This window comes from Ruegeria sp. BHSA191 (genome assembly GCF_059613325.1).
The window spans coordinates 168,256-377,887 of the sequence record NZ_JBXWSH010000001.1; the positions used below are offsets into that span (position 1 = coordinate 168,256).

Annotated in this window: 212 protein-coding genes, 1 tRNA gene and 1 pseudogene (1 of these 214 cut by a window edge); 97 read left to right on the plus strand and 117 right to left on the minus strand. The window is 63.8% G+C overall.

Annotation, left to right across the window (positions count from 1 at the left end; genetic code table 11):
- Positions 1–111, minus strand: the 5' portion of a protein-coding gene (locus tag AC2FNS_RS00820; protein WP_496711416.1) for a component of SufBCD complex. 414 nt of this gene lie to the left of the window's left edge; only the first 111 of its 525 coding nucleotides appear in the window; it begins with the start codon at positions 109–111; the stop codon falls past the left edge of the window.
- A gap of 119 nt (positions 112–230) precedes the next feature.
- Between AC2FNS_RS00820 and hemB the strand changes: the two genes are divergently transcribed.
- The 4 genes from hemB (at position 231) to AC2FNS_RS00840 (ending at position 5,072) form a co-directional block, all read left to right on the plus strand.
- Positions 231–1,229, plus strand: coding sequence for a porphobilinogen synthase (gene hemB, locus AC2FNS_RS00825; RefSeq protein WP_496689134.1), 999 nt, complete (start codon positions 231–233; stop codon positions 1,227–1,229).
- Positions 1,230–1,373: 144 nt separating this feature from the next.
- On the plus strand, positions 1,374–1,946 hold the full coding sequence (locus AC2FNS_RS00830; RefSeq protein WP_496678111.1) for a lipid-binding SYLF domain-containing protein: 573 nt from the start codon (positions 1,374–1,376) through the stop codon (positions 1,944–1,946).
- Positions 1,947–2,105: 159 nt separating this feature from the next.
- Positions 2,106–4,568, plus strand: a complete 2,463-nt coding sequence (locus AC2FNS_RS00835; RefSeq protein WP_496711417.1) for a penicillin acylase family protein — start codon at positions 2,106–2,108, stop codon at positions 4,566–4,568.
- Positions 4,569–4,676: 108 nt separating this feature from the next.
- Entirely contained in the window at positions 4,677–5,072 is a 396-nt protein-coding gene (locus tag AC2FNS_RS00840) for an SgcJ/EcaC family oxidoreductase (RefSeq protein WP_496711418.1), read from the plus strand.
- Positions 5,073–5,075: 3 nt separating this feature from the next.
- Here AC2FNS_RS00840 and hflX read toward each other — a convergent pair whose 3' ends face one another.
- From hflX to trkA, 4 genes are all read right to left on the minus strand, one after another.
- The gene (hflX, locus tag AC2FNS_RS00845; protein WP_496711419.1) at positions 5,076–6,347 is read right to left on the minus strand and encodes a GTPase HflX; all 1,272 of its coding nucleotides are present in this window, start codon (positions 6,345–6,347) and stop codon (positions 5,076–5,078) included.
- Positions 6,347–6,586, minus strand: a complete 240-nt coding sequence (gene hfq, locus AC2FNS_RS00850) for an RNA chaperone Hfq (protein ID WP_005982826.1) — start codon at positions 6,584–6,586, stop codon at positions 6,347–6,349. The genes hflX and hfq overlap by 1 nt, the downstream gene beginning before the upstream one ends.
- A gap of 122 nt (positions 6,587–6,708) precedes the next feature.
- Positions 6,709–8,247: a TrkH family potassium uptake protein gene (locus tag AC2FNS_RS00855; protein ID WP_496711420.1), complete on the minus strand. Its 1,539-nt coding sequence runs from the start codon at positions 8,245–8,247 to the stop codon at positions 6,709–6,711.
- A complete protein-coding gene (gene trkA / locus AC2FNS_RS00860; RefSeq protein ID WP_496711421.1) occupies positions 8,247–9,623 on the minus strand; it encodes a Trk system potassium transporter TrkA in 1,377 nt (458 codons plus the stop codon). Before trkA ends, AC2FNS_RS00855 begins: the two co-directional genes overlap by 1 nt.
- 96 nt (positions 9,624–9,719) lie before the next feature.
- Between trkA and AC2FNS_RS00865 the strand changes: the two genes are divergently transcribed.
- Entirely contained in the window at positions 9,720–10,187 is a 468-nt protein-coding gene (locus AC2FNS_RS00865) for a hypothetical protein (RefSeq protein ID WP_496678100.1), read from the plus strand.
- A gap of 63 nt (positions 10,188–10,250) precedes the next feature.
- Here AC2FNS_RS00865 and ntrX read toward each other — a convergent pair whose 3' ends face one another.
- The 5 genes from ntrX to dusB all read right to left on the minus strand — a co-directional run bounded on the left by ntrX (position 10,251) and on the right by dusB (position 17,521).
- On the minus strand, positions 10,251–11,660 hold the full coding sequence (gene ntrX / locus AC2FNS_RS00870; RefSeq protein ID WP_496678099.1) for a nitrogen assimilation response regulator NtrX: 1,410 nt from the start codon (positions 11,658–11,660) through the stop codon (positions 10,251–10,253).
- Positions 11,657–13,948 (minus strand): sensor histidine kinase NtrY-like, encoded by a 2,292-nt coding sequence (locus AC2FNS_RS00875; protein ID WP_496740627.1) that lies wholly within the window; start codon positions 13,946–13,948, stop codon positions 11,657–11,659. The genes ntrX and AC2FNS_RS00875 overlap by 4 nt, the downstream gene beginning before the upstream one ends.
- Before the next feature lie 96 nt (positions 13,949–14,044).
- Positions 14,045–15,412: a response regulator gene (locus AC2FNS_RS00880; protein ID WP_496686227.1), complete on the minus strand. Its 1,368-nt coding sequence runs from the start codon at positions 15,410–15,412 to the stop codon at positions 14,045–14,047.
- A 16-nt stretch (positions 15,413–15,428) separates the two neighbouring features.
- Positions 15,429–16,508: a two-component system sensor histidine kinase NtrB gene (locus AC2FNS_RS00885; RefSeq protein ID WP_496711424.1), complete on the minus strand. Its 1,080-nt coding sequence runs from the start codon at positions 16,506–16,508 to the stop codon at positions 15,429–15,431.
- On the minus strand, positions 16,505–17,521 hold the full coding sequence (gene dusB / locus AC2FNS_RS00890; protein WP_496727589.1) for a tRNA dihydrouridine synthase DusB: 1,017 nt from the start codon (positions 17,519–17,521) through the stop codon (positions 16,505–16,507). Before dusB ends, AC2FNS_RS00885 begins: the two co-directional genes overlap by 4 nt.
- 152 nt (positions 17,522–17,673) lie before the next feature.
- Between dusB and AC2FNS_RS00895 the strand changes: the two genes are divergently transcribed.
- From AC2FNS_RS00895 to AC2FNS_RS00975, 17 genes are all read left to right on the plus strand, one after another.
- Complete coding sequence (locus AC2FNS_RS00895; RefSeq protein WP_496712866.1) at positions 17,674–18,804, plus strand: bifunctional 2-C-methyl-D-erythritol 4-phosphate cytidylyltransferase/2-C-methyl-D-erythritol 2,4-cyclodiphosphate synthase; 1,131 nt, start codon at positions 17,674–17,676, stop codon at positions 18,802–18,804.
- Complete coding sequence (locus tag AC2FNS_RS00900; RefSeq protein WP_496712864.1) at positions 18,801–19,298, plus strand: phosphatidylglycerophosphatase A family protein; 498 nt, start codon at positions 18,801–18,803, stop codon at positions 19,296–19,298. Before AC2FNS_RS00895 ends, AC2FNS_RS00900 begins: the two co-directional genes overlap by 4 nt.
- Positions 19,295–19,771: a CinA family protein gene (locus AC2FNS_RS00905; protein WP_496712862.1), complete on the plus strand. Its 477-nt coding sequence runs from the start codon at positions 19,295–19,297 to the stop codon at positions 19,769–19,771. The genes AC2FNS_RS00900 and AC2FNS_RS00905 overlap by 4 nt, the downstream gene beginning before the upstream one ends.
- 180 nt (positions 19,772–19,951) lie before the next feature.
- Positions 19,952–21,133, plus strand: a complete 1,182-nt coding sequence (locus AC2FNS_RS00910; RefSeq protein ID WP_496678084.1) for an ammonium transporter — start codon at positions 19,952–19,954, stop codon at positions 21,131–21,133.
- 146 nt (positions 21,134–21,279) lie between these two features.
- A complete protein-coding gene (locus AC2FNS_RS00915; protein WP_496678083.1) occupies positions 21,280–21,960 on the plus strand; it encodes an orotate phosphoribosyltransferase in 681 nt (226 codons plus the stop codon).
- Positions 21,961–22,185: 225 nt separating this feature from the next.
- Entirely contained in the window at positions 22,186–23,676 is a 1,491-nt protein-coding gene (locus tag AC2FNS_RS00920) for a replicative DNA helicase (RefSeq protein ID WP_496803750.1), read from the plus strand.
- Positions 23,677–23,874: 198 nt separating this feature from the next.
- Positions 23,875–24,909 carry an alanine racemase gene (gene alr, locus AC2FNS_RS00925; protein WP_496803751.1) on the plus strand — a complete coding sequence of 345 codons (1,035 nt, stop codon included), beginning with the start codon at positions 23,875–23,877 and terminating at the stop codon, positions 24,907–24,909.
- Positions 24,906–25,688: an MlaE family ABC transporter permease gene (locus AC2FNS_RS00930; protein WP_149774500.1), complete on the plus strand. Its 783-nt coding sequence runs from the start codon at positions 24,906–24,908 to the stop codon at positions 25,686–25,688. Before alr ends, AC2FNS_RS00930 begins: the two co-directional genes overlap by 4 nt.
- Complete coding sequence (locus tag AC2FNS_RS00935) at positions 25,685–26,431, plus strand: ABC transporter ATP-binding protein (protein ID WP_496678076.1); 747 nt, start codon at positions 25,685–25,687, stop codon at positions 26,429–26,431. The genes AC2FNS_RS00930 and AC2FNS_RS00935 overlap by 4 nt, the downstream gene beginning before the upstream one ends.
- A 28-nt stretch (positions 26,432–26,459) precedes the next feature.
- A complete protein-coding gene (locus AC2FNS_RS00940; RefSeq protein WP_496797846.1) occupies positions 26,460–27,101 on the plus strand; it encodes a hypothetical protein in 642 nt (213 codons plus the stop codon).
- A complete protein-coding gene (locus AC2FNS_RS00945; protein WP_496678072.1) occupies positions 27,098–27,550 on the plus strand; it encodes a paraquat-inducible protein A in 453 nt (150 codons plus the stop codon). The genes AC2FNS_RS00940 and AC2FNS_RS00945 overlap by 4 nt, the downstream gene beginning before the upstream one ends.
- Positions 27,551–27,702: 152 nt before the next feature.
- Positions 27,703–28,482, plus strand: coding sequence for a DNA repair protein (locus AC2FNS_RS00950; protein ID WP_496797845.1), 780 nt, complete (start codon positions 27,703–27,705; stop codon positions 28,480–28,482).
- Between the two features lie 129 nt (positions 28,483–28,611).
- Positions 28,612–29,976 carry a DNA repair protein RadA gene (gene radA, locus AC2FNS_RS00955; RefSeq protein WP_496678069.1) on the plus strand — a complete coding sequence of 455 codons (1,365 nt, stop codon included), beginning with the start codon at positions 28,612–28,614 and terminating at the stop codon, positions 29,974–29,976.
- Between the two features lie 41 nt (positions 29,977–30,017).
- Positions 30,018–30,587 carry a CvpA family protein gene (locus AC2FNS_RS00960; RefSeq protein WP_496678068.1) on the plus strand — a complete coding sequence of 190 codons (570 nt, stop codon included), beginning with the start codon at positions 30,018–30,020 and terminating at the stop codon, positions 30,585–30,587.
- A gap of 482 nt (positions 30,588–31,069) precedes the next feature.
- The gene (gene purF / locus AC2FNS_RS00965) at positions 31,070–32,530 is read left to right on the plus strand and encodes an amidophosphoribosyltransferase (protein ID WP_496678066.1); all 1,461 of its coding nucleotides are present in this window, start codon (positions 31,070–31,072) and stop codon (positions 32,528–32,530) included.
- Between the two features lie 184 nt (positions 32,531–32,714).
- A complete protein-coding gene (locus AC2FNS_RS00970; RefSeq protein WP_496712853.1) occupies positions 32,715–32,963 on the plus strand; it encodes a hypothetical protein in 249 nt (82 codons plus the stop codon).
- A gap of 42 nt (positions 32,964–33,005) precedes the next feature.
- On the plus strand, positions 33,006–33,653 hold the full coding sequence (locus tag AC2FNS_RS00975) for an SDR family NAD(P)-dependent oxidoreductase (RefSeq protein ID WP_496678062.1): 648 nt from the start codon (positions 33,006–33,008) through the stop codon (positions 33,651–33,653).
- 58 nt (positions 33,654–33,711) lie between these two features.
- Here AC2FNS_RS00975 and AC2FNS_RS00980 read toward each other — a convergent pair whose 3' ends face one another.
- The 4 genes from AC2FNS_RS00980 to AC2FNS_RS00995 all read right to left on the minus strand — a co-directional run bounded on the left by AC2FNS_RS00980 (position 33,712) and on the right by AC2FNS_RS00995 (position 36,228).
- A complete protein-coding gene (locus AC2FNS_RS00980; RefSeq protein ID WP_496712852.1) occupies positions 33,712–34,554 on the minus strand; it encodes an ATP-binding protein in 843 nt (280 codons plus the stop codon).
- 115 nt (positions 34,555–34,669) lie between these two features.
- A complete protein-coding gene (gene tatC, locus AC2FNS_RS00985) occupies positions 34,670–35,551 on the minus strand; it encodes a twin-arginine translocase subunit TatC (protein ID WP_496686259.1) in 882 nt (293 codons plus the stop codon).
- Entirely contained in the window at positions 35,548–36,006 is a 459-nt protein-coding gene (gene tatB / locus AC2FNS_RS00990; RefSeq protein WP_149774519.1) for a Sec-independent protein translocase protein TatB, read from the minus strand. The genes tatC and tatB overlap by 4 nt, the downstream gene beginning before the upstream one ends.
- A 6-nt stretch (positions 36,007–36,012) precedes the next feature.
- Positions 36,013–36,228, minus strand: coding sequence for a twin-arginine translocase TatA/TatE family subunit (locus AC2FNS_RS00995; RefSeq protein WP_496678054.1), 216 nt, complete (start codon positions 36,226–36,228; stop codon positions 36,013–36,015).
- 219 nt (positions 36,229–36,447) lie between these two features.
- Between AC2FNS_RS00995 and AC2FNS_RS01000 the strand changes: the two genes are divergently transcribed.
- Both AC2FNS_RS01000 and AC2FNS_RS01005 read left to right on the plus strand, forming a co-directional pair.
- Positions 36,448–36,753 (plus strand): hypothetical protein, encoded by a 306-nt coding sequence (locus tag AC2FNS_RS01000; RefSeq protein ID WP_496712851.1) that lies wholly within the window; start codon positions 36,448–36,450, stop codon positions 36,751–36,753.
- Between the two features lie 21 nt (positions 36,754–36,774).
- Complete coding sequence (locus AC2FNS_RS01005) at positions 36,775–37,446, plus strand: helix-turn-helix transcriptional regulator (protein WP_496686262.1); 672 nt, start codon at positions 36,775–36,777, stop codon at positions 37,444–37,446.
- Positions 37,447–37,479: 33 nt separating this feature from the next.
- Here the strand turns inward: AC2FNS_RS01005 and AC2FNS_RS01010 are convergent, their stop codons facing one another.
- The 7 genes from AC2FNS_RS01010 to AC2FNS_RS01040 all read right to left on the minus strand — a co-directional run bounded on the left by AC2FNS_RS01010 (position 37,480) and on the right by AC2FNS_RS01040 (position 43,750).
- Positions 37,480–38,631, minus strand: coding sequence for a peptidoglycan DD-metalloendopeptidase family protein (locus AC2FNS_RS01010; protein WP_496712850.1), 1,152 nt, complete (start codon positions 38,629–38,631; stop codon positions 37,480–37,482).
- A 62-nt stretch (positions 38,632–38,693) separates the two neighbouring features.
- Entirely contained in the window at positions 38,694–39,344 is a 651-nt protein-coding gene (locus AC2FNS_RS01015; RefSeq protein WP_496678044.1) for a protein-L-isoaspartate(D-aspartate) O-methyltransferase, read from the minus strand.
- Positions 39,341–40,123, minus strand: coding sequence for a 5'/3'-nucleotidase SurE (gene surE / locus AC2FNS_RS01020; RefSeq protein WP_496686266.1), 783 nt, complete (start codon positions 40,121–40,123; stop codon positions 39,341–39,343). The genes AC2FNS_RS01015 and surE overlap by 4 nt, the downstream gene beginning before the upstream one ends.
- Positions 40,124–40,246: 123 nt before the next feature.
- Positions 40,247–41,332, minus strand: coding sequence for an ABC transporter ATP-binding protein (locus AC2FNS_RS01025; protein WP_496678042.1), 1,086 nt, complete (start codon positions 41,330–41,332; stop codon positions 40,247–40,249).
- 85 nt (positions 41,333–41,417) lie between these two features.
- On the minus strand, positions 41,418–42,530 hold the full coding sequence (locus AC2FNS_RS01030) for a YhaZ family DNA alkylation repair protein (RefSeq protein WP_496712848.1): 1,113 nt from the start codon (positions 42,528–42,530) through the stop codon (positions 41,418–41,420).
- Between the two features lie 2 nt (positions 42,531–42,532).
- Positions 42,533–43,312, minus strand: a complete 780-nt coding sequence (locus tag AC2FNS_RS01035) for an SDR family oxidoreductase (protein WP_496712846.1) — start codon at positions 43,310–43,312, stop codon at positions 42,533–42,535.
- 75 nt (positions 43,313–43,387) lie between these two features.
- The gene (locus AC2FNS_RS01040; RefSeq protein WP_496712844.1) at positions 43,388–43,750 is read right to left on the minus strand and encodes a nuclear transport factor 2 family protein; all 363 of its coding nucleotides are present in this window, start codon (positions 43,748–43,750) and stop codon (positions 43,388–43,390) included.
- 109 nt (positions 43,751–43,859) lie between these two features.
- Here AC2FNS_RS01040 and AC2FNS_RS01045 point away from each other — a divergent pair, with 109 nt between their 5' ends.
- From AC2FNS_RS01045 to AC2FNS_RS01055, 3 genes are all read left to right on the plus strand, one after another.
- Entirely contained in the window at positions 43,860–45,467 is a 1,608-nt protein-coding gene (locus tag AC2FNS_RS01045; RefSeq protein WP_496712842.1) for a peptide chain release factor 3, read from the plus strand.
- Between the two features lie 76 nt (positions 45,468–45,543).
- Positions 45,544–46,320: a YiiX/YebB-like N1pC/P60 family cysteine hydrolase gene (locus AC2FNS_RS01050; protein ID WP_496712840.1), complete on the plus strand. Its 777-nt coding sequence runs from the start codon at positions 45,544–45,546 to the stop codon at positions 46,318–46,320.
- A gap of 451 nt (positions 46,321–46,771) precedes the next feature.
- Positions 46,772–48,160 carry a DEAD/DEAH box helicase gene (locus tag AC2FNS_RS01055; protein WP_496803758.1) on the plus strand — a complete coding sequence of 463 codons (1,389 nt, stop codon included), beginning with the start codon at positions 46,772–46,774 and terminating at the stop codon, positions 48,158–48,160.
- 59 nt (positions 48,161–48,219) lie between these two features.
- Here the strand turns inward: AC2FNS_RS01055 and AC2FNS_RS01060 are convergent, their stop codons facing one another.
- From AC2FNS_RS01060 to AC2FNS_RS01070, 3 genes are read right to left on the minus strand one after another with little or no spacing between them, the layout of a single operon-like run.
- Positions 48,220–49,122 carry an EamA family transporter gene (locus AC2FNS_RS01060; protein WP_496712838.1) on the minus strand — a complete coding sequence of 301 codons (903 nt, stop codon included), beginning with the start codon at positions 49,120–49,122 and terminating at the stop codon, positions 48,220–48,222.
- Positions 49,123–49,143: 21 nt separating this feature from the next.
- Positions 49,144–50,046 carry a fatty acid desaturase gene (locus AC2FNS_RS01065; RefSeq protein ID WP_496712836.1) on the minus strand — a complete coding sequence of 301 codons (903 nt, stop codon included), beginning with the start codon at positions 50,044–50,046 and terminating at the stop codon, positions 49,144–49,146.
- Positions 50,039–50,242, minus strand: coding sequence for a DUF2061 domain-containing protein (locus AC2FNS_RS01070; protein ID WP_170432309.1), 204 nt, complete (start codon positions 50,240–50,242; stop codon positions 50,039–50,041). Before AC2FNS_RS01070 ends, AC2FNS_RS01065 begins: the two co-directional genes overlap by 8 nt.
- Positions 50,243–50,352: 110 nt before the next feature.
- Between AC2FNS_RS01070 and AC2FNS_RS01075 the strand changes: the two genes are divergently transcribed.
- Together AC2FNS_RS01075 and AC2FNS_RS01080 are read left to right on the plus strand one after the other, a co-directional pair.
- Positions 50,353–51,219: a helix-turn-helix domain-containing protein gene (locus tag AC2FNS_RS01075; protein ID WP_496686278.1), complete on the plus strand. Its 867-nt coding sequence runs from the start codon at positions 50,353–50,355 to the stop codon at positions 51,217–51,219.
- A gap of 90 nt (positions 51,220–51,309) precedes the next feature.
- Positions 51,310–51,492, plus strand: coding sequence for a hypothetical protein (locus AC2FNS_RS01080; RefSeq protein ID WP_093962276.1), 183 nt, complete (start codon positions 51,310–51,312; stop codon positions 51,490–51,492).
- Here AC2FNS_RS01080 and AC2FNS_RS01085 read toward each other — a convergent pair.
- The 3 genes from AC2FNS_RS01085 to bcoG all read right to left on the minus strand — a co-directional run bounded on the left by AC2FNS_RS01085 (position 51,489) and on the right by bcoG (position 54,706).
- On the minus strand, positions 51,489–52,250 hold the full coding sequence (locus AC2FNS_RS01085; RefSeq protein WP_496712835.1) for an SDR family oxidoreductase: 762 nt from the start codon (positions 52,248–52,250) through the stop codon (positions 51,489–51,491). The genes AC2FNS_RS01080 and AC2FNS_RS01085 overlap by 4 nt on opposite strands.
- A complete protein-coding gene (locus AC2FNS_RS01090) occupies positions 52,247–53,710 on the minus strand; it encodes a carnitine 3-dehydrogenase (protein ID WP_496686285.1) in 1,464 nt (487 codons plus the stop codon). Before AC2FNS_RS01090 ends, AC2FNS_RS01085 begins: the two co-directional genes overlap by 4 nt.
- Positions 53,711–53,791: 81 nt before the next feature.
- Positions 53,792–54,706 (minus strand): 3-dehydrocarnitine:acetyl-CoA trimethylamine transferase BcoG, encoded by a 915-nt coding sequence (gene bcoG / locus AC2FNS_RS01095; RefSeq protein ID WP_496712831.1) that lies wholly within the window; start codon positions 54,704–54,706, stop codon positions 53,792–53,794.
- A 133-nt stretch (positions 54,707–54,839) separates the two neighbouring features.
- On the opposite strand from bcoG, the gene AC2FNS_RS01100 reads away from it, so the two are divergent.
- Positions 54,840–55,826, plus strand: coding sequence for a GlxA family transcriptional regulator (locus AC2FNS_RS01100; RefSeq protein ID WP_496798654.1), 987 nt, complete (start codon positions 54,840–54,842; stop codon positions 55,824–55,826).
- A 74-nt stretch (positions 55,827–55,900) separates the two neighbouring features.
- On the opposite strand, the gene AC2FNS_RS01105 is transcribed toward AC2FNS_RS01100, so the two are convergent.
- From AC2FNS_RS01105 to AC2FNS_RS01115, 3 genes are read right to left on the minus strand one after another with little or no spacing between them, the layout of a single operon-like run.
- Entirely contained in the window at positions 55,901–56,947 is a 1,047-nt protein-coding gene (locus AC2FNS_RS01105) for an aldo/keto reductase (protein ID WP_496727586.1), read from the minus strand.
- 47 nt (positions 56,948–56,994) lie between these two features.
- Positions 56,995–57,456, minus strand: a complete 462-nt coding sequence (locus AC2FNS_RS01110) for a DNA polymerase III subunit chi (RefSeq protein ID WP_496678018.1) — start codon at positions 57,454–57,456, stop codon at positions 56,995–56,997.
- A gap of 4 nt (positions 57,457–57,460) precedes the next feature.
- A complete protein-coding gene (locus tag AC2FNS_RS01115; RefSeq protein ID WP_496713307.1) occupies positions 57,461–58,933 on the minus strand; it encodes a leucyl aminopeptidase in 1,473 nt (490 codons plus the stop codon).
- Positions 58,934–59,148: 215 nt separating this feature from the next.
- On the opposite strand from AC2FNS_RS01115, the gene lptG reads away from it, so the two are divergent.
- The 5 genes from lptG to rsmA all read left to right on the plus strand — a co-directional run bounded on the left by lptG (position 59,149) and on the right by rsmA (position 65,538).
- Positions 59,149–60,249, plus strand: coding sequence for an LPS export ABC transporter permease LptG (lptG, locus tag AC2FNS_RS01120; protein WP_496713306.1), 1,101 nt, complete (start codon positions 59,149–59,151; stop codon positions 60,247–60,249).
- Positions 60,249–62,405 carry an LPS-assembly protein LptD gene (locus AC2FNS_RS01125; protein WP_496803752.1) on the plus strand — a complete coding sequence of 719 codons (2,157 nt, stop codon included), beginning with the start codon at positions 60,249–60,251 and terminating at the stop codon, positions 62,403–62,405. The genes lptG and AC2FNS_RS01125 overlap by 1 nt, the downstream gene beginning before the upstream one ends.
- Positions 62,396–63,649 (plus strand): peptidylprolyl isomerase, encoded by a 1,254-nt coding sequence (locus tag AC2FNS_RS01130; protein WP_496686302.1) that lies wholly within the window; start codon positions 62,396–62,398, stop codon positions 63,647–63,649. Before AC2FNS_RS01125 ends, AC2FNS_RS01130 begins: the two co-directional genes overlap by 10 nt.
- Positions 63,646–64,611, plus strand: coding sequence for a 4-hydroxythreonine-4-phosphate dehydrogenase PdxA (gene pdxA / locus AC2FNS_RS01135; protein ID WP_496713305.1), 966 nt, complete (start codon positions 63,646–63,648; stop codon positions 64,609–64,611). The genes AC2FNS_RS01130 and pdxA overlap by 4 nt, the downstream gene beginning before the upstream one ends.
- An 84-nt stretch (positions 64,612–64,695) precedes the next feature.
- Positions 64,696–65,538 carry a 16S rRNA (adenine(1518)-N(6)/adenine(1519)-N(6))-dimethyltransferase RsmA gene (rsmA, locus tag AC2FNS_RS01140; RefSeq protein ID WP_496713304.1) on the plus strand — a complete coding sequence of 281 codons (843 nt, stop codon included), beginning with the start codon at positions 64,696–64,698 and terminating at the stop codon, positions 65,536–65,538.
- A gap of 67 nt (positions 65,539–65,605) precedes the next feature.
- Here the strand turns inward: rsmA and AC2FNS_RS01145 are convergent, their stop codons facing one another.
- The 3 genes from AC2FNS_RS01145 to prfA form a co-directional block, all read right to left on the minus strand.
- Positions 65,606–66,184, minus strand: coding sequence for a DUF4167 domain-containing protein (locus AC2FNS_RS01145; protein WP_496686309.1), 579 nt, complete (start codon positions 66,182–66,184; stop codon positions 65,606–65,608).
- Positions 66,185–66,425: 241 nt separating this feature from the next.
- Positions 66,426–67,271: a peptide chain release factor N(5)-glutamine methyltransferase gene (gene prmC / locus AC2FNS_RS01150; RefSeq protein WP_496713302.1), complete on the minus strand. Its 846-nt coding sequence runs from the start codon at positions 67,269–67,271 to the stop codon at positions 66,426–66,428.
- A complete protein-coding gene (gene prfA, locus AC2FNS_RS01155) occupies positions 67,268–68,323 on the minus strand; it encodes a peptide chain release factor 1 (protein ID WP_496713300.1) in 1,056 nt (351 codons plus the stop codon). Before prfA ends, prmC begins: the two co-directional genes overlap by 4 nt.
- 62 nt (positions 68,324–68,385) lie before the next feature.
- On the opposite strand from prfA, the gene AC2FNS_RS01160 reads away from it, so the two are divergent.
- Positions 68,386–68,688, plus strand: a complete 303-nt coding sequence (locus tag AC2FNS_RS01160) for a hypothetical protein (protein WP_496713298.1) — start codon at positions 68,386–68,388, stop codon at positions 68,686–68,688.
- Here the strand turns inward: AC2FNS_RS01160 and AC2FNS_RS01165 are convergent.
- The 4 genes from AC2FNS_RS01165 to AC2FNS_RS01180 form a co-directional block, all read right to left on the minus strand.
- On the minus strand, positions 68,614–69,021 hold the full coding sequence (locus AC2FNS_RS01165) for a DUF1499 domain-containing protein (protein WP_496713296.1): 408 nt from the start codon (positions 69,019–69,021) through the stop codon (positions 68,614–68,616). The two genes, AC2FNS_RS01160 and AC2FNS_RS01165, sit on opposite strands and share 75 nt — an antisense overlap.
- A 66-nt stretch (positions 69,022–69,087) precedes the next feature.
- Positions 69,088–70,035, minus strand: coding sequence for an agmatinase (gene speB, locus AC2FNS_RS01170; RefSeq protein WP_496713294.1), 948 nt, complete (start codon positions 70,033–70,035; stop codon positions 69,088–69,090).
- Positions 70,036–70,104: 69 nt separating this feature from the next.
- A complete protein-coding gene (gene speB, locus AC2FNS_RS01175; RefSeq protein WP_496713293.1) occupies positions 70,105–71,082 on the minus strand; it encodes an agmatinase in 978 nt (325 codons plus the stop codon).
- Between the two features lie 35 nt (positions 71,083–71,117).
- Positions 71,118–72,281 (minus strand): M20 aminoacylase family protein, encoded by a 1,164-nt coding sequence (locus tag AC2FNS_RS01180; RefSeq protein ID WP_496686325.1) that lies wholly within the window; start codon positions 72,279–72,281, stop codon positions 71,118–71,120.
- Between the two features lie 66 nt (positions 72,282–72,347).
- On the opposite strand from AC2FNS_RS01180, the gene mazG reads away from it, so the two are divergent.
- The 3 genes from mazG (at position 72,348) to AC2FNS_RS01195 (ending at position 74,657) form a co-directional block, all read left to right on the plus strand.
- On the plus strand, positions 72,348–73,205 hold the full coding sequence (gene mazG / locus AC2FNS_RS01185; RefSeq protein ID WP_496803753.1) for a nucleoside triphosphate pyrophosphohydrolase: 858 nt from the start codon (positions 72,348–72,350) through the stop codon (positions 73,203–73,205).
- 64 nt (positions 73,206–73,269) lie between these two features.
- On the plus strand, positions 73,270–74,211 hold the full coding sequence (locus AC2FNS_RS01190; RefSeq protein ID WP_496713291.1) for a nucleoside hydrolase: 942 nt from the start codon (positions 73,270–73,272) through the stop codon (positions 74,209–74,211).
- Positions 74,208–74,657 (plus strand): GNAT family N-acetyltransferase, encoded by a 450-nt coding sequence (locus tag AC2FNS_RS01195; RefSeq protein ID WP_496713289.1) that lies wholly within the window; start codon positions 74,208–74,210, stop codon positions 74,655–74,657. The genes AC2FNS_RS01190 and AC2FNS_RS01195 overlap by 4 nt, the downstream gene beginning before the upstream one ends.
- Here AC2FNS_RS01195 and AC2FNS_RS01200 read toward each other — a convergent pair.
- The 7 genes from AC2FNS_RS01200 to AC2FNS_RS01230 form a co-directional block, all read right to left on the minus strand.
- Positions 74,654–74,824 (minus strand): hypothetical protein, encoded by a 171-nt coding sequence (locus AC2FNS_RS01200; protein WP_490361548.1) that lies wholly within the window; start codon positions 74,822–74,824, stop codon positions 74,654–74,656. The genes AC2FNS_RS01195 and AC2FNS_RS01200 overlap by 4 nt on opposite strands.
- Before the next feature lie 148 nt (positions 74,825–74,972).
- The gene (locus AC2FNS_RS01205; RefSeq protein WP_496713287.1) at positions 74,973–75,500 is read right to left on the minus strand and encodes a GNAT family N-acetyltransferase; all 528 of its coding nucleotides are present in this window, start codon (positions 75,498–75,500) and stop codon (positions 74,973–74,975) included.
- Positions 75,501–75,546: 46 nt separating this feature from the next.
- The gene (gene eno, locus AC2FNS_RS01210) at positions 75,547–76,824 is read right to left on the minus strand and encodes a phosphopyruvate hydratase (RefSeq protein ID WP_496727587.1); all 1,278 of its coding nucleotides are present in this window, start codon (positions 76,822–76,824) and stop codon (positions 75,547–75,549) included.
- 135 nt (positions 76,825–76,959) lie between these two features.
- Positions 76,960–77,844 carry a DMT family transporter gene (locus AC2FNS_RS01215; protein WP_496711812.1) on the minus strand — a complete coding sequence of 295 codons (885 nt, stop codon included), beginning with the start codon at positions 77,842–77,844 and terminating at the stop codon, positions 76,960–76,962.
- A gap of 144 nt (positions 77,845–77,988) precedes the next feature.
- Complete coding sequence (locus AC2FNS_RS01220) at positions 77,989–78,402, minus strand: Fur family transcriptional regulator (RefSeq protein ID WP_005982689.1); 414 nt, start codon at positions 78,400–78,402, stop codon at positions 77,989–77,991.
- 81 nt (positions 78,403–78,483) lie between these two features.
- Positions 78,484–79,188 (minus strand): endonuclease/exonuclease/phosphatase family protein, encoded by a 705-nt coding sequence (locus AC2FNS_RS01225; RefSeq protein WP_496682305.1) that lies wholly within the window; start codon positions 79,186–79,188, stop codon positions 78,484–78,486.
- A gap of 86 nt (positions 79,189–79,274) precedes the next feature.
- A complete protein-coding gene (locus AC2FNS_RS01230) occupies positions 79,275–80,693 on the minus strand; it encodes a protein adenylyltransferase SelO (protein ID WP_496797360.1) in 1,419 nt (472 codons plus the stop codon).
- 66 nt (positions 80,694–80,759) lie between these two features.
- Here AC2FNS_RS01230 and AC2FNS_RS01235 point away from each other — a divergent pair, with 66 nt between their 5' ends.
- Positions 80,760–81,179 carry a cupin domain-containing protein gene (locus tag AC2FNS_RS01235; RefSeq protein WP_496711810.1) on the plus strand — a complete coding sequence of 140 codons (420 nt, stop codon included), beginning with the start codon at positions 80,760–80,762 and terminating at the stop codon, positions 81,177–81,179.
- 90 nt (positions 81,180–81,269) lie between these two features.
- On the plus strand, positions 81,270–82,811 hold the full coding sequence (locus tag AC2FNS_RS01240) for a phospholipase D family protein (RefSeq protein ID WP_496711809.1): 1,542 nt from the start codon (positions 81,270–81,272) through the stop codon (positions 82,809–82,811).
- 12 nt (positions 82,812–82,823) lie between these two features.
- Here AC2FNS_RS01240 and AC2FNS_RS01245 read toward each other — a convergent pair whose 3' ends face one another.
- The 3 genes from AC2FNS_RS01245 to AC2FNS_RS01255 all read right to left on the minus strand — a co-directional run bounded on the left by AC2FNS_RS01245 (position 82,824) and on the right by AC2FNS_RS01255 (position 85,016).
- Positions 82,824–83,276: a TspO/MBR family protein gene (locus AC2FNS_RS01245; RefSeq protein WP_496711808.1), complete on the minus strand. Its 453-nt coding sequence runs from the start codon at positions 83,274–83,276 to the stop codon at positions 82,824–82,826.
- Between the two features lie 29 nt (positions 83,277–83,305).
- Entirely contained in the window at positions 83,306–83,770 is a 465-nt protein-coding gene (locus AC2FNS_RS01250) for an aggregation factor core (protein ID WP_496711807.1), read from the minus strand.
- Positions 83,771–83,894: 124 nt separating this feature from the next.
- Complete coding sequence (locus AC2FNS_RS01255) at positions 83,895–85,016, minus strand: anhydro-N-acetylmuramic acid kinase (protein ID WP_496711806.1); 1,122 nt, start codon at positions 85,014–85,016, stop codon at positions 83,895–83,897.
- Between the two features lie 63 nt (positions 85,017–85,079).
- Here AC2FNS_RS01255 and tyrS point away from each other — a divergent pair, with 63 nt between their 5' ends.
- Entirely contained in the window at positions 85,080–86,330 is a 1,251-nt protein-coding gene (gene tyrS, locus AC2FNS_RS01260) for a tyrosine--tRNA ligase (protein WP_496682290.1), read from the plus strand.
- Between the two features lie 46 nt (positions 86,331–86,376).
- Here tyrS and AC2FNS_RS01265 read toward each other — a convergent pair whose 3' ends face one another.
- Entirely contained in the window at positions 86,377–87,078 is a 702-nt protein-coding gene (locus AC2FNS_RS01265) for a GntR family transcriptional regulator (RefSeq protein WP_496711805.1), read from the minus strand.
- Between the two features lie 112 nt (positions 87,079–87,190).
- Here AC2FNS_RS01265 and AC2FNS_RS01270 point away from each other — a divergent pair, with 112 nt between their 5' ends.
- Positions 87,191–88,141, plus strand: coding sequence for a GlxA family transcriptional regulator (locus tag AC2FNS_RS01270; RefSeq protein ID WP_496711804.1), 951 nt, complete (start codon positions 87,191–87,193; stop codon positions 88,139–88,141).
- Between the two features lies 1 nt (position 88,142).
- Here AC2FNS_RS01270 and AC2FNS_RS01275 read toward each other — a convergent pair whose 3' ends face one another.
- On the minus strand, positions 88,143–88,271 hold the full coding sequence (locus tag AC2FNS_RS01275) for a hypothetical protein (RefSeq protein WP_496682284.1): 129 nt from the start codon (positions 88,269–88,271) through the stop codon (positions 88,143–88,145).
- Positions 88,272–88,316: 45 nt separating this feature from the next.
- Between AC2FNS_RS01275 and AC2FNS_RS01280 the strand changes: the two genes are divergently transcribed.
- Together AC2FNS_RS01280 and AC2FNS_RS01285 are read left to right on the plus strand one after the other, a co-directional pair.
- Positions 88,317–89,195, plus strand: coding sequence for a GNAT family N-acetyltransferase (locus AC2FNS_RS01280; RefSeq protein ID WP_496711803.1), 879 nt, complete (start codon positions 88,317–88,319; stop codon positions 89,193–89,195).
- Positions 89,196–89,235: 40 nt separating this feature from the next.
- Positions 89,236–89,991: a 3-hydroxyacyl-CoA dehydrogenase gene (locus AC2FNS_RS01285; protein ID WP_496711802.1), complete on the plus strand. Its 756-nt coding sequence runs from the start codon at positions 89,236–89,238 to the stop codon at positions 89,989–89,991.
- Between the two features lie 55 nt (positions 89,992–90,046).
- Here the strand turns inward: AC2FNS_RS01285 and AC2FNS_RS01290 are convergent, their stop codons facing one another.
- The 3 genes from AC2FNS_RS01290 to AC2FNS_RS01300 form a co-directional block, all read right to left on the minus strand.
- On the minus strand, positions 90,047–91,858 hold the full coding sequence (locus AC2FNS_RS01290) for an ABC-F family ATP-binding cassette domain-containing protein (RefSeq protein ID WP_496682277.1): 1,812 nt from the start codon (positions 91,856–91,858) through the stop codon (positions 90,047–90,049).
- 69 nt (positions 91,859–91,927) lie between these two features.
- A complete protein-coding gene (locus AC2FNS_RS01295; protein ID WP_496711801.1) occupies positions 91,928–92,668 on the minus strand; it encodes a GNAT family N-acetyltransferase in 741 nt (246 codons plus the stop codon).
- A 99-nt stretch (positions 92,669–92,767) separates the two neighbouring features.
- Entirely contained in the window at positions 92,768–93,238 is a 471-nt protein-coding gene (locus AC2FNS_RS01300) for an outer membrane protein assembly factor BamE (protein ID WP_496682273.1), read from the minus strand.
- A gap of 83 nt (positions 93,239–93,321) precedes the next feature.
- Here AC2FNS_RS01300 and AC2FNS_RS01305 point away from each other — a divergent pair, with 83 nt between their 5' ends.
- The 8 genes from AC2FNS_RS01305 (at position 93,322) to AC2FNS_RS01340 (ending at position 98,672) form a co-directional block, all read left to right on the plus strand.
- Positions 93,322–93,858: a YceD family protein gene (locus AC2FNS_RS01305; RefSeq protein WP_496711800.1), complete on the plus strand. Its 537-nt coding sequence runs from the start codon at positions 93,322–93,324 to the stop codon at positions 93,856–93,858.
- Positions 93,859–94,064: 206 nt separating this feature from the next.
- Positions 94,065–94,271 carry a 50S ribosomal protein L32 gene (gene rpmF, locus AC2FNS_RS01310; protein ID WP_068331762.1) on the plus strand — a complete coding sequence of 69 codons (207 nt, stop codon included), beginning with the start codon at positions 94,065–94,067 and terminating at the stop codon, positions 94,269–94,271.
- A 24-nt stretch (positions 94,272–94,295) separates the two neighbouring features.
- Entirely contained in the window at positions 94,296–95,384 is a 1,089-nt protein-coding gene (plsX, locus tag AC2FNS_RS01315; RefSeq protein ID WP_496711814.1) for a phosphate acyltransferase PlsX, read from the plus strand.
- A 19-nt stretch (positions 95,385–95,403) separates the two neighbouring features.
- Positions 95,404–96,375, plus strand: a complete 972-nt coding sequence (locus AC2FNS_RS01320; RefSeq protein ID WP_496711799.1) for a beta-ketoacyl-ACP synthase III — start codon at positions 95,404–95,406, stop codon at positions 96,373–96,375.
- A 97-nt stretch (positions 96,376–96,472) separates the two neighbouring features.
- Complete coding sequence (gene ihfA, locus AC2FNS_RS01325; RefSeq protein ID WP_496682267.1) at positions 96,473–96,775, plus strand: integration host factor subunit alpha; 303 nt, start codon at positions 96,473–96,475, stop codon at positions 96,773–96,775.
- A gap of 18 nt (positions 96,776–96,793) precedes the next feature.
- Positions 96,794–97,393 carry a MerR family transcriptional regulator gene (locus AC2FNS_RS01330; RefSeq protein ID WP_496711798.1) on the plus strand — a complete coding sequence of 200 codons (600 nt, stop codon included), beginning with the start codon at positions 96,794–96,796 and terminating at the stop codon, positions 97,391–97,393.
- 61 nt (positions 97,394–97,454) lie between these two features.
- Positions 97,455–97,531, plus strand: a tRNA-Pro gene (locus tag AC2FNS_RS01335).
- A 61-nt stretch (positions 97,532–97,592) separates the two neighbouring features.
- The gene (locus tag AC2FNS_RS01340) at positions 97,593–98,672 is read left to right on the plus strand and encodes a 2'-deoxycytidine 5'-triphosphate deaminase (protein ID WP_496711797.1); all 1,080 of its coding nucleotides are present in this window, start codon (positions 97,593–97,595) and stop codon (positions 98,670–98,672) included.
- 3 nt (positions 98,673–98,675) lie between these two features.
- On the opposite strand, the gene AC2FNS_RS01345 is transcribed toward AC2FNS_RS01340, so the two are convergent.
- The 7 genes from AC2FNS_RS01345 to AC2FNS_RS01375 all read right to left on the minus strand — a co-directional run bounded on the left by AC2FNS_RS01345 (position 98,676) and on the right by AC2FNS_RS01375 (position 105,556).
- Entirely contained in the window at positions 98,676–98,915 is a 240-nt protein-coding gene (locus tag AC2FNS_RS01345; RefSeq protein WP_496682261.1) for a hypothetical protein, read from the minus strand.
- A 62-nt stretch (positions 98,916–98,977) separates the two neighbouring features.
- Entirely contained in the window at positions 98,978–99,637 is a 660-nt protein-coding gene (scpB, locus tag AC2FNS_RS01350) for an SMC-Scp complex subunit ScpB (protein WP_496682259.1), read from the minus strand.
- Entirely contained in the window at positions 99,630–100,424 is a 795-nt protein-coding gene (locus AC2FNS_RS01355) for a segregation and condensation protein A (RefSeq protein WP_496682257.1), read from the minus strand. Before AC2FNS_RS01355 ends, scpB begins: the two co-directional genes overlap by 8 nt.
- Entirely contained in the window at positions 100,414–101,421 is a 1,008-nt protein-coding gene (nagZ, locus tag AC2FNS_RS01360; protein ID WP_496682254.1) for a beta-N-acetylhexosaminidase, read from the minus strand. Before nagZ ends, AC2FNS_RS01355 begins: the two co-directional genes overlap by 11 nt.
- Positions 101,418–102,482 (minus strand): SPOR domain-containing protein, encoded by a 1,065-nt coding sequence (locus AC2FNS_RS01365; RefSeq protein WP_496711796.1) that lies wholly within the window; start codon positions 102,480–102,482, stop codon positions 101,418–101,420. Before AC2FNS_RS01365 ends, nagZ begins: the two co-directional genes overlap by 4 nt.
- Positions 102,483–102,570: 88 nt before the next feature.
- Positions 102,571–104,316 (minus strand): arginine--tRNA ligase, encoded by a 1,746-nt coding sequence (gene argS / locus AC2FNS_RS01370; protein ID WP_496711795.1) that lies wholly within the window; start codon positions 104,314–104,316, stop codon positions 102,571–102,573.
- An 82-nt stretch (positions 104,317–104,398) separates the two neighbouring features.
- Positions 104,399–105,556, minus strand: coding sequence for a deoxyguanosinetriphosphate triphosphohydrolase (locus tag AC2FNS_RS01375; protein WP_496803754.1), 1,158 nt, complete (start codon positions 105,554–105,556; stop codon positions 104,399–104,401).
- A gap of 76 nt (positions 105,557–105,632) precedes the next feature.
- Here AC2FNS_RS01375 and AC2FNS_RS01380 point away from each other — a divergent pair, with 76 nt between their 5' ends.
- Positions 105,633–105,956: an iron-sulfur cluster assembly accessory protein gene (locus AC2FNS_RS01380; protein WP_490360192.1), complete on the plus strand. Its 324-nt coding sequence runs from the start codon at positions 105,633–105,635 to the stop codon at positions 105,954–105,956.
- Positions 105,957–106,239: 283 nt separating this feature from the next.
- Positions 106,240–107,019 carry an exodeoxyribonuclease III gene (gene xth / locus AC2FNS_RS01385; RefSeq protein WP_496711793.1) on the plus strand — a complete coding sequence of 260 codons (780 nt, stop codon included), beginning with the start codon at positions 106,240–106,242 and terminating at the stop codon, positions 107,017–107,019.
- A 4-nt stretch (positions 107,020–107,023) separates the two neighbouring features.
- Here xth and AC2FNS_RS01390 read toward each other — a convergent pair whose 3' ends face one another.
- Both AC2FNS_RS01390 and dksA read right to left on the minus strand, forming a co-directional pair.
- Entirely contained in the window at positions 107,024–108,175 is a 1,152-nt protein-coding gene (locus AC2FNS_RS01390; protein ID WP_496711792.1) for an FAD-dependent oxidoreductase, read from the minus strand.
- Between the two features lie 71 nt (positions 108,176–108,246).
- A complete protein-coding gene (gene dksA, locus AC2FNS_RS01395; protein WP_496683923.1) occupies positions 108,247–108,669 on the minus strand; it encodes an RNA polymerase-binding protein DksA in 423 nt (140 codons plus the stop codon).
- A 379-nt stretch (positions 108,670–109,048) separates the two neighbouring features.
- On the opposite strand from dksA, the gene AC2FNS_RS01400 reads away from it, so the two are divergent.
- The 5 genes from AC2FNS_RS01400 to AC2FNS_RS01420 all read left to right on the plus strand — a co-directional run bounded on the left by AC2FNS_RS01400 (position 109,049) and on the right by AC2FNS_RS01420 (position 113,191).
- Complete coding sequence (locus AC2FNS_RS01400) at positions 109,049–109,894, plus strand: AAA family ATPase (RefSeq protein WP_496711791.1); 846 nt, start codon at positions 109,049–109,051, stop codon at positions 109,892–109,894.
- A gap of 121 nt (positions 109,895–110,015) precedes the next feature.
- Positions 110,016–110,462, plus strand: coding sequence for a GNAT family N-acetyltransferase (locus AC2FNS_RS01405; RefSeq protein WP_496711790.1), 447 nt, complete (start codon positions 110,016–110,018; stop codon positions 110,460–110,462).
- Positions 110,459–111,808 (plus strand): DUF2927 domain-containing protein, encoded by a 1,350-nt coding sequence (locus AC2FNS_RS01410; RefSeq protein ID WP_496711789.1) that lies wholly within the window; start codon positions 110,459–110,461, stop codon positions 111,806–111,808. The genes AC2FNS_RS01405 and AC2FNS_RS01410 overlap by 4 nt, the downstream gene beginning before the upstream one ends.
- A 23-nt stretch (positions 111,809–111,831) precedes the next feature.
- A complete protein-coding gene (locus tag AC2FNS_RS01415; RefSeq protein WP_496683914.1) occupies positions 111,832–112,002 on the plus strand; it encodes a hypothetical protein in 171 nt (56 codons plus the stop codon).
- A 4-nt stretch (positions 112,003–112,006) separates the two neighbouring features.
- Positions 112,007–113,191 (plus strand): vWA domain-containing protein, encoded by a 1,185-nt coding sequence (locus AC2FNS_RS01420; protein WP_496711788.1) that lies wholly within the window; start codon positions 112,007–112,009, stop codon positions 113,189–113,191.
- A gap of 19 nt (positions 113,192–113,210) precedes the next feature.
- Here the strand turns inward: AC2FNS_RS01420 and AC2FNS_RS01425 are convergent, their stop codons facing one another.
- A complete protein-coding gene (locus AC2FNS_RS01425; protein ID WP_496711787.1) occupies positions 113,211–114,695 on the minus strand; it encodes an inorganic phosphate transporter in 1,485 nt (494 codons plus the stop codon).
- 203 nt (positions 114,696–114,898) lie between these two features.
- Between AC2FNS_RS01425 and AC2FNS_RS01430 the strand changes: the two genes are divergently transcribed.
- Positions 114,899–115,585, plus strand: coding sequence for a M48 family metallopeptidase (locus AC2FNS_RS01430; RefSeq protein WP_093962334.1), 687 nt, complete (start codon positions 114,899–114,901; stop codon positions 115,583–115,585).
- Between the two features lie 63 nt (positions 115,586–115,648).
- Here AC2FNS_RS01430 and AC2FNS_RS01435 read toward each other — a convergent pair whose 3' ends face one another.
- The 4 genes from AC2FNS_RS01435 to glnE are packed head-to-tail and all read right to left on the minus strand — an operon-like array spanning position 115,649 to position 120,495.
- Positions 115,649–116,191, minus strand: a complete 543-nt coding sequence (locus tag AC2FNS_RS01435; protein ID WP_496711786.1) for an RSP_2648 family PIN domain-containing protein — start codon at positions 116,189–116,191, stop codon at positions 115,649–115,651.
- Positions 116,188–117,396 carry an RSP_2647 family RNA methyltransferase gene (locus tag AC2FNS_RS01440; RefSeq protein ID WP_496711785.1) on the minus strand — a complete coding sequence of 403 codons (1,209 nt, stop codon included), beginning with the start codon at positions 117,394–117,396 and terminating at the stop codon, positions 116,188–116,190. Before AC2FNS_RS01440 ends, AC2FNS_RS01435 begins: the two co-directional genes overlap by 4 nt.
- Before the next feature lie 47 nt (positions 117,397–117,443).
- Entirely contained in the window at positions 117,444–117,716 is a 273-nt protein-coding gene (locus AC2FNS_RS01445; protein WP_496683899.1) for a hypothetical protein, read from the minus strand.
- The gene (gene glnE, locus AC2FNS_RS01450; protein WP_496711784.1) at positions 117,703–120,495 is read right to left on the minus strand and encodes a bifunctional [glutamate--ammonia ligase]-adenylyl-L-tyrosine phosphorylase/[glutamate--ammonia-ligase] adenylyltransferase; all 2,793 of its coding nucleotides are present in this window, start codon (positions 120,493–120,495) and stop codon (positions 117,703–117,705) included. Before glnE ends, AC2FNS_RS01445 begins: the two co-directional genes overlap by 14 nt.
- Before the next feature lie 178 nt (positions 120,496–120,673).
- Here glnE and AC2FNS_RS01455 point away from each other — a divergent pair, with 178 nt between their 5' ends.
- The 4 genes and pseudogenes from AC2FNS_RS01455 to AC2FNS_RS01470 all read left to right on the plus strand — a co-directional run bounded on the left by AC2FNS_RS01455 (position 120,674) and on the right by AC2FNS_RS01470 (position 122,877).
- Entirely contained in the window at positions 120,674–121,093 is a 420-nt protein-coding gene (locus AC2FNS_RS01455) for a DUF2852 domain-containing protein (RefSeq protein ID WP_496683893.1), read from the plus strand.
- A gap of 61 nt (positions 121,094–121,154) precedes the next feature.
- Positions 121,155–121,586: an RDD family protein gene (locus tag AC2FNS_RS01460; RefSeq protein WP_496683890.1), complete on the plus strand. Its 432-nt coding sequence runs from the start codon at positions 121,155–121,157 to the stop codon at positions 121,584–121,586.
- Positions 121,587–121,660: 74 nt separating this feature from the next.
- Positions 121,661–122,485: an arginyltransferase gene (locus AC2FNS_RS01465; protein ID WP_496686399.1), complete on the plus strand. Its 825-nt coding sequence runs from the start codon at positions 121,661–121,663 to the stop codon at positions 122,483–122,485.
- A 6-nt stretch (positions 122,486–122,491) separates the two neighbouring features.
- Positions 122,492–122,877, plus strand: a pseudogene (locus tag AC2FNS_RS01470) (VOC family protein).
- Between the two features lie 74 nt (positions 122,878–122,951).
- Here the strand turns inward: AC2FNS_RS01470 and AC2FNS_RS01475 are convergent.
- The 3 genes from AC2FNS_RS01475 to AC2FNS_RS01485 form a co-directional block, all read right to left on the minus strand.
- Positions 122,952–125,306 (minus strand): TRAP transporter large permease subunit, encoded by a 2,355-nt coding sequence (locus AC2FNS_RS01475; protein WP_496711783.1) that lies wholly within the window; start codon positions 125,304–125,306, stop codon positions 122,952–122,954.
- 18 nt (positions 125,307–125,324) lie between these two features.
- The gene (locus tag AC2FNS_RS01480) at positions 125,325–126,251 is read right to left on the minus strand and encodes a TRAP transporter small permease subunit (protein ID WP_496794802.1); all 927 of its coding nucleotides are present in this window, start codon (positions 126,249–126,251) and stop codon (positions 125,325–125,327) included.
- Between the two features lie 123 nt (positions 126,252–126,374).
- Positions 126,375–127,457 carry a TRAP transporter substrate-binding protein gene (locus AC2FNS_RS01485; RefSeq protein ID WP_496711782.1) on the minus strand — a complete coding sequence of 361 codons (1,083 nt, stop codon included), beginning with the start codon at positions 127,455–127,457 and terminating at the stop codon, positions 126,375–126,377.
- Between the two features lie 250 nt (positions 127,458–127,707).
- Between AC2FNS_RS01485 and AC2FNS_RS01490 the strand changes: the two genes are divergently transcribed.
- Both AC2FNS_RS01490 and AC2FNS_RS01495 read left to right on the plus strand, forming a co-directional pair.
- Positions 127,708–129,141 (plus strand): cache domain-containing protein, encoded by a 1,434-nt coding sequence (locus AC2FNS_RS01490; protein ID WP_496803755.1) that lies wholly within the window; start codon positions 127,708–127,710, stop codon positions 129,139–129,141.
- Positions 129,141–129,785, plus strand: coding sequence for a response regulator transcription factor (locus AC2FNS_RS01495; protein ID WP_496684491.1), 645 nt, complete (start codon positions 129,141–129,143; stop codon positions 129,783–129,785). The genes AC2FNS_RS01490 and AC2FNS_RS01495 overlap by 1 nt, the downstream gene beginning before the upstream one ends.
- A 6-nt stretch (positions 129,786–129,791) precedes the next feature.
- Here the strand turns inward: AC2FNS_RS01495 and AC2FNS_RS01500 are convergent, their stop codons facing one another.
- Complete coding sequence (locus AC2FNS_RS01500) at positions 129,792–130,637, minus strand: HalD/BesD family halogenase (protein WP_496711781.1); 846 nt, start codon at positions 130,635–130,637, stop codon at positions 129,792–129,794.
- A gap of 403 nt (positions 130,638–131,040) precedes the next feature.
- On the opposite strand from AC2FNS_RS01500, the gene AC2FNS_RS01505 reads away from it, so the two are divergent.
- The 5 genes from AC2FNS_RS01505 to AC2FNS_RS01525 all read left to right on the plus strand — a co-directional run bounded on the left by AC2FNS_RS01505 (position 131,041) and on the right by AC2FNS_RS01525 (position 135,879).
- Positions 131,041–132,792: an acetolactate synthase 3 large subunit gene (locus AC2FNS_RS01505; RefSeq protein WP_496711780.1), complete on the plus strand. Its 1,752-nt coding sequence runs from the start codon at positions 131,041–131,043 to the stop codon at positions 132,790–132,792.
- Between the two features lie 60 nt (positions 132,793–132,852).
- The gene (gene ilvN / locus AC2FNS_RS01510; RefSeq protein WP_496684483.1) at positions 132,853–133,413 is read left to right on the plus strand and encodes an acetolactate synthase small subunit; all 561 of its coding nucleotides are present in this window, start codon (positions 132,853–132,855) and stop codon (positions 133,411–133,413) included.
- Positions 133,414–133,724: 311 nt separating this feature from the next.
- Positions 133,725–134,393 (plus strand): helix-turn-helix domain-containing protein, encoded by a 669-nt coding sequence (locus AC2FNS_RS01515; protein ID WP_496797362.1) that lies wholly within the window; start codon positions 133,725–133,727, stop codon positions 134,391–134,393.
- Positions 134,394–134,503: 110 nt separating this feature from the next.
- Complete coding sequence (locus AC2FNS_RS01520; protein ID WP_496797363.1) at positions 134,504–135,661, plus strand: aromatic ring-hydroxylating oxygenase subunit alpha; 1,158 nt, start codon at positions 134,504–134,506, stop codon at positions 135,659–135,661.
- The gene (locus tag AC2FNS_RS01525) at positions 135,658–135,879 is read left to right on the plus strand and encodes a hypothetical protein (RefSeq protein ID WP_496711472.1); all 222 of its coding nucleotides are present in this window, start codon (positions 135,658–135,660) and stop codon (positions 135,877–135,879) included. The genes AC2FNS_RS01520 and AC2FNS_RS01525 overlap by 4 nt, the downstream gene beginning before the upstream one ends.
- A 9-nt stretch (positions 135,880–135,888) precedes the next feature.
- Here AC2FNS_RS01525 and AC2FNS_RS01530 read toward each other — a convergent pair whose 3' ends face one another.
- The 6 genes from AC2FNS_RS01530 to AC2FNS_RS01555 all read right to left on the minus strand — a co-directional run bounded on the left by AC2FNS_RS01530 (position 135,889) and on the right by AC2FNS_RS01555 (position 144,485).
- Positions 135,889–136,680, minus strand: a complete 792-nt coding sequence (locus AC2FNS_RS01530) for a DUF2189 domain-containing protein (protein WP_496681194.1) — start codon at positions 136,678–136,680, stop codon at positions 135,889–135,891.
- A gap of 24 nt (positions 136,681–136,704) precedes the next feature.
- On the minus strand, positions 136,705–138,105 hold the full coding sequence (locus AC2FNS_RS01535) for an amidase (protein ID WP_496711471.1): 1,401 nt from the start codon (positions 138,103–138,105) through the stop codon (positions 136,705–136,707).
- A gap of 110 nt (positions 138,106–138,215) precedes the next feature.
- The gene (gene prfB, locus AC2FNS_RS01540; RefSeq protein ID WP_496681191.1) at positions 138,216–139,343 is read right to left on the minus strand and encodes a peptide chain release factor 2; all 1,128 of its coding nucleotides are present in this window, start codon (positions 139,341–139,343) and stop codon (positions 138,216–138,218) included.
- A gap of 107 nt (positions 139,344–139,450) precedes the next feature.
- Positions 139,451–141,940: a penicillin-binding protein 1A gene (locus AC2FNS_RS01545; RefSeq protein WP_496711470.1), complete on the minus strand. Its 2,490-nt coding sequence runs from the start codon at positions 141,938–141,940 to the stop codon at positions 139,451–139,453.
- A 95-nt stretch (positions 141,941–142,035) separates the two neighbouring features.
- Positions 142,036–143,256, minus strand: coding sequence for an N-acetylmuramoyl-L-alanine amidase (locus AC2FNS_RS01550; RefSeq protein WP_496711469.1), 1,221 nt, complete (start codon positions 143,254–143,256; stop codon positions 142,036–142,038).
- 65 nt (positions 143,257–143,321) lie between these two features.
- A complete protein-coding gene (locus AC2FNS_RS01555) occupies positions 143,322–144,485 on the minus strand; it encodes a pyridoxal phosphate-dependent aminotransferase (RefSeq protein ID WP_496681183.1) in 1,164 nt (387 codons plus the stop codon).
- Here AC2FNS_RS01555 and AC2FNS_RS01560 point away from each other — a divergent pair.
- On the plus strand, positions 144,484–145,866 hold the full coding sequence (locus AC2FNS_RS01560; protein ID WP_496681180.1) for a M48 family metalloprotease: 1,383 nt from the start codon (positions 144,484–144,486) through the stop codon (positions 145,864–145,866). The two genes, AC2FNS_RS01555 and AC2FNS_RS01560, sit on opposite strands and share 2 nt — an antisense overlap.
- On the plus strand, positions 145,863–146,621 hold the full coding sequence (locus AC2FNS_RS01565) for a DsbA family protein (RefSeq protein WP_496686429.1): 759 nt from the start codon (positions 145,863–145,865) through the stop codon (positions 146,619–146,621). The genes AC2FNS_RS01560 and AC2FNS_RS01565 overlap by 4 nt, the downstream gene beginning before the upstream one ends.
- A 75-nt stretch (positions 146,622–146,696) precedes the next feature.
- On the opposite strand, the gene ispG is transcribed toward AC2FNS_RS01565, so the two are convergent.
- From ispG to hemA, 3 genes are all read right to left on the minus strand, one after another.
- Positions 146,697–147,818 (minus strand): flavodoxin-dependent (E)-4-hydroxy-3-methylbut-2-enyl-diphosphate synthase, encoded by a 1,122-nt coding sequence (ispG, locus tag AC2FNS_RS01570; RefSeq protein WP_149774887.1) that lies wholly within the window; start codon positions 147,816–147,818, stop codon positions 146,697–146,699.
- A 72-nt stretch (positions 147,819–147,890) separates the two neighbouring features.
- A complete protein-coding gene (locus AC2FNS_RS01575; RefSeq protein WP_496681175.1) occupies positions 147,891–149,102 on the minus strand; it encodes a helix-turn-helix domain-containing protein in 1,212 nt (403 codons plus the stop codon).
- Between the two features lie 130 nt (positions 149,103–149,232).
- Positions 149,233–150,456 carry a 5-aminolevulinate synthase gene (hemA, locus tag AC2FNS_RS01580; RefSeq protein ID WP_496711477.1) on the minus strand — a complete coding sequence of 408 codons (1,224 nt, stop codon included), beginning with the start codon at positions 150,454–150,456 and terminating at the stop codon, positions 149,233–149,235.
- Between the two features lie 325 nt (positions 150,457–150,781).
- On the opposite strand from hemA, the gene AC2FNS_RS01585 reads away from it, so the two are divergent.
- Positions 150,782–152,167 (plus strand): dipeptidase, encoded by a 1,386-nt coding sequence (locus AC2FNS_RS01585; protein ID WP_496797365.1) that lies wholly within the window; start codon positions 150,782–150,784, stop codon positions 152,165–152,167.
- A 161-nt stretch (positions 152,168–152,328) separates the two neighbouring features.
- Here AC2FNS_RS01585 and lpdA read toward each other — a convergent pair whose 3' ends face one another.
- The gene (gene lpdA, locus AC2FNS_RS01590; protein WP_496711467.1) at positions 152,329–153,723 is read right to left on the minus strand and encodes a dihydrolipoyl dehydrogenase; all 1,395 of its coding nucleotides are present in this window, start codon (positions 153,721–153,723) and stop codon (positions 152,329–152,331) included.
- 213 nt (positions 153,724–153,936) lie between these two features.
- Here lpdA and AC2FNS_RS01595 point away from each other — a divergent pair, with 213 nt between their 5' ends.
- A complete protein-coding gene (locus AC2FNS_RS01595) occupies positions 153,937–154,371 on the plus strand; it encodes a hypothetical protein (RefSeq protein ID WP_496711466.1) in 435 nt (144 codons plus the stop codon).
- Here AC2FNS_RS01595 and AC2FNS_RS01600 read toward each other — a convergent pair.
- The 4 genes from AC2FNS_RS01600 to AC2FNS_RS01615 all read right to left on the minus strand — a co-directional run bounded on the left by AC2FNS_RS01600 (position 154,368) and on the right by AC2FNS_RS01615 (position 160,922).
- On the minus strand, positions 154,368–154,946 hold the full coding sequence (locus AC2FNS_RS01600) for a DUF924 family protein (protein WP_496681166.1): 579 nt from the start codon (positions 154,944–154,946) through the stop codon (positions 154,368–154,370). The two genes, AC2FNS_RS01595 and AC2FNS_RS01600, sit on opposite strands and share 4 nt — an antisense overlap.
- 107 nt (positions 154,947–155,053) lie before the next feature.
- Complete coding sequence (locus tag AC2FNS_RS01605) at positions 155,054–156,325, minus strand: MFS transporter (RefSeq protein WP_496681165.1); 1,272 nt, start codon at positions 156,323–156,325, stop codon at positions 155,054–155,056.
- A 121-nt stretch (positions 156,326–156,446) separates the two neighbouring features.
- Complete coding sequence (queA, locus tag AC2FNS_RS01610; RefSeq protein ID WP_496711465.1) at positions 156,447–157,493, minus strand: tRNA preQ1(34) S-adenosylmethionine ribosyltransferase-isomerase QueA; 1,047 nt, start codon at positions 157,491–157,493, stop codon at positions 156,447–156,449.
- Positions 157,494–157,538: 45 nt separating this feature from the next.
- The gene (locus tag AC2FNS_RS01615) at positions 157,539–160,922 is read right to left on the minus strand and encodes a YhdP family protein (RefSeq protein WP_496797366.1); all 3,384 of its coding nucleotides are present in this window, start codon (positions 160,920–160,922) and stop codon (positions 157,539–157,541) included.
- Between the two features lie 59 nt (positions 160,923–160,981).
- Here AC2FNS_RS01615 and AC2FNS_RS01620 point away from each other — a divergent pair, with 59 nt between their 5' ends.
- From AC2FNS_RS01620 to aqpZ, 5 genes are all read left to right on the plus strand, one after another.
- Complete coding sequence (locus AC2FNS_RS01620) at positions 160,982–161,443, plus strand: peroxiredoxin (protein WP_496797367.1); 462 nt, start codon at positions 160,982–160,984, stop codon at positions 161,441–161,443.
- A 76-nt stretch (positions 161,444–161,519) separates the two neighbouring features.
- A complete protein-coding gene (locus AC2FNS_RS01625; RefSeq protein ID WP_496711476.1) occupies positions 161,520–162,338 on the plus strand; it encodes a ferritin-like domain-containing protein in 819 nt (272 codons plus the stop codon).
- A gap of 188 nt (positions 162,339–162,526) precedes the next feature.
- The gene (locus AC2FNS_RS01630) at positions 162,527–163,852 is read left to right on the plus strand and encodes a DUF5930 domain-containing protein (RefSeq protein WP_496681160.1); all 1,326 of its coding nucleotides are present in this window, start codon (positions 162,527–162,529) and stop codon (positions 163,850–163,852) included.
- The gene (locus AC2FNS_RS01635) at positions 163,842–164,345 is read left to right on the plus strand and encodes a bactofilin family protein (protein WP_496681152.1); all 504 of its coding nucleotides are present in this window, start codon (positions 163,842–163,844) and stop codon (positions 164,343–164,345) included. Before AC2FNS_RS01630 ends, AC2FNS_RS01635 begins: the two co-directional genes overlap by 11 nt.
- A 180-nt stretch (positions 164,346–164,525) precedes the next feature.
- Positions 164,526–165,215 (plus strand): aquaporin Z, encoded by a 690-nt coding sequence (gene aqpZ / locus AC2FNS_RS01640; protein ID WP_496686450.1) that lies wholly within the window; start codon positions 164,526–164,528, stop codon positions 165,213–165,215.
- Positions 165,216–165,223: 8 nt separating this feature from the next.
- On the opposite strand, the gene AC2FNS_RS01645 is transcribed toward aqpZ, so the two are convergent.
- From AC2FNS_RS01645 to AC2FNS_RS01655, 3 genes are all read right to left on the minus strand, one after another.
- The gene (locus tag AC2FNS_RS01645; RefSeq protein WP_496711462.1) at positions 165,224–166,186 is read right to left on the minus strand and encodes a DUF3179 domain-containing protein; all 963 of its coding nucleotides are present in this window, start codon (positions 166,184–166,186) and stop codon (positions 165,224–165,226) included.
- A 120-nt stretch (positions 166,187–166,306) separates the two neighbouring features.
- Positions 166,307–166,852 (minus strand): peptidylprolyl isomerase, encoded by a 546-nt coding sequence (locus tag AC2FNS_RS01650; protein WP_496711461.1) that lies wholly within the window; start codon positions 166,850–166,852, stop codon positions 166,307–166,309.
- The gene (locus AC2FNS_RS01655; RefSeq protein ID WP_496681145.1) at positions 166,845–167,351 is read right to left on the minus strand and encodes a peptidylprolyl isomerase; all 507 of its coding nucleotides are present in this window, start codon (positions 167,349–167,351) and stop codon (positions 166,845–166,847) included. Before AC2FNS_RS01655 ends, AC2FNS_RS01650 begins: the two co-directional genes overlap by 8 nt.
- 136 nt (positions 167,352–167,487) lie before the next feature.
- Between AC2FNS_RS01655 and AC2FNS_RS01660 the strand changes: the two genes are divergently transcribed.
- From AC2FNS_RS01660 to AC2FNS_RS01680, 5 genes are all read left to right on the plus strand, one after another.
- On the plus strand, positions 167,488–168,678 hold the full coding sequence (locus tag AC2FNS_RS01660; protein ID WP_496711460.1) for a phosphoglycerate kinase: 1,191 nt from the start codon (positions 167,488–167,490) through the stop codon (positions 168,676–168,678).
- Between the two features lie 169 nt (positions 168,679–168,847).
- Positions 168,848–169,147, plus strand: a complete 300-nt coding sequence (locus AC2FNS_RS01665; protein WP_496681140.1) for an FtsB family cell division protein — start codon at positions 168,848–168,850, stop codon at positions 169,145–169,147.
- A 130-nt stretch (positions 169,148–169,277) separates the two neighbouring features.
- Positions 169,278–170,267, plus strand: coding sequence for a pyruvate dehydrogenase (acetyl-transferring) E1 component subunit alpha (pdhA, locus tag AC2FNS_RS01670; protein ID WP_496681139.1), 990 nt, complete (start codon positions 169,278–169,280; stop codon positions 170,265–170,267).
- A 15-nt stretch (positions 170,268–170,282) separates the two neighbouring features.
- Entirely contained in the window at positions 170,283–171,662 is a 1,380-nt protein-coding gene (locus tag AC2FNS_RS01675; protein ID WP_496711459.1) for a pyruvate dehydrogenase complex E1 component subunit beta, read from the plus strand.
- 14 nt (positions 171,663–171,676) lie between these two features.
- Complete coding sequence (locus AC2FNS_RS01680; protein ID WP_496711458.1) at positions 171,677–172,993, plus strand: pyruvate dehydrogenase complex dihydrolipoamide acetyltransferase; 1,317 nt, start codon at positions 171,677–171,679, stop codon at positions 172,991–172,993.
- Between the two features lie 70 nt (positions 172,994–173,063).
- Here AC2FNS_RS01680 and cysE read toward each other — a convergent pair whose 3' ends face one another.
- Positions 173,064–173,873, minus strand: a complete 810-nt coding sequence (gene cysE / locus AC2FNS_RS01685) for a serine O-acetyltransferase (RefSeq protein WP_496681130.1) — start codon at positions 173,871–173,873, stop codon at positions 173,064–173,066.
- Positions 173,874–173,959: 86 nt separating this feature from the next.
- On the opposite strand from cysE, the gene AC2FNS_RS01690 reads away from it, so the two are divergent.
- A complete protein-coding gene (locus AC2FNS_RS01690; RefSeq protein WP_496711457.1) occupies positions 173,960–174,298 on the plus strand; it encodes a TraR/DksA family transcriptional regulator in 339 nt (112 codons plus the stop codon).
- On the opposite strand, the gene AC2FNS_RS01695 is transcribed toward AC2FNS_RS01690, so the two are convergent.
- The 16 genes from AC2FNS_RS01695 to AC2FNS_RS01770 form a co-directional block, all read right to left on the minus strand.
- Positions 174,279–174,575, minus strand: coding sequence for a DUF7742 family protein (locus AC2FNS_RS01695; RefSeq protein ID WP_496711456.1), 297 nt, complete (start codon positions 174,573–174,575; stop codon positions 174,279–174,281). The genes AC2FNS_RS01690 and AC2FNS_RS01695 overlap by 20 nt on opposite strands.
- Positions 174,576–174,582: 7 nt before the next feature.
- A complete protein-coding gene (locus tag AC2FNS_RS01700) occupies positions 174,583–178,551 on the minus strand; it encodes a baseplate multidomain protein megatron (protein WP_496797368.1) in 3,969 nt (1,322 codons plus the stop codon).
- Positions 178,551–178,994, minus strand: a complete 444-nt coding sequence (locus AC2FNS_RS01705) for a C40 family peptidase (RefSeq protein WP_496711454.1) — start codon at positions 178,992–178,994, stop codon at positions 178,551–178,553. The genes AC2FNS_RS01700 and AC2FNS_RS01705 overlap by 1 nt, the downstream gene beginning before the upstream one ends.
- The gene (locus AC2FNS_RS01710; RefSeq protein WP_496686471.1) at positions 178,994–179,881 is read right to left on the minus strand and encodes a phage/gene transfer agent baseplate hub protein; all 888 of its coding nucleotides are present in this window, start codon (positions 179,879–179,881) and stop codon (positions 178,994–178,996) included. Before AC2FNS_RS01710 ends, AC2FNS_RS01705 begins: the two co-directional genes overlap by 1 nt.
- Complete coding sequence (locus tag AC2FNS_RS01715; RefSeq protein WP_496711453.1) at positions 179,881–180,513, minus strand: phage distal tail protein, Rcc01695 family; 633 nt, start codon at positions 180,511–180,513, stop codon at positions 179,881–179,883. The genes AC2FNS_RS01710 and AC2FNS_RS01715 overlap by 1 nt, the downstream gene beginning before the upstream one ends.
- Positions 180,514–180,528: 15 nt before the next feature.
- On the minus strand, positions 180,529–181,191 hold the full coding sequence (locus AC2FNS_RS01720) for an RcGTA-type gene transfer agent tail tape measure protein (RefSeq protein WP_496711452.1): 663 nt from the start codon (positions 181,189–181,191) through the stop codon (positions 180,529–180,531).
- Complete coding sequence (locus tag AC2FNS_RS01725; protein ID WP_496686478.1) at positions 181,178–181,387, minus strand: rcc01693 family protein; 210 nt, start codon at positions 181,385–181,387, stop codon at positions 181,178–181,180. Before AC2FNS_RS01725 ends, AC2FNS_RS01720 begins: the two co-directional genes overlap by 14 nt.
- Complete coding sequence (locus tag AC2FNS_RS01730; RefSeq protein ID WP_496681106.1) at positions 181,384–181,704, minus strand: gene transfer agent family protein; 321 nt, start codon at positions 181,702–181,704, stop codon at positions 181,384–181,386. Before AC2FNS_RS01730 ends, AC2FNS_RS01725 begins: the two co-directional genes overlap by 4 nt.
- Positions 181,704–182,117: a phage major tail protein, TP901-1 family gene (locus tag AC2FNS_RS01735; RefSeq protein WP_496686484.1), complete on the minus strand. Its 414-nt coding sequence runs from the start codon at positions 182,115–182,117 to the stop codon at positions 181,704–181,706. Before AC2FNS_RS01735 ends, AC2FNS_RS01730 begins: the two co-directional genes overlap by 1 nt.
- Positions 182,118–182,137: 20 nt before the next feature.
- The gene (locus AC2FNS_RS01740; protein WP_496711451.1) at positions 182,138–182,551 is read right to left on the minus strand and encodes a DUF3168 domain-containing protein; all 414 of its coding nucleotides are present in this window, start codon (positions 182,549–182,551) and stop codon (positions 182,138–182,140) included.
- The gene (locus AC2FNS_RS01745; RefSeq protein ID WP_496686490.1) at positions 182,548–182,886 is read right to left on the minus strand and encodes a phage head closure protein; all 339 of its coding nucleotides are present in this window, start codon (positions 182,884–182,886) and stop codon (positions 182,548–182,550) included. Before AC2FNS_RS01745 ends, AC2FNS_RS01740 begins: the two co-directional genes overlap by 4 nt.
- Complete coding sequence (locus tag AC2FNS_RS01750) at positions 182,883–183,482, minus strand: head-tail connector protein (RefSeq protein ID WP_496711450.1); 600 nt, start codon at positions 183,480–183,482, stop codon at positions 182,883–182,885. The genes AC2FNS_RS01745 and AC2FNS_RS01750 overlap by 4 nt, the downstream gene beginning before the upstream one ends.
- A gap of 177 nt (positions 183,483–183,659) precedes the next feature.
- Positions 183,660–184,838 (minus strand): phage major capsid protein, encoded by a 1,179-nt coding sequence (locus tag AC2FNS_RS01755; protein WP_496711449.1) that lies wholly within the window; start codon positions 184,836–184,838, stop codon positions 183,660–183,662.
- Positions 184,839–184,872: 34 nt separating this feature from the next.
- Positions 184,873–185,418: an HK97 family phage prohead protease gene (locus AC2FNS_RS01760; protein WP_496711448.1), complete on the minus strand. Its 546-nt coding sequence runs from the start codon at positions 185,416–185,418 to the stop codon at positions 184,873–184,875.
- 26 nt (positions 185,419–185,444) lie between these two features.
- Positions 185,445–185,669 carry a GTA head formation protein, RCAP_rcc01685 family gene (locus AC2FNS_RS01765; RefSeq protein ID WP_093962401.1) on the minus strand — a complete coding sequence of 75 codons (225 nt, stop codon included), beginning with the start codon at positions 185,667–185,669 and terminating at the stop codon, positions 185,445–185,447.
- Entirely contained in the window at positions 185,662–186,834 is a 1,173-nt protein-coding gene (locus AC2FNS_RS01770; RefSeq protein WP_496711447.1) for a phage portal protein, read from the minus strand. Before AC2FNS_RS01770 ends, AC2FNS_RS01765 begins: the two co-directional genes overlap by 8 nt.
- A gap of 192 nt (positions 186,835–187,026) precedes the next feature.
- Between AC2FNS_RS01770 and AC2FNS_RS01775 the strand changes: the two genes are divergently transcribed.
- Positions 187,027–187,869: an SDR family NAD(P)-dependent oxidoreductase gene (locus AC2FNS_RS01775; RefSeq protein WP_496711446.1), complete on the plus strand. Its 843-nt coding sequence runs from the start codon at positions 187,027–187,029 to the stop codon at positions 187,867–187,869.
- Here the strand turns inward: AC2FNS_RS01775 and AC2FNS_RS01780 are convergent, their stop codons facing one another.
- Complete coding sequence (locus tag AC2FNS_RS01780) at positions 187,870–189,240, minus strand: DNA-packaging protein (protein ID WP_496711445.1); 1,371 nt, start codon at positions 189,238–189,240, stop codon at positions 187,870–187,872.
- 771 nt (positions 189,241–190,011) lie between these two features.
- On the opposite strand from AC2FNS_RS01780, the gene AC2FNS_RS01785 reads away from it, so the two are divergent.
- Positions 190,012–191,262, plus strand: coding sequence for a DEAD/DEAH box helicase (locus AC2FNS_RS01785; protein WP_496711444.1), 1,251 nt, complete (start codon positions 190,012–190,014; stop codon positions 191,260–191,262).
- A 121-nt stretch (positions 191,263–191,383) separates the two neighbouring features.
- Here AC2FNS_RS01785 and mltG read toward each other — a convergent pair whose 3' ends face one another.
- The 7 genes from mltG to fabD all read right to left on the minus strand — a co-directional run bounded on the left by mltG (position 191,384) and on the right by fabD (position 197,712).
- Positions 191,384–192,544, minus strand: a complete 1,161-nt coding sequence (mltG, locus tag AC2FNS_RS01790) for an endolytic transglycosylase MltG (protein ID WP_496711443.1) — start codon at positions 192,542–192,544, stop codon at positions 191,384–191,386.
- On the minus strand, positions 192,545–193,810 hold the full coding sequence (gene fabF / locus AC2FNS_RS01795) for a beta-ketoacyl-ACP synthase II (protein WP_496681077.1): 1,266 nt from the start codon (positions 193,808–193,810) through the stop codon (positions 192,545–192,547).
- Positions 193,811–194,004: 194 nt separating this feature from the next.
- Positions 194,005–194,748, minus strand: a complete 744-nt coding sequence (locus tag AC2FNS_RS01800; protein ID WP_496711442.1) for a 1-(5-phosphoribosyl)-5-[(5-phosphoribosylamino)methylideneamino]imidazole-4-carboxamide isomerase — start codon at positions 194,746–194,748, stop codon at positions 194,005–194,007.
- 123 nt (positions 194,749–194,871) lie between these two features.
- The gene (locus AC2FNS_RS01805) at positions 194,872–195,411 is read right to left on the minus strand and encodes a GNAT family N-acetyltransferase (RefSeq protein ID WP_496686512.1); all 540 of its coding nucleotides are present in this window, start codon (positions 195,409–195,411) and stop codon (positions 194,872–194,874) included.
- A gap of 139 nt (positions 195,412–195,550) precedes the next feature.
- A complete protein-coding gene (locus AC2FNS_RS01810; RefSeq protein ID WP_005982462.1) occupies positions 195,551–195,784 on the minus strand; it encodes an acyl carrier protein in 234 nt (77 codons plus the stop codon).
- A gap of 210 nt (positions 195,785–195,994) precedes the next feature.
- The gene (fabG, locus tag AC2FNS_RS01815; RefSeq protein ID WP_496681068.1) at positions 195,995–196,732 is read right to left on the minus strand and encodes a 3-oxoacyl-[acyl-carrier-protein] reductase; all 738 of its coding nucleotides are present in this window, start codon (positions 196,730–196,732) and stop codon (positions 195,995–195,997) included.
- A 41-nt stretch (positions 196,733–196,773) separates the two neighbouring features.
- Positions 196,774–197,712 (minus strand): ACP S-malonyltransferase, encoded by a 939-nt coding sequence (gene fabD, locus AC2FNS_RS01820; protein WP_496711441.1) that lies wholly within the window; start codon positions 197,710–197,712, stop codon positions 196,774–196,776.
- 171 nt (positions 197,713–197,883) lie between these two features.
- On the opposite strand from fabD, the gene AC2FNS_RS01825 reads away from it, so the two are divergent.
- Complete coding sequence (locus tag AC2FNS_RS01825; RefSeq protein ID WP_496711440.1) at positions 197,884–199,113, plus strand: cytochrome b/b6 domain-containing protein; 1,230 nt, start codon at positions 197,884–197,886, stop codon at positions 199,111–199,113.
- Positions 199,114–199,186: 73 nt separating this feature from the next.
- Here AC2FNS_RS01825 and AC2FNS_RS01830 read toward each other — a convergent pair whose 3' ends face one another.
- Entirely contained in the window at positions 199,187–199,759 is a 573-nt protein-coding gene (locus tag AC2FNS_RS01830; RefSeq protein WP_496681320.1) for a YceI family protein, read from the minus strand.
- A 128-nt stretch (positions 199,760–199,887) separates the two neighbouring features.
- Positions 199,888–200,406, minus strand: coding sequence for a hypothetical protein (locus tag AC2FNS_RS01835; RefSeq protein WP_496711439.1), 519 nt, complete (start codon positions 200,404–200,406; stop codon positions 199,888–199,890).
- 283 nt (positions 200,407–200,689) lie between these two features.
- Between AC2FNS_RS01835 and rpsF the strand changes: the two genes are divergently transcribed.
- The 6 genes from rpsF (at position 200,690) to AC2FNS_RS01865 (ending at position 204,450) form a co-directional block, all read left to right on the plus strand.
- Positions 200,690–201,043, plus strand: coding sequence for a 30S ribosomal protein S6 (gene rpsF / locus AC2FNS_RS01840; RefSeq protein WP_149774836.1), 354 nt, complete (start codon positions 200,690–200,692; stop codon positions 201,041–201,043).
- Between the two features lie 28 nt (positions 201,044–201,071).
- The gene (rpsR, locus tag AC2FNS_RS01845) at positions 201,072–201,299 is read left to right on the plus strand and encodes a 30S ribosomal protein S18 (RefSeq protein WP_005982441.1); all 228 of its coding nucleotides are present in this window, start codon (positions 201,072–201,074) and stop codon (positions 201,297–201,299) included.
- Positions 201,300–201,311: 12 nt separating this feature from the next.
- Positions 201,312–201,929 (plus strand): 50S ribosomal protein L9, encoded by a 618-nt coding sequence (rplI, locus tag AC2FNS_RS01850; protein ID WP_496681315.1) that lies wholly within the window; start codon positions 201,312–201,314, stop codon positions 201,927–201,929.
- 152 nt (positions 201,930–202,081) lie between these two features.
- Positions 202,082–202,603 (plus strand): transglycosylase SLT domain-containing protein, encoded by a 522-nt coding sequence (locus tag AC2FNS_RS01855; protein ID WP_496711438.1) that lies wholly within the window; start codon positions 202,082–202,084, stop codon positions 202,601–202,603.
- A gap of 193 nt (positions 202,604–202,796) precedes the next feature.
- Positions 202,797–203,498: a helix-turn-helix transcriptional regulator gene (locus AC2FNS_RS01860; RefSeq protein WP_496681312.1), complete on the plus strand. Its 702-nt coding sequence runs from the start codon at positions 202,797–202,799 to the stop codon at positions 203,496–203,498.
- A 97-nt stretch (positions 203,499–203,595) separates the two neighbouring features.
- A complete protein-coding gene (locus AC2FNS_RS01865; RefSeq protein ID WP_496681309.1) occupies positions 203,596–204,450 on the plus strand; it encodes an acyl-homoserine-lactone synthase in 855 nt (284 codons plus the stop codon).
- A 169-nt stretch (positions 204,451–204,619) separates the two neighbouring features.
- On the opposite strand, the gene tig is transcribed toward AC2FNS_RS01865, so the two are convergent.
- The 3 genes from tig to AC2FNS_RS01880 form a co-directional block, all read right to left on the minus strand.
- Positions 204,620–205,951, minus strand: a complete 1,332-nt coding sequence (gene tig / locus AC2FNS_RS01870; protein WP_496803759.1) for a trigger factor — start codon at positions 205,949–205,951, stop codon at positions 204,620–204,622.
- A 184-nt stretch (positions 205,952–206,135) separates the two neighbouring features.
- Complete coding sequence (locus AC2FNS_RS01875) at positions 206,136–207,257, minus strand: porin (protein ID WP_496711437.1); 1,122 nt, start codon at positions 207,255–207,257, stop codon at positions 206,136–206,138.
- Positions 207,258–207,565: 308 nt separating this feature from the next.
- Positions 207,566–209,143, minus strand: coding sequence for an NAD(P)H-hydrate dehydratase (locus tag AC2FNS_RS01880; RefSeq protein WP_496803756.1), 1,578 nt, complete (start codon positions 209,141–209,143; stop codon positions 207,566–207,568).
- A gap of 169 nt (positions 209,144–209,312) precedes the next feature.
- On the opposite strand from AC2FNS_RS01880, the gene AC2FNS_RS01885 reads away from it, so the two are divergent.
- Positions 209,313–209,632, plus strand: a 320-nt coding sequence (locus tag AC2FNS_RS01885; RefSeq protein ID WP_496803757.1) for a P-II family nitrogen regulator, incomplete at its 3' end; no start/stop codon positions are given.

Genomic DNA, 209,632 nt, shown 5'->3' on the forward strand with positions numbered 1-209,632 from the left:
CAGCACCCAATGGCTGGCCGTCGACCACAGGACCGCAAGCGCAATCCAGTACCACAGATTCGAAAAGCTGCGCATGTCGATGAGCTCGAAGATCGTGGAGTACCAGTCCAAACTCGGTCCTTTTTTCAAAATTCTCAGGCGGTTCTATCGCAACGGCGCGGCCATTGGTACCCTTGAGACCTGCGCGAATTCATGCCACCCAATGCGCGACTGTTCAAGGAGAACGCGCCATGAAACCGACAATCGCTCCCTACCCCCACGGCCGCTTTCGCCGCGCCCGCCAGTCCGAGGCGATCAGGGGCCTGGTGCGCGAAAACACCCTGACCGTTGATGACCTGATCTGGCCGGTCTTCGTGCGCGACGGCGAGGGCATTGAAGAGCCTGTGCCCTCGATGCCCGGCGTGGTACGCCGATCGGTCGACTTGATCGCCGGGGCCGCTGCCGAGGCACAAGCGATGGGCATCCCGGCGATCTGCCTGTTTCCCTACACCGATCCCAGCCTCAAGACGCAGGATTGCGCCGAGGCGTGGAACCCCGACAACCTGTCGAACCGCGCCATCCGCGCGATCAAGCAGGCCGCGCCCGAAATCGCCGTGATGACCGACGTGGCGCTGGACCCTTACAACATCAACGGCCACGACGGATACGTAGTGGACGGCAAGATCGTGAATGACGAGACCGTCGAGGCGCTGGTCAAGATGACGCTGGCCCAGGCCGAGGCCGGAGCCGACATCATCGGCCCGTCTGACATGATGGACGGCCGGGTTGGCGCGATGCGGCAGGCGCTCGAGGCCGCCGGCCATCATGACGTCATGATCCTCAGCTATGCCGCGAAATATGCCAGCGCCTTCTACGGGCCTTTCCGTGATGCGGTGGGGGCTTCGGGCGCGCTCACCGGCGACAAGAAGACGTATCAGATGGACCCGGCCAACTCGAACGAGGCGCTGCGCCTGATCCAGCGCGACCTGACTGAGGGCGCCGACATGGTGATGATCAAGCCAGGGATGCCCTATCTGGACATCTGCCGGAGGGTCAAGGACACGTTCGGCGCACCCACCTATGCCTATCAGGTGTCGGGTGAATACGCGATGATCCAGGCCGCAGCGCAGAACGGTTGGATCGACGGCGACAAGGTGATGCTGGAAAGCCTGCTGGCCTTCAAACGCGCGGGTTGCGACGGCATCCTGACCTATTTCGCGCCGCAGGTCGCCAAGCTGCTGCAAGGCTAATCCCAAGGGAATCCGCGATTTTTCGCCGATCAGCCGGCCTCGGTCTGCCGGTTTTCCCGTGACACCCCACGCCGTTCGGCGTATTCTTGCACACAAGACCGGGACCACCCGGCTTTTCAGGCACATCGACAGAGAAAAAGAAACATGAGCAGTTCCAACACACCACGACTGAGCCGTCGCGGCTTTGCCTTCGGCATGGCCGGACTGACCCTGACCGCCGCTTGCGGCAACGGCGTCGGCAATTCGAACGCGGCCACGATCGACGCCCGCGTCGATGCCACGCTGAACGAGATGTTCGCCCGGTATCCCAACACGGTCGAAATCGCCAACAAAGCCAACGGTATGCTGGTCATGCCGCTGATCACCGAGGCCGGATTCGTCTTTGGCGGCGGCTATGGTCGCGGCGCGCTGCGCATCAACGGTGCCACGGTCGATTACTACTCGTCCGTCAAGGGAACGGCGGGGCTGCAGATCGGCGCCCAGCAATATGCGCATGTTCTGTTCTTCATGACCCAGGACGCACTGAACGAGTTCCGCCGCTCGAGCGGTTGGACCGCGGGCGCCGATATCGGCTATGTGATCAGCGACGAGGGCGACCAGCTGTCGGCCGATCTGACCACCCTGCGCAAACCGGTTCTCGCTGCCGTCTTCGGTCAGGCCGGGCTGCAGATCGGCGCCACCGTAGAAGGCGTCAAATACACGCGCATCATCCCGTGATCATCCGAACAGGACCGGGCCCCAACCCTGCCCTCCGCGCGGCGTGACGGCAGGGTTTTTCATTTCCAGCCGGTATTTTCCGGGGGCGGGCTCTTTTGGTCGGCGGCGGCATGATTTAACCTCCGCCGCGATTGGATGGGTTGATTTGGGGCGCTGCTGATGGGTCTAGTCTTTCGCTGGTTGTTGCGGATCGCCTCGGGGCTGGTTGTTCTGGCGGTGGCCGCGATCGGGCTTGTCTATTACCTAGCCAGCCAATCCCTGCCCGACTATGACCAGACGCTGGAGGTCAAGGGCCTGTCGGCACCGGTCGAGATCGTGCGCGACAACGCCAACGTGCCGCACATCCTTGGCCAGTCCGACCCCGACGTCTTTTTCGGCCTTGGCTACGCCCACGCGCAGGACCGGCTGTGGCAGATGACCGTTATGCGCCGCACCGTCCAGGGACGCCTGTCCGAACTGTTCGGCCCGCGCACCGTCCAGATCGACAAGCTGATGCGGCGGCTGGACCTTTACACGCTGGCGCATCGGTCCTTGGAGGTTCAGGACGACTATACCAAGGCTGCCCTGCGCGCCTATGCGGCCGGGGTGAACGCGCGCCTCAACGAGATCAACGACCGCGCCTTGGGTCGTGGCGCGCCCGAAATGTTCCTGTTCGACGCTCCCGTGGCCCCCTGGCAACCCGGCGACAGCATTGCCCTGATCAAGCTCATGGCGGTGCAGTTGTCCGGCCACCTGGCCGACGAGGTGCTTCGCGCGCGCGTATCGCTGATGTTGAACGATCCCGCGCGTCTGGCCGATATCCTGCCCGACGTGCCCGGTGACGGTATCGCCGCGCTGCCGGAATATTCCGCGCTTTTTCCCGGCATGCCACGCTATGCCCAAGGGACAGACATGCCGGATTCACCACTGTCACCCTTTCCCGAACGCGGTTTGGCGGGGGCGTCGAATGCCTGGTCTGCTGCGCCGTCGCGCTCGGCCAGCGGCGGCACCCTGTTGGCCAACGATCCGCATCTGGGCCTGACCGCGCCGGGGATCTGGTATCTGGCGCGGCTGGAACTGGCCAAGGGTGGCGTGATCGGCGCCACCATCCCCGGCATTCCGGCGGTTATGTCCGGACGCAGCGACCGGTTGGGATGGGGGCTGACCTCGTCCTACCTCGACGATCAGGACGTGCATATCGAAAAGATCAACCCCGACAACCCCGAGGAATACCTGACGCCCGACGGCTACAAACGCTTCAAGACGCGCCCCTCGATCATCGAAATCAAGGGCGCGCCGCCGATCACCCTGACTCTGCGCTGGACCGAGAACGGCCCCGTCTTGCCCGGCACGCATTACAACCTGGAAACCATCACGCCGCCGGGCCATGTGGCTTCGCTGTCCTGGACGGCGCTCAGCCCGCGCGACACCTCGATTAGCGCCTCGATGGCCCTAATGAACGCGGACAGCGTTGGCGAAGCCATCGATGCGGCCGAGAAGTACATCGCGCCGTCCCAGAACCTATCGGTGGTCGACAAGACGACCGTCGGCATGAAACTCATCGGCGCAATGCCAAGCCGCGACCTTAACAACCAGAGCCTCGGGCGCATCCCGACCCCGGGCTGGATCGCGGCAAACCGCTGGCAGGGCCGTCTGCCCTATTCCGACAACCCCGAATTTGTGGCGCCGACCGGCGGCGTTCTGGGCAACACCAACAACAAGATCATCGACCGGCCCTTCCCCCTGCATGTGTCCTATGAATGGGGCGATACGCAGCGAGTCCACCGCTGGGAATACCTGATGCAATCGCGCGAGGTGCACACCCGCGACAGCTTCATCGAGGCGCAACTGGACACGGTCAGCTTTACCGCGCGGTCACTGCTGCCGTTGATCGGTGCCGACCTGTGGTTCACCGGCGAGGCCGCGCCTGAAGGCACCCCCGAACGCCAGCGCCAGATTGCCTTGACCCTGCTAGCCGAATGGAACGGTGAAATGAACGAGCACCTGCCCGAGCCGCTGATCTATGCGGCCTGGGTCCGCGCGCTGCAAAACCGCCTAATCGCCGATGACCTCGGGCCACTGGCCAAGGAATTCAAGCATGTCGAGCCCTTGTTCATCGAACGCGTCTTCCGCGACATCGACGGGGCCTCGGCCTGGTGCGACGTCCGGCAGAGCGCACCGGTGGAAACCTGCACCGACATGGCCCGGCTGGCCTTGGACGACGCGCTGGTCTGGATTTCCGAGCGCTATGGCAGCCAACTGGAATCCCTGCGCTGGGGCGATGCCCACCAAGCCACCCATGACCACCCGGTGCTGGGCGAGGTTCCGGTGCTGCGCTATTTCGTTAACATCCGCCAATCGACCAGCGGCGGCGACAACACCCTGCTGCGCGGGCGCACCTCGGGCGAAGGGCCGGATCCGTTCCAGAACGTGCACGGCGCCGGCTATCGCGGGGTCTATGACTTTGCCGACCCCGACAACTCGGTCTTCATCACGGCCACAGGGCAATCGGGCCACTTCCTGTCGCGCTACTATGACGATCAAGCGCAACTGTGGCGCCGGGGTGAGTACATTCCCATGTCGCTGGACCTGGATCTGGCCCGCGCCGCCGCCGTCGGGACCACCCACCTGATGCCGCAATAGGCGAGGTTTCGGCGGACCCCCGCCCCTTTTTTGCCGCCCCGTGGACGTGGCCCCGTGGGTTGGCCTACCATTCCGGAGCGCCCAGACCGTAGCGCGAGGGGGAAAATAATGGCCAGTTTGCGCGATACCCTGAACAATCTTGCCCGCGACTATGCCATCGCCTGGAGCTCGGGTGACGCCGATGCCGTAGCCGAATTCTTTACGTCGGATGGGCAGATCACGATCAATCGCGGCGACCCCATCGTCGGGCGCGCGGCCATAGCGGACATGGCGCGCGGTTTTCATACCGACTTTCCCGATCTTGAGGTGCGCTGCGATATGCTGCGATGGGCCGGTTGCCACGCCATTTTCGTCTGGACCCTTGAAGGGCATCATGCCCAGACCGGCAATGCAGTCATCACACGCGGCTGGGAAGAATGGGAGCTGGATGCAGATTACAAAATCCAGTCGTCGTCGGACTGGTTCGATGCCGACGACCATCAGCGCCAGATCAACGGGGCCTGAGCGTCAGAGGCCCGCGAACTGGTTGGCCTGCTTGTCGGTCCACAGAACGGTGATCTCGAACCCGTTCTCAGTCTGTTTTTCGCCGCGCACCACGTCCTGCCGGAACAGCCAGGCACGCTTGTTGCCATCGGCAAACCCCAGTTTCAGAACCTCTTCCCGGCGCACGCCCTGCAGGATCGTGGCAATCTCGGTCAGCAGCGGGTCGATCCCCTCGCCGGTCACGGCCGAGATCGGGAACACTGCGGGATCGCGCCCGGCCCGCGCTTGCACGGCTTGCCGGTCTTCGTCGGACAGCAGGTCGATCTTATTCCAGACTTCAAGCTGAGGGCGGGTATCGTCCACACCCAGCGAGGCCATGATCGTGCGCACATCCTCGGCCTGCTCCTCGGTCTCGGCATGACTGATGTCGCGCACATGCACGATCAGGTCGGCGGCCAGAACCTCCTCGAGCGTGGCGCGGAAGGCCGCGACCAGTTCGGTCGGCAGGTTCGAGATGAATCCCACCGTGTCCGACAAGATCACCTCGGGCCCGTCGGGCAGTTCGATCCGGCGCATGGTCGGGTCCAGCGTGGCAAACAGCATGTCCTTGGCCATGACTTCGGCCCCGGTCAGGCGGTTGAACAGCGTGGATTTGCCCGCGTTGGTGTAGCCGACCAGCGCCACGATCGGATAGGGAACCTTGGCCCGCGCGGCCCGGTGAAGCGTCCGTGTCTTCACGACCTTCTGCAACTGACGGCGCAAGCGCACCAATTGATCGTCGATCGCACGACGGTCGGCCTCGATCTGGGTTTCCCCCGGTCCGCCGACAAAGCCCAGCCCACCGCGCTGACGTTCCAGGTGGGTCCAGGCCCGCACCAGTCGCGTGCGCTGATAGCTGAGCGCGGCCATCTCGACCTGCAACACGCCCTCACGCGTGCGGGCGCGGTCCGAGAAGATCTCAAGGATCAACCCCGTTCGGTCGAGAATCTTGACCTTCCAAGCCTTCTCCAGATTGCGCTGCTGAACCGGCGTGACCGGCCCGTCGATCAGGACCAGCTCGATTTCGTTTTCAACAAAACGCGCGCCCAGTTCCTCGATCTTGCCGCTGCCGAACAGCAGGCCGGGCTGCGCCCGCGGCAGGCGAACGATCTCGGACCCGATCACATCCAGATCGGGCAAAGCGGCAGCCAGTGCCACCGCCTCTTCCAGCGCCGGAACGGGATCACGGCGCTGGTCATCTGACTTGATATCGGGATGCAGCACCCAAGCCCGGGTGCGCCTCCGGTCATGTTCCATCAAGAGGCGTCTTCGCCCTCATACAGGTTGATCGGCTGTGAGGGCATGATGGTCGAGATCGCGTGCTTGTAGACAAGCTGCGACTGTCCGTCGCGGCGCAGCAGCACGCAGAAATTGTCGAACCAGGTGATGACACCCTGCAATTTCACGCCGTTGATCAGGAAAATCGTAACGGGAACCTTTGCTTTCCGTACATTGTTCAGGAAGGCATCCTGAAGATTCTGTCTGTCCGAAGCCATATTTTGTTATCTCGCCGTTGTTCTTGCTTACGCGCTGCGGACCAACGCGCTCCCTCCGCGCGAGTATGGAGTGACACGAACAGATATTCCAGATGAAAAATCAGGCAGTAACCCGAAGCGCTTCAATCGCGCCACAGGCTGGGCGTGATCAGCGCGATGATCGCCAGCGTTTCCAGCCGCCCGATCACCATCGCGGCACACAGTGACAGTTTGGCCCCCGCCGACAGATCGATCAGCCGCAACGGCACGTCCGTTGCCAGTTCGATCAGCGGGCCCGTCGTGCTCAGCGCGGCGACGCTCAGAACCATGGCCTGCTCGAAGCCCACCCCTTCGGCGGCCAGCAGAACGTCGAAGACCGCCAGCGCCAAGGCAAAGATCATCAGGAAGATCCACGCGATGTAAGCGCCCTGGCTTTGGATGCGGCGATTGCCCGCCCCCGCGCCGCTGACCGAAGACGGATGGATCAGGCGGTCCAACTCGCGCGCGCCGTTCAGATACAGCGCATAGACCCGCAACAGCTTGACCCCGCCGGCAGTCGTGGCCACGCCGCCACCGATCAGCGCCAGCCCCATAAGAACCAGCCCCGGCGTCCCCAGGCCCGACAACTGCTGTGCATCGTTCCAATAGGAACTTTCGAACCCGGCGGTCGTCAGGAAGGACAGCACCGTGAACAGCATGCCCCAGATCACGTTCAAAACCTGCAACCCGGTGGCCTGGCCTCCTATCTCGGCCATGCCGGCCAAGGCCCGGAACACCAGCAAGGCCGCGACCGCAACCACGATCAGCAGGCCAATGCGGAACTCGGGGTCCTTGTCGAGACGGCTATGACCGGAAACCGCCGTATCGGTCGAAAAGGTCAACCGCGACAGAGCGAAAAACAGAAACAGGAACAGGATGGCCTCGCCCGTGATCCCCGCGGTCGATCCTTCCAGGCCACCAACGGGTGAAATCCCCGACGTCGCCATGATTGACATCGCATGGCAAATCGCCGTCAGACCCTGTTCGTCCGCGATCAGCAGCAGGATCCAAATCACGGCCGTCAGCCCCGCATAAACCGGTGTCAGGGTCCGAGCCACGCGAAACAGCCGGCCGCGGGGATCGGCCAGTTCGCTCTGCGCCACGCCCGAGACCGGCCGCCCCGGTTCACCGCGAGCGGTGATCTCGAACCCGCCCAGGGACAGAGGCGCAAGGATGGCCGCCGCAGAGACCCACATCAGCAGCCCGCCCATCCAGCCGACCAGCGCACGCCACAGATGCACCGGGGCCGACAGGCGGCCGGGATCACTGAAAAGATCGGCTCCGGTGGTCGTCACGGCACTGACCATGTCGAAATAGGCATTCAGAAAGCGCGTGTTCCCCAGCGCGTCATGCATTGGCACCGCCAGAAAGACCGGCAGCACGGTCAGCGTGGCGAACAGCACCGCCAGTTGGCCCAACGTGCCCCTGCGCGGCCGCCGATTGGACAGGGCCAATCCGATGATCGACACCAGAAACACCCCGATCAGGCCGGAATAGAAAAAGGACTGCGACGTGTGATGGTCGTTCAGTGCCAACGCATAGATCGCCGGAATCCACATCGCCAGCGACGCGACCCCCCAGATCAGCAGGAACAGGGGCAAGCGCTGAAAAACGCCGATCCGTCCGGTGCGCGCGACGGCCATCAGAAGAAATCGATCGACACCTGCAACAGGCGTTCGACCTCGGGTACGTCACTGGCCATGGCGAAAATCGCAAGCACATCCTTTTCCTCGATCCGCAGAGCGCCGGACGGCCGCAGCACCTCGTCGCCGCGGCGCAATGCGCCGACCAGTACACCTTCGGGGAAAGCGATGTCGCGCAGTTTCTGCCCGGCAAGCGGCGAGGTCGACAGGACCTCGGCCTCAATCACCTCGGCCTCGGCGTCGCCGATCGAATAGACCTGCCGCACGCGGCCATGCCGGATGTGGCGCAGGATCGAACTGACCGTGGTTGCGCGCGGGTTGATATAGGCGTCGATCCCCAACGGGCCGGTCAAGGCCGCCATGCTGGGATCGTTGATCAGCGCAATCGCCAGCGGACAACCCTCGGCCTTGGCGCGCACCGCCGACAACATGTTGGTCCGGTCGTCATCGGTGACGGCCAGCATGGCGTCGGCCCGCTCGATCCCGGCCTCGCGCAGCAACGCGGCATCCAGACCGTCGCCATTCAGAACGATCGTGCGCTCCAACGCCTCGGCGGCCTTCTCGGCGCAGCGCCGATCGCGCTCGATCACCTTGGCCCGGATCCGACCCTCGCGCTCTTCCAGCGTGCGCGCAACCTCGAGCCCGACATTGCCGCCACCGACGATGACCACGCGGTCCTGCTTTTTCTGCGTTTTGCCGAAGACCTCCATCGTGCGGTCGACGTCCTTGACGTGGGTAAAGACGTAGCATTCGTCGCCCACGAACAGCTGATCTTCGGATTCCGGCGCAAACAGCGTGCCGTCGCGCCGCACCCCCACCACAATCGCGCTGAGAGTCGAGAACAGATCGGTCAACTGACGCAAAGGGGTGTTCACGATGGGGCATTCTTCATCCAGCCGGATGCCCAGCAGTTGCGCCATGCCGTCCATGAACAGCTCGGTGTCGAAGGCTGCCGGCGCCGACAGGCGCCGCATGGCCGCGGCGGCCACTTCGCGCTCGGGGCTGATCACCACGTCGATGGGCAGATGGTCGCGCCGGTACAGATCGCGGTGGATCGCTTCGAGATAGGATTTCGCACGCAGCCGCGCAATCTTGCGCTGGATCGAGAACACCGAATGCGCCATCTGGCAGGTGACCATGTTCACCTCGTCAGAATGGGTGGCGGCGATGATCATGTCGGCGTCCCGCGCCCCGGCCTGCTCGAGTATGTCGGGATAGCTGGCGAAGCCCGAGACACCCTGCACGTCCAGCGTCTCGATCGCCCGGCGCACCAAATCCGGGTTGTTGTCCACGACGGTTACGTCGTTCAATTCGCCCGACAGGTGCCGCGCGATCTGCCAGCCGACCTGGCCGGCGCCGCAAATGATGACCTTCATTCCCTTGGCCCTTCTGCCTGAGCGTTTTGAATGACAGATGCCCCGAATACGGTCAATTGAATTGTCATGACCTTATCCGTGATGCAAGATCGAGGCATGAAGACCGTCTTGCTCAGCTGTCTGATCCTGCTTGCCGTGGCCGCCTGCGGTCCCCTGTCGATGTATTATCGCGAAGGCGCGAGCGTGACGCGTATGCAGGCCGATACCACCGAATGCCAGGTCGCGGCGCTGAACAAGGTGCCCGTGGCCAACCAGGTGCGTCAATCTCCGCCGGTCTACTGGCCGGGCCAGACCTATTGCGATGGCCGCGGACGTTGCTATCGCTCGGCTGGCTGGTGGGAGCCGGGGCGGGTCTACACCGTGGATGCAAACAAGGGCCTACGCGACACGGTCGAGGCGCAATGCATGGCGCGCAACGGATACCGGCCGGTCAGCCTGCCGCCCTGCAAGCAGAGCCAGAAACGCGGAGTTGCACCCCAGCGGACTACCACCCTGCCACCGCTGACCGGCAGCGCCTGCTATGTCAAATTCGACGACGGATCCTTCCAGATCATCACGCCCTGACAGGGACGACACCGGTTCGCGCATGCGCCGCAGGGGCATTCACCCCCGCAGGCAAGCCGCCCGTCACTCGGCCGGTTCGGGTTCATCCACCCGTGCCACCCGGGCGCCGGATTTGCTTGAGGTGACCACACCCAGCGACTTCAGCTTGCGGTGCAGCGCGCTGCGCTCCATCCCCACAAAGCTGGCCGTGCGGCTGATATTGCCGCCGAACCGGTTGATCTGGGTCAGCAGGTATTCACGTTCGAACGCCTCGCGCGCCTCGCGCAGGGGCAAGGTTGCCAGCGCGCCCGACAGCACCACGCGGCCCGGCTCTTCGCTCTTGTCTTCGTCGCTGGGCAGTTCGCGCGCCTCGATGGGACCGCTGCCATCACCTAGGATCAACACTCGCTCGACCAGGTTTTTCAGCTGTCGCACGTTTCCGGGCCAGCTCATGGTCTGCAGCAGCGCCACCGCCTCGTCCGACAACTCGCGAACGGGCAGGCCCTGGGTCTCGTTGCAGATCTGGATGAAATGACGGGCCAGAACCGGGATATCCTCCCGCCGATCTTCCAGCGACGGCACCGCGATCGGAACCACGTTCAGACGGTGGTACAGCTCTTCGCGGAACCGCTCGGCCGCGATCTCGGCCTCGAGGTCGCGGTTGGTCGACGAGATCACCCGAAGATCGACCCGCACCTTGTCGCTGCCGCCGACGCGCTGGAACTGCTGATCCACCAGCACCCGCAAAATCTTGGACTGCGTGCCCAAAGGCATGTCGGCGACTTCGTCGAAATAGATCACACCGCCATGCGCCTGTTCGAGAAGACCGGATTCGATGCCGCGTTCCGGCGACTCGCGGCCGAACAGAACCTCTTCCACGCGCTCGGGTTCGATCCCGGCACAATTCACGGTCACGAAGGGGGCGTTGGCGCGATTGGAATGAGCGTGGATGTAGCGCGCGGCGATCTCCTTGCCCGACCCGGCCGGGCCGCGCAGCATCACCCGACCGTTCGACTTGGTCACCTTGTCCAACTGGGCCACCATGGCGCGGAACGCGGCCGAACTGCCGATCATCTCGGAACTGCTGACCTCATTGCGCTTGAGCGAGGCGTTCTCGCGGCGCAGGCGCGAGGTCTCCATGGCACGGCGGATAACCACCATCAACTGGTCGATGTTGAAGGGCTTTTCGATGAAGTCATAAGCGCCCTGCTTGATCGCGGCGACGGCGATTTCGATGTTGCCGTGCCCCGAGATGATAACCACCGGAATGTCGGGATTGTCGCGCCTGACCGCCTTCAGGATGTCGATGCCGTCCATCCGGCTGTCCTTGAGCCAGATATCCAGGATCAACAACCCCGGCGGCTCGGCGTTGATTGCGTTCATGCATTCGTCCGAGTTTGCGGCCAGCCGGGTGGTGTATCCTTCGTCCTCCAGAATGTCGGACACAAGTTCGCGAATATCGCGTTCGTCATCTACGATCAGAATGTCGCTCATCTTTGGCCTGCTTTCAGTGAGTTGGTTATTATTGCCTGTTTCTGCGGCGCTGCGCCTGGGACCGCGTCGGTCAACGGCAAGCGGATCACGGCCATCGCGCCAAAATGGTCCTGTCCGGCGAACACGGGGGCATCCTCGAGGGTCAGCGAACCGCCGTGTTCTTCAATGATCTTTTTGACGATGGGCAGGCCCAGACCCGTCCCCTCGTCGCGGGTGGTCACATAGGGTTCGAAAAGCTTGGCCCGATCCTCGGGCAGACCGATCCCGTTGTCCGCGATGGTGATCTGAACCCCGTCATCAACCGTTAGCACCACGACTCGGATCTGCGGCATCAGGTTCTCGGGGGCCCCTTTTTCTTTCAGTGTTTCAATCGCTTCGCCGGCATTCTTGATCAAATTCGTCAAGGCCTGGCTAAGCATGGTCGCATCGACGTCGGCCAGCACCGGCTGATCCGGCAGATCGGCCGTGATCTCGACATCCGGCTGCCCGGCCTGTTGCAGCAAGACCGCCTCGCTGACCAGATTGACGACATCCTCCTGGCGCCGGTCCGGTTCGGGCATCCGCGCGAATTTCGAGAACTCGTCCACGATCCGGCGCAGGTCGTTGGTCTGGCGCACGATCACGTCGGTCATGGATTCCAGCGTGGCGCTGTCCTCGGGCTCCAGCTTGCGGGCAAACTTGCGTTTGATGCGCTCGGCACTCAGCTGGATTGGGGTCAGCGGGTTCTTGATCTCATGCGCGATCCGACGGGCCACGTCGCCCCAAGCCGCCATCCGCTGAGCGCTGACCAGGTCAGTCACGTCGTCAAACGCCACCACATACCCTTCAAGGCGGCCATCCTCGCCCCGACGCGTGGCCATGCGCACCAACAGGTTCTCCAACCGCCCCTTGCGGATCACCTTGACCTCGCCCTGAACGGCCTCCTGCGCGCCTTCCTTCAATTTCTCGAACAATGGCAGAAATTCAGGCACGGCAATGCCGATCGGCGGATGCTGGTCGCTGCCGGACCAGTCCAGCAGCCGTTCGGCCGACCGGTTCACGAATGTAACCCGCCCGTCAGAATCGACCCCGACGACACCCGACGTGACCGAGCTGAGTACCGAATCGAACAACCGCCGTCGGCTTTCGATCTGGCGGGTGTTTTCCAGCAACGTGTCCCGCTGCGCCTTCAACTGCCGGGTCATCTGGTTGAAATAGCGGCCCAGCATGGAAATCTCGTCATCGCTGGACTCTTCGATGACCTGCACGTCCAGATCACCGGCCCCGACCCGTTGCGCGGCGGTGGTCAGCCGCCCGACAGGCCGCGACAGACGTTCGGCAAACCACATGCCCAGCGACACCGCCGCCAGGATCAGGATCAGCGCAAAGCCCAGATACAGCAAGCCAAACTCGAACAGAACCCGGCCCCGCTCGCGTTCGAGCTGTTGGTAGAACTGGGCGGTTTCCTTGGTGTCGTCCAGCAGCGTCAACAACCGCCCGTCGACCGCGCGGCTAACATACAGGTACCGGTCGGGGAAGGCCTCCAACGGGACCAGCGCGCGGAACTCGTTGTTGGGCCAGTCGGCGATGACCAGATGGCCCTGCGCGCGCGCCTGGTCGAACTGCTGCGGAGTCGGTCGTTCATAATTGAACAGATAGGACCGGTCGCCCCGAGCCCGGATCTCGCCGCTGCCGTCGATGACATAAGCTTCGCGCAGGCCGCGTTGGATCTGGGCCTGCCCCTGCGCCAATACCTCGCGCAGTTCGCCATCCGAGATGAAGAAATCCAGCGACCGCGCATTGTCCAGAAACCGGGCCAGCACAAGCGCATCCTGCGTCAGGCCCTGTCGGTGCTCCTGCTCATAGGCTTCGGCCGCCGCCAGCGACGAGCCCACCACCTGCCGCACCCGGTCCGAGAACCAGCCCTCGAGCCCGATATTCACCGTCAAGCCGGCAAAGATCGCCACGATCACCGTAGGCACGAGCGCAAGCAGCGTGAAGGCGCCGATCAGCCGCAGGTGCAGGCGGGACCCCGCCGATTTCGCACGCCGAGCGGCGACCAAGCGGCCCAACTGGCTGAGCACCAGGGCCGCCACGACAAGAACGTACACCAGATCTGCCAGAAGGATCAGCCGCAGCGACGGAGCGGTCGCGCCCAGATCGAACGGCCCGATCACCAGATAGGTCGCCAAGGCCAGGGCCGGCCCCAGAACCACCAAGCCCAACGTGCCGAAATTGCGCAACTTTCGGGACTTCCGCCACCGATCTAGGACAATCATCGGCCGGTTCTGTGCCCGGGTTGCCACCATCTGCCCTCATCCTGATGTGCCGCTTGCGCGACTTACCGCCATATATCGTGGTCCTTGCCGGGCGCATGCCCGGATGCCACGGTTTGTGTGGCGATATTACATCAGTTTACGGCGACGTGTCACCTGAATATCGAGATCGGTGATTTTTTTGCGCAGCGTATTCCGGTTGATCCCCAAAAGATCGGCGCATTTCGCCTGGTTTCCGCCCGTTGCCTCCAGCGCGATTTCGATCAGCGGCGCCTCGACCTCGCGCAGGATGCGCTGGTACAGGCCCGGCGGCGGAAGCATGTTCCCGTGCAGGTCGAAATACCGCCGCAGATGGCGCGCGACCGACGACGACAGCTTTTCGCGCTCTCCCCCGCCCAACAGAGGCTCGGCCTCGGGCTGGCTGCCCAGAACCGCCTCAACCTCGGCCTTGGTGATCTCGTCAGACCGGCTGGTCAGGCTCAGCCGTCGGATGGCGTTTTCCAGCTGTCGCACGTTGCCCGGCCAGGAATAGCGGCGCACCAGTTCAACCGCCTCGGGCCCAAGCCAGCGTTTCACACCGGTGTCTCGCTCGTCCCGAGCCAGAAAATGCTCTGCCAGCAGCGGGATGTCGTCGACGCGCTCGCGCAGGGCGGGCACTTGGATCGTGGCCCCGCACAGGCGGTAATACAAGTCCTGCCGGATCTGGCCGCGTTCCATCGCCTCGGTCAGGTCGGTCTGGCTGGTGGCCATGAAACGCGGAACGTGATCGCCGGGCGTATCCATCATCCGCACGATACGGGCTTGGATCTCGTCGTCCAGATCGCCGATCTCGTCGAACAGAAGGGTCCCGCCGCGTACCCGCGCCATGACGCGCGCGGGGCCTTCAAGGTCGCTCAGATCCGCGGCGGCAGCCGTTACAAAGGGCAGCGTGCGCCGGTCCGAGAAATCGTGAATAGCCCGCGCGATCAACGATTTGCCGGTCCCGCTCTCGCCCGAGATCAGCACCGACAGATCCGTATTCATCACCCGCGCGACCAGACGGTACAGTGCCTGCATCGCCGGGGTACGACCGACCAGCGGCAAATCGTCGGGGCGCTCTTCGCTCGGCGTATCCGGCTCGGACCGTGCGCGCTGCTTCCGCTCGAGCGCGCGGGCGGTGCGCTTCATCAGGTCCGGCAGGTCGAACGGCTTGGGCAGATAGTCATAGGCATCCGCCTCGGCCGCCTGGATCGCCGTCATGATCGTGTTCTGAGCCGAGATCACGATCACCGGCAGACCCGGCCGGTCCTGCGCGATCTTGGGCAGCATTTCCAGCCCGTTGCCATCAGGCATGACCACATCCGAGATCACCACGTCGCCCTTGCCCTCGCCGACCCAACGCATCAGCGTTGTCAGGGACGAGGTCGCATGCACCTTGCAGCCCGCCCGCGTCAGGGCCTGGGTCAGAACCGTCCGGATCGTTCTGTCATCATCTGCAACCAGTACCGTGCCATCCATCTGGTGTTCTCCTTGATTATTCTTTGTCTGGCCCTGCCTCGCGCGGCGCGCGGCGCAGCGACAGCCGGAAGACCGTCCGCCCCGGCACCGACTCGGCCGTGATCCAACCGTCGTGGTCCGACACGATCTTGCTGACCAGCGCCAAACCCAGCCCGGTCCCGTTTTCCTTGCCGGATACGAACGGGTCGAAAATGTCGCTGCGGATGTCCTCGGGCAGGCCCGGGCCATTATCGATGATCTCGATCTGCAGCGGCAGCGAGTGGCCCGACCCATCACTGCGCCGCAGACGGAAGGAATGTTCGAAATAAGTGTGCAGGCGGATCGTCCCGCCCTCGGGACCGGCCGCCTCGGACGCGTTCTTGAGCAGGTTCAGAACCACCTGCAGCAACTGATCCGGGTCACCATAAGCCAGTGGCAACGAGGGGTCGTAATCCTCGATGATGGTCATGTCGGCTCCAAAGCCCAGCAGCGCCGAGCGGCGCGCGCGGTCCAGAACATCGTGGATGTTGACCGGCTTGAAGTCGGGGCGCGAGAGGTTTCCGAACTGCTCGACCTGTTCGAGCAGCTTCACGATCCGGCGGCTTTCGGCCACGATAAGATCTGTAAGTTCAAGGTCTTCTGGGCCGATATTCATGCTCAACAACTGCGCAGCACCGGTGATCCCGGCCAACGGGTTCTTGATTTCGTGAGCCAGCATCTCGGCCATGCCGATCGCCGACTGTGCCGCCGATTTGACCGTGTTGCCGCGGGTCATGCGGCTGGCCAGTTCGCGCGGCGAGACGATCATGATCATGGACCCCGGATGCCCCAGCAGCGGCGCGATCTGCAACGCGCATTGCAGCGGCGCGCGATTGCCCGAACCCACGTCCACATCATTCACGAACAGCGGCGTGCCCTGCTGGCGAGCGCGCGTGAAAGCCTCTTCCAACGGCGCGTCCACGGCGATCTGGTCCCAGACTGGATGCCCGACCACCGATTTGCGTGAGGCGTTCAGAAACCCCTCACCCGAGGAATTGATATCGGCGATGCGATCCTCGGGGTCGATGATGAAGGCCGGAACCGGCAGAGAAGCCCAGATGACCTGATCCGAAATCATGCTGCCACCTCGGCGTTATCCGTCAACGCGTCGCCGATCAGCCGCAGAACCTCGGCAGGATCGCGCGAGGTCAGGACCGCGCGGCGCAGCGACGCCGGCGTTCTGGCCTCGTCCATGTACCAGCCCAGATGCTTGCGCGCGACGCGCAGCCCCAGATCGGCGCCATAGAACCCCAGCATCGCCTCGTAATGCAACCGCACCATGTCGGCCAGATCGTCACCTTCGGGAACTTCTGGCGCCGGTGTCCCCCACAGCTCGTGCGCGATCTGCGCAAGCAGCCACGGTTTGCCCTGCGCTCCACGGCCCACCATGACGCCATCCGCACCCGACCGCTCCAGCGCTGTCTGCGCACGTCCGGGGCTGGTGATGTCGCCATTGGCCACAACCGGAATGCTGACAGACTCTTTGACCGCGCGGATCGCGGCCCAATCCGCCTCGCCCTTGTAGAACTGACAGCGCGTGCGCCCGTGGATCGTCACCATCTGAACGCCGGCCTCCTGCGCCCGCCGCGCCACGTCCGGCGCGTTCAGCAGCGTGTCGTCCCACCCCAGCCGGGTCTTGAGAGTCACCGGAACGTCCACCGCGCCCACGACCGCCTCGATAAGGGTCAGGGCGTGGTCGGGCGTCTTCAGCAGGGCCGAGCCGGAATAGCCGTTCGTCACCTTCTTGGCCGGGCAGCCCATGTTGATGTCGATCACCCGCGCGCCCCGATCGGCGACCTGCCGCGCGGCCTCGGCCATCCAATAGGCGTCGCGCCCGGCCAGCTGTACGGCAGTGTTTTCCACATCAGCCGACAGCTCGGCCCGTTCGCGCACGCCCGGCTTGGCCTGCACCATCTCCTGGCTGGCGACCATCTCGCTGACCAACATCCCGGCACCGAACCGCATGACGAGGTCGCGAAAGGGCCGGTCGGTGATTCCGGCCATCGGCGCCAGCAAAACCGGCGGGGTCACAATTTTCTCGGCAATGCGCAGCGTCAACGTGCCTAATCCTTGAGCATTCGCGGTTTTCATATCGAATTCGGCGCGTATGAACAACAAAACCACGGCCCGCAAGCCCGCAAAATCATCATGTGCACAATTTTTAATCAGACTACCGCGAGTGATTGCCTCTGCTTTCACCGCCGCCTAAACACGGGAGCTAAGCGAAGTTCGGAAACACAAACATGACAACCGCCGCCATCATCGTCGCCGCCGGGCGCGGCCTGCGCGCCGGAGGAGGCCAGCCCAAGCAATGGCGCCCTTTGGCCGGGCGGCGTGTGGCCGACTGGACGATCGAACGGATCAAGGCGCAGGTGTCACTGGTCGTGCTGGTCCTGTCTCCCGACGACCCCGCGGCCTGGACGGAATTCGCCGACAGCGGCCTGATCCTTGCGCCCGGCGGCGCCGACCGGGCCGAATCCGTGCGCAACGGCTTGCAAGCACTGGCTGATCGCAGCGTCAGCAAGGTTCTCATCCATGACGTGGCCCGACCCTGTGTCAGCGCGCGGGTCATTGGTGACGTGCTGGCGGCCCTCGACACCCACGCCGCCGCGGCACCTGGGCTGCCGGTGACCGATGCGCTGTGGACCGGGGCCGACGACCAAGTGACGGGTACCCGAGATCGCGCGGGCCTGTTTGCCGCGCAGACGCCGCAGGGGTTCCGCTATGACGCCATCGTGACCGCGCATGCGGCGCACTCCGGCGGGGCCGCTGATGATGTCGAGGTTGCCCGGGCCGCCGGGATCAACGTGGCCATCGTGCCGGGCGACGCGGACAATCTGAAAATCACACGGCCCGAGGATTTTGCCCGGGCTGAACGGATATTGAGGTCAGACATGGATGTAAGGCTGGGCAACGGATATGACGTGCACCGGTTCGGGCCGGGCGATCACGTGATCCTGTGCGGCGTCGAGGTCCCGCATGATCGAGGGCTGCAGGGCCATTCCGACGCGGATGTTGGCATGCACGCCGTCACCGACGCGATCTATGGCGCGCTGGCGCAGGGCGATATCGGCCAGCACTTCCCCCCGTCCGACCCGCAGTGGAAAGGCGCCGCCAGCGAGATCTTTCTGCGCCATGCGGTGGATCTGGCCACGCGCATGGGTTTTCGTATCTCGAACATCGACTGCACGCTGGTCTGCGAATACCCCAAGATCGGCCCGCACGCTGCGGCGATGCGGCAGAAAATGAGCGAAATCATGGGGTTGGAGTCCGATCGCGTGTCGATCAAGGCTACCACGTCCGAGCGGCTGGGCTTTACCGGCCGCAAGGAAGGCATCGCTGCTATCGCAACCGCCTGTCTGGTGAAACCATGACCTTGGCGCGCCTGATCGGAACCGTCGGCGGGGTCGGATATCTGCGCCCTGCCCCCGGCACCTGGGGCTCGCTGGCCGCACTGCCTTTGGCCTTGGCGCTGCACCTGCTGGGTGGCTTCCCGCTGCTGGTCGTCGCAACCGTCGCCGTCTTTGTGGCCGGCACCTGGGCCACCGGCGTCATGACCGCCGGGCAGGACGATCACGACCCCTCGGAGATCGTCGCCGACGAGGTCGCGGGCCAGTTCATCGCTATCTGGGCCGTGTCCTATCCGGCCTGGGCGCATGACATCGCGGTCACCGCCCTGTGGCCGGGCTGGATCGCCGCGTTCTTGCTGTTCCGCCTGCTCGACATCACCAAACCCGGCCCCATCGGCTGGGCCGACCGGCGCGGCGACCCCTTGGGCGTGATGCTGGACGACGTGATCGCGGGCGCGTTCGCGGCCGTGGGCGTTCTGATCCTGGCCGGGATAGCACACGGAGTACTGGGCCTATGACCGTCGCCGAACTGCTCGACCGCGCCAAGGCGCTGAACGTCATGATCGCCACCGCCGAAAGCTGCACGGGCGGTATGGTCGCCGCCGCGCTGACCGACATTCCTGGAAGTTCGGCCGTGGTTGACCGAGGCTTCGTCACCTATACCAACGCCGCCAAACAGGACATGCTGGGCGTGCGCGCCGAGACCTTGGCGGCCCATGGTGCCGTCTCTGAAGAGGTCGCCCGCGAGATGGTCGAGGGTGCGCTGGCGCATTCTCAGGCGCAGCTTGCAGTCTCGATCACCGGCATCGCGGGGCCCGGCGGGTCCGAGTTCAAGCCCGAGGGCCGGGTCTGTTTCGGCCTCGCCGTCAACGACCGCCCTACCCTGACCGAAACCGTAGAGTTCGGCGCCGCAGGCCGCGCCAATGTCCGACGCGCGGCGCGGGATCATGCGCTGAAACTGCTGGAAAACGGGCTTTCCGAACTCGCCTAATTTTTCGACACTTGTCCAAAAAAGGCGCACTTTTTGTCACCACTTGGAAAAAGGGCGCCAAAACAGGCATCTTTTTTGCACCCTGCCTCTTTTTTCCTCGGCGTCCGTTCGGTTGAACCCACGGCACGTCACTCACACCGCGCCCCTTGGCGCAGCTTCAGGAAAGAGGAGAACGGCCCAATGAACGGAGCCGATACCGCCTGGATCATCGTCGCGACGGCGCTGGTCCTGTTCATGACCTTGCCGGGCCTGGCCCTGTTCTATGGCGGGCTGGTGCGCGCCCGCAACGTGCTGAGCGTTTTCATGCACTGCTTCGCGATCGCCTGCCTGATGAGCATCCTGTGGCTGGTCGCGGGTTACTCGATCGCCTTCGGCGACGGCGGTTCGGGCCTGTGGGGCGGGCTGGGCAAGGCGTTTTTGAACGGCGTCGATGCCGACAGCCTGTCGGGCACCCTGCCCGAGGTGCTGTTCTTTGCCTTCCAGATGACCTTTGCCATCATAACCCCGGCCCTGATCGTCGGCGCCTATGTGGAGCGCGTGGGCTTTGGCTTCGTGCTAGTCTTCTCGGGCCTGTGGATGCTGCTGTGCTATGCGCCGGTGGTTCATTGGATCTGGGGCGGAGGAATCCTGACCGATGGCGGCATTCTAGGTGAAATCGGCGTGCGCGATTTCGCCGGTGGAATCGTGGTGCACGAAACCGCCGGTCTGGCCGCTCTGATCATCGCTTGGGTCCTGGGGCCGCGCAAGAACCGCACAACCCCGCCGCACAACCCCGGATTCGTCATGATCGGGGCCGCGATGCTGTGGGTCGGCTGGTTCGGCTTCAACGGCGGCTCGCAACTGGCCGCGGATGGCGGCGCGGCCATGGCGCTGACGGTCACCCATATCTCGGCCGCCACCGCATCGCTCAGCTGGGCGCTGTGGGAGCGGATCAAGTATGGCAAGGCCTCGCTGGTCGGTCTGGTCACCGGGACCATCGCGGGTCTGGCCTCGATCACTCCGGCCTCGGGTTATGTCGATCCGGTTCAGGCGCTGATCATCGGCGCGGTCGCCGGCATCCTGTGCCAAGAGGCGGTGAACGTGGTCCGCAACGTACTGAACATCGACGATACGCTGGACGTGTTCGCCGTGCATGGCGTGGGCGGCATTTTCGGCACCATCATGATCGCCGTCTTCGGCCTGGGCGCTTGGACCGCACAGCTGGGCGGGCTGGTGATCGTGGGTGCCTTTACGTCAGTTGTCACATTTGTGCTGATCAAGGTGGTTGCGCTTGTCACCCCGCTTCGCGTAGACGCCGAGACCGAGACGAACGGGCTCGACCTGTCGGTCCACGGCGAACGGGCCTATGACATGAGCAGCTAAGCCCACCTTGGCTGCCTCAACTGCCCATCCGGGCATCAAGCGGACCTCTTGCGAGGTCCGCTTTTCTTTTGCGCCAACCCCTCTCGACATCGGGCCGGTCCGCAGGCTATCAGCCCGCAACGTCATTTCAGCACCGAGGTCCCGCCATGATCCCCAGTTCCTTTCCCGACAGCACGGAAATCGCCCGCCTGACCGCGCGGATGCTACTGGAGATCAAGGCGGTGCATTTCAACGCGCGTGAGCCGTTCACGCTGGCCAGTGGCCTGCCCAGCCCCACCTATATCGATTGCCGCAAGCTGATCTCGTACCCGCGCATCCGGTCGACCCTGATGGATTTCCTGACGGTCACAGTCATGCGGAATGCCGGGTTCGAAGCCTTCGACAACATCGCCGGCGGTGAAACCGCGGGCATCCCCTTCGCCGCGATGGTGGCCGAACGCATGGCCCTGCCGATGACCTATGTGCGCAAGAAGCCCAAGGGCTATGGCCGCAACGCCCGGATCGAAGGGGCCATGACCGAAGGCCAGCGCGTGCTGCTGGTCGAGGACCTGACCACGGATGGCGGCTCGAAACTGTCCTTCGTGGACGCGATCCGCGAAACCGGCGCCACCTGCGCACATACGGCGGTGATCTTCTATTATGGCATCTTTCCCGAAACCGAAAAGACGCTGGGCGATCACGGCGTGCAGTTGCACCACCTGTGCACTTGGTGGGACGTTCTGGCCGAGGCCAAGGCGCAGCAAGCCTTTGATGCGGAAACACTTGACGGGGTCGAAGCCTTCCTGAACGACCCGCGCGGCTGGCAGGAGGCCAACAAACAGTCTTAGGTCAAATGTGGATGAGATGGGGATAACTGTGAGGGAATCAGACCAGTCACCCCGATATCTGGTGACTTTTTCACCGTTTCCTACATAATAGGCGACAATCAAGATAACATCCAAACGGTCTGGAAAGTTATCCCATGGCTTTACCCGCAGTTAGCCACAGGTATTTCCAGATAGCTTGAACAGCGGGTCTGCGTGTAGAACCTCGGGACAGGCAGCGGGGACGAAATGAACGAAATCAGCAGTATCGAGCAGGCAGCGGCGCAGATTCAGAACGCCGAGACCATGCCGCATTCCATCGAAGCCGAACAGCAGCTTCTTGGCGCGATCCTGACCAACAACGACCTGTATGACAGGGTCGCCTCGATCATCGGGCCCGAGCATTTCTATGACCCGGTCCATGCCCGTATATATGAAGTCGCCGCCGCGCGCATCGCCAAGAACGCACTGGCCTCGCCGGTGACGCTGAAATCCTTTTTGGCCGAGGACGAAGGCCTTAAAGAACTGGGCGGTCCGGCCTATCTGGTCAAGCTGGCCGGCGCCTCGATCAGCGCCTTTGCCGTGCATGACTATGCCCAGATGATCTATGACCTCGCGATCCGGCGCGAGCTGATCCGGCTGGGTCGCGACATCTCGGACAAAGCGGCGCGGGTCGATGTGGCCAGCGAACCCAAGGAACAGATCGTCGAAGCCGAGCAGAAGCTGTACCAGCTGTCTGAGCAGGGCCAGACCGAACAAGGGTTCAAGTCCTTCCTCAAGGCCGTGACCGAGGCGGTGAACGTCACCAACGAAGCCTATCAGCGCGGCGGCGGCATGGCCGGGATTTCAACCGGGCTGATCGATCTGGACAAGCAGCTGGGCGGGTTGCATCCGTCCGACCTGATCATCCTTGCGGGGCGGCCGTCGATGGGAAAAACCTCGCTGGCGACCAACATCGCCTTCAACGTGGCCAAGGCCTACAAGCGCGGCATCCGTGCCGATGGCACCGAAGGGGCGGTCGATGGCGGCGTCGTCGGCTTCTTCTCGCTGGAAATGAGCGCCGAGCAGCTGGCGGGGCGGATCCTGGCCGAAGCGTCCGAGATTTCCAGCCACAAGATCCGCCAGGGCGACATGACCGAGGATGAGTTCCGCCGTTTCGTCGACGCCGCCAAGGCGCTGGAGGCCTGCCCGCTGTTCATCGACGACACGCCGGCCCTGCCGATCAGCCAGCTGGCGGCGCGCGCGCGTCGGCTCAAGCGGACGCATGGGCTGGACCTGCTGGTGATCGATTATCTGCAGCTGTGCCGCGGCATGTCCGACAATCGCGTGAACGAGATCGCCGAGATCTCGATGGGCATGAAGGCCATCGCCAAGGAACTGAACATCCCCGTCATCGCCCTGTCGCAGTTGTCGCGTCAGGTGGAAAACCGTGACGACAAGCGCCCGCAGTTGTCCGACCTGCGCGAATCCGGCTCGATCGAGCAGGACGCCGACGTGGTGGTGTTCGTGTTCCGCGAAGAGTACTACAAAGAGCGCGAAAAGCCCGGCGATCACGAGCTGGAGAAGATGGAAGAATGGAAGCAGGCGATGGAGCGCCTGCACGGCAAGGCCGAGGTCATCGTCGGCAAACAGCGCCACGGCCCCATCGGCACGGTCGAGCTGTCCTTCGAGGCGCAGTTCACCCGGTTCGGCAACCTTGTCAAACCCTGGCAGCAGGGTGCCCAGATCGAGGGTTACTGACCCCCTCTCCTCAGTCGACCATGTGAACGATCGGGGTCATTCGCTGGCTTTGACCCTGGTGGGGGAACAATGCGGGTGGACGTCGAACGCGCCCCCTTTGGGCGCGGCCCGGCCACATGCTGCCCAAGTCGCGGAGATTCCGCTCAGTTGTGGCGCATTCCCCCTTGACCTCGTGCGGCGCGATGTCATGAACGGATCATGAGTACCGCACGTTTGACGATCAACCTTCACGCGCTGGCCGGAAACTGGCGAGCGCTGGACGCCAAAACCGATGCCGAGACCGGCGCCGTGGTCAAGGCCGACGCCTACGGTCTGGGTGCCGGCCCCGTTGCCAGCACGCTGGCCGAGGAAGGCGTCCGCAAGTTTTTTGTTGCCGTGGCCGAGGAAGGCGCCGCCGTGCGCCGGGCGATCGGTCCCGGGCCTCTGATCTTCGTGTTTTCCGGCCACATGGAAGGCGATGCGGATCTGCTGCGCGATCACGACCTGGTGCCGCTGCTCAACTCGCCCGAACAATTCCAGCGCCACATCCAGGCGCTGCCGGTGCATCCGTTCGGCCTGCAACTGGACACGGGCATGAACCGCCTGGGGCTGGAACCCGCCGACTGGTCCGCCCTGCGCAACCGGGCCGAGGCACTGAACTCGGTGCTGGTCATGTCGCACCTGGCCTGCGCAGACGAACCCGACCACCCGATGAACCGCCAGCAGCTCGAGGCATTCCGGGGCATGACCGAGGGCGTCTCGGCCCCCCGGTCGCTGGCCGCCACCGGTGGCATGCTGCTGGGCCCTGAATACCATTTCGATCTGTGCCGCCCGGGCATCGGCCTGTATGGCGGCCTGCCCTTCGCCGCGGCCAGGCCGGTCGTCACCGTCGATCTGCCGGTAATCCAGGTGCGCGATCTGGCCGTCGGAGAAACCGTCGGCTATGGCAATACCTGGAAGGCCCGCCGCCCGTCGCGCATCGCCACGGTGGCCGCGGGCTATGCCGACGGGCTCCACCGCGCCATCGGCGGCGGCATCGACACCTTCGCCGGTGACCTGCCCTGCCCGGTCGTAGGACGCATCTCGATGGATCTGATCACCGTTGACGTGACCGACCTGCCGCACACGCCCGAACGTCTGCGCATTCTCAACGGCCACCAGACGGTGGACGATCTGGCCGAGGCCGCGGGCACCATCGGGTACGAGATCCTGACCTCACTCGGCAGCCGCTATTCGCGGGGCTACGTCGAATGAACCCGATCGCATGGCTTGGCGAACTGGGCCGCGCGGTCCTGAACCTGCTGGCCGCCTTCGGCCGCGTGGCGCTGTTTGCTCTGGATGCGGTGTCGCACATCTTTCGCCCGCCCTTCTACCCGCGTGAATTCGGCGTGGCCCTGCTGAACATCGGCTGGCTGTCCTTGCCGGTCGTTGGGCTGACCACCATCTTCACCGGCGGGGCACTGGCGCTGCAGATCTATGCCGGCGGCGCGCGTTTCAATGCCGAGGCCGTGGTGCCCCAGATCGTCGCCATTGGCATGGTGCGCGAGCTGGGCCCTGTCATGGTCGGCCTGATGATCGCCGCCCGCGTCACCTCGTCAATCGCGGCCGAAATCGCCACCATGAAAGTGACCGAGCAGATCGACGCGCTGGTCACCCTGTCGACCCACCCTATGAAATACCTGACCGCCCCGCGCGTTCTGGCCGCGCTGATCACCCTGCCCGTGCTGGTGGCGGTGGGTGACATCATCGGCATCGCGGGCGGCTATGCCGTGGCCACGCAGAACCTGGGCTTCAACCCGGCGGCCTATCTGAAGAATACGGTCGATTTTCTGGAACCGCTCGACATTCTGTCGTCGCTGGTCAAAGGGGCGGCCTTCGGGGTAATCGCCGCCATCATGGGCTGCTACTACGGCATGCACTCAGGCCGTGGCGCCCAGGGCGTGGGCCGCGCGACCAAAAGCTCGGTCGAGGCCGCGGCCGTGCTGATCCTGGCCGCCAACTTCGTTCTGACGGGGGTGTTCTTCTCGCTATGATCCGGTTGGAGAACGTACACAAGGCCTTTGGCGACAACCATGTCCTGCGGGGCGTGAACCTGGAAATTCCCACGGGTACCTCAATGGTCATCATCGGGGGGTCGGGCACCGGAAAATCGGTGGCGCTGAAATGCATCCTCGGCCTGATCAAGCCTGACAGCGGCAAGATCTATGTCGATGGTCAGGATGCCGAAACCGGCGACCGCGATGCCTTTCTGGCCCGGTTCGGCATGCTGTTTCAGGGCGGCGCTCTGTTCGATTCCCTGCCCGTCTGGCAGAACGTGGCCTTTCGTCTGCTGCGCGGCTCGCTCAAGCGCCCGGCACACGAGGCCCGCGAGATCGCCATCGACAAGCTGCGCCGCGTTGGCCTGCGCGCCAATGTGGCCGATCTGTACCCCTCCGAGCTGTCGGGCGGCATGCAGAAACGCGTGGGCCTGGCCCGCGCCATCGCCGCCGAGCCCGAGATCATCTTTTTCGACGAGCCCACCACGGGGCTGGACCCTATCATGTCGGGCGTCATTAACGATCTGATCCGCGAAATCGTGACCGAGATGGGCGCCACCGCAATGACCATCACCCACGACATGAGTTCCGTCCGCGCGATCGCTGACAACGTGGCGATGCTGCATGACGGGGTGATCCAGTGGACCGGTCCGGTCAGCCAGATGGATTCCTCGGGTGATCCTTTTGTCGAGCAGTTCATCAGTGGGAGTGCGGAAGGGCCGATTGAGGCGGTGCGGTAGGGAAAGCTATTTTCCATGGGGTATTACTGTGACTTCAAAAGTTTTTGCTGAAATCGAACGTCGCGTAATCAATGGAACAATCAGGCACGCAGATCGGAGCCTAGCCTCCGTCGACGCGCTTCTAGTGTTGTCTGAAGCCGCCGAAGAGAAACTTCCCAAACACTTCCTAGATGTACTTCGAACTTTCCATAAAGAATACAATCTAGATTCTACTGACGCGGCTACAGAATTTAGGAGACTTCGTCATATTTTGGACGCATATCAAACGGTTCTTGAAGAGGATTACTCTGAACTCAATCCTGGACTGTTGCCGACATTTTCGTTGGAAGACGATGACAGGGCGAGAGTCATAAAACTCTGTTCTGATATGAGAAAGATTGTCCTATCTGCGACAGAATTTGACCATCCGCACAAAGTTCGACTGGCTAACAGGATTGCGGCTATTGAGGCGGAGGTTCACAAGGAAAAAGGTCTATTCGATGTAGTTCTTGGTGGTGTCAATGATGTCGGTGAAACTCTGGGAAAATTCGGCAAAGATATAAAGCCACTCACGGACCGAATGAATGAAGTTTTAAAAATTACGAGAAAGAGCTCAAAGGAGTATGAGCAACTTCCGATGCCGGAGGATGTTAAACGCCTACCTTCCCCCAACGAAGAAACAGAGGAATGACCCTCCGCCTCGCCACCCTCTCGCTGCTGATCCTCTACCCCATCGCGTGGTTCGCCCCGCTGATGCGCGCAGGCCTGCTGCCGATCTTCGGCCTCAGCGAGATCAGCGTCATCACCGGCCTTCAATCCCTCTGGAAATCAGACATCTTCCTCGCGCTGGTCGTCACCGTCTTTGCCCTGTTCGCCCCTTACATCAAAACCATCGGCACCGCGCTGGTCCAATGGGATCTGCTGGACCCACGTGTCCAACCCGCGCTGAACATCATGGGCAAGCTGGCCATGGCCGATATCTTCCTCATCGCGCTCTACATCACCTTGGCCAAGGGCATTTCCTACGCAACGATCGAAACCGCCTGGGGTCTCTACCTGTTCACTGGCTGCATCCTTGCCTCAATCGCGCTGGGCTACGTTACCGAAGTGAAACGTGGTTCACGAAATCCCCGGACCTGATTGATTGAAAACGCATTTCTGGCTATGATGGCCAGTATTCGAGCAGCCAAGTCGTTTTTTTTGTTTCAGGGTCCGACGCGGACCGTCTTGCACGTTTGATGGATACTCCGCCCGGGCCCGGTTTTGCCGGTTTCAAAAGGAGTAGGACTGCCATGGCCGCCCTCCATTCGATTTCAATTCATTTCCAAAACGTATTCCTTCGACTGACTTTTTTCCTGATCTGCGCCGCCGCCCTGTTTGCCGTATCCGCCACCATGCTCGCCGCTGTGAATGTCTGGCCTTGGCTGACGATGCAGGCTGGATTGGGCGGACAGGACATCCCGAACGCAGGCGCCTACATCCAGATCGGCCTGACCGCTCTGGTTCTGATGCTCGCTTTCTATCTGCCCTCCAGCGCGCGCATGATGGCGTTGGAAAATGCGCATCGGAAGTTCTCGCTGCAGATGCAGGACGTGGTCGATGCCTACCAGATCGCCCACGCGGCCGACCGCAGCGGCGTGTTTGCGCTGGCCTCGGAATTCGACGCGGTCAAGGAACGCATGGCTTTCCTGCGCGACCACCCCGACCTGCAAACGCTCGAGCCCGAAGTCCTGGAACTGGCTGCACAGATGAGCCAGGTCAGCCACGAACTGGCCGAGACCTATGGCGCGGCCAAGGTCGCGCGGGCGCGGGCGTTCCTGCAACAGCGGCAGGAAGAGGTCGCGCAGTTCCAGCAGCGGATTGAAGAGGCCCAGACGATCCAGCACGAGCTGCGCCAGTGGACGCGCGACATCGAGATCGAGGAATCGATAGCCAAGTCCCAGTTGACCCGCCTGCGAGACGAATTGTTCGAGCTCCTGCCCGAGCTGTCCGCCCAATTGCAGACCCCACCCGACGACAGCGACCCGACTGCCACGAGTGTCATCGCCATGCCCCCGCGGGCTGCTGAATAGCACGCCCCCCAAGTGCACCAGCACCCGCCGTGAAGGATGGCCCGCCGGGCCTGACGCCGCGGCTCGCCCGTTCGGCTTTCGGGCCACGGGGGCTTGAAGAACCTTCCATCCTCGGGCACCAAAGGCTCCATGGCAAAGATGACGACTTTTACCTGCTCGGCCTGTGGCGCCTCGCATACCCGCTGGTCCGGGCGCTGCGACGGCTGTGGCGAGTGGAACACCATTGTCCAGGAAACCCCGCTATCGGCTGGCCCAGCCAAAAAATCTCTGGGCGGCAAGCGCGGCCAAGCTGTAACCCTGACTGACCTCTCCACCGAAGAGGCCCCGCCCCCCCGCACAGTCTGCGGTGTCGAGGAACTGGACCGTGTCCTGGGCGGCGGGCTGGTCCCGGCCTCGGCCCTGCTGGTGGGCGGCGATCCGGGCATCGGCAAATCCACCCTGCTGCTGCAGGCCGCCGCGCGCTTTGCCCGGTCGGGGCTGAAAACCATTTATGTCTCGGGCGAGGAAGCCAGTGCGCAGGTCCGCATGCGCGCGCGCCGTCTGGGGCTTGAAGACGCGCCGGTGCAGCTGGCCGCCGAGACCAACCTGCGCAACATCCTGACCACGCTCGAGGCCGAGAAACCCGGCCTTGCCATAATCGATTCGATCCAGACCATGTGGGCGGACAATGTCGACAGCGCGCCGGGATCGGTCAGCCAGGTCCGCGCCGCCGCGCATGAACTGACCAGCTTTGCCAAGCGCCACGGCGTATCCATCATCATGGTCGGCCACGTCACCAAGGAAGGCCAGATCGCCGGCCCCCGCGTGGTCGAACACATGGTCGATACCGTCCTCTATTTCGAGGGCGAGCGCGGCCACCAGTTCCGTATCCTGCGCGCGGTCAAGAACCGATTTGGCCCCGCTGACGAGATCGGCGTATTCGAGATGACTGGGAAAGGTCTGGCGCAGGTCACCAACCCTTCGGCCCTTTTCCTGTCGGAACGCGGCACGCCCAGCCCCGGCTCGGCCGTTTTCGCAGGCATCGAGGGCACCCGGCCGGTTCTGGTCGAACTGCAGGCGCTGGTCGCGCCCTCGCCCCACTCACAGCCCCGCCGCACCGTCGTCGGCTGGGATAGCGGACGGCTTGCGATGATCCTCGCCGTGCTCGAAGCGCGCTGCGGCATACCCTTTGCGGGGCTCGACGTCTATCTGAACGTGGCCGGAGGCCTTAAGATCAGCGAGCCCGCAGCCGACCTCGCAGTGGCAGCCGCTCTGCTGAGCGCGCGCGAGGACACCGCCCTGCCCGCCGACACTGTGGTTTTCGGAGAAATCTCTCTATCCGGGGCACTTAGACCCGCACCGCAAACCGAAAACAGGTTGAAAGAAGCGCAAAAACTTGGTTTCACATCGGCAATTGCTCCGGCAGGTGGCAAAACCGGCACTGTGGCAGGTCTGACACTCACCCGACCCTCTGATCTGGCCGGGTTTGTTGGCGAAACCTTCGGAGCAGGTTAAGCTCGCGCCACGAGGGGCAGAAAAACGAACAGGCGAGGGCCATGGAAGGTTTTACAATCATTGACGGGGTCGTTGCCCTGATCGTCGTGCTGTCGGGCATCCTGGCCTATTCACGCGGGTTCATGCGCGAGGTGATGGCCATCGCCGGATGGGTTGCCGCGGCCGTACTGGCCTTCATCTTTGCGCCGCAGGCGGTGCCGCTGGTCAAGGAAATCCCGGTGGTTGGGGATTTCCTGCGCGACAGCTGCGAGTTGTCGGTCATCACCGGTTTCGCCGCCGTGTTCGCCGTGGCCCTGATCGTGGTCAGTATCTTTACCCCACTGTTTTCGTCGCTGGTGCAGCGGTCGGCGCTGGGAGGGCTGGATCAGGCGCTGGGGTTCTTCTTCGGCATCGCGCGCGGTATCCTGCTGGTGGCCATTGCCTTTTTTGTCTATGACACCGTCATGACCGGTCAGTCCTACACGATCGTGGACGAAAGCCGCTCGGCCAAGGTGTTCGAACAGTTCAGCGACAAGATCGAAGAGCAGAACCCCGAGGCCGCTCTGGGCTGGGTCACCACGCAATACGAACAACTGGTGGCAACGTGCACCGCGGATTCGCAGGGTCAATAACGGCTACCCGGAATTGCAGACCAAGCCCGGCCCTGGCCGGGCTTTTTCTTTTTGCCGGTCAGACGAACCCTTCGCCACCACAAACCGAACAGCGCGATGTCTTCAGGCCGAAACAGCCATCGCAACGATTGAATTGCGGCTGACCGAGGTGATCGCGGCCTTTCAGAACCTCACCTTTGCCCATGCAGATCTGACAAGGCGCGCGTCCCATTCCGCGGCACCGATGACACCTTCGCTTGACGCGTTCTTCCTTTTTGGGTCCGGGTCGGCCTTGCCACATGCCCACCTCCATCTTGGCTTGGGACCGCAGGCCAGCACTCCTCGGAACACCTGCGGTGGCGATATTTCCGCCCATCATTGAACCCCAAAACCGCGCTGCGGCAAAACGATTTGTGATCCTTTGATGACATGCGCGGGTTTAGGCATTATGTGAGGGCCAAACCGCAACGGAATCGGAGCTGCCCGTCTTGCCAAGCCCGCAGATGCCCCCCGCCCACCCGTTCGATGACGACAAACTCCGCGAGGAATGCGGGATCTTCGGTGTCGTCGGCGTCCAGGATGCCGCAAGTTTCATCGCTTTGGGGCTGCACGCCCTGCAGCATCGCGGGCAAGAGGCCGGCGGGATCGTCACCCACGACCCGCAGCTTGGCTTCAACTCGGCCCGCCGGTTCGGCTATGTGCGCGACAATTTCACCTCGTCCGACATCATCGAAAGCCTGCCCGGTCCGATCGGCATCGGGCATGTGCGCTATTCCACGGCCGGGTCCAAGGGCCAGACCGCAATCCGCGACGTTCAACCGTTTTTTGGCGAGTTCGCCATGGGCGGCGCTGCGATTGCGCACAATGGCAACATCACCAACGCCAACGCCCTGCGGCGCGAGTTGATCGAGCGCGGCTCGATCTTCCAGAGCTCGTCCGACAGCGAATGCATCATCCACCTGATGGCGCGGTCGTTGCAGCGCAACATCCCAGAACGGATGGAGGACGCGCTGCGCCGGGTCGAGGGCGCCTTCTCGGTCGTGGCCATGACCCGCACCAAGCTGATCGGGGTACGCGACCCCCTGGGTGTACGCCCGCTGGTTTTGGGCAAAATCGGCGACGGCTGGTGCCTGGCTTCGGAAACCTGCGCGCTGGACATCATCGGCGCCGAATTCCTACGTGAGATTGAGCCCGGCGAAATGGTGGTGATCAATGCCCAGAACGGCGTTGAAAGCCACTTCCCGTTCCGCCGACAACCCAGCAAGTTCTGTATCTTCGAGCATGTCTACTTCTCGCGCCCAGACTCGATTCTGGGTGGACGCTCGGTCTATGAGACCCGCGAGGCCATCGGACGCGAGCTGGCCAAGGAAAGCCCGGTCGAGGCGGATCTGGTCTGCCCCGTGCCCGACAGCGGCACACCAGCGGCCATTGGATACTCGCTGGAGTCGGGCATCCCCTATGCAATGGGTATCATCCGCAATCAATACATGGGCCGCACCTTCATCGAACCCACCGAGCAAATCCGAAACATGGGCGTGCGGCTCAAGCTGAACGTGAACCGCGCCCTGATCGAGGGCAAGCGGGTGATTCTGGTCGACGACTCGGTGGTGCGCGGCACAACCAGCCGCAAGATCAAGGAAATGATCCTGGATGCCGGTGCGAAAGAGGTGCATTTCCGCATCGCCTCGCCTCCCACGGCCTGGCCCTGTTTCTACGGCGTGGACACGCCACAGCGCGAAAAGCTGTTGGCCGCCACGATGACCGAGGAAGAGATGACCAAGCATTTGGCGGTCGACAGCCTCCGGTTCATCTCGCTGGACGGGTTGTACCGGGCGGTCGGCGAATCGCAGGGTCGCAGCAAAGAATGCCCACAATACTGCGATGCATGCTTCTCGGGCGAGTATCCCGTCACTCCGGCGGATATGGTTGAACAAGGGTTCAAGATGCAACCGGCGGCCGAATAAGGCCGGAATTCAGAGACTTCTCCAAGGGGCCGCAGGGCCCCTTGTTTCATGGCCCCGGTCCGCGTGGCAAAAGATGGCCGAAAGCTGCTGCACCGGCTTTTCCTTCCCCTTTGGCTCTGCTAGCCAGCCGGCTGCTCACTCACGCAATCACACGGAGGCCGGGCCACCGGGCCGGCCAGTTCACATGGCAAATCCCCGAGTCGACAGCGCGGCCACGCAGAAGGGCGCGCTCAGCAAGAATGGTACGACCGTCCTGGGCGTCTTTGGCCCGCAGAACGACATGCGCGCCCTGATGCGCTCATCGTCGGGACGGGTTAAAGAGGTCAAGACAGGCAGCCGCTTTGGTTCGGGCACGATCGTGGCCATCGACAAGGACGGCATCATACTGCGACAAAGCGGCCGGACCCAGCGCATCGCCGTCCCCGGAAGCTGATCCGGGCTTGACGGGCTGCGCGCTTGGGTTCAAACCCCGCGCATGACCGATCAGACCAAAATTGCCCTTGTTACCGGCGCGTCGCGTGGGCTGGGAGCCGCCCTGGCCGAGGCGCTGGCACCCGAATACCACATCGTCGCCGTTGCCCGCACCACAGGCGGGCTGGAAGATCTGGATGACCGCATCAAGTCCCAAGGAGGCGCGGCCACCCTGGCGCCGATGGATATCGCCGACCCCAATGCCATGGCCACACTGTGCCGCGGCATCCATGACCGCTGGGGCAAGCTGGACCTGTGGCTGCACACGGCCATCCACACCGCACCGCTGACGCCTGCGAATTTCATCGACCCCAAGGATTGGCAGAAATCCGTGGACGTGAACGCCTCCGCGACTTCGGTTCTGATTCCCTATGTCGCGCCCCTGCTGGGTGAGGCTGGACAGGCGGTGTTCTTTGACGACCCGCGTGCCGGCGAGAAGTTCTGCGCCACCTATGGCGCAACCAAGGCTGCGCAGATTGCCATGGCGCGCAGCTGGGCCGCCGAAACCGTGCGCACCGGGCCAAAGGTTCATGTTCTGCAGCCCAGGCCTATGGCCACAGCCCTGCGCGCGCGTTTCTTCCCGGGTGAGGATCGGTCGAAGCTGGCCAGCCCCTCGGACGAGGCCGCGCGCCTGCTATCCATGCTGGGCTGAGACCGTTCGGCCAGATCCCTTGCAAGTTGCAGCGGCGCCCCCATGACGGGCGCCGTTTTCATTCGATATGGACGCCCTGCCGGCCCGCCAGATCGACAAAGAACTGCCACGCCACCCGGCCCGAACGCGCGCCGCGCGTGGCCTGCCATTCGATCGCTTCGGCCCGCAGAGCGTCGGCATCGACGCTGACGCCATAAGCCGCGCAATACCGGTCGATCATCGCAAGGTATTCGTCCTGATCGCAGGGGTGAAACCCCAGCCACAAGCCGAACCGGTCGGACAGCGAAACCTTTTCCTCGACTGCCTCGGACGGGTTGATCGCGCTCGAGCGTTCGTTTTCGATCATGTCGCGCGGCATCAGGTGGCGGCGGTTCGACGTGGCATAGAACACCACGTTTTCGGGCCGACCCTCGATCCCGCCATCCAGTACGGCCTTCAGCGACTTGTAGTGCTGATCGTCATGGCTGAACGACAAGTCGTCGCAGAACAGGATGAACCGGAAAGGTGCAGCGCGCAGGTGGTTCAGCAACCGCGCGACCGAGCCCATGTCCTCGCGCTGAAGCTCAACCAGCTTCAGGTCGGGAAACTCGGGCTGAAGGGTGCCGTGCACCGCCTTGACAAGGCTGGACTTGCCCATACCGCGGGCACCCCACAACAGCGCGTTGTTTGCCTTGTACCCGGCCGCGAAGCGGCGCGTGTTGTCCAACAGCGTATCGCGCGACCGGTTGATGCCCACCAGCAGGTCAAGATCAACGCGGTTGACATGGTGCACCGGCTCCAGCCGGTCGGGCGCAATGTGCCAGACAAAAGCGGGGGCGGCCGAGAAATCAGGCGCAGCCATCGGCGCCGGGGCCATGCGTTCCAATGCGTCGGCAATGCGGTTCAGGGCTTGGTCGTCCATGGGTCCTCCGAAGTCTTGCGGCCGATTTCAACCACGTTCATGGGCCGCCAACAAGACCCGGATGAAGAAAGGGCGCACCCGTCAAGGCGCGCCCTTCCCCATTCACTGCTCGGGTTTACTTGTCGTCTTCGGCCTCAAACTCTGCCATCAGCTCGTCATCGGCTGCTTCTTCATCGTCATAATAGCCGTCGGCCCGCAGCTGTTCTTCGCGCTTTTTCTCGACCCGGGCCACCAGGAAGATCGAAATCTCGTACAGGCCGTAGACCACAACGAACAGAATGATCTGGGTGATCACGTCCGGCGGGGTCACGATGGCGGCCAGAACCAGAATGCCCACCACGGCATATTTGCGCACCGCGCCCAAACCTTCGGCGCTGACCAGCCCGGCCTTGCCCATCAGGGTCAACAAAACCGGAAGCTGGAAGCACAGACCGAAGGCCACGATGAACTTGATCGTCAGGTTCAGATATTCCTGCGCCGAACCTTGGAACACCACGCTCAGCGGCGCGGATGCGCCTTCGGCGACAGCCTCACCCTCGGCCCCGAATTGCTGGAATCCAAGGAAGAAGTCATAGGCCAGCGGGGTGACCACGTAAAAGGCAAAGCTCGCGCCCAGCAGGAACATGAAGGGCGAGGCCAGCAGGAATGGCAGGAAGGCGTTCTTCTCGGACCGGTAGAGCCCCGGCGCCACGAACCGCCACATCTGCATGCCGATATATGGAAAGGCCAGAATGAACCCACCCAGGAGCGAGACCTTGATCGCCACGAAGAAGCCCTCCTGCGGCGAAATGAAGATCAGGTCGCAGTCCTGTCCGCGCTCGGACAGAACATCGCACAGGGGCTGGGTCAGAAAGTTGAAGATCGGCGTGGCTACCGTGAAACAGATGATCATACCGATCAAAAAGGCCACGACGCTGTGGATCAGACGCGTGCGCAGCTCGGCCAGATGCTCGATCAGGGGGGCCGAGGTATCCTCGATCTCGTCGGTCTTGCTCATGTCTTGCCTTCGGTTTTCAGCGCGGCTTCGGCCTCTTCGGCCTTGGCCAGGGCCTCGGCGGCTTCTTTCGCCTTGCGCTCGGCGGCGGCACGGGCGGTGGCAGCCTGGATCTTCTTGGCCTGCTCGGCGCGTTCAGCGGCCAGTTTGCCGGTTTCGCTGTCGGGGTCGAACTTGGTCGGATCCATGCTCTTGGCCATGTCCTGCGCGGCCTGCTTGACGCCATCCATCGCACTGCCCACCGGGTTGGTGGCCGCGTCCAGACCTTTCTTGATATCGTTCACGCCCGCCTGGTCGGCCGCCTCGTTCATGGCGCTTGAAAATTCGCGCGCCATGCCACGGGCCTTGCCGATGAACCGTCCGACATTGCGGAACAGAACCGGCAGGTCCTTGGGCCCCACGACGATCAGGGCAACGATGCCGATGACCAGCAGCTCGGTCCAGCCCAGATCAAACATGGGCGATCAGACCTTGTCTTTGTCGGTCTCGGGCGTGACATCCTTGGCCAGCTCAGACGCGTCCTGTTCGATCTCCTCGCCGCCTTCCTTGACGCCTTTCTTGAATGCGGTGATGCCTTTGCCCACCTCACCCATCAACGAGCTGATCTTGCCGCGGCCAAACAGCACCAGCACCACGACGGCGATCAGCAGGAGGCCGGGAAGGCCGATATTGTTGAGCATGTCTCTTCTCCTTCTACGTCGGCGCAACGCGCCGGGAATGTGATCTGACTTCGTGTCTACGCCCACCGGGCCATCGAAAAAAGTGACGCAAGTCAAATCCGCGTTCAAATCCGGGCCGCTCATGTGGTTTTTGCGGGCTGGCAATTTTCAACTGACAGGTTTATGTCAGTTGCAGACGACTAGGAACAGGGCATCGAAACCTGGTCAACGGAGACTCACATGACCCATGTTGCTGAAATCGTCACCTTCACCCTCGCTGATGGCACCACGCCGGAAGAGTTCGTCAGGCTCAGCCAGACGACCGAGGCCTTCGTGCGTGCGGCTCGCGGCTTTGCCCACCGACAGTTGAGCCAGGGCGAGGATGGCCGCTGGACCGATTATGTCATCTGGACCGACATGGAGGCCGCACAGGACGCCGCAGCGCAGTTCCCACAGCAGGATTTTGCCGCCGGTCTGATGGCGGCGATCGACCCCGCCAGCATCCAGATGCGCCATGAGAAAGTGCTATGGAACATGACCGCCTGATCGCGGTCCGGACGGCGTGTCATGCGCCGCACTGACCGCCTGTTCGACATCATCCAGATCCTGCGCGACGGCAAACTGCACCGCGCGCAGGACATCGCGGACCGGCTCGAGGTTTCGGTCCGCACCATCTATCGCGATATGGACACACTGGTGGCTTCGGGCGTTCCCGTCCAGGGCGAACGCGGTGTGGGTTACATGGTGCGCGAGCAGATCACCCTGCCCCCGCTGAACCTCAGCCCGGCCGAGCTTGAGGCCCTGAACCTCGGCATGGCGATCGTGGCCGAGGCCGCCGACCCCGACCTGAAGGCCGCCGCGGAGTCGCTAGCCGCCAAGATCGACGCAGTACTGCCCACCCAGGTGGTGGCCGAGGCGGATGCGTGGAAATTCGCCGTCTATCCCTTTGCCGATGCCGCGCGCGGGCTGGCGCATATGGCGCCGATCCGAGCGGCCATCAAATCGCGCCAGAAACTGCGGCTGACCTACCGGCGCATCGACGGAACCCTGACCGAACGCACAATCCGCCCCTTGCACATGGAATACTGGGGCAGGGTCTGGACCCTGACCGCCTGGTGCGAGCTGCGCGATGCCTTCCGCGTGTTCCGCATTGACCTAATCGAAAGCGTCACGCCCTTGCCCGAGATCTTTGCCGATGAGCCCGGAAAGCGGCTGGCCGATTACGACCCGACCGCCTGATGCCCGTCAGCCCCGAAAGATCGCGCCGAATTTTCAGCGCAGATAGGTTTCCGGATCCACCGACTCAAAGCCTTCGCGCACCTCGAAATGCACATAGGCGTTTTCGCCGCCGCGCAGCTTGGCAATGCTCTGGCCGCGGCTGACCCGGTCGCCTTTCTTAACCGAGATCCCCTCGACATTCGCATAGACCGTCAGCAGATCGTTGCTGTGCTTGACCACGATGATCGGGATCTGGTCGGCATCGGCCGTGATCGCGGCCACGGTGCCGGCCTCGGCGGCCTTGACCGGTGTGCCGGGGCTGCCGGCAATATCGATCCCCTCGTTCTTGCCCTTGGCATAGGGCCGGATGATCTTGCCGGTGACCGGCATCGCCAGGGCCGAAGCGCTGGTCTGGGTCGGCGCCTCGGCGGTAACGTCCGGCGCGGGGGCCGGCGGTGCGATCTTTTCATCCGGCAGGGGCTGGGTGGCACTGGGCGGCGTGGGTGTCGGAGACCCCTGCCCCGGCTCGGTCACCGCCGTTGCCGCGGGCACGGCCGCCTGTCGCGGCGCGGCCTGGTCCTTGACTGGAATCAGCAGGTATTGCCCCTCGCGCACGGTGAAATCGGGGCCCAGGCCGTTCCATTCGGCCAGCGCATCCACCGGCACCTGGTACAGGCGGGAAATGGTATAGGCCGTCTCGCCGCGCTTGACCTTGTGGCGGATCGGCTCGTCCGTCGAGGTGACCGGCGCAGGTTTGACCGGTTCCAGCGTCGAGACACGCACGCCGCCCGTATCCGGCGCCTGCTCGATGGCCGTCGTTGCGATCGAGGCGATATCGACATTGCCCACCCCGGCCCCGACCGACCGGGGCAAGGCCAGAACCTCGCCCTCGCGCAGTTGGTCGCTGGGCAGCAATCCGTTGAACCGGGCCAGTTCGGCCTCGGGCAGGCCGACCCGCGCCGCGACCGTCCCGACCGTATCGCCCCGCCGGGCCACCGCCACCTGGTAGGTGGGATAGGTGATCACCCCGCGCGCATCGGGCGCCGGGCGGTCTGCTGTGGCCGACAAGGCGGCCGGGGTGGTCGAAAACCCGCCGACCTGACCCCGCAAATCGTAATCCAGCGGCCCCTCGCACCCGGCAAGCACCGCGACCGTGGCCAGCGCCGACGCGCCACGACCCAAGACTGACCTGGAAACTGCTCTCATGTCTCTGTCCTCAACACCTGCCCCTGTTTGCCGGGGTTCTGGCGCCCTTTTTGCTACGGCTTCTACGCTTCGTCCCTGCCAAGCCCCTCCAACAAGGGCACGAATCGGACGGGCAACAATTCGTCATAGTCGAAGCCGGACTCGGTTCTGGTGACCCGGATCAGGGTCTGCACCGCATCCGACTGCCCCACGGGCAACACCATGATACCGCCGATTTTCAACTGCGCCAAGAGCGGCCCGGGCGGATCCTCGGCGGCGGCGGTCACGATAATCCGGTCAAAGGGGGCCTGTTCGGGCAATCCAAAGGATCCGTCTGAATGCATCGCGGTAATGTTGGTCAATCCCAACTCGCGAAACAGCTCTCCGGTTTCGCGCACCAGGCGCTTGTGGCGCTCGACCGTGTAGACCCGGCGTGCCAGCTTGGCCAAAACCGCCGCCTGATAGCCCGACCCGGTGCCCACCTCGAGCACCTTGTCCCGCGGCGTGACCTGCAGCGCCTGCGTCATCAGCCCAACGACCGAGGGCTGGCTGATCGTCTGACCGCAGGCAATCGGCAGCGGCGTGTCCTCATAGGCCCGTTCCGCGAACAGGCCGCGGACGAACCTGCCACGGTCGATCTGCTCCATCGCGTCCAGAACGCGCGCATCCGTCACCCCGCGCGAGCGCAGGGCAAACAGGAACTGCATCTTGGTTTCCGGGTCCGGTCCAGTCATTCGATCGTCTTCAAAGCGTCAAGCGCGTCATGCGCCGTCAGATCGGCCCGCATCGGCGTGACCGAGATGTAACCTTCCAGATTGGCCGCCGCGTCGGTGCCGGGCGCGGTGGGGTTGTGCTGATAGCCGCCCTTGATCCACAGGAACCGCCGCCCCGAAGGCGAGGTGTGCGGCTCGACCGAGAAATGCGTGTCGCGCCGAAAGCCCTGGCGCACGACGCGGGTGCCCAGCACCTCGTCGGCGGGAACGGGCGGGAAATTCACGTTGTAGAACAGCCGGTAGTCTTCCTGCTCGGGCGGCGTGGCCGCAAGGATGCGCCGCACCAGGTCGGCGCCGTGACGCGCGGCGGCCTGGAACGGATCCTCGAGCCCTAGATTGCGCGGCCCGAAATACTGCGACAGGGCAATCGCGGGTATGCCCTGCAAGGCGGCCTCCATCGCGCCGCCGATGGTGCCGGAATACAACGTGTTCTCGGCCGAATTGTTGCCCCGGTTCACCCCGGACAGGACCAGATCGGGCCGGGCGTCCTTCATCACCTCGTGCAGCCCGGCCAGAACACAGTCGGCGGGCGAGCCCTCGGCGGCGAACCGACGCTCGCCCAGCTTGGCGATCATCATCGGATGGGTATAGCTGATGCAATGGCCCACCCCCGACTGCTCGAAAGCAGGCGCCACTACCCAGACCTCGCCCTCGGGCCCGGCCAGATCTGCAGCGATCGCCTCCAGCGTCATCAGCCCCGGCGCGTTTATCCCGTCATCATTCGTCAGAAGTATGCGCATCTGCCTGCTGTGCCCCCGCGTTTGGCCCTTGATAGACGCAGCCACCGAACGCGGCAAGCGACGCCCCGGCCCTTTCTGCGGCATTCGCGCACCACTTGCGGAGAAATCGACGGCGCAGGGCGGTCAGGCCGGAAAAACGAAACACTTGTCGCGGCGGATGGTCAGCCACATCACCCGACCCGGATTGGGCACGAACACGTTGGGCACGGTGACCTTCAGGATCGAGCCGTCATAGTCCATGCGAAACTCGATCAGGCTTTCGTTGCCCAGGAACCGCGCCCGCTCGACCACGCCGCGGGCCGGAACGCCGTCGGTGGCGGTGGGCAGCGGCCCCTTGCCGTTGCGGTCGAAATCCAGCCGCACATGCTGCGGGCGGAACACGATCTCGACATTGGTGCCGTCGGGGATGCCCGGCGCCAGGAACTGTCCGAATGGCGTTTCCGCCAGCGCCCCATTCACCTGTGACCGCAACACGTTGACATCGCTGAAGAACGCCACCGCCGCCTTGTCGACCGGCCGGGTATACACGTTGTAGGGCGCGCCCTGCTGCACGATCCTGCCGCGCCGCATCAAAGCAATCTCGTCCGCCATGCGCATGGCCTCTTCGGGCTCGTGCGTGACCAGCAGCACGGCGGCGTCCTCTTCCTTGAGGATGGCCAGCGTCTCGTCGCGGATGCCATCGCGCAGACGGTTGTCGAGGCCCGAGAACGGCTCGTCCATCAGCATGATCCGGGGACGCGGCGCCAGCGCACGGGCCAGCGCGACCCGCTGTTGCTCGCCCCCCGACAACTGATGAGGAAACCCGTCGACATAGCGCAGCAGGTCCACCTTGCCCAACAACTCCTCGACGCGGGCGCGTTTCTCGTCCTTGCCGCCCTTCAGGCCGAAGGCCACGTTGTCGGCCACGCTCAGGTGCGGGAACAGGGCGAAGTCCTGGAACATCAGCCCGATCTCGCGCCGTTCGGGCGGCACGCGGAACACGGTGTCGCAGATCAGCTTGCCGTCGACATAGATCTCGCCGGACTCCTGCATCTCGACCCCGGCGATCGCCCGCAACGTGGTGGATTTGCCGCAGCCCGACGGGCCCAGCAGACAGGTCACCTGCCCCGCCTGAACGGTCAGAGAGACATCATCGACCACCGTGCGCCCGCCGAACCGGCAGACCAGATTGCGGATTTCCAATCGCGGAGGAGCTGTATTGATTGCCACCGACGGACCCCAATTGCCTTTTCCCGATCAAATTCATCGGGCTTGCGTCGGGATAACAACCCGGCCCATCGGGCGCAAGAGAGGCCTATGCCAGCAGCTCGAACGACACGCCCGCGCGGACACGGCCGTTGACTTGAACCTCAAGCCTGTGCGGCCCCGGGACCAGCCGAAACGTGGTGGCGTCGCCCTTGAGCTTGTGCCGCTTGCTCAGCTGCAGGTGGCCATCTGACAGATTGGCTTGCTTGAGCTTGTGAACCTTGGGTGAGATTTTTCCCCCAGATCGCTGAAAATGAACGATATAGTCGATCAATACCGGTTGATCATCGGGACCTGAAACCGAGACGGTGAACTCCAGAACGCCGCCGATACGGGCGTCGCCATTCACCGCAACATCCACCTCCAGCGGCGCGTCGGGATCATAGCCCAGCAGCGCCATCGCCCCGCCATGGCCGGACTTGACCAGCCCGCGCAGCGCATGTGCGGTGATCCACCGCATCTCGTCAGTGTCTTGCGCGCCCGAGGCATGCCACGCCTTCAGGCGGTTCAGCGCCAGGTCAGGGTCTTTCTTGGTGATGTCGTTGAGATGGTTCGCTACCGACCGCGTGACATAGCGCGTCGGGTCCGAATGCAACCGATCCAGCAGCGGCAGTGGGTCGGTCAGGTCCAGCCCGACCGCCTGCCCCCAAGGCAGCCGCGGGCGCGTGCCTTCGGAGACCAGCCGCCGGACGTGATAGCTGGAATGCCTACACCAGTCCTGCATCCGGTCCAGCACCAGATCGGGATGGCTGTTCAGAAAGGGCCGGATTGCCCATTCCATCGAGAACCGCTGGGTCAGCTCCGCAAGGACATCCAGTGCCAGGTCGGGATGGTCCGCGCCGACCTGCGCCACCCAGTCACCCAGCGGGGCGAAGATGAAGTCACCGAAATCGTCATCGCTAAGGGACGGATCCAGAGGCGGCGGCAAGGCGCGCAGAATCACCGGGGCTACGTCGGGCAGCGCGCCGGGAAAGGCCGCATGCAAACAATCGGCAATCCACGCGATCCGCTGCTTCAGCTCCAGCTCCGGCAGGCGCGACATGACCCGCGCGTGGAACGCGTCGCCGTCAAAACCGGCGTCGGCCTGCGTGAACAGGCCGGCCAGGTAACGGGTCTTTTCCGCGTTGAACAGTTGATCCTTCAGCGAAAACCCCTGCGCCACGGTCACATCGTCAGGTTGGTCGCCCCGCCATCCAGCAGGATGTTCTGCCCCACGATGAACCCGGCATGTTGTGAGCACAGAAACGCGCAGGTCGCGCCGAATTCCTGCCGCGTCCCGTAACGCCGCGCCGGGATCGTGGCCGCGCGTTCGGCCCGTGCCTCGTCCAGCGAGATTCCCTTTTGCTGCGCGACGCCACTATCCAACGAATCCGCACGGTCGGTGGCGTGGATGCCCGGCAACAGGTTGTTGATCGTCACGCCATAGGGCGCCACCTGCCGCGCGGTTCCGGCCACATAGCCGGTCAGCCCGGTGCGCGCCGCGTTCGACAGGCCCAGCACCGCGATCGGCGCCCGCACGGATTGCGAGGTGATGTTGACCACGCGGCCCCAACCCTTGTCCATCATCGACGGCAATAGCGCCTTCATAAAGGCAATCGGCGTCAGCATGTTGGCATCCAGCGCCTTGATGAAATCCTCGCGGTCCCAGTCCGACCACAGACCAGGCGGCGGGCCACCAGCGTTTGTCACAAGGATATCAACACCCTGCGCGGCCTCGATCACCTGCGCTTGACCGTCGGGCGTGGTCACATCGCAGGCCACGGTCTGCACCTCGACGCCATGTTCGGCGCGCAACCGGTCGGCCTGGGCCTCCAGCGCGTCAGGCCCGCGCGCGTTCATCACCAGATCGACGCCCTCGGCCGCCAGCGCCTCGGCGCAGCCCAGCCCCAAGCCCTTGCTGCTGGCACAGACCAGCGCGCGTTTTCCTTTGATTCCCAGATCCATCTGATCCCCCCTGTTTGTTGTTGCCCGCATGTCTAGCACCGGCTAGGCAAGGAAGACCAGATTGGCAGCGGCAAATCAGTAGAAGAACTCTTCGCGTACGATCTTTCCATCTGCCACGTGATAGACGCCGACCTCTTTCATATCAAAGACTTCACCGGTTTCCTTCACCTTGCCCTGAACCTCGAAGATCACGGCGAAGCGGTCTTCGCCATGCAGGAACGGGTCGCTGACCGACGCGCCCGACACCTCGTGCGCGCCTTCCCACCAGTCGTGCTTGCCTCGGATGCCTTCAATGCCGTGGGTCTCGCGGCCCATGCCCTGCATGTCCATCGCTTCGACCGAAACGGCATCGGGAGCATACAGTTTTTCCAAATTCTCCTTGGCGCGGTCCTCGCGGCAGCCGGCCACCAGCTCCTGAGCGATTTCTTTTAAATTCATTGGTCCACTCCATTATTTGTTCACTATATGTTCTTCGTCGCACATCCGCCCGATTCGAACCACCCCCTTTGTCTTGCCTCGGCAGGATTCCCCGCCTATACGCGCGGTCATGCTTGATACCGCCTCGAACCAACCCACCCTGCCGCCCGAGATCGCCCGGCGCCGAACCTTTGCCATCATCTCGCACCCGGATGCGGGCAAGACGACCCTGACCGAAAAGTTTCTTCTGTATGGCGGCGCCATCCAGATGGCCGGACAGGTGCGCGCCAAGGGTGAGGCGCGGCGCACGCGGTCGGACTTCATGCAGATGGAAAAGGACCGGGGCATTTCGGTCTCGGCCTCGGCCATGTCGTTTGACTATGGCCCCTATCGGTTCAACCTGGTCGATACGCCCGGCCACTCGGACTTCTCCGAAGACACCTATCGCACCCTGACCGCCGTTGACGCCGCGGTCATGGTGATCGACGGGGCCAAGGGTGTGGAAAGCCAGACGCAGAAGCTGTTCGAGGTCTGCCGCCTGCGCGATCTGCCCATCCTGACCTTCTGCAACAAGATGGACCGCGAAAGCCGCGATACGTTCGAGATCATCGACGAGATCCAGGAAATGCTGGCCATCGACGTGACCCCGGCCAGCTGGCCCATCGGCATGGGGCGCGATTTCATCGGCTGCTATGACATGCTGCGCGACCGGCTGGAGCTGATGGACCGCGCCGACCGCAACAGGGTGGCCGAAAGCATCGAGATCAACGGGCTGGAAGACCCCAAGCTGGCCGAGCACGTACCCGCGCATCTGCTGGACAAGCTGCTGGAAGAGGTCGAGATGGCGCGCGAACTGCTGCCCGCGCTGGACCCGCAGGCGGTTCTGGAAGGGCATATGACCCCGATCTGGTTCGGATCGGCCATCAACTCTTTCGGCGTCAAGGAACTGATGGAGGGTATCGGCCAATATGGCCCGCAGCCGCAGGTGCAATCGGCCGAACCGCGCCAGATTTCGCCGGACGAAAAGAAGGTGGCGGGCTTTGTCTTCAAGGTGCAGGCCAACATGGACCCCAAGCACCGCGACCGGGTGGCCTTTGTCCGCATGGCCAGCGGCCATTTCAAGCGCGGCATGAAGCTGACCCATGTGCGCACCAAGAAGCCCATGGCGGTGTCGAACCCGGTGCTGTTCCTCGCATCCGACCGAGAACTGGCCGAAGAGGCTTGGGCCGGCGACATCATCGGCATCCCCAACCACGGACAGTTGCGCATCGGCGACACTCTGACCGAGGGCGAGGCGATCCGCGTGACCGGCATCCCGTCCTTCGCGCCCGAACTTCTGCAGGGCGTCCGCGCGGGCGACCCGATGAAGGCCAAGCACCTGGAAAAGGCGCTGATGCAGTTTGCCGAGGAAGGGGCGGCCAAGGTTTTCAAGCCGTCGATCGGCTCGGGCTTCATCGTCGGCGTGGTGGGGGCGTTGCAATTCGAAGTGCTGGCCAGCCGGATCGAACTGGAATACGGCCTGCCCGTGCGCTTCGAGCCGTCGCAATTCACCAGCGCGCGCTGGGTGTCGGGCGACAAGGCCGAGATCGAGAGGTTCGCCAATGCCAACAAGCAGCACATCGCCCATGACCACGATGGCGACATCGTCTATCTGACCCGGCTTCAGTGGGACATCGACCGCGTGGTGCGCGACTATCCCAAACTGTCCTTGACCGCGACCAAGGAGATGATGACGTAATATCAACGGGTTTGTGATCCGGCCCGGACCGGATTGGGCGGTATACTGCCGTCGGACACAGCGCGGAGGATGCGGCATGAACAGGCTTCTGGGCACGGTTGGGCGCACACTGTCGCGGTTCATCGAAAAGCCGCTGAAAGGGTATCAGAGCTTTTCGACCACCACGCCCGAACGCCTGCGCCGCACCCTGCGGCCCTGCGACGTGCTGCTGGTCGAGGGCAACAGCCGGGTCGCCTCGGCGATCAAGTATCTCACCAACTCGACCTGGTCGCATGTGGCCTTCTACGCCGGGGGCGACGACCCCGACACCCAGATGATCGAGGCCGACCTGCAAGAGGGCGTGCGCGCGGTTCCGGTTTCACATTTCGCCCATCTCAATACTCGTATCTGCCGCCCCATCGGCCTGACCCCGGAAGACGAGGCGCAGATCATCGCCTTCATGCGCGGCAGTATCGGCAAGACCTATGACCTGAAGAACATCTTCGACCTGCTGCGGTATCTGCTTCCGAACCCGCCGGTTCCGGCCCGTTTTCGCCGCAAGATGCTGGAACTGGGCTCGGGTGACCCGACCCGCGCCATCTGCTCGACCCTGATCGCCGAGGCGTTCCAGAGCGTACGCTATCCGATCCTGCCGGTCCTGACCGAAGACTGCGACGCCGGCCAGGCCCGCGAGATTCTCAGCATCCGGCACCATTCGCTGTTCGCCCCGCGCGACTTTGACCTGTCGCCCTATTTCCGCATCGTGAAACCGACGATCGAATACGGGTTCGACTATCGCACCCTGACCTGGTCGGACCGGCCGCCCGGGCTCGATGCCCTGCCATCCGAACCCAACCGCAGCGCCGCGACATGACGACTGCGCCCGACCGGGCCTCGCCGCCTCGGGGGATGCCATCGATGGTCGCGGTTTCACTTTCGACATCCTCGTCCGTGTCGCCCTCATCTGAATGCGGGGCGTGCCACATCCACCTCGATTAGCACGCCCGTACGACCTTTCGCACTCTGCGCAGCTTTTTCGACGAACCCGGCCGTGCCGACCCGAAGGTGTGCGGGGCATGATCCTGCACCGGCAGCTGGAACTCTAGGCGAAACCACTGAAAAACTTCCCCGGAAGTTGCTGAATTGTCGCGCCAAAAGCCCAATCACAGATGACGGCCACACATGAAGGCGACTTCATTTGACCCTGCCACACCTTTTTGTTATGTCCGCACCCAAGCCGAAACGCGCATGGTGCGCATGGCCATCCGGGCCCGGCATTTTTCATACGCGCGGGCCAGGTCAGTGTCCGCATGAACCGGACATACATGACGAAATTCACCGATCTGAACCTGAACCCGAAGGTCCTCAAAGCTATTGAGGAAGCCGGCTACGAAACCCCGACCCCGATCCAGGAAGGCGCCATTCCACCGGCGCTGGAAGGGCGAGACGTTCTGGGTATCGCCCAAACCGGCACAGGCAAGACCGCCAGCTTCACCCTGCCGATGATCACCCTGCTGGCGCGCGGCCGCGCCCGGGCGCGGATGCCGCGTTCGCTGGTGCTGTGCCCGACGCGGGAACTAGCGGCGCAAGTGGCGGAAAACTTCGACACCTACACCAAGCACCTGAAGCTGACCAAAGCGCTGCTGATCGGCGGCGTCAGCTTCAAAGAACAAGAGGCCCTGATCGACCGTGGCGTCGACGTTCTGATCGCCACGCCCGGCCGTCTGCTGGACCATTTCGAACGCGGCAAGCTGCTGCTGACCGGCGTGCAGATCATGGTCGTGGACGAGGCTGACCGGATGCTGGACATGGGGTTCATTCCCGATATCGAACGCATCTTCTCGCTGACGCCCTTTACCCGTCAGACGCTGTTCTTCTCGGCCACCATGGCGCCCGAGATCGAGCGGATTACCGACACTTTCCTGTCGGCCCCGGCACGGATCGAAGTGGCTCGTCAGGCCACCGCGTCCGAGACCATCGAACAGGGTGTCGTGATGGTCAAGGGCGGCCGCCGTGACCGCGAGGGCAGCACCAAGCGCGAGGTCCTGCGCGCACTGATCGATGCCGAAGGTGACAAATGCACCAACGCCATCATCTTCTGCAACCGCAAGACCGATGTGGATATCACCGGGAAATCGCTCAAGAAATATGGTTACAACGCCGCGCCGATCCACGGCGATTTGGACCAGTCGCAGCGGATGAAAACGCTGGACGGGTTCCGCGAGGGCTCAGTGCGTTTGCTGGTGGCGTCTGACGTGGCCGCGCGCGGGCTCGACATTCCGTCGGTCAGCCATGTGTTCAACTTCGACGTGCCCAGCCACCCCGAGGATTATGTGCACCGCATCGGCCGCACCGGCCGCGCCGGGCGCGAGGGCAAGGCGATCACCATCTGCTCGGCCCGCGATGAAAAGGCGCTGGATGCGATCGAGAAGCTGATCCAGAAAGAAATCCCGCATCTCGACAACCCGGTTCAGGCCGAACCGGCCGAGGCCGAGGACAAAAAGCCCGAAAAGAAATCGCGCGCCTCGACCCGCAAGGATGAGGGCAAGAAAGACAAGCCCGCCAAGGACGCCGCCCCGAACGACAAACCTGCCAAGGAAAAACGTGGCAAAGGACGTGGGCGCCGCGATGATGGCGGAACGGCCGTCGTGGGCATGGGCGATCACCTGCCCAGCTTCATCGCTCTCAGCTTTGACGAACGCCGCGCGGGCTGACCGGCCTGCACAGCAAAAAGATCAGAAGGCGCACGGACCTCCGTGCGCCTTTTTGCATCTCAGATCGCTGCGACCAGGATCAGGATCGAGAGGCACAGCAGGACCATCCCCGCAATCTCGCGCCGTGTCACCGTCTCGCGGAAGACCAGGACTGAGGCCATGAGGCTGAAAATCAGCTCCACCTGCCCCAGCGCCTTGACGTAGGCCGCGTTCTGCAGGCTGAAAGCCCAGAACCAGCAGAACGACCCGCCCAGGCTGGTGAGGCCGACAAAGATGCCGGTGCGCCGCGTGTCCCACACCGCGCGCAGCTCGGCCCGGTCGCGCCAAACCAGCCACAGCGCCATCGACAGGAATTGGATCGAGACCACGACCGCCAGCGTCACCAGCGCCCGGAACCAGGCCTCGCCATCGCCCAGTTGCAGCGACGCGCCGCGATAGCTGACCGCAGAAAAGGCGAACAAGACGCCCGACCCCAACCCCAGTTGCGAGGCGCGGTTGGTCAGGTGACGCCACCACGCCCCACTGCCGCCCGGCGTTTTCGACAACAGCAGAACCGCCAGCAGCCCCAGCAGGATGGCCCCGAACGCACCGGCCGAGACCCGGTCTCCCAGCACGATGAAACCGACGATGGCGGTCTGGATCACCTCGGTTTTCTTGAAGGTGATGCCGACGGCAAAGTTGCGCTGCTTGAACAGCGCCACGACGCAGATCGTAGCGAGGATCTGAGACACCCCACCGATGGCGGCATAGAGCCAGAACAGAGGCAGCAGCGCCGGCAGCGGCAGACCGCTGAGCCGCATCGCCCCCGCCAGCCCCAGCAGCACCAGAGGCATCGAATAGGCAAAGCGCGCAAAGGTCGCGCCGGTCGCCGACAACTTCACGCTGCTCAGCGATTTCTGCAGCATGAAGCGCACCGTCTGAAAGGTGGCGGCGGCCAAGGTCACGGGAATCCACAAACTCATGGATTCCCTTCTGTCGTCAAATCAAGGTTTTGGCCAGAGCGGATGCGCCACCGGATCCTTGGCGCGCCAGAAATACTGCCGGAAGACCTGCCCGTACGAGCGATAGACATAGGCCTCGTTGCAGGCCAGATAGCGCTCTTTCCCTCGGCGATAGAGCGCGGGCAGTCTATACCATGGCGCCGCCGGGTTCATGTGATGAACGACATGCAAGTTGTTGTTCAGAAACAGAAAGGCAAGCGGTCCGCGGTCTTCGACGATAACCGTGCGGGCACGTGATTTCTCGTGCGCTCGATGTTCCAGAAAGGTGCGGATCTTGACCAGCGCCAGCCCCAGATAGGCCGCCAGAACAAAGGCCCAGACAGGCATCGCTGATTGCGCCACGATCCACAGAACCGCCGCCGCGCCCGGCAGATGCAGGGCCCAGGCCAGCCAGATGTCGCGGTCCCCGCTTACCGCGCCGCGCCAGTCGTCGCGCATAAAGGCCAACTGGCCGATGATCGGACCCAGCACCATGCGCCCCAACAGCGTGTTGTTCGCCTGATAGACCCACCGCTGCCAGCGCGGCAGCCTGATCCAGACCGCCGGGTCCAGATAGTTGGATTCCGGATCGTCGTAAGGGTCGGTCAGGTTGGCATCCTGATGGTGCGCCAGATGCAGATCGCGGAAGCGGTTGTAGGGGATGAACAGGGTCAGCGGCAGCGCCATCAGCGCCTCGTTCAGCCACTTTGCGCGGAACGGATGGCCGTGCAGCGCCTCATGCGTAAGGGATGAGTGCAGCGCCGCGACACCACCCATCATCGGCACCGCCAGCCAGAGCGACCACGCCGCCACAACGAAAATCGCGATCAGCCAAAGGGCATAGCAGGCAACGATCAGCGCAAAGGTCGGCCATTCGGGGGACTTGGGAGTGGTCGCCTCAGCCATGCCGTCCCCAGGAGATTCCGGCCCAGATGCGTTCGTAAATCACGTAGAGCGTCAGGCCGATGGCCGTGTTCACCACCGCCAATGCGCCGCCGACAGCGGCCGAGCCGGTGGCGATCAGCCCCACCACGGTCATGACCGCAAGGCCCATCGCATTCCAAATGATTGCTTTCACGACTGATCTTCGCCGCGTTTCCATTCCGGTCCCCAGTCTTTTTTGCTTTTCACCAAAGCGTTACCTGCCAGTGGCGCTGTCGAGAATTCCGAATATGATTAACAAATCTCAGCGTCCGTGATATTTATCATCAAATGCAGGAAAATTTCGACAAACGAGACCGCGCCGCGCAGTTCCGTCTGCGCCTGGCCCGAGCGATGGCGCAGCGGAACATGAGCCAAAGCGCGCTGGCGCGCACCATCGGGGTCGATCGCTCGACCGTTTCCCAGTTGCTGACCGATACGGGCGCACGCCTGCCCAACGCCCATGTTGTGGGCAGCTGCGCCACGGCTCTGGGGGTGTCGGCGGATTGGCTGCTCAGCCTCTCGGACCGCCCTGAAAGCGCGGCCGAGCTGCTGGCCAGCTCGCTGACCATGACCGAGGCACCCCGCGCGCTGGTCGATGAGCGCATCTTTGAATGGCACCAGCAGGCCGCGGGTTACAAGATCCGCTATGTTCCGGCCACTCTGCCCGACATGCTGAAAACCCGCGCCGTGCTGGAATGGGAATACGCGCCGCATCTGGGCCGAACCGCCGACCAGGCCATCGGCGCCTCCGAGGACCGCCTGACCTGGATGCGCGGTGCCCAGTCCGATTATGAAATCGCTATGCCGCTGTATGAGATTCACAGCTTTGCCCATGGCACCGGCTATTATGATGGACTGCCCCTGCAGGCGCGGCTGGACCAGATCGATCACATGCTCGAGCTGTGCGAGCAGCTGTATCCGCGTATGCGCATCTACCTGTTCGATGCCAAGCGGCTCTATTCCGCGCCGGTTACCATCTTTGGTCCGCTGCTGTGCGTGTTCTATGTCGGCAGCCACTACATGGCCTTTCGCGACCGGGACCGGATCGAGGTTTTTACGCGGCATTTCGATACCTTGGTCCGCGAAGCCGATCTGACCGCCCGGCATTTCCCGACCCATCTGCGCCAACTGCGCGCCGCCATTTCGGCGGGGTGACACCAGTCCACAGGTGCAATTTCCCACCCGATCCCCTATAGTGAGGTGCGCGAAAATCCGAACGATCCGACCCAAAGGAGGATATCTGGAATGGACGCTCTCAAAACCGCTCAATACGCACGCGCCCTCTACTCGGCGCATGGCGACAAGGCCGAGGCCGAAGCCGCCCAGAAAGCCCGCGAATTCGAAGCCGCCGGAAACGTGGAAGAGGCACAGAACTGGCAGGCCGTTCGCGCCTCGATCCGCCAGATGCGCGGCCCCAACCAGGGCTAAAGCTTGGGGTCGGGGTTCACGGTGTGCCCATCGACGGCAATGACCTGGCCCGACACCAACCGTGCCGCATCCGAGGCCAGGAACACCGCCATGGCGGCAATGTCATGGGCTTCGACGAAGCGGCCCATCGAAGTGCCCGCCGCATAGCCCTGATAGACCTGATCGCGGGTCATGCCCTTGGCGGCCGCTTCGCGCTGCAGCACGCCCTCCATCCGCGGGCCTTCCACCGCGCCGGGGCAGATCACGTTGCACCGTACGCCGTGCGGCCCCAGTTCCATCGCCAGGGTCTTGCTTAGTCCGATCACCGCCCATTTCGCAGCCGCATAGGGCGCACGGTTGGGATAGCCGTACTGCCCGGCGGTCGAGGATGTGATCAGCACCACGCCGCGTCCCTGCCGTTTGAGCATCGGCGCCGCGTATTTCGCGCACAGAAACGCCCCATCCAGATTGACGGAAATACATTTTTGCCAATCGCTTAGCGCAACATCCTCGACCAATGCGGTCGGCCCCGCGATACCCGCATTCGCGCACAGAACGTCCATACCGCCCCACTGCGCCGCGATCTCGCCGAACAGCGCTGCGACGGCGGCCTCATCCGACACATCGACCTGCGACCGCCCCCAGTGATCCGGGCAGGCCTGAAGCGCCTCGGCGTCCACATCCGCCACCCAGACCTGAGCGCCGGCGGCGTCGAACGCCTCAGCCATCACGCGCCCCACGCCCGAGGCACCGGCGGTGATCAGAACCCGCCCGGTCATACCGGTTTGCGGATCGCCGCCCCTGCGCCCTCGGGATAGGGCAACCCGGCCTGCGCTTCGGCGATGCGGGCCATCGCGGCTTCGATCTGCGGAGACGGCGCACAGGGCCGACGGGTTTCCAGGCTGACATGCAGCAGAAAGCTCTCGCCCGTGGCCAGCAATTTGTCGCCCTCGTACATGCTGTGGAACAGGTGCAGCTTCTTGCCCTCGCCCAACAACATCTGCGTGCGCACCTCGATTTTCGCCCCGGCATGGGCCTCGTCCAGATACCGGATGTGATTTTCAGCGGTGAAATAGCTGCCGCCCGAGGCGATGTAGTCGGCATCGCAGCCGATGATTTCCATGAAGCGGTCGGTCGCGGCAGCAAAGGCCTCGAGATATCGCGCCTCGTTCATGTGACCGTTGTAGTCGGTCCAGTCCAGCGGCACCGCGCGGGCCAGCGTCAGGATCGGCTGGCTCAGGTCTGCCTGATCCAGCGTCGGCAGGGCACCCGGCTTCAGCAGCGCGTCATACTGGTTCAGTACTGCCCCCGCGCCCCAGTCGCGCGCCTTCAACGCCCGCATCATGCCCACCAGATTGTTGTCACGAATCCGCTCCAGCTCGCGGATCGAGTGCATCCCCGATTGCGCGTCCGACTGGTCGGCGATCATGTCGACCAACGCGTCGGTGAACTCGGGCACGTCCATCAGCTTGGTCCAGGGCCATTTCAGCGCTGGCCCGAACTGGGCCATGAAATGCCGCATCCCGGCCTCGCCCCCAGCCACACGATAGGTTTCGAACAGGCCCATCTGCGCCCAACGGATGCCAAAGCCCATGCGGATCGCCTCGTCCACCTCCTCGGTCGTGGCCACGCCGTCCTTGACCAGCCACAGCGCCTCGCGCCAGACGGCCTCGAGGAACCGGTCGGCGATATGCGCGTCGATCTCCTTGCGGACCTGCAGCGGGAAGAATCCGACCGAGCGCAACACGTCCTTGGCCTGCGCGACCAGTTCGGGCGAGTTGGCGGCCGAGGGCACCAGCTCGACCAGCGGCAGCAGATAGACCGGGTTGAACGGGTGTGTCACCACGATCTGTTCGGGCCGCAACGCGCCTTCCTGCAGCTCGGACGGCTTGAACCCGCTGGTCGAGGACCCGATGATCGCCCCCGGATCGCAGGCCTCCTGCAGCCCCTTGTAAACCTTCAGCTTCAGGTCCAGCCGCTCGGGCACGCTCTCCTGTATCCAAGTGGCCCCCTGCACCGCGTCGGCCATGTCGCCGTGAAAGCTCAGCGCGCCCTCGGGCGGCAGCGGTACATCGCTCAGCCCGGGCAACGACCGCCGCGCGTTGTCTAGGACCTCGCCGATCTTGCGCTCGGCTTCGGGGTCCGGGTCGAACACCCGCACGTTCCAGCCATTCAGCAGAAACCGCGCGGCCCATCCGCCGCCGATCACGCCACCACCGATGATCGCTGCCGTCTTCATCTTCTCTCCTTCGCCCCAAGCGTCCACACGGCATCTGGGGCCATCGTTGTTTGACAGAATTTCCGAGGGTCGCCCCGCTCGTCAGGTTGCCACAGGCGCCCGTTTGACCAATCCCAACTTCTCGCGCACCTCAGCCGGGCCGATCACCCGCGCGCCCATGTTCTCGATGATTGTTCCGGCGCGTTCGACCAGTTGCCAGTTTTCAGCCAGCACCCCCTTGTCCAGCCACAGGTTATCCTCGAGCCCCACGCGCACGTTGCCGCCAGCCAAAACCGAGGCCGCCACGTAGGCCATCTGATGCCGCCCCAGCGAGAACGCGCTGAAGGTCCAGTCGTCGGGCACGTTGTTCACCATCGCCATGAAGGTGTTCAGGTCATCCGGCGCGCCCCACGGGACGCCCATGCACAGCTGCACCAGCGCATTCGGGGCCAGAACGCCCTCTTTCACCAGTTGCTTGGCAAACCACAGATGGCCAGTGTCAAAGGCCTCGATCTCGGGCTTCACGCCCAGATCGGTCATCATCTGCCCCATCGCCCGCAACGCGCCGGGCGTGTTGGTCATCACATAGTCGGCCTCGGCAAAGTTCATGGTGCCGCAATCCAGCGTGCAGATCTCGGGCAGACATTCGGCCACATGGGCCACGCGTTCCGACGCACCGATCATGTCGGTCCCCTCGGCCACGGGAAACGGGGCTTCGACCCCGCCGAACACGATGTCGCCACCCATGCCGGCGGTCAGGTTCAGAACCACGTCCACCTCGGCATCGCGGACGCGGTCGGTCACCTCGCGATACAGGTCCAGACGGCGGCTGGGCGCGCCGGTTTCGGGGTCGCGCACATGGCAATGCACCACCGCCGCCCCGGCCTTGGCGGCCGCGATGGCGCTGTCGGCGATCTGCTTGGGTGAACGCGGCACATGCGGGCTGCGATCCTGCGTCCCGCCCGAGCCGGTCACGGCGCAGGTGATGAAAACTTCGCGGTTCATTTCCAAAGGCATGGTGTTATCCCCAGGTTATACCGGGCTTCGCCATGGGTTTTCCCCAGGCTTCTCCCCGGATTCCGATTTGCGTCTGGCCCCGACTCTGGCGCAGCCTTGAGCAGACAACTTGCCAGAATGCGAATCAGACTTGATGAAATCCGCAAAAAACATCCTCCAGCCCGAGCACCGCGCGCTGAAAACCGCCGTTCTGGTGCTGGACGAGTGCAACACGCTCAGCTTTGCCTCGGCGGTGGACCCGATGCGCGCCGCCAACCGGCTGGCCGACCGCCCAGCCTTCGACTGGGACTACGTGACCGCAACGCCCGAACCGGCGATGTTGACCAGCGCATTGCAAGTGCCGGGCATCCCGCTCGCGCGTCTCGACCACTGCGACCTGATGATCGTGATCGCGGGGTTCAATCTGGTGCGCCACGCCACGCCCAGCCTTCTGGCCGGGCTGCGTCGCATCGCCAATACCGGTGCCACGATGGCGGGCATTGACGGAGGCCCATGGCTGCTGGCCGAAGCAGGGCTGCTTGACGGTCACGCCGCCACCACCCACTGGGAAGATCTCGAGACCTTCGCCACCCGCTTCCCCGAAGTCGACGTGCGCCCCGACCGGTACACCGTTTCCGGCAACCGCCTGACCTCGGGCGGCGCGATCCCCGCGGTCGAGATGATGCTGCATGTCATCGCCGCCCGCCATGGCGCCGGCTTCGCGGCCCGGGTCTCGGGCCTGTTTCTTTACGAAGGCGCCCCCGAACCCGGCAGACCGCAGAGCCGTACCGGCGCGCCGCACCGCCACAACGCCCTGACCGCCCGCGCCAACGCGATCATGCAGGCCGCGCTAGATGACCCGCTGCCCCTGGCCGAGATCGCAAAGGCCCTGGGAACCAGCCCGCGCACCCTGCAGCAACAGTTCCGCCTGCGGCTGAATACCACGCCGCAGGACCACTACCTGCAACTGCGCCTGGCCGAGGCCCGCCGTCTGGTCACCGACACCGACATGCCGCTGATGGACGTGGCGCAAGCCACGGGGTTCACGTCACAATCCAGCTTTGCGCGCGCGTTCCGCACCGCGCACGGGCAGTCCGCCCGTGACCTCAGACAAGACCGCACCCAGCCCACTCATCACTGACGGGCGCAAACTTCATCTGGCAAAAAATATCCCGGGGGAGTCGCCAAGGGCGACGGGGGCAGCGCCCCCATCGCTCAATACGGCATCGGATGCGCGCGATGGGCCGCGTTGATCTCGGCCAAAATCTCATCCGACAGCACGACATCCCGCCCCTCCAGGATCCGCTCCAGCTGCACCTGCGTGGTCGCGCCGAAGATGACCGAGGTCATGAACGGCCGCGCCTGGCACCAGGCCAGCGCCATGTGCACCGGGTCCAGCCCGTGTTTCGCGGCAATCGCCAGATAGGCTTCGACCGCGTCGAACACCCGGTCGCCCTTGCGCCCGCCCATCTGCGGCACGATTGACATGCGCGATCCCTCGGGCACCGCCCCGCTCTGATACTTGCCAGTCAGAAACCCGGCAGCCAGCGGCGAAAATGCCAGCAGACCCACATCCTCATAGGCACTCAGCTCGGCCATGTCGGTGTCATACAGGCGGCACAGCAGGGAATACTCGTTCTGGACCGACGCCACCCGTGGTGCCCCCAACTCGTCGGACAGGCGCAGCCACTGGGCGGTGCCCCAGGCGCTTTCATTCGACAGGCCGAAGGCGCGGATATTGCCCTTGTCCACCTGCGACTGCAGCGCCTCGAGGCATTCGCGCATGTTGTCCAGAACCGCCTGCCGATCACCGCCTGACGGGTCGTAGTCCCAATTCTGTCGGAACATGTAGCTGCCGCGGTTGGGCCAGTGGAACTGATAGAGGTCGATGTAATCGGTCCGCAGACGCCGCAGAGACCCCTCGATGGCGCCCGGGATGGTCGCAGCCGAGATCGGCGCACCATCCCGCACGGCGGCCAGGCCCTCCCCCGAATGCTTGGTCGCCAGAACATACTCGGCCCTCCGCGCCGGATGGGCGGCGTTCCAATTGCCCAGAATCTCCTCAGTGCGGCCGATCGTGTCCTTCGACACCGGGTTCACCGGGTACATTTCGGCGGTATCGACGAAATTGATCCCCGCCGCCAGTGCCGTGTCCATCTGCCGATGCGCGTCGGCCTCGGCGGTTTGTGTGCCGAAAGTCATCGTGCCCAGGCACAGGTCCGACACCTCGATCCCCGTGCGGCCCAAAGGCTTCAACTTCATTGCAATCTCTCCTGTCCTCGCGGGCGGTCGCACCGCCCGTGGCCGCATCACCCGGATTCGGCCTTTTTCTCCCAACGGCCCGACTCCTCGGACCAGTACTGGGCGGCGCAGCCCGCCCCGGTCAACGTCTTCCACTGCCCCCGCGCATGATCCAGCGCCTGCGGATCGTTCCCGTCGAACAGGATGCAGACCCGCTCCAACGCAGTCACCTCGTCGGCGGTCACATCGGCCCCGTCCACCGCCATCAGACAGGCCGGGTGGTTGGCGGCCTCGGGTCCGGTGGTCAGCAGGATGGGCTGCATCGCGTCATGCGGCCCGCCCGCGCGACCATGCGGCAGAAACGATTCCTCGGGGCCCAGCCACAGCCTTTCGTCCAGCCAGTCCATCCGCGCGGGGTCTGTGCCCCGCACGGCAATCCGCCACCCGGCCTGCCGCGCCTTGTCCAGCAGCACCGGCAAGGTGTGCTCCAGCGGGTGACGGGTCAGGTGGTAGAAATAGACGGCGCCCATCGGCCTACTCGAAATTGTCCTGCACGAAGCGGTTCAGCGCCCGCACGCCCCATCCGGTCGCGCCTTTGGGCGCATAGTTGGTTTCCTTCGCCACCGAGGCCACACCGGCGATGTCCAGATGGATCCAGGGCGTGTCTTCTTTGACGAAACGCTGCAGGAACTGCGCCGCGGTGATCGACCCGGCGGGCCGGCCGCCCACGTTCTTGATGTCGGCGATGCGGGACTCCAGCTGCTTTTCATAGGCCTCGCCCAGCGGCATCCGCCACGCGCCTTCGTCCTCGGCCCGGGCCGCCTTCAGGAACGCGTCGCAGAAGGTGTCGTTGTTGGAAAACACGCCTGCGTTTTCATGCCCCAGCCCGATGATGATGGCGCCGGTCAGGGTTGCCAGATCTATCATGCCCACCGGTTTGAACCGCTCCTGTGCGTACCACATTACGTCGCACAGCACCAATCGGCCCTCGGCGTCGGTGTTGATGATCTCGACCGTGTCGCCCTTCATCGACTTGACCACGTCGCCCGGGCGGATGGCATTGCCCGAGGGCATGTTCTCGACCAGCCCGACCAGACCCACAACATTGGCCTTGGCGTTGCGCTTGGCCAGCGCGCGCATGGTGCCGGCCACGACCCCGGCGCCACCCATATCCATGGTCATGTCTTCCATCCCAGCCGCGGGCTTCAGGGAAATCCCGCCGGTGTCGAACACGACCCCCTTGCCCACCAGCGCCAGCGGCGCGTCATCGGCGTCGCCGCCGTTCCACTGCATCACCACCACCTTGGATGGGCTGTGCGACCCCTGTCCGACGCTCAGCAAGGTGCGCATGCCCAGCTTGGTCAGATCGTCCTCGTCCAGCACCTCGACCTTAAGGCCCAGATCTTCCATCTCTTTCAGACGGTCGGCGAATTCGGTGGTGGTCAGCACATTGGCCGGTTCATTGGTCAGGTCACGGGTCATGCGCACGCCATCGGCCACCGCATACAAGGGCGCGAACGCGGCCTCGGCATCGTCGGCCTTGACATGGCAGATGGTCACGGCGCCCTGCGCGTCATCCGCGTCGGCCTTGGTTTTGTGCGCATCGAACGCATAGCTGCGCAAAGCGATGCCCATGGCCAGATCCTCGACCCGCGCTTGGTTGCCCGCCATCACCAGCAGTTCCTTGCCCGCGGCCAACTTGGCCAGCGCGGCGCCGCCTTTGCGCGCCTCGTCCGCGTCGGGCCGGCGCGGCAGGACCAGGACATCCAGCGCCTCGGCCGCCATGCCGCAGGGCCAGGCCAACGAGATCACCTCGCCCGTCTTGGCCTTGCCGAACCGCGCACTTTCAATCAGCCGGGCAATGGCCCCGCGTGTCAGCCGGTTGGCCCGGCGGGCGACGGGGTTCAACTTGCCATCGGCGGGGATGATGATGGCCACACGCCCCTCGGCCTGCGCCATCAGGTCCAGATCTTGGGATTGGAAGCGGATCGGTACCAGACTGCTCATTTCTTGCTCCTGAAAGACTCTGCCCCCAGACCTAGCCCGCAGGCGCGGCATTGACCAGATAGCAGTTTTCCCCGCCAACCAATTGCATTAAGGTCGCCCGAAAATGAACGGCAGGTCCGGGGGGACAATTTGGCACCAAACGGCAGGCACAGGCCGTCGCAGAAACGGACAGGCAAAGGCGAATCCGCCAAAGAGGCCTGGTCGGAGGTGCGGACGTGATTCTCGACCGTTACTTCGCGCGTCGGTTTATACAGAGCTTTCTGGTCATCGGCGCCATCTTCCTGACCTTGATGATCCTGATCGACCTGATCGAACAGCTCCGGCGCTTTGGTGACGTCAATCTGTCCTTCGGCCAGTTGCTGCAACTGACGCTGCTGAACACGCCGGCGGCGATCTCGGAAATGCTGCCCCTGCTGATGATCCTGTCCACCATCGCGCTGTTCGTCGGACTGGCGCGCAGTTCCGAACTGGTAGTGACCCGCGCCATCGGTCGGTCGGGCATCCGTGCGCTGGCCGCACCGGCGACGGTGGCGCTGTTGGTCGGCTGTCTCGCCGTGGCCTTCCTGAATCCGATCGCGGCGGCCACGTCGGAAAAATACCGCAACATGTCAGACCTCTACAAGAACGGCGGCAGTTCGACCCTTTCGATCAGCCGCGACGGCCTGTGGCTGCGCCAGGGATCAGCTCAGGGACAGTCGGTGATCAACGCGCGCAGCACCACAAGCGGCGAAACCCTCGAGTTGCGCGACGTGACGATCATCACCTTCGGCCCCGAGGGTATTCCAAACCGCCAGATCGTCGCCCGCCGCGCCATGCTTGAGGACGGCAACTGGGTTCTACGCGACGCCAAAGACTGGTCGCTGGCCGACGGCGAAAATCCCGAAACCCAGGCGACCAAACACCAGACCCTCAGGCTGGCCACGACGCTGACCCGCGATCGCATCCTCGACACGTTGGGCCAGCGGGATTCCGTTTCGGTCTATGACCTGCCGCAACTGATCCGCGATCTGCGCGAGGCCGGCTTTTCGACCAAGCAATACGAGGTCTGGATGCATGTTCAGCTCGCGCGTCCGCTGTTTTTGGTTTCGATGGTCCTGATTGGGGCGGCGTTTACCATGCGCCATGTCCGGTTCGGGGGCACCGGCATCGCGGTTCTCAGCGCCGTTCTGCTGGGCTTCGCCATCTATTTCATCCGCAACTTCGCACAGATCCTCGGAGAAAACGGACAATTGCCGATCTACCTCGCGGCCTGGGCGCCGCCCTTTGCCGCCATCCTGTTGTCGCTTGGCCTGCTTTTGCATGTGGAGGATGGCTGATGCGCCGGCTCGCGACCTTGCTGCTGACGGCTGCGCTGGCCGCGGGCACCCCTTGGCTCGCCACCGCGCAGCCCAGCCAACCCGACACCGCCACACGGCAACAGCAGGACCCGCCCGCCCTGCTGGTGGCCGACAAGGTATTCGTCACCGCCGATGGAAAGCTGGTCGCGGAAGGCAATGTCGAGGCCTTCCAAGGCGATGTCCGTCTGACCGCGCAGCGCATTACCTATGACCGCGAGACGGGCGGCCTGACGCTGGAGGGTCCGATCCGCATCGACCAAGGTGGACAGGCCACCGTTCTGGCCGATTCGGCCGAGTTGGATGACGGTCTGCGCAACGGGCTGCTGACCGGCGCCCGCATGGTCTTTGACCAGCAAGTCCAGATCGCCGCCGTTCAGGCGACCCGCGCCGCTGGACGCTACACGCAGTTCAGCAAGGTCTCAGCGACCTCGTGCTACGTTTGCGCCGATGGTCGTCCGCCGCTGTGGCAGATCCGCGCACGCAAAGTGATCCACGACCAGGTGGAACGGCAGCTTTATTTCGAAGGCGCACAGTTCCGCGTGATGGACGTGCCGGTATTCTATTTCCCCACCCTGCGCCTGCCCGACCCCACGCTGGACAGGGCAACCGGGTTCTTGGTGCCATCCATCAGAACGACGTCGCAGCTGGGAACCGGGGTTCAGGTCCCGTATTTCTTCAAGCTCGGCGACCATCGCGACCTGACCGTCACGCCCTATGTGTCTTCCAAGACCCGCACGCTGGGCCTGCGCTATCGGCAGGCGTTCAAACGCGGACGCATTTCGTTCGAGGGGGCCTATACCCGCGACGACATCCTGCCGGGAGAAGGCCGCGGATATCTGTTCGGGTCCGGATGGTTCAACCTCAGGAACGATTTCCGCCTGACCTTCGACATCCAGGCCGCGTCAGATGACGGCTATCTGGCCGATTACGGCCTGCCCGACTATGACCGACTGCGCAGCGAACTCGCGCTGGAACGGATCAAGCGCGACACCGCGTTCCGTACCAGCTTCATTCACTACAAGACCTTGCGCGACAGCGAGAATCAGGACGAAATCCCTTCGCGCGTGTTCGACCTGTTCTACGAAAAGCGCTATTTCCCGACCACTCTGGGCGGTGAAGTCCGGTTGGGTTTCGAAACCCACTCCCATACCCGCACCAGCGACGCCGACATCACCGGGCGCGACGTCGCCCGCGCGAGTTTCGACGCCGAATGGCTGCGCAGTTGGACCTTCGCAACCGGCCTGCGCGCCGATGTCGAGATGGGCGCATCGGTCGATACGTTCGACATCCGCAACGACAGCGCCTATCCAGATCAGCTCAGCCGCGCGACCCCGCGAGCGGCGCTGACCCTGCGCTATCCCATGACTCGGCGCGAATCCTCGAGGGCGACGCAATTCCTGGAACCTATCGCCCAGATCGGCTGGACCCACGTGTCCGACACGAACGTGCCCAACGACGAAAGCACTTTTCAGGAGTTCGACCAGGGCAACCTGCTGTCGATGTCCCGGTTCCCGGCCCCCGATCGGCGAGAGGATTCGACAACCGCCGTGATCGGCGTCAACTGGGCCCGCTATGCGGCCGGCGGCTGGCAGGCCCTAGCCACGATCGGACAGGTTTTCCGCGCCGATGCTGATCCGAACTTCACCCTGACCTCGGGGCTGCAAGGCACGTCCTCGGACCTTCTTCTGGCCGGTCAGATCAAGACCGCCAACAACCTCTCGCTGGCGGGGCGCGCCCTGCTGGATGGGGATTTCAGCTTTACCAAGGCCGAATTGCGCGGTGACTGGAAGGGCAACAGCACCTCTTTATCGGGCAGCTACATCTGGCAGGAGCCCGACCCGGCCGAGAACCTCGATGACGAGATTTCCGAAATTCGGTTGACGGCGCTCCACCGTTTGAACGAAAACTGGCGGACGCGCGCGCTGGCCCGCTATGATCTGGCCGAATCCGAGCCGCTCAGATTTGGCTTGGGCCTGACCTATGAAAACGAATGCGTGCAGGTAAACATGTCCGTCAGCCGGCGATATACGTCGTCATCGACTATTGAGCCCACGACGGAATTCGGCTTTACCGTTGCACTGACAGGATACGCCGTCGAAGGCGGGGGCAAAAAGTACAAGAGACAATGCAGTTGATTTCAGCTATCTCCACCTTTCTTCGTTCCGGTTTTCTGAAATCGGCGGCGCCCCTGCTGGCAGCGGCCCTGATCTCGGCGCTGCCGCATCAGGCCCCGGCCCAAAGCCTGTTCGCCCCCGCCATCCGGGTCAACCAGGACATCATTACCTGGTACGAACTGGAACAGCGGCAGCGGTTCCTCGAGGTCCTGGGCATTCCCGGCAGTTCAGAGCCCGAGGTCCGCAAGGCCCTGATCGACGAGCGGCTGCGCAAGCAGGCCATGCGCGAAGCCGGCATTCAGCCCACCCCCGAGGATATCCAGCTTGCGATCGATGAATTCGCCGCTCGCGGCCAGTTGGCGCCCGACCAGTTCCTGCAGGCGCTGACCGACTCGGGCGTCGACCCCGAAACCGTGCGAGACTATGTCGGCAATCAATTGGCTTGGCGTGACTATGTCAGTTCGCGCTTCATTTCTCAGGCCCGGCCCACACCCGACGAGATCAACCGCGCCATGGGCCAGGCCGGTGGCGGCGGGCTTCAGGTCCTGCTGTCGGAAATCATCATTCCCGTCACCCCCCAGACCCTTGCCCAGGCCGAGGCGCTGGCCGACGAGATCGCTCAGGTCAAGACCATCGACGCTTTCTCGGCCGCGGCCACGCAATATTCGGCCGCCCCGACGCGCGAGAACGGCGGGCGCCTCGATTGGCTGAATATCTCCAATCTGCCGCCGGTCCTGCAGCCCGTGATACTGGGCCTCAAGACCGGTGAAGTGACCCCTCCGCTGACGCTGCCGAATGCCGTCGCCCTGTTCCAGTTGCGCGGCCTGCGCGAGGTCGCAACCGGAGCGCCGCGGTACTCCAAGATCGACTACGCCGCCTATTATCTTCCCGGCGGCCTCAGCCCCGAAACCTTGAAACGCGCGGCCGAGCTCAAGGAAACCGTCGACACTTGCGACGACCTGTACGGCATCGCCAAGGGTCAACCGCCCGAAGTGCTCGACCGCGTCGAGGCCAGCCCGTCGGAGATTCCGCGCGATTTCGCGGTCGAACTCGCCAAGCTCGACCCGAACGAAGTGTCCTCCACGCTGACCCGCAACAATGGCCAGACGCTGGTGTTCCTCATGCTGTGCGGCCGCACCCGCGACCTGGGCGAAGACACCTCGCGCGAGGACGTGGCCAACGCGCTGACCCAACAGCGGCTGCAAGCCTTTGCCGACAGCCTTCTGGAACAACTGCGCGCCGACGCCACGATCATCGAGCAATGACCGCGCCCATCGCGCTCAGCTGCGGCGAGCCCTCGGGCATCGGTCCGGAAATCGCCGCCAAGGCCTGGGCCGCGTTGCGCGACAGCTGCCCGTTCTTCTACATCGGCGATCCCGACCACCTGCCGGACGATATCCCCACGACCAAAATCACAGACCCCGCCCAAGTGGCTGACATCTGCGCAGAGGCGCTGCCGGTGTTGCCGCTGGCTTTTCCCGCCCCCAACCTGCCCGGCTGCCCCGATCCGGCCAATGCGCCCTCGGTGATCGATGCTATCGAAACCGGCGTGTCGCTGGTGCAATCGGGCGCGGCCTCGGCCCTCTGCACGGCACCGATCCACAAGAAGGCCCTGATCGACGGCGCCGATTTCGCTTACCCAGGACATACCGAGTTTCTGGCGGCGCTCGCAGGCCGCTCCCGCGTAGTGATGATGCTGGCCAGCGACCAACTCCGCGTGGTGCCCGCCACGATCCACATTCCGCTGTCGCAGGTGCCCTCGCGGCTCACGCCCGACCTGCTGCGCGACACGATCGCGATCACCGCCGATGGACTGCGTCGCCAATTCGGCATCCCACATCCTCGCATCGCGGTGGCCGGACTCAACCCCCATGCCGGCGAGGGTGGCAAGATGGGTCGCGAGGAACTGGACTGGATCGCGCCCCTGCTATCCGATCTTGCGCCCGACGGCTACACCGTAACCGGCCCGCACCCCGCCGACACGATGTTCCACGCCGCCGCACGCGCCCGATACGATGCCGCGATCGCCATGTATCACGATCAGGCGCTGATCCCGATCAAGACGCTCGATTTCGACCGTGGCGTGAACGTGACCCTGGGCCTGCCCTTCATCCGCACCTCGCCCGACCATGGCACCGCGCTCGACATCGCCGGGAAAGGCGTCGCCAACCCCACCAGCTTGATCGAGGCGCTGAAACTCGCCCAACGCATGGCACAAAGCACTTGATCCTTCATCTGGCCCCAAATATCCCCGCCGGAGGCAATAAATGTCTGGCGCACCGCCTGCACCTCGCGCCACGGTAACCGGATCATGAGCGCAATCGACACCCTCCCCCCGCTGCGCGAGGTCATCGCCAAGCACCAGCTCTCGGCCCGCAAGTCGCTGGGCCAGAACTTCCTGCTCGATCTCAACCTGACCGCCAAGATCGCCCGGCAGGCCGGCGACCTGAGCCAATGCGACGTGCTGGAGATCGGCCCCGGCCCCGGAGGCCTGACCCGCGGTTTGCTGGCCGAAGGTGCGCGAAAGGTGGTGGCGGTGGAAAAAGACACCCGCTGCATCGCCGCGCTTCAGGAAATCGCTGCTGCTTATCCCGGGCGGCTTGACGTCATCAATGGTGACGCTCTCGAAATCGATCCAACTGAACACCTGACGCCGCCCATCCGCGTGGCGGCCAATCTGCCCTACAATGTCGGGACCGAACTGCTGGTGCGCTGGCTGACCCCGCCGGAATGGCCACCCTTCTGGCAAAGCCTGACCCTGATGTTCCAGCGCGAGGTGGCCGAACGCATCGTGGCGCAGCCCGGCACCAAGGCCTATGGCCGACTTGCGATCCTGGCCCAGTGGCGGGCTGAGGCGCGCATTGCCATGTCCCTGCCCCCCGGTGCGTTCACGCCGCCGCCCAAGGTCAGCAGCGCCGTGGTCCACTTGACCGCCCTTCCCGAACCACGCTTTCCGGCGGATGCCGACACCCTGTCACGCGTCGTGGCCGCTGCGTTCAATCAGCGCCGTAAGATGCTGCGCGCGGCGCTCAAGGGGCTGGCCCCCGATATCGAGGACCGCCTGACAGCCGCAGGCATCAAGCCGACTGATCGTGCCGAGCAAGTCTCGCTCGAAGCCTTCTGTGCGCTGGCACAGGAATTGCGGAAAACCTGACAGTCTGACCAAGAAAAAGCCCCGGCGCAGATGCCCGGGGCCTGTTCGTTGGCGCAAGTCCGACCGACTATTCAGCCGCTTCAGGCGCATCGCCTCCTTGCACAGGTGGCTCGGTTTCGGCCGGCGCCACCTTGGGTTTGCGACCGCGCGGACGGCGCGCGGGCTTTTCCTTCGGCTCAGACGCGTCGGCTGTACCGCCCTTGCTCTCTGGAGTTTCAACCAGCCCGGATTCAGGCGAATCCGCATCGCTATCCAAATCCAACACATCCGGCTGCGGCGCTTCGGCCGGATCCGCCCGGCGCGCAGCTTCCCGCTCCTGCCGCTCGGCCCGTTCACGGTCACGTTCGGCCTGCCGCTCGCGGTTCTGCCGCTCCTGCTCCTCGCGGCGTGCTTCCATCTCACGCTGCGCTTCGCTCAGCATACGCAGATAGTGCTCGGCATGTTGTTGAAAGTTTTCGGCAGCCACGCGGTCATTGGCCAGCTGTGCATCGCGCGCCAGTTGGTTGTACTTGTCAATGATCTGCTGCGGCGTGCCGCGCACCTTGCCCTCGGGTCCCGAGCTGTCGAAAACCCGGTTAACGACGTTGCCACCAGAGGGGCGATTGCGGTTGTTCTTTGCCCGCGAGCGGGATTTGGAGGATCTCATCTTACTGTACGTCAGCCTTGTCTTGCACTGTCGATCCGCCCGAAGTCTGCGCTGCTCTGTGGCTTGTGCCTTTGCGGGACTGTCGACGTTTTTGGGCTTGGCGTCAGGGGTGCGCCGAAAGGGCGTCAACCGCGCTGACTAACCCGAGTAAACATGTCCTGACGGCGCAGACAAGGGGTTAAAGTTCAAAATGCCGGGTTTTTTTGCCGCGACAGGCGTAAATCGGCCTCAGAATCCACGGCTAGCCCGGCATTTTGGCGCCAACAACCCGGTCGCGTCCATCCAGATCGGGGATCACGCGGATATCCACCAACCCCGCCGCGTCGAACAACGCGCTGACCGCCTGCGCCTGTGTCGGGCCGATTTCCACCAGAAGTCGTCCACCGGGCATCAGGTGATCAGGGGCGCCCGCCGCAATCCGGCGATAGGCGTCCAGCCCGTCCGCTTCATCCGTCAAGGCCAGACGCGGTTCGTGCTCGCGCACTTCGGGCGCCAAACCGTCCATCTCATCGAGCGCGATATAGGGCGGATTGGAAACGATCAGGTCGAAATACCCGCCAATGTTTTCAAACCAGTCCGAGCGCAGGATCTCTGCCCGATCCTGCACCCTATGGACCACCGCATTGGCGCTGGCCTGCAGACAGGCGGCCTCGCTCAGATCGACGCCCAGCCCGGTTGCGGTGGTGCGTTCCGCCAGCAGGGTGATCAGGATGCAGCCCGAGCCGACGCCCAGATCCAGCACGCGGTCAAACGGCTGGCTCAGGGCCGCTTCGATCAGCGCTTCGGTCTCGGGGCGCGGGTCCAGCACGTCGCGGCTGACGCGGAAGCGTCGGCCGTAGAATTCGCGCTCGCCCAGCAGATGGGAAACCGGAACCCGGATCGCGCGCAGCGACACCAGTTGCTCATAGCGTTCGGCGATCTCGGGCGAGAGCTCTTCAGGTGCGATCAGGGTCACGCGGCTGGCCTCGATCCGGGCGGCATGGGCCAGCAGGACCCGGGCGTCCCGCGCCGGGTCGTCCACACCTGCGGCCCGCAGGCGCGCGGTGGCGGCCACCATGGCCTGTGCCGCTGTCAGCGCCGCGATCATTGCGCCATCGCCGCCAACAGGCGCGCCTGATCGTCGGCCGTCAGCGCGTCGATCACCTCGTCCAGATCACCCTGCATCACCTGGTCCAGTTTGTAGAGCGTCAGGTTGATCCGGTGATCGGTCATCCGGCCCTGCGGGAAATTATATGTACGGATGCGCTCGGAGCGGTCGCCCGACCCTACCTGGCTGGCCCGGTCGGCCGAGCGTTCACTGTCGATCCGCTGACGCTCGAGGTCATAGAGACGCGTCTTGAGCACCTGCATCGCGATCTCGCGGTTGCGGTGCTGCGACTTCTCGGAACTGGTGACCACGATCCCGGTCGGCAGGTGGGTGATCCGCACCGCCGAGTCGGTGGTGTTCACATGCTGCCCGCCCGCGCCCGAACTGCGCATCGTGTCGATGCGAATGTCATTCGGGTCGATCTGGATGTCCACATCCTCGGCCTCGGGCAGGACGGCAACCGTCGCCGCCGAGGTGTGAATCCGCCCACCGCTCTCGGTCTCTGGCACCCGCTGCACCCGGTGCACGCCGGATTCGTATTTCAGCCGGGCAAAGACGTTGTCGCCCTTGATGTGGGCCACCACTTCCTTGATGCCGCCCAGCTCGGTCTGCTGTTCCTCGATGATCTCGAACTGCCAGCCGCGCGCCTCGGCATAGCGCTGATACATCCGCAGCAGGTCGCCCGCAAACAGAGCCGCCTCGTCGCCGCCGGTGCCGGGGCGGATCTCCAGCATCGCCGGCCTCGCATCGGCCGCGTCCTTGGGCAGCAACGCCAGTTGCAGCGCGTGCTCGGCCTCGGGGATGCGCGCCTTGAGCTGCGGGATCTCCTCCTCGGCCAGCTCTTTCATGTCGGGGTCGTCCAGCATCGCCTCGGCCTCGGCCAGATCGGCCCGCAACTGGCGCCAAGCTGCAATCTGTTCGACCACCGGCTTGAGGTCGGAATATTCCTTGGCCAAAGCCGCGATATCCCCACCCGAGGCGCCATCGGACATGGCCGCTTCGAGGTACTGGAATCGCTGGGTGATCTGTTCAAGACGTTCTTCGGGGATCATTGGGGCGGTGTCTATCATCCGACGGCTTTGGTCAAGGCCCCGGCTTGTGCTAAGCTGTGCGCATGAAACGGATCATTGCCCTGCTGATCGTCTGCGCAACGCCCGGTCTGGCCGATGTCATCGGCCCCGGTGGCAAGGTGCAGGATTGCTATTGCACCGACACATCCGGTGCGCGGGTCGAACTGGGCGAGATGGTCTGCATGCAGGTCGATGGCCGCATGTTCATGGCACAGTGCCAGATGTCGCTGAACGTGCCGATGTGGCGCGAGGTGTCCGAGGGGTGCCTGTCTTCAGGACTGCAAAGCCGCCAGCCAACCGTCGACCCGGGTGCGATTGACGTCGAAATCCCGTCGGCCAAATCGTAACCGTCCATAGATGCGCAGCGTGTCGCCGTCCTGCTGGGCAGTGGTGAAGTCGGGAAAGCCGAACACCCGGCTGCGGGTCACATAGGTGATCAGGCCCTCATCCACCGATCCGGCCAGCACCGTCGTGCGCGCCGTCGCCAGCACCACCTTGTCCAGCCGCGCAAGGCCGTCCGGTCCGGTCTGCACCACGCGGATCACGCCTCCGGGCAGGTCACGATCTGCCTCGGCCACGACCGGCACATGCCAGCGCACGGGATCGGACGGTGCCAGCCGCACATAGAGGCCAAGCGCGACAACCGCTGCGACGACCAACCAAAAAACCATGCGTTTCATTCCATTCAGACCCTCCGGCAGAACCCTAACCGCCCGCCGGTACGGGGCAAGACCTGCCGGCCTCGCCTACCGTGACGTCACGCCGGGCAGGATACACAGCAGCTCGAACAGCAGGTTTGCCGCCGTCAGCGCGGTGTTGCCCGACGGATCATAGGGCGGAGAGACCTCGACCAGGTCGCAGCCAACCACGTTCATGCCCCCCAGCGCGTGGATCAGCTGCAGCGCCTGCGGCGTGGTCAGGCCGCCGATCTCGGGCGTGCCGGTGCCGGGGGCGTAGGCCGGATCCAGGCTGTCGATGTCGAACGAGATGTAGACCGGGTGATCGCCCACCGTCTTGCGGATCTGCGCACCGATCTCGGTCAGATTCTGTTGCCACAACTCCCACGCAGGAAACTGGCGGAACCCCCATTCACGCGCCTCGGTGAAATCGCTGGCCGCATAGCCCGACCCCCGAATGCCGACCTGAAAGGTCTTGTCGGGCACGATCAGCCCCTCTTCATACGCGCGGCGGAATACCGTTCCGTGGGTCTCGCGCTCGCCGAACATCTCGTCATTGATGTCGGCATGGGCGTCCACATGCACCAGAGCAACGGGGCCGTGTTTGGCGGCAACGGCCCGCAGGATCGGCAGAGTGATCGAATGATCGCCCCCCATCGCCACCGGGGTCACCCCCTGCGCCAGGATCGCGTCATAGCTTGCCTTGATAATCCGCAGGCTGTCGGCCAGCGAGAATGTGTTGATCGCCAGATCTCCGATATCGGCGATCTGGAGGCTGTCGAAAGGCGCGGCCAGCGTGGCCATGTTGTAGGGCCGGATCATCGCGCTTTCGGCGCGGATCTGCTTGGGGCCGAACCGGGTGCCCGACCGCCACGAGGTTCCGATGTCCATCGGCACGCCCAGCACGGCCACGTCCAGCCCCGCCAGTCTATCGGCCGCGGGCAACCGCATGAAGGTGTTGGGCCCGGAAAACCGCGCCAGATCATTGCCGCTGATGGGTTGGTTGAATCGGCTCATGGCGTCTGCGCCCCCTGTCCCGTTGGTTCACCTGATACCGGCCATAGCAAAACCATGGCTAACCAATGGTTAAAGCCGCCCGTCTTTCGCCAGTTTGTTCCATCCCAGCAGGCACACGATCTGGGTCGCCACATGCGCCCCCGCGATCGCTGTGGCGCCGGACGTGTCAAACGGCGGAGACACCTCGACCACGTCGCCCCCCTTGATGTTGATCCCGGAGATGTCGCGCAGGATGATCTGCGCCTGGATCGAACTGAGCCCACCCCAGACCGGGGTGCCGGTGCCAGGGGCAAAGGCCGGGTCCAATCCGTCGATGTCAAAGCTCAGATAGACCGGGCTGTCGCCCAGGATACCCTTGATCTTCTGCGCCACGGCAGCAGGGCCGGATTCATAGACCTCGCGCGCGTCGATGATGTTGACGCCCAGCGTATCCTCGTTGGTGGTGCGGATCCCCACCTGGACCGAGCGTTTCGGGTCCACGATCCCTGACTTCACCGCCTTGTAGAACATGGTGCCGTGGTCCACCCGGCTCATGTCGTCATCGGCCCAGGTGTCGGTATGGGCGTCGAACTGCAACAGCGACATCGGACCGTATTTCTCGGCATAGGCCTTGAGGATCGGAAAACTGATATAGTGGTCGCCCCCCAGCGTGACCGAGGCCACATCCGCCGCCAGAATGGTGCGGATATGGTCGGTCAACGTGTTGGGAAAGGCGGGAATGTTGGCATAGTCATAGGCCATGTCGCCATAGTCGATGATCGCCAGCTCGCTGAGCGCATCGAAAGGCCAACCATAGGGCGCATCGGGCGATTGCAGGGCGCTGGCCTCGCGGATCGCGCGCGGGCCCAGACGGGTGCCGGGGCGGTTGGTCACCGCCTGATCGAACGGCACGCCGGTCACTGCGATATCGGCGCCGGTCAGATCCTTGGTGTACAGCCGCCGCAGAAAGGACGTGGCCCCGCCAAAGGTGTTTTCATAGCTCAACCCCTTCAGGTCGGGGTTGGTAAAGGCCTCATCGACCTGATTTTTCGCGTCTTCCAATGCCATTTTGGCCCGTATCCTCCCTGATATCGACCGGACCGTCAGGTCAACGGCTGCGCCTTTTCGACGATGCGCGCAAAAAACGAGGCACCCACCGGTGCGATCTCGTCGTTGAAATTGTACTTGGGGTGATGCAGCCCCGGCCCGTCGCCCTGCCCCAGAAACAGATAGGCGCCCGGGCGCTCCTGCAGCATGTACGAGAAATCCTCGGCCCCCATCTCGCGGCCCGAATTTGCGATCACCCGATCGGCGCCTGCCACTTCGCGCGCCACCTCGGCGGCGAAACCGGTCTTGTCCGCATCGTTGACCGTGGCCGGATAGCCCACGACGTAATCCAGCGTCGCCGTGACCCCATAGGATGCCGCCTGCCCCTGCACGATTTCTTCAAGACGGGTCATCACCATCTTCTGCACCGCCGGATCGAAGGTCCGGACGGTGCCGTTCAGATAGGCGGTGTCGGGGATCACGTTGTTCACGGTCCCGGTGTGGATCTGGGTGACCGAGATCACCAGATCGTCCAGCGCATAGTGGTTGCGGCTGACGATGGTCTGGATTGCCTGCGCGATTCCGCAGGCGGCCATGACCGGGTCGCGCGTGTCGTGTGGCATGGCACCGTGGCCACCCACGCCCTGAATGTGGATGTCGAACGTATCGACCGCCGCCATGATCGGCCCGGGCGTGGTATAGAATGCGCCCTCGGCAAAGCCCGGCGCATTGTGCAGCGCATAGACCTCGGCGATGTCGAACCGGTCCATCACGCCCTCTTTGACCATGATATCGGCGCCGCCTCCCTCTTCTTCGGCGGGTTGGAACAGCAAAGCCACGCGGCCCCGGAAATTCCGCGTCTCGGCTAGGTACCGCGCCGCGCCCAGCAGCATTGTGGTGTGCCCGTCATGCCCGCAGGCATGCATCTTGCCGGGATTCTTCGAGGCATATGCCACCCCGGTCTGCTCCTCGATCGGCAGCGCATCCATGTCGGCGCGCAACCCGATCGTGGGGCCATCGCCCTGCCCGTTGATGATCGCCACGATCCCTGTCTGCGCGATCCCTTCGTGCAACTCGTCCACGCCGAACTCGCGCAGCCGCTCGGCCACGAAGGCGGCGGTCTGGTGGCAATCGAATTCCAGTTCCGGGATCGTATGCAGGTGTCGGCGCCATTCGGCCATGTCGGCGGCATAGTCGGCAATTCGGTTCACGACGGGCATCGGGGGTGGACTCCTGATCCAAGCTGCGGGATGGATGCATCTGACACCGGAACAAGGGGCTTCGCAATGGCTGAAAATCCACTGATCCACGATACCGACGCCGGAATCGAGCGGCTGCTGGAAATCATGCGCCGCCTGCGCGACCCGGAAACCGGCTGCCCGTGGGATATCGAACAGGACTTCGCCACCATCGCCCCCTACACGATCGAAGAGGCCTATGAGGTCGCCGACGCCATCGAACGCCAGGCCTGGGACGAGCTCAAGGGCGAGCTGGGCGACCTGCTGTTCCAGTCGGTCTTTCACGCCCAGATGGCCGAAGAGGCCGGGCATTTCACCTTTCAGGACGTGGTGCGAACCATGGCCGACAAGATGGTCGCCCGCCACCCGCATGTCTTCGGCGACGAATCCCGAGACAAGTCCGCCGAACAGCAGACCCGCGACTGGGAGGCGATCAAGGCCGCCGAACGCGCGGGCAAGGAACAGAAGGGCGCGCTGGACGGTGTCGCCGCGAACCTGCCGGCCCTGCTGCGCGCCTACAAGCTGCAGAAACGCGCCACGCGGGTGGGCTTTGACTGGCCCCATGCGGGCCATGTGCTGGACAAGATCGCCGAAGAGGCCGCCGAACTGGCAGAGGCGCGCGACCAGATGGACGCCGACGCGCTCGAGGACGAATTCGGCGACCTGCTCTTCGTGATCGTCAATCTCGGCCGCCATCTGGGCGTCGAGCCCGAGGCCGCCCTTCGCCGCACCAACGCCAAGTTCACCCGGCGCTTCAACAAGATCGAGGAACGCCTCGCCGAACGCGGCAAGACGCCCGAACAGAGCACGCTCGAGGAGATGGACGCCCTGTGGGACGAGGTGAAGGCCGAAGAGCACCGCGCGAACGGCAAACTCCCGCCGGTCAAGGCCGCAAGCGACGCCTGAAACCGCTGGACAAGCCCAGCCGCGCTTGCCAGTGTCCGCCCTCACCATCCCCTCCGGAGACCCCATGACCGCCCGCAAAATCATCATCGACACCGACCCCGGACAGGACGACGCCGTCGCCATCCTGCTGGCCTTGGCCAGCCCCGAAGAGATCGAGGTGCTGGGCATTACCGCCGTCGCGGGCAACGTGCCGCTGGAGCTGACCGCCAGGAACGCCCGCATCGTCTGCGAACTGGCGGACCGAACTGACGTGCCGGTCTATGCGGGCTGCGACGCGCCTTTGAAACGCAAGCTGGTCACCGCCGAGCATGTGCACGGCAAGACCGGCCTCGACGGCCCCGACCTGCCCGACCCCAAGATGGAACTGGCCCAGGGCAACGCGGTCGATTTCATCATCCACACCCTGCGCCGCCACCCGCCCGGCACCGTCACCCTCTGCCCGCTGGGGCCGCTGACCAACATCGCCACGGCCTTTCAGAAAGCCCCCGACATCATCGAGCGGGTGCAGCAGATCGTGCTGATGGGTGGTGCCTATTTCGAGGTCGGCAACATCACCCCGGCGGCCGAATTCAACATCTACGTCGATCCAGAAGCCGCTGAAATTGTGTTTAAACCCGGCGTCGATATCGTGGTCATGCCGCTGGATGTCACGCACAAGGCGCTGGTCACCAAACAGCGCAACGACGCCTTCCGCGCCCTTGGCACCAAGGTCGGCATCGCGGTGGCCGAAATGACTGATTTCTTCGAACGTTTCGACAAGGAGAAGTACGGAAGCGAGGGCGCGCCCCTGCACGATCCCTGCGTGACCGCCTATCTGATCCGCCCCGAGCTCTTCTCGGGCCGACACGTCAACGTCGAGATCGAAACCCAGTCGGACCTCACCCTTGGCATGACCGTCGCCGACTGGTGGGGCGTCACCGACCGTAAGCCCAACGCGCTGTTCATCGGCGACGTGGATGCCGACGGGTTCTTTGCCCTGCTCACCGAACGGCTGGCGCGGCTATGAGCGCCGCCCTGCGCCTTGCCCGCCCCGACGACCTTGATCGGCTGATGGGTCTGGTCGCCGCCTTTCACGCCGAGGCAGGGATCGAACAGGACCCCGACCAGCGCCGCGCGGCCCTTGCGCCGCTGCTCGAGGGCATCCCGCACGGCTGCATCTACCTGATCGGCCCCAGCCGCGCGCCGCTGGGCTATGTCATCATCACCTTCGGCTGGTCGGTCGAGTTCGGGGGCATGGACGGGTTCGTGGACGAAATCTACATCCGCCCCGCCATTCGCGGCCGCGGCATCGCTACCGAAGTTCTTCAAGCCCTGCCCAAGGCACTGGCCGGGGCCGGCCTGACGGCCCTGCACCTTGAGGTGGATCGAACCAACGAGGCCGCGCAGAAACTGTACCTTCGAACCGGCTTCAAACCGCGCGACCGCCACATGCTGATGAGCAAGACGCTCTAGCGCGACTCACCGCGGAAGATCAGGCTGGGGCTATAGTACATCTCTTGCACCGGATCATTCTGCGACACCGGTTCGCCGGTGATCGGGTAGGTGCCAGGCCCCGCACAGGCCGCCAGAACACCGACGGAAAGCATCGAAATCACGAGAAGGATTCTTGAAGCAGACATCACGTTCTCCTTTCTGCTGTACCGTCAGACTACGCCCGTCGCTGCGGTGCGCGTAGGTAAAAGTTCACACATAATCACATTTATGTTTGCTTTTTTCGCAATTCCGACCCTCCAAAACTGAGGTTTTGGGCAATTCCACTGCAATTCCCTAGGCTTCGGCGGTATCGCCCCGCAGCGACATTTCAAAGAACAACAATTGCCCTCGGGCGATTTCGGGAATGTCGGAATAGGCATCGCGTAGCTTGAACCCCAAGGATAGGTACAGCCGAGTCGCCGCCTTAAGCGGTTTTCCGGTGTCCATCCGGATCATCTCGAACCCGTCCTTGCGGCACTGGGCAATCAGTTCCTGCATGATCGCACACCCCGCGCCAGTACCCCGAGCAGCCTCGGTCACGAATACGCGCTTGATCTCGGCGATACCCGGCCCGATTGTCTGGAACATCCCGCAGCCCACCGCCTGCCCATCCAGCATCGCCAGCCGGGTCCCACCCTTGGGCGGCATATGCTCGACCTCGATGGCCGCCAGAACGGAGGCATATTTCTCGGGCGGATAGAACGTGTTGACGACCTGCCGCGACCGTTCGTCCAGTGTCAGTAAAAAGGCGTGATAGTCCCAACACAAACGCCGGACAGCATCAAACTGGTCCGGCGTTTTAGGTTCAATGATGCTGAGCATTAGGGACCCCCGGCCAATGTCGGGGATCAGACTAGCAGCTTGTGGCTTACTTGCGAAGGATCGAGCGCCCCGCGTATTCCGCGACCTCGCCCAGCGTTTCCTCGATGCGGATCAGCTGGTTGTACTTGGCCAGCCGGTCCGACCGCGCCAGCGAGCCGGTCTTGATCTGACCGCAGTTGGTCGCCACGGCCAGATCGGCGATGGTGGCGTCCTCGGTCTCGCCCGAGCGGTGTGACATCACGTTGGTATAGCGGGCGCGGTGGGCCATATCCACGGCGCGCAGCGTTTCGGTCAGCGAACCGATCTGGTTCACCTTGACCAGCATCGAGTTGGCGCAGCCCTTCTCGATCCCCTCAGCCAGACGCGCGGGGTTGGTCACGAACAGGTCGTCACCCACCAGCTGCACCTTGCCGCCCAACTCGTCGGTCAGCGCCTTCCAGCCGTCCCAGTCATCCTCGGACATACCGTCCTCGATCGAGATGATCGGATAGTCGTTCACCAACGCTGCCAGATAGGCCACGTTCTCGTCACTGCTCAGAGTCTTGCCCTCGCCCGACAGGACGTATTTGCCATCCTTGTAATACTCGGTGGCCGCGCAATCGAGCGCCAGATAGATCTCGTCCCCCGGCTTGTAGCCCGCCTTCTCGATCGACTTGAGGATGAAATCCAGCGCTTCGCGGGTCGAAGCGATGTTCGGGGCAAACCCGCCCTCGTCGCCGACACCGGTGGCCAGCCCGGCCGCCGACAGTTCCTTTTTCAGGGTGTGGAAAACTTCCGAACCCATGCGCACCGCCTCGCGGATGTTGCTGGCGGCCACGGGCATGATCATGAATTCCTGGATGTCGATCGGGTTGTCGGCGTGTTCGCCGCCATTGATGATGTTCATCATCGGCACCGGCAGAACCCGCGCCGAGGTGCCACCGACGTAGCGATAGAGCGGCTGGGTGGTGAAATCCGCCGCCGCCTTGGCCACGGCCAACGAGACGCCCAGAATGGCGTTCGCACCCAGACGGGCCTTGTTGGGTGAGCCGTCCAGCTCAATCATCGCGGCGTCGATCGCCACCTGCTCGGTCGCGTCAAAGCCCACCAATTCTTCGGCGATCTCGCCGTTCACGGCGGCCACGGCTTCGAGCACGCCCTTGCCCATGTACCTGGACTTGTCGCCATCGCGCTTCTCAACCGCCTCATAGGCGCCGGTCGACGCGCCCGAGGGCACGGCTGCCCGGCCCATGGTGCCGTCTTCCAGAACCACGTCCACCTCGACGGTGGGGTTGCCCCGGCTGTCCAGGATTTCGCGTGCGTGGATGTCGATGATGGTGCTCATGATACCGGTCCCTGAAAATGCGTTCGGTTGCATGCCTAATACCAGCACGCGGGGAAAAGTAAACCGGGTCCGTTATCGCTAACACGCATATTTTCCGGCCTTTAGCGCCAACAGCAGCGTGTTTGCGCCAACAGGTCAGCAGACCGCCGGAGCCATGGCCCGCGCAATGCGCCGTTCGCGGATGAACGTGTACATGCCCGACCCGATGATCAGCGACGCGCCGATCATGGTCATCAGGTCCGGTCGTTCGCCGAACATCCACATCCCGGCCAGGATCGAGAACAGCAGCCGCGTATATCGAAACGGGGTCAGGGCCGAGGCCTCGCCCACACGCATCGCCGTGACGATGCCGAAATAGCCCAGCACGCCAAAGCCCACCGCGCCGATATAGGGGCCGACCTGCTCGGCCTGAAGCGGCACCAACGGCTGGCCCGCCATCAGCATCAGAACGCCCCCCGCCAGCGCCACCGCCGCATAGGCCTGCAACGCCACCACGGCCGAGGCCACCCGCGCGTCCAGCCGCCGGGTGATCAGATCGCGCGCAGCGATGGCGATCACCGTCGCCACCACGAACAGAGCCTCGGGGCGGAACCCGTCCAGACCCGGGCGGATGACCATCAGCACCCCGGCGAATCCGACACCGATCGCGCTCCACCGCCGCCAGCCAACGTGTTCGCCCAGAAACAGCGCGGCCCCCATAGTCACCGCCAAGGGCATTGCCTGGAACACGGCGGCGACCGTGGACAGATCGACCAGCGACAAGGCGGTCACGAAGCTGAGCGCGCCGACGGCCTCGGTGCCCGCGCGGATCAGGGGCAAGGGCTGCCAGGCGGCCCGGTCAAAAATCCGCTTGCGCGTGACCACAGCCATCAGGGCAAAGGCCAGCCCGCAGAACAGGCCCAGAACCAGCATGACCTGCCCGGTCGGCACGGAAGTCGACAGGTGCTTGATAAACATGTCCTCAAGCGTGAAGGCGGCCATTGCCCCGATGATCAGCAGAATGCCCTGTACGTTGTTCATGCGCGCGTCTCCGTCTGGCGGGCCCGTCTTGCCCGACCGGCGCAGGAAATCCCGATTGCCTCGGTCTGGCAACCCGCAACCTGACCACGAATGATGAATTGATTTGAGCCGACCGTTCGCGTTTCGTGATGGGTCGGTGCCGGATCAGTCCTTGTCCAGCGGCACGCCGTATAATTCCAGCCGGTGCCCTTTCAGGCGGTAGCCCAACTTGGCGGCAATCTTTTCCTGCAGAGCTTCGATCTCGGGGTCCACGAACTCGATCACCTCGCCCGAGTTCATATCGATCAGGTGATCGTGGTGGTCGCGCTCGGCGTCCTCATAGCGCGCGCGCCCGTCGCCGAATTCCAGCCGCTCGAGAATTCCGGCCTCTTCGAACAGTTTGACGGTGCGATAGACGGTCGCGATCGAGATGCCCGCATCCAGCGCCGATGCGCGGGCGTAAAGCTCCTCGACATCCGGATGGTCGTCGCTTTGTTCCAGAACGGTCGCGATGGTCCGGCGCTGGCCGGTCATGCGCAGGCCTTTGGCTTCGCAACGCGCGATGATCGTGTCCGGCATGGCACCCCTCAGAATCCGTTCGGGTCTCTGTCTTAGTCTGTCCGCACGGGTTTCGCCACCGTGTTTTGCACCCTTGCCGACTCAACCGGCCAGGCGCAGATCGGCCCAGACCGGCAGGTGGTCCGAGGCGATATGCGCGGGCCGCTCCCCGTGCACACCGTGGGCCAGCGCCTCGAGCCCGCCGCCCAGCGCGATCCGGTCCAGCGCACCCAGAGGCTGCGCGGCGGGAAAGCTTGGCACAGGTGGCAGGAACCGCATGTCGGGAGCCAGACGGTCAAGGATCGGCTGGCGCGACCATTCGTTGAAATCCCCCGCCCAGACGGTGGGCATCCGGTCCAGCGCGCGGCCGTCCTGCCGCAAGTGAATGATCTGCTGGCGGCGCCACGCCGAGAACAGCCCCAGATGCATCCCCATCACCCGCAGTGGGCCGATATGCGTGTCGAACTCGACCCGGACCGCCCCGCGCGGTTCGAGCCCCGGCAGATCGTGATGCGCGGCGCGGCGCACCTGAATGTGGTCGCCCCGCCAGATCACGGCGTTGCCATGCCAGCCGAGGCTGCCCGCACCGCCCAGATCAACGATCTTCCACCCCGCCTCGTCCAGCATGAAATGCGGCAGCGCCGCCGGGCGCGGCGGCAGGCGTTTGTCAGCCTCTTGCAGCACCACGATATCGGCGCTCAGCCGATCCAGCACCTGCAGGATACGCTGCGGCTGGCGTCGCAGGTCCAGTCCGACGCATTTCTGGATGTTGTAGCTGGCAAGGCGCAGCTTGGGCAAAGTGGTCATCGGTTTTCTACGGTTGTACCCCGTCAGGATTCGCAGGATCGCGCCCGGACGCAAGCCGATAGTTCAGCACAGATGCCGAAACCCGCTCAGGTGCCGCAAAAGGTGGCATGCACCACCTCGTCCTGCGTGGGCGGGTGCCTCAGGTCGGCGGCGTCAGGCTGGTCGTCATAGGGTTGGGCCAGCACAGCGTTCAGCCGGTGAAACAGGGCATATTCGCCCTGAACGGCGGCCTCGATCATCTGCTCGACCCGGTGGTTGCGCGGGATGAAGGCGGGGTTCGCCGCGTGCATCACTGCAACCGGGTCAGCCTCGCGCGTCAGCCGCGCGCGCCACCCCTCGGCCCAGCTGTCAAAAGCCGCCGGATCGGTAAACTGGTCTCGTGCCGCATCGCTGCCCAGCGCGCGGAAGGTATTGGTGAAATCGGCCTGGTTCTGCGCCATCCGCGTCAGCAGGTCCGAGATCAGTGCAAGGTCGCCGTCCTCCTCGGTGGTTAGGCCGATCTTGGCCCGGAACCGCCTCAGCCAGTGCTGCTGCATCAATTCGGGCATGGCATGTACGATCTCGGTCGCCTCTTCCACGGCGGCCTGCTTGTCCTCGATCTGCTGGATCAGCGCCGTCGCCAGCTGTGCAAGGTTCCACACCGCGATCTCGGGCTGGTTGGAATAGGCATAGCGCCCCATCCGGTCGATCGAACTGTAGACGGTACTCGGATGATAGCTGTCCATAAAAGCGCAGGGGCCATAGTCGATGGTTTCGCCCGAGATGGCGCAGTTGTCGGTGTTCATCACCCCGTGGATGAAGCCCACCGCCATCCATTGCGCGATCAGCGCGGCCTGCGCGTCACGCACGGCGCGCAGTAGGCCCATCGGCCCGACGGCGTCCGGGTAGTGGCGCGCGATGGCATAGTCGGTCAGCCGCTGCAGGTCGGCGATCTGGCCGCGTGCGGCGAACACCTGAAACGTACCCACCCGCAGATGGCTTTGCGCCACGCGGGTCAGCACCGCGCCGGGCATCGGGCCCTCGCGCAGCACGACCTCGCCGGTTTCCACCGCCGCCAAGGCACGCGTGGTGGGAATGCCCAGCGCGTGCATCGCCTCGGACACGACATATTCGCGCAGAACCGGCCCCAGCCAGGCCCGCCCGTCGCCCTGCCGCGAGAACGGCGTGCGTCCCGAGCCCTTGAGTTGAATGTCTCGGCGAACCCCGTCCGTGCCCACCACCTCGCCCAGCAGCACCGCGCGCCCGTCGCCCAGCTGTGGGTTGTAGTTGCCGAACTGGTGGCCGGAATACAGCTGCGCCAGCGGCTCGGCCCCGTCCGGCAGGGTATTGCCCGCAAACACCTGGGCCATGTCCTGCGCGTCACCGGGCAAGATGCCCAGCACCTGCGCCAGATCGTCATTGAAAGCCACCAGCCGCGGCGCGCGCACGGGCTCAGGCGACTGGCGCTCATAAAAGGCGCCGGGCAGCCGGGCATAGGAATTGTCGAAGGGGATCGTCAGGGTCATAGCGCAAACATATGATCTGTGCGCAGTATTGCCAGCACCAAATCCCATCGCCGTGAAAGGCCCGCCATGACCGCCGACCAGATCATCGACCACCTGCAGTTGCAGCCCCACCCCGAAGGCGGCTGGTATGCCGAGACATGGCGCGCGGACAACAGCGGCCGCCCGACCGCGACCTGCATCTATTTCCTGCTGAAACAGGGCGAGGCCAGCCACTGGCACCGGGTCGATGCGACCGAGATCTGGCTGTTTCACGCCGGAGCGCCACTGATCCTGTCGATCAGCGGAACCGATACCGGACCTGCAAGCGATCAAATGCTGTCCCCTGACCTGAGCGAGGGCGCGCCGCAGGTCATCGTACCCGCCGGCCATTGGCAGGCCGCCCGCAGTACCGGGGACTACACGCTGGTCAGCTGTGTCGTCTCGCCGGGGTTTCAGTTCGACGGTTTCGAATTGGCGCCGCCGGAGTTCGACATTCCCAGGGGCTAAACCTCCGGCCCCTGCTGAACCACGCTTGAACTTGCCCTGCCCGATGCGGCAAGGTTCGCTTGTGAATGATTGGGCAAAGATGAGGGCGCGATGCGGCTGATCAAGACTTTGGTGACCGTGGCCGTGATCCTCGGCCTGGGCGTGTTTGGGCTGCGGTTGGCCTTTCCGCTGCCCGAAACCAATTTCTCGGAGCAGACATACAGCCAACCCGCGGATTGGACGGGTCCGCTGGGCCAAGCCATCGAGCCGGCGATTCAGCGCAATCCCGGACTGGATGGCGTCCGCCCCCTCGGTCAGGGGCACACCGCATTCGCCGCCCGCGCCATTCTCGCGCGTGAGGCGGTCTCGTCCATCGATGCCCAATACTATATCTGGCAGGATGACGTGACCGGCCTGATGCTGCTGGACGAATTGCGTGCGGCGGCGGAACGGGGCGTGCGCGTGCGCCTCTTGGTCGATGACAATGGCATCTCGGGGCTGGACACGCTTCTGGCGGAACTGGATGCCATGCCCACCGCCCATGTGCGCATCTTCAACCCGTTCACTCTGCGCAACCCCAAGCTGCTATCCTATGTGTTCGATTTCGGCCGGTTGAACCGCCGCATGCATAACAAATCCATGACAGTGGACGGCGTGGCCACGATTGTCGGGGGCCGGAACATCGGCGACATCTATTTCGACTATGGGGCCGGAACGCACTATCTGGATGTCGATACCATCGCGATCGGTCCTATCGTGGACGAGGTTGCAGCGTCGTTCGATGCCTACTGGAACAGCGGCTCGGCCTATGATGCCGCGTTGTTCCTGCCTGCAGCGACCGATCCAAGCCTGAAGGCATTGGCCGAGGCCGCGCGTCAGACCGCTGCCGGGGCCGGATACCAAAAAGCGATCCGCGACAATGAACTGGCCGACCGCATCGCCGACCGCGATCTGCCGTTCGAGTGGAGCGCTATCGAACTTTTTGTCGATGACCCGGCAAAGGGACTTGGACAGGTGGAGGACGAGAACCTCATGGTCGAGCGTCTGATAGCCTTTGCCGAAAGCTCCGAGACGTCGCTCGATCTGGTCTCGGCCTATTTCATTCCCGGTCCCCGCGGGGCCGAGTTGCTCGAACGGTTGGCGTCGTCTGGGGTCAAAGTCCGGGTCTTGACCAACTCAATGGATGCGACCGATGTGATGCCGGTTCATGCCGCTTACATGGCCTACCGCGACGACCTGCTGGCAAGCGGGGTTCAGTTGCTGGAGCTGCGCGCGTTGCGCGCCGAGCATAAGGCACGCAGCCTGCCCGAGATTCTTGCAGGCTCTGCCTCGGGCCTGCATGCAAAGGTGTTTGGCTCGGATGGCAAACGGATCTTTATCGGCTCATACAATCTGGATCCACGTTCGGCCCGGCTGAACACCGAGATGGGGCTGCTGATCGAGAGCCCCGCGGTCGCTGCAGATCTGGCCCGGCAACTGGACAAGCCGGAATTCGCCTATCGCGTCGAAATGGCCGATGACGGCGACCTGGTCTGGATTCAGCAGACCAACGACGGAACGACCACGACCTTTGAGACTGACCCGAACACCTCTCGGTTCCAGCGCGGCCTTGCCGCCGTCGTCAGGTGGCTGCCGGTCGAGTGGATGCTCTGACCACCGCCGGCGTCAGTTCAGGACCGCGATCGATAGATTCAGTATGGTGGCGAATGCCACCCATGCCAGATAGGGCACGAACGCCCAGGCCGAAACGCGATCCACCGGGCGGACGCGCGCGATGAACAGCACAATCACCACCAGAAGCGCAAGAATCACTAACAATGCCAGCCACGGCTGATGCAGCACGAAGAATGTGGGCGACCACAGAAAGTTCAGGCCCAACTGCGCCCACCACAGGCGCATCGCGGGCGAACTTCGGTCGCGTTCGAACTGCCGCCAACCTGCCATTGCGATCAACACGTAAAGAACCGTCCAGACCGGGCCGAATACCCATCCCGGCGGGTTGAAGACCGGTTTGTTCAGATTCGCATACCACTCACCCGGCCCTGTCAGAGTGCCGATCAGTATGCCGCCACCCATTACAAGAAACAGAAATGCGATACGTGTCAGGGTCTTGGTCATGCCGGTTCCATCTGCAGTTTCACCGCCGCTCAGCAGGTCCCGACCGGTATAGCCGCGCGGGCCGCCGACGAAAAGACACCACGCTGCGGGTTCTGCACGCCTTCCAGAGAGACCGTCGCGCCCTGGATCTCGGCCCCCGACACGATGATCTCGCGTCCGCCACCTGTGTCATCCACGTCGATCGTAAACGCGATTTCTGCACCGGGCGGCATGGCCCGGATGTCCAGATCGACCATCGACTGTCCGTCCTGAACCTGAGGCAACCCGTTCAGATACTCGGACCCCGCGACCATCTCAAAAGGCTGAAACACTTCAACCCCTGCCCCCGAGCCGGTGACATCAAAGATCAACCCGCCCTGTGACGAAGACAAATCCAGACGCACAGTTGCAGCAGACAGGTTGCAATCGCTGGCATTGCGAAGAACGAAACGGTCCTTTGGCGCTCCCTCGACGAACTCAACCTGCACTTCGGCCATGGCAGGCACTGCGAGCATGAACGCAACAGCACAACCGGCCGCATTTTTCACAAGGGAACCGATCATCTTCATCTCCGGCGCTGTTGTGGCTACTGCTACGATTACGCTCGGGTGCCTTGGCAGGATCATTTTTCCCCGCGTTTCAGCGCGGTGCGCCCTGCGACACCCGGCTGACCGTTCCCCCGCCGACCAACGCCTTGACCCCGGTGGTGCCGGGACAAGAGGTCGGCATCCCCCGCGCCACCCGCACCGCCAGATAGGCAAAGGCCTGCGCCTCGAGCATGTCGCCATCCAGACCTACGGCCTCGACCGGATCGACCGGACAGTCCAGCGCCACGCGCAGCATCTCCATCAAAACCGGGTTCCTACGCCCACCGCCGGTGACCAGCACCCGCGCGGGCGGTTTGGGACAATGCTCCATCCCCTGCACCACCCCGGCGGCGCTCATGCCCGTCAGGGTGGCGACTGCGTCAGCGTCGCTCAATTCCTTTACCAGACCGATCATTTCGGCGAAATCGTTGCGATCCAGCGATTTGGGCGGCAGACGGTTGAAATAGGGCTCGGCCAGAAACAGCTCCAGTGCTCCGGTCTCGACCGTGCCCTGCCGGGCCAGCGCGCCGTCGCGGTCCATCGGCAGGCCCAGACGCGCCTGTACCAGATCGTCGATCGGCGCATTGGCCGGGCCGGTGTCAAAGGCCAGCAACGCACCGGGCGCCTCGGGTCCGTCAAAGGACGGGTCCACATAGGTCAGGTTGCCGACGCCGCCCAGGTTCAGAAAGCACAAGGGCGTCGTCGCCCCGACATATTTTGCGCAGGCAAAGTGGAAGAACGGCGCCAGCGGCGCGCCCTCGCCACCCATGGCCACGTCATCGCTGCGGAAATCCCAGACCACGGGCACACCCAGCGCGACCGCCAGCCCCTCGCCATCGCCCACCTGCAACGTGCCCTTGCCGCGCGGCTCATGCGCAAGGGTCTGGCCGTGAAAGCCGATCAGCTCCACGTCCTCGAATTCCGACAGCAGCTCGGCATGGGCGCGGGTCACCAGATCTTCGGCGGCGTGCACCTCGGGGCCGCTCCATTTTCCCAGCGCGGCGCGCAACAGCTTGCGCTCGTCCTCGCTATAGGGCCGGTAGGCACTGTCGCCGAACCGCAGGATCTGCCGCCCGTCGGTTTCCACCACCGCCGCGTCGACCCCATCGAGCGAGGTGCCCGACATGGCCCCCAGTGCCCGCACTGCCCCAACTTTGCCTCGGGCCTTATTCATGGCCTTTTCCTTCCCTCGTTCGCCGCCTATAACGTGCCCCGCAATTCAACCCCGAGGCAAGACATGACGTATCACCCCAAATCGGATTTCATCGCCACGATGATCGAGCGCGGCTTTTTGGCCGATTGCACCGATTATCAGGGCCTTGACGATGCTCTGACAAGCGGGGTGCAGACAGCCTATATCGGGTATGACGCCACCGCCCAGTCCCTGCATGTCGGGCACCTGATGAACATCATGGTTCTGCGCTGGTTCCAGAAGCTGGGGCACAAGCCGATCACCCTGATGGGCGGCGGCACCACCAAGGTGGGCGATCCGTCTTTCCGCTCGGACGAACGCCCCCTGCTGGGCCCCGAGCAGATCGACGCCAACATCGCCGGCATGCAGAAGGTGTTCGACAAGTACCTGTCCTATGACGACAGCGACACCGGCGCGCTGATGCTGAACAATGCCGAATGGCTGGACGACCTGAACTATCTCGATTTCCTGCGGGACATCGGGCGGCATTTCTCGGTCAACCGGATGCTGTCCTTTGAATCGGTGAAATCGCGGCTGGACCGGGAACAATCCCTGTCGTTCCTCGAGTTCAACTACATGATCCTGCAAGCCTATGACTTTCTGGAACTGAACCGCCGATATGGCTGCATCCTGCAGATGGGCGGATCGGACCAGTGGGGCAATATCGTCAACGGCATCGACCTGACCCGCCGCGTGCTGGATCACGAGATCTATGGCCTGACCACGCCCCTGCTGACCACCAGCGATGGGCGCAAGATGGGCAAAAGCCAGGGCGGCGCCATCTGGCTGAACGGCGACATGCTGTCGCCTTACGAGTTCTGGCAGTTCTGGCGCAACACCACCGACGCCGACGTGGGCCGTTTCCTGAAGATCTTCACCGAGCTTCCCGTAGACGAATGCGACCGCATGGGCGCGCTGCAAGGGTCCGAGATCAACGAGGCCAAGATCCGTCTGGCCAACGAAGTCACGACCCTGCTGCACGGTTCCGAGGCCGCGGCCAAGGCCGAGGCCACCGCGCGCGAAGTGTTCGAAAAGGGCGGCGTGGGCGGCGACCTGCCCACCCTGACCCTGACCGCCGAAGATCTGGGCGATGGCATCTCGGTTGTGCAGCTGATCGTGAAGTCTGGCCTGGCGAAATCGGGCAAGGAGGCCAAGCGCCTGATTTCCGAAAACGGCGCCCGTCTGGACGACGCACCGCTGACCGATGCGGGGCTGATGATCGACGCGGCGGCCCTGTCCTCGCCCATCAAACTGAGCGCCGGCAAGAAACGGCACGCGCTGGTGCAGTTGGGCTAACCCGTCTGACCCCAAACACGACGGCCGCCTCAGGGCGGCCGTTTTTTTATCCGCGCTCGACCGAGCCCAGCGGCAGGTCCAGACCGGCGGGCGTCACGAACAGCTCGATCTGGTCGCGCGACAGCGCCCAGTGATCCGCCGCCAGCTGCCCCGCCGCCGCCTCGTCGCGCGCCTCGATCGCGGAGATGATGGCGTCATGCTGGTCGCAGGCCAGATCGAGGCTTTCACCCATCCCGGCCTGATCCGGGCGGTAGAAGGTCATGCCGATGCGCGCATGGTCGATCAGCAGCCGCTGAAACGACGGCAGCAGGTAGACATTCGCCGCCATCTCACCGGTGATCTCATGGAACTGGTTGTTGGCCAACGCGCGATCTTCGGCCGAGCCCGTCCCCAGGGTTGCCCGAAACGCCGCCTGCGCCGCCTTCAACCGGTCGATCTGGTCGCCCGTGGCGTTCTGCGCCGCCAGCCGCAGCACCGCGCCATAGATCATCGGCGCCACCAGGAAGAAGTCGCGCAGCGTGGCATAAGACATCTGGGACACCCGCGCGCCCCGGTTTTCACGCAGTTCAAGATAGCCCAGCCCGGCCAGATGCCGGAACACTTCGCGCAGCGGTGTGCGCGACAGGCCGAACGCCTCGGACAGCTGCGCCTCGTCCAGGTCATCGCCGGGGCGCAGTTTCAGCGTCATGACCGCCGCCTTCAGATGCGCGGCCAGCGCCGCCTTGCGGCTTTTCGTGTCGTCTTTCATCCACAACCTTCGCTTCGGTCGAATCGCGACACCCAGGATGTCGCCCCTGCTCTTGCCCGATAAAATGCACCTTGTACACAATCAGCCTGACCGCCCGTGGTAGACTGAGCGCATGACCCGCCCGCAACACTTCTGCTTCATCCTCGTTCCCGAGTTCTCGCACCTGGCCTTCTCCTGCGCGGTCGAGCCGCTGCGCATCGCCAACTGGGTCAGCGGCGAGGAGCTGTACCGCTGGTCCTTCGCCTCGGAGGACGGCGCGCAGGCGGTGTGTTCGAACGGGTCCGTAACACTGGTGCATGGCGGGCTGGCGAACCTGCCGAAATGCGACCAGATCTTCGTTTTGTCGGGCATTCACATGCGCGATCACGTCAGCCGCTCATTGCTGGCCGCACTGCGCCGCGAACGGGCGCGCGGTACGGCCATCGGGGCGCTGTGTTCGGGCGCGTGGCTGCTGGCCGAGGCCGGGTTCCTGAACGGGATGCAGTCGGCGATCCATTGGGAATATCACGACGCCTTCATGGAGGCTTTCCCTGACGTGAACCTGGTGCGCAGCGTCTTCGTGGCCGATGAAAAGCATATGACCGCCTCGGGCGGCACCGCGACGGCCGACCTGATGCTGCACCTGATCGAGCGCGACCACGGGCAGGACCTGTCGATCGCGGTCGCCGACCAGATGGTCTATAACGCTGTGCGCAACGCGACCGCTGATCAGCGCGTGTCGCTGCAATCGCGCAACGGCATGCGCAACGCGCATCTGGCCAAGGCGATCCAGATCATGGCCGACCGCATCAACGACCCGATCTCGCCGGCGTTGATCGCCGAACAGATCGGCATCTCGACCCGCCAGCTGGAGCGGTTGTTCGGAAAATACCTCAACGCCTCGCCCAAGAAATACTTCATGGAGTTGCGGCTGGACCGCGCGCGAAACCTGCTGTTGCAGACCGAATCCTCGGTCACCGACGTGGCCTTTGCCTGCGGCTTTGAAAGCCCTGGCCATTTCTCGCGCGTGTATCGCGCCGCCTTTGGCGTCACCCCGATGCAGCAGCGCAGCCGGCTGGATTAGGTTAAAACCACAGCCAGTCGGCCACGCTGAGAACCACGAACACCGGAACCGACAACGCGGCAGCCAGCAGAAAGGCCGCGGCACGGGTCACGCGCGGCGATGGGATTGTCTGTCCGAGAACCGTTTTCATGCTGTCATTAACCCCGCTTTAGGTTTCCACCGGGTTAATGCCCGCATGACGACCACGCACACCCCCGTGATGCAAAGCACCGAGATGCAGGCGACCCTGCGCGCCTGCGGGCAGGGCCCGCTGCGGCTGGCGGACGGTACGCTGGTCCTGCGCCGTCGGGTCTTTCCCGGCGTGACCGTGGCAATGCTGCCGCGCGCGCGGATCGACCCGGCCACCCTGCCCGGCCTGATCCGGCAGGCCGGGTTGAACCGCACGCCGCTGATCCTGTCGCCCGACCATCCAGCCCCCGACCTGACCACGTTGGGCGCGATGCCGCTGGTTACCCCGACCTGCGTTGCCGAGTTGGATCTGCGCAGCGACCTGCGGGCAGGGCTGCATCAGAAATGGCGCAATGCGCTTGTTCAGGCCGAGCGCAGCCCGCTGCGCATCACGCGCCGCATCCTGCGCGAAGGGTCGGACAAATGGCTGCTGACCGCCGATCAGGCGCAACAGCGGGCACGCGGCTATCGCAACTGGCCGGTACCGCTGACCCTGGCCTATGCCCGCGCCAATCCCGGCAAGGCCGTTGAATTCTTAGCCACCGACGGCGACACCGTGGCGGCTATGCTGTTCCTGTGCCATGGCTCGGTTGCCACCTATCACATCGGCTATTCAACCGCGCGTGGGCGGCGGCTGAATGCCCACCGGCTGATTCTGTGGCAGGCGATGCGCTGGCTGGCGAAACGGGGTTTTCAGCGGCTCGATCTTGGCCCGGTGTCGACCGAGGATGCGCCCGGTCTGGCCCGGTTCAAACTGGGAACCGGCGCCCGCGCCCGCTGGCTGGGCGGCACCTGGGGCTGGTGGCCACCGCTGGGGCGCAGCCTGCGCCCGCTGGCGGGCCTTGACCGCGGCGGGATGCGCTGGACAGATCCCCATACAGGCTGATATTTGAACACTTGTTCAGATCATTGGGGAGGAGCCCGCCATGCAATTGTCCACCACCGCCGCCGTCATCACCGGCGGCGCCTCGGGCCTCGGAGAGGCCACCGCCCGTTACTTTGCCGAGAACGGCGCGCAGGTGACCATCCTCGACCGCGATGCCGAGCGTGGCGCGCAGGTCGCGGCCGAAATCGGCGGGCATTTCGCACAGACCGACGTGACCGACGAGAACTCGGTGGCCGCGGCCATTGCGCTGGCGATGGAAAAGATGGGCCAGATCACTGCTTGCGTGAACTGTGCCGGCATCGCCTATGGCATCAAGACCGTCGGCAGGGACGGCCCCCACCCGCTGGACGCCTTCCAGCGCACCATCGACATCAACCTCGTGGGCACCTTCAACGTGTCGCGTCTGGCTGCCGTCGAAATGGCCAAGAACGCGCCCGAGTCAGATGGCGCGCGCGGCGTAATCATCAACACCGCCTCGATCGCGGCCTTCGACGGCCAAAAGGGCCAGGCGGCCTATTCCGCCTCCAAGGGCGGTGTCGTGGGCATGACACTGCCGATGGCGCGCGATCTGGCCTCGACCGGGATCCGGGTGATGACCATCGCGCCCGGCATATTCATGACGCCGATGCTGGCCGGCCTGCCCGAAGAAGTGCAGCAGCAACTGGCTGCCGACGTGCCCAACCCCGCCCGTCTAGGCGACCCGCGCGAATATGGCCGGCTGGCCGGGTTCATCGTCGAGATGGGCTATCTGAACGGCGAGGTCATCCGCATCGACGGCGCCCTGCGCATGCGCTGACATGACCGCATGGCGTGGGCAGAGCCGATCTGCCCGCGCTTTGGGTCGAGCCTGGCTAGGCCCCGGCCTCAGCCTTTTCTTCCAGTTCCAGCCATTCCTCCTCGGCGGCGGCCAGCTTCTGCTGCCGCTCGACAAGGGCCTCGGTCGCCTTCTGGAACTTCACCGGCTCGCGGGTGAACAGCTCGGGGTCCGACATCAGCTCCTCCAGCTTGGCGATCTCGGCTTCCAGCCGCGCGATCTCGGCGGGCAGCTTCTCCAGCCGGTGCTTTTCGGAAAAGGACAGGCCGGTTTTCGGCTTGGCTTCCTGCTTGACTTTCGGCTTGTTCTCTTTTGTTTTCTCAGGTCTTTTCTCGGTCAGATCACCGCGCTGCGCGATATAGTCCGACCAACCGCCCGCATAGACCGTCGCGCGGCCGTTGCCCTCCATCGCGATGGTGGTGGTCGCCACACGATCCAGGAAATCCCGGTCGTGGCTGACCAGCAGCACGGTACCGTCATAGTCGTCCAGCAACTCCTGCAGCAGGTCCAGCGTCTCGACATCCAGGTCGTTGGTCGGTTCGTCCAGCACCAGCAGGTTCGACGGTTTCGCCATCAGCTTCGCCAGCAGCAACCGCGCTTTTTCGCCACCCGACAAAGACTTGACGGCCGCTCTGGCCTGCCGCTCGTCGAACAGGAATTCCTTGAGATAGCCCACCACATGCTTGGGCTGGCCGCGCACCATCACCTGATCGGCCTTGCCCGAGACGCGCATCTCGGGGTCGCCGGTCAGGCTGTCCCACAGGGTCATCTCGGGGTCCAACTGCGCGCGGGTCTGGTCGAAGACCGCGATTTCCAGATTGGTGCCCAGAGTCACCGACCCTTCGTCCGGCGCGGCCTCGCCCAGCAGCAATTTCAGTAGCGTCGTCTTGCCAACTCCGTTCGGGCCGACAAAGGCCACGCGGTCGCTGCGCTGTACCAGCAGGTCCAGGTTGCGTACGATGGGCCTGCCGTCGAACGACTTGCTGACACCCCGCGCCTCGATCACCTTGCGCCCGGATTTCGGACCGGATTCCAAAGACATGGCCGCCGAGCCCTGACGCTTGATTTGCGCTGCGCGTTCCGCCCGCAACGCTTGCAGCGCCCGCACCCGGCCCTGATTGCGCTTGCGGCGCGCGCTGATCCCTTCAACCGCCCAGCGGGATTCGGACTTGATCAGCCGATCCAGCTTGTGGCGTTGCTGGTCTTCTTCCTCCCAGATCTTGTCGCGCCAGGCCTCAAAAGCCTCGAACCCCTGCTCCTGCCGGCGCACGACACCGCGATCGATCCACAGGGTTGCCCGTGTCAGTGCTCGCAGAAAGGCGCGGTCATGCGAGATCAGGACAAAAGCCGCCCGCGTTGCACCCAGTTCGCGCTCCAGCCAACCGATGGCCTCGATGTCCAGATGGTTGGTCGGCTCGTCCAGCAGCATCAGGTCGGGGGCCTCGGCCATCAGCTTGGCCAGCGCCGCACGGCGCCGCTCTCCGCCCGAGGCGGTTTGAACCGCACGCGAGGGGTCGAATTTTAGCCCCTCACCGGCCCGTTCCACCTTGTACAACTCGCCTGGTTCCAGCCCACTGGCGGCATAGTCGCCCAGCGTGGCAAAGCCTTCCATATTAGGGTCCTGCTCCATGTAGCCCACGGATTTGCCGGGCGGCACAACGATCTCACCCCGGTCCGGCTCGACAAGACCGGCCATGACCTTCATCAGGGTGGATTTGCCCGAGCCGTTCCGCCCGACCAGCGCAACGCGGTCGCCGGGCTGAACTACCAGGTCCAGGTCGGAAAACACCGGCTCGCCCCCGAAGGTCAGCGAGATACCGGACATCTGCAACAAAGGAATACGTGCCATACGCGCCAGCTAAACCGGCAGGCATTGGGCGTCAACGCCCCAGCCTCACCTTTTGACAGCGGCGCGGCTTCAGCCCGCGATCATCCGCAAGAGGCGTTTCCGCGCCGCGGGAATCGCACCGATCTCGACGCCGGTGAAGACATGCAGCGTGTTCAGCTGGCGGTCCACAACCGCATGATCGCTGACCCAGCCGCCCATCATAAGGTAGGTGCGCAGCAACGGCGGCATGCGCCGCATGGCCTTCTGCGCGTCGGGCCGGCGCCGCAGCCGCGCGGCAAAGCGGAACACGTCCGGCGCCTTGACCCGCGGCAACCAGCGTTTGGGCGCCAGGTGGCGATGTTTGAGCATTGCGAAAGCATCCAAGTAGGCCTCGGTGTCGGTCCCGGCAAATGACGCACAACCAAACAGCAACCGGATGTCACACCGGTCCACAAACACGGTCATCGCGCCCCACGCCACCCGCAGGATATCCGGGTCGGTCCGGTCGGGATGCACCGCGAACCGGCCCATCTCGACCATCCGTCCCTGAAAGTTCTGCAAGCCCGACAGATCGTAGAACTGTGCCGAATAGCTGCGGCCGATCTCGTGCCCGCAATCCATGACCAGCATCCGGAAACAGCACACGAGTTGCCCGCCGGCCCGCTGATCCTCGACCAGCACATGGGTGCAGATCCGGTCGAACGCATCGCGGTCTTTCCGTGCGGTGCGAAAAGCCAGCGTACGCAGCGCTTGCGCGGCGCCGATGTCCTCGGGCGTGCGGGCCAGTCGCGCCCGATACCTCCCCTTGTTCAGCAAGACATCCGTGGCCATGGCCGCACCCTCCGCGGTATCTGACTTTCCCAGGTTCCGCCTGCCACTAACACCAAGTCTGTAACCGCCTCATGACAGACCGAGGGACCGGACGCACGATCAGCTCTGGCCTGGGATGTTTGCCGGATTGAAACTGCCGATATTACCCAACAACTGACGCAGGAATCCCCTGTCCTGAACGCTCGAATCGGTCACGCGGCGGTCCAGGACGATGACATAGCCATCCTCGAGCCCGAACCGTTCGATGTTGCGCACGACCCCGCGCTGGTCAAAGCTGACGGCGACCAGCTGCCGCTCGACCACTTCGGGGCGTTTGGGGCCATAATGGCGGACACGCGAGGCGACGTAATAGTACCCCGAATCCTTTAGAACCCCCGACGCACCGGGCGCGCCGACCTTTTCGACCACGCTGTCGCGGGTATCGACACCCACCTTGATTTCGGCCAGTTCCTCGGGCGTGGGGACATAGCCGTGGTTCTTGTAGACCGGGCTGCATCCGGCCATCGCAAGCACCGACACGCAGGCAAGCGTTCCGAACGCCAGTTTCAGCTTGTTCGCGACCTTCGACATCTTCACCCTCTTGCCTTGCACCCTTGCGGCTTCTATCCGATTACAGAAACCCATGCCCCGGTTCAACACAGGAAAGGGTCACTATGGCCAAGGCAACATCTTTGCGCGTCGCGGACCTGCCGCAGAACAGCCCCGTCCCGTTCGATCTGCGCCCGGCAGCGGATGAACTGGATGTCCTCCGGGCGGATCTGGGCCTGCAGGGGCTGCGCAAGCTGAGCTTTGTCGGAGAGATAAAGGCCCGCGGCAAACGCGATTGGGAACTGACCGGTCGCCTTGGCGCAACCGTGATCCAGCCCTGCGTCGTCACGCTGGACCCTGTGACCACGCGTATCGAAACGCCCGTGCGGCGCCTGTTCCTGTCGGACTGGACCGAGCCGGACGAACCCGAATTCGAGATGCCCGAAGACGACGAAACCGAACCCCTGGGCCCCGAGATCGACCCCGGTGCCGTGATGCGCGAAGCGCTGGCGCTGGCGCTGCCGCAATACCCCCGCAAGGACGGCGCACATCTGGATGACGCAATTTTCACCGAGCCGGGCAAACAGGCCATGACGGATGACGATGCCAAGCCTTTTGCGGGGCTGGCCGGGTTGCGCGACGCGCTGAAAAAAGACAAGTGACAGCGCCATGATTTCCTGTCATAGCACTCGGTCAGAAAAACCCCTTGAACATGTCGAGAATCGCAGTATTTTCGCGCGCTCATCGGAATTTGGGTTGGACATCGCGGGGCTCGTCCCCTAAACGCGCGTCACACCACGAGAAAACGAAGAATGAAACCCGGGCTGGCAGCGAATCTGCAGCCCCCAGTCAGACAAAGGTTGAGACCATGGCCGTCCAACAGAACAAAGTTTCCAAGTCGCGTCGCAACAACCGCCGCGCACACGACGCTCTGGTTGCTGCAAACCCGAACGAATGCCCGAACTGCGGCGAACTGAAACGCCCGCACCACGTCTGTGCAGCCTGCGGCCACTATGACGACCGCGAAGTCGTGGCGCAGGCCGACGAAATCGACCTGGACGAAGACGCGGCCTGAGCCTGATTGACCGCAGGTTTTGGCATGACGGCGCAGCCCGAGCAGACCGGAAAGATCATCATCTCGGTTGACGCAATGGGCGGGGACTCCGGTCCCGCGGTCGTGGTTGCTGGAATCGCGAAATCAGCGCAGAAGAACCCCGATATCGGGTTTCTGCTGCACGGCCCCCAAGACGTCTTGCGCAAGCTTGTTGCGAAACGGCGCGTTCTGGAAGGGCGCGTCGTTTTTCGCGATTGTCCCGATGTCGTAACGATGCAGGACAAGCCCAGCCAGGTCGTGCGCAACGGCAAGAACACCTCGATGTGGTCGGCGCTGGATTCGGTGCGCAACGGAGAGGCGCACGGCGCCGTATCCTGCGGCAATACCGGCGCGCTGATGGCGCTGTCGATGATGCGGCTGCGCAAGCTGCCCGGCGTGAACCGCCCGGCGATCGCGATCCTGTGGCCCTCGCGCAATCCGCAGGGGTTCAACGTGATGCTGGACGTGGGCGCGGATGTGCGGGCCGATGCCCGGGATCTGCTGCAATACGCGCTGATGGGGGCCTCGTATGCCCGCAACGGCATGGCCCTGGCGCGTCCGCGCATCGGGTTGCTGAATGTCGGTACAGAAGAACACAAGGGCCGCGCCGAGTTGAAAGAGGCGCACGCGTTGATCACGGACTTCGCCGAGCAGGCGAATTTCGATTTCGTGGGCTTCGTGGAAGGCAGCGACATCCCCGGCGACAAGGCCGATGTCATTGTGACGGACGGGTTTACCGGCAATGTCGCGATCAAGACGGGCGAAGGCACCGCTAGCCTGATAGGCGACCTTCTGCGAGAGGCGTTCAGCTATTCTCCTCTGTCCCGGCTGGCCTCGGTGCTGGCGATCACGTCATTGCAGCGCCTGAAAAAGCGCATCGACCCGCGGCGCGTGAACGGGGGGGTGTTCTTGGGGCTGAACGGGACAGTGGTCAAATCGCACGGGGGCGCTGATGCCACGGGTGTGTCCGCGGCCATCAAGCTGGCTTTTACCCTGGCACGGTCGGGTTTTGCCGAAAAATTGGCCGCACGGGTTGCATCGACTGCCCAGCTTGAACAAGATGCTGCGCAATCTGCGCTGCAGACCGAAAAATAACAAAAAGGCAGGACCTCAGATGGCAGGCCGTTCAGTCGTTGTTGGTGTCGGGCATTATCTACCCAAACGCATCATTCCCAATTCCGAGTTCGAAAAGACGTTGGACACGTCCGACGAATGGATCCGGACCCGCTCGGGCATCGAACGCCGCCATTTCGCGGCCGAAGACGAAACCACATCTGATATGGCGACCCATGCGGCCAAGGCCGCGCTGACCGATGCGGGGCTGACCGCCGACGACATCGACGCGATTGTTCTGGCCACCTCCACCGCAGACCTGACCTTTCCGTCCGCTGCGACCATGGTTCAGGCCAATCTGGGCATGACCCGCGGATTTGCCTTTGACGTGCAAGCGGTCTGCGCCGGCTTCGTCTTTGCGCTGGCCAACGCCAACGCGCTGATCCTGTCGGGTCAGGCCAAACGCATCCTCGTGATCGGGGCCGAGACCTTCTCGCGCATCATGGACTGGTCGGACCGGAGCACCTGCGTTCTGTTCGGCGACGGCGCCGGCGCGCTGGTGCTCGAGGCGCAGGAAGGCGCCGGAACGCCTGAAGACCGGGGCATTCTATCCACCGACCTGCATTCGGACGGGCGGTTCAAGGATCTGCTCTATGTCGATGGCGGGGTCTCGAACCGGACCACCGGCTATCTGCGCATGCAGGGCAACCAGGTGTTCCGCCACGCGGTCGAGAAACTGGCTGCCACGGCCACCACCGCGCTGGATCGCGCGGGGCTAACAAGCGGCGACGTCGATTGGATCGTCCCGCATCAGGCCAATATCCGCATCATTCAGGGCACGGCCAAAAAGCTGCAGCTGCCCATGGATAACGTGGTGGTCACGGTTCAGGATCACGGCAACACCTCGGCCGCATCGATCCCGCTGGCGCTGTCGGTGGGCAAGGAACGCGGGCAGATCAAGCCCGGCGACTTGATAGTGACCGAGGCCATCGGCGGCGGACTGGCCTGGGGCGCGGTGGTGATGCGCTGGTAGGGCGGCGCAAACCTGCTTACACCACCACGCGCAATTCATTGATATTGACAGTGAATTTGCCCTGCCCCTATGGTCGTACATCATCAGGGGAATAATCATGGGCGAAAAAACACTGACGCGAATGGACCTGAGCGAAGCCGTGTTTCGCGAAGTGGGTCTGTCTCGCAACGAAAGCGCGCAGCTTGTCGAAAGCATTTTGAACCACATGTCCGATGCGCTGGTGCGCGGCGAGCAGGTCAAGATCTCGTCTTTCGGCACGTTCAGCGTCAGGGACAAGTCGGCCCGCGTCGGCCGCAACCCGAAAACCGGGGAAGAGGTTCCCATCGAGCCGCGCCGCGTTCTGACCTTCCGCCCTTCGCATCTGATGAAGGATCGGGTCGCGGCCGGAAACCGCAAGTAAGTCCGGGGCAAGGCAGGCATGAGCAAGTCTCCCGACGCATTTCGCACCATCAGTGAAGTTGCGGATTGGCTGGGTGTTCAGGCGCATGTCCTGCGGTTCTGGGAAAGTCGGTTCAGCCAGATCAAACCGGTCAAGCGGGCCGGAGGACGTAGGTATTACCGCCCCAACGACATGCGCCTGTTGGGCGGCATCAAGAAGCTGCTGCACGAGGATGGCGTGACCATCAAGGGTGTTCAACGCATCCTGCGCGAACAGGGCGTGGCCTACGTCGCGTCGCTGTCGCCGGGACTGGACGATGGCGCGGCTCCGGCCCCGACCATCGAAATCCAGGCAGCTGAGAACGTGGTGCCGCTGCCGCAGCCCCCCGCCGTGGTGCAGGGTGCCCTCGATCTATCACCGACCGAGGCCGAAAATTTGGGCGAACCTGCCGCCCCCAAAGCCCGGGATCACGCTGCGTCGCAGAAACCCAAGACCGAGACCACGCCGCAGCAGGCCGGAATCGCAGCCCGGGCGTGGCGGAAAACCGAGTTCGACACCGACACGTTGCGCCGGATCGCGCCCGTTGCCAAGGATCTGCGCGCCTGGCTGGACCGGGTCGAACAGCAATTGGCGGGTTGAGCAAAAAGGTAATGTTTTCCTCTTGCCCCTGCCGGGAAAATCATTATGAACACCTCAACGTCGGGCTATGGCGCAGCCTGGTAGCGCGTCCGTCTGGGGGACGGAAGGTCGCAGGTTCGAGTCCTGCTAGCCCGACCAAATCACACCGACGTTCAGAAAATACGGGCCGGAGCCTCCTTCGGCTGAGGGGAGGAGCGGAATGACCGGCGTGTGCCCGAACCAGCAGATCGCAGCGATGATCGACACCGGTGAGATCACCGCGACCCCGCCGATCACCCCCGCCCAGATCCAACCCGCCAGCCTTGATCTTCGTTTGGGAACAGTGGCTTACCGTGTGCGCGCCTCGTTTCTGGCTGGCGAAGGCCAGAGCGTGGCCGACCGGCTGGCCGAGTTCGAGATGCATCACATCGACATCTCGGAAGGTGCGGTACTGGAAAAAGGTTGCGTGTATCTGGTACCGCTGATGGAATCGCTGGCCCTGCCCGGCGACGTGACCGCCGTGGCCAACGCCAAAAGCTCGACCGGGCGGCTCGACTTGCTGACCCGCACCATCACCGATGGCGGAACCGAGTTCGACCGCGTTCCCGCCGGGTATGCCGGCCCACTCTATGCCGAGATCTGTCCGCGTTCGTTCTCGGTTCTGGTCCGTCCGGGCATGCGCCTGAACCAGATCCGATTCCGCCGCGGTCAGGCGGTGCTGTCCGACGCGGATCTGGCTGCGTTGCATGCGCAATCGCCGCTGGTGGACGGCCCGGCTGTCATTCAGGACGGGCTGGGGTTTTCGGTCGATCTGCGCCTTCCCAACACCGATCTGGTCGGGTACCGGGCCAAGCCACATACCGGCGTGATCGAGCTGGATCGGATCGGTGAATACGACCCGCAGGACTACTGGGAAGAGGTGCGCACCCGCGACGGGCGCATCATTCTGGACCCGGGCGCGTTCTACATCCTGGTCAGCCGCGAGGCGGTCCACATTCCGCCGATGTATGCCGCCGAAATGGCGCCCTATCTGGCGATGGTGGGTGAATTCCGGGTTCACTACGCGGGATTCTTCGATCCCGGTTTTGGCCATGCCGAAGCCGGCGGCGCCGGATCACGCGGCGTGCTGGAAGTCCGCTGCCACGAGGCACCCTTCGTGCTGGAACACGGACAGGTCGTCGGGCGGCTGGTCTACGAGCGCATGGCCGAGATGCCAACTCAGCTGTACGGCGCGGGAATCGCTTCGAACTATCAGGGTCAGGGCCTGAAATTGTCGAAGCATTTCAAGTCGGTCCAGTAATCCCTAGAACCGCATGAACCGCCGCATCTGGCGGGTCAACTGTCTGGCCTGCTTCATGCTCTGGGCTTGGCGGCGCGCACTTTGCGCCATGTACCGGTCGGCCTTGGGGTCGCGCGGTCCGTCCGGCTGCCCGGACTTGCGTCCCATACGTTCGGCCAGGTCGAGGCCCTTGTCCACGCCGCGCGTGACCAGCCGGCGCACGACTTGCCGAACGATCATGTCGATGATGCGGTTTGCGTTCATTCCGGTCTCCGTTCCTCGGTGTCAAACCTGGCGGGGAATTCGCCGACAAAAGGGTGACGCGTTCAGTCTTCCTCGAACAATTCGGTCTGGTCTTCGTCGCCGGGTTCATCTTCATTGGCCTCGCCGATCGGCATGGTCCCCGGCGGCGGGCGGTTCTCCAACAGCCCCGCAGCACGCAATTCCTTAAGGCCCGGCAAGTCTCGGGCACTTTCCAGGCCGAAATGGTCCAGGAACTGTGGCGTCACCACGAAGGTGACCGGGCGCCCCGGCGTCATGCGGCGGCGGCCCAGCCGGATCCACTCCATTTCCAGCAGTTGGTCTATGGTTCCCCGCGACACGGACACACCGCGGATTTCCTCGATCTCGGCGCGGGTGCAGGGCTGATGATAGGCCACGATCGCCAGGGTCTCGATGGCGGCGCGGCTCAGCTTGCGGGTCTCGACCGTTTCCTTCTGCATCAGGAACCCCAGATCGGGGGCCGTGCGGATGGCCCAGGCCTCGCCCACCCGAACAACGCGCACCCCGCGCCCCTCATAGCGTTTCTGCAGCAGTTCCAAGGCCTGCTTGGCGTCACAGCCATGCGGCATCCGCGCCTCAAGATCGGCCACCGTCACCGGCTCGGCGCTGGCAAACAATACCGCCTCGACCATGCGTTCCTGCTCAGCCAGTGGGGGGGCTTCGAACAGGGTGCCGGTGCCGTCGTCTTCGGGGGCGTCAGTCACTGGGCTTCGTCCTTCTGCGCAGTTGGATCGGGGCAAAGGTCTCGCTTTGCTTGATCTCCATATGTCCTTCCTTGACCAGCTCCAGCGAGGCCGCAAACGTCGCCGCCGTTGCCGAACGGCGCCGCATCGGGTCAACGTCCCAGCCTTCGGGCAGGTAGGTTTCCATGTCGGTCCAGGTTCCGGCAAATCCGATCAGCGGGCGCATTCGCTCCAGCGCCTGTTCCATCGTGAAGACCGAATCGCGGTCCATCACGAAGGGCCGGAATTCGTCACGGGTGCGGATGCGGGCATAGCCCTGCATCAGGTCCAGCAACGTGGCGGAATAGGTGACCGTGCGGATGCGGGTCACGTCCTCGCCCTGCCCGCGCTTGAAGAAATCGCGCCCCAACTGATCGCGCGCCATCAGGCGGGCGGCCGCATCGCGCATCGCCTGCAGGCGTTCCAACTGAAAGGCCAAGTGCGCGGCCAGTTCTTCGCCCGTCGGCCCCTCTTCATCGGGGTCGGGCGGCAACAGCAGGCGCGATTTCAGAAAGGCCAGCCATGCGGCCATCACCAAATAGTCGGCGGCCAGTTCGATCCGCAGGGCGCGGGCCCGTTCGACAAAGGCCAGATATTGCTGCGCCAGCGCCAGTACCGAGATTTTGCGAAGATCGACCTTTTGCGTCCGTGACAAGGTCAGCAGCACGTCCAACGGGCCTTCAAACCCGTCCACGTCCACGATCAGCGCCTCGGCGGCCAGCCGATCGGCGACCGAAACCGGGTCTTCGCTGAAAAGGTTATCCGTCATACACCTGCCCGCCCATCAGACGGGATAGTTCCGTCTCGGCGGTACGGATGTCAAGTTCCTCGGGGCTTTGCCGCCGGGCCAAGGCGCGGTCCGCGCGGGCTTGCGCCGCCTCGGACATTTCGCCCGCGGCCTCCATCACCTCGGCGCGTTCTTCGAACGTCCCGTTGCAGTGCAGAACCACGTCGCAGCCCGCCGACAGCGCCTGTTGCGACAGATCGGCTAGCGATCCGCTGAGCGCCTTCATCGAGATGTCATCGGTCATGACCAACCCGTCGAACCCGATGCGCTCGCGGATGATCCGCATCATCGCAGGCGAAATCGTGGCCGGTTTTCCGTCAACCTGATCATAGACCAGATGGGCTGTCATACCCATCGGCAAGTCGTTCAGGGCGCGGAAAGGCTCGAAATCGGTCTGCATCAGGTCGTCCAGCGGCGCATCCACGTGCGGCAGGTCGAAATGGCTGTCGAGCGTGGCGCGCCCGTGGCCGGGGATGTGCTTGACGACGGGTAGAACGCCGCCATCCAAGTGCCCCTGTGCGACCGCTCGGCCGAGGCGTGCGACCGTGGCCGCATCGCCGCCATAACATCGGTTGCGCAGGAAATCGTGCGTCTCAGGTCGGGCCAGATCGACCATCGGGGCGCAATTGCTGTCGATGCCCAGCGAAAACAGCTCGTGCGCAATCAGGCGATAGCGCAGGTACATGGCGCGTTCGGCCTGGCCCTCGGCTTGTTCGGCATGATCCATCGGGGGACGCCATTGACGGGCCAGCGGCGGGCGCAGGCGTTGCACCCGTCCGCCCTCCTGATCGATCGTAATCATGCAGTCGCGGCCCACGGCCTCGCGCATGTCGTCGCACAGTGCGCGCACCTGATCGGCCGTGTCGATGTTGCGCGCGAACAGGATGAAGCCGAACGGGTTCATCTGCCGAAACAACGTCTTCTCTTCGGGCGTCAGGCGCAGACCCGCCGCATCAGTGATCGTGGCGCCGTACCTCACCGCACGGCAACCGGGATGCAGTCGGCATCCTGCGCCACCAGCGCCGCGCAGAACTGACGCGAGTCGCTCAGATCGGCAAACCCATGCACGCGCAAGCGATAGAAGGTGCGACCGCCGCTCGAGGTTTTCTGGATAACTCGTTGTTTCCCCTGCATGTACTCGCCAAAGCGGCGGTACAGGCGATCCCATTCAGCGCGGGCCACATCGGGGCTCTCATAGGCGCCCAGCTGGGCCAGCCGTGTACCCTTGGCCAGCGAGTCGGGATCGACATCCAGACCCATTGCCGATTTCACGGCGGCATTCACCGCATCCGCGTCGATTGCGCCACCCACCGGAGCGGCGCGGCGCAACCCGGCGGGGCGCGTCAGCGGGCGCAGAGACCGCCGCACACCGGGCAAGGCGGCAAGCTCCGGGTCGGGCAATTGTGCGGCCAGATCGGCCGGGTCGATGGCGGGTTCGTCCTCGGGCATGGTCAGCGCGGCCAGTTGCACACCCGGTTCCAGCTCGGCAGAGGCCGGGACATCACCCGACAATTCCGAAACCAGCGTCTCCACCGCGTCCTGCCGCAACTCGGCGGCCTCCTGATTTGTTATTGTCTCTTCAACCTTCAGAACCGCCGGGGTCGGTTTCAACGTGCCCATCGGCGCGTCCTCGTCGCTCAGCGAGACCGGGCGCGGGGCAAGGATCAGCCGGTCGGCCGGCGGCGCGGCCGTGCCGACCGCCGCCACGGCGTTCACCGCCAGACCTTGATGATCGGCCGGCGTTCCACCGGGGTTTTCGGGCTGCACGCGCATCGGACCTTCGACCGCACGCACCACCGGCACGCCGGACACGTCCCGCATCACCAGCTTGTAGCCCCAGACTGCCACCCCGGCCACCAGCGCCAGGGACGCCGCGGCGCCAAGAATATTCACGATGCGGCCAAAGCCCGGGACACCGGCCGATGCCCCGTCGAAATCCGGCATGTCGCCGGGGTGCTCGTACCCGTCTTCAGCGGTGAATTGATTCGAGTAATGCATATGCTCGGGGCCTGTCTGCCCCGAGAAATCGTAACGTGCCATATCCGCCTCACTGCCCGAAATGCGCCTGAAATCGCGGCGCGCGGGTCATTTCTTGCCTACCTCGTACCGGCGGTTCGGGCGGTGTTGGTTACCGCATCTCCTGCGCCGGCGTGACCCCAAGAATACCCAAGCCCGCTGAAATCACAACAGAAACGGCCCGGGCCAGCGCTATTTTTGACTGGCTTGTGGCCACATCACCATCCTGCAGGAACCGCAGCGTGGGCTCGTCGTTGCCACGGTTCCACAAGGCGTGGAAATCCCCTGCAAGTTCATACAGATAGAAGGCGATGCGGTGCGGCTCGTTGGTGCGGGCCGCGATCTCGACCAGGCGTGGCCATTCGGCCAGCTTCTTGGCCACGGTCAGTTCGGCCGGGTGATCCAGCGCCGCCAGGTCTGCCCCGCGCAGGGTTTCGTCGGTGGCGTCGATGCCCGCCTCGGCGGCGCGGCGCAGCACGCTCATCACCCGGGCATGGGCATATTGAACATAGAACACAGGGTTCTCGCGGCTCTGTTCCAGCACCTTGTCGAAATCGAAATCCAGCGGCGCGTCGTTCTTGCGGGTCAGCATCACGAAGCGCGTCACGTCGGGGCCCACCTGATCGACCACGTCGCGCAGGGTGACGAAGTTGCCGGCCCGTTTCGACATCTTGAACGGCTCGCCATTCTTCCACAGCTTGACCAGCTGGGTTAGCTTGATGTCCAGCGGCACTTTGCCGTCCGACAATGCCGAAACGGCGGCCTTCATTCGCTTGACATAGCCGCCATGGTCCGCCCCGAACACGTCGATCAGCGCGTCGAACCCGCGGGTCACCTTGTCATAGTGATAGGCGATGTCGGGGGCGAAATAGGTCCAGCTGCCGTCGGATTTCTTGACCGGGCGGTCCACGTCATCGCCATGCGCGGTCGAGCGGAACAGGGTCTGCTCACGCGGTTCCCAATCCTCGGGCTTCTTGCCCTTGGGCGGTTCCAGAACGCCCTCGTAGATCAGGCCCTTTTCGTTCAGCGCCTCCAGCGCGGCCTCGATCTTGCCGGTGCCATAGAGCGATTTTTCCGAGAAGAACACGTCCATCTCGACGCCCAGCGCCTTCAGATCGGCGCGGATCAGATCCATCATCGCATCGGTGGCGAATTCACGCACCTCGGCCAGCCACTCGCTTTCGGGCTTGTCCAACAGGCTGTCACCATATTTCTCCTTCAGCGCCTCGCCGATCGGGATCAGATAGTCGCCGGGATACAGGCCCTCGGCGATTTCCGGGCTCAGGCCGTTGGCCTCGCGGTACCGCTCGAACGCAGACCGGGCCAGAACATCGACCTGCGCGCCGCCATCGTTGATGTAATATTCGCGGGTCACGTCATGGCCGGAATACGCCAACAGGCTGGCCAGCGCGTCGCCGAACACCGCACCGCGGGTATGACCCACATGCAGCGGCCCGGTGGGGTTGGCCGAGACGTATTCGACGTTCACCTTCAGCCCCTGCCCCATGGTCGAGCGGCCATAGTCGGTGCCCTTTTCCAGCACCGCGCCCAGAACGCCCTGCCAGACCGACGGCGCCAGACGCAGGTTCAGAAAGCCGGGGCCGGCGACCTCGGCGCTGGTGATCCGCTCATCCTCGGCCAGCTTCGCGGCCAGCGTCTCGGCGATGTCGCGGGGCTTCATCTTCGCCGGTTTCGCCAGCACCATCGCCGCGTTCGTGGCCATGTCGCCATGCGCCGCGTCGCGCGGCGGCTCGACCGCCACGTTGTCAAAGCTCAGCCCCTCGGGCAGAGCGCCTTCGGTTTGCATCTGGGTCAACGCGTCCAGAACAAGGTCGCGGATATCAGAGAACAGGTTCATTTCGGATGTCCTTTTGCTTGCCCGGCGGTTTATCACGCAAGGCGGCAAGGTCAATGCGGGCGATGGCCAAGGACGCGGGCGCCTAACGCTCCAGCGGTGTTTTCCCAGTCAGGCGTGCGTGATCCTGCAGCGCGAACCGGTCGGTCATCCCCGAGATATAGTCCGACACGATCCGAGCCAGTTCGGTTTCGTCCGCTGCGGCCTCGATATCGTCATGCCAGTGCCGGGGCATCTGCCGGGGATCGTTCAAGTAGATCGGGAACAGCTCCTCGACCACGCGACTGACCCGGGCGCGCACCTCCATGACGCTGGGCGCACGATACATGCGGGTGAACAGAAAAGCCCGTATCTCGCGCAACTGCGCCCATAGACCCTCCGAGAACCGGATGACCGGTTGGCCCAGGTGGCGGATATCCTCGACCGATTGCGCCCCTGAAGCGGCCAGAATGGCGCGGGACGTGTCGATGACATCGGACACCATCACGCCGAACACGCGCCGCAAGGCCTCGTGCCGCCGGCGATAGGGATCAAGGCCGGGGTACTTGCGATCCACATCCGCGTAGCATTCACCGATGATGGGCAATTGCGTGATCTCGTCGTCGGTGAACAGCCCGGCGCGCAATCCGTCCAACAGGTCGTGGTTGTTATAGGCGATGTCATCGGACAACGCCGCCACCTGCGCCTCGGCGCTGGCATGGGTGTGCAGTTCCAGATCGAAGGCGTCATTGCATTCGGCCAGCGCCCAGGGCAGATCGCCGGTGACCGGACCATTGTGCTTGGCGATCCCCTCAAGGCATTCCCATGTCAGGTTGCAACCGTCGAATTCGGCATAGTGGCGTTCGAGCCTCGTCACGATCCGGATGGCCTGGGCGTTATGATCGAACCCGCCGAAAGGTGCCATCAGCGCGTGCAGCGCGTCCTCGCCGGTATGCCCAAACGGAGTGTGACCCAGATCATGCGCCAGCGCGACGGCCTCGGTCAGTTCTTGGTTCAGGCCCAGAGCGCCCGCGATTGTGCGGGCGACCTGCGCCACCTCGATGGAATGAGTCAGCCGGGTGCGGTAGTTGTCGCCCTCGTGCTCAACAAAGACCTGCGTCTTGTGCTTGAGCCGCCGAAAGGCGCTGGCGTGAATGATCCGGTCCCTGTCCCGCTGAAAGCAGGACCGAAAGCTGCTCTCCTCCTCTGGCACCAACCGCCCCCGTGCGCGGCTGGGGTCCGAGGCAAAACCTGCTCGCTCCAATCGTCTTGTCCTTGTCGCCCGTCGTCGGGTTTTCTATATTGTACGATGGTCAAGAAAGAAACCTTTGGAGTCCGGCATGAATCTGCCCCCCACGGTCACGGAACGCGCGTTTGAGCGGTTGGCTGAAATCGGCGCGGCCGACAATGGCAAGGCGCTGCGCATCGCTGTGGAAGGCGGTGGCTGCTCCGGCTTCCAATACGAAATCGCGCTGGACGAGCCCAAAGAGGACGATCTGGTTTTGGAGGGCAAAGGCCAAAAGGTCGTCGTCGACGCAATTTCCCTGCCCTTCCTCGAAAACGCCACCATCGACTTCACCGAAGAGTTGATCGGCGCGCGTTTCGTTATCGACAACCCCAACGCCACCTCATCCTGCGGCTGCGGCACGTCCTTCTCGATGTAATGCCTCGTACGGGCTTTGCCCCCACACCCCCAGGATACTTTTAGCCAGATGAAGGCGGAGGTCGGCCCTCCGACGCCAAAGCCGGAGGGCTTCACCTGGCGCGGTCATCGGCGTCCCCGCCTGTACCGCCCCTTCTTTCTCCGACGATCTGGTTAACACACCGTTACTTCATCTGGCACCAAATATCCCGGAGCGCGAGGCAGAGCCTCGCATTCCCGGCTAACTGCTTGCCGTTGGGGTGGTTCTGCGCGATAGGTGGCCTTGGTTCAACTGGAGGGCTCGCATGAAAATTGCCTCGTTCAACATCAACGGCATCAAGGCCCGCGCCGACGCCCTGCTGCGCTGGCTGGACGACGCACAGCCCGACGTCGCCGTGTTGCAGGAAATCAAATCCGTCGACGAGAACTTTCCGCGAGAGGTCTTCGAGGAGCGCGGCTACAACGTCGAAACCCACGGTCAAAAAAGCTTCAACGGGGTCGCGATCCTGTCTAAACTTCCGTTGGAGGATGTCACCCGCGGATTGCCAGGCGATGATGGCGACGATCAGGCTCGCTGGATCGAAGCGACCGTCGTGGGCAAGAAAGCTCTGCGGGTCTGCGGGTTGTACCTTCCCAACGGGAACCCCGCACCCGGGCCAAAGTTCGACTACAAATTGGCATGGATGGATCGGCTGCATCAACGTGCACTCGAATTGCTGAAGGCCGAGGAACCCGCCCTGATGGCAGGCGACTACAACGTCATTCCGCAGGCTGAAGACGCCAAGCGCCCGGATGCCTGGCGCGAGGACGCGCTGTTTCGTCCCGAAAGCCGCGCCGCCTTTCGAAAAATACTGAACCTCGGGTTCACTGACGCGTTCCGCGCCCGAACCCAAGGTCCCGGACACTATACGTTCTGGGACTATCAGGCCGGCGCCTGGAACCGGAATGACGGGATCCGTATCGACCATTTCCTGCTGACCCCGCAGGCCGCGGACCTGTTGCAGGACTGCCGGATCGACGCCGAGGTACGCGGGCACGAAAAGCCTTCGGATCACGTTCCGATCTGGGTCGATCTGGATCTCTGACCCGTCACGCCGTCGGATCGTAATCGTAGATCCAATCATATCGCCGCGTCAGCCTGCGACCGATCAGCGACAAAGCCATCTGCGCCGCGATACGCGTCGGACCTTTCAGGTGGAAGTTTCGTGCGTTACCTGCGGCGGCAGCGACCACCGCGCGGGCGCGGGGGCGGCGCCTGGCTTCATAGGCTGCGAGTGCGCGTTGGACACCTGACTGGTCATCGAATGCACGCCTGAGGACCCACGCGTCCTCGAGCGCGAGGCATGCGCCCTGGGCCATGAACGGCAAAGTCGGATGGGCCGCGTCACCTAACAGGGCCACGCGCCCGTTCTGCCATTTCTGTGCCACCGGACGCAGGAACAGCGCCCAGATGTTCACCTTGTCGATGCGGGCAAGGATTTCCCCCGTGACCCCGCCGAAATCGGCGAAGCGCGCATGCAGGTCGCCGACATCGCCTTCCAGCTTCCAGCCTTCCTCGGTCCAGTCCGAACGCTCCTCGATCGCGACGATGTTCATCTGCGATTGATCCCGCACCGGATAGGTCACCACGTGACGGCCCGGCCCCATGGTCAAAGTGGCCATGGGGGTCGCCGTGCGGTCGGCCCAGGGAATTGTCGCGCGCCACGCGACCTGATGCGTGAACCGGGGCGCCTCGCTTCCGTTCAGAACCGGGCGGACATGGCTGCGCCCACCGTCCGCCGCGATGACGCATTCGGCCCGGAGGCGTGTCCCGTCGCGCAACGAGATCTCGGCGTCGGAGGGGTGTTTGCGCACATGCGTGACCCGCGCGTTCAGACGCAGATCCACCCCTGTCCGCAAGGCCGCGTCGCGCAACAGGTCCAGCAGGTCTGCACGATGATAGTAATACGTCGCCCCGGCCGCAGGCGGCGGCACCCGGCTGATGACGCGCCCGCGCCGATAGTCGCGCAACACGGTTCCGTACGAGATCTGCGCGGCCTCGGGCGGAGAGCCCGCCACACCCAGCGCGCGCAGCACCGCCATCCCGTTGGCGCTGATCTGCAACCCGGCACCCACCTCGGCCAGATCAGGCGCCTGTTCCAGCACAGTCACCTGTGCACCGCGCTGTTGCAGCGCCACGGCGGCCGCAAGGCCACCGATCCCGCCGCCCACCACCACAAACTTCAAGCCGTCGATCTTCATGCAGCTGGCATAACGCAAAAACGCCGGAACCACAGGCCCCGGCGTTCGAATTCGTCAGAACGTTCCAGCGATCAATCGTCGCGGTGCACCTTCTCGCGACGCTCGTGCCGCTCTTGCGCCTCGAGCGTCATGGTCGCGATCGGACGGGCATCCAGCCGCTTGAGCGAAATCGGATCGCCTGTGACCTCGCAATAGCCGTACTCGCCTTCGTCGATACGACGCAGCGCAGCGTCGATCTTGGCCACCAGCTTGCGCTGACGATCGCGGGTCCGCAGTTCCAGCGCGCGGTCCGTCTCTTCGCTGGCGCGGTCGGCGACATCGGGAATGTTGCGGGTATTGCCCTGCAGCCCCTCGATGGTGTCGCGGCTGCCCGCCAAAAGTTCGTGTTTCCAATTCAGCAGCTTGCGACGGAAATACTCAAGCTGTCGTTCATTCATGAAAGGCTCATCTTCGGCCGGACGGTAGTCTTCCGGCAGAAAAACTTCCTGCTTCATATCTGCTCCCTTGGCATGGCCGGAAACGTCTTTTGCGGTTGTATCGCCTGACATTCGGCACCCCCTTCTGCGCAGCGTTTATCCCACGCGGGCGGGAATGTCACTATGCAAACGCCAGCCCGGCACGCCACTGATGAAATTGGTACAAGCATGAGACTTAGCGTATGAAAACGACTTTTTTCGTGAAACGGATCCGGCCATTTTGCGGCAGGTTCAACGCCGGATCGAACCGAGTGATCCGAATCAACCAGGGGGCGGTTCGATTGGCCAGGCCCGAACCGCGACGCTGCGACCCGGGTTGTAAAAGATCACCCCTGCCGGTAACCCGGTGCCCGAGTTCTTTGCCAGCGCGCCGCGCGACAATCATCACGAGGGCCACATGACCACACGTTTCGAAGGCACCGCAGACTATGTTGCCACCGACGATCTGACCATCGCGGTGAACGCCGCCGTGACGCTGGAACGACCGCTTCTGGTCAAGGGTGAGCCCGGAACCGGCAAGACCGAACTGGCCAAGCAGGTAGCCTCGGCGCTGGGACTGACGATGATCGAGTGGAACATCAAGTCCACCACCCGCGCGCAGCAGGGCCTTTACGAGTACGATGCCGTCAGCCGCCTGCGCGACAGCCAGCTGGGCGACGAGCGCGTGAACGACGTCCGCAACTACATCAAGAAGGGCAAGCTATGGCAGGCCTTCGAGGCCGACGAAAAGGTCGTGCTGCTGATCGACGAGATCGACAAGGCCGATATCGAGTTTCCCAACGACCTGCTGCAGGAACTCGACAAGATGGAGTTTCATGTCTACGAGACCGGCGAAACCATCCGGGCCAAAACCCGCCCCATCGTGATCATCACCTCGAACAACGAAAAGGAACTGCCCGACGCCTTCTTGCGCCGCTGTTTCTTCCACTATATCCGCTTCCCCGACGAGGCCACGATGCGCCGCATCGTCGAGGTGCACCACCCGGGCATCAAAGAAGCGCTGCTGACCACCGCATTGACCCAGTTCTACGAAATCCGCGAGACGCAGGGGCTGAAGAAAAAGCCCTCGACCTCCGAGGTGCTGGACTGGCTCAAGCTTTTGCTGGCCGAGGATCTGGACGCCGAGGACCTGAAGCGCGACGGGGTCAATGCCCTGCCCAAGCTGCACGGCGCCCTGCTGAAGAACGAACAGGACGTGCACCTGTTCGAACGGCTGGCCTTCATGGCGCGCGCCAAGCGCTGAAGCGCGCCGGTCGTTGACCATTCCGTGATCGCGGCTTGCCTTGGGGCGCACCTGATGCCAGCATCGGCGCGCGCCCTTCCGCGGCCACCAATCGAGCAACCAGACCGCAAAGGCCACCAATGTGACCCAGCCGTGCATTCGCCCTCTGACCGCCCAGGACCGGCCGGAATGGGCCGCTCTGTGGCGCGCCTATCTGGCCTTCTACGAAACCGAGCTGCCGCAAGCGGTCTATGACAGCACTTTCTCGCGCCTGCTGGGCGATGACCCCCGTGACTTTTCCTGCCTTGTGGCCGAGCGCGACGGGCAGTTGGTGGGGCTGACCCATTTCCTGTTTCATCGCCACGCCTGGAAGACCGAGGATGTCTGCTACCTGCAGGACCTCTACGCCGATCCGCAGGTGCGCGGCACCGGCGTCGGACGCGCCCTGATCGAGGCCGTCTATGCCGAGGCCGATCGCCGGGGCGCGCCCTCGGTCTATTGGTTGACGCAAGAGTTCAACCACGCTGCGCGCCGGTTGTATGACAGGGTCGGGCAACTGACCCCGTTCATCAAATATCAGCGTCCATGACAAGGCTGGCGGCCTTCGTTGTGGCTTTGATGCTGGCTGGCTGCAGTACGGTCGAAACGATCGAACTGCCCGCCGAGGTCAAATCGACCGAAAGCACCCTGCCCCCGGCCAGGTCCTTCGGCGCGCCGCGCCCGGTTCCGCCCATGCGCGCGAACGCCAACATCGCCGCCGATTTTCTCGACCTGTTCTTCTTTCTGGAAAGCGGCACCCCGTTGCCCGTGTTCACCCGGTTCGAAACTCCGATCACGCTGCGCCTGACGGGCACGCCGGCCCCGACCATGCAGGCCGATCTGAGCCGGGTGCTGACGCGCTTGCGCACCGAGGCCGGGATCGACATCCGGCAGGTCCCGGACGGGCCGGCCAACATCACCATCCAGGCCGTCCCCCAGCGCCAGATCCAGCGCGTTCTGCCGCAGGCGGCCTGTTTCGTCGTACCCAACGCCCAAAGCCTAGAGGAATACCGCCGCGACAGGCGCAAACCGAAAAGCAGCTGGTCGGCCCTGCGCAGCCGCGAGCGGCTGGGCATTTTCATCCCCAACGATGTCAGCCCGCAGGAAATCCGCGATTGCCTGAACGAAGAACTGGCGCAGGCGCTGGGTCCGTTGAACGACATGTACCGCCTGCCGGATTCGGTGTTCAATGACGACAATTTCCACACCACTCTGACCGGGTTCGACATGCTGATCCTGCGGGCCGCCTATGCGCCCGAGCTACGCACCGGCATGACGCGGGATGAGGTCGCGCAAGTGATCCCCGGCGTGATCGCCCGCCTCAATCCGCGCGGCGCACGTCTGCCCGCCCAAGCGGTATCGGCCACACCGCGCGCCTGGATCGACGCGGTGCAGATCGCGGTGGGCAACGGCGCGCCCTCGCCCCGGCTGCTGCGCGCGCTGGACCGGGCGATGCGGATCGGCCAACAGCAAGGCTGGACCGACCACCGGCGCGCCTATCCGCACTATCTCAAGGGCCGGATGATCCAGTATGACGACCCCGAAGGCGCACAGCGCGAATATGCGATTGCCATGCAATTCCTGCGCAATACGCCCGGAACCGAAGTGCATCAGGCCCATGTCATCGCCCAGATTGCAGCCTATGCGCTCGGACGGGACCAGGGGCCGGACATGCTGCCGCAACTGGACACGGCCATAGAAACGGCGCGACGGGCCGAAAACGCCGCGTTGCTTGCAACCCTGCTGCTGCTGAAATCCGAAGCGCTGGATCAGGCCGCTCGCCCCGAGACGGCACGCGCCGTCAGGCTGGACAGTCTGGGGTGGGCGCGCTACGCCTTCGGTTCTGAATTGGTGGTGCGCGCGCTGGTGCAGAACATCGCGCTGCGCAACCCGTGACACAGCAAACGGATGGCAAGCGAATGGGACTGGTTTGGGGCATGGCGATCGTAGGAGCGATTCTGGGCGCGCTGACGGCACGCAGGCGCAAGGGCAGCGGGGCCGACATCGCCCAATACGCCGCCGGATACGGCATCGCCTTCGCCCTTTTGGGGCTGGTGGCGTCGTTGATCCTGGTTCGGATGGTGGGCTGACCGGATGTTCATTCCCTTTTTCGAAAACCTCAGAAAAGCCGGCATCCCCGTCTCGTTGCGGGAATACCTGACCTTTCTGGAGGGGATGAAAAAGGGGCTGGCCACCTACGACATCGAGGCGTTCTACTACCTCGCCCGTGTCTCGATGGTGAAGGACGAGCGTAACATCGACAAGTTCGACCGCGCCTTCGCCGCCAGCTTCGAGGGGCTGTCCGAGATCACCATGGATCAGGTGCTTGAGGCTGTGGACATACCAGCCGAGTGGCTGGCCAAGATGGCCGAGAAGCACCTGTCAGACGAGGAAAAGGCCGAGATCGAAGCGCTTGGCGGGTTCGACAAGCTGATGGAGACACTGCGCGAGCGGCTGAAGGATCAGCAAGGCCGCCATCAGGGCGGCAACAAGTGGATCGGCACCGCGGGCACGTCGCCCTTCGGGGCCTATGGCTACAACCCCGAAGGTGTGCGCATCGGTCAGAAGGAAAGCCGCCACCAGCGCGCGGTCAAGGTCTGGGACAAGCGCGAGTTCCGCAATCTGGACGACACGGTCGAGCTGGGCACCCGCAACATCAAGGTCGCGCTGAAACGCCTGCGCCGCTGGGCCCGCGAGGGCGCCGCCGAAGAGCTGGACCTCGACGGCACCATCCGCGCCACGGCCGAGCACGGATACCTGGACGTCAAGACCCGGCCCGAACGGCACAATGCGGTGAAAGTGCTGCTGTTCCTCGATGTGGGAGGCTCGATGGATCCGCATGTCAAGGTGGTCGAGGAATTGTTTTCGGCCGCGCGGGCCGAGTTCAAACACCTGGAATATTTCTATTTCCACAACTGCCTGTACGAAGGCGTCTGGCGCGACAATCGACGCCGGTGGGATGCGCAGACCCCCACGCATGAGGTGCTGCGGACGTATGGCCCCGACTACAAATGCATCTTCGTTGGTGACGCTTCGATGTCGCCCTACGAGATCGCCTATCCCGGCGGCGCCAACGAGCACTGGAACGCAGAGCCCGGTCAGGTCTGGCTGCAGCGCGCGCGCGAGCAGTGGACGTCGAACCTGTGGATCAATCCGGTGCCCGAGAAATACTGGGAGTACACCCATTCGATCGGCATGGTCCGCGAGATATTCGAAGACCGGATGGTGCCGATGACGCTGGCCGGGCTGGAACGCGGTATGCGCGAGCTGACGCGGTAGCGACAGCCCGGCTTTGGTCTTACCCGGCGATTGCCTGAATTCCCAGGAACAGCAGCCCCGACAGCAGGGCCGCTGCGGGCACGGTTATCACCCAGGCCGCGATGATCGTCAGGAAATGCGACCGGCGCACCAGCTTGCGGCGGCGGCGCTCTTCGGGGGCAAGCACCGGGCGTTCCGGCACGGCACCGCGCGCCTTGATCAGGCGCCGCTCGGCGTCCCATTCCCGGAAGAACCCGACGCCAAATACCGCGCCAACAGCGATGTGGGTCGAACTGACCGGCAGGCCAAGCCAGCTGGCTACGATCACGGTGATCGCCGCCGACAGCGCCACGCAATAGGCCCGCATCGGGTTCAGCTTGGTGATCTGGCTGCCGACAACCCGGATCAACTTGGGTCCGAACAGGAACAGGCCGAACGAGATGCCGAATGCGCCGATGATCATGACCCAGGGCGGAATGTTCACCGCATGGGTGAAATCACCCACCGCCGAGGCCTGAACGATCGCGGCCAGAGGCCCGACGGCGTTGGCCACGTCATTGGCCCCATGCGCAAAGCTGAGCAGCGCCGCCGAAATGATCAACGGAATACCGAACAGGATCTTGAGCGATTTGTTGCGGTTCTCCAGCCCCTCGGCCTGACGACGAATGACCGGAATCGTCACCAACCAGATCAGCACGCCACTGACCAGGCCGATCACCAGGGCCGTCTGCAGGTTGATCTTGAACAGATGTTTGAGGCCTTTTAGCGCAAGGTACGAGGCAAACGCCCCGGCCATGATGCCGACCAGAACCGGAACCCATTTGCGCGCTGCGGCGATCTTGTCGTCCTGATAGATGACCCGGGTTTTGATGAACCACAGGAAAGCAGCAGCAATGACACCGCCCAGAACCGGCGAGATGACCCAGCTTGCAGCGATCTGGCTCATCTTGCCCCAGCTGACGGCACCGAACCCCGCCGCTGCGATCCCTGCCCCCATGACGCCCCCCACGACCGAATGCGTGGTCGAGACCGGAGCGCCTATCCAGGTGGCAAGGTTGATCCAAAGCGCGGCAGACAGCAGCGCGGCCATCATGGCCCAAATGAAGACAGTTGCCGTTCCCATGCTTTCGGTATTGATGATGCCCTTGGCGATGGTCGAGACCACGTCTCCACCCGCGATCAGGGCGCCGGCGCTTTCGAAAATTGCAGCAATCGCGATGGCGCCGCCCATGGTCAGGGTGTTCGCGCCCACCGCCGGAGCCATGTTGTTGGCCACATCGTTCGCCCCGATGTTCAGTGCCATGTAAGCTCCGAACATGGCCGCGATCACGACGATCATCGTGTTGCTGGCCTGTCCGAACAACAAAGCAGCCGTGATCCCGGCGATTACGATAAACACGAATGCGATGCCCGATCCGACAAACGGCCGCCCGACCTGCGCCGTTGCGACCTCGAGGCGGGAAAACCGCCGCAGGTCACGATCCAATGTTTCAAGGTGCCGGGCTTCTGAGTCTGTATTGGCCATTTGTCCCTCTTGCATAGCGCGCGCTGGCACGGCGCGCGCCTTGCCCTAGAAGGGTTTCGCCCTCGCTTCAACCTTTGAAATATGGAATTTGCAATCTGACGCCGGGCGATTTCCGTCTCACGGACTGCCCTAAGTCGCCCACATTGCCCGAAAGTGATGAGCAACGACTTGCCCCCGCATCCCGATCCGCCCATATCTGGGGTATGTTGCGTCTGACCCCAATTCTACTGGCGATTGCCTATGCCATTGTGATGTATCGGATTTCCGTCTGGCGCACCCATCGCGAACTGGATGCGAAGTCGACCGAGCTGGCCGATCCCGAATTGAAACGCATGACCGACCGCTTGGCCGCCGCCTTGGATGTGGCGCGCGTGCCGGTCTATATCTACGAAATCGACCCGGTGAACGGACTGGCCGCGCCGGACGGGCGCATCTTCATAACCCGTGGGTTCTATCGCAAGTTCCGTAACGGCGAGGTCTCGGCCGAGGAGATGGCCAGCGTCATCGCGCACGAGCTGGGGCATGTGGCGCTGGGCCATGCCCGGCGGCGGATGATCGATTTTTCCGGTCAGAACGCGATGCGGGCGGCGCTGATGATGCTTCTCAACCGGTTCATTCCCTTCATCGGCGCGTGGATCGCAAATGCGCTGACCGCGCTGCTGGCCTCGCGCCTGTCGCGGGCGGACGAGTATGAGGCGGACGAATACGCAGCCGCCTTGCTGACCAAGGCCGGAATCGGGATCGGGCCACAGAAATCCCTGTTTCACAAGCTTGAGGATCTGACACAGCAACGGGCGGGCGTGGTTCCGGCCTGGCTGATGAGCCACCCCAAAACGGACGAGCGGATTGCCGCGCTGGAGGCCCTTGAGCAACGTTGGGAGCGTGGCTGAGGGTAAGGAAGCGAGAGGCCAGCCTCTCGCGCTCTCCGGGATATTTCGGGCCAGATGAAGCGGTCAGGCCGCCAGAGCCTTGCCGAGGCGCGGCAGCCGGGCCTTTTTCATCAATGCGCGCAGGGTCCAGCTGTCGCCCGACAGGCGGTTGGCTTCGGTCAGAACCGATTGAGCCACCTGTTCGACGCTGATCGGATCATTCTGCCAGATGCCGTGAAGGAAGCTGTCGGGGTCGATGCGGGCAAGGCCCTCTTCGGCCAGGATATGTCTTGGAAAGTCCTTGGCATTGACGGTGATGATCGTGTCGGCCGAAGCGGCGACCGCGGTGGCCAGCACATGCGTGTCGGCCGGATCGGGAAGCCAGAGGCGCTGTTCGAGGCCGGGCGCCTCGGGGCGTTCGGCCTGTGGCCAATGTGCCTGCACCAACGCGATTTCGGCCCGGGCCTGTGCCTCGCCCTCGGGGCCAAGTTTGCGGGCGGCGCGGGCCCATTCCTCGAGGATGCGAGCCGACCAGAGCGGGGTGAAGTGGCCCCGCGCCGCCACGCCCAGCAGCATCTCGCGCATCACCGTCGGGTAGATGACGCAGGTGTCGAGAACCGCCTTCACAGTCGGTAGAACACGGATTTCAGATAGCCACTCTCGGCCAGTTGCGGCAGTTGTGGATGGTCGGGTCCGGCAAAGCCGGTGTGGATCATCTGCGCCTGACGCCCGGCCCGGCCGATGCCACGGGCGCAGGCCTCGCGGAAGCGGGTCAGGTCTGCTGCGTGCGAGCAGGAACACAGGCCCAGATACCCCCCCGGTTTGACAAGCGGTGCGGCCAGGCGGGCGATCCGCTCATAGGCCCGCAGCCCGGCATCCAGCGCCTGTTTCGACGGCGCAAAGGCTGGCGGATCGCAGATGACCACGTCGAACTGCGCACCGTCCTCGCCCAGTTGGGTCAGGACGTCAAAGGCATCGCCCTGTCGGGTTTCAAAGCGGTCGCCAAAGCCCGAGGCGACGGCGCCCTGCTCGGCCAGAGTCAGCGCGGCGGCCGAGCCATCGACCGACAGCGCGTGGTCGGCGCCACCGGCCAGCATGGCCAGGCCAAACCCGCCCACGTGGCTGAACACGTCCAGCACATGCGCACCGGGGCCCGCCAAGCGGGCGGCAAAGGCGTGGTTGGGGCGCTGGTCGTAAAACAGGCCGGTTTTCTGGCCCCCGGTCAGGTCGGCCATGTAGATCGCGCCATTCATCGGAACGGGCAGTGGTGCATCGGGCGCGGTGCCGCGCAGGGTCTGGTTCACGTCATCCAGACCTTCCAGCCCGCGGGTGCGGCCCGCGGCGTTCTTGAGCACGGTCGTCACCCCTGTCACCGCGACCAGCGCGTCGGTCAGAAGGTCCAGATGCGCCTCTGCCCACGCGGCGTTGGGCTGGATCACGCAGGCGTCGCCGAACCGGTCAATGATGACACCTGGAAAACCGTCGGCCTCGGCATGGACCAGCCGGTAGAAGGGCGCATCGAACAGCCGTTCGCGCAGGTCGAGCGCCCGGCGCAGGCGGGTTTCGAACCACTCGGCGTCCAGCTGTGCCGACAGGTCGCGATCCAGCACCCGGCACATGATCTTGGAGTTCGGATTGACTGCCACCAGCGCGATCGGGGCGCGTTTGTCATCCTCAAGCACGGCCAGCGCACCGGGCGCGATCTTGCGGGTGCGCCGGTCGGTAACGATGTCATTGGCATAGACCCAGGGAAAGCCGTGGCGCAGACCGCGCGCGTTGGCTTTGGGTTTCAAACGGATTCTGGGGCGGTCGGGCGTGGTGGATTGCGTCATGGCGCCCTCATAGTCGCGATTGCGCGGGCAGGAAAGCCCCGATTGGGTCACCGTGGCCGGGCACGCCAACCGCCGCGCCGGCGCGGGGCCTGCGCGGTATCCAGCCCTTCGCGCAAGACCTGTGTCATGGGATGATCGGCATCGCGCGCGGCATAGAAAGCGTGCAACTCGGTCAGCGCCTGCTTCTGGTCGCGCCCGTCCGGCAGGCTGAGCGCCCAGTCCAGAAAGATGCTGCGGCATTCGGGCAAGGCGATGCCCTCGATGCGATAGGCCTCGCGGATCAGGCCCTTGGGGTCGTTGGGGTCGTCACTGCGCGGCATCGCGTCCCTCCTCGATCACCGCGCTTATGATGGCGGCGGCGGCGGCATAGTTTTCCTGCAATGCGGCCTGCAACTGTTCGACCTGCTCAAACCCAGTGGCCCGGCACAGAAAGGCCGTGCCCCCCTGCCCGATCTTGTCGGCCTCGATCACCTTGCCCGACAGCAGCCGCGCGGCGCATTGCACCTGCCAGAATAGGTCATAGGCCTCGCACAAGACCTGCGCCTGAGCGACCTCAAGCAGCCCCGCAGCGACGGCGCCCTGCAGGCCCGAGGCCACATCGCGTTCCGCCGAGCCCGCCAGCAAGGCCCCGGCCTCGGCCATCAGTTCGATGTCCAGCAGGCGGCCGGGCCCATTCTTGACGTCCCAGATCCCGGCGGGAGACTTGGCTGCCGCCAAACGCGCACGCATTTCCGAAACTTCGCGCAGGACATGCCCCGCGTCCCGCGGGCGCGCGATGAAGTCGGAGCGGAAGGCCTCGATGTCGCGGGCCAGCCCGGGCTCGCCCGCGACCACGCGGGCGCGGGTCAGGGCCAGATGTTCCCACACCCAGGCTTCCTTCTGCTGGTAATGGGTGAAGCTGGCCCAGCTTGTCGCCACCGGCCCCTGATTTCCCGAGGGGCGCAGGCGCATGTCGACTTCGTACAGACGTCCCTGCGACATGGGCGCGGACAGCGCGGTGATCAGCGCCTGGGTGAAACGCGCGTAGTAGGTGCGCGTGGCCAGGGACCGCGGGCCATCCGACATCTCCTCGCCCTGCGGGTCATAGATCACGATCATGTCCAGGTCGGATTGCGAGTTGATCCGGCCCGCCCCCAGCGACCCCATGCCCAGTACCGCCGCGCCCCTGCCCGGCGCCGGCCCGTGCTTTCGCGCAAACTGATGCTCGACACAAGGCAGGATCGCGGCGATCACGGCCTGGGCCAGCTCGGCATATTGCCGACCGGCCTCAAGCCCGTCGATCAGGCCGCGCAGGTGATGCACGCCGATGCGGAAATGCCATTCCTTGCACCAGCGTCGGGCCAGGTCCAGCTGGGTTTCATAGTCGGTCTCGGCGGACAGGGCCGCAGCCAGTTCTTGCCGGAGCGCGGCCTGACCGGGCCACTCGGCAAAGAAGCTGCCGCCGATCACCGCGTCGAACACCTGCGCATTGCGCGACAGGTGCGACGCAAGCGCGTGCGAGGTGCCGACGATATCGACCAGAAGGTCGGTCAGATGCGGGTTGGCTTCGAACAGGGAAAACAGCTGAACACCGGCGGGCAAGCCGGCCAGAAACCCATCCAGCGCCAGCAGCGCCTCGTCGGGGCGGGCGGTCTTGGCCAGCCGTGCCAGCAGTTCGGGCTTGAGCCGCTCGAAAATGCGCGCGCCCCTTTGCGAGCGCAGCGCGGGATAGGTTGTCCACCGGGCCAGAACGCCGGCGTCGAACGCGACCGGGGGCGCTGCGGTCGGCGCGGGGCCGGCGCCGGGCGCGAAAAAGCCCTCGGTCAGCTCGTGCACCTCGCTCAGACGGCGGGTCAGATCGGCCGTCAGGTCGGCGCTTGTGGTGCCCATCAGGCAGGCGATGCGTTCGATCCCGTCGGGCGATTGCGGCACCTTGTGGGTCTGCGCATCATGCACCATCTGGATGCGGTGTTCGACCTCGCGATGGGCGCGGTAGTGGTCGGTCAGCTTGTCGGCCGCGTCCTGCGGTACCCAGCCCTTTGCCGCCAGCGCCGCCAGTCCCGGAACCGTGCCGCGCACGCGCAGGTCGGGGTCGCGGCCCCCGGCAATCAACTGCCGCGTCTGGGTAAAGAACTCGATTTCGCGAATGCCGCCCTGCCCCAGCTTCATGTCATGGCCGGGGATCGTCAGAGCCCCCCCGGTACCCTTGTTCTCGCGGATGCGCAGGCGCATGTCGTGGGCGTCCTGGATGGCGGCGAAATCCAGATGGCGGCGCCAGACAAAGGGCCGCAGGGTTTCCACAAACCGCTGCCCGGCGGCGATGTCGCCGGCACATGGGCGGGCCTTGATATAGGCGGCACGCTCCCATGTGCGGCCCAGGCTTTCGTAGTAGCGCTCGGCCGCCTCGGTCGCCATGCAGACAGGGGTGACCGCGGGATCGGGGCGCAGGCGCAGATCGGTGCGGAACACGTAACCATCGGCCGTCTTGTCGCTGAGTGTGGCGCAGAAATTGCGCGTCGCCCGCACCATGCCCTGTCGCGCCTCATAGAAATCATCCGGATCGTACCGGGTTTCGTCGAACAGCACGATCAGGTCGATATCCGAGCTGTAGTTCAGTTCGTGCGCGCCCATCTTGCCCATCGCCAGGATCACCATCCCGGCGGCGGTCTCGACGTCGTCTTCGGTCATGCCGGGCAGTTTCTTGCGCCGGATCAGCGCCGCGATCTCGGCCTTGGCCGCGATGTCCACGGCAAGCGCCGCAAAGTCGGTCAACGCGCCGGTGACCTGTTCCAACGGCCATGCGCCCGACAGATCGGCCAGCGCGGTCAGCAACGCGACGCGGCGCTTGGCCAGCCGCAAACCGGGCTTCAACTGGTCGGGCGGCAGGGCACGGGCCTTGGACATGACGCGTTCCATCGCCTGCTGCGGGTCCCGCAAGGCCTGCGCCAGCCAGTCGCCTTCGCGCTGGATCAGACCGTTCAGATAGGGGCTGCTGCCAGCGGCGCCAAGGATCAACTCGGACTGCTCGGGCGTCAGATCGGGCACGGCAGCAACGGCTTCGCGCCCCAGATCGGGGTCATAGGCGCGCGGAACACGGGTGATGGACAGGGCTTCGCTCATGCGCGCAAGGTGCACATTGCCGTCCGCCAAGGTCAATGGGGCAAAGCGGCCCTGCGGGGAAGATCCGCACGGACTCGCAAAAATGTAAATCTTTTTCACATTGATCCCTTGCAACCCGGCCGCACGCCCCCATCTAGATCAATGTGAAAGCGTTTTACATCAACCCAGGAGAGCCCACATGACCGCATTGTCCGAATCCGCCGTCCCCCGCAACCCGGGATGGCTGCACCGCACCGAAACCTGGCTGGACGACAAGGGCAAAGGCGCCTGGATCGCCGCCATGGTCCTTGGTTTCATCTTCTTCTGGCCCGTCGGGCTGGCCCTTCTCGCCTACATGATCTGGAGCAAACGTATGTTCAGCAAATCCTGCAGCCGCCGCCATTCGTGGCACAGCCACATGAGCGCGATGAAGCCCTCGGGCAACAGCGCGTTCGATGCCTACAAGGCCGATACCCTGGCCCGGCTGGAGCGCGAGCAGCAGGACTTTGAAGCCTTCCTGCGCCGCCTGCGCGAGGCCAAGGACAAGGCCGAGTTCGACCAGTTCATGGACGAGCGCGCCCGCGCCAACGATGCGGACGACAAAGGCGAAACCGCCTGATGGACACTGGCCCTGCCCCGGTTTAGGGACAGGGCGCGCCAACGGATATTCGGAACCTGCAATGACCCACCTGCCTGATCCCGACCGCCAGCCAGAATTCTATCAATCGGTGGCGATCAAACGTTTCTTCGCCTGGCTGTTCGACATCGCCTTCATCTCGCTGCTATGCACGGTCGCCATTCTGCTGACCTTTGGCATGGGGCTTTTCGTGCTTGCGCTGATCTACGCAGTGGTCAGCTTTGTCTACCGGGTGGTCACCATCGCCAACGGCTCTGCCACGCTGGGCATGCGATTCATGGGAATCGAGCTGCGCGACGCCTTCGGCGAACGGATGGACACCGGCAAGGCCGTGGCCCACACTGCGGGGTATTTCGTCAGCATGGCCTTCCCGATCCTGCAGATCATCTCGGTCATCATGATGCTGACCAGCGCCCGCAACCAGGGCCTGACCGATGCCTTCCTGGGCACCGTCATGCTGAACCAGCGCGCCTGAACCCAACCGTTTCAGGGACTTGGCGACCCGGATTTGCGTTGCTATCATCATCCCCGAGGAAACACGGGGCCTTCATGCGACACACGCTGCCGATTGCGCCGCAGTTCTATGTGACTGCACCACAACCCTGCCCCTATCTCGAGGGCAGGGTTGAGCGGAAGCTGTTCACCGCGCTTCAGGGTGAAGGTGCCGATCACCTGAACAACGCCTTGTCGCAACAGGGATTCAGGCGCTCGCAGAACGTACTGTACCGGCCATCCTGCGCCGATTGCGCCGCCTGCCTTTCGGCGCGGATTGACGTGTCGGCGTTCCACCCGAGCAAAAGCCAGAAACGCGCGGCGCGACGCAACGCGCATCTCCAGCGGCGTGCAACCTCGCCCTGGGCCACCGATGACCAGTACGAACTGTTCCGGCGCTATCTCGATGCGCGTCACGCAGATGGCGGAATGGCCGATATGGACGTGTTCGAATTTGCTGCGATGATCGAGGAAACCCCGATCCGCAGCCGCGTGGTGGAATATGCCGACCCGGAAACCGGCAACCTGATCGCCGTCAGCCTGACCGACGTCCTGGATGACGGGCTGAGCATGGTCTACTCCTTCTACGACCCCGATCAGCCGCAGAACTCTCTGGGCACCTACATGATCCTCGACCATATCGATATCGCGCGCGAGGCCGGCCTGCCCTATGTCTATCTGGGCTATTGGGTGCCGGGCAGCCCCAAGATGGGGTACAAGGCCAAGTTCGCGGGCCTGGAAGTCTATTTGGGCAACAGGTGGCAATCGGTCAGCGACCCCTCGGCCTTCTCGAACAGCGAACACCATCCGCTGGCGGCCGCTCCGATTGCCGAACAGGTCGCAAGCATCCAGCTTCCCGACCGACACCCGACCAGGGGTTGAACATCCATGCGGCAAACCTTGCAAGCCGTCACCCTGGTGGTGCCGGACTATGAGGACGCGATCGCGTTCCACACCCGGACGCTGCGCTTTCGACTGACCCAGGATGTCGAACTGGGCGACGGCAAACGCTGGGTTCTCGTCACCCCGCCCGGCGGCGGCGCTGGGCTGGTGCTGGCCAAGGCCGATGGGGCCGATCGGCAGGCCGCCATCGGCAACCAGACCGGCGACCGGGTGGGCTTCTTCCTAGCCACCGATGATTTCGCCCGCGATCACGCGGACATGCGGGCCAAGGGCGTTCTGTTCGAGGAGGAGTCGCGCCACGAACCCTTTGCATTGTTGCCGTTTGGCAGGGCCCGTTCGGAAACCGCTGTGACCTGATCCAGTTCACCTGACAACCGGCGTCAGCCGGTGCCAAAGCAAAGGGGGCCACGCGGCCCCCTTTTCAATTTGAGAACGCCAAGACCTGTCAGTTCGGGATCAGGTCCGGAACGATGGTCACGATCGACGGGAAGAACCACAGGATCGCGATGCCCACCACCTGGATCAGCACGAAGGGGATGATCCCGCGGTAGATATGGCCCGTCGTCACCTCTTTCGGCGCCACGCCGCGCAGATAGAACAGCGCGAACCCGAATGGCGGCGTCAGGAACGAGGTCTGCAGGTTCACCGCCACCATGATCGTCACCCATTTCGGATCGAACGACCCGCCATAGATCACCGGCCCCACGATCGGGATCACGATGTAGATGATCTCGAGGAAGTCCAGCACGAAGCCCAGGATGAACAGCACCAACATCACGATCAGGAAGACCGTGAATTCGTTGTCGAAGCTCCTCAGGAACTGCTGGATATAGTGCTCCCCGCCGAACGAGATCACCACGAGGTTCAGCAGCTGCGAGCCGATCAGGATGGTGAAGACCATCGAGGTCACCTTGGCGGTTTCCCGCACCACCGGTGTGAGCACGCCGCTTGTGAACAACACCCAGCACGCGAACAGCAGGCCGAACAGCGCGTACAGATAGGCAGCATAGGCCAGGATGAAGGCGATCCAGCTCTCGACCGAGACGCCACCCTGATTGATGCGCAGGTCAAAGTTCACGCCCAGCAGCAGGCAGATGATGACTGCGAAGGTCGACCAGATGATCACCTTGCCCGACCGCCCCTGGTCCTGCAGCTTGCGATAGGCCGCCAGCATGATGGCCCCGCCCGCCCCCAGCGCCGCCGCCGGCGTCGGGTTGGTCACGCCGCCCAGGATCGAGCCCAGAACCGCGATGATCAGAACCAGCGGCGGGAACACCACGCGGATCAGATCATTGGTGGCACAGCGCGCCGCCGCGGCTTTGCAGCCATACATTGCCAGTGCGAACGGCAGCGCCAACAGCAGGAACGTGGCCCCCGACGAGGTGGTCGGCGCGATCAGCAGCACATCGACCAGCAGCATCAGGACAAGCCCGATTGCCCCCACGATCAGCGGCTGCGGCGATTGCGACGGCGCGATGCCCCGGCCCATCACCAGCGTCAGCCCCAGCAGCACGACAATCACTGCAACACCGGTACCGATCGGTGCGGCGGCGGCGATCTTGGCTTCACGCGCGGCAGCCAACTCTTCCTCGCTCAGCCGCTGCGACTCGGTCACGCCGCCGGCAGCGTCGATGGCTTCCTGCTCGGCCACAGCCTTGTCCCAGGCCTCCTGACCATGCAGTTCGATCATCGAGGCCTTGCACTCTTCGGACACGTTGGTACGCAGCGTGGCTGCCTCACCGATATCCGAGAATCCCGAAACCGTGATATTCTGGCTGCCGATGACGCCCAGGTTGCCGAGCAGCACCGCGCCCACGATCAGAGCGACCGGAGCACCCAGCAGCCAGGTCAGCCCTTCCGAACGCGTGATCGGCTCGCCGCTGCCACCCGACAGTTCGACCGCAGGCGCCTTGTGCGGGTTCAACAACGCGTAGCCAAATGCGTAGAGCGCATAAAGCAGCGCCAGCATGATCCCCGGCAGCAGCGCCGCCTGGAACAGCGTCCCCACCGAAACCACGGCCGGCTCACCCAGATATGTCAGCGCGTCGGTACAGCCCGCCTCGACTGCGCGGGTCTCTTGCGCAGTCGAATACAGGTCTCCCGCCAGAGTGCCCAACAGAACGATCACGATCGAGGGCGGAATGATCTGGCCCAGCGTGCCCGAGGCCGCGATCACGCCAGTCGCCAGTTCCGGCGAGTAGTTGTTGCGCAGCATGGTCGGCAGGGCCAGCAAGCCCATCGTCACCACGGTCGCGCCCACGATCCCGGTCGAGGCCGCAAGGAACGCACCCACGACCACGATCGACACCGCCAGACCGCCCGGCAGCGGCCCAAAGACGCGCGCCATGGTGGTCAGCAGGTCGTTGGCGATTTTCGAGCGTTCCAGCGTGATGCCCATCAGCACGAACATCAGCACCGCCAGCAGAGTCTCGATCGACTGACCGGCCAGAACCCGTTCGTTGATGCGGTTCACGATGAAGGACACGTTGCGGTCCAGCGCGGTTTCCCAGCCCGAGGCGAAGACCGGCTCGGCAATCCTTGGCAGATCCGGGTACCGGAACACGGAAATCACATCGGGTTTCACGCCCGAATTCACGAGGTCCCGATAGGCTTGCGAGCTTGTGTCGATCGCCTGGTGGATCAGCAATCCGGCGCTGTCCAGCGCGGCGATGATCCCGAAAGAGATGATGCCGGCCCCGCCGATGGCAAACGCCACCGGAAAGCCGCTGAGAATCCCGCCAAACAGGCAGAGGAATACGATAATGAGGCCTATCTCGACGCCATCAAGTCCGAATAGCATGTGTCTGGGTCTCCGTCCTTAATGTGTGCCTTCGTAGGCTTCTTCACCTTCGCCAAGGCTGTCCTTGTCGAGGTATTTTCCAGCGCTTTCCGGGCCTTCGACGAATTCGAGATAGGACCGGTAGAAGAACGCGATCGCGTGCAGGAACACCATCGCGGCAAAGGCCACAAGCAGGATCTTGAACAGGAAGTAGGCATTGAAGCCGTTGGGGCTGAAACCGATGGTTTCGACGTTCCAGCGCAGCGCGCGGGATTTCATCACCAGCCGGTCCAGCGTGTCGCTGGCCGAAGGATTCGGCACGATCAGGTGCCGCCACAGGAAGAACCAGCCATACAGCCAGACCAGAACCGCGATGGGCATCATGAACAGGATCGAGCCCAGCATGTCGACCACGCGCTTGGCCCGGTGCGAGATGCCGGCATAGATCAGGTCAACCCGGACATGGCCGCCTTGCACGAAGGTGTAGGTGCAACACAGGCAGACGACCAGCGCATTGTACAGCTTCAGCTCTTCGGCGTACCAGCTGATATCCATCTGAAACGGAATACCCAGGCCGAACGCCATGTCGGGCCGCGCGAAAACACGCTGCATGAACACGATGACGATCTGCTGGATCACCATCAGCAGGCCCGCCCAGGCAAAGAACCGACCCGTCGTGTTGGCAAAGCCTTCCAGAACGCGCACGACGCCCCACATGAAATTCCGGTGATAGATGCCGATGGCCGTCATCACCAGAAAGCCTGTGAAGACCACGAAGAAGAACTCGACCGATCCGCCATAATAGACGAAGCGCATGATCGCTTCTTTGTTCGACCAGTCCAGCCACAGCTGCGGATGCGTGATCGCGTATCCGAAATTATAGAAGGCTTCGGCGATGTTTTGAACGAACCAGAGCAGTCCGTTCCACAGGGCGCCGAAGAACGAGATACCGTTTTCGTCCTGCATGATGTCCCCAGGTCCCGTCAGTTGCGATGCTGATTATACCGGAATTTGACCGATCCGCGCACCTGCAACAGAAATGGCTTCCCCGCGCGAGGCGGGGAAACCGAATGATTGCCAGTTGGCCAGTTAGCCCAGAACGCGGTCGCGCTGCGCGGTGTAGACGCCCGACGACATGTTCAGCCACGACGAAGAGGCCTTCATCGACGCCATTGCGCTGTCATGGACCTTCTTGAACAGCTCGTCGCCCATGTTCTCGGCCAGAACGTCCTGGCTGGCCTTGCCGAAGGCATCCCAGACGCTGTCGGGGAATTCCATGACCTTCACGCCACCGGCCTGCAGACGCTGCAGCGCCGCACCGTTGTTGGCCAGGAACTGCGCCAGGTTCCACTGGTGCGCTTCGGCGGCCGCGATCTCGATGATCTTCTGGTGCGCCGGCGACAGGCTTTCGAACACTTCGCGGTTGGTTGCCAGCGACAGGCCCGCGCCCGGCTCGTGGAAGCCAGCGGTGTAGTAGATCTTGGTGATCTCCTGGAAGCCGGCCTTTTCGTCGGCCCAGGGACCGATCCACTCGGTGCCGTCGATCGCACCGGACGACAGCGCCTGGTACACTTCCGAACCCGGAATGTTCTGGACCGATGCGCCCAGCTTGCCCAGCGCCTTGCCGCCCAGGCCCGGCATACGGAACTTCAGACCGTTGAAGTCCTCGGGGCTGTTGATCTCTTTCGAGAACCAGCCGCCGGCCTGCGCGCCGGTGTTGCCGGCCAGGAACGACTTCAGGCCGAAGATCTGACCCAGCTCGTCATGCAGTTCCATGCCGCCATCGAAGTAGTACCAGTTCACCAGTTCCTGCGCGGTCATGCCGAACGGAACCGCGGTGAAGAAGGCGTAGGCCGGGTGCTGACCGACGAAGTAATAGTCGGCGGCGTGGTACATGTCGGCCTGGCCCGACGACACGGCGTCGAACACTTCGAACGCGCCGACCAGTTCTCCCGCGGCCTTGATGTCGACGGTCAGGTTGCCGTCGGACATTGCGGTGATGCTGTCGGCGCAGCGCTGGGCGCTGTCGAACACGCCCGCCAGACCGCGGCCCCACGAGGTAACCATGGTCAGCGTGCGCTTGCCCTGCGCGTAGGCCGGTGCCGCCAGTGCGGTTGCCGCCGCGGCCGAGCCGCCCAGTGCCGATGTCTTCAGAAACTTGCGACGATCCATATCAGGTGATCCTCCCCTTCATTCATTCACGGCCCGGGCGCACCCGGACCAGTCGCTTCGAGTGTCGACACGTTAATCTAGGCCGCTTGAAAGTGAATACCTACTACTGCGTAGAGCGCGCGATTTTTTGGTCCGGCATGATGGCAAAAGCGGCTGTTACCGCTATCGTCCGCGTGACTTTCGGGCCCGGAACGGCGAAAGATGCCCAATCTCTTTGCATTTGCGCCGCGGCTTGCGTATCGATTCGTCCATGGGGAAACTTCGATCTCTGTTTTCGCTGACTTATGCGCAGAAACTGTCACTGGTCGCGGCCATCCCGCTGGTGCTGGCGGTGGCGGCAATCGCGCTGATGGTGGCCATCGAATCCCGCGCCACGGCCGAGCGTGAGATACAGGCGCTGGAGCGTCGCCTGATCGAGGCCAAGAAGCAGGAACTGCGCAATTATGTCACCCAGGCGCGCAACGGCTTTGCCTATATCTACGGCCGCGCCGCCCCTGATGACGAAGAGGCCAAGAAGACCGTCGCCCAGATCCTGTCGGCGATGATCTACGGCAAGGACGGGTTCTTTTTCGTCTATGACTATGACGGCAACAACCTGGTCAGCCCCCGCCAGACCGAGTTCATCAACCGCAACTGGGAAGGCCTGACCGACAGCTACGGCGTGCCCGTGGTGGACGAGTTCATCCGGCTGGCCCGGCAAGGCGCCGGGTGGCACAGCTTCATGTGGCAGAAGCCCTCGACCGGGGAAGAGGCGATGATGATCGCCTATGTGGTCGGCCTGCAGGACTGGCGCTGGGCCGTGGGCACCGGCGTGTTCATCGACGACATCGTTGCCACCGTCGCCAATGCCCGCGCCGAGGTCGAGGCGCGCGTGCAGCGCACCTTCCTTTATATCGGCGGCATCGTTCTGGCGGCGGTGCTGATCGTCTTTGCCTCGGGGATGCTGCTGAACATCCGCGAACGTCGCCTCGCGGATGCCAAGCTGAAAGAGTTGACCAAGCGGGTCATCGACGCCCAGGAGGAAGAGCGCGGCCGCGTAGCGCGCGAATTGCATGACGGGATCAGCCAGATTCTGGTCGGAGTGCGCTATGCGCTGGACAATGCGCGCCGGCGCCTCGCAAAAGGCGATCATGACGGTGCGCGGGCGCCGCTGGACAAGGGGATCGACAATCTGGGCACCGCCATCACCGAGGTGCGCCGCATCAGCCGCGACCTGCGCCCCGGTGTTCTGGACGATCTGGGCCTCGGCCCCGCGCTCAAGGCGCTGACCGACGATTTCCGCGAACGCACGGGGATCGAGACCGAGTTTTCCACCGTCGTGTTCCGCAACCGTCTGGACCATGACAGCAAGATCGCGCTCTACCGAATCGCGCAAGAGGCGCTGACCAATGTCGAACGCCATTCCGGCGCGACGCGGGTGACGATCGACCTGCGCGGCCACAAGCGAGGCGCCACGATGCGCATCACCGACAACGGGCGCGGGTTGCGCAGCCAGCCGGGCCAGATCAGCACCGGGATCGGCCTGCGCAACATGCAGGAGCGGATCGAACAGCTTGACGGGACCCTACGCATTCTGTCATCACGCGGCGCGCAGAGCGGAACGGTGATCGAGGTCAGCCTGCCGCTGAGCCACCTGCTGCCGCCGCAGGAAGACGCGACACCCAAAAGAAAGGCCGGTTCCTGATGACAGACACGACCCGAGTCCTGATCGTCGACGATCATCCGATGGTTGCCGAGGGCATCCAGTCGATCCTTGAAAGCTATGACGACATTAACGTGGTCGGCACCCTGGGCAACGGGCAGGAAGCAATCGACTTGGCCCCGGATCTGCGGCCCGACGTGATTCTGATGGATCTGAACATGCCCGGCACGGGCGGGCTGAGCGCCACCGAGATCATTCTGGAACGCCTGCCCCAGACCCGAATCCTGATCCTGTCGATGCATGACAGCCCCGAATACATCTCGACTGCGCTGAGCCATGGCGCCAAGGGATACATCCTCAAGGATGTGCCGACCGACGAGATCAAACAGGCCATCGATGCGGTGATGCGCGGCGAGCGCTATCTGTGCACCGGGGCCAGCGGCTCTCTGGAGCCTAAGGGCGACAGCACCCGCGAAGCGCTGACCGGGCGCGAGCAGACGATCCTGCTGGAACTGGCGCAGGGCAAGTCGAACAAGGAAGTGGCCCAGACGCTGGACATCTCGGTCCGCACGGTCGAGACCCACCGCAAGAACATCAAGCGCAAACTGGGCATTTCCTCGACCGCCGGCCTGACGCGCTACGCACTGGAACATGGTGTGCTGCAGGGCACGGGCGTCGGGTACTGACGCGGGTCAGTCCAACAGACGGTCAGCCCGCCGCCCGGCACGCGCAAGGTGATGCGGCAGCACGCGGCCGTACAGCTGTTTTGTCCGCTCTATGCCGCCACACATCCCCTCGGCCTCGACGAAGGAAAAGATACCCACATAGCGCGGCCAAGGGCCGCTGACCGGCGCAACCCGGTGCAGCGAGTATCGCCCGCGAAATATCTGCAGGTCACCAGGTTGAAGTTCCAGTTGCCGGACAGCGCTCATGTCACCGTCGAGGATCGCGGCCACCTTGTCGAAATTCTCGTGTTCAGGCGTGCGCAGGTTGGGCGCGTATTCGAACGCCCCGCCCCGTTCGGCATTCTGGATCGCCAGAGTCACGGTGAAGTTGTTGGTGTCGAAATGCCAGGGGAACCCCTGCCCTTCCTCGACCACGTTGATGATCACGTCGGCCAGAGGATCGTCATAGCGAAAGAACCGATCCTGGGGTTCGTTCAGGGCCGCGCGGATAAAGGGCAGAAAGCCATCATATTCATAGATACGCCGCAACGGGCCGGTCTCGGGGAAATTGTCGGCCGGTACAAATGCGTTCGACCGGTCATAGAACCGTCGGATCGGGTGGCGGATGCCGAACCGGGGGTCGTCTCGGGTGAAATAGGGGTTGGTGCGGTTGAAACTGCGATGCGCGCGCGGGGCGACGGCCTCGGCCTCGGTTAGCAACTGCGCGAGACCACCGTCATGCACGAAACCGGGCAGCACCGCGCACCCGTCCGCGTCAAGCTCGCGCCGGATATCCGCGATCAGCCGCTGGTAGGCCGCCGAGTCCGGCCGGTCGATCGGATAACGGCCCAGGTCCACCAGATCCACAAGCATGCGCGCCTCCGTCCTTGCACTTTCCGGTTCAGCCTGACCCGGCGGCGCGTGCGGCTCATGCCCATTTCAGACATCGACCTGCCGCTTTCTGACTTCGGAACCCTTGCCCGCGGCACCATTCGCGGAAATTCCGGCCATGCGTCAATCTGCGCAATAAAATGTCGCAATATTCGACCGCAGAGACAGGAAATTGGCCAGATTGCCTGTTGACGCCCCGTCCCCCCACCCATAATGTCCCTGCACGCAAAAAGGAGCCTCTGGCGATGAAAACGCTAGTCGTAATCGTAGGAACCACGCGCATGGGCCGGTAACGGTACACCATAATCGAACCCATGCGCCTCCGAAACTTCGGGGGCTTTTTTATGTCAAACGCAAGACACATGTCGCGAACGGAGCAAAGCAGATGACACGTGAGATGACCGGCGCAAAGATGGTGGTCCAGGCCCTCAAGGATCAGGGCGTGGACACGGTATTCGGGTATCCCGGCGGCGCCGTCCTGCCGATCTATGACGAGATCTTTCTGCAGAACGACATCCGTCACATCCTGGTGCGGCATGAACAGGGCGCGGTCCATGCCGCCGAAGGCTATGCCCGGTCGACCGGGAAGCCCGGCGTCGCGCTGGTGACCTCGGGCCCCGGCGCGACCAACGCGGTGACCGGCCTGACCGATGCGCTGATGGATTCGATCCCGATCGTGGTTCTGACCGGCCAGGTGCCGACCTTCATGATCGGCTCGGACGCGTTCCAGGAGGCCGACACGGTGGGCATCACCCGCCCCTGCACCAAGCACAACTGGCTGGTCAAGGACACCAATTCGCTGGCCGCAACCCTGCACGAGGCGTTTCACGTCGCCACTGCCGGCCGCCCCGGCCCGGTGCTGATCGACATTCCCAAGGACGTGCAGTTCGCGACCGGCACCTATACCGCGCCGAAACCCTCGACCTCGCATTATCAGCCGGCGGTCAAGGGCGATCTGGACGCGATCACCGAACTGGTCGCTGCCATCGAAACCGCCAAGAAGCCCGTGTTCTATACCGGCGGCGGCGTGATCAATTCGGGCCCTGCCGCCAGCCAACTGCTGCGCGAGCTGGTGGACGCGACCGGCTTCCCCATCACCTCGACCCTGATGGGTCTGGGCGCCTACCCCGCATCGGGCAAGAACTGGATCGGAATGCTGGGCATGCACGGCCTGTACGAGGCGAACATGGCCATGCATGACTGTGACCTGATGATCAATGTCGGCGCCCGGTTCGACGACCGGATCACCGGGCGCATCGACGCGTTCTCGCCCAAGTCGAAAAAGGCGCATATCGATATCGACCCGTCCTCGATCAACAAGGTGATCCGAGTGGACATCCCAATCGTGGGCGACGTGGCGCATGTTCTGGAAGACGTGCTGAAAGTGTGGAAGGCGCGCGGGCGCAAGACCAACGCCGCGGCCGTCACCAAGTGGCAGGCCCAGATCTCGGACTGGCGCAAGGTGAACTGCCTTGCCTACACGAACAGCGAAAAGTCGATCAAACCGCAATACGCGCTGCAGCGACTTGAGGCACTGACCAAGGACCGTGACCGCTACGTCTGTACAGAAGTGGGCCAGCACCAGATGTGGGCCGCGCAGTTCTTGGGTTTCGAAGATCCAAACCGCTGGATGACCTCGGGCGGGCTGGGCACCATGGGCTATGGCTTCCCGGCCTCGATCGGGGTGCAAATGGCGCACCCCGACGCGCTGGTGATCAACGTCGCGGGCGAGGCCAGCTGGCTGATGAACATGCAGGAGATGGGCACCGCCGTCCAATACCGCCTGCCGGTGAAACAGTTCATCCTGAACAACGAACGCCTGGGCATGGTGCGCCAGTGGCAGGAGCTGCTGCACGGCGAACGCTACTCGCATTCCTGGTCCGAGGCCCTGCCCGATTTCGTCAAGCTGGCCGACGCCTTCGGGGCCAAGGGAATCATGTGCTCGGACCCGGCCGATCTGGATGACGCGATCATGGAGATGATCAATTACGACGGTCCGGTGATCTTTGACTGCCTCGTCGAAAAACACGAAAACTGCTTCCCCATGATCCCGTCGGGCAAGGCGCATAACGAGATGCTGCTGGGTGAGGCCGAAACACAGGGTGTGATCGACTCCAAGGGCTCGGTACTGGTCTGATCGCTCCCATCGCACCCGGCCGGACCTTCCGGCGCACGAAAGTTGAAGAAAGGGACATAAATGTCTGCCCTACACATTAAAAAAGGCTCTACCCGCCATTCGGCCTATAACCTGCGCCCGACGTTTTCGGACGTGCAGGAGCGCCACACGATCGCCGTTCTGGTCGAAAACGAACCCGGCGTCCTGGCGCGCGTGATCGGGCTGTTTTCCGGACGTGGCTACAACATCGAAAGCCTGACCGTGGCCGAGGTCGACCACACTGGCCACCTCAGCCGTATCACCATCGTGACCACCGGCACACCGCAGGTGATCGAGCAGATCAAGGCGCAGCTGGGCCGGATCGTTTCTGTGCATGACGTGCATGACCTGACCGTCGAAGGCCCCTCGGTCGAGCGAGAACTGGCGATCATCAAAGTCGTGGGCGAAGGCGAAAAGCGCGTCGAGGCGCTGCGCCTGGCCGACATCTTTCGCGCCAACGTGGTAGACAGCACCTTGAATTCCTTCATCTTCGAGATTACTGGCACACCCGAAAAAATCGACGCCTTTGCCGACCTGATGCGCCCGCTTGGACTGATGGAAATCGCCCGGACCGGCGTGGCCGCCCTGCTGCGCGGCAGCTGACGGGTCGTCGCCCCCGCGCAAGGGGGGCCGCTTGTCTCCATATCCACTCGAGACTGTCGCCGGTCAGTGTCATCTGGCCGGTTTTCCCAAATAGTTTGTGCAAAATCGCCAAATGCCTATTGCCTTTGGCCTATAAGGCATTAGCCTAGCGTCGGTTCTTTCCGACAGGAAAGCTCTTGGGGAAAATTATGCGATATTCCGGTTCAGGCCGACGGCGGACGCTGTGTCGGCACAGTCGTGTTGCGTTGCCATAGGCCATGACTGGACAAGGCATGGGCCATAAAGCACGCACACCTGAAGAATTGCGCACAATGCTTGGCGAGAACCTCCGGCAGCTGGTCAGCGGCTATCCCTCGGTGTCCGAGGTCTGCCGCCGTCTGGGCATCAATCGCACCCAGTTCAATCGATATCTGTCTGGCGAAAGCTTTCCACGGCCTGATGTGCTGGACCGGATCTGCCGCTTTTTCGGGATTGATGCCCGCATCCTTCTTACCCCCCTTTCCGAAATACCGAAAACCGAGTCGGCGCCGCTGCCTCCGTCCCTGCTGAAGTTTTTTGCGACGGGCCAAATAAAACGGAAGGAAACCCTGCTGTGCAGCGGGTTTCATCATGTCATCGAAACCCATCCCGCAAAGCCGCGGCACACCTGCCATCTGTTGCTGTTTGCCCGGAACCAGGGCAGCCACGCGACCGTACGCGCCTTCGACCCCGTCACGCCGGGTGCGACACCGGCTTCGCGCGAACTGCGCGGCTTGGCCTTCCGCTCAGGCACGACGACACAAATCATGATGGCGCATCGCGATACCATCGGCACCCGTTTCTACGTTCTTGCGGACGCAACCACTCCGGCCGCGTCGGTACGCACCGGATACAGCGTCAGGCTAGGCGCAAGCGCCGCCGACTGCCGAGAGTTGGAACTGCGGTTCCTGGGGCAAGATCTGAAGGCGGCCCTCGGGGTCGCGCGGCTGGCCCGGTCCTGACCACCCCGGCAGGCCGCCAACATGTCGTTGTGAGAAAAACCCGGGTCGCGGACATGACAGCGGGCCGGCGGTGGGACTGCTTAGGCTGGGTGGCAACCGAGGAGGACCACATGGCCAGCACCCTGACCGATCTGTCTGCCGTTCGCCAAAGCATCGAAACCGCGCTGGGTCTGCCCAACGCGCACTATACGGACCCCCGGCTGCACGCCGAGGAGAGCCAGGCCCTGCTGCTGGACGGCTGGTCCGGACTGGCCGTAACCGCCGACGTGCCCGAACCGGGCGACGCGGTCCCGATCGAGTTTCTGGGCATCCCCCTGCTGCTGCTGCGCGACCGGTCGGGCCAGGTACGGGTGTTCCAGAACATCTGCCGCCACCGTGGCATGATCCTGGTGGCCGAACCGCGCAAGATCGAAGGCGCGATCCGCTGCCCCTATCACAGCTGGTGCTATTCGACCGAGGGTCGCCTGGTGGCGACCCCGCATGTGGGCGGGCCGGGCCAGAACGCGCATGACGCGGTGAACCGGTCCGAACTGGGCCTGATCGAGGTGCGCAGCCATATCTGGCGCGAGGTGGTCTGGATCAACGTCTCGGGAACCGCTCCGGCCTTTGAGGATGCCAACGCCAAGCTGATCGAACGATGGGCCGAGTTCGACCGGCCGCTGTACCATGGCGGCCCCGACAGCGCCTTCCGGCTGGACGTGAACTGCAACTGGAAGCTGGCGGTCGAGAATTACTGCGAAAGCTATCACCTGCCCTGGGTGCATCCCGGGCTGAACAGCTATTCCCGGCTGGAGGACCACTATCACATCCAGGAGCCCGGCCTGTTTTCCGGCCAGGGCACATCGGTCTATCGCCAGCTGACCGGCGAGGACGGCCGCACCTTCCCCGATTTCCCGGGGCTGAGCGCCAAATGGGACACGGCCGCCGAATACATCGCCGCCTTTCCCAACGTGTTGTTGGGCGTGCATCGCGACCACGCCTTTGCCATCATCCTGCGCCCCGAGGCGCAGGACCGTACATCGGAACATATCCATCTGTTCTATGCGTCGCCGGACACAGATGCCGACCTGCGCGCGCGCAACACCGAGCAGTGGAAACTGGTGTTCGAAGAAGACGTGTTCGTGGTCGAAGGCATGCAGCGCGGTCGCGCGGCCCCCGGTTTCGACGGAGGGCATTTCTCACCGGCGATGGATGGGCCGACGCATCTGTTCCATGACTGGGTCGCACAGCGGCTGATCGCGCGCCACGATAGGCCCGCCGCCGAATGAGCGCACTGGACGACCGTCTGCTGAACGCACATGCGGCCGGCGACATCCGGGCCTTGGCGGCCCTGTATGAACAGGCCGCAGACGCGCAGACCGATGCGGATGCAGCAGCGTTCTTCCTGACCCACGCCTATGTGCATGCGCTCGAGGCCGGTCTGCCGGCCGCCGTCCGGCTGCGCCAGCGTCTGATCGACATGGGGCGCGAGGTTCCGCAGCAGTGACCGCACCGATCAGGTCTGGGCGGTTTCTTCGCCGTCACTATCCCCCGTGATCTGCCGGTATAGGTGCCAGCTGGCATGGCCGAACAACGGCAGCACGATCAGCAGGCCCAGAAACCACGGGATCATGGCGATAAAGGTGGTGACGGCGATGAACGCGCCCCACCCGAGCATCACACGCTTGTTCACTGCGACATAGGCATAGCTGGAAATCATCGCCGTCACGAAATCCAGTTCACGATCCAGCAGCATCGGAATCGACAGCACCGAGATCATGTAGAGCAGGATCGCGAAAAGCGCTCCGACCACGGTTCCGACGGCCAGCATGGTCAACCCGTTCGCAGTCAGGAACACCTCGAGCGACGAGGACACGTTGGTCATGGTCGACAGGCCCATGAACAGGGCGAAGATCATGTGGCCCAGAAAGAACCAAAACAGGAAGATCACAACGATGATGGCGCAAATCGACGGCAACTGTCGGCGGCTCTGCTGGATCACCACGCCGAAGATGGCACCGAAATCCAGCGGCGCGCCCTGTTCCAGCCGGTGCGAGACCTCGTACAGCCCCACCGCTGCAAACGGCCCCAACAGCGGAAACCCGATCGCGGCCAGCACCAGCCAGTACGAGGTGCCCGTCTGCACCGTGATCCATGCCATCAGCCAACCCACTAGAACGTAGAACCCCGCAAACAGCAGGCCGAAGATCGGCGCGCGGCGATAGTCCTGCCAGCCCCGGCGCAGCGCCGTGCGCAGCATTTCGCGGCTGGCGGGTTTCAACTTTGGAACTCCGAATGGCCTGTCCATGTTCCGTCTGTCCTCCCAGTTCCTTCAAATCTCGGGCGGCCGTTTCTGCGGCCAATGCGTAACCGCATGATAGGCGGCCCCGATCGACAGCAGTCGGGCATCGCTGCCCCGCGGGCCGAACAGCTGCATCCCCATCGGCAGCCCCCCCGGCCCGAATCCGGCCGGAATCGACAGGCAGGGCAGCCCCAACAGGCTGACCGGTGTCACCACCTGCATCCAACGGTGATAGCTGTCCATCTCGACCCCGGCGATGCGGCGCGGATACGGCCAGTCCACCGGAAACGGCCAGACCTGCGCTGCTGGCAGCACCAGCGCGTCATATTCGGAAAACAGCGCAACCGCCCGCCGGTGCCAATCTGACCGGGTCACGCTGGCGGCCTGCACCTGCATCGCGGTCAAGGCCAGCCCGCGCTTGAGCTCCCATAGGGCACTGTCCTTCAGGGCGTGTTTGCGGTCGGCCAGGGGTTGCAGTCCGGCCGCCACGCTGAACGAGCGCAGCGTGATCCAAGACTCCCAGATCCGTTCGGCATCGAAGGGGGGCGGTACCTCCTCGACCGTGGCGCCCAACTGGGCAAACAGCGTCAACTCGCGCGCGCACAGCGGCAGAATGCCGTCTTCCGTTGGGAAGGCCCCGCCCCAGTTACCCAGCCAGCCGATGCGCATGTCCTCAAGGCTTCTGACCGGCACGGGCGAGACCGGATCGCTGTCGAGCGACAGGGGCTGGCGCGGGTCCGCGCCCGACATCACGTCCAGCAGCAGCCCGATATCCTCTGGGCTGCGCGCCATCGGACCCAGCGTCGAAAGTTGATGAAGATACAGATCGCCCACCGGCTCGGACGGGACGCGGCCCCAGGTCGGGCGGAAGCCATAGACATTGTTCCAGGCGGCCGGGTTGCGCAGGCTGCCCATCATGTCGGACCCATCGGCCAGCGCCAGCATTCCCGTGGCCAAGGCGACCGCCGCCCCGCCCGAAGACCCGCCGCAACTGCGCGTCAGGTCATAGGGGTTGCGGGTTGCGCCATAGACCGGGTTGAACGTATGCGACCCCAGACCGAATTCCGGCGTGTTGGTCTTGCCGATCAGGATCGCGCCTGCCGCGCGCAGTCGGGCCGCGATGAGGTCGTCGGCATCGGGCACATGGCCGCGAAACAGGGGCGAACCCTGGGTCGAAGGAATGCCCGCCACGTTCACCAGATCCTTGACCGCCATTGGCAGACCGTGCAGCGGGCCATGCCGGGCATGGCCGTCGGCCGCCTGCGCCTGCGCCATCAGTGCATCTTCATCCTGCAGTGCCACGATGGCGTTGACCCGGTCGTTGACCTGCGCGATCCGGTCCAGCGTCGCGCGCATCACTTCGACGGCCGAAACCTGCCCCGCGCGCAGCTTGCTCAGCAGTTCGACGGCCGAAGTTTCGATTGGGGTCATGGGGTTACGTCCAGGCTATGATCGAACTCAGCCTAGCGATGGACGGATCGCATTTAAACCCGGTGTTTTGTATGTATCTTTTGTCGGTGTGCCACCCGCCCCGTGCGCAATCAGGCGTCCGACTGCGCCTCGGCCCGGCTTTTGCCCGATACGTTCATCGCCAGCGTGGCCGCCATGAACCCATCCAGATCACCGTCCAGAACACCCTTGGTGTCCGAGGTCTCGTAACCCGTGCGCAGGTCCTTGACCATCTGATAGGGCTGCAGAACGTAGGACCGGATCTGGTTGCCCCAGCCCGCGTCGCCCTTGGCCTCGTGCGCGGCGTTGATCTCGGCGTTTCGACGGTCCAGTTCCATCTGGTAGAGGCGCGATTTAAGCGCCTTCATGGCGATGTCGCGGTTCTGGTGCTGCGATTTTTCCGAACTTGTCACCACGATGCCGGTCGGGATGTGGGTGATCCGAACCGCCGAGTCGGTCGTGTTGACGTGCTGACCGCCCGCCCCCGAGGACCGGTAGGTATCGACGCGGATATCGGCCGGGTTCACTTCGATCTCGATATTGTCGTCCACCACCGGATAGACCCAGACCGAGCTGAACGATGTGTGCCGCTTGGCCGCCGAGTCATAGGGCGAAATCCGCACCAGCCGGTGCACGCCGCTTTCGGATTTCAGCCAGCCATAGGCGTTGTGGCCCGAGATCTTGTAGGCCGCCGACTTGATCCCCGCCTCTTCGCCCGGGGTTTCTGACTGCAGCTCGACCTTGTAGCCCTTCTTCTCGGCCCAGCGGACATACATCCGCGCCAGCATCGAGGCCCAATCGCAGCTTTCGGTGCCCCCGGCGCCCGCGTTGATTTCCAGGAAGGTGTCGTTGGCGTCGGCCTCGCCGTCCAGCAGCGCCTCGAGCTCTTTTTCGGCCGCTTTGTCGCGCAGCTTTTTCAGGGCCTCTTCGGCATCCTTGACGACTTCTTCGTCGTCTTCCATCTCACCCAGTTCGATCAGTTCGACATTGTCGTTCAAATCGGTCTTGATCGACTCGTAGGTCTCGATCGCATCGACCAGAACCTGCCGTTCGCGCATCAGCTTCTGCGCGTTTTCGGGGTTGTCCCACAGGTTGGGGTCTTCGACGCGGGCGTTGAACTCCTCCAGCCGGTGCGGCGCGGTTTCATAGTCCATACGCTGGGCCAGCAGCTCCAGCGATTTTTGGATCTCGGCCACGATGTTCTGGATTTCGGCGCGCATGGTCAGGTCCCAACTTGCTCAATCAGGCCTGCGTGATAGCAAGAGGTTCAGGCCACCACAAGATGACCCGCGCGGGTTTGCATAGCTTTCCCCCGCTCGGTGGCGGATCAGTAAAGTCCGCCGCCCTGCAGATCGCCTTGGCTGGCTTTGGGTCCCACGATGACCGTTTCGCCGGTCGATGTCCGAACCTGACGGCCTCCGCTCGTGACCTCCTCGAACAGAGGCAGGTCGGACCCCATCGCGAAACCGCCGTCGTACACGCGGTCGATGAAACCATCGACACCATCGCGGAAATATTCGGCCACGACGTAATCGCCGGTTGCATCTTCCGGCAGCCGCGCGCCGCTGAACCGGTCGATCTTGATGAAATGGCCGCCCGGGGGCACTTCGAACGGGCCGCCGCCGTATTTCGCGACTGCCTTTTCCATGAAGCTCTGGAAGACCGGCCCGCACAGCGTGCCGCCATAGGCCCCCCGCCCCATCGGACGCGGACGGTCATAGCCGATATAGCAGCCGGCCACGATATTCGAGGTGAAGCCGATGAACCAGGCGTCCTTGGATTCGTTGGTCGTACCGGTCTTGCCAGCCGTCGGAACCGGCAGGTTGACCACACGCGACGCGGTACCGCGATCCACCACGCCCTTCATCATCGAGGTCAGCTGATAGGCGGTGATCGGGTCCATCACCTGCTCGCGGTCGTCGACGATGGTGGGGGCCGCATCGGGTTCCAGCCAGCTGGAATTGCAATCGAGGCATTGACGATCATCATGCCGATAGATCGTCTTGCCAAACCGGTCCTGGATCCGGTCGACCAGGGTGGGTTTGACCCGCTCGCCACCGTTGGCGAACATCGCATAGGCCGCAACCATCTTGTAGAGCGTCGTCTCCTCGGCCCCCAGCGCGTTGGCCAGGTAGGGGCCCATGTTGTCGTACACGCCAAACCGTTCCGCATAACCTGCGACCACGGGCATCGAAACCTCCTGTGCCAAGCGGATGGTCATCAGGTTCCGCGACTGCTCGATCCCGGTGCGCAGCGGCGTGGGGCCATAGAACTTGTTGGTCGAGTTCTTGGGGGTCCACAGACCCTGCGGCGTATTCACCTCGATGGGCGCATCCACCACGATGGTCGCCGGGCTGTAGCCGCTGTCGAGCGCGGCGGCATAGACGAAGGGCTTGAAGGCCGAACCGGGCTGGCGCAGCGCCTGGGTGGCGCGGTTGAACACCGAGTCCTGGTACGAGAACCCGCCCTGTATCGCCAGAACGCGGCCCGAGTTCACGTCCATCGCGACAAATCCGCCCTGAACCTCGGGGATCTGGCGGGCCGACCACTGGCCGTCTTCGGCGGCTACCACAAGGATCACGTCGCCGCGCTTGAAATTGGCGCGGAAATCGCCCTGCATCCACTTGATGTCGCTGCGCGGGATGATGCCGTCGGCCGGACCGTTTTCGACCCCCACGGTCAGTTGCTGGTCGGCAACGTCCAGCACCACCGCCGGATACCACGGCGTGGGCAGCACCACGTCGCGCGGAACCTCCAGTTTGGCCAGCTCTGCGCGCCATTGTGCCTCGTCGGCCAATATTTCCTCGGGGATGGTCAGGCCGGTTCCGCGCCATTTCCCGCGCGACCGGTCGTATTTCTGCAAGGCCTCGCGCAGGGCTCGTGCGGCTTCGACCTGCATCTCTTCGTCCACCGAGGCGCGGACGGTGAAACCGCCGGTAAAAAATTCGCCCTCGCCGAAATCCTCGCTCAGCTGACGGCGGATCTCGTCGGTGAAATAGTCGCGCGGCGGCAGCGCGGTGCGGAAGCTTTCGAAATCGCCGTTCTGGACCGAGCGCAGCGGTTGCGCCACTTCGGTCTCATAGGTCGCCTTGTCGATGTACCCGTTCTGGTACATTTCGCGCAGCACATAGTTGCGCCGCGCCAGCAGGCGATCCTTCTGCCGGACCGGGTGATAGTCCGACGGCGCCTTGGGCATCGCCGCCAGCGTCGCCGCCTCGTGCGGGGCCAGTTCCTGCAAGGTCTTGTTGAAATAGGTCTGCGCGGCAGCGGTCACGCCGTAGGAGTTCTGGCCCAGGAAGATCTCGTTGAGATAAAGCTCGAGGATCTGTTCCTTGTCCAGCGTCTCTTCCAGGCGGGTGGCAAGGATGATTTCCTTGATCTTGCGCTCGGCCCGGCGGTCGCCCGACAGAAGGAAGTTCTTCATCACCTGCTGGGTGATGGTCGAGGCCCCGCGAACGTTTTCGCCCTTGGACTTCACCGCCTCGACCGCGGCGGCGATGATGCCGCGCGGGTCATAGCCTTGGTGGGTGTAGAAATTCTTGTCCTCGGCCGAGATGAAGGCCTGCTTGACCAGGTCGGGGATTTCCTCGGACGGGGTAAACAGGCGGCGCTCCTGGGCGAATTCGTCAATCAGGTGGCCTTCGCCCGAATAGATGCGGCTGATGGTGGGCGGCTTGTACTGGGCCAACGACTCGTGGCTGGGCAGGTCACGGCCGTACATCCAGAACACCGCGCCGATCACCAGCGCCGCCATGAAGATACCAAGCGTCACGAGGCTGAAGATCGCCCCGAAAATCGAAAGAATGAACCGGATCACGTTGCTGCCTTTTGTTCGCGGTGCCGCCTATATAGTGCCGCTGCACACAAGGGTCAAAGCACCCGCGCCGATACTAGCCGTTTTGCGCCGCAGGGTCACTGCCCAATCAGGTCGCGGCGGGCCAGATCTTGCTGCCGCCAAGCCTGAAGCCCCTGACGGATGCCGCGCGCCATGGTGGATCGCCATTCGGGATTTTTCAGGTTTTTCAGATCTCTGGGGCTGGACAAGAACCCAAGTTCGACCAGAACCGACGGGATGTCGGCGGCCTTGAGTACCGAAAACGAGGCCCGACGGACAGGGCGGCGGTTCATCGGCCCGCCCTGTTGCGCCATGCCGTTGGCCAGCGTCTGCGCCAGCGCCTCGGTCCGGGGCTGGGTCTCTTGCCGGGCCATGTCCAGCAGAACGTCGGCGATCTGGTCGTCCGAGCCGCTCAGATCAACGCCGGCGATCAGGTCGTCGCGGTCGTGCCGCTCGGCCAGTTTGCGGCTGGCCACGTCCGAGGCCTCGTTGGACAGGACATAGATCGTGGCGCCGTGGGCCTGCCCCTCGGACAGCGCGTCGGCATGCAGCGAGATGAAGACATCGGCTGCGGCGCGATGCGCCAGCGCGATCCGCCGTTCCAGCGAGACGAAATAATCGTCGGCCCGCGTCAGGACCACTTCGAACCCGCCCGCGCGCAGCAGTTCCTCGCGCAGTTCGCGGGCGAAGGTCAACATCAAGGTCTTTTCGTTGGTTCCGCCCGCCTCGGCGCCGGGGTCGATGCCGCCATGGCCCGGGTCAAGCATCACCCGCAGCGCCCGTCGGTCATCCGCGCCGCGCAGCGCCGGCAGATCGGCCGGGGGCGGCAGATCCCATCCGGGCGTGTGCGGCGCGCCCGCGCTTGCGGCGAAGCTTTCGAAATCGGTGCCTTTCAGGTTCAGGGTCAACACCGCCGCGCCCGAGGCCGGATCGACACGCATCGCGGCCCGGTCCACAGCCAGCGGCGCCCCAAGTTCCAGCACCAGACGCGACCAGCCGGGCACATAGGCCCCGAACCGAACCGCGCTGATGCGCCGGGTCTGCAGGAAGGCCTCGCGGTTCAACCCGCTCCAGTCGACTTCCTTGAAGTCGATCACCATCCGGTACGGGTCTTGGAGGGTGAAGATGCGATATGGCACGCCCTGGCTCAGCCCCAGTTGGACCTGTACGCCCGCGCCGTCATCGTCGATGATCCGGCTCTGCTCGGGCAGGACACGCGCCAAGGCATTGAAGTCCTGCGCCCATACCGCGCCGGTCAGCGCCCAGATCAGGGCGAGTGCGAAAAGGATCCTGCTCATGGCCTCAAGTTTTCCCGAGATCGTTTGGCAGTAGCCTATCGCAGCACGGCCGGTTTGTGAACGCCTCAGGCCGACTTCTGCGCGGCCCGGCGATCCACCATGAAGCTGCGGAGCCGTTCCAGGCCCTGCTCGATGTCCTCGGTCGACCGGGCGTAGGAAAAGCGCAGGGTCGTGTGGCCGCGCACCGGATCGAAATCCAACCCCGGCGTTACGGCGACGCCGGCCTTGTCCAGGATCTCGGCGGCAAAAGCGCGGCTGTCCTGGGTCAGGTCCGAGACATCGGCATAGACATAGAACGCCCCGTCCGGAGGCGCGATGTTGGTGAACCCGGCCTCGGGCAGGCCCTTCAGCATCAGGTCGCGGTTGCGGCGATAGACGGCTAGGTTGCCCTGCAGTTCGTCCTCGCAATCCATCGCGGCCAGCGCGGCGATCTGGCTGGCATGGGGCGCACAGATGAACATGTTCTGGGCGATGCGTTCGACCACGCGCACCTGATCCTCGGGCACCACCATCCAGCCGACGCGCCAGCCGGTCATCGAGAAATACTTGGAAAACGAGTTGATGACATAACACTCGTCGGTCAGTTCCAGAGCAGTGACCGCCTTGGCCTCGTATTCCAGCCCGTGATAAATTTCGTCACTGATGAACGAAGCACCCTGCCCCTGCGCGGCCTCGATCAGCGCGCCCATGGCGGCGTGGTCCAGCATGGTTCCGGTCGGGTTTGCGGGCGAGGCCACCATCAGCCCCTGCAGGTCGAGCCCGGCAAAATCCTGTGGCACGGGTTGCAGGCGGTTTTCCTGCGCAGTCGGCAGATCGACCGGCACCAGCCCCAGCGCCCGCAAGATCTGACGATAGGACGGATAACCCGGCGCGCCGATCCCCACCCGGTCGCCGCTGTCGAACAGCGCGGTGAAGGCCAGCAGGAATCCGCCTGAGGATCCCGGGGTGATCACCACCCGCTCGGGGTTCAGGTCTACGTCGTACCATTCGCCATACATCCGTGCGATGCGTTGCCGCAGCGCCGGCAGACCCAGCGCGACGGTATAGCCCAGCGGGCCGTGCCGCATCGCGCGGGCCAGCGCCTCCAACGCGCCTTGAGGCGCGCCGGTTCCGGGCTGGCCGACTTCCATGTGGATGATGTGGCGCCCGGCCTCTTCAGCGCGGCGCGCGGCCTCCATCACGTCCATCACGATGAAGGGATCAACGCCCGACCGGGTTGAGTTTCGCATGCCCATCTCCCATGTTGCGACCATGGCTTTTGAACGCGGATCCCGGCTGGCGTCAATCCCGGCATTTCTGCTGGCGGTGGCGCTGTGGATCGCGGCCGCCGCGCAAAGCCACGCGCAAAGCCTGATCCGCGACCCAGATATCGAACACGGGCTGCGCGAACTGGCCTTTCCGATCCTGCGCGCGGCGGGGCTGAACACCAACCGCGTGCGCGTTCTGGTGGTCAAGGACGATACGTTCAACGCCTTCGTGATCGACTACAACACGATCTACGTGAACCACGGGCTGATCCTCAGCGTCGACAGCCCCGAGATGCTGCAGGCCGTCATCGCGCACGAGGCCGCCCATATCGCCAACGGGCATCTGGCCCGGCGGGCCGAAAACCTGCGCGCCGCCAAGCGGGCCGCCGGGTTCGGAACCGCGCTGGCAATGATCGCCGCGGCTGCAGGGGGCGGCGAGGCCGCAGCCGGGATCGCCGCCGGAACATCCGCCTCGGCGCTGCGCAGCTTTCTGGGCCACACCCGCGCCGAAGAGGCCTCGGCCGACCGCAGCGCGGCCGGATACCTGCGCTGGGCCGAGATCTCGCCCAGCGGCATGGTCGCCCTGCACCGGAAATTCGCCGGCCAGGAATTGCTGAGCGAGGCCAATCAGGACCCCTACATGCGGTCGCACCCCACCAGCCGCGAGCGTCTGCGCGCCGCCGAGGCCTTTCTGGATGAATTCGGCGACCGCGCCAAACCCGACCCGAACGCCGACTACTGGTTCGCGCGGGTGAAGGGCAAACTGTCGGCCTTCCTGCGCTCGCCCAGCTGGACCCTGCGCCGCGCCAAAGAAGAAAGCGCACGGGACATCCGCCTGATGCGCGAAGCCGCCGCCCATCACCAGAACCGCAATCTGGGTGCGGCCCTGTCGTCCATCGACGGGGCCTTGGCGATCCGGCCCGAGGATCCGTACTATTACGAGTTGAAAGGTCAGATCCTGCTGGAAAACCGCCGGTTTGCGCAAGCGGTCAACGCCTATGCCAAGGCCATGGAACTGGCGCCGCGCGATGCTCTGATCATGGCCGGGTACGGGCGCGGGTTGCTGGCCGAAGGGCGTACGAAGGAAGCCCTGCAAGTGCTTGAAAAGGCACGCGCCCGCGACTATCGAAACCTGCGGCTGATGCAGGATCTGGGGGTGGCCTATGCCAAGCTGGGACAGCCCGGCATGGCCGCGACCGTCACCGCCGAACGCTATGCCCTGCAAGGCCGCCTGGCCGATGCGGGCATCCACGCAAGACGCGCCGTCGGGCAATTGCCCGAAGGCTCACCGGGTTGGCAACGGGCACAGGATGTGCTGATTGCCGCAGAACGAGCTGAGAAATCGAAAAGGAAACGGAAATGATCCTCAGACACGCAGCACCTGCCCTTCTGGGGCTTACCCTGATATCCGGCCCCGCGCAGGCGCTGGACCTGAGCGCGATGAGTCCCGACGAAAAGGCCGAGTTCGGCGCGGCCGTGCGCGAATATCTGCTGGAAAACCCCGAGGTCATCATCGAAGCGGTCAACATTCTGGAGCAGCGCAACGCCGCAGCCGAAGCCGCAGCCGACAAGGACCTGGTCGCAGCCAATGCCGAGGCGCTGTTCAACGACGGCTACAGCTGGGTGGGTGGCAATCCAGACGGCGACATCACTCTGGTCGAGTTCATGGACTATCGCTGCGGCTATTGCCGCCGAGCGGTGCCCGAGGTCGACGCCCTGCTGGCACAGGATGGAAACATCCGCTTTATCATCAAAGAGTTCCCGATCCTTGGCGAGGCTTCGGTGTTGTCGTCACGTTTTGCTATCGCGACCAAGCAAGTCGCAGGCGACGACGCCTACAAGCAGGTGCATGACGCGCTGATGGAATTCGGCGGAGACGTGACCGAAGTAGCCCTGCGCCGCATCTCCGACGGGCTGGGCCTGGACAGCGATGCGATCTTGGCTGCAATGGATAGCGACGCGGTGACAGATGAAATCGCCCAGACCCGCGAACTGGCGCAACGGCTCAAGATTTCTGGCACGCCCAGCTTCGTGCTGGGTACGGAAATGTTGCGCGGTTATCTGAAGGCCGATCAGATGCAGCAGATCGCCGACGCCGTGCGCGCCGAACAGGGATAGTCGGCCAAGAGGTCGAGACCAGATACGACACGACAGATAAAAGCCGCAGCCAGGTGCTGCGGCTTTTTTCTGTTTCTATTCAGCCGCCTCGGCCGCGGCGTCCAGCTCGGCCGCCTTCTTTTCCACCTGCTCGACGATGTGGTCGATCATCTGTTCGTTCGACATCTTGTGGCTGGCCTTGCCCGCCAGATAGACCATGCCCGAACCCGCGCCCCCGCCGGTAAAGCCGACATCGGTCATCAGCGCCTCGCCGGGGCCGTTCACGACGCAGCCGATGATCGACAGGCTCATGGGCGTCTTGATGTGTTCCAGCCTCTTTTCCAGCGTCTCGACCGTCTTGATCACGTCGAACCCCTGCCGCGCGCAGGACGGGCATGAGATGATGTTCACGCCCCGATGGCGCAGGCCAAGAGATTTTAGGATCTCGAAACCGACCTTCACCTCTTCGACCGGATCGGCGGACAGGCTGACGCGGATCGTGTCGCCGATCCCCATCCACAGCAGGTTGCCCAGCCCGATGGCCGATTTGATCGTGCCGCTGACCAGCCCCCCGGCCTCGGTGATGCCCAGATGGATCGGGGCGTCGGTGGCCTCGGCGATGCCCTGATAGGCAGCAGCCGACAGGAAAACGTCGCTGGCCTTCACGCTGATCTTGAATTCGTGGAAATCATTGTCCTGCAGGATGCGGATATGTTCGAGCCCGCTTTCCACCATCGCCTCGGGGCACGGCTCGCCATATTTCTCCAGCAGGTGCTTTTCCAGACTGCCCGCGTTCACGCCGATACGGATCGAGCAATTGTGGTCGCGCGCGGCCTTGATGACCTCTTTCACCCGCTTTTCATCACCGATATTGCCCGGGTTGATGCGCAGGCACGCGGCGCCGGCCTCGGCGGCCTCGATGCCGCGCCGATAGTGGAAATGGATATCCGCCACGATCGGCACCGGGCTTTCGCGCACGATCTCCTTTAACGCCTTCGACGACGCCTCGTCCGGGACCGATACGCGCACGATATCCGCTCCGGCCTCGGCCGCCGCCTGTACCTGCGCCACGGTCGCGGCGACATCGGTCGTCAGCGTGTTGGTCATGGTTTGCACGGCGATCGGCGCGTCGCCGCCCACCGGAACGTTACCGACCATGATCTGGCGGGATTTGCGGCGATAGATGTCGCGCCAGGGGCGCACGTGGTTCAGAGACATGAAAACGGATCCGCGTCAGTCTGAGGTCTGGCCTTTAGATAGTCCGGGGGCAAGCCCGCCGCAATGGCAAGATCACTCTGCCGGGGCTTCGGTCGCTTGAGTCTGAAGCTCGGCCACCAGACGCCGCAGCGCACTGTTGGCCTCGGACGTGAGATCGGCAACGGCATAGTTTTCGGCAACCGCGTCCTTGGACAGGATCACGCCCTTGGACACTGTTCCGGGCTTACCGACCGGGCCGTAATGCTGGCCGTTCATCGAGAAATACACGCTGCCCGATGCCCCTGCGCGCAGTTGCGGGGGCTCTTCTGTCAGCGGCACCTCGAAGACGTTGCCGTTTTCGACCGTGCCAAGCGTTCCCTCGAAGATCACGCTGCCATCGGCTGCGGTGACCCGCATCCAGGCAGGTTCTACCGCAACGATCTTGAGCGCAGTGTCCACCTGTTCGACCACTTGCGGCAGCGGTGTGCGCTCGACCGTGTGCACTTCGGCCATAGCCACCTCGGGCAGTTCCGGCGGGCGGAAGGTGCCTACGGTGCGCGGATCGAGCGTCGAGATCGGCGCATCGCGCGCCACCAGCACCGGCACGTCCAGCGCCTGCGGCCGATACAGACGATCCAACGCCTCTGCACTGGGGGCCTGCAAGCCGTCGATATCATCGTCGGTGTCGGACCGGATCGCCGCCAGCGGATCGAGATCGGCCAACACCACCGGCGCTTGTTCGACCGGGGCGACCTGCACCTGCTGGATCTTGTTGAGAACCGACCAGCCGCCATAGCCGATGCCGCCGATCAGTGCCAGCAGGACCAGCGAAGAGCCGATTGCCCGGGGTTCAATCTGGCTGAAGACGGATTCACGGCCCGGAAGATAAGGCGTGTTCGGCGAAATGAACGGGTCGCGCCCCATTGGTCCACGCGCCGGCAAGTCGCCGCCGCCTTTCTTGACCACCGAGGCTTGGGCCGACATGCCATGCGCCACCGAAAACCCGCTTTCCTTGCAGAAGGTTTCAAACGTTTCATCCGGGTCCATGCCCAGATACCGGGCGTAGGAACGCACATACCCGGCGATAAAGCCGGGTGTGTCGAACGCATCAGGGTCGGCGTTTTCGATGGCGGCGATGTAGTTGGCCTTGATCCGCAGTTCACGTTGGACATCCAGCAGAGACTTGCCCTTGGTGGCACGCTCGCCGCGCATGACATCGCCCAGGCGAACCTCATAGTCGTCAAACCCTTTTGGCCTGACCTCCACGTCTTGCTCGGAATTGCGCTGAGTCCTGCGCCCAATCATCCCTGCTGCCCCAAACTGCCTACCGCGTGTTACACGCAAACGGCGAATCATCCCCACAACGAATCATCCGTTTTCTTTTGTTAGCGAGAGCTTAACACGCGCCAAACATGTTGCACATGTCAGTCAGAGGCTACCCGGCAAGTTCGGCGCGATTTAGCGCACAATGTGACCAAAGTTCGTCCATTGCCTGGACCAAGCAGTTCATCTCGTCCGGTCCATGGACGGGCGACGGGGTAAAGCGCAGGCGCTCGGTCCCGCGGGGCACGGTCGGGAAATTGATCGGCTGGACATAGATGCCATAGCTTTCCAGCAGCATGTCGCTGAGCTTTTTGGTATGTACCGGGTCGCCTACTATCACCGGCACGATGTGGCTGCCGTGGTCGATCAGCGGCAAGCCCAGCCCCTTCAGCCGCAGCTTCAGGATCTTGGCCTGGGTCTGATGCTGCTCGCGCAGTTCCGGCGCACGCTTGAGGAAGGCGACCGAGGCTGCGGCGCCCGCAGCGACCGCCGGAGGCAGCGAGGTGGTAAAGATAAAACCCGGCGCATAAGAGCGAACGGCATCGCACATTTTCGCGCTGGCCGCGATGTAGCCGCCCATCACGCCATAGGCCTTGGCCAGGGTGCCGTTGATAATGTCGATCCGATGCGCCAGCCGGTCACGCTCGGTCACGCCGCCGCCGCGCGGGCCGTACATGCCCACGGCATGCACTTCGTCGATATAGGTTAGCGCGCCGAACTCGTCGGCCAAGTCGCAAATTTCCTCGATCGGACCGAAATCGCCGTCCATGGAATAGACCGATTCAAAGGCGATCAGCTTGGGCGCGGCCGGGTCGTCGGCTAGGAGCAGTTCGCGCAGATGGGCCACGTCATTGTGGCGGAAGATCCGCTTGGCGCCCCCGTTGCGGCGCACGCCCTCGATCATCGAAGCATGGTTCAGTTCGTCGGAATAGATGATCAGGCCCGGAAACAACTTGGGCAGCGTGCTAAGAGTGGCGTCGTTGGCGATGTAGGCGCTGGTGAACAGCAGCGCCGCCTCTTTGCCGTGCAAATCGGCCAGTTCCGCCTCGAGCCGTTTGTGATAGACGGTCGTGCCCGAGATGTTGCGTGTCCCGCCCGATCCGGCACCGGTTGCGTCGATTGCCTCGTGCATCGCCTGCAACACGACAGGGTGCTGCCCCATGCCCAGATAATCGTTGCCGCACCAGACCGTGATGTCCTGCTGCGACCCGTCGGGGCGCGTGCGTACCGCATGCGGGAACTGTCCGTTGCGACGTTCGATGTCGATAAAGGTCCGGTAACGTCCTTCTTCATGCAGCTTGGCAATCGCCGTATCGAGCTGAGCTGTATAGTCCAAAGGACCCTCCTTCATGACCCTTTCGCGCGGCCAGGCGTTTCTCCGTGCCATAGTACCCGATTTTCAGGCAACGTCCGCTATTTGTTTCCTGCACTTGCCTAGCCCGTCGGGACCCGTCGCAACATTGATTTGCATCAATTATCCTCTCGGGCCAGCCGCGACAAGTAAACTCGACACCACCAAGCGCGAGGAAACGACGCAGGCCGGGCGCCTCACATGCCCGCATGTTTCCGATATTGTCCGCGGTTTCCCTGCGGCTTGGACTGGACGGCGCCGCTGACACTGATAGGTTCGGCCCAAATTCAAAACCATTCAGGAGCCCCCGATGTCGCTTGACGCCGTACTGAGCAAGATCGACGCTGATCTCTCCACCTCGATCGACCGGTTGATGGAATTTCTTCGGATCCCGTCCATCTCGACCGATCCAGCCTACAAGGAAAGCGTTGACAAGGCTGCCGACTGGCTGGTCGCCGATTTGCAGAGCATGGGCATTCAGTCAGAAAAGCGCGCAACGCCGGGGCACCCGATGGTCGTCGGCCATGTGGGCGATGATGCTGACGCGCCGCACCTTCTGTTCTACGGGCACTATGACGTTCAGCCGGTTGACCCGCTGAACCTGTGGAAGCGCGACCCGTTCGACCCGGCTCTGGAAGAGACCGAGCACGGCCAGGTGATCCGCGGGCGCGGCGCTTCGGACGACAAGGGCCAGCTGATGACTTTCGTCGAGGCCTGCCGTGCGTGGAAGGCCGTGCATGGCAAACTGCCCTGCCGGATCACCTTCTTCTTCGAAGGTGAAGAAGAGTCTGGGTCGCCTTCGCTGGTCCCGTTCCTCGAGACCAACAAGGACGAGTTGAAGGCCGATCTGGCGCTGGTCTGCGACACGTCGATGGTGTCGCGCGGCGTGCCCTCGATCGCCTCGCAACTGCGCGGCATGCTCAAGGATGAATTCACGATCATCGGCCCGCGCATCGACCTGCATTCGGGCCACTACGGCGGCCCGGGCCTGAATCCGCTGCGCGAGATTTCCCGGATCGTCGCCTCGTTCTACGACGAGGAAACCGGCCGCGTTGCGGTCGAAGGCTTCTACGAAGGCGTGCACGAGGTTCCCGCCGACCAGCTGCGCCAATGGGAGAATTGCGGCTTTGACGAGGCCGAGTACCTCAATTCGGTCGGCTACACGCAGCCGCACGGCGAAAAGGGCTACTCGACGCTTGAACAGCAATGGGCACGGCCGACGCTGGAAATCAACGGGCTATGGGGCGGCTACAACGGGGCGGGGTCGAAAACCGTGATCCCCAGCGAAGCCCATTGCAAGATCACCTGCCGATTGGTCGGCGACATGGACCCCGACAAACTGCGGGACAAGATCCGCAAACACGTCGAAGACCGCCTGTCGCCCGACGCCAAGGTCGTTTGGGACAATGACCTCGAAGGCTCCCCCGCCTCGGTGATGAATCTGGACCGGCCGGAGTTCGAGGCCGCCCGCAGCGCCCTTTCAGATGAATGGAACCGCGAGGCCGTTTTCACCGGCATGGGCGGCTCGATCCCGGTCGTGGGATATTTCAATTCCGTTCTGGGGCTGGATTCGATGCTGGTCGGATTTGCGAACGACGACGACGCCATCCATTCACCCAACGAAAAGTATGACGTGAAAAGCTTTCACAAGGGCATCCGCTCGTGGGCCCGTATCCTGGACGCCCTGACCCGCTGAGCAGAAGCAGTTTGCGAGGCTCTGCCTCGCACTCCGGGATATTTGACGCCAGATGAAGAATACGACCGCACTTCATCTGGCCCAAAATATCCCGGGGGAGCCGCGCGCAGCGCGGTAGGGGCAGAGCCCCATTCCGCGTTCCGCCATGATCCGATTTGCAGCTAGAAGTGGATGGCGCGTCCGTAAGCGTCCAGAACGGCCTCGTGCATCATTTCCGACAGCGTCGGGTGCGGGAAGACGGTGTTCATCAGGTCTTCCTCGGTGGTTTCCAACTGGCGCCCTACGACATATCCTTGGATGAGCTCGGTCACCTCGGCACCGACCATGTGCGCCCCTAACAGCTCACCCGTCTTGGCATCGAAAACGGTCTTGATCATGCCCTCGGGTTCTCCCAGCGCGATGGCCTTGCCATTACCGATAAAGGGGAAACGGCCGACCTTGACCTCAAAGCCCAACTCTTTGGCCTTGGCTTCGGTGTAGCCGACCGATGCCACCTGGGGGTGGCAGTAGGTGCACCCAGCGATGCTCTCGGGTTTGACGGGATGGGCATGTTTTCCGGCGATCAGTTCCGCGACCATGACACCCTCGTGGCTTGCCTTGTGCGCCAGCCAAGGCGCCCCTGCGATGTCGCCGATCGCATAGAGGCCATCGACGCCGGTACGGCAGAATTCATCGGTCACGACATGGGTTCTGTCGATCTTCACCCCCAACGCCTCGAGCCCCAGGTTCTCGACGTTGCCGACGATCCCAACGGCAGAGATGACCGTGTCGAATTCGTGTTTTTCCGTCTTTCCGCTGGTTTCGATATGGGCGGTCACCTTGCCCTTGCCGCGGTCAAGCTGCTTGACCATGGATTTCTCCATGATCTTCATGCCCTGCTTGATGAATGCCTTTTTGGCAAAGGCGCTGATCTCGGCATCCTCGACCGGCAGAACGCGGTCCATGACCTCGACCACCGTCGTGTCCGCACCCAGCGTATTGAAGAAACTGGCGAATTCGATCCCGATCGCGCCCGAGCCGATGACCAGCAGCTTCTTGGGCATCCGAGGGGGCTGCAGCGCGTGCTTGTAGGTCCAGACCAGGTCGCCGTCGGCCTCGAGCCCAGGCAACTCACGCGCCCGGGCCCCGGTGGCGAGGATGATGTTGCTGGCGGCCAACTCCTCGGTTCCCTTGTCGGTCTTCACCGAAACCTTGCCGCGTGCGGGGATCGTCGCCTCTCCCATCACCACGGTAACCTTGTTCTTTTTCAGAAGGTGCCCGACGCCACCGGCCAACTGCTTGGCCACGCCGCGCGACCGCTTGACCACAGCATCGATATCATATCCGATCTTCTCGGCGCTCAGCCCGAAATCCTTGGCGCGTTCCATCAGGTGGAATACCTCGGCAGACCGCAGCAGCGCCTTGGTCGGGATGCAGCCCCAGTTCAAACAGATGCCGCCCAGGTGCTCGCGCTCGACGATTGCGGTCTTCAGGCCCAGCTGGGCCGCGCGAATAGCAGCGACATAGCCGCCGGGGCCGGCCCCGATTACGATCAGATCAAAAGATTTTGCAGCCATGTGTACCTCTCGGCGCGGGTCTGATGAAAACTAGTTTAGTGCTAAACTATTTCTGCGGGCGCTTCAACATCGCTGCCTGCGATATTGGTGACGTAAGGTCACAAAAGCAGAAACCCAGCCCGTCAAGACTATTGCAGCGCTGGGCGGAAGGCTAGAAAAGATACCAAATCCATTGGCAACACGTGTTTGACCGAGACATAGGAGGCCCAGGCCATGGCCCGAACACTCAAGGATCTGCTGCTTGCCCTGCTGAACGCGACTCTGATCCTGCTGGCCCTGTGCCTGTTTCTCGGCTGGAAACTGGCGCAGAGCGTCGAGAACATTCAGGACCGGTTCCAGCAGAATCTGCAGATCGTGCGCCCATTTCAGGAGCAGGCCCGCAACATCAGAGCGGATTTGAGCGCGTTGCGGGACGAGTTGAAGGCCGTTCGCGCCGGCGGCAGTACCGATTTGGACACTGGACAAAAGCTGGCGCGAACGCTGGACCGGCTCGACCAGAGCCTGGCAGCCCTGAACCGGGCACAAGATACCCTGACACAGATCGCCGAAACCCCGGAACTGTTGATCGACCGAGCCATAATCACGGCCATCGACGCCACCAGCCAACGCCTGATGACGCTGCGCGGCTGCGGGGCGCAGGAAAGCTAGGCGATCGCCTGCAACTCGCGCACGGTGGCACCGTAACCGCCGTTGCTGACATAGGCGGCCTCGGGCGCAGTCGTTTCCCGCGACAGCGCCGCGTTGCGATAGGGGAACCGCCCGAATTTTCTGATCACCTCGCGATGCGCGCGGGCATGCAGCAGGTTGTCTCTGCCATGCTTGGGCATGCGCTCGCACATCAGTCGTACACAGCGTTCCTGGTCGCACAGGTTCTCGGAATGCATCAGCGGCATGTAGAAGAATTGCCGCGCCGGTTCGTCGATCTTCAGGTCCCAGCCCTTGTCGATGGCGCATTTGGCCGCGGCCAGCGCCGCCCTGTCGGACGCGAAGGCCCGAGCGCTGCCCCGGAACATGTTGCGAGGAAACTGATCCATCAGAATGATGTAGGCCAAGGCTCCGCTGGGATAGGTCAGCCACAGCGAGAATTTCCCTTGGCACGCCGCTTCCCACGTCGTCAGGAACCTCTCCCGGATCCGGGTATCCAGTGCCTCATCCTCGCGGTACCAGCCCTTGGGGCCGACTTCATCCAACCAAAAACTCAATACTTCTTCAGGACCGACCATCCCAATGACTCCGTGTGTTCTCCCCCAAGAGACGTAGGGTCATTTAAGGGTCTTTTACAGAAATGTTACAGTAACATATTGCAACACTTGCGACACATATCCGGCGCTCAGGCCGGAGTTTCAGCCTCTTCGTCGTCCTGCGCGGCCTCGATGGCGATTTCCTGCGCAACTTCCAGCGCCACCGGCGAGGCGGTGGGGTAAAGCGGCGCAAGCGCGGCGGTCTCGTCCACCGGCACATGGGCACGCTGGGTCATCCGGTACAACGCATAGGCAGCCATGGCGAACAGCAGCGCGGCGATTAACAGGAAATACCCGGACGGCCCGAACACCGCATCGCCCATCAGCCAACCGGTGATGAGCGGGCCAGCGATCGCCCCCAAACCGTTGATGAAGATCAACCCGCCCGAGGCAGCGGCCATGTCCTCGTATTCCAGATAGTCATTGGTATAGGCGATCAGCAGCGAATAAAGCGGGTTCGACATGCCTCCGATCACGAAGGCGGCGGCCAGCAGAACCGCGAAGGTCATGCCAAACAGCATGCCCACCAGAGCCGCGGCCCCCCCGGCGACCGAAACCAGCAGGATCAGCACCCGCCGGTCCATCCGGTCCGAGAACCATCCCAGCGGATACTGCAACAGCAACGCACCGATGTAGAAGGTTGCCACGAAGGTCGAAATCTCGACCAGGGTCAACCCGGCGCGGGCGCCATAGACCGCGGCCATGCCGAACTGGGCCGAAAAGACGCCGCCCAGCAGGAACATGCCAACGCAGCCCAGCGGCGAGGTTTCCATCAACTGTCTCAGCGTCATCGGCTTGGTCGTGTCAAAGGCCGGTGTCGGCGAGATCGACAGCAGGATCGGCGCGAACGAGACCGAGACCAGGATCGAGGCGATTACGAAGGTCTCGTACCCCGCCGGATCGCCCACCAACATCAGCGCCTGCGCACTGACGATGCCGATCATCTGGACGATCATGTACAGCGACAGCGCCTGCCCCCGGTTTTCATTGCTGGCGGCATTGTTCAACCAGCTTTCGGCCGTCACATACACGCCGGAAAAACAAAAGCCGATCACCACGCGGCCCAGCGACCAGGCGATCGGGTCGGTCAGCATCGGATACATGATCATCACTGCCGAGATGAACGACGCCAGCGCCGCGAAGACCCGCACATGCCCGACTCGCCGGATCATCTCGGGGGCCAGGCGCGAGCCGCCCAGGAATCCTACGAAATAGGCCGACATGACAAAGGACATCTCCAGCGTCGAGAAGCCCTCGATCTCGCCCCGCACGCCCAGCAGGGTACCCTGCAGGCCGTTGCCGATCATCAGCAGACCCATTCCAAGAAGAAGCGCCCATGCGCTGGCAAGTACCTGAAGCATGACTGCCTCCAATTCTGCTGGACAATTTTTTGCGTCAAACTCGTTGCGTTAAACGACCTGAATACGCCCCGGTCGCGCTTGTCTACGACATTTCCCGGATTCGGTCCGTTGATCGCGCCCTTTAAGGGATCAAAAGCGACGCGTCACCATAAGAAAAGAAGCGGTACCGGCTGGCAATGGCGTGATCGTAGATCCGCAGCATCCGGTCCTTACCCATCAATGCCGAGACCAGCATCAGCAGGGTGGATTTGGGCAGGTGGAAATTGGTCATCAGCGCATCGGTCACATGGAATTTGAAACCGGGATAGATGAAGATGTCGGTCTCGCCTTCCCACGGTTCGATCCGTCCGCCGCGCGCGGCGCTTTCGATCAGGCGCAGCGCCGTGGTGCCCACGGGAATGACGCGGCCGCCGGTGGCCTTGGTGGCGGCGATCTCGGCCGCGGCCTGCGCGCTGACACGCCCCCATTCGGCATGCATCTTGTGGGTGGTCACGTCCTCGACCTTGACCGGCAGGAAGGTGCCCGCGCCCACATGCAGGGTGACATAGGTGAAATCCACGCCACGCGCAGCCAGTGCCTGCAGCAGCGACTCGTCGAAATGCAGCGAGGCGGTGGGGGCCGCCACGGCACCGGAATGGCGCGCCCAGACCGTCTGATAGTCCGTCTTGTCCCGCTCGTCCGCCGGTCGCTTTGCGGCGATGTAGGGCGGCAGCGGCATCGCCCCGGCCTGCTCAAGCGCGCGGTCGAAATCCTCGCCCGTCAGGTTGAACCGCAGATGGGCCTGCCCGTCCACGACGCGTTCCAGAATCGCAGACAGTTCGCCCGAGAACACGATCTCTTCGCCGACGCACACCTTTTTCAGCGGTTTCAGCAGAGCCGCCCAACTGCCGTCGGCCTGCGGGTCCAGCAAGGTCGCCTCGACCGCGGCCGACACCGGGCCCTGCGCGCTGTTTCGGTGGCGCCGCCCGGACAGGCGCGCGGGAATGACCCGGGTGTCGTTCAGCACCAGCCGGTCACCCGGTCGCAGCCAGTCGGGCAGGTCGGACACGCGCGCATCGGTCAGGTCATCGCCCTGCGCCACCAACAGACGCGCCGACGAGCGCGGGCTGGCGGGCCGGGTGGCGATCAGGTCTTCGGGCAGGTCGAAATCGAAATCACTCAGCTTCATGCGCGCGGCATACAACGCCCGAATGGATTTGACCACAGATCCCGGTCAACGATCTTCTCCCCGTGCCCCCAAAGACGGGCTGGGGCCATCGCGTTGGGGCGTTGCGTTGGGGCCGTCCGAAACCGTCGGTGCCGGGTCGCGCATAAGGTTGCGTAGAAACAATGGCGCCAATCCCGACAGCGGATTGACCGAGACCTGCGGCGCCGAGACCGGCCCGACCAGCTTGTAGTTGAAGGCGAAAACGCCTTCGCCCTTCTGGGTCAGTACGCTGCCGATGGCGTTGACCAGGTAGATCGGAGAAATCGCGCCCTGAAGGTTCAGGAATTTGCGGTTCAGATCGACCGTGCCGTCGAACGACAGCCCCAGCGACGGACCGACCGCGCTGCCGCTGAGGATCTTGACCTGCGTCGGCGTGATTCGCATTACGCTCTCGATCGACGAGAACTGGATCCCCTGCCCGGACATCTCGTCCAGCAACCCGACCACACTGATCGCGTTCAACAGTGCCGCCATGGCCGGGGCGTCGGTGATGCGGGTGTTTCGGATATTCAGGTTCAGGTCGTAATTTCCGGGCTCGGCCACCGGGTCCAGCTGGACCTGTAGCGTGCCACCCTGCGCCTGCGTCAGCAACCCGGCCGACCGCAAAACGGCCCCGGCATCCACCGATTGCAGCCGGACTGCGCTGCGGCCATCGCCGCTGGGGAAGACCTGCCCCTGAACGGCGGCACCACCGTTCACCCGGGCGCTGAACCCGCCCTGCAGGCCGCCCGTCGTCTGGAAATTCCCGGTCAGGCCGGTCAGGGCCACCGTATCGGTGACCTGCAGCCGGTCCAGCGTCACGTCCAGTTTCGGACCTGCGCCACCGCCCCCGCCACCGCTGGCGAAGGTCGCCTTGGCAAGGTTCAGAACCCCACCCAGAACCCGGATATCCGGGACCGCCGCACCCCGCCCAATCAGCTCGGCCGGAACCGCCAGCCAGTCGCCCAGTTCGAACGTGCTGAATCGGATCCGGTCCAGCGCGCCATCGCTGATCGAGATCGCTCCCACGGCCCGCAGCCCGGCGGCTTCGATTAACAACGTGTCGATGCTCAGCGGCTCGGAGACGGTGGCTTCGACCGTCAGCGCGCCCGTGCCGGACGGAGGCTTGCGCCAGCCCAATTCAGGGATCGCCAGCGTCACCCCCGCAAGATCCGAACTGGCGCGCAGACGCGTCGGCTGACCGCCCCCGATCCCCAGTTCGATCTGCGCCACGCCCTGCCCCGCCAGCATCTGCGGCGGCAATCCCGCCTTCAACTCGTCCATCAAACGCGGCGACAGCTCGATCTGCCCGGTCAGCGTGCTGCGTTGCGGTTCGGTGCCGCCGATGGGCTGTCGCCAGCGGACCTGCATCGGAACCGCGCCGAAAGACCCGTCGCCGGCGATGGAGACCTCGTCCTGGGTGCCGCTCAGGGCCAGTTTCGCCGCGCTGACGCGGAAACCGGGCACAAGACGATCGGTCTGCAGGTTCAGGATGTCCCCGGCAAAATGGAACCGGGTTTCTTCCAGCTTGAGCCCCTTGATCAGCGGCAGGGCCAATGTGCCGCTCAACCGCACCTGCCCGTCGGCCAGATCGACCGGCAGTTTGGCCTTGGTCAGCACGGACAATGGCGGCCGGTCAAGCAGCGACAGCGCCGCGGTCACGCTGCCTCTGGCCTGAATGCGAACAATGCCCGGCGTCGATTTCTTGATCCCGGTGTCCGGGATGATGAATGAGGTGCCCGCGGCATCGACGACTCCGCCCTGATCGGCCTTCACGAATCCCTGATGGGCGGTGACGGTAAAGCGCCGCTCGATCAGGCTGGCCTCACCGCGTGCGTTCTGCAACGGCGGCAGGGTCTTGGCAAATCGCACGGTCGCCTCGTCGAATTCGAAATCCGCGTAGATCAGCGGTTTGGTCCCGGGGCGCAGGCGAAGAGCGAAATCCACGTTCGACATCTGCCCGCCGAGCACGTTTTCCGTGACCCATTTGCGCGGCTTAGGCGCCAGTCGCGGCGGCCAGTACTGCAAAACGCGCCCCTGCGAGATCTGATTGATCCGAGCGTCGAGATCCACGCTCCAGCCGTCGGGTAGGCCCTGTACCGCGCCCGACGCATGCAGCCGCACGTTATCGTCCTCGACAACCGCCTGCCCCAGTTGCAGGCGGAACGGATTCAGACTGACCTGGAAATCCAGCTGGGCCCGGTTCAGGTGCAGGTCGTCCACGAACAGATCAGCCGGGTTCAGCCCGATTCCGGTCAGGCGGACCTGAACCGCCATGCTCTGCAGCGCACCCGTCTCCACACCCTCGAGATAGGCCTCACCTTCACCTTGGACCGTTCCCCAGGCCGAGGCGATGGATACTTCGTTGAAATCCAGAACCTGCCGGTAGGGGTCATAGGTGAAATAGGTGCGGGCCGTGTCAAACGGCACCGGACGGGTTTCGGGATTGGGCTGCACGGCGCCCGGGCCGAGGTTGAGCGTGGCAAAAACCGGCCCCAACGCCCCCTGCTCGTCGATGCTGCCGCGCAGGGCGCCCGAGATCGGCGCGTCCAGCACCTGCAGCCACGCGAGGGCCGGCGCCTGCGCGGCCACGTCCACGGCGGGCAGGTCCGTGATCGAGATGCCGAACTGTGCCTGAGGCGAGCCGAATGAGCTGGTATAGTTGGCCTCGACCATACTCACATAGTCTCGCCCCGCCAGAACCGAAAACCCTGTGGCCAGCCGCAAGGCCCGATCGTCGCGGGTGACCAGGATGTGCCCGCCATCCAGAACCCAGGACCGGCCAAGCCGCTGATCGCTGTAGTCCAGCGTGATCGCCTCCATCTCGACCGACGCCAGTGCGGACAGGGCCGGAGATTGGAAAACGGCATCAGCCTGCTCGATCAGTTCGGCCAGATTTGGCGCCTGCCTCACGGGGGCGCTGCCGGACCCCACGATCAGGGTCAGCATCCCGTCTGGCCCGCGGACCAGCGTGATCTGGGCACCGTTCAGTACGATCCGCTTGGGCCGGACATGTCCGCGCAGCAATGGGCGCATCGACAGGCTGGCCCGCAAGTCCGACACATTTGCGATCTGCCGCCCTTCGGCATCGCTGATCGACACGTCGCTCAGCCGCAGACTCGGACGCCAGCCTTCGTGGATGATGAAACTGGCATCGCCGAACCGGATCTTCACCCCGTCCAGCGCCTGGTCTAGCCGCGCCTCGACCCGGTCGCGCAGCCAGTTCGGCGCATGCACCCGTTGCCCCAGGACCATCAACCCCGAGAACAAGGCCAGAAACACTAGCAGGAAAACCCCGCGCAAGGCCCACAGAACGGCCGTCCGGCGGCGGGATCGGCGGCGCGGCGCCCGGCCTGGTTTGTCCGATTTTTCGTCCTGCCGCTCAGCCAATTCGCCTACCAAGCCTTCCAACCCGCTGACGCCGCTCTATTATCCGCGGCAGTTCATGACAACCACAACCGGAGACCTCCATGCCCGACCTCTCAGACATCGCCCCCGATTTCACCCTGCCCCGTGACGGCGGCGGTTCGGTCACCCTGTCGGCCCTGCGCGGCCGCCCCGTCGTTCTTTTCTTCTATCCCCGCGATGATACGCCGGGCTGCACGAAGGAATCCATCGGATTTTCCGAAGCTCTGCCCGCCTTCGCCGAGGCGGGCGCGCAGGTCTTCGGCATCTCGCGCGACAGCGTCGCCAAACATGACAAGTTCGTCGCCAAGCACGGTCTGAACACGCCGCTTCTGTCCGACGAAGACGGAACCGTCTGCGAGGCCTTCGGCGTCTGGGTCGAAAAGAACATGTACGGGAAGAAATCGATGGGGATCGAGCGTTCGACCTTTCTGATCGACACCGACGGCAAGATCGCCCGCGTCTGGCGCAAGGTGAAGGTCCCCGGTCACGTCGATGAGGTGCTGGAGGCCGTGCGCGCGCTTTGACGCCGCGCGCCATCCGGTCTAAGAGGCGGCAGTTTCATTCGACCCGAGGATCACCGTGGCCAAGACCCTGACCCAGATGGCAACCAACGTGCTGACCACCGCGGACGGGCGGGCCAAGACCGCCCTGTCGCGGCGCTATGCGGCCGACTGGGTCGCGTCCCGCAAGGGCGAGGCCCCGGCGATCGAGATCGGCACCGCCGAACCGCCGCTGCATCCCGCGCGCCCCGCCCGCCCCGAGCTGCTATCACCGCGCGACGTACCGCGCCGCCGCCCCGGGTCCGAGGCCGGGCGCATCGCGCTGCTGCACGCCGTAGCCCATATCGAGCTGAACGCGGTGGACCTGCATTGGGACATCATCGCCCGGTTCGGACATGTGCCGATGCCGATCGGCTTCTACGACGACTGGGTCAAATGCGCCGAGGAGGAATCGCGCCATTTCGAAATGGTCTGCGACTGCTTGGAGGCGATGGGCAGCCATTACGGCGCGCTTCCCGCCCATGCCGGCATGTGGCGCGCGGCCGAGGACACCGCCGGGGACCTGATGGGCCGGCTGGCGGTAGTGCCGATGGTGCTCGAGGCGCGCGGCTTGGACGTGACACCGGGCATGATCGAGATTTTCCGCAAGGCAAAGGCCGATCAGGCCGTAGCTGCGCTGGAAGTGATCTATGCCGAAGAGGTCGGCCACGTCGCCTATGGGTCGAAATGGTTCCACTTTCTGTGCGGTCGGGAAAATGCCGACCCCAAGGACGTGTTTCACGATCTGGTCCGCCGGTATTTCCACGGCGCCCTGAAACCGCCCTTCAACGAGGAGAAGCGGGCCGAGGCCGGATTGCCGCCCGATTTCTACTGGCCCCTGGCCGAAGATCTGCCCCCGCCCGGAACGGCCCGGAAATAGACCGGGCAGCGCGCGCTTCGGCAAATTCTCGCCGATCCGTAGCCCGAAATTGCGCGATTTTTGCACCAATCGGTTAACAAACTTGCCCAATCGCTGCCCGGCCATTAATCAGTCGCCCCAAGGGTCGGCAAGCCGTCACGGCAACCACTCATGACCGACCCGGACAATGGGGATGAGGAGTAAGACGCGTGCGAACACGTCTGGCGATCAAACTGCACTCACTGCTCGAACGGCACTTTCCCGAACGCAGGGTCTTTCTGAAATCCGACAAGGACACGCGCTTTGTCCGGCTTAGCTCGGAAACCCAGGTATTGGCGGTTCTGGGCGTGGCGGTCATGGTCGGCTGGACGTCGGTGGCAACTGCGCTGTTGCTGATGGACAGCATCGGGTCGGGCAATTTCCGGGAACAGGCCAAACGCGATCAGGCGGTCTATCAGGAACGTCTGAACATTCTGTCCGCCGAACGGGACGCCCGCGCCCAAGAGGCGCTGGCCGCACATGAACGCTTCAATTCCGCGCTCGAGCGGATCTCGGCGATGCAGTCTGAACTGCTGGAATCCGAGAACCGCCGGCACGAGTTGGAAACAGGGATCGAGGTGATTCAGGCCACTCTGCGCGCCACCATGAAACAGCGCGAGGAGGCGCGCGCCGAACTGGCCGCGCTGAAACAGAAGGCCGACGACCCGGCCGTGGCCATGTTTGCATCGGCCGCCCCCGTTCAACTGGGATTCCTGTCCGAGGCCCTGGCCCGCACGGCCCAGCAGCGCGACCAGATCGCGTCCGATGCCCAGAGTGCGCTGGACCAGCGCGACGAGCTGGAACTTGAAATCCAGTTGATGCAGGAACGCAATGACGAGATCTTCCGCCAGTTGGAAGAGGCGATGCTGATCTCGGTCGAGCCGCTGGACAAGATGTTCCGACAGGCCGGCATGCCGACCGACCGCATCCTCGACGAGGTGCGGCGTGGCTACAGCGGCATCGGCGGGCCGTTGACTCCGATATCGTTCAGCACCCGCGGCGAGGAACTGTCGCCGGATGAAATCCGCGCCAACCGCCTGCTGGAACAGATGGACCAGTTGAACCTGTATCGCATCGCCGCTGAAAAGGCGCCCTTTGCCACGCCGATCCGTTCGTCCTTCCGGTTCACCAGCGGCTACGGCTATCGCCGCGACCCAAAGACCGGTGGCCGCCGGATGCACAAGGGCACCGATTTCGCCGCCCCCAAGGGCACAAACATCTATGCGACCGCCGACGGCGTCGTGACCCATGCCGGATGGCAATCGGGTTTCGGCAAGCTGGTCAAGATCAAGCACGCCTTCGGGATCGAAACCTATTACGCCCATAATTCGAACATCCGCGTGAAGGTCGGCCAAAGGGTCTCGCGCGGGGACCACATTGCTGATATGGGTAACACCGGACGGTCGACCGGAACGCATCTGCACTACGAAGTGCATGTGAACGGAAAACCCGTAAACCCCATGACCTACATCAAGGCTGCGAACAATGTTTTCTAAGAGCAAGATCAACGAGCCCGCACCCAAGGCATCCGAAACGGCGAAGCCCGCCGCTCCGGCCGCTCAGGCGACCCCTGCCCCGACCGAGCAGAAAGCGGCCGCAACCCCACCGAAACCCAAGCCGCCGGCTTCGGTTCTGTCGTCAGATCTGCACATCACCGGCAACATCAAGACCTCGGGCGACATCCAGGTCGAAGGCACCGTCGAAGGCGACATCCGTGCGCATCTGCTGACCATCGGCGAGACCGCGACGATCAAGGGCGAGGTGACTGCCGATGACGTGGTCATCAACGGCCGGATCGTAGGCCGCGTGCGCGGGCTGAAGGTGCGCCTGACCTCGACCGCGCGTGTCGAGGGCGACATTATCCACAAGACCATCGCAATCGAAAGCGGCGCGCATTTCGAGGGCTCGGTCCAGCGTCAGGACGACCCGCTGAACCCGGGCCGCAGCAGCAAGACCGGCGCCAACCCGGCCGCCGAAGTCAGCCAGTAAATCCGAAGAACCCAACGGTTCCGACCCAAACGCCGTGGCCCTGCCGCGGCGTTTTTTCGTGCGCGATGCCCCCGGAGCCGGTGGCCAATTAACACCAATACCGGACGGATATCGGGGCGGGATTCGAAATTTTCCTGATTTCGGCTACACTTGCCTCCGATGTATTTGGGAGATTTCACGATGCGAGCAAAATTGATGGCCGAGTTCTTCGGCACGTTCTGGCTGGTTCTTGGCGGGTGCGGCAGTGCGGTTCTGGCCGCGGGCGTAGCCGATGTCGGCATCGGCTGGCTGGGCGTTTCCTTCGCCTTCGGCCTTACGGTGCTGACGATGGCCTTTGCGGTGGGCCATATCTCGGGCGGGCATTTCAACCCGGCCGTCAGCCTGGGCCTGATGATCGGCGGACGCTTTCCAGCCAAGGATCTATTGCCCTATTGGGCCGCCCAGGTGATCGGCGCCATACTGGCGGCTGCGGTTCTGTACCTGATCGTCAGCGGCGCGCCCGAGTTTTCCGGTGTCGGCAGTTTTGCCTCGAACGGTTATGGCGAAGCCTCGCCTGAGGGCTATTCGATGATGTCCGCCCTGGTGATCGAGATCGTCCTGACCGCCTTTTTCCTGATCATCATCCTGGGCGCCACGTCCGAAAAGGCACCGGCCGGCTTCGCCCCCATCGCCATCGGGTTGGGGTTGACCCTGATCCACCTGATCTCGATCCCGGTCACCAACACGTCGGTGAACCCGGCGCGATCGACCGGCGTTGCGCTCTTCGCCGACGGGCCTGCGCTGGCCCAGCTGTGGCTATTCTGGGTCGCCCCGCTGATCGGCGGCGCGGTGGGCGCGTTGATCTGGAAGGCGATGGTGTCCGAGGACTGACGCCCGGCCTAGCGACCCGTCATCCAGATTCCGTCGGGCCAGAAGGCGTGGAAGGCAAAGGCGAACATCACGTCGTGCACCACGTCCTGCCCGGTGGCATCGGTGACGCGGACCGATCCGACGTCACGCCCCTTGGCGATGAGCCCGTTGTCCAGCGCCGAGGCCTGGCCGCTGCGCCACGAGATCGTCACGCCAGCCTCGGTCACCTGGCCTTGGCGGCGCAGGCGGGTCAGAGGCCAGGCCCGGTCGCCCACCCGCACCACACGTTCCAGAGGGTGAAGGCCATGTGGTGGCAGCGCTCCGTCATACAGGAACGGTTGGCGCGACGTGTCATAGCCGCGATAGGGGTTGCGGCCATAGTCGCGATTGTAGTCCGGTTCGGCCATCACCAGCCCATCGGGGTTGCGTTCGCGAAACTGCGCCCAGCTTTCCATCCACGCCGGAAGCGCCCGCAGCCGGGCTCCGGTCAGCCGCCCGACAATGGCCTCGCCCGTGGCCTGCTGCCACCAGCTTTCGGTTTCACGATCGTACATGACCATGTCCGAATGGCGCAGCTTGCCCGTGACGCCAAAACTGAGCACGCCTTGCTCCGTCCGCCGGTCGAACACCAGCGCCGAGTTGCACAGGGGGCAATAGGTGATCGCGACGGGCCGGTTGCCGATCCGGTCATTCACGATCTCGTGCCAGATCAGATAGCGGATCGGACAGGCCCTTGGCCGCGCGCCGGGTAGCTCGACGGAGATGACCGGCTCGGCAGCGGCCAGTCCGGTATTCACGGACACCTCGACGAAACCGGGATCGCTGAGCGCCGGGATGCCATCCTTGGGCGGCCCGCCCGAGCGGATCTGGCTCCAGTCCTGCACCGAGGTCATCGCGAAATCGGTCCGAGGCCATTCACCGCGCCACAGATCGGGGTTTGCGGACGCAGCCGCCGCGCAGACCAGCAAAAGAGCGGATAGAAGGGATCGCATGAGGCACCTCTGGCTGTCTGCCATGGTGCGCGATGCGCGGACGGCGGGCCAAGCCCCCCGCACGGGGACGTGAACACCCGTGCGTCAAACCCGGCGCGGAATCCGCGCCGGGTGTCGAGGTCATTCGGTAACGGTGACCTTGGTCATCACATCGGGCTGGCCGATCACGGCGCCGTTCGGGCCGGTGCCGCGTTTGATGGCGTCCACCACGTCCATCCCACCGGTCACCTCGCCGACAACCGTGTACTGGCCGTTCAGCGACGGCGCCGGTGCAAACATGATGAAGAACTGCGAGTTGGCGCTGTTCGGGTCGCGCGCCCTCGCCATGCCGACGATGCCGCGCTCGTAGGGAACATCTGAGAATTCGGCCCGCAGGTCAGGACGATCGGACCCACCGGTGCCCGCACGGCGCATATCGCTGCCCAGCTTGCCGTATTCAACATCGCCGGTCTGCGCCATGAAACCGTCGATCACGCGGTGGAACACCACCCCGTCATACTTGCCCTCGGCGGCCAGAGCGGTGATCTGCTCGACATGCTTGGGCGCGACATCCTCGAACAGGTCGATGGTGATGGTGCCGTTGGCCTCGCCCTCGACTTCGATCTGCAGGCCCGTGGCCAGCGCGGGGCTGGCCAGCAAGGCAAAAACGGCGGCCAGCTTATACATCGGCGGCCACCTTGACGCTGATCATGCGGTCGGGGTTCGCGGGCGGCTCGCCGCGGGTGATGGCGTCGACATGCTCCATCCCCTCGATCACGCGGCCATAGACGGTGTATTGGCCGTTCAGAAAGTGGTTGTCCTTGAAGTTTATGAAGAACTGCGAGTTGGCCGAGTTCGGGTTTGCCGACCGGGCCGCGCCCAGCGTACCCCGGTCATGCGGCAGTTTCGAGAATTCCGCCGGAAGGTTCGGCAGCGACGACCCGCCGGTGCCCGCCATGCGGAGGTTGAAGCCGTCTTCCATGTCGCCGTGCTGCACATCACCGGTCTGCGCCATGAAGCCGTCGATCACCCGGTGAAAGGCCACGTTGTCGTACTCGCCCGCGCGCGCTAGCTCTTTCATGCGCTCGCAATGCTGGGGTGCCACGTCGGGCAGCAGCTCGATGACGACCTTGCCATCCTTCAGCTCGATGATGATGGTGTTTTCGGGATCCTTGATCTCGGCCATGGGGCTCTCTCCTGTGGAAATGATTTGCGCAAATACCTATGCGCCGGACGCGGGAAAGCCAAGTGAAGCATTGACCTGTCGGCAAAATGCAGGAAAAGAACCGCTGACGCGTGGTGACAACGGCGAGGATGACACGATGGGCTGGAAAACGCTGGACGACATGGACCTGCAGGGCAAACGCGTGCTGGTGCGCGTGGATATCAACGTGCCTGTCGTCGACGGCGCGGTGACCGACGACACGCGCATCCAACGCATCGTGCCCACCGTGCGCGACATCCTGGCCAAGGGCGGCAAACCCATCCTGCTTGCCCATTTCGGGCGCCCCGGCGGCGAGCGGCGGCAGAACCTGTCGCTGAAACATCTGGTTCCCGCGCTGGAAGCGGCCTTTGGCACCAAGGTCCGTTTTGGCGAGGATTGCGTCGGATATGAGGCCGAGCTGGCCGTGGCCAACCAAGGCGAAGGCGAGGTCGTCCTGCTGGAGAACACGCGGTTTCACGACGGCGAAACCAAGAACAGCGCCAAACTGGCCGAAGGGATGGCCAAGCTCGGCGATATCTATTGCAATGATGCCTTTTCCGCCGCGCACCGCGCCCATGCCTCGACCGAGGGGCTGGCGCGGCTGCTGCCGGCCTGCGCCGGGCGCCTGATGCAGGCCGAGCTGAGCGCGCTTGAAGCCGCGTTGGGGAACCCTCAGCGTCCGGTCACCGCAGTGGTCGGCGGGGCCAAGGTCTCGACCAAGCTGGACCTGCTGGGCAATCTGATCGAGAAGGTCGACAACCTGATTATCGGCGGCGGCATGGCCAACACCTTCCTGCTGGCCAAAGGGTATGACGTTGGCAAATCGCTGGCCGAACACGCCATGACCGACACCGCCGCGCAGATCATGACCAAGGCCGAGGAAACCGGCTGCCGCATCATCCTGCCCAGCGACGTGGTCGTGGCCGAAAAGTTCGAGGCCCACGCCCCGCACAAGGTGGTGCCGGCCGATCAGTGCCCGGCCGATGCGATGATCCTGGACGCGGGGCCGGAAACCGTAGCCACGATCTGCAAGACCTTTGAAGATAGCAAAACACTGATCTGGAACGGCCCCTTGGGCGCTTTTGAGATCGAGCCCTTCGACGCGGCCACCAACGCCGCCGCGCTGAAAGCGGCCGAGCTGACCCGCGCGGGCAAGCTGGTCTCGGTGGCCGGCGGCGGCGATACGGTCGCCGCGCTGAACGCGTCGGGCGCGGCGCATGATTTCACTTACATCTCGACCGCCGGTGGTGCGTTCCTGGAGTGGATGGAGGGCAAGACCCTACCCGGCGTCGCCGCCTTGGACCAATGATCCAAGGCCGGTGGCGCCCTGCCGGGCGAGGCGCCCTGTTTTTTTGAATCGCTGTCGCGATTTTCGCGCTTTCGGGGATTCACAAGCCGAATCACCTGTGACATAGTGCCGACAGATGCCCGGGAAACGGGCACGATTTTGAGGCAGTATTCATACGGCGGTAAACAGAGTGTCCCGTTCCAGTCGGCCCGGTTTGGGCACAGTCCTGTTCTTTTCAGTGGCGTTTTTGCTTGGTGTGTATTTCACCTTCGCCGCCGTACAGGGCGACTATGGCCTGCTCAGACGGGTCGAGATTGCGGCGGAACGGGATGCTCTGTCGCGCGACCTCGGCGGATTGAACGCCGAAATCGCGCGGATGGAGAACCTGACGCGCAGGCTTTCGGACACCTATCTTGACCTTGATCTTCTGGACGAACAGGCACGCTCGGTTCTGGGCATGATCCGCGCCGACGAAATCGTCATCCGCTGAATGCCAACTCCGGCTGTGGCACGGCGCGCGCCGAGACGCTGCGTCACATTTCCACTCGCCAGACTGCGCGAAATGCATTAAAAGATAGTTTAACGCTAAACTATCTTGCCGGAAGGGGGAGATCGCCACGATGGCTGCGCGAAAAACCACAAAGAAACCAAACGTTTCTGCGGAAGAACTCAAGACCTACTACCGCGAGATGTTGTTGATCCGCCGATTCGAAGAAAAGGCGGGGCAACTGTATGGGATGGGTCTGATCGGCGGTTTCTGCCACCTCTACATCGGTCAGGAAGCCGTCGTCGTGGGGCTCGAAGCCGCTGCCGAGGATGGCGACAAGCGCATCACCTCCTACCGCGACCACGGTCACATGCTGGCCTGCGGCATGGATCCGGGCGGCGTGATGGCCGAGCTTACCGGGCGCATCGGCGGTCTGTCCAAGGGCAAGGGCGGCTCGATGCACATGTTCTCGAAGGAAAAGCATTTCTATGGCGGCCACGGCATCGTGGGCGCGCAAGTGCCCCTAGGGGCGGGTCTGGCCTTTGCCGATAAATACAAGGACAACGGCCGCGTGACCTTCACCTATTTCGGCGATGGCGCGGCGAACCAGGGCCAGGTCTACGAAACCTTCAACATGGCCGCCCTGTGGCAGCTACCGGTGGTCTTCGTGATCGAGAACAACCAGTACGCGATGGGAACGGCGCAGTCGCGCTCGACCTCGACCAAGGACATCTATCACCGCGGCGAGGCGTTCGGCATTCCCGGCGAAATCGTCAACGGCATGGACGTGCTGGCAGTGAAAGAGGCCGGAGAGAAAGCAGTGGCCCACTGCCGCGCAGGCAAGGGGCCCTATATCCTCGAGGTCAAGACCTACCGCTATCGCGGCCACTCGATGTCAGATCCGGCCAAGTACCGCACCCGCGAAGAGGTGCAGAAAGTGCGCGAACAGAGCGACCCGATCGAACATGTGCGCGAGCTGCTGCTATCGGGCAAGCACGCCACCGAGGATGACCTGAAGGCGATCGACAAGGAGATCAAGGAAGTCGTCAACAAGGCCGCCGAATTCTCCAAGGAAAGCCCCGAGCCGCCCGTCGAAGAGCTCTGGACCGACATCTACGCCTGAGAGGACGAACAAGACATGGCAACCGAAATTCTCATGCCCGCCCTTTCGCCGACCATGGAGGAAGGCACCCTGGCCAAATGGCTGGTCAAGGAAGGCGACACCGTAAGTTCCGGCGACATACTGGCCGAGATCGAGACCGACAAGGCCACGATGGAGTTCGAGGCCGTCGACGAAGGCATAATCGGCAAGATCCTGATCCCCGAGGGCACCGAAGGGGTCAAGGTCAATACACCCATCGCCGTGCTGGTCGAAGAGGGCGAAGACGTCTCCGCCCTGCCCGAGGCTGCCCCGGCAGCCGAGGCGGGCAGCGAGGCCGCCGCACCTGCGGCGGTTGAGGCGCCCGCACCCGCCCCTGCGGCGGCTCCTGCCGCGCCCGTCGTGGATCTGTCGCCCGATTGGCCAGCCGACGCGCCGATGAAACAACAGACTGTCCGCGAAGCTCTGCGCGACGCGATGGCAGAAGAAATGCGCGCCGACGAAGATGTCTACCTGATGGGCGAGGAAGTCGGCGAATACCAGGGCGCCTACAAGGTCTCTCAGGGTCTGCTGGACGAGTTCGGCGCAAAACGCGTGATTGATACGCCAATCACCGAGCATGGCTTTACAGGCATCGCCGTCGGCTCGGCCTTTGGCGGGCTGAAGCCGATCGTCGAGTTCATGACCTTCAACTTCGCCATGCAAGCGATCGACCAGATCATCAACTCGGCCGCCAAGACGCTGTACATGTCCGGCGGTCAGATGGGCTGTCCGATCGTGTTCCGCGGCCCCAACGGCGCCGCCGCGCGCGTGGCGGCCCAGCACAGCCAGGACTATGCCGCCTGGTACATGCAGATCCCCGGCCTGAAGGTGGTGATGCCCTATTCGGCAGCCGACGCCAAAGGCCTGCTGAAATCGGCCATCCGCGATCCCAACCCGGTCGTGTTCCTGGAAAACGAAATCCTCTATGGCCGCTCGTTCGACGTGCCGCAGGTCGATGACCTGACCGTGCCGCTGGGCAAAGCCCGCATCTGGCGCGAAGGCACCGACGTGACCATCGTCAGCTTCGGCATCGGCATGCAATACGCCTTGGAAGCTGCCGACAAGTTGGCCGAGGACGGCATCAGCGCCGAGGTGATCGACCTGCGCACCATCCGCCCGATGGACACCGGCGCGATCATCAACTCGGTGATGAAGACCAACCGTCTGGTCACGGTCGAGGAAGGCTGGCCCCAAGGGTCGGTCGGCAGCTACATCAGCTCGGTGGTGATGCATGAGGCGTTCGACTATCTCGACGCGCCCGTCATCAACCTGACCGGCAAGGACGTACCCATGCCCTATGCCGCGAACCTCGAAAAACTGGCGCTGGTGACCACCGACGAGGTGATCGAAGCCGTCAAACAAGTGACCTATCGGTAAGGAGCGACTGACAGATGCCCACCGAAATTCTGATGCCCGCCCTTTCGCCGACCATGGAGGAAGGCACGCTCGCCAAATGGCTGGTCAAGGAAGGCGATACCGTCTCCTCGGGTGACCTGCTGGCCGAGATCGAGACCGACAAGGCCACGATGGAATTCGAAGCCGTCGACGAAGGCATCGTCGGCAAGATCCTGATCCCCGAGGGCACCGAAGGGGTCAAGGTGAACACCCCCATCGCCGTGCTGCTGGAAGAGGGCGAAAGCGCCGATGACATCGCCGCGGCCCCGGCCAAGGCGCCCGAGGCTGCGCCCGCAGCCGACGCGGGCAACGAGGCTGCCGCCCCCGCGGCATCCGAGGCGCCCGCCCCTGCCCCGGCTCCGGCGGCCCCGGTCAAAGCCGACGGCGGACGCATCTTCGCCTCTCCGCTGGCCCGCCGGATCGCCGCTCAGAAAGGGCTGGACCTGGCGCAGATCAAGGGCTCGGGCCCGCATGGCCGCATCGTCAAGGCGGATGTCGAAGCCGCAACCGCTGCTCCGGCCGCCGCTCCGGCTCCGGCAGCCGCCCCCAGCGCAGCGCCTGCACCCGCGGCGGCCCCCGCCGGCCCCTCGGCCGACATGGTGGCCCGCATGTACGAAGGCCGCGAGTACGAGGAGGTCAAGCTGGACGGCATGCGCAAGACCATCGCCGCCCGTCTGGCCGAGGCCAAGCAGACCATCCCGCATTTCTACCTGCGCCGCGACATCAAGCTGGACGCGCTGCTGAAATTCCGCAGCCAACTGAACAAGCAATTGGAAGCCCGCGGCGTGAAGCTGAGCGTCAACGACTTCATCATCAAGGCCGTCGCCAACGCGCTGCAGCAGGTACCGGAATGCAATGCCGTCTGGGCGGGCGACCGGGTGCTGCAACTGAAACCCTCGGACGTGGCCGTGGCCGTGGCGATCGAAGGCGGGCTGTTCACCCCGGTCCTGAAGGACGCCGACACCAAATCTCTGTCGGCGCTCTCGACCGAAATGAAGGACCTGGCCGCCCGCGCACGCGAGCGCAAGCTGGCCCCGCATGAATACCAGGGCGGCACCTTTGCGGTTTCGAACCTGGGCATGTATGGCATCGACAATTTCGACGCCATCGTGAACCCGCCGCATGCGGGCATCCTGGCCGTCGGCACCGGCGCCAAGAAGCCGGTCGTGGGCGAGGATGGGGAGCTGACCGTGGCGACCGTCATGTCGGTCACTATGTCGGTGGATCACCGGGTGATCGACGGCGCGCTTGGGGCTCAGTTGCTGCAGGCCATCGTGGACAACCTAGAAAACCCAATGGTCATGCTGGCCTGATCCAGGCCACAAGAATCAAAAAAAGCCGCCTCGGACCCCGAGGCGGCTTTTTTCGTACCTGAGAACAGGCTTACTGATCCTTACCCAGCATGTGATCCATCGAGATCGAGGGCTGGTCGCATCCGGCCTCGCCCACGATCTTGGCGGGGATTCCGGCTACGGTTTTGCAGGGCGGCACATCCTGCAGAACAACCGAACCGGCGGCGATACGGCTGCAATGGCCTACGCGGATATTGCCCAGAACCTTGGCGCCAGCGCCGATCAGAACGCCATCCTCGATCTTGGGATGGCGGTCCTCTTCCTCCTTGCCGGTCCCGCCAAGGGTCACCGAATGCAGCATCGAGACGTTATCGCCCACGACCGCGGTTTCACCGATCACGATAGAATGGGCGTGGTCGATCATGATGCCCTTGCCGATCTTCGCGGCGGGGTGGATGTCGACACCGAAAATCTCGGAACAGCGCATCTGCAGAAAATAGGCCAGATCGTGGCGCCCCTTGCGCCACAGCCAATGCGCTACCCGATACGCCTGCATGGCCTGGTAGCCCTTGAAATACAGAATCGGCTGCAGCAGGCGATGGCAGGCCGGATCCCGCTCGTACACGGCCATCAGGTCGGCCCGGGCGGCAGTAAGCAGGCTCTGGTCGTCAGCATAGGCCTCCTCGACGACTTCCCGCAGCACCATCATCGACATTTCGTTCGAGCACAGCTTGGCCGAAATCCGATATGACAAGGCGCGTTCCAGCGATTTGTGGTGCAGAATGCAGGCGTGCACCAGCCCGCCCATCAGCGGTTCTTTCTCGACGGCGGCTTGCGCCTCGGATGTGATCCGGTCCCAGACGGGATCGACCGGAGTGACTTGGGTGCGCGTTTCAAACATGGGTTTTGTTCCTTTTCTGCGCCTAGAATAGCCATCTAGGCCCAAAAAGGCCAAACGCAAACCCTTGATGTGCGACGCAACAGAAAATGAAGCAGGCGGAACTGAAGGAATTCGAAACACTGATCCGCGCCCGGTTGGCCGAATTGGAACAGAATTCCGAAGCCGGGAAACAGGCCCAGTCGGTCGTCCAGCTTGATCAGCAGGCGGTTGGGCGCCTCAGCCGGATGGACGCGCTGCAGAACCAGGCCATGGCCAAGGCCCAACAGACCCGGCGCGACCTTGAAGCCCGCCGGCTAAACGCCGCTCTGACGCGCATCTACGAGGGCGAATTCGGGTATTGCGAAGACTGTGGCGAGGCCATCGCGCGCGGGCGGCTGGAACTGGATCCCGCCGCCGGAAAATGCGTCAGCTGCGCGTCCGGCTGATCTGAAACCGGATCAGGTGGCGCAGAACCGTCTCGAAACACTGGCAATAATCCGTGTCGTCGAAACCCGGTTCATCCGCCAGAGGTCGGCCACGCGCCGCCGCCATCAACGACCCGTTGCCGAACTGCGGATGCAGCCGCCCGGTGGCCGCGACATGCCGGTCGGCCAGCTCGGCCTCGATGAAAATGCGGGCACACAGGCGGCCCCTTTGGGGCGGCGGCGCGGTCAACAGAACCCGCGCCGCCGCGCTGATGTCTCCGTGCAGAACGGGGCGCATGGCCGACCTAGCCCACGGTCATTCGCGCCGCGGGGCCCGGGCCATAGCTGGCCGAAACCTGCGCGACCTCGAAACCATAGGAGCCGGCGATACCGTCGGCGGATTTCATCGCGGCCGTATAGGTCCAGCTCGGAACGGAGACCACCTCTTGACGCACCAACGCGCCGCCGGTGCTGACGCTAACCAGATAGGCCTCGGATTCCTCACCCAGGGGCACCTCGAGAAAGCTCCAGTCGTCTCCGTCGATCCGGGTCCGGCGAACCCAGGTCAGATGGTCGTCGCCTGCCGAATGCAGAGCGCGCAGATGCACCGGCGAATAGGGGCGCAGTGCGTTGCCGTCGAAGGTTTCGACCCTGTGGGTGTAGGACTCGTCGTCGTAACCCCGCGTTGCCGGCCCGATCCGGAAATGCCGCTCGACGCGACGCTCGGTGCGGGCGAGGCTGGCCTGATAGATGCGCTCGTCCAATAGGACGAAGACCGACCCTACCGGCCAGTAGTCCGGCATCAGGGCATCGGTGCCCAACTGGCCCCGCAACCGCCCCGACAGGTCGTAGACACCGGGTTCCTGCAACTGCGCGTCGGCGAACTGGAACAGCTCCCAGTTGCCGGCGGTTCCATCTCCGATGGCCGCCAGATTCGCCCCGTTCAGCAAGGTAGCCCGCGACTGCGACTGCAGCACCCCGTCAATAAGCCTGACCCGCAAGGGGGCGCCTTCGTCCCAAACCCCGGCCGCAGCCCTGGGCAGTTGGGTTTCGGCAAATCCGATCACGGCCTGTCCCGGCAGAACGTCGCGCAATTCGTACCCCTCATCCCGATCCGAGGCATAGACGGCAACGCTGCCCGGCCAGGGGTCGGCCGTCGCCGCAATAAAAGGAGCGTGCGGCTTTTCCGCACCGGTGATCAGCGGCAGATCCAGGAAATAGGACAGAACCGGTACCGGCGCGGCATAGGGCTTGGCGCTGGCTCCGTCATCTTCCATGTCCGACCGGTCATAGACCGCCGGCTCGATCCGGACTGCGTCCACCAGCTGCAGGTCGGCCTGCTCGACCCGGTCGATGCGATACAGGGCATTCGACGCCGCATTCGCCGAAGGCAGGCGCACCACGTCCCCGGCGCCCAAGTGCATCAGTGATGGCGGTAGCGCAAACCGAACCGTGTCGCGCGACACGCGTGCCTCGGACAGCCAACGTTCGACGGTCTGTCGCCCCTCGGCCCGGGTCATCGACAAGGGCATTTCATTCACGGCCACCGAGTGGGTCCGGTCATCGGGCATCACCGCCTCTTCCGACACAAGGTCGTGGTCGGAATCCGACTGCACGAACCGCAAACGCACACGGCCCGCCATTTCCGCTTCGGCCTCGCGCAGGTACTGCACGCGCCCTTCGATCTCGGGGCTTTCCGCGATCTGGTCCAGTTCAAGGTCGTGTGAATGCCGACCCTCGCGCATACGGAACACCAGCATCCCGTCGCGCTCGACCGCGTCGAACCCATAGCGCAGCATGAGCGGTTGCAAGGCGGAGCGTGCATCCGACACGTCTTCGACCGCATAGCCCCGCACCACGCCGTACAGGCCCGACACATCGATGTCGGTCACCCCTGCGCCATGGCAGATTTCGGTCACAACCGAGGCCAGAGTGCGCGACCCAGACCGCCCGTTCAGCCAATGACCGCGCGCATAGTTGGCCCCATCGCTCCATTGCGAGCGCAGATTCGGAAAGGTCGGATAGGGCCGCGCATCCCAGGCCCAGACAAAGGCATTCGACACATCCACCATCGGCCCGCCATAGATCTCGGAAACCGGATTCACCTGCGGATCCGCCCAATAGCCCAAGGTGGCCTTGAGGTACTGAACCTGAATGAAGTCATCGCGCAGCCCGTTCGAGTACCTGGGCAGGTCCGATTCCGAGGATTTCGGATCCACGAACTTGTTGGGCTGGTTGGTTCCCTTGTCGATAGCCGCGCAGCCCAGTTCGGTGAACCAGATGGGCTTCGACCTGGGCACCCATGCGGTGGGCACCGGCTGCCGCATCCCGCCGATGCGTTCGTGATGCGGCTTCGACCACCAGTTCCGGATGTCCTTGTACCGCCAGATCCATGGTTCGCCATGTTCGGCATCCTCGATCGGGGTCCGGATCTGGGCGTCGCGCTCCTCCGGCGAGGCATAGTACCAGTGATAGCCCTCCCCGCCTTCGATATTGGCGCGCAGATACCCAAGGTCATAGATCGACCGCGCACCGGATTTGGCGTCAAGATGCCCGTCTCCGTCGCGCCAGTCCGAGATCGGCATGTAGTTGTCGATCCCGACAAAGTCGATGTTGTCGTCGGCCCATAGGGGATCCAGGTGAAAATACCGGTCTCCGCTGCCGTCGCTCGGTTGATAGCCGAAATACTCGGACCAGTCGGCCGCATAGCCAATCCGGGTCTGCGGCCCCAGAATCTGGCGCACTTCGGCCGCGAGGGTCCGCAGCCGGTCCACGGCCGGAAATCCCGACGCGCCGCGGATCTGGGTCAGGCCCCGCATCTCGGACCCGATGCAGAACGAGTCGACCCCCCCGGCCGCTTTGCAAAGGGCGGCATAGTGCAGGATGAAGCGCGCAAGCCCCCATTCCTGCGGCCCCGAATAGGTGACGGTGCCCGCGCCGATTGAGAAATCCGACGCCTTGGCCGCGCCAAAGAAGCTGGCCACCTGCGCGTCGGCCTGAGCCGTTCCGTCCACAGACCCGTCCCGCCCCGGCGCAACGTCCAGCGTGATACGCCCACGCCAAGGCAGATGTGGCTGATCGCCCGCATCGGACCACGGGTCCGGCAGGCCGTTCCCCGGCAGTTGATCCATCAGGATGAACGGATAGAACATGACCCGCTTGCCCGTGGCCTTGAGGTGCGCGATGGCTTCGATGACCGACACGTCCGCCGGGGTCCCGCCATAAACCGGACGGCCGTCAATCTCCTCAACGACCGCAGCCGCGCTGCGAGCCACCCCGGCCACGTTCCACGGCATGTTCATGCCATCGACATCCCGTCGCAGAACCTTGGGTCGAATGCTGCATTGGCCGCACCGCAGATCATCCCCAAACCATGACACGACCAACGAGGCTGCTTCGCAAGCGGGCAATTCCCGGCGCAACGCCCGCAGCGAGTCGACCAAATCCGGCTGGCCGGACGGCGCGTTGACATTTGCGGCCCAGGTTCGCCCCTTCCCTTTTCCATAGTTCACCTGACTGCTGGCAAGGGTGTATTCGCCCGTGCCCGGCATCAGGGCAACGCCCTTCACGATCCGTTGCAGCTCGCTCTCATAGTTCGGCATATCCTCCTGATCGGGGCGGATCACCTCGAACGAGAACTGCGGCACGCGGTTGCCGAATCTGCCGAGTTGCAGGTCCTCGATCACCACATAAGCCGTGCCGCGATAAGCCGGCACGTTGCCCGTGCCCTCGATCGATTCAATCAACGGGTCGGGCAGTTGAGTATCCGTCCCCCGATAGATCCGCATGTTCACGCTGGTGCGCTCGATTTCCTCACCATCGACCCAAATGCGCGAAACGTCGGCGATTTTTCCTGCCCCGACCGCAATCGCCAGCGACACCGAGTAGCTGTAACTGTGGGTGGCCGTCGTCACTTCGGCGGGTTTGGGCGTGCCCTTGCCGCCCCCGGCAGACTGCGTCGTGGTCGTGGTCGACCGCGTCTCCAGAAAATCCGAAGCCCAGATGACCTGCCCGCCCACGCGCATCCGGCCGAAAACGGTGGCCACGGGCGCGCCTTCGCCGGTCTCGGTCAGGCGGAAGCGGTCCAGCCGCCCGGTCTCGACCACTTCGCTGCCGCTTCCCATCACCGATTGGCTCATCAGGCGCTGGTCGATCACACGGCCCAGCGTGGCGCCGATGGCACGGCCGACGATCGCCGTGGACAGGCCGGCCACCGTTCCGCCGATGGACCCGCCCAGCGCGGCCCCGGCCGCCGATAACAGAATGGTCGCCATCAGGTGTCCTCCAAAGGAAAATCAAAACAGGCGACCACCCGGCGGCGCCAAGGATCGCTCAGAGCGTTTTCAACCACCCCATGCCCTGAATAGGCATGGATGAAGCGCGGGACCGGGCCGGTCTCGCTGACGATGCCCAGATGCTTGGCAACGCCTCGGTCGCGCATGCGGAACAGCAGCACCGCTCCGATGGCCAGGCTAAGGTCAGGACGTTCGATCAGGTGGCGTTGGGCAGCCACCCACATCCGCTCCTCGCCCTGTAGCTCGGACCAGTCCTGGCTGTAGGCCGGTACTGCTTCGGGCTCGTCCCCGATTGCGGCGCGCCACACGCCACGCAGCAACCCAAGGCAGTCGGTACCCGCCCCCCTGACCGAGGCCTGGTGGACATACGGTGTCCCCAACCAGCGGCGCGCTTCGCTTACGATGTCATGTCGGGTCGGCATCACCGTCGGCTCCCTCCTTTGTACGGTTTTCCTTTCTTGGGCACGGCCATCACCCAGTCTTCGCCTGGCAGGTCGGGAAATCCCTGAAAGTTCAGAAGATTGTCGAATTTCAACCGGCAGGTTCTCATCCGTTTGTCGCAACCCGCCGTCAGCCGGACGCGATCACCGGCTGAAAGGCGCCCACCGATCCCGGACCACAGCATAACCTCGCGCCCACCCGAGACCGGCCGATCCGTCTTGATCGTCGCCCACAGCCCTTGCGATGCGCCGCTCAGCACATCCAGCCGGCCCCGATCGAACCAGCCCGCGTCAATCTCCTCGGCCCCTTCCAGGCGCAAGACCGGGCCGTCGCCGACCGCGGCGATCGCGACCTCAGCCCAATAACCGGGCGTGGTCGTGTCGAACTTGCAGGCCTTGTCGCCCAAAATCGCGGTGCAGGGTTTTTGGTAGATCCGCCCCAATGGCCGGTTCAGCCGGTCGGTCAGCCCCCGCAATTCGGCATGAAACGCGCGCCCGGCCCTCCGCAACTCGCCGATCGAGCCGCGAAACTGCAGCATCCGCTGGTCCGGCGCGGCCCAGTTGACCAGCCAGGCCCGCACCTCGGCGCCGTCGAACCGGCCGGCCTCGATATCTTCGTCGCGCACGGCCGCATCGGTCAGGGCGCCCATGGCCTCGGAATTGTCGATCGACAGGCCCGTTGCCTGTTCGATCGCCGAGGCCGTCAGACCGGAGCTTGCCTTGAACACCAGTCCGTCAAAGGCCAATTCGCGGTCATGGTCGGTGAACCCGAAGGACACGCCATCGGTTCGAGTGATCGCCCAACAGCGGCAGACCGTAGTCATGCCGGACTGAAGATGGGTCAGCAATGCCTGCTTGTCGCCGCTCATCAGACCCGCACCTCCACCACCGGAACATTGGGTACGTCGCCTGCCTGAAAGCTGGCCACGCTGACCTGGATCCTGTCGGTGTCGAAGCGCACCGGCACGTCGAACTCGAACCCGGCGGTCACTTCGACCCCCTCGGCCGGCGGGACCGCGAATTGAATCAGACCGCGATTCAGGTCCACCTCGAAATCGACGCCCTCTCGGGCCTCGTCCTGATCGAGCCCCACCTTGACCGTACCCAGCACCGGCTTGACGATGGGCCTGACATAGCTGACCCCGCCCGAGGCATAGGTCTTGACCAGTTGGAACACGGTCGTGACCCCGTCGCCTTGACCGATCACCTGGTCGCCCATGTCGACCTCGGCAGTGGCGGCGCAGGACTTGTAGTCCGACCAGTCCCTCCAGCGAAAGCCGTACATCTGCCCCTTACGCGCCTCGAAAAAGGCGATCAGCGTCTGGATGTCGTCCAGCGACCGCATCCCCAAACCGGCGTCATAGCGCCGCCGCGAATGCGCCCAAGGCGTGTTGCGTTCCTCGAACCCGTTGGCCAGCGTCACGATATCCGTGCGCCGCTCGGGTCCGCCGACCGAGCCGAAACTCAGGCTGGCGGGAAATCTGACTTCGTGGAAATTCATGTCCTGCTCCCCAAATTACCGGTTGCGATTGCCGCGCCCCAGGGCGCGGCTCATCTGGGCCGCGATCTGGCCCTGGCTGCGGCGGAAGCCTTGAACGTCGGGCGTGGTGATGTTCATCACCACGTTCACCGCCCGTCCGCCGCCGGAGTTGCGCACGCCCAGCTTGCCGTCGGGTCCGCGCGCCAGCGGCATGATCGCCTCGGGGCCGGCCTCGCCCATCAACCCGGTCGCACCGCGCATCGGAAACATGGTGGGCCCGGTGACCACGCCGCCATTGGCAAAGGGCATGACGCGCCCCTGGGCGAAACTGCCACCGTCGGCAAAGGGCAGCAGCCCCTGCACCAAGCCGCCGACCGTATTGGCCAGCATGCCACCGAAATGATCCGTCACCGGCTTGATCGCTGCCGAATAGGCCGTGCGGATCATCGAGTTCTTCAGAACGTCCAGCGCCTCCGACAGGTTCATGCCGTCCAGAACCACGCCGTCGAATGCCTTACGCAGCCCGGTTGACATGCCGCGTTCCAAGGTGGCGACATCCTTCCCGGTCTCTTCAAAAGCGGCGCTGATCCGCTTCATCTGGGCATCGAAGGCCGCCGCCATCGTGGCGGCATCGCCCAGGGCATCGCCCAGCGCCTCGCCGCGCTCCTGCAGGTCGTCAAACCCGTCATTTTCCGCCATCACGCTCTCCTCGTATCTTGTCGGGCCAGGCGGCCAGCAGCTTCTCCAGCCGCGCCCGGTTCATCGCCGGAATCCCGCGTCCCTGCCCCAGCATCAGCCGCAGTTCGGCCGGGGTCAGACGCCAGAACTGATCCGGCGTCAGCCGCAGCCCGTGCAGCCCGGCCCGCATCAGGCCGGGCCAGTCAAAGCCGCTCATGACTCACCCGGCACCATGAAGGCCCGCGCCAGCAGCTCGGCCGCCGCCCGCGCCGCGGCCATCGGGCCGCCCTCGATCTCGGCCCGCAGCATGTCGGCGCGGGTCACATCCGCCCCGCCTCCGCGCAGCCCCGCCAGGATCAGCGCCAGCACGTCACCGCTGGAATAGGCGCCGCCCTCAAACCGCTGCACCAGTTCCACCAGCGACCCTGCGCCCAGCTCCTGCTCCAGCTCGGCCAACGCGCCCAGCGTCAGCTTTAGCAACCGGCGCTGGCCATCGATCACCAGCGCCACTTCTCCCGCCCACGGATTGACCATCACAGCGCCACAAAGGTCAGGGCGCCGGCGCTGGCCAGGCTCATCTCATAGGTCGCCTCGCCATTGTGCGAGCCCGCATACTCGATCCCGGTCACCTGGAACGGGCCTTCGACGATGCCGAAATCAGGGATGATCACCTGGAAGGCGGGCGTTTCACCATCAAAGAACAACTGCCGCGCGCGTTCATCCGTGCCGGCGTCCTTGAACACGCCCGATCCGGAAATCGAGGCCGACTTGACCCCCGCCCCCGACAGCAACTCGCGCCAGCCGCCCTGGCTTTCCAACGTGGTGACATCCACGCTTTCGGCGTTGAAACTGATACGCGTGGCCCGCAGCCCCGCGATTGTTTCGAACAGACCCGTGCCGTTCATGTCCACCTTGACCAGCAGGTCCTTACCGTTCTGGGCACCCATATGCTCTCTCCATTGATTGCTTAGTTGTCTTCCACGCGGGCGCGGAATCTCAGGTCGATCTGCCGGATCGCGCCGCCGGTCCCGGTGCGCCGGGCCGAGGCCCGCTCGAACCACAGCCCCACCAGCCGCCCCCGATCCAGCGTCAATGCGGCGTCGTCCAGCGCGTCGCACACGGCCCCAGCCAGCGTCTTGGCCGCGCCGAACCCGGCGGCCTCCGAGACCACAGATACGGTGAAGCGATGCAAAGTGCCCTGCCCCGTCTTGTCCGAAGCCTCGCGCACCTCTTCGGGGCCAAGCGTCACGTAGATCTGAGGAACCGTCCCCGAAGGCACCGCGTCATAGATCGCGCCGCCGCTCAGCGCGCCCACCTGGGCATCCGCCACCAATTGCTGGAACACCGCCGCCTGCAGCGCCGCCGAAACGCCATAGCTCATGCCGCCACCTCCTCATCCGCGAAACAGGTCAGATAGCGCCCGGCCGCGTCGTATTCGGCCACGGCACGGATCACGAAGCGCCGCTCGCCCTCGCGAAACCTCTGATCGGGCGCCGGGCGCATCGACGACCCCTCGGGCGCGCCGCGCACAACGATGCGGTAACTCACGCGCGACACCGGCACATTCGCGACCGCGCGTTCCGCCCCCGTGCGGGCCGTCACCTTGGCCCACAGCGTGCCCAGAGGTGTCCATGTCTCGGCATAGCCGCCCGCACCGTCGGCCACCCGCACCGGGGCCTCCAGCACCAACTGCCTGTTCAGACGGGGCACGCTCATTGCATCACCCCCGCGCCAAAGCGCACCATGCGAAAGCGCTGGATCAGGCTGGTCACGCCGAAAGGCATGCAGCCGTCGCCCAGGCTGGTCTCGTCGCGGTATTCATAGTAATGCGCCGCCAGCAGCAGCACCGCTTGCCCCAGATCGGCCGGCAGTCCGCCCCAGTCCGCCGCCATCCCGGCCGTCAGCGCGATGGTCGCCTCTCCACCGTTGGGAATGGCGGGCAGGCGAGCCCCCATCGGCCGCAGGCAGGGACGCTGGCTGTCCCGCTCCAGACGGTAGGTCCCGGGCGCCACCACCTGCTCGGCGCCAAGCGCGTCAGTCAGCATCACCGCGTCGATACTCGTCACCGGCGCAACCGGCAGGACCTCGCCCGCGTCGTTGCGCCACCGGCTTAGCGTCCAGGTGAAACTGCGCGATATCAGCACCTTGCCCGTGCGCGCCTCGATCGCGGCCATCGCCGCCCGCAGGAACCCCTTCAACACGTCGTCCTGCAGGCTGGTCTCGGCAAATCCCGTGCCCAGCCGCAGATGCGCCTTGAACTGATCCACCGGCAGCGCCGCATCCGCGATGGCGGTTTCTTCGATCAACATCATCCATTCACTCCGCAATCTCGGACCCCTCCGGGGGCCGCATCCTTGGAAAATGGCGGGCACGTGCCGCCCCACGTTGCTCGGACGGAGGGGAGCAGCTAGACAACGCGGGGGATCTCACCCCGGCCCGCGCCCGCCGCCCGAGGGACCGGCCCACCGGCCCCCCGGATCCGTCACCGCTTAGGCGGTGCCGAATTTCACCAGCTTGATCGCGGCAAAGTCGCTGATGTCGCCACCCACGCGCTTGGTGGCGTAGAACAGGACATGCGGCTTGGCGCTGAACGGGTCGCGCAGCACGCGCAGGTCGGGGCGTTCGGCGATGGTATAGCCGGCCGAGAAGTCACCGAAGGCGATCGAGAAGCTGTCGGTGCCCGGATCCGGCATGTCCTCGGCGATCAGCACCGGATAACCCATCAGTCGCGCAGGCTCACCCGCGGCCAGGCCATCCGACCACAGGAAGCGGCCGTCGGCATCCTTGAGCTTGCGGATTACACCCGCGGTTTTCGAGTTCATCACGAGGGTGCCATTCACGCGGTACTGCGCGCCTAGCGCATAGACCACGTCAACGATCGCATCCGCATCGATGCCGCCCGCGACACCGGTTGGCACATAGCCCAGGTTGCCCCAGGTCCAGACATCATTGTCCACCGCCGGATGGCTCAGAATGCCCTTGGGCTTGTCGATGCCGTCGCCGTTGATGAAGGCCGCCGCCTCGGCGCGGGCGAACTTGTCGGCGATGCGGCCCGCCAGCCAGCCCTCGACGTCGAATGCGCTGTCATCCAGCAGCCGCTGCGAGGCCTTGGGCAGCGCGCTCAGCTCGTGCAGCGGGATCGAGATGCGGTCGATCGACGGGGTGCCGGTCTCGGAGGCGGCCGCGGTTTCATCGGCCCAGCCCGCGCCCACATCGGTGTGGTCGATCAGCACGTCGAACGAATTGGCCTCGACATTCACGACCGACGCGATCGAGCGGATCGACGCGGTGGATTTCAGCACCGACTTGATCATCTCGGCGGTCTGCGGATCGACCAGGTAACCGCCATCGCTGTTGACGGCCGTCGACAGCGACTTGGCCTCCATCTCCAGCCCGCGCAGAGCATCGTCGTCGCCCGAGCGCACATAGGCGTCAAAGGCCTTCTGGTGCGGCGCTTCGTCCAGGGTCGAGGCCGCAAGATGCGGGCGCGCCGCGATGGTTGATTTACGATCCAGCATGGTCAGTCGCTCTTCTGTCTGTTGCAGTTTATGTTGAACTTCAGCCTTCAGGCCTTTGAATTCACTCACGAAGCCAGCCATCGCCTGCTTCACCTCCTGAACCAGGGGCACACCCTCTCCGGTCAAGGCCGCGGTCTCGGTCTTGCTCATCAGCACTTCCTTTCTGGGTGGGGATTGAGGCGCGCTAGGTTCGCGCCAGCTCCTGCCGGGCGTTCTGGAACACCTCGGCAATACTGCGCCAGGTGTCCTCGGCATCGGGGTCCGTCCCCTTTGCCGCCACCCGCGCACTGGGCAGCATCGGGAAGGTCACCAGCGACACCTCCCACAGCTCCAGTTCCGTCAAGAGCCGCCGGCCCTTGTCATCCTTCACGGCCCGCTTTGTGCGATAGCCGATCGACAGCCCGTCCAGCGCACCCGCGCGGATCAGCTCGGCCGCTTCGCGCCCCTTTTGGGTGCTTTCCAGCAACCGCCCCTTGACCCACAGGCCGCGCTCGTCCTCGCGCACCTCGTCCCACACGCCGATGGGCTGGGTCGGATCGTGCTGCCAGAGCATCTTGACCCGCTGACCGGCCGCCTTCAGCCCGGCCAGCGATGCGGCATAGGCACCTTTCTGCACCACGTCGCGGCCTTGATCAACCTGGCCGAACAGGCTGGCATAGCCCTCGATCACCGCGTCCTCGGTCACCGACAGCCCATCGCCGAACCGCGCGAACTTGCGTTCCAAATCCATGAAAAACTCCTCGTAAGCAACTGAATTCATGGCGCTACCGTCAGGAATGACTGGAACGCCTGCGCCAGGATCACCGCCGCCACGCCATAGACCGTCAGCCACAACCGCCGCTCCAGCCGTTCCATCATTTCCTCGATCTGATCCAGTCGCCTGCACAGATGCGCATGCTGGATCTCGGCCACCCTCTCGTGCGCGGCCAGACGCAGGCCCGGCGCGCAGTCAAAGGGCGGATATCCCGGCGTGTCAGCCATCCGCCGTCTCCGCCAGCGCCGGCAGGCCCAGCAGAGCACGCTTTTCGGCATCGGTCAGGAAATCGGCATTGGCCACCCGCGCCCATTGCGCATCGCGTTCCGCCGCCAGCGCCGGCACCTGGTCCAGATCGGGCTTCAGCACCAGATCTTCGCCGGTAAAGCCCGACAGCCAGTCCGACAACGCCGCCGCCACCCGCGTCACCAGGGGCAGAACGGTCAGGCGATAGAACGCCCGGTTGGCCTCCTGATAGTTCGAATAGGTCGCGTCGCCCTGGATCCCCAGCAGCATCGGCGGGACACCAAAGGCCAGCGCGATCTCGCGGGCGGCGGCTTCCTTGGTCTTCTGAAACTCCATGTCCGAGGGCGAAAAGCCCATCGGCTTCCAATCCAGCCCGCCTTCCAGAACCATCGGACGCCCGGCGTTGCGCGCGCCGCGATAGTTCGCCTCGATCTCGTCGCTCAGACGGCGGAACTGTTCCTCGGCCATCACGCCCTGCCCGTCGCCGCCCTTCCACACCAGCGCCCCCGAGGGCCGCGCGGCATTGTCCAACAGCGATTTCGACCAGCGCGAGGCGCTGTTGTGCACGTCGATTGCCATCGCCGCCGCCTGCAGGGGCGAAAAGCCATAGTGGTCATCCTGCGGGTGGAACGACTTGATATGGCAGATGGCTTCGGCCGGGAACCGGTGCGTCTTGCCCCCGGCGGTGTAGTCATAGGCCCTGGGCCAGCCATCCGCCCCCGGCACCACGCTCATCCGTTCCGAGCGCAGCACATGCAGCTCGACCGGCAGCCCGCCCTCGGCCTGCACCGCCTCGACATAGGCGTTGCCCGACAGCAGCAACTGCCCGAACAGCGCCTCCAGCAGCTCGGCCTTGCCCTGCGCCGCGTTCGGACGGCGCATCAGACGCAGAACCGGGTGCGTCTCGTACCGTTGCGCGTCGTCCTGCAGCACCAGAGGCAGCGCCGCCGCGGCCTCGGCAATCAGCTTGACCGACCGGAACCCCACCGGGTTGCCCGTGAACCCCGCGCGCGTCAGCGAGACGGTGTCCCGCGGGCTCCAGGCAACGCGACCGCCGGTCTGCCAAGCCACCACCGGCCCGGCTGCGCTTACTTTTGCCTCGGGGGTTTTCTCAGCCGATCCACGACGCAAGAAATCGAATACCATGTCCAGATGCTCCTTTCTGCCGCCGCTCTGCCCGGCTTGTTGAAAGGAGTTATGACGGAAAGATCTTTAAGCCTCGGGAATGGGGCGTACGGCGGTTGCGCAACGGCGTCGGAGCCTATGCCTTCAGGTTTTACCTCGGCATCAACCAGAAATGCGCTACCCTCGTCGTCAATCTATCAGGAGGGACCAGTCATGTACAAACGTGCAATTGAAACCGGCGGGATCGCCGTCGTGACCGGCGCCGCCAGTGGAGTCGGGCGCGTCGCGGCACAGCGTTTTGCTCAAGCCGGGCTGGACGTCATACTCGCCGACCTTCCGGGACAGGCGCTCGACGAAACGACGGAAGACCTCAAAGCAGGCTTTGACGCGGTAAACATCACCGCGGTGCCGACGGATGTCACCTCTCAAGCCGACATGGAAAACCTGGCTGATACAGCTCTCGCCGCCGGGCAAGTCGCCGTTTTGATGAACAATGCAGGGATCAGCCTGCCGACGAAAACATGGGAGTCATTCGACAACTGGCAGAAAATTCTCGACGTGAACTTTCTGGGTGTGCTGCGCGGCGTCCAAGCCTTTTTGCCCCACATGATCGAGGCTGACCGCCCGGCCGTCGTCATCAACACCGGGTCGAAGCAGGGGATCACCACCCCGCCGGGCAACCCCGGCTACAACGTGTCCAAGGCCGCCGTCAAAACGCTGACCGAACAGCTCGCGCACGAGCTGCGCGAGGCCGGCGCACCGATCTCCGCGCATCTCTTCGTTCCGGGCTTTACCTATACCGGCATGGTCGCGTCATTCCTGCCGGAAAAACCAGCCGCCGCCTGGACCAGTGAGCAGACCGTCGACTATTTCCTGGACCGCATGGCCCACGGCGACTTCTACATCCTCTGCCCCGACAACGACGTCGATGCCGAACGCGACCGCCGTCGCGTTCAATGGGCAGCCGAGGACATCATCCACAACCGCCCCGCCCTCTCGCGCTGGCACCCCGACTATGCCGAGGCCTTCGCGAAGTTCGAAAAGCCCAAGGGCTGATCACAAAACCCGCACCCTGGGCCGCCGGTATGCCGCCGCCGGTCCCACCACCAGCTCATGCAGCGCCCAGACCAGCGCATCGACCCGGTCGGGCGAGCCCTGCCCCTCAAACCCCCGCGCGGTCATCTGGCACATCTGCTCCTCCAGCGCCTCCAACCCGGCCACATGGAACACCCGCCCCTGCTCATAGAGCGCCGCCACCGGCTCGGCCCGCGCCACCTTCCCGCGCGAGGCCCGCACCGCCCGGAACGGGACCAGAGGGTCCACCTGCCGCACCACCTCTTCTACCAACTGCCCGCCCTGATTGACCTCGGCCACCAGCCGCTCGGCCCCGAATTCGTCCATCGCGTCGATCGCCGCGCGCGCCCAGCCTGCCGGGCCCGCGCCCTGCACCGTCCGGTCGGCCAGCACATAGGCGCGCCAGTCCTCGGGCGGCCCCTGCAGTTGCGCGCCGACCACCAAGATCCCGCAGGCATCCGCGCCAGAACCGCCCGTCACCGCCGGGTCCAGCGCCACCACCACGCGGTCCAGCTCGGGCACCGCCTTGACCCGCGCCGCATCCAACATCGAGCCGGTCCACAACGCCCCCTCGGCATCGGCCAGCAGCACGCCGTCCAACTCCTGCCGCCCCAGCCGCGTGCCCGCATAACGCGCGCGCACCTCCTCCAGAAATGACTCCGCCAGGTTGGCCCGGTTCGCCTCGGTCGGCGCATGGGTCATCACCGTCGACGGCGCAGCCAGCAGATCCTTCAAAACCTTCACGTTGCGCGGCGTCGTGGTGATGCAGACCCGCGGCCGCTCCCCCAGACGCAACGCGAATTGCAGCATGTCCCAGGTCTCGCCCGCCTTTTTCCACTTGGCCAACTCATCCACCCAGGCCGCATCGAATTGCGGCCCGCGCAGCCCCTCGGGGTCATGCGCCGAAAACGCCTGCGCCTCGGCCCCGTTGGGCCAGACCAGTTTGCGTTCCGATGCCTTCCACTGCGGCCGCCGGTCAGGCGGAGAGCACTGCATGATCCCGCTGTCGCCAAAGATCATCACGTCACGCACTTGGTCAAAGGTCTCGCCCACCAGGGCCACGCGCCGGGCCTCGCCCTCGTCGAAAGGTTTGCCCCCCTCGACCACCTGTCGCACCCACTCGGCCCCGGCCCGCGTCTTGCCCGCGCCGCGCCCGCCCATGATGACCCAGGACCTCCAGTCGCCCTCGGGCGGCAGTTGATGCGGCAGTGCCCAGAACTCGAACAGGAAAGGGAGGGCACACAGCCCCCCCTCCCCGATTTCACTCAGGAACCTGTCCCGCACCGCAGCAGGCGCGGAGGCGAGCCAATCGGCACCCGATTTCAGAGCGGGCCCGCTCCAGATCGAGCGCATAGCCCCCTTGGGCAATTCCCGCTTGTCTGTGACATTGTTCGACAAAGCTTGTCTCCACTTTCTGGCAACTTCGGATCAGCCCCTCTAGCTGTCCGAGTTGTCTGGCTGAACTCGCCAGGTCTGCATCCTCCCCGGCCTCGATCCGCCTGCGCAGGTCTTCCGCCGCTTGCCGCAAACCGCGAATGGACACCTCCAACGACTGCAACAGCTCGGCCGTCCGGGACATCCGCTCTTCCGGGGTAATCAAAGTCATGTTTGCCTGTGACCTCATGCGTGAGTGATCTCCGCACGAGAGAAATGAAAAACGGCCGCCGGGTTGCCCCGGGGCCGTCGCCCACTTCTTCTAGCATGACACAACTTATACGCGAAACAGTGCGCCATGTCAAGGTGCCGCGCAACAGCGCGCAACGGGTAACGTACTGTCGGGGTTAACAAAATCTCAATTTCCACCCCCTCACACGGCCCAGCCCAGATACCACACAAGCCGCCGCTCCACACCAATCCGCCGACGCGGCTTGACATTCCACGCCGCAGCCCTCATGTGTCCCGCAGCGCTGCCGCGTGAGCACGCGGACCAGAACCGAGGTCCGACAGCGCCCCATATCTCCAGTTCCCATTCACGCAGGGTTCTCGACGCGTCGGCCGGATGCCGCAGGATTCGCCTGCTGATCCCGAGGCCACGCACAACCCCTGCCGGTCGCGCATCCCGCGCGATCAGTGACTCTCGTGTGCGCATTGCAGATGCAGGCGCGGACCACAAAGGAAGACTACTTGTTCGATTTCGACATGCTTGGCCTTGCGCCAGCCCTGAACGACGCGCTTGAACGCGCCAAATTCACCCAACCGACCCCGATCCAGAACCAGGCCATCCCGCTGGCCCTGGAAGGTCATGACATCCTGGGCCTCGCCCAGACCGGCACCGGCAAGACGCTGGCCTTTGGCCTGCCGCTGATCGACCACCTTCTGGCCCAGCCCGGCAAACCGGCGCCGAAAACCGCCAAGGCCTTGATCCTCGCCCCCACCCGCGAACTGGTGAACCAGATCGCCGACAGCCTGCGCACGCTCACCAAAAAGACGAAACTGCGCGTGGCTACCGTCGTCGGAGGCCAGTCGATCAACAAGCAGATCATGTTCCTGTCGCGCGGCACCGACATCTTGGTGGCCACTCCCGGCCGCCTGATTGACCTGATGGAGCGCGGCGCGGTGGATCTCGGCCAGGTCCGGCATCTGGTGCTGGACGAGGCCGACCAGATGCTCGACATGGGCTTCATCCACGCGCTGCGCCGGATCGCGCCCGAACTGGGCACGCCGCGCCAGACCATGCTGTTCTCGGCCACCATGCCGAAACAGATGGAGGAGCTCAGCCGCGCCTACCTGACCAACCCGCAACGGGTGCAGGTCTCGCCTCCGGGCAAGGCGGCCGACAAGATCACCCAGTCGGTGCATTTCGTTGAAAAGCCGGGAAAACCCGCCAAGCTGCGCGAGATCCTCTCGCGCGACACCGAGGCCCTGACGCTGGTGTTTTCGCGCACCAAGCACGGCGCGGAAAAGCTGATGAAGGGGCTGGTGGCCGACGGCTACAACGCCGCCTCTATCCACGGCAACAAAAGCCAGGGCCAGCGCGACCGCGCCATCAAAGCCTTCCGCGAGGGCGAGATCACCGTGCTGGTCGCCACCGATGTGGCAGCCCGCGGCATCGACATTCCGGGCGTGGCCTATGTGATCAACTATGACCTGCCCGAGGTGCCCGACAACTATGTCCACCGAATTGGCCGCACCGCGCGTGCGGGCCGCGAAGGCGAAGCCATCGCCTTCTGCGCCCCGGATGAATACGATCTGCTGCGTCAAATTCAGAAGCTGATGACGTTCGAAATTCCCGTGGCCAGCGGAACGGCCCCCGAGGCCGCGGCCACTGCCAAACCCGGTGGACGTCAGCGCAATCGGCGCCGTGGGCCAAAGCCGCTAGGCGCAAATGGCGCTGCAAACCGTCGGCGCCGTCCGCGCCGCAAATCGGCGGCGTAACAAAAGACCGGCGCGCATGCCCCCATGCGCGCCGGCCATCGAGTCCTGAATACTCGTCGAACGTTCAAACCAGACAGATCGTCTTATTCGGCCTAATCACCCTTGCTCGGGCCCGCGCGGATCAGTTCCCCGACCCGTTCCTTTCGGCCTCGATCTCACGCCACTTGGCGACATTGCGGTTGTGCTCCTGCAGAGTTTCCGCAAAGGCATGTCCGCCGGTTCCATCAGCCACGAAGAAGACATAGTCGGTCTCGTCCGGTGCGACGGCGGCCTGCAAGCTGGCCAGTCCCGGGTTGGCAATCGGCGTGGGCGGCAATCCATCGATCAGATAGGTGTTCCACGGGGTCGCCCGCCGCAGTTCGCTGCGCCGCAGACCCCGGCCCAGAACGCCCTGCCCCTTGGTCACACCATAGATCACCGTGGGATCGGTCTGCAGCTTCATGCCCTTGCGCAAACGGTTGATGAACACGCTGGCCACCTGGCCGCGCTCTTCCGGGATGCCGGTCTCCTTCTCGATGATCGAGGCCAGGATCAGCATCTCCTCCGGCGTCTCGATCGGCAGACCGTCTTGACGGGTCTCCCAGACCTGAGCGATGCGGGCCTGCTGTTTGTCCTGCATCTGCTGCAGCAGCGCGGTGCGGTCGTCACCGGGCGAAATCTCATAGCTGTCGGGTGCCAGCATGCCTTCGGGCGGCAGTTCGGCCACCTCTCCGGTCAACGCGTCCGCCGCCTTCAGCCCCTCGACCACCTGCCAGCTGGTCACACCCTCGGCCACGGACACGCGATAGCGCGTGTCAGGATTGTTCCGCTTTTCCTGGTAGGTCTCCGGCGCGTCCTCTTCACCCACCACGAACAAGGCGATTTCGACAAACTCCAGCGTCGCCGGGTCCAGTTCACGCACGCGTATCTGCGTCCGGGTCACGCCGATGCGATATTCGATCTCGGTGCCACAGGTGCTGGCGCCGCTGCGGGTGATCTCGTCGATGATCTCGGCCATCGAGGCACCTTCGGGGATCAGAAAGCTGCCCGCCTTCAGCCGCTGCGCCTTGTCTGTGTAGTCGGCGGCCAAGCGAAAGATCGTGGCACTGCTGATCGCGCCCTGATCTTCCAACTGGCGGCTGACGCCGGTCATGTTGCTACCGCTTTTGACCTGCAGGCAGATCGCGGTTTCCAGAGGGCCTTCAGCCTTGTACTGCGACTGCCCCCACAGGATCAGCCCGCCCAACAGGAACATCCCGACCACCAGCAGGGTCAGCATGTTCGAGGCCAGCGCGCGCCACATCTATTTCGCCTTTCCGAAGATCACACTGGCATTGGTACCACCGAACCCGAACGAGTTCGACAGCGCCACGTTGATTTCACGCTCGCGCTTGGTATTCGGCGCCAGGTCAATCGGCGTTTCCACCTCGGGGTTGTCCAGGTTGATCGTCGGCGGGGCCACCTGATCGCGGATCGCCAGGATAGAGAAGATCGCCTCGATCGCGCCTGCGGCCCCCAGCAGGTGACCGGTGGCCGATTTGGTCGAACTCATCGTCGCCTTGCTAGCGTATTCGCCCAGCAGGCGTTCAACCGCGGCCAATTCGATCGTGTCGGCCATGGTCGAGGTGCCATGCGCGTTGATATAGTCCAGATCCTTCGGCTCGAGCCCCGCGTTGCGCAGCGCCGCCTTCATCGAGCGCTCCGCCCCGTCGCCATCCTCGGCCGGCGCGGTGATGTGATAGGCGTCGCCCGACATGCCATAGCCCAGAACCTCGGCATAGATCTTGGCGCCGCGGGCCACGGCGTGCTCGTATTCTTCCAAAACCACGATTCCGGCGCCCTCGCCCATCACGAAACCGTCGCGATCGACGTCATAGGGGCGGCTGGCGGCCTTGGGGTTATCGGCATATTTGGTCGACAATGCCTTACAGGCGTTGAAGCCGGCAATACCGATCTCGCAGATGCAGCCCTCGCCGCCGCCGGCGATCATCACGTCGGCATCGCCCGAGCGGATGATACGGCTGGCATCGCCGATCGCGTGGGCACCGGTCGAACAGGCGGTCACGACCGAATGGTTCGGACCCTTGAAGCCAAAGCGGATCGAGACCTGACCCGAGGCCAGGTTGATCAGCGCGCCCGGGATGAAAAACGGCGACACGCGGCGCGGACCCTTGTCGCGGATCAGATTGGCGGTCTCAGCGATCGAGCCCAGACCGCCGATGCCTGACCCGATCAGAACGCCGGTGCGCAGACGCTCTTCCTCGTCCTCGGGCAGCCAGTTCGCGTCCTTGCAGGCCATCTCGGCCGCAGCGATCGAATACAGGATGAAATCCTCGATCTTGCGCTGTTCCTTGGGCGGCATCCAGTCATCGGGGTTGAAGGTCCCGTCGGTGCCATCGCCACGCGGCACTTCGCAGGCATAGGTCGTGGTGACCCCTGCGGCTTCGGCATCGAACAAGGTGATCGGGCCGGCACCCGACTCGCCGGCCAGCAGCCGCGACCAGGTTTCCTCGACCCCGCTGGCCAGTGGAGTGACCAATCCCAGACCGGTTACAACGACTCTGCGCATGAAATGCCTCTTGCCTGCTTGCTGTTTGAGAACCGCTCATACCCCGGCCAAGGGTCCGGGGGCAAGAGCAACAGCGTATTCCGCACAGGCAGCCTGCCGCCCGCCCTCGCGGCGCACACCGCGCACGGCCAAGGCAAAACTACAGGAACTGCCCCCGACAACCTGTCAGAGGCGGCCCGGACGGATTTGTTGCGTTACTGGAATTGCGCTACAGGTTCATGGGCGGTTTTGGCTACCGCCAAAGCCTCGGACAAGTCGACCGTCTTGCGGAACAGCGCCCGCCCGACCAAAGCACCCGAGATATTGGGGATGTACGCCAGACGCGAGATGTCGTCGCTGCTGCGCACGACGCCGCTGGCGATCACCGGTGTGCGCGAATGCGCGGCCAGCCCCGAAATCAGGCCCAGCTGCGCCTCGACATCCTCCATGTCGCTGTCGATATCGGTGACCAGAATGGCAGCCAGCGGAGCATCGGCAAACGCTTCGATGAAAGCCTCGGGGGTGAAGGCGCTCTGGCTGCGCCAGCCCTCGGTCATCACATAGCCCTGCCAGACATCCACCGCCAGAACGATCTGGTCGGGATGCAGCTTGGCAAGTTCCTTGACCAACTGCGGATCACGCGCCGCCAGTGTTCCGATCACGATGCGCCCGGCCCCCTTGTCGATCCAGTGTTCGATCTGCTCGCGCGAGCGCATACCGCCAGCCAGTTGCACGGGAATTTCCGCGCTTCTGATAATTCGTTCAACCAGTTCCGCATTGGTGTCGCGACCTTCGATCGCGTCGAAATCGGTCAGGTGCATCCATTCCGCCCCCGCTGCGGCCCAGCCTTGGGCAGTTTCCACCGGATCGACATGCCAGATCAGCGCCTCGTCCAGGCGGCCCTTTTCCAGGGTTACGCACCGGCTATTCTGCAATTCCATCGTGGGATAGATCCTCATGAGCCAACTCCTCTGCCCAGTCGTTCCGGATTTCCACGATAGCATAGGCGGCCGCCAACGGCCTTCGCTTCCCAGTTTCGGCAAACCGAGAGCCATTTGCGGCAACAAGCGGAAAGTTGCGTTTCAGAAACGCGCGGGCGGGCCATCCCGACGAAACAGTTTGACGGTCGTGTCGCGAAACCGGGTTTCGCGCAGTGCGACATAGCCCAGCCTGGCGGCCAGTCGCTGCGACGGCTGATGATCGGCATCTATCATCGCCACCAGCGGGCCCGGCATGATCCGGTCGAACCAGTCATGCGCGGCCTGCGCGGCCTCGAACCCGTAGCCTTGCCCATGCGCCTCGGGCGCCAGGACCCAGCCGGCTTCGGGGAAGGTGTCGAAGTCCTCGCCCAGACAGCGGTTGCCGAAAAAGAACCCCGCCTGACCTATCAAAGTGCGATTCGATTGCAGCAGCACGCCCCATTGGCCGAACCCGGCCATCTGCCAATGGCCCGCATTGCGCAGAAAGGAATCCCAGGCCTCGCCGCGTGTGCGGGGCTTGCCGCCGATATGACGCACGACATCCGGGTCGCGCCAAATGTGGGCGAACCGCTCGAAATCCTCGGGTCGCATCCCGCGCAGGGTCAGCCGCGCGGTATTGATCGTCGGGGTGGATCTTATCATGCCCTTGCCCGTTCAGAACCTGCCTACATCCAGAGCAGAGCAAATCCTGGCCGTGCGAGGCAAGCCGGAAATGGCCGGCGCAAAGAAAAACGGCGCCTCCGTTGCCCGGAAGCGCCGTTTTCCCAATAATTCAAAGCGATCAGGAAGCTTCGCTGATGAACTTCACGGCGTCGCCGAAGGTCTGGATGGTTTCGGCTGCATCATCGGGGATCTCGATGCCGAACTCTTCTTCGAAAGCCATGACCAGTTCAACGGTGTCCAGGCTGTCCGCGCCCAGATCGTCGATGAAGGACGCGTTCTCGGTGACTTTGTCCTCTTCAACACCCAGGTGCTCAACAACGATCTTTTTAACGCGATCTGCGACGTCGCTCATGTCTATTCCTCATTCCATTTCAGGGCGGTCTGCCCGGTTCTGCCCTTGCCCGCTCGGGGTGGCCTTGATTTGCCCGATCCGGGCGGTTTGGGTCCCGGGTCTCCGGGAAAGTAGAAGGCCGACCTGAACGCCCGGCCCCTAATTACATGCGCCGCCTATAGCACAGACGACGCAAGAGGCAAACGCTTTCGCACCTGCCCCGCGATGCGCCTACAACATGGCCATGCCGCCGTTCACATGCAAGGTGGTTCCGGTCACATAGCCCGCCTCGGGGCTTGCCAGATACAGCACGGCCGCCGCGATTTCCGACGGTTCGCCCATCCGACCGGCGGGCACCTGCGCCAGGATGCCGGCCTTCTGGTCGTCGGTCAGCTTTTCGGTCATCGCGGTCGTGATGAAACCCGGCGCAACCGCATTTGCTGTTATGCCCCGGCTTGCGACCTCGTAGGCCAGCGACTTGGTCATGCCGACCATGCCCGCCTTGGACGCGGCATAGTTCACCTGACCCGGGTTGCCGGTTGCACCGACAACGGACGAGATGTTGATGATGCGCCCCCAACGCGCCTTCATCATGCCCCGCAGAACGCCTTTGCACAGCTTGGCGGTCGCGGTCAGGTTCACGTCGATCACGCTCTGCCATTCCTCATCAGACATGCGCATGAAAATGTTGTCGCGGGTTATCCCTGCGTTGTTGACCAGAATATCAACGGACCCCATGGCCTCGGCGGCCTGCTTCGGCAGCGCGGCCACGGCCTCGGCGTCACCCAGGTTGCACGGCAGGACATGAGCACGCTCGCCCAGTTCATCCGCCAGTTTCTGCAGCGGCTCTACGCGCGTGCCCGACAGGCCCACAGTGGCCCCTGCGGCGTGCAAGGTGCGTGCGATCTCGCCCCCGATCCCGCCCGAAGCCCCGGTGATCAGGGCGCATTTTCCAGTCAAATCAAACATACCTGCATCCTTTTCGAGTGTCCTGTCGGACCAACTTTAGGTTATTCGCCTGCCTGCAGCGCTTTTTGAACGTCTTCCGGCGTGCCAACGGCGGTGCAGGCCACGGCCCGATCGATCTTGCGGATCATGCCCGACAGCGCCTTGCCCGCGCCTATCTCCCAAGCTTCGGTCACGCCCTGGGCCACCATGTACTGAACGGATTCGCGCCAGCGGACCGAACCGGTGACCTGTTCGACCAGCAATTGACGGATCAGGTCGGGATCGGTCACCGCCTCGGCGCGGACATTGGCCACCAGAGGAACAGCCGGCGCCTTGATTTCGACGCTTGCCAGCGCTTCGGCCATCACTTCGGCGGCGGGCTGCATTAGGGCGCAATGGAACGGGGCGCTGACCGGCAGCATCACGGCGCGCTTGGCGCCCTTTGCCTTCGCGATCTCGGCCGCGCGTTCGACGGCAGCCTTCGCCCCCGACACCACGACCTGCGTGGGATCGTTGTCGTTGGCGGCTTGGCACACGTCGCCCTGTGCCGCTTCCTCGGCCACGGCACGCACCGCATCCAGGTCCAGCCCCAAGATCGCAGCCATCGCGCCCTCGCCCACCGGCACGGCGCTTTGCATGGCCTGACCGCGGGTGCGCAACAGGCGAGCCGTGTCGGCCACGCTGAGCGCGCCGGCCGCAGCCAGAGCCGAATATTCACCCAAGGAATGGCCCGCGACGAAAGCCGCCCGAGTGACCTGAACGCCCTCGGACTCCAGCGCGCGTATCGCCGCAATCGACGTGGCCATCAGCGCCGGCTGCGCGTTCTGCGTCAGGGTCAGGGTTTCGATGTCGCCCTCCCAGATCAGGGTACTCAGCTTCTCGCCCAGCGCCTCGTCCACCTCGTCGAACACGGCTTTGGCGGCGGGATAGGTATCGGCCAGCGCCTTGCCCATGCCGATGGTCTGGGCGCCCTGCCCCGGAAAAACAAACGCGATTGTCATTGCGACCTCTTGGATGACGTCAGGTTGCGCGGGGTGTAAACCGAGTGGCGGTCTGGCACAAGCTTTGCCTGCACTCTGCATTATGGCACCCTGTCTGTGCGCAGCACGCTATTGTGTCGCCCCGCGGGGCCGCTACCTTGGCGCAGAAGCCAATTCCGGAGCGTACCACCCATGCCCCTGACCAACACCCCTGCTAGCTATGGCAGCGTGACCAAGACCTTTCACTGGGTGACAGCCCTGCTGATCTTTACCGCGCTACCGCTCGGCTGGATCGCCAATGACCTGGCACATGCGATCTCAGACCCGGCGATCCCCTCGTCCGAGGCCGACATCGCCCGCGCCGCCCGCCTGTTTTCGCTGCACAAGACCGTCGGGATCACGGTGTTCTTCGTGGCACTGGCGCGCATCCTGTGGGCGCTCAGCCAACCCAAGCCGGGTCTGCTGAACGCCGACAACAAGCCCGAGGCCTTCGCCGCCGATGCGGTGCATTGGCTGCTGTACGGGTCTTTGGTGCTGGTTCCGCTGTCGGGCTGGATCGACCATGCCGCGACCGAGGGCTTTGCGCCCATCCTGTGGCCATTCGGACAGAACCTGCCGCTGGTGCCGAAATCTCCGCACCTCGCCGAATTGATGGCCGCGCTGCATTGGCTGTTCATGCTGGTGCTGGTGGTCGCCGTGTTTCTGCACGTGGCGGGAGCGCTCAAGCACCACGTCATCGATAAGGATTCGACCCTGCGCCGGATGCTGCCGGGGCGGTCCGACGCGCCGACCCCGCCTGACCAGACACATTCTGCGGCGCCGGCAGCTGCGGCAGCGGTCGTCTGGGTCGCGGTACTGGCGGGCGGCTGGGCGACCGGGATGCTTGGCGCCGGGACTCAGGCCGATGCTGGCTCTACAGAATTGGCAGAGGTTCAATCGGACTGGCAGGTGCAGGACGGCGAATTGGCGATCACGATCACCCAGTTGGGCAACCCGGTGACCGGCCGGTTTGCCGATTGGACGGCCGCCATCAACTTCGACGACCCTGGTGCGCCGGGGCCGGCGGGGACCGCGGACGTGACGGTGTCGATCGGCTCGCTGAGCCTGGGCAGCGTGACAGATCAGGCCATGGCCCCCGATTTCTTCGACGCTGCCCAATTTCCCACCGCCCGGTTCCAGGCCGATCTGGTCAAGACCGAGACCGGCTACGAGGCGCGTGGCCCTTTGACCATCCGCGGCCAGTCCGTCGACATCGTGCTGCCCTTCGCCCTCGACCTGCAGGGCGACACAGCGCGGATGTCAGGCTCGGTCGATCTGAATCGGCTGGATTTCGGCATTGGCGAGACCCTGCCACAGGAGGATTCGCTGGCCTTTGGCGTTACCGTCGCGGTCAATCTGACCTCTACGCGCAGCGCAGAATAAGCGCGCCACGTGCATGAAAAAACCGCCGAGGCGCAGGCCGCCGGCGGTTTTCTCTTTCACATCCTGGAACGGATCAGTCGGCCTTCTGCGCCTCGATCGAAATCTGGATTGCAACTTCATCACTGACGAACGGCGCGAACTTTCCCAAGCCGAAGTCGCTGCGCACCAGTGTCGTGGTCGCATCAAAGCCTGCCCAGGGCTTGCCGGCCATCGGGTGCTCGCCCACCTGGTTCAGCTTGGCGTCCAGAACAACCGGCTTGGTCACGCCGTTCAACGTCAGGTCGCCGGTGATCTTGGCGGTGGTCTCACCGGTCACCTCAATGCTGGTCGAGGTGAAAGTTACCATCTCGTCCTCGGTCGCTGCAAAGAAGTCTTCGGACATGAAGTGATCTTCGCGCGGCTTCCAGCCGGTGATCATCGACATGACCGGCATCGACACGGTCACGCTAGACGCGGCGGGGTCTTCCTGGTCGAACATGATCTCGCCCTCAAAGCCCGAGAACATGCCGGTGGTGGTCGAAAAGCCCAGATGATTGTAGCTGAAGATCACCTGGCTGTGGCTGGAGTCCAGAACGTATTTCTCGGGCGCGGCGAAGGCAGCGGTGGCAGTGGCGGCAAGCGCGGCTGCAAGAAGGGTGGTTTTCATGTCGATCTCCAAAAATAATGTAAACGCAAACCCACTGGGTTGCTTGCCAAAGAAAATGTGCCGCCCATGGGCGGCACACAATCCATTTAAATCTCACAAGTTCTGTTCTTTTTTGAACAGACCGAGTTTCAGGCGAAAATCGTCACGTTTCCGCTCAGTTGACCCTTGAGCGCTCGGCTGACATCCGCCGATTGCAAGGGCAGCTTCATCAACAGGCTGCCATCCACCTCGAACAGTTCGACCTGGTCGTCGGCAAAGCGGGCGCCGCCCAGGCTTTCGTAGGACCGGCGCAGAACGGTTTTGGGGCGACCGTTTTCATTTTTTTGCAAAACCCGCACTTCGCGACGGATCGGATCGAAATAGGCGTCGGGACGCGGGTCCAGCACTTCTATCGTCAGCAGGCTGACCCCCAACAGTAGGAACAGCATCGAGACGGTCAGCTTGAACCCCCAGACCTCTGCACCGGAAATCGACCCCGGCATCAGCCACATCGAGAAAGCCGCGATGATCAGCGCTGCGCCGACCACGCGAAACAGCACCAGCCGCGCCTTCCAGTTTGGAGCGAAGGTGATCAGCACCGGCACCGATTTTTCATAGGCCTTGCCGGTCTGTGCCTGCTGGAACGTGTTGGTGTTCGTGACCGCCATCTTCTTTTACCCTGTCCATGTCCGTGTTCAGTGGCCCCAGTGGGTGCCGGATTTGTCGAAAGAGTCGGCTCGAAAAGCGTCAGGAATTGGGCGGCGGGGTGTTAATGGGGTGGAAAAACGGCAGCCCCAGACGCAAACCCCGACAGGTCTTGCCCCCCCGCCAGAAACGTGTATACCGAGCCATCCTTCGCAAATCGCATGAATCGCGCAGCCTCTCGTGGCAGGGTCGCGAAGGTTTCTGGCCCCGCCTATGAAATGCGCCTTGATACAAACAGGAGTGAACATGCCACTGTATGAGCATGTAATGATCGCGCGTCAGGACCTGTCCAACGCGCAGGCCGAGGGCCTGATCGAACACTTTGGCACCGTACTTGCTGACAACGGCGGCAAGCTCGTCGACAGCGAGTACTGGGGCGTCAAGACGATGGCCTACAAGATCAACAAGAACCGCAAGGGCCACTATGCCTTCCTGAAGACCGACGCCCCCGCCGGCGCCGTTCAGGAAATGGAGCGCCTGATGCGCCTGCATGACGACGTGATGCGCGTTCTGACCATCAAGGTCGATGAACACGAAGAAGGCCCGTCGGTTCAGATGCAGAAGCGCGACGAGCGCGAAGGCCGCCGCGAGCGCCGTTGATCAACGCCTGAGGAAAGGACACCAAACCATGGCCGCAAAACCGTTTTTCCGCCGCCGCAAGGTCTGCCCGTTCTCGGGCGACAACGCGCCCAAGATCGATTACAAGGACACCCGTCTGCTGCAGCGCTACATTTCCGAGCGCGGTAAGATCGTTCCGTCGCGCATCACCGCCGTTTCGGCCAAGAAGCAGCGTGAACTGGCCCGCGCCATCAAGCGCGCCCGCTTCCTCGCCCTGCTGCCCTACGCCGTGAAGTAAGGAGAGACTGACATGCAAGTTATCCTTCTGGAACGCGTCGCGAAACTGGGTCAGATGGGCGATGTCGTCGACGTCAAGCCCGGCTACGCGCGCAACTACCTGCTGCCCCAGGGCAAGGCTCTGAGCGCATCGGAAGCCAACATCGCATCCTTCGAAGCCCAGAAAGCGCAGCTGGAAGCGCGCAACCTGGAAACCAAGAAAGAAGCCGAAGCCCTGGCCGAAAAGCTGGACGGTCAGCAGTTCATCGTGATTCGCTCGGCGTCGGACGCTGGCGCGCTGTACGGCTCGGTCACCCCGCGTGACGCCGCCGAAGCCGCAACCGCAGCCGGTTTCAGCGTCGACAAGAAGCAGGTCGCGCTGGTTGCCCCGATCAAGGAACTGGGCCTGCACACCGTTGCAGTGCGCCTGCACCCCGAGGTTGAGGTCGAGATCAAGCTGAACGTCGCCCGTTCGGAAGAAGAAGCCGAACTGCAGGCCTCGGGCAAATCGATCCAGGAACTGGCCGCCGAGGAAGAGGCAGCTGCCGATTTCGAGATCGCCGAACTGTTCGACGACATCGGCTCTGCCGCTTCGGACGATGAAGATCTGGCCGCTGAGGCCCCGGCCGAAGGCGACGAAGCCAAGGCCTGAGTTCTCGACGAACCTGTTTTGGGAAAGGCCGCGCAGACGCGTGGCCTTTTTCTTTTGCTGGCCGATCGGGCAGCATTCAGCCGACGCCCTGCCCTCTGCTTGCAGCGCGGTGTTGCAATCTTATCATGGTCGCAAAGTGACAGGAGAGCCCCATGCCCGACAAATATCGCCGCGGTTTTCTGAAATTGCTTATGGTTGCGCCTTTGGCTGCGTGCGGCACCCCGAACCCGGACGTGGTATCGCGCACCGCGACATTCGATCCGCCGCTCTACCCGAACGAAACACCCCAATTGAGGGCATCGATCAACAAGTGGGCCGACCACTACGGGCTGCCACGGGAATTGGTGCACAAACTGGCAATCCGCGAGAGTACCCACCGCCCTTGGGCCGTGAACCGACCGTATTACGGCCTGCTGCAGATCCTGCCTGCGACTGCAAGATCAATGGGTTACAAGGGCAAGCCCGAGGGGTTGCTGGATGCCGACACCAATCTCGAGTTTGCCGGGAAATACCTGCGGGGCGCCTGGATGCTGTCGGACGGCGACATGGATCGGGCCATATTTCTTTATGCCAAGGGCTACTACCCCGAGGCCAAGGCGCGCGGCATGCTGGTGGAAACGGGACTGCGTCCCGACTTATCGGGGTCACCAGGCTACGGCGCGATCCGATCATGACGATCCGCAATGCGGCGATCCCGCTCGGCGGTTTCAAAAAATTCGCTCCGACCGTTGGCAATGGCACCCAAAACGACAATATGATATGCACAAAAAGCTTGCGTCTTGCTCAACACTTGACGCAACGTCGATACATTAAAGGGACAGAACCGGCATTTCGGGGGAAAATGCCAACGGAACAAAGGTTGGACTGGTGAAACTTATCGACTTGGCCGCGATTGACCATGGGGAACGGTCGGCCTTCGACATCATTGATTCTGTCTGTAACGAACTCGGCTTCGACTATGCGTCCTATGCCACCACGCATCCCGTGAAGGGTGACGTGCAAGGCTATGCCAACTATCCAGAAGAATGGAAGATACACTATGGGACGCAGGGCTATCATCATCTTGATCCCACTCTGTACCAATCGGCCCTGAGCATCGCGCCGGTCGATTGGAGCCGTTTCAACCACGATGACAAGTTCAATGCGGTATTCCGCGATGCACATGATTTTGGAATCACCGACCGAGGCCTGACCGTCCCCGTCCGCGGTCCTTACGGCGAGTGCGGGCTGCTGAGCGTCACCAAAGACTGCTCGGATTCGGAATGGAAGAAGCTCAAACGCCATGTCATGGGCGACCTTCAGATGGCGGCGGTTCAGGCGCATGACACGGTGATGCAATCGGGGGTTCTGGCCAAAGCCTTGTACCTGCCAACTCTGTCCTCGCGCGAAAAAGAGATTCTGCAATGGGTTGCCGAAGGCAAGTCACAGCAGGATATCGGAGATATTCTGTGCATTTCTCATCGTACGGTCGAAGTCCACTTGCGGTCCGGACGCGAGAAACTTGGCGCTCTGACCACTGCGCAGGCGATCGGCCGAGCCATCGGCCTGGGCTTGATCTACCCCGGCTGACCGAATTAAGGCAGAAAATTACGGGAAATCCCCAATAGTCATGTTTCCAAAGTTGGTTAATCTAAACTTCACGGTAACCAGACTGTAGGGGGATGGAATGATCATCGTAATTGATGGTATCAACCAGCACAAATTCAAAGACGTCCTGGACGAAATGTTCAAGCTGCGCGCACGCGTTTTCGGGGATCGCTTGGGCTGGGAAGTAAACATTAAGGATGGCCGGGAACGCGATCATTTCGACGACCTCAATCCTGCCCATGTTGTCAGCATCAGCGACGAGGGCGATGTTGTCGGCTGTATGCGTCTCTTGCAGACGACCGGTCCGCATATGCTGGCCGATGTGTTCAACTCGATCTTGGATGGTGAGCCGCCGATCCGCAGCGCCCAAGTGTGGGAAGCGACGCGTTTCTGTGTCGATACAAAGAAACTTGGTCGCGGACGGGGCAAGAACTCAGTGTCCTATGTTACCAGCGAGGTGATGATCGGTTCCTTCGAATACGCGATGGAAGCCGGCGTCATGGACGCAGTGGCCGTCATCGACCCGGTCATGAACCGCGTGCTGCAACGTTCGGGCAATGCGCCGTATGACTATGTCGGAACAGCCAAACCGATGGGCAAGGTTGTAGCCATGGCTGCCCTGATGGATTGCTCGGAAGAGCGGATCACGTCCATCCGGAACTACGCGGGAATCGACCATGACGTGTTCCTGAGCGACCAGCAGGCCCGCGACCTGTTCGACAGAATCGAGACAACGCAATTGTCGCCGGCGAACCGGGATCACAAACCCCTGTCCGAGCTCGAAACCTATTTCGTCGAACAGATGGCCGCGGCCAAGACCGAATCTGAACGCCAGGCCGTGCTGAACCTTATCGAGGCGCTGTCGGACCAGTTCACGCCCGAACAGAAAACAGCTCTCCTTCAGACCCCCCGTGCTTTTGCTCATGAGGCCTGACCCCCTCACCTCATAAGAACAAAAGCCACCCATGCGGAGCCGCCCCATTCCAGGCGGCTCCGCTTTTTATTTGGGGGGGTCTTCTGACACGGGGCAGACAAAAGAAAAGGCCCCCTGCGCGGGGGCCTATAAACATTCCGGTCAATCGGTTTCCGGCTGACGGAGATTGTTATTCCTCTTCCAGCGCTTCGACGGCCTTCTGCAGGTCGTCCTTGCCGACCTCCTTCTCGGTGACATCGGCCAATTCGACCACATAGTCGACGACCTTGTCTTCGAAGATCGGCGCGCGCAGTTGCTGCTGCATCTGAGCATTCTGCTGAACGAATTCGAAGAACTGACGCTCTTGCCCCGGATACTGGCGGGCCTGGTTCATGATCGCCTGGGTCATCTCGGCATCGGTGACCTCCACCTCGGCCTTCTGGCCCAGTTCGGCAAGCAGCAGGCCCAAGCGCACGCGGCGCTCGGCCAGCTTGGTGTGCTCTTCGGTGGGCTCGATCTCTTCGTGATCATGGCCCTGGACGTCGGGGTTCTCTTCGTGCCACAGCTGGTGCGCGATCTGCTTGGCTTCAGCCTCGACAAGGGTCGGCGGCAGATCGAACGACACCATCTTATCCAGCTCGTCCAGCAGGGCGCGCTTCATCACCGCTCGCGAGGCGCCGGCATATTCGGCTTCCAGGCGCTCGGCGATCTGCTTTTTCAGCGCGTCCAGATCCTCGGCACCAAATTTCTGGGCCAGCTCGTCGTTGATCTCGGCTGCGACGGGCTCTTTCACCTCTTTCACGGTGCAGGTGAACACGGCCTCTTTGCCGGCCAGGTGCTCGGCTCCGTATTCCTCAGGGAAGGACACGGTCACGTCCTTCACCTCTTCGGCCTTCACGCCGACCAGTTGATCCTCGAAACCGGGGATGAAGCTGTTCGATCCCAGAACCAGCGGATAGTCTTCGGCCGAACCGCCTTCGAAGGGCTCACCGTCAATCTTGCCAACAAAATCGATGACGACCTGATCGCCCTCTTTCGCCTTCGAGCCCTTGCGGCGAGCTTTGAAATCCTGCGCGGTTTCGGCCAGTTTCTTCAGAGCCTCTTCCACGGCGGCGTCGTCGGCCTTGACCACCAGCTTTTCCAGCTTAACGGACTTCAGATCAACCTCGGGGATTTCCGGCAGCGCCTCGTACGTCATCTCGACATGAACGTCGTCGCCTTCTTTCCAGTCCTCGTTGGTCATCTTGACCTGGGGCTGCAGGGCGGGACGGTCGCCGCTCTCCTCGAAATGCTTGTTCATGGCGCCGTCGATGGTCTCTTGCATGGCTTCGCCAAGCAGACGCTGGCCGAACTGCTTTTTCAGCAGCGCCATCGGCACCTTGCCTTTGCGGAAACCTTTCATCTCGATTTCCGGCTGGGCTTCGGCCAGTTTCTCGTTGACCTTCTCGTCCAGCTCGGCGGCGGTGACAACGATGTTGTAGCCGCGTTTCAGACCTTCGTTCAGCGTCTCGGTAACCTGCATTCTGGTAGTCCCCATAGGATTCGGGGCGCGCAAAACGGGCGCGCCGGGCAAATTTGACGCCTTCTATTTGCCCAGCCGCCGAAGGGCAAGGGGCAAGGTGCCTGTTCGGCTCCGATTTGCCGCCCTGCCCTACAAAAAACGCCCCGGACCGGGCCGGGGCGCTTGGATTGACGGTTTGACGCGATCAGAACTTCCAGCGCGCGCCCAGAACCCAGGCTTCGTTCTTGTCGAACGATGTGCCGTCGTCGAAATCGTGGTTGCGGTATTTCAGGTAGGCATCGGTGTTGATGCTGTCGATCCGCTGGACCACGGCGACGCCCCAGGATTCAGTGCTGGAGCCATTAGTGTCGAAGTCCGACCCATCATAATAGTCGATGCCGACGCCCGTCTTGCCCCAGGACACCCAGTCGCCTTCATAGGCGATCTTGGTGTACCAGAAACTCGGGTCGCTCTGGCCTGCGACGTTGTCACGGCTGCCGGCCGCCGCGGTAAAGCTGAACCCGCTGGGCAGCAGCACCGAGGCCGACCCCACGGTATCGTTGCGCTCGCCCGACCCATTGTCGAAGTCGCGCACGGCATAGGCGAGGCTGGCCGCAAACTCGACACCACCGGCGAAGGTGTTGTTGTAGTTCACCGCCACGTCGTAATAGTCGTCGTCATCGCTGCTTGACAGGATGTTTTGGCCATAGGCGAAGCTGGCCGAGAATCCGCTGAAGTCAGGGGTGTCATACCGCACGCGGCCGCGGCGCGCGCCGTCAAAGTTGCTGGTGCTATCGCCCACGGTTATGCCACTCAGGGCCCCGTTGGTTCCACGGTAGAAGAAGCCCGAGTTTTCGTCGGCCGTATAGGAATACAGCGCCGTCCCCACATAGGACAGGTCGGTTTGCGCCGCCCCGTCCGATGCCATGCTGCCCTGACCGGCCGAGAATTTACCCCAGCTGCCCTTCAGCCCGAAATCGACATAGCGGATGTCTTCACGGGTCCAGCCGCTGAAATTGGTGCCGTTCTGGTTCCACTCGGTCGAGTTCGGCAGACCCAGCGCGGTCTCGAAGCGAAAGGTGAACTCGTTCTGTCCGAAGGGCTGCAGCAGGCTCAGGCCGACGCGGCTGTTGGACAGGTCGTTGTCCAGAAGGCGGGTGTCAGTATCCTGACCATCATCCACCGAGATGATTGCCGGGCTCAGTTGCCCGTACAGAAGGACATATCCGCCCGAGTTGTTTTCGTATTTCATTTCAGCCGCGGCGGGGATCGCCGTGGTGGCCGCCAGCAGCGCTGCGGCCGAGGGAAGTCTGAGATTAAGTGTCATGTCGTTCACCATGAATGCTTCAGGTTTCGGATACTGCTCAGATGTTCAGTCGAACCTTGCGGTTCCAGTGGTCCTCCGCCCACCATGGCCGGACATTGCAATTTCGCCACACACTGCGACGCGATTACGCCAAGATACAAAGTTTTTTCAATGCTTTAACTTTTCCACTTCGCAACATCATCAAAGCTGCGAATGAATTCTGCCACTTGGCCATGCATATAGCAAACACTGGCTCTGCAATTGCGCAGGCTTGACGGCAGAAATTCGCCGGAAATCCGGTGATTTGTACTGGAAATGTCACCCAGAGTTCATACCTGCAACAGTCTAAGCACCTCCGGCAGCTGTTCGGGCAGATCCTCGGCAATCAGGCCAGGCCCGAAACTGCGGGCGCACTCGACATGCAGCCAGGCGGCGATCTCGGCCGCCGTCGGCGCGGAGAACCCGCGCGCCAGCAGCCCTGCGATGAACCCCGACAACACATCACCCGCCCCGGCCGTCGCCAGCCAGGGAACGGCGCGGTCGTGGTGGGCCGAATTGACGATACAGCGGCCATCCGACGCGGCGATGACCGTATCCGCGCCCTTGAACAGAACTGTGCAACCCGCACGCTTTGCAGCGTCGCGCACGGCATCGACCTTGGAATAGGCCGGCCCCTTGATCGGAATTTCGGCCAGCCGGGCCGCAAGATCCGGGAACAGGCGCGCGAACTCGCCACCATGGGGGGTCAGAACGCAATTCTCGCGAAGAAGGCGGAACAGTGCTTCGGGCGCGTCGGCGAAGGCGGTCAGCGCATCCGCGTCCAGTACTGCCGGCCGAGGCGATACATCGCCGCCCCCAAGAGCCACCGGCACCAGTTCGCGCGCACGCTCAAGCCCCAACCCCGGCCCGATGCAGAGCGCATTCAGGCGCTCATCCCCCAGAACCTCGGTCAGGCCCGCCGCCCCGTCGACCCGCCGCAACATCAGCGCGGTGATCTGGCCGGCCACCTCCGACTGGGCAGACGGCGGCACCGCCAGAGTCACCAACCCCGCCCCGATCCTCAGTGCCGCGCGCGCGGCCAGCCGCGCGGCTCCGGTCTTGCCGGAGCCACCAGTCAGGACCAGTGCATGACCATGCGCATATTTGTGCCCGGCACCGGCCTTGGTCAGCAGATGCGGCAGCACTCGGCAGTCTCGCGCGATCGGCGTCTTGCTGTTGTACAGCGCACCGCCTTCGCGGCGCCGGATCCCCAGCGGCTTGACCGCCACCTTGCCCGAGACGGCCGCCGCTTCGGCCAACCGATGCCCCAGCCGGGGGCATTCGAAGGTCACCGTCAGGTCGGCACCCGAATTGGCGTGCGCTTCGAACAACGGGCGGCCGCTGTCTGCGCAATATCCCGACGGCATGTCCACCGCGACCACCCGAACCGGAGAAGGCCCCTGACGCATCACTCCCAGCAACCCGAGCACTTGCTTGACTGCCGAGTCGAGCCTGCGGGACAAGCCCGTTCCGAACAGGGCATCCACCACCACCGAGGGACGCTCCGGTGGCGGACCAGTAAAGGCCTCGACGGCCTGAACGGTCCCGCCCAGCGCCGTCCACCTGTCAAAATTCACCTTGGCGTCCGGCGGCAGTTTTCGAGGTTGGCCAAAAAGATACACACCGACCTCCCACCCCCAGTCCCGCATCAGACGCGCCACCACGAATCCGTCGCCGCCATTGTTGCCCGGGCCGCACAGGACAACCGCACGCTGGGGTTCTTTGGCAAGATCGGGCCATTCTTCTAAAATCGCCTCGAAAATGCCACGCCCGGCCGTCTCCATCAGATCCAGCCCGGTGGCCTGACCAGACTCGATTGCCTCTTGCTCGATCGCCCGCATCTGCGCTGCCGTCAGCAATTCCGCCATGTCATGCCTCCTGCCGATTCAGTTTCGTCCATTTTTTGTGCAAGTCGCCCATTTTTTAAACCGCCCTTCGTTTTGCACCGCCCGGCTGGCTCGCAAACCCGCATTCGGATTGCCCCGTGATCTTAGACGTGGTGACTGCGGTTCTGACAACCATGCGAGGTGAGCCGGAATGAAAAAGATCGAAGCGATCATCAAGCCGTTCAAGCTGGATGAAGTGAAAGAAGCGCTCCAAGACGTGGGCGTGCAGGGCCTCAGCGTCATCGAGGTCAAGGGGTTCGGTCGTCAGAAAGGGCATACCGAACTGTACCGCGGCGCCGAATACGTCGTCGACTTTCTTCCCAAGGTGAAGGTCGAGGTCGTTCTGGAAGACGATCAGGTCGATGCCGCCATCGAGGCCATCGTCGCGGCCGCCAAGACCGACAAGATCGGCGACGGCAAGATCTTCGTCTCGCCCGTCGAACAAGCCATTCGCATCCGCACCGGAGAAAC

Excerpts from the sequence above, each read along its gene's own strand:
- AC2FNS_RS01655 (WP_496681145.1), bottom strand. The coding sequence starts at position 167,351 with ATGGCCGAGATCAAGGATCCCGAAAACACCATCATCATCGAGCTGAAG.
- AC2FNS_RS01810 (WP_005982462.1), bottom strand. The coding sequence starts at position 195,784 with ATGAGCGACGTCGCAGATCGCGTTAAAAAGATCGTTGTTGAGCACCTG.
- ihfA (WP_496682267.1), top strand. The coding sequence starts at position 96,473 with ATGGGCGAAAAAACACTGACGCGAATGGACCTGAGCGAAGCCGTGTTT.
- AC2FNS_RS01720 (WP_496711452.1), bottom strand. The coding sequence starts at position 181,191 with ATGGCGGAAAATGACGGGTTTGACGACCTGCAGGAGCGCGGCGAGGCG.
- AC2FNS_RS00900 (WP_496712864.1), top strand. The coding sequence starts at position 18,801 with ATGACCTTGGCGCGCCTGATCGGAACCGTCGGCGGGGTCGGATATCTG.
- AC2FNS_RS01130 (WP_496686302.1), top strand. The coding sequence starts at position 62,396 with ATGCAGTTGATTTCAGCTATCTCCACCTTTCTTCGTTCCGGTTTTCTG.
- AC2FNS_RS00945 (WP_496678072.1), top strand. The coding sequence starts at position 27,098 with ATGACCCTCCGCCTCGCCACCCTCTCGCTGCTGATCCTCTACCCCATC.
- AC2FNS_RS01715 (WP_496711453.1), bottom strand. The coding sequence starts at position 180,513 with ATGAATTTCCACGAAGTCAGATTTCCCGCCAGCCTGAGTTTCGGCTCG.
- AC2FNS_RS01535 (WP_496711471.1), bottom strand. The coding sequence starts at position 138,105 with ATGACCCCAATCGAAACTTCGGCCGTCGAACTGCTGAGCAAGCTGCGC.
- AC2FNS_RS01005 (WP_496686262.1), top strand. The coding sequence starts at position 36,775 with ATGCGCCGCACTGACCGCCTGTTCGACATCATCCAGATCCTGCGCGAC.
- AC2FNS_RS01285 (WP_496711802.1), top strand. The coding sequence starts at position 89,236 with ATGCAATTGTCCACCACCGCCGCCGTCATCACCGGCGGCGCCTCGGGC.
- rplI (WP_496681315.1), top strand. The coding sequence starts at position 201,312 with ATGCAAGTTATCCTTCTGGAACGCGTCGCGAAACTGGGTCAGATGGGC.
- AC2FNS_RS01725 (WP_496686478.1), bottom strand. The coding sequence starts at position 181,387 with ATGAGCGGCTTTGACTGGCCCGGCCTGATGCGGGCCGGGCTGCACGGG.
- AC2FNS_RS01755 (WP_496711449.1), bottom strand. The coding sequence starts at position 184,838 with ATGAGCAAGACCGAGACCGCGGCCTTGACCGGAGAGGGTGTGCCCCTG.
- AC2FNS_RS00840 (WP_496711418.1), top strand. The coding sequence starts at position 4,677 with ATGGCCAGTTTGCGCGATACCCTGAACAATCTTGCCCGCGACTATGCC.
- AC2FNS_RS00915 (WP_496678083.1), top strand. The coding sequence starts at position 21,280 with ATGATCCCCAGTTCCTTTCCCGACAGCACGGAAATCGCCCGCCTGACC.
- tyrS (WP_496682290.1), top strand. The coding sequence starts at position 85,080 with ATGACGTATCACCCCAAATCGGATTTCATCGCCACGATGATCGAGCGC.
- prfA (WP_496713300.1), bottom strand. The coding sequence starts at position 68,323 with ATGATCCCCGAAGAACGTCTTGAACAGATCACCCAGCGATTCCAGTAC.
- AC2FNS_RS01710 (WP_496686471.1), bottom strand. The coding sequence starts at position 179,881 with ATGAGCGGCGACAAGCAGGCATTGCTGACCCATCTTCAGTCCGGCATG.
- AC2FNS_RS00895 (WP_496712866.1), top strand. The coding sequence starts at position 17,674 with ATGACAACCGCCGCCATCATCGTCGCCGCCGGGCGCGGCCTGCGCGCC.
- AC2FNS_RS01065 (WP_496712836.1), bottom strand. The coding sequence starts at position 50,046 with ATGGCTGAGGCGACCACTCCCAAGTCCCCCGAATGGCCGACCTTTGCG.
- AC2FNS_RS01745 (WP_496686490.1), bottom strand. The coding sequence starts at position 182,886 with ATGAGCGTGCCCCGTCTGAACAGGCAGTTGGTGCTGGAGGCCCCGGTG.
- AC2FNS_RS01475 (WP_496711783.1), bottom strand. The coding sequence starts at position 125,306 with ATGCTATTCGGACTTGATGGCGTCGAGATAGGCCTCATTATCGTATTC.
- AC2FNS_RS01400 (WP_496711791.1), top strand. The coding sequence starts at position 109,049 with ATGACCACACGTTTCGAAGGCACCGCAGACTATGTTGCCACCGACGAT.
- AC2FNS_RS01415 (WP_496683914.1), top strand. The coding sequence starts at position 111,832 with ATGGGACTGGTTTGGGGCATGGCGATCGTAGGAGCGATTCTGGGCGCG.
- tatB (WP_149774519.1), bottom strand. The coding sequence starts at position 36,006 with ATGTTTGATCTGGGCTGGACCGAGCTGCTGGTCATCGGCATCGTTGCC.
- AC2FNS_RS01180 (WP_496686325.1), bottom strand. The coding sequence starts at position 72,281 with ATGCCCGTCGTGAACCGAATTGCCGACTATGCCGCCGACATGGCCGAA.
- AC2FNS_RS01530 (WP_496681194.1), bottom strand. The coding sequence starts at position 136,680 with ATGGACAGGCCATTCGGAGTTCCAAAGTTGAAACCCGCCAGCCGCGAA.
- AC2FNS_RS01505 (WP_496711780.1), top strand. The coding sequence starts at position 131,041 with ATGACACGTGAGATGACCGGCGCAAAGATGGTGGTCCAGGCCCTCAAG.
- AC2FNS_RS00960 (WP_496678068.1), top strand. The coding sequence starts at position 30,018 with ATGGAAGGTTTTACAATCATTGACGGGGTCGTTGCCCTGATCGTCGTG.
- AC2FNS_RS00865 (WP_496678100.1), top strand. The coding sequence starts at position 9,720 with ATGAAGACCGTCTTGCTCAGCTGTCTGATCCTGCTTGCCGTGGCCGCC.
- AC2FNS_RS01525 (WP_496711472.1), top strand. The coding sequence starts at position 135,658 with ATGAGCGCACTGGACGACCGTCTGCTGAACGCACATGCGGCCGGCGAC.
- AC2FNS_RS01705 (WP_496711454.1), bottom strand. The coding sequence starts at position 178,994 with ATGCCGACCCGACATGACATCGTAAGCGAAGCGCGCCGCTGGTTGGGG.
- AC2FNS_RS01735 (WP_496686484.1), bottom strand. The coding sequence starts at position 182,117 with ATGGGTGCCCAGAACGGTAAGGACCTGCTGGTCAAGGTGGACATGAAC.
- prmC (WP_496713302.1), bottom strand. The coding sequence starts at position 67,271 with ATGATCGCGGCGCTGACAGCGGCACAGGCCATGGTGGCCGCCACCGCG.
- AC2FNS_RS01075 (WP_496686278.1), top strand. The coding sequence starts at position 50,353 with ATGCAGGAAAATTTCGACAAACGAGACCGCGCCGCGCAGTTCCGTCTG.
- pdxA (WP_496713305.1), top strand. The coding sequence starts at position 63,646 with ATGACCGCGCCCATCGCGCTCAGCTGCGGCGAGCCCTCGGGCATCGGT.
- AC2FNS_RS01775 (WP_496711446.1), top strand. The coding sequence starts at position 187,027 with ATGTACAAACGTGCAATTGAAACCGGCGGGATCGCCGTCGTGACCGGC.
- AC2FNS_RS01235 (WP_496711810.1), top strand. The coding sequence starts at position 80,760 with ATGACCGCCGACCAGATCATCGACCACCTGCAGTTGCAGCCCCACCCC.
- AC2FNS_RS01190 (WP_496713291.1), top strand. The coding sequence starts at position 73,270 with ATGACCGCCCGCAAAATCATCATCGACACCGACCCCGGACAGGACGAC.
- lpdA (WP_496711467.1), bottom strand. The coding sequence starts at position 153,723 with ATGGCTGCAAAATCTTTTGATCTGATCGTAATCGGGGCCGGCCCCGGC.
- rpsF (WP_149774836.1), top strand. The coding sequence starts at position 200,690 with ATGCCACTGTATGAGCATGTAATGATCGCGCGTCAGGACCTGTCCAAC.
- AC2FNS_RS00980 (WP_496712852.1), bottom strand. The coding sequence starts at position 34,554 with ATGGACGACCAAGCCCTGAACCGCATTGCCGACGCATTGGAACGCATG.
- AC2FNS_RS01010 (WP_496712850.1), bottom strand. The coding sequence starts at position 38,631 with ATGAGAGCAGTTTCCAGGTCAGTCTTGGGTCGTGGCGCGTCGGCGCTG.
- AC2FNS_RS01220 (WP_005982689.1), bottom strand. The coding sequence starts at position 78,402 with ATGCCGGACACGATCATCGCGCGTTGCGAAGCCAAAGGCCTGCGCATG.
- tatC (WP_496686259.1), bottom strand. The coding sequence starts at position 35,551 with ATGAGCAAGACCGACGAGATCGAGGATACCTCGGCCCCCCTGATCGAG.
- mltG (WP_496711443.1), bottom strand. The coding sequence starts at position 192,544 with ATGTGGCGCGCGCTGGCCTCGAACATGCTGACCCTGCTGGTGGTCGGG.
- AC2FNS_RS01690 (WP_496711457.1), top strand. The coding sequence starts at position 173,960 with ATGAAGCAGGCGGAACTGAAGGAATTCGAAACACTGATCCGCGCCCGG.
- fabD (WP_496711441.1), bottom strand. The coding sequence starts at position 197,712 with ATGACAATCGCGTTTGTTTTTCCGGGGCAGGGCGCCCAGACCATCGGC.
- AC2FNS_RS01100 (WP_496798654.1), top strand. The coding sequence starts at position 54,840 with ATGAAATCCGCAAAAAACATCCTCCAGCCCGAGCACCGCGCGCTGAAA.
- AC2FNS_RS01410 (WP_496711789.1), top strand. The coding sequence starts at position 110,459 with ATGACAAGGCTGGCGGCCTTCGTTGTGGCTTTGATGCTGGCTGGCTGC.
- AC2FNS_RS01740 (WP_496711451.1), bottom strand. The coding sequence starts at position 182,551 with ATGAGCTATGGCGTTTCGGCGGCGCTGCAGGCGGCGGTGTTCCAGCAA.
- AC2FNS_RS00835 (WP_496711417.1), top strand. The coding sequence starts at position 2,106 with ATGGGTCTAGTCTTTCGCTGGTTGTTGCGGATCGCCTCGGGGCTGGTT.
- AC2FNS_RS01425 (WP_496711787.1), bottom strand. The coding sequence starts at position 114,695 with ATGGCCAATACAGACTCAGAAGCCCGGCACCTTGAAACATTGGATCGT.
- AC2FNS_RS01825 (WP_496711440.1), top strand. The coding sequence starts at position 197,884 with ATGCCCCTGACCAACACCCCTGCTAGCTATGGCAGCGTGACCAAGACC.
- AC2FNS_RS00855 (WP_496711420.1), bottom strand. The coding sequence starts at position 8,247 with ATGGCCGTCGCGCGCACCGGACGGATCGGCGTTTTTCAGCGCTTGCCC.
- AC2FNS_RS01060 (WP_496712838.1), bottom strand. The coding sequence starts at position 49,122 with ATGAGTTTGTGGATTCCCGTGACCTTGGCCGCCGCCACCTTTCAGACG.
- hemB (WP_496689134.1), top strand. The coding sequence starts at position 231 with ATGAAACCGACAATCGCTCCCTACCCCCACGGCCGCTTTCGCCGCGCC.
- AC2FNS_RS01600 (WP_496681166.1), bottom strand. The coding sequence starts at position 154,946 with ATGGTCGGTCCTGAAGAAGTATTGAGTTTTTGGTTGGATGAAGTCGGC.
- speB (WP_496713293.1), bottom strand. The coding sequence starts at position 71,082 with ATGGCATTGGAAGACGCGAAAAATCAGGTCGATGAGGCCTTTACCAAC.
- AC2FNS_RS01090 (WP_496686285.1), bottom strand. The coding sequence starts at position 53,710 with ATGAAGACGGCAGCGATCATCGGTGGTGGCGTGATCGGCGGCGGATGG.
- cysE (WP_496681130.1), bottom strand. The coding sequence starts at position 173,873 with ATGTTTGAAACGCGCACCCAAGTCACTCCGGTCGATCCCGTCTGGGAC.
- AC2FNS_RS01695 (WP_496711456.1), bottom strand. The coding sequence starts at position 174,575 with ATGCGCCCCGTTCTGCACGGAGACATCAGCGCGGCGGCGCGGGTTCTG.
- AC2FNS_RS01675 (WP_496711459.1), top strand. The coding sequence starts at position 170,283 with ATGGCAACCGAAATTCTCATGCCCGCCCTTTCGCCGACCATGGAGGAA.
- AC2FNS_RS00935 (WP_496678076.1), top strand. The coding sequence starts at position 25,685 with ATGATCCGGTTGGAGAACGTACACAAGGCCTTTGGCGACAACCATGTC.
- AC2FNS_RS01650 (WP_496711461.1), bottom strand. The coding sequence starts at position 166,852 with ATGTATAAGCTGGCCGCCGTTTTTGCCTTGCTGGCCAGCCCCGCGCTG.
- AC2FNS_RS00920 (WP_496803750.1), top strand. The coding sequence starts at position 22,186 with ATGAACGAAATCAGCAGTATCGAGCAGGCAGCGGCGCAGATTCAGAAC.
- hfq (WP_005982826.1), bottom strand. The coding sequence starts at position 6,586 with ATGGCTTCGGACAGACAGAATCTTCAGGATGCCTTCCTGAACAATGTA.
- AC2FNS_RS01550 (WP_496711469.1), bottom strand. The coding sequence starts at position 143,256 with ATGAGCAGGATCCTTTTCGCACTCGCCCTGATCTGGGCGCTGACCGGC.
- AC2FNS_RS01635 (WP_496681152.1), top strand. The coding sequence starts at position 163,842 with ATGTTTTCTAAGAGCAAGATCAACGAGCCCGCACCCAAGGCATCCGAA.
- AC2FNS_RS01380 (WP_490360192.1), top strand. The coding sequence starts at position 105,633 with ATGAATCTGCCCCCCACGGTCACGGAACGCGCGTTTGAGCGGTTGGCT.
- hflX (WP_496711419.1), bottom strand. The coding sequence starts at position 6,347 with ATGGAACATGACCGGAGGCGCACCCGGGCTTGGGTGCTGCATCCCGAT.
- AC2FNS_RS01500 (WP_496711781.1), bottom strand. The coding sequence starts at position 130,637 with ATGCTTGTGGATCTGGTGGACCTGGGCCGTTATCCGATCGACCGGCCG.
- AC2FNS_RS01875 (WP_496711437.1), bottom strand. The coding sequence starts at position 207,257 with ATGACACTTAATCTCAGACTTCCCTCGGCCGCAGCGCTGCTGGCGGCC.
- AC2FNS_RS01200 (WP_490361548.1), bottom strand. The coding sequence starts at position 74,824 with ATGTCTGCTTCAAGAATCCTTCTCGTGATTTCGATGCTTTCCGTCGGT.
- AC2FNS_RS01620 (WP_496797367.1), top strand. The coding sequence starts at position 160,982 with ATGCCCGACCTCTCAGACATCGCCCCCGATTTCACCCTGCCCCGTGAC.
- AC2FNS_RS01565 (WP_496686429.1), top strand. The coding sequence starts at position 145,863 with ATGATCCTCAGACACGCAGCACCTGCCCTTCTGGGGCTTACCCTGATA.
- AC2FNS_RS01440 (WP_496711785.1), bottom strand. The coding sequence starts at position 117,396 with ATGACGCAATCCACCACGCCCGACCGCCCCAGAATCCGTTTGAAACCC.
- AC2FNS_RS00875 (WP_496740627.1), bottom strand. The coding sequence starts at position 13,948 with ATGGTGGCAACCCGGGCACAGAACCGGCCGATGATTGTCCTAGATCGG.
- AC2FNS_RS00880 (WP_496686227.1), bottom strand. The coding sequence starts at position 15,412 with ATGGATGGCACGGTACTGGTTGCAGATGATGACAGAACGATCCGGACG.
- AC2FNS_RS01420 (WP_496711788.1), top strand. The coding sequence starts at position 112,007 with ATGTTCATTCCCTTTTTCGAAAACCTCAGAAAAGCCGGCATCCCCGTC.
- AC2FNS_RS01345 (WP_496682261.1), bottom strand. The coding sequence starts at position 98,915 with ATGAACGCAAACCGCATCATCGACATGATCGTTCGGCAAGTCGTGCGC.
- AC2FNS_RS01050 (WP_496712840.1), top strand. The coding sequence starts at position 45,544 with ATGAACAGGCTTCTGGGCACGGTTGGGCGCACACTGTCGCGGTTCATC.
- AC2FNS_RS01330 (WP_496711798.1), top strand. The coding sequence starts at position 96,794 with ATGAGCAAGTCTCCCGACGCATTTCGCACCATCAGTGAAGTTGCGGAT.
- AC2FNS_RS01560 (WP_496681180.1), top strand. The coding sequence starts at position 144,484 with ATGCCCATCTCCCATGTTGCGACCATGGCTTTTGAACGCGGATCCCGG.
- AC2FNS_RS01480 (WP_496794802.1), bottom strand. The coding sequence starts at position 126,251 with ATGCAGGACGAAAACGGTATCTCGTTCTTCGGCGCCCTGTGGAACGGA.
- AC2FNS_RS01305 (WP_496711800.1), top strand. The coding sequence starts at position 93,322 with ATGGCCAAGGCAACATCTTTGCGCGTCGCGGACCTGCCGCAGAACAGC.
- plsX (WP_496711814.1), top strand. The coding sequence starts at position 94,296 with ATGACGGCGCAGCCCGAGCAGACCGGAAAGATCATCATCTCGGTTGAC.
- rsmA (WP_496713304.1), top strand. The coding sequence starts at position 64,696 with ATGAGCGCAATCGACACCCTCCCCCCGCTGCGCGAGGTCATCGCCAAG.
- AC2FNS_RS01760 (WP_496711448.1), bottom strand. The coding sequence starts at position 185,418 with ATGGATTTGGAACGCAAGTTCGCGCGGTTCGGCGATGGGCTGTCGGTG.
- pdhA (WP_496681139.1), top strand. The coding sequence starts at position 169,278 with ATGGCTGCGCGAAAAACCACAAAGAAACCAAACGTTTCTGCGGAAGAA.
- AC2FNS_RS01070 (WP_170432309.1), bottom strand. The coding sequence starts at position 50,242 with ATGGAAACGCGGCGAAGATCAGTCGTGAAAGCAATCATTTGGAATGCG.
- AC2FNS_RS00995 (WP_496678054.1), bottom strand. The coding sequence starts at position 36,228 with ATGCTCAACAATATCGGCCTTCCCGGCCTCCTGCTGATCGCCGTCGTG.
- AC2FNS_RS01770 (WP_496711447.1), bottom strand. The coding sequence starts at position 186,834 with ATGGTATTCGATTTCTTGCGTCGTGGATCGGCTGAGAAAACCCCCGAG.
- AC2FNS_RS01465 (WP_496686399.1), top strand. The coding sequence starts at position 121,661 with ATGCGACACACGCTGCCGATTGCGCCGCAGTTCTATGTGACTGCACCA.
- ilvN (WP_496684483.1), top strand. The coding sequence starts at position 132,853 with ATGTCTGCCCTACACATTAAAAAAGGCTCTACCCGCCATTCGGCCTAT.
- trkA (WP_496711421.1), bottom strand. The coding sequence starts at position 9,623 with ATGAAGGTCATCATTTGCGGCGCCGGCCAGGTCGGCTGGCAGATCGCG.
- AC2FNS_RS01205 (WP_496713287.1), bottom strand. The coding sequence starts at position 75,500 with ATGCTCAGCATCATTGAACCTAAAACGCCGGACCAGTTTGATGCTGTC.
- AC2FNS_RS01680 (WP_496711458.1), top strand. The coding sequence starts at position 171,677 with ATGCCCACCGAAATTCTGATGCCCGCCCTTTCGCCGACCATGGAGGAA.
- AC2FNS_RS01730 (WP_496681106.1), bottom strand. The coding sequence starts at position 181,704 with ATGGTCAATCCGTGGGCGGGAGAAGTGGCGCTGGTGATCGATGGCCAG.
- speB (WP_496713294.1), bottom strand. The coding sequence starts at position 70,035 with ATGAGCCGATTCAACCAACCCATCAGCGGCAATGATCTGGCGCGGTTT.
- AC2FNS_RS01515 (WP_496797362.1), top strand. The coding sequence starts at position 133,725 with ATGCTTGGCGAGAACCTCCGGCAGCTGGTCAGCGGCTATCCCTCGGTG.
- AC2FNS_RS00885 (WP_496711424.1), bottom strand. The coding sequence starts at position 16,508 with ATGATTTCGGATCAGGTCATCTGGGCTTCTCTGCCGGTTCCGGCCTTC.
- AC2FNS_RS00975 (WP_496678062.1), top strand. The coding sequence starts at position 33,006 with ATGACCGATCAGACCAAAATTGCCCTTGTTACCGGCGCGTCGCGTGGG.
- mazG (WP_496803753.1), top strand. The coding sequence starts at position 72,348 with ATGGCTGAAAATCCACTGATCCACGATACCGACGCCGGAATCGAGCGG.
- AC2FNS_RS00930 (WP_149774500.1), top strand. The coding sequence starts at position 24,906 with ATGAACCCGATCGCATGGCTTGGCGAACTGGGCCGCGCGGTCCTGAAC.
- AC2FNS_RS01750 (WP_496711450.1), bottom strand. The coding sequence starts at position 183,482 with ATGATGTTGATCGAAGAAACCGCCATCGCGGATGCGGCGCTGCCGGTG.
- AC2FNS_RS01645 (WP_496711462.1), bottom strand. The coding sequence starts at position 166,186 with ATGCGATCCCTTCTATCCGCTCTTTTGCTGGTCTGCGCGGCGGCTGCG.
- xth (WP_496711793.1), top strand. The coding sequence starts at position 106,240 with ATGAAAATTGCCTCGTTCAACATCAACGGCATCAAGGCCCGCGCCGAC.
- AC2FNS_RS01355 (WP_496682257.1), bottom strand. The coding sequence starts at position 100,424 with ATGACGGATAACCTTTTCAGCGAAGACCCGGTTTCGGTCGCCGATCGG.
- AC2FNS_RS01390 (WP_496711792.1), bottom strand. The coding sequence starts at position 108,175 with ATGAAGATCGACGGCTTGAAGTTTGTGGTGGTGGGCGGCGGGATCGGT.
- AC2FNS_RS01195 (WP_496713289.1), top strand. The coding sequence starts at position 74,208 with ATGAGCGCCGCCCTGCGCCTTGCCCGCCCCGACGACCTTGATCGGCTG.
- AC2FNS_RS01215 (WP_496711812.1), bottom strand. The coding sequence starts at position 77,844 with ATGAACAACGTACAGGGCATTCTGCTGATCATCGGGGCAATGGCCGCC.
- AC2FNS_RS01125 (WP_496803752.1), top strand. The coding sequence starts at position 60,249 with ATGCGCCGGCTCGCGACCTTGCTGCTGACGGCTGCGCTGGCCGCGGGC.
- AC2FNS_RS01110 (WP_496678018.1), bottom strand. The coding sequence starts at position 57,456 with ATGGGCGCCGTCTATTTCTACCACCTGACCCGTCACCCGCTGGAGCAC.
- AC2FNS_RS01605 (WP_496681165.1), bottom strand. The coding sequence starts at position 156,325 with ATGCTTCAGGTACTTGCCAGCGCATGGGCGCTTCTTCTTGGAATGGGT.
- AC2FNS_RS01880 (WP_496803756.1), bottom strand. The coding sequence starts at position 209,143 with ATGGCGGAATTGCTGACGGCAGCGCAGATGCGGGCGATCGAGCAAGAG.
- AC2FNS_RS01495 (WP_496684491.1), top strand. The coding sequence starts at position 129,141 with ATGACAGACACGACCCGAGTCCTGATCGTCGACGATCATCCGATGGTT.
- AC2FNS_RS01445 (WP_496683899.1), bottom strand. The coding sequence starts at position 117,716 with ATGCCGCGCAGTGACGACCCCAACGACCCCAAGGGCCTGATCCGCGAG.
- AC2FNS_RS01045 (WP_496712842.1), top strand. The coding sequence starts at position 43,860 with ATGCTTGATACCGCCTCGAACCAACCCACCCTGCCGCCCGAGATCGCC.
- AC2FNS_RS01595 (WP_496711466.1), top strand. The coding sequence starts at position 153,937 with ATGGCCCGAACACTCAAGGATCTGCTGCTTGCCCTGCTGAACGCGACT.
- AC2FNS_RS01830 (WP_496681320.1), bottom strand. The coding sequence starts at position 199,759 with ATGAAAACCACCCTTCTTGCAGCCGCGCTTGCCGCCACTGCCACCGCT.
- AC2FNS_RS01555 (WP_496681183.1), bottom strand. The coding sequence starts at position 144,485 with ATGCGAAACTCAACCCGGTCGGGCGTTGATCCCTTCATCGTGATGGAC.
- AC2FNS_RS01230 (WP_496797360.1), bottom strand. The coding sequence starts at position 80,693 with ATGACCCTGACGATCCCCTTCGACAATTCCTATGCCCGGCTGCCCGGC.
- dusB (WP_496727589.1), bottom strand. The coding sequence starts at position 17,521 with ATGAAAACCGCGAATGCTCAAGGATTAGGCACGTTGACGCTGCGCATT.
- AC2FNS_RS01865 (WP_496681309.1), top strand. The coding sequence starts at position 203,596 with ATGATCATCGTAATTGATGGTATCAACCAGCACAAATTCAAAGACGTC.
- aqpZ (WP_496686450.1), top strand. The coding sequence starts at position 164,526 with ATGCGAGCAAAATTGATGGCCGAGTTCTTCGGCACGTTCTGGCTGGTT.
- rpsR (WP_005982441.1), top strand. The coding sequence starts at position 201,072 with ATGGCCGCAAAACCGTTTTTCCGCCGCCGCAAGGTCTGCCCGTTCTCG.
- AC2FNS_RS01115 (WP_496713307.1), bottom strand. The coding sequence starts at position 58,933 with ATGAGCAGTCTGGTACCGATCCGCTTCCAATCCCAAGATCTGGACCTG.
- glnE (WP_496711784.1), bottom strand. The coding sequence starts at position 120,495 with ATGAGCGAAGCCCTGTCCATCACCCGTGTTCCGCGCGCCTATGACCCC.
- alr (WP_496803751.1), top strand. The coding sequence starts at position 23,875 with ATGAGTACCGCACGTTTGACGATCAACCTTCACGCGCTGGCCGGAAAC.
- AC2FNS_RS01280 (WP_496711803.1), top strand. The coding sequence starts at position 88,317 with ATGACGACCACGCACACCCCCGTGATGCAAAGCACCGAGATGCAGGCG.
- AC2FNS_RS01145 (WP_496686309.1), bottom strand. The coding sequence starts at position 66,184 with ATGAGATCCTCCAAATCCCGCTCGCGGGCAAAGAACAACCGCAATCGC.
- AC2FNS_RS01275 (WP_496682284.1), bottom strand. The coding sequence starts at position 88,271 with ATGAAAACGGTTCTCGGACAGACAATCCCATCGCCGCGCGTGACCCGT.
- AC2FNS_RS01290 (WP_496682277.1), bottom strand. The coding sequence starts at position 91,858 with ATGGCACGTATTCCTTTGTTGCAGATGTCCGGTATCTCGCTGACCTTC.
- tig (WP_496803759.1), bottom strand. The coding sequence starts at position 205,951 with ATGCAGGTTACCGAGACGCTGAACGAAGGTCTGAAACGCGGCTACAAC.
- AC2FNS_RS01295 (WP_496711801.1), bottom strand. The coding sequence starts at position 92,668 with ATGGCCACGGATGTCTTGCTGAACAAGGGGAGGTATCGGGCGCGACTG.
- AC2FNS_RS01805 (WP_496686512.1), bottom strand. The coding sequence starts at position 195,411 with ATGATAAGATCCACCCCGACGATCAATACCGCGCGGCTGACCCTGCGC.
- fabG (WP_496681068.1), bottom strand. The coding sequence starts at position 196,732 with ATGTTTGATTTGACTGGAAAATGCGCCCTGATCACCGGGGCTTCGGGC.
- AC2FNS_RS01250 (WP_496711807.1), bottom strand. The coding sequence starts at position 83,770 with ATGCTCGCAGTGCCTGCCATGGCCGAAGTGCAGGTTGAGTTCGTCGAG.
- AC2FNS_RS01265 (WP_496711805.1), bottom strand. The coding sequence starts at position 87,078 with ATGAAAGACGACACGAAAAGCCGCAAGGCGGCGCTGGCCGCGCATCTG.
- AC2FNS_RS01460 (WP_496683890.1), top strand. The coding sequence starts at position 121,155 with ATGACCCACCTGCCTGATCCCGACCGCCAGCCAGAATTCTATCAATCG.
- AC2FNS_RS01270 (WP_496711804.1), top strand. The coding sequence starts at position 87,191 with ATGACCCGCCCGCAACACTTCTGCTTCATCCTCGTTCCCGAGTTCTCG.
- AC2FNS_RS01300 (WP_496682273.1), bottom strand. The coding sequence starts at position 93,238 with ATGTCGAAGGTCGCGAACAAGCTGAAACTGGCGTTCGGAACGCTTGCC.
- AC2FNS_RS01365 (WP_496711796.1), bottom strand. The coding sequence starts at position 102,482 with ATGGCACGTTACGATTTCTCGGGGCAGACAGGCCCCGAGCATATGCAT.
- AC2FNS_RS01055 (WP_496803758.1), top strand. The coding sequence starts at position 46,772 with ATGACGAAATTCACCGATCTGAACCTGAACCCGAAGGTCCTCAAAGCT.
- AC2FNS_RS01835 (WP_496711439.1), bottom strand. The coding sequence starts at position 200,406 with ATGGCGGTCACGAACACCAACACGTTCCAGCAGGCACAGACCGGCAAG.
- ispG (WP_149774887.1), bottom strand. The coding sequence starts at position 147,818 with ATGTCTCTGAACCACGTGCGCCCCTGGCGCGACATCTATCGCCGCAAA.
- AC2FNS_RS01245 (WP_496711808.1), bottom strand. The coding sequence starts at position 83,276 with ATGACCAAGACCCTGACACGTATCGCATTTCTGTTTCTTGTAATGGGT.
- AC2FNS_RS00905 (WP_496712862.1), top strand. The coding sequence starts at position 19,295 with ATGACCGTCGCCGAACTGCTCGACCGCGCCAAGGCGCTGAACGTCATG.
- AC2FNS_RS01575 (WP_496681175.1), bottom strand. The coding sequence starts at position 149,102 with ATGATTGGGCGCAGGACTCAGCGCAATTCCGAGCAAGACGTGGAGGTC.
- AC2FNS_RS01080 (WP_093962276.1), top strand. The coding sequence starts at position 51,310 with ATGGACGCTCTCAAAACCGCTCAATACGCACGCGCCCTCTACTCGGCG.
- eno (WP_496727587.1), bottom strand. The coding sequence starts at position 76,824 with ATGAGCACCATCATCGACATCCACGCACGCGAAATCCTGGACAGCCGG.
- AC2FNS_RS01585 (WP_496797365.1), top strand. The coding sequence starts at position 150,782 with ATGTCGCTTGACGCCGTACTGAGCAAGATCGACGCTGATCTCTCCACC.
- AC2FNS_RS01165 (WP_496713296.1), bottom strand. The coding sequence starts at position 69,021 with ATGAAACGCATGGTTTTTTGGTTGGTCGTCGCAGCGGTTGTCGCGCTT.
- AC2FNS_RS01240 (WP_496711809.1), top strand. The coding sequence starts at position 81,270 with ATGCGGCTGATCAAGACTTTGGTGACCGTGGCCGTGATCCTCGGCCTG.
- ntrX (WP_496678099.1), bottom strand. The coding sequence starts at position 11,660 with ATGAGCGACATTCTGATCGTAGATGACGAACGCGATATTCGCGAACTT.
- dksA (WP_496683923.1), bottom strand. The coding sequence starts at position 108,669 with ATGAAGCAGGAAGTTTTTCTGCCGGAAGACTACCGTCCGGCCGAAGAT.
- AC2FNS_RS01855 (WP_496711438.1), top strand. The coding sequence starts at position 202,082 with ATGCCCGACAAATATCGCCGCGGTTTTCTGAAATTGCTTATGGTTGCG.
- AC2FNS_RS01040 (WP_496712844.1), bottom strand. The coding sequence starts at position 43,750 with ATGAATTTAAAAGAAATCGCTCAGGAGCTGGTGGCCGGCTGCCGCGAG.
- AC2FNS_RS01780 (WP_496711445.1), bottom strand. The coding sequence starts at position 189,240 with ATGCGCTCGATCTGGAGCGGGCCCGCTCTGAAATCGGGTGCCGATTGG.
- AC2FNS_RS00910 (WP_496678084.1), top strand. The coding sequence starts at position 19,952 with ATGAACGGAGCCGATACCGCCTGGATCATCGTCGCGACGGCGCTGGTC.
- AC2FNS_RS01455 (WP_496683893.1), top strand. The coding sequence starts at position 120,674 with ATGACCGCATTGTCCGAATCCGCCGTCCCCCGCAACCCGGGATGGCTG.
- AC2FNS_RS01320 (WP_496711799.1), top strand. The coding sequence starts at position 95,404 with ATGGCAGGCCGTTCAGTCGTTGTTGGTGTCGGGCATTATCTACCCAAA.
- AC2FNS_RS00970 (WP_496712853.1), top strand. The coding sequence starts at position 32,715 with ATGGCAAATCCCCGAGTCGACAGCGCGGCCACGCAGAAGGGCGCGCTC.
- AC2FNS_RS01660 (WP_496711460.1), top strand. The coding sequence starts at position 167,488 with ATGGGCTGGAAAACGCTGGACGACATGGACCTGCAGGGCAAACGCGTG.
- fabF (WP_496681077.1), bottom strand. The coding sequence starts at position 193,810 with ATGCGCAGAGTCGTTGTAACCGGTCTGGGATTGGTCACTCCACTGGCC.
- surE (WP_496686266.1), bottom strand. The coding sequence starts at position 40,123 with ATGCGCATACTTCTGACGAATGATGACGGGATAAACGCGCCGGGGCTG.
- AC2FNS_RS01520 (WP_496797363.1), top strand. The coding sequence starts at position 134,504 with ATGGCCAGCACCCTGACCGATCTGTCTGCCGTTCGCCAAAGCATCGAA.
- AC2FNS_RS01430 (WP_093962334.1), top strand. The coding sequence starts at position 114,899 with ATGTTGCGTCTGACCCCAATTCTACTGGCGATTGCCTATGCCATTGTG.
- AC2FNS_RS01105 (WP_496727586.1), bottom strand. The coding sequence starts at position 56,947 with ATGAAGTTGAAGCCTTTGGGCCGCACGGGGATCGAGGTGTCGGACCTG.
- AC2FNS_RS01000 (WP_496712851.1), top strand. The coding sequence starts at position 36,448 with ATGACCCATGTTGCTGAAATCGTCACCTTCACCCTCGCTGATGGCACC.
- AC2FNS_RS01700 (WP_496797368.1), bottom strand. The coding sequence starts at position 178,551 with ATGGCGACCATTCTGTTATCGGCGGCCGGGGCCGCGCTGGGCGGGTCC.
- AC2FNS_RS01625 (WP_496711476.1), top strand. The coding sequence starts at position 161,520 with ATGGCAACCAACGTGCTGACCACCGCGGACGGGCGGGCCAAGACCGCC.
- AC2FNS_RS01765 (WP_093962401.1), bottom strand. The coding sequence starts at position 185,669 with ATGGCTGACACGCCGGGATATCCGCCCTTTGACTGCGCGCCGGGCCTG.
- queA (WP_496711465.1), bottom strand. The coding sequence starts at position 157,493 with ATGAAGCTGAGTGATTTCGATTTCGACCTGCCCGAAGACCTGATCGCC.
- AC2FNS_RS01015 (WP_496678044.1), bottom strand. The coding sequence starts at position 39,344 with ATGACTGGACCGGACCCGGAAACCAAGATGCAGTTCCTGTTTGCCCTG.
- rpmF (WP_068331762.1), top strand. The coding sequence starts at position 94,065 with ATGGCCGTCCAACAGAACAAAGTTTCCAAGTCGCGTCGCAACAACCGC.
- AC2FNS_RS01035 (WP_496712846.1), bottom strand. The coding sequence starts at position 43,312 with ATGGATCTGGGAATCAAAGGAAAACGCGCGCTGGTCTGTGCCAGCAGC.
- AC2FNS_RS01085 (WP_496712835.1), bottom strand. The coding sequence starts at position 52,250 with ATGACCGGGCGGGTTCTGATCACCGCCGGTGCCTCGGGCGTGGGGCGC.
- AC2FNS_RS00950 (WP_496797845.1), top strand. The coding sequence starts at position 27,703 with ATGGCCGCCCTCCATTCGATTTCAATTCATTTCCAAAACGTATTCCTT.
- AC2FNS_RS01255 (WP_496711806.1), bottom strand. The coding sequence starts at position 85,016 with ATGAATAAGGCCCGAGGCAAAGTTGGGGCAGTGCGGGCACTGGGGGCC.
- AC2FNS_RS01800 (WP_496711442.1), bottom strand. The coding sequence starts at position 194,748 with ATGAGGATCTATCCCACGATGGAATTGCAGAATAGCCGGTGCGTAACC.
- AC2FNS_RS01490 (WP_496803755.1), top strand. The coding sequence starts at position 127,708 with ATGGGGAAACTTCGATCTCTGTTTTCGCTGACTTATGCGCAGAAACTG.
- prfB (WP_496681191.1), bottom strand. The coding sequence starts at position 139,343 with ATGCGCGCCGAAATCCAGAACATCGTGGCCGAGATCCAAAAATCGCTG.
- AC2FNS_RS01340 (WP_496711797.1), top strand. The coding sequence starts at position 97,593 with ATGACCGGCGTGTGCCCGAACCAGCAGATCGCAGCGATGATCGACACC.
- purF (WP_496678066.1), top strand. The coding sequence starts at position 31,070 with ATGCCCCCCGCCCACCCGTTCGATGACGACAAACTCCGCGAGGAATGC.
- argS (WP_496711795.1), bottom strand. The coding sequence starts at position 104,316 with ATGAACCTGTTCTCTGATATCCGCGACCTTGTTCTGGACGCGTTGACC.
- AC2FNS_RS01160 (WP_496713298.1), top strand. The coding sequence starts at position 68,386 with ATGAAACGGATCATTGCCCTGCTGATCGTCTGCGCAACGCCCGGTCTG.
- AC2FNS_RS01225 (WP_496682305.1), bottom strand. The coding sequence starts at position 79,188 with ATGACCACTTTGCCCAAGCTGCGCCTTGCCAGCTACAACATCCAGAAA.
- AC2FNS_RS01485 (WP_496711782.1), bottom strand. The coding sequence starts at position 127,457 with ATGGATCGTCGCAAGTTTCTGAAGACATCGGCACTGGGCGGCTCGGCC.
- radA (WP_496678069.1), top strand. The coding sequence starts at position 28,612 with ATGGCAAAGATGACGACTTTTACCTGCTCGGCCTGTGGCGCCTCGCAT.
- AC2FNS_RS00830 (WP_496678111.1), top strand. The coding sequence starts at position 1,374 with ATGAGCAGTTCCAACACACCACGACTGAGCCGTCGCGGCTTTGCCTTC.
- bcoG (WP_496712831.1), bottom strand. The coding sequence starts at position 54,706 with ATGCCTTTGGAAATGAACCGCGAAGTTTTCATCACCTGCGCCGTGACC.